Consider the following 230,686-nt stretch of genomic DNA (forward strand, 5'->3'; position numbering starts at 1 on the left):
CGGCTCCGTTATGCCTAAAGGGCGCATCCTGCAGAAGGACGGAACGGTCATTTACGCCGGCCTTTTTTTGTCCGAGGGTCATGGAGAGACACACGTCCTGATATATGACGTCAATTTGTTTGGCCGCTTCATTCCACTGTACCTGCGTGCCGTCAAAATCTTTCAAAAAACGAACGGGTACAAAGGCATGGCTGCTTTTGGCATCCATAATTACGATGTTTTTCGGCGGCGCCGCCGCGGAGGCGGCAGGCATCAAGCAGGTAAATGCAAGCAATAATAAGGCGATCGATTTTTTAAACATTTTTGGCTGAGATTCCCCTTTGTATGATTTATTTCTGTATGTTTATATATCGGAAAAATCAGCCTTTTGTTGAATATCTAAATGGGACTTATGTCGCTTGTTTTAATTCCAAGGAACTATTCAGACACCCGAATGTAAAATCGTTCACCGTGTTTGTCGACCACGACGGGCGATTCGAAAAATCGACTCAGATTCTCCGCGGTCAAAATATCTTCGGTTTTTCCGCTTCCAACCGCTTCGCCGCGTCTCATCAGCAGCACATGGCTGAAGACCGGTAGGATTTCCTCCGTGTGATGCGTTACATAGATCAAAGTCGGGGCATTCGGCTGACTCACCAGTTCCGCAATACTTTCGAGCAGGCGTTCTCTCGAGAAAATATCGAGGCCGTTGCAAGGCTCATCCAAAATCAAAATGCGGGGGTCCGCCATCAATGCGCGGGCAATCAGCAGTTTTTGCTTCTCTCCCTGTGAGCAGGTCCGGTATTCGCGGTCCCATAAATGAGCGCAGCGAAGTGTTGCCATAAGCTCGCGTGCGCGCTCGTAATCTTCGTCGCTGGTTTTGTCGTAGAGGCCGATGGTGGCATGTTTGCCGCTGATGACAATATGCTGCGTGCGGTCCGATGCATACAGCCGTTCCTGAAACGAGTTGCTTACCCAGCCGATCGATTTGCGCAGCTCGCGCAGGTCCACCTCGCCGAACAGGTGCCCAAGCACCCGGACGGAACCTTCCGATGGCCAGATATAGCCGTTGACGATGTTTAATAACGTAGTTTTACCAGAGCCGTTAAGCCCGAGCAGCGCCCAATGTTCGCCGGGTTTAACCTGCCAGTTGACATCCTCCATGAGTGTAAGTTCTCCGCTTCGCCAAGTGATGTGTTCGATATCGATGATCATATCCGCTTCCTCTCCTGATCCATTGTAATAAAAACGCTGTTTTTCACATGTTAAAACAAATCCCCGCGCTGTCAATGCCAGTTTTCCCCGGACATGAGCGTTTTTGGCTGCATGTTCCGAAAGCAAGCTGCATTTTAGAGGGCGGAATTCCGTGCCAAAAGTGATTGTTGACGCGGCCCGAAAGAGTTTATTTTCATATATGTTACATTTCCGGAAAGGGTGGTGTCGTCGCGATAAGTGCTGGCTTGAAAAGCATTTTTTGCTATAATGTCATCAGGTGAAGCCAAGATGGAAATGTGTATACGTACAGACCGCATAGAGCTTTTTAAAGGTGCCGACCGGTTCTCCAATCAACCCCATAACCATGGGCATTGGTATCAGGTTACGGTTCCGATTCAGGGAATCTGCCATTTTACGATGGAAAATAAACCATACCAGCTTTGCGGGGATCAGGGGCTGATCCAGCACCCGGGGACGGAGCATTTTCTGCACCTGGATACGGCAGCCAGCGTCATTATTATTAAATTCCGGGAGGATGCGCTGCAGTTGGTGGGCGAACCTGGAGCTTGTACGGAATTTACCGAAAAGCAGCGGATGAACCCGCACGAGCTGTCCCGGAGATTCCGGGAGTGGACCTCGGAGTTGATGTTTGCCGAAAGCATCGCGCCGCTTGCCGCACAGGAGACGGAAATGCGCGTGCTGGATTATTTGCGAAACACGCTGTCCGGTTCACATGGGTCCGGAAGCCGGGCCGATTTCAGGGGCGGACTTGTTCGGGACGTTCATCTTAATCAGGTTCTGGAATACATGCATGAATATTATACGGAAGCCGTTTCGATCGAGGATCTGGCTGCAATTGCGGGGCAAAGCCGCTATCATTTCATGCGGACATTCCGCAAATGCATAGGTGTCACTCCCTATCAATATCTGCTAAGGTTAAGGGTAGGGGACGCGAAGGCAAAACTTAGGAATACCTCCGTTTCGGTAGCGGATATCAGCTGCAGTCTCGGTTTTTCCAGCGTGAGCCAGTTTCACCGCATCTTCCTGAAAATGGCTGGCATGACGCCGGGCGAGTTTAGGCGCGGGTAACAAGCAAGTCGTACTATCGACGATGACGCATCCACAGATGAGAGCCATCGAGTCGAAGCGTCAAACAACCCTCCGGCAAAATTTTATACTTACTTACTAAAGAGCAGCGGTTTTTTCGGAGCATTTACGAATGATCAAGGGAAACCTTGGACAAATCTTCATGCAGGGAAAACGAATTTTCAGCGCGAATAAGGCAGAATGAAAACCTGTTTTGGAAGAAGAGACACCTTTGCGGTATTCAAAAGAAGCGGGATATAAAAAGAGGGGGACAAAAGAGCGATGAAAAAAGAAAGCTTCATTCAACCCGATGCTGAAAGCTGGCTGCAAAAGTTCCATTTTTCCATTCCGATTAAAGTGCGTTATTGCGAGACCGACATGCTGGGACATGTGAATAATGTGAGCTATTTTATGTATTTTGAGCAGGGGCGTATTGAATATTTTGAAAATCTCGGATTGTTTGATGCCATGTTTGGCGGCGAAAAAGTAGCCGTCGTTGCGGATCTTGAATGCCAATATTTGGCCCAAATGTACCGCAGCGATAAAGTTCAGCTTCATGTGCGGGTCGCGTCGATCGGAAGATCGTCGCTTGATGTGGAATATGCCGTCGTGGTGGAGAACCGGCTGAAGGCAGCCGGACGCGGAGCGGTTGTGCTCATTGATCAGGCCAGCGGAAAAAGCACGCCGATTCCGGACGAGGTACGCGTGGTGATCGCTGCATTTGAAAAGGAAGGGTTAGCCAAATCTTAAATTGTTTAAAGACAGTCCGGTAAAAGCACCTGTTTGCGGCAGGTGTTTTTTTGTGAGAAGATACTAGGGGCGAATTTCTGCTTTCGAAGAGAGATGCTCATCAGTATATTGAAAATCTAAGAGTGAGCGGGAAAACGCGAGAAAACATTAAATTATAATGGGAGTTATTACATATGGCTAAATCCAAATTTTATGTGGTCTGGGAAGGGAAAAAGCCGGGGATCTACGCGTCTTGGGCGGAATGCCAGGCACAGGTGAGCGGCTATAAGGACGCAAAATATAAATCCTATGAATCCCGCACAGAAGCCGAAGCGGCATACAAGGGCGGCTGGAAAGGAAACTGGGGACAGGGCAAATCGGCCTCCTCCTCCAAAGGAGCTGGAGCAGGCAAGTTTTCCGGGAAACCTGGCTTGGCGGCAGCGGACGAGGGGGAAATTATTTATGACAGCATCTCCGTCGACGTCGGCACCCGCGGCAATCCCGGCCCGGTGGAGTATAAAGGCGTAGATACGAGAACCGGGGAAATTTTGTTTTATGTCGGACCGATCGAAAACGGCACGAATAATTTGGGAGAGTTTATCGCTATCGTGCACGGCTTGGCCTATCTGAAGAAACTGGGCAGCGACAAAACGATTTATACCGATTCCAAAACCGCTCTCGCTTGGGTCCGGAATAAAAAGCCGGCAACGACGCTTGTTAGAAACGAATCCACGCGCAAAATTTGGGAGCTGACCGACCGGGCGGTGGAATGGCTGCAAAACAATAAATACGAGAATAAAATCCTGAAATGGAATACGGAGAAGTGGGGAGAAATCAAAGCGGATTTTGGGCGGAAATAGGATGCCGGAGGGAAAGCCTGAAATGTGCAGGCTTTCCCTCCGGCCGTTTTAACCAAATAAGAAGATTCCCCCTGGAAAGGATGCACATTGAATCCATTTCATAATGTATTACGGGGATTTGAACAGTGGCATTATGAATTGGATTCTTGAATTTGCTTTTTGGTTTTAGCAAAATCCTACATACAAAAATGACTGGCTGACTGGCTGTTCCATCTAAAAAGTTGCAAAAGTGCATCTATTTTAGCGTTCCAGGCAATGATGGCTAGAAAGCTTGCAAAAGTGCAACTTTTGCCCAGCTTATAGGCATAAACAGACGATTCATGGTCGAAAGGATGCACTTTCGCAACAATTTTGCCATTCACGCTATAAAATGCCTGAAAAGGATGCACTTTCGCAACATTTTCCTGATCACATGATCAACACGGATATCTGGTATACAGGCAAAATGTCTTCAATAATCTCGATGCCGCTCCCCCGCTTCACCGGTGAAACATACAAGGTATGCTGCACGTAGCGGGTTTTTGATGCCTGCTTCTGCAGGGTGACGATGCCTTGGGACTGCAGGGACGTGCGCAGCGTGGGTTGCGGCAGCGCTGCTGGAACAGACGGCATTGTCCGTGCAGGAGATTGCGGAACGAGTGGGCATACAGAGCGCCAGTTTTTTTGGAAGGTTATTTCGGGAACGGATCGGCATGACGCCCGGGCAATATCGTATTCGTAGGCATGGCCGGCTGTAGGCGTTGTTTTTCGCATGGGCCCGGTACGGAGAATGATCATATTAAAAGAGTCATGCCCGTTCGGATCCGTCCATCTGACTCCGGGCATGACTCTTTTTGCTGTTTATAGTTACATATCCGCGGCTACGCGGAAACCGTATTATGCCGTGTTCTCGGCGGCATGAGCGTCAAGCAATCGCGCCGCATTCATTAAGCGTGCGCACTCCGCCGGGTTTTCGAGCGGGAAATGATGCCCGCTTTGCAGAACATGAACATCCAATGCCGAAAAGGTACCCGGCAGGGAATAAACTTGATCCAATTCGCCCCACAGAATTTGAACAGGCGCCACGGATAAATCTTCGGGTTTGATGAACGGCAGTTCGTGCTCCAGCACCCGCAGCATATTGGCATTGGCTGCCGCAATCCTTGGTGAAGACATTCCCGTTTGCAGGTGGGTCACATAGGTATCCGGGATACCCTGCGGGCTGGAGAAGACTCCTTCGCGAAGCAGAGTCCGCGAAAGCCATCCCGCCGGCATTGCAGACAGCAAATGCCGGCTTAAACGCGGAAAACGGCTCGTCATGCGTCTAAATATCCCTGAATGGGGACGGTGAAGTAGGGGCTGCAAAAGCGTGAGCTTCTCTACGGCATGGGGCATGCGTTTAGCCGCCTCCGCTGCCACAACCGATCCGAAGGAGTGTCCGGCCAAATGAACAGCTGACGGAGAATCATCGAGCAGTCTGCAGATTTCGTCCACGTATTCCTGATAGGAAATATCCATTTTCCACATTGGAGAGCGTCCAAATCCTGGAAGATCAGGAAGCCAGACAGGCCTGCCGGTCATCATGTGAAGCTGCTCTGCCAGCGGGATCAGGTCGTCTGCACCGCTAAGCCAACCATGAATCAGCACCCATGGATTTCCCGTACCTTCCTTGATCATTACGGCGAGATTTCCCTTGCGGTCCCGATTCCAGCCGGCAGGCTCTGCAGACGGTCGATAGGTAAACCTGTAATCCAGGTCGGCGACAGCATATGGGAGCAGATCCCGTGTCGATGATGCAGCGATGATCGGTGGATTAACGATATCCGGAGCGTTAAGGCCGGGCTGCCCAAGAATGGAAGCTTCCGGGTTTTCCGCCGCCGTCCCCATTTCGTGCAGCAGCTCCAAAGCAGACCCATGATCGAAGTTCCGGTTGGTGACAAAGGCCAAAGATTCGGCGGGAATCCCCGCCCATTTGCCGATGCCGGCACGCAGCACCCTGGTAATGAGTGGCAGTGGGGCGGAGAAAAACGGAGCCCTTCGGCCCAGCGTTGCTGCAATCAAAGTAAGGAGCTCTTTCATATCGGGTTCCTGCTGCTTCCGGCCGAGTAAAGTATAGGTTTCGGATGCCGGCTGGCCGCTTCGTGCCAAATGGACGATTACGCGCGCCAAAATATCATTGGCAACGAATGGAACCCAGTAACCGGGTCCTCCCGGAATGACGGGCATCAGGCCGCGCCGGACGGCATGCACCAACACGCCGAGTCCGCCGAGCTGTTCTGTGACCCCTGCGGGAAATGCCCCGATGACTGTAGCCGGGTTCACGACCGACAACGGGTAACCGACCTGATTCGCCTGTTGGCGGAGGTACAAATCCGCGAGAAATTTCATCCGTTCGTATGCTCCGTCCTTGGACATGAAGGTTTCCATTTGCCGCACGTTCGCCTGCAGGTCAACGTTGTCGTCCCGGAATGGACTCATATAGCCAACGACATGTACCATATGGCGGAGGCCTTTGCTGCGATGAATGTCTTCAGCGAGCTTTCCTACATGCCCGGCGCCTTCAAGAAAGGTCTGTGTGGCGGAAGCGCCGGATAGCGTAATGTCCATGGTTCCCCCGGCATGAACGATGACGTCGGATTCCTGAGCAAGGCGGTAATCGGCGTCCGAAAGGCCAAGCCCCGGTTTACCGAGATCCCCCTGCAGCAGATAGATATTCTGCCTTTGTCCGAGCCCGCTTTGTTTCAGAATATCACGTGTCTTTTCCAGATTCCGAACAAGCAGAAGCAGCCGCTCTTGCCCTATGGCCAGATGCTTTAACAATTCCTTCCCGATGAACCCCGTGCTTCCCGTAATAAAAAATGTATCCAAACGGACACCTCCGATTTAATATATCTAGTACTCAATAGTACTAGTTAGGTTTAAAAAAAAGCTTCATTTTTCAATGAAGCATTTGACAAAATTGGCGGGCTGTCTCCCGAATCACCTTCGCATCACGCATGGTTTCCGCGAGCACAAGCGAGCCTTCCAGCGAAGCGACGAACAGCCGGGCAGCGGCATCCGGGTCGAGATTGGATCGGAATTCCCGGGAGCGCACGCCCTGCTCAAATAATTTTCTGACCAAAGGATGCATCTCGGTAAAAAATCGCGCGATTCGGTGCTTCACCTGATCAGCGTTCACGGGACTTTGAAGATAAAGCGTGATAAAAGGGCATGCTCCCTGGCAATCCCGCTCAGCGACGCCGGTTATCAGCCGGTCCAAAAAGGCAAAAATGCGTTCCTCGACAGTCAGCTGATCCTGGCCCAGCAGTTGAAAAAGGATGGACTCATAAGAGGCGATCCAGAATTCGACGACAGAGAGCAGCAGTTCCTCCTTGCTTTTGAAATGATAATAAATATTTGATTTCGATACCTGGCTTTCCCGCATTACATCATCCATGCTGGTATAGCCGTAACCCCTGCTGAGAAACAGACGGGCCGCCACTTCAGTGACATGTTCCCGGTTGGATGCCGTAAAATTAGTTTTGTTTTTCATAACTAGAACTATATAGTACTACAATGTAATTGTCAAATCGGAAAGTCATTCCCGCCAGGGGAGCTGCTGCGACAAATAAGATCCATAGAGCGATTCCTCTCACATTTGAAAACGGAAAGATATACTTTTGAAAAGGCTGAGAGATCTGAAAAACTGCCGAAAGTAAAAGCAGCCCGGATGCTTACCGCTACCGCGGCGCTTCCTGGCTGCTTGCCCCAATGACTCCGTATTGGATGAAACGAACGATTTCTTTGCGGAATTGCTCCGATTTTCCGTCTTCCCGCCCCAGCTTCATGCGGTCATAATGCAGAATGGACCAGATGCTGGCCGTGACTCCTAGTTCAAACAGGAAGATATCCGCGACCGGGTTCATCGCGCCGGCTTCAATCCGCTTCTGCATTTCCTGTACTTCGGGGCTTTTACGGTATACGGACTGGTCAAAGTAATCCGACAGCTCCGGATGATGCAGTGATTCGGTAAACAGAATGTTGAACTGTTCCAGGTTATTTTGGATGGTCGTAATCAACCGGTTTATGTAATATTCAATCAATTCGTCATTGCTGTGTTTAGTGAAGTCGGCCGCAGCTTTCGGTTCTGCCGCAAAGTCGATCACGACGCTGGCTTCGAGCAACTCTTTTTTGCTGCCGAAATATTTGTACATTGCGGCTTCCGATATGCCGCAAGCTTTGGCGATTGCGCTGGTTTTCGCCGCCGTATACCCTTCCCGTGAAAACAACGCTCTTGCTTCCTCGATAATCCGTTGTTTCGTTAATTCCCCTTTGTTCATGTCTACGTTCTCCTTTATGAATGCAATAGAAGACCAGCAAAGGCTGGTCTTCTAACTTTAAGGATTTTGCCAAAATTATTATAACAGGATTATTTGAAAGAAGCGAAACCTTGGTCGACCATGACAATACTGCCGTTGATCGCATCTGCCTCATCGAGGGATACCAGATAGACGGAGTTTGCGACCGATTCCGGCTTGGTCAGCTCGCCGCCCATTACTTTGGCTTTCATGGTGCTCAGCATGCCTGATGCTTTGTATCCCGCGATAATCGGCGTATCCACCGCTCCCGGCGCGACGGCAACCACGCGGATGCCATAAGGGGAAAGCTCAAGAGCCGCGGATTTGGTCATCATGTTCACGGCGCCTTTGGCCGCATGATAAGCGAATGTTCCCGGGGAAGCCAACACGCCAAAGACTGAGGATGTATTAATGATAACGCCTTTAATGCCCAGCTCTTTCATTTTGCGGCCGGCATAAATGATGCCGTAAGTAACGCCATGCTGATTCACGCCGATCGTTTTATGGTATTTCTCCAGATCCAGATCCATTACGGGCGTTTGCAGGCCGATCCCGGCATTGTTGAACATGACGTCGATGCGGCCATAGGTTTCAACCGCTTGATTGACCAGCGCTTCGACCTGCTCGGGCTTGGATACGTCCGTTTGTACGAAAATGGCTTCTCCGCCGGCTTTTTTGATAAGATCTACCGTTTCTTGACCTCCGGCTTCATTGAAGTCGGCAACGACAACCCGGTCTCCTTTGGAAGCAAACTTTAAGCAGGTTTCCCTGCCGATTCCGCTGGCTCCGCCTGTAATGACTGCGACTCTTTGCGTGGACATAGAAGAAATCCTCCTCGACATTATATTGAAAAAAACCAAAAGTAAGTACTTACTAACCTGATTATGCTCCTCTACAATCATAATGTCAACAGCGATTCAATGATTATTATCATAGCGCCACAAAAAAATAACCCTGCTCATCTGCATGGGGCGCAGAAGAAGCAGGGAGTGCTTTGAAAAGTTCGGTTTTTCTTAGTCTTTCTTGTTTGGCTTTAGGGTTTGGAGTCATTATTCTTAGCTTGTGGGTACTTAGCTTGTGCGTATTTCGAGTACTTCGTACTGGATAACTCCCATCGGAGCGGAGACGCTGATGACATCGCCGACGGTTTTGCCGATCAGCTCTTTCCCGAGCGGACTTTCATAAGAGATCTTATTATTTTGCACATCGGCTTCCGCCGGGCTGACAACCCGGTATTCCACGATTTCTTTGAACTCCATGTCATTCAATTTGACAAAGGATCCAACGCCGATGGCTGAAGAATCGGTGCTTTTGACGACCCGTGCTTTGGTCAGCATTCTCTCCAACTGAAGAATCCGCGTCTCCATAAAGGATTGGTCGTCTTTAGCGGAATGGTATTCGCTGTTTTCCTTCAGGTCGCCGTAACTGATCGCCACTTTGAGACGTTCAGCCAGCTCCTTGCGTTTGACGGTTTTCAGTTCCTCAAGCTCTGCTTTGAGCTCCTCCAGCCCTTCCGGGGTTAAAATGAGTTCTTCATTTTCATTGGACATATCGCAACACCTCTTTCCTAAATTGTACACGAAATCCGGGCAAAAGCGAAAGACGCGGGAAATTTTCGTTATGAACAAACTTCCCCTGTCGTCATGACCAGCCGTCCATGTATACTGTGTCGTACAAAAAGATGATGCAAAATCCCGATATCTTTAAGGAGGAATGCCTTCTGCAAATGATGTTCAAGTACAACTGGGCTGTCCGTGAGGATTGGTTTAAGCGGTGCGAAGAAATCAGCGAGTCCGAGCTTCTTGAAAAAACGCGCCGGCGGAGTCGGAGGAATCCTGTATACACTCTTTCACATTGTAGATGTGGAGTGAAGCTGGAACCGATCCTCTTTATGCTATACTGATCCTGAGAAGTTTTAACGCACATGAACTGACAGTTCAAAATGATTCATAGTCCCAAACTCGTGAGCTTGGACCCTCTCAATATCTTTTACTGAGCGAGCTGGAAAAATTCAGCCCGGCGGCAATCCATGCTCTTGTTCGGGATTTCCTCGCAAAGAATGAGACTCGCAAGCCGTGTTTTTAACGCGATTTGGATGCAGGGAGGATCAGATACATGTTGGATACATTAAAATATCCCATTATACAAGCGCCCATGGCGGGAGGCATCTCGACACCCGCACTTGCTGCAGCCGTTTCTGACGCCGGCGGGCTGGGGTTTTTGGCTGGCGGGTATAAAACGGCCGAAGGTTTGGCCGAAGATATTCAAAAGGTGCGCCAATTAACCTCTTCCAGGTTTGGAGTGAACATTTTTGTGCCTGGTCCTTCTGACGCGGATGAGGATGCCATCGCTGCCTACCGCTTAAAACTCGAAAGGGAAGCGGAATGTTTGGGGACGGTGTTGGGAAATCCTAGCGCGGATGACGATGAGTGGAACCGTAAACTGAACCTGGTGAAGGCGGAGCGGGTTCCTTTCGTGAGCTTTACTTTTGGTTGCCCGTCCAAGGGAATCATTCAAGAGCTGCAGGCGAATGGAAGCTTTGTTATCGTGACGGTTACCTGTGTGGAGGAAGCCAAAATGGCTGCTGATGCCGGTGCGGATGCCTTATGCTTGCAGGGGATTGAAGCAGGAGGTCATCGAGGCACGTTTTCGAACGGTACGGATTTGCAGGAAGAGTATGGATTACTGGTTCTTTTGCGGCTGGTTAAACAGGAACTCGGAATTCCTCTTATAGCTGCGGGCGGCATTATGGACGGGCGGGCCATAGCGGCGGTTATCGCTGCGGGGGCCTGTGCGGCACAGCTCGGTACCGCTTTTCTTCTTTGCCCGGAAAGCGGGACGAACCCGGTTTATCGGGAAGCTCTGGCCAGCCCGCGTTTTACTTCAACCCGCATAACGCGTGCTTTTACAGGCCGGCGTGCACGGGGTCTGGTGAATGATTTCATGGAAGCCTACGACAAGGAGGCTCCGGCGGCATATCCCCAGCTGCATCACATGACGCAAGGGCTGCGGAAGACTGCAGCGCAAAACGGCAATCCCGAATACATGTCGTTATGGGCCGGCCAGGGGTACCGGCTTGCTCAGCCGCTGCCTGCTGGAGAGTTAATTCGTAATTTGACAGCTCAGTTGCTTGAACAAAACCGTGAATGAGAGAACCGCCTTCCTAGGGGTTCTTTTTGCTTCCGGCGAATCTCAGTGAATCTGCGTTTCTGTAGAGACACAAGGTTTTTACTGGATATAAGGCCGTTCGCCTGCTACGGAAGTTTTTCAATAAGGCGTTTTTTCTGAACTACCAGTAGAAATCACCGGAAGAATCAGGTTATGATAGAAAGAAACGATCTAAAGATCAGACGAAAATGGAAGGCATAAGGGATTGATGATAAAAAATGTGCTGGTGACGGGTTACCGCGCGCATGAGCTGAATATTTTCGGCCAGAAGCATCCGGGAATCCCCTATATCCAGAAAGCGATTACCGCTAAGCTGGTGCAGCTCGCCGAAGAGGGGCTGGAGTGGGTTATTTCACCGGGGCAGTACGGGGTGGATTTATGGGCCTGCGAAGCGGCGATTGCCCTCAAGGAACAATACCCTCATCTTAAAATTGCCATAATAACGGCTTTTGCGCACCCCGAAGAGAATTGGAAAGAGGACAAGAAGGAGTACTACGGGCGGATTTTGCAAGGGATCGATTTTTACGAAACCGTCAGCCGCCAGCCTTACAGCGGCCCATGGCAGTTCAAGGCCCGGGATGACCTGCTGTTTCGCAAAACGGACGGCATCATTCTTGTTTATGACGAAGAGACGGGAGCGGGCAGCAGCGCCAGATTTTATAAGGAAAGAGCTCTAAAAATGCAGCAGGAGGCAGGATACGGCTTCCTCAGCATCAGCACTGAGGATATCCAAAGTCTGGCGGATGAGGACGCTTCGAGCTTAAGCGGCGAAGGAATGGATATCGGATAATAATTGCAGCGACAATTCATGAAAGGGATGATAGGATTGATCCGATTCGGAACCATTGGTACCAACTGGATTACGGAACGTTTTTTACTTGCGGCCGGGGAGAACGATGATTTCGAATTGACCGCGGTGTACTCCCGAACGGAAGAAAAGGGCCGGGAGTTTGCGGCGCAATTTGGAGAGGCGAAGGTCTATACGGATCTAATGGCCATGGCTGCCAGCGATGACATTGATGCGGTTTACATCGCGAGCCCGAATGCTTTTCACGCCGAGCAGGCGATCATTTGCATGAACCATGGCAAACATGTGCTGTGCGAGAAGCCGCTTGCTTCCAACAGCAGCGAGGTGCGGAGAATGATCGCTGCGGCGAAGGAAAACAACGTGGTGCTGATGGAAGCGATGAAATCAACGCTGATGCCCAATTTTAGAGTCATGAAAGATAATCTTTATAAAATCGGCCAGGTACGGCGTTATTTTGCCGGCTACTGCCAATATTCCTCGCGTTATGACGCATTTAAGCAGGGGACGGTGCTGAACGCGTTTAATCCGGAATTTTCAAATGGCGCTTTAATGGATTTGGGGATTTATTGCATTTATCCGATGGTGTCGCTGTTTGGAAAGCCGGAATCGGTGAAAGCCACCAGTGTCATGCTCTCAACGGGAGTGGACGGAGAAGGCAGTATCATTATGGGTTATCCGGATATGGATGGCGTGGTGATGTACTCCAAAATTACGGATTCCTTTCTCCCGGCGGAAATTCAGGGGGAAAACGGCACGATGGTCATTGACCGGATCAACCAGCCGTACGATGTGAAAATTCAATACCGGGACGGCAGCGTGGAAAACTTGACCCAGCAGCAAATCCATGAATCGATGTATTACGAGCTGGAGGAGTTTATCCGCATCATCTGCCGCGGCAGAAGCACAAGCAAAATCAATTCCCATGAAACTTCGCTGGCGGTGGCGGAGATCATGGAGGAGGCTAGAAAACAAATCGGTTTAAAATACGCGGCGGATGAATGGTAATGTTTGATCCGACCATTTTTGATAATTTGAAGGTTGCTTTTGAAAATCAGCTGTACGATCTCGATAATCTTGACGGTTTGATCCGGATTACGGGCCGCACCGACCGGCTGGAAATGTCCGTCATGTCGCGGGAGTTTGCCATTCGGTTCGAATTAGCCGCTGCGCCGGGGATTTTTGCCGAAATCAGACTGGAAGCCTCCCTTGCGGATTTGGCAGCCGAAATATTGGAACTAAAAGGCGAAAGTCCGGGGTGCGCACTGCGGATCGGCTTCGGGATGACGGGAGTCCGGGCAGAAACGGACTGCGAGAAGATCGGGCAAATTTTGCAGGAGATTTGGCCGGGAATTCCGCTTGTGCAAACGCTCAGCCGGGTCTATGGACAGGCTTCGGATGTATACGATAATGCAGCGGAGCTCCGATTCGGACGGAAAATCAATGAGGAGCAAATGCAAGATATTTCAGAACTGATCACGCATGCACTGCGGACTTTGGAGGAATTGACCATAAATCTGCATCAGCCATAATCAAACGGGAAGGGGAGACCCTTCCTTTTTTGCTTTTAGTCGTAATTTTTCTGCAGTATAAATTGTTTTTTGCTGGGAGTTTTGCTGAAAATCGCGATTTCCGGATTATCACCTGATTCTATCCGCTTCAGCCTGTTTAATGGAGGTTATGGCCTTCTCTTTACGCTCAAGGTGTCCCGATTTGCATGTTATACATATCCTAGCCCAGGGTCGGTCCCATTTTAAAAATCCTTGTTTTATGCTTGCAAACACGAAAATTTAGCGGATGGAGGCGTGTAATGAGGACCATGAACGAAGACGCGTTTTTCCAGGAAATATACAGAACAACTCCCTTGGGTATCGCGATGCTTTCGCTTGAAGGAGACTTGGTGAAGGTAAACCCGGCCTTCTGCCTCATTATGGGGTACTCGGAGAGCGAACTGCTGCGGACAAGCTGCCGGGATCTTATTCATCCGGAGGATCGGGAGCGTTATCTTATCTCTCTAGAGAAACTAAGAAGCAGGCCGGCCAAAGAAATGTTTGAGACGGAATTACGGTATATTCAAAAAAGCCAAAAGGTCGTTTGGGCATCGGTATGCACATCAATGATGGCAGATACCGAAGGGAACCGGCAAGGTTATCTCATCCAGATCAACGACATTACCAAAAGCAAACGGGCCGAACTGAAGCTGCAGGAATCCGCGGAAAGCAACAACAAGGCGAAAAGCGAATTTTTAGCGATGTTAAGCCATGAGATCCGGACTCCGATGAACGGCATTATCGCCATGGCGGATTTGCTTGAAAGCGCTACGGAGCTCGATGAAGAGCAAAGCGAATACATAAAAATCATCAGGCAAAGCGGCCAGACGATGCTGGCGATCATCAATGATATTTTGGATTTCTCCAAAGCGGAGTCCGGAAAAACCGAGCTGCAGGAGGATCTGTTCGACGTCAGAAAATGCGTGGAAGAGACCTTTGATGTTCTGTCGGCCAAAGCTTATGAGAAAAAGCTGGATCTGACCTTCCAAATCCGGGAAGACGTTCCGGAGATGATGGTCGGGGATGCCAAACGTTTGAAGCAGATTTTGATGAATCTCGTCGGAAATGCGGTGAAGTTCACCCCGTCGGGAAGTATTGCGGTTGATGTGAAGAAACTGGCTCAGGATACGCGGACAATGACTCTGGAATTCAAAATCAGGGATACGGGAGTCGGCATTCCCGAAGGGATGGCCGATTATATTTTCGAACCTTTTTCGCAGGTTAATAATTGTATGACCGGAAATCATGAGGGCACCGGCTTGGGGCTGGCCATTACGAAAAAATTGGTCGGGCTGATGGGCGGGAAGATCTGGGTGGAACCTAATGAAGGTGTGGGATCGACCTTTGTATTTACTGCAGTTTTAGCTAAGGGAAAATAGGCGCATGATGCTGGCGGTTTGTAGTAAGCGCTTTCGGCAGGCGTTTTGGCATAAAACGGACTAATCCAGCGGGCAAACAGGCTGCATCCATTTAAGGGCTGTTTTTTCTAAATGAATCGGAACTTTTTGAAACTTTTTCCGTTTTATTGATAAAGATGAAATTGGAAAAAACACCGGCGAGATCCACTGCCGAAGAACGAATATCATGTTCAGAAAGGTGGCCCTTATGCGATTAAAGCCATTAAAGCTCCTTACGAAGTCAGTTGTCCTAATGGGACTTTGCGCCGTACTGTTTCTTATGCTTTGTGCAGGTGAACTCTCGCAATCTTTTGCCGCTTCTTCATCCAAGCAGGTTCAGCCCGCCGGTAAGCTGGCGTTTCAGTTTAAAACGCCTTATTTTCAAACCCGCCTTACGGAAACATCCCCATGGACGGAGCTGAAGGCCGCGGATTACGGCCGTGCCGGCGAGAGGGTAAAAGCGAAATCCGGCTTGGGGGAGTTGGCTTTGGTGACTACGGATAGCAGCGGAGACTACTGGATTCCCGGCTGGTATACGACGCAGGCAGCCAAGTCCATCAGGGAAACGGCTCCTGCCTACGTCTCTATCGCAGCAAATGCAAAGTTGTCGCTGACGCCGGATAGCCGCTTGAAATGGGCACAGCCAAACCAAGGGATGAAGCTGATTGCCCTGGCAAACTGGAAAGATTGGGTGGGGGTGATGATCAGCCCCCGGGAATGGCACAAGGATGACAAGGTGTTCAGACCGGTACTGCTCTGGGTCAATGCGAAAAGCATAACTTCCAAGGAGGCGGTTCCGGACGGCATTCTCACGCGAAGTTCAGACGTGCCGATCGATGTGGCGAGGGAGCTGACGGAGATCAGGCTGGACCTAGGCGATAGTGCCGCGCAAGTGCAAAAGCTTCTCGGTGCGCCGGATGTCAAGGAGCGCTCGGCCAATTTCGCACATCCCGGCGAGGCGATGAAGGTGGGGACAACGTGGCGTTATGAGCGGCCGCAAGCGCAGTTTACGATCAGCTTTTCCGAGCAGGGGAAGCTTATGGGGTGGAAATGGATTCTTCCTGCAAATGAAAAACTGGAATTGGGAGTTTACCCAGGCAGCAATTATGGATTTGCTTATGATTTCATAGCGACGCCGGCCGCGTTTACGCTGAACAGCCAGCCTGTCTGGAAGAATCAGGGCAATTTGAATTACGCTTATCTTGTTGGGTCAACGGACCAGGTTCTGTTGGTGAACGGGGATGACGGGGGCTTCAGCGGCATGCATCATGATTCCTCCATATATGCCGTCGACCGGAATTCAGGCCGCAAGCTGTGGCAGGTGGATGCAGGTTTTGGCATATTCAACATCGCATTGGATCGCTCCCGCAATACAGCGGCGGTCTATACCGAATATGATCCGGCCAAGAAAAAATACGAAGGACGCATCCGGGAGCTAAACCTGAAGGATGGCCGCGTGATATGGGAGAAACAGCTTTCGCAAGAACAACAGGTCCGCATGTATGCCGTCAAAGATGCCGTGCTATTGTACCGCATTCCGGCTTTGGATCGGGACACCGGATCTCTAACCGTATTGGACCGCGCGACAGGCAAACAGAAATGGAACAGAACTTTGGGCGGAAAGCAGCGTGTTCTCGAAACGGCGGCGGAAGATCCGTATATATTGATCCAGGAGGGATTGAGACTTAGAGCGTTGAGCCCGGAAAACGGGAAAGAAATATGGAGCGTGACGGGAAAAGGCGAAGCGGAACAGGATCCCCAAGCAAACGCGTATTTCAGCTTCGGCAATGTCCGTTTGCCTCTGCAGCCGCAGCCAAGCAGCCGCTGGTTTCTTGTTGGCGGGCAGTGGATGCTGCTGGATACCGACAGCGGCGAGGTATTGGCGGAGTACGCATGGAACAGGCAGGAACGTTTCGAAACGACCAATAACCAGCGGTATATTCTGGTACAGCGATCCGATGGTTTGACGGATTATGACAGCTCTAAAGTGAAGGAAACGATTTTGTATGACGTGTTCGGGCAGCGTTCAATATGGTCTCTGCCGGGCAAGGCGGTTAGCGGCATGTTCGATCAAGACCGGCTGTATGTCGTTCTGGATGGATTGCCGGCCGCGGTCGACCGCTACAAGGGAACGCTGCTCTGGCAGATGCCGTTGTCTGTACGCCAATCTGCCAACCCTTACACGCTGGATGAAATGGCGAAAACACGTTTTGCGGCGCTTCCGCAGCATCTGCTGCTGGGGTATGGCTCCGATCTGCTCGTGCTGGGCAAACAGGACGGCCAGGTGCAGGGCAGGCTGAAGGATGTATTGATGGCATACAGCGAAGCCCGCTACAGAAACGGGATCGAAGGGCTGCTTAATATAACGGGCAATGAAATTTACATTGGCTCCTCAAACGGCGGGCTGGCCCGGTATAATGCAGCGGAACTTGAGCGTTTGCTCCGATAAAAACAATTAGCGCACGGTTAACAAATATTCATGCCAAAAGGGTTCTGAGTTTTGAGCATGGCAGAACCCTTTGGCGTTTGCCCGAAAATATTCCAAGTTGCGGGCGCTTTGGGCTGAGCATTGAACGAATTTCAATTGAAAGCCGATACATATATGAGAGCGTAAGCAATGAAAAGGAGATGGGGAATATGCGGCTTGAATCAGGCATTCCGGCAGGTTTAAAATTTCAGGAGCCTAAACAGGACATCCGGCGGCGAGGAGAATATACGTTTGAGCTTGACCAAGATCAGGATGCCGATCGGTCGAACAAATCGAAAGGAAGCAGCGGCAAACTGGTTACGTGCCGGGAAGGCGGTTATATCAGGCAGTACATCGTCCGAGCGGATGGTAGCCGGATTCTGCTCAGCGAGATGAAGGAGCCGTTAACCGATGCAGCTCCTCCGAATCAGGACGATAGTAAGGCAGATCACGGCGGGCATGGAGATTCCCTGAACCGGAACACGGAGGACGTGATTCAACTGCTGAACGTGCAGGCTGGGATCGCGGCTGATTATCGCAAAAAAACAGCGCATTCGTCGGCTTCATATAACGCGTTGTAAATGAAAGGTTTGTCGGGGCCAGCCCAGGTATGTTATTCTGTAACGCGAGAAGCCATGAAGGAGACCGCATGCCGGGAGGCTGCGGTTTTTTTGGCAGTATAGAATTTATAAGTTTTTTTGGGGTCCCCGCAAAGTATTTGGAATAAGCATCGAAGCATAGGCTCCACTTTGTGGGGTTATTTTGGCTTTGGCTTTGGATTATAGAATTAATAGGTTTTGAGCGGAGCTTAAGTCATTCTATAATCGCAAGAGAAATATCCGTTAAATGCGGTGATAACGAAATTGCATGAAAGGAGAAGGATAACATATGCGTCCTTCAATAATAGATATCGGAGTGAATTTAACCAACCGCGCATTTGATCAAGACCGCGAGGAGGCAGCGGTTCGGGCGGAAGCCGCCGGCGTGTCCCCGCTGATCATCACCGGAACCAGCGTGGCAAGCAGCCGGAAAGCTGCGGATTATGCAGGGCTTTATCCCGGAAAAATGTATGCGACTGCGGGCGTACATCCGCATGACGTAAAAGGATGCGGAGCGGATACGCTGGGTACGCTGCGGAAGCTTGCCGCGTTGCCGCAGGTGGTGGCCATCGGTGAATGCGGCCTGGATTACAACCGGGATTTTTCCCCGCGGGATGTGCAGCGCCGCTGGTTCCGTGAACAGATTAAGCTGGCTGAGGAGCTGGACATGCCGCTGTTTCTGCATGAACGGGACGCGCACGGCGATTTTGCGGCGATCATGCGAGAGCATCCGGAGATGATCGGGAAATCGGTCGTACACTGCTTTACGGGTACGGGGGAAGAACTTCGTACATATCTCGAAATGGGCTTTCATATCGGCATTACCGGTTGGATTTGCGATGAACGGCGGGGGCAGCATCTACGCGAGCTCGTGAAGGAAATACCGCTGGAGCGGCTCATGATTGAAACGGATGCCCCTTATCTGACGCCGCGCGACATGCGGCCCAAACCGAAGGGCGGACGCAATGAACCGGCTTTTTTAGTTCATATTTTAGAGACCGTTGCTTCGTGTATGGGGATGGAAGCGGAAGATGTGGCTGCCGGTACCGCCCGTACAACCAAGGCTTTTTTTCGCATCGAATAAAAAGAAGACCTGGCAAACAGCGGCTTCATTGGGCATGTTGCGCTGCCGTATGGCTAAAAGCGCTATTGTTTGTATCTCCATGTTATGAGTCTGTTGTATAATGAATTGATGGCATTACCAATTGTCATTTTCCATATTATGATGCAGGCGGGATGAAAAACTTGAAGCATTTTATCAAAAAAGGAATACCGCTACGTTCTACCATTAGTCTACTCGTTATTACGGCTATTTTGCTGACGATGCTGACAAGCATTACCTCGGCCGTACAGGTTAACCGTACTTCCTTGACCGACAATTATTTGAATAAAAACGAATCATACGCCAAGAAACTGGCTTCGAATACGGATGAGCTTTTGATTACGATGCAAAACAATCTCAAAGCCATTGCTTCGATCTCAGCGCGGGAAGACAAAATGGATGCCCAAATGCTAGATGATTTGTTCCTGGAGAATACCCAGTATTTCAATTCCATTGTCATCGCTGACAATGACCGGGTTGTAAAAGCTCGCAGCCCCCGTAAAATCGGGGTTTCTCCCGGGGACAGGCTAACTTCCGAACAAAGCAAAATGGCTGTCGAGCAGAAGAAACCTTTTATCTCCGAGCCTTACCGCGCAACCACAGGCCGTCTGATCATCCTTGTTTCCGTGCCGATTGTGGATCGGAATGGGGAGTATAAAGGTTTTGTGGGAGGGTCGATTTACCTGGAGGAAAAAAATGTGCTCAGCACGATGCTGAAAGAGCATTTTTTCGGGGATGGTTCCTATGTCTATGTGGTGGAGAAGAACGGAAATTTGATTTTCCATCCGGATAAAAACTGGATCGGGAAAAATGTGATGGCCAACGAAGTGGTTCGGAAAGTGGTTTCGGGACAAAGCGGCTCACAAAGGGTTAAGAATACCCAAGGCAAAGATTTTTTGGCCGGTTTCGCCTATGAACCCAGAAGCTCATGGGGGATAGTTTCCCAAACGCCTTATCAGGTGATCGACAAACCTCTGAGTCATCTTGTCGCAAGAATGCTGCTCGTATCGCTGCCGTTTTTGCTCCTGATTTTGCTGCTGGGGTGGTGGATCGCGAACCGGATCGTCAAACCGCTGCACACGCTGGCGCAATTTTCGGATGCGGCGACGCAAAAGCTTGTACCCGCCGAACATATCCCGGATATCCAGTCCTATTATTATGAGGTGAGGCTGCTGTCGCAAAGCGTCAAAATCGCCCTGCAAAGCATGAACCAGGATTTGACGCATCTGCGGAACGAGGTAAAGATCGACGAACTCACCGGACTAGCCAACCGAAGGGCCTTTGACGACGTAATGGCAACCTGGATTGAAAACAATGTTCCTTTTGCGCTTATTATGATCGATATTGATCATTTCAAGCTCGTCAACGATTCGTTTGGACATATGGTCGGCGATGAAGTGCTGCGTTATCTGTCCCGTTTGATGAGCCTCATTTCTTCGGAGGATGACTTATGCTTCCGTTACGGCGGCGAGGAATTTGGCATACTTGTTAAGCATTGCGGTTTGGGCCGGGCCAAGGATTTGGCGGATCGGCTCCGCGAGCAGCTCTCCATAACCAAAAGTCCGACCGGTCATTCGATTACGATTTCTGCCGGCATATCGGCCTTTCCCGTTCATGGGCGCTCTGCGCAGCAGTTGATCATGAAGGCGGACGAGGCGTTATACCAATCCAAAGAAAACGGGCGCAACCGGACAACGGTTAGCAAGTTGGGCGGTTAAGAGCTCTGATCTCAACAAAGGAATTGTTAAATTTCTGAAAATATGCTAACATGGTAACAATTACAATGATCGGAGGGTTCGCGAAGCTATGATTAATATTAAATTCCGTTTTTTCGCTTTGTGCCGCTAATTGAATAGTGCTCAAAGGCTCTGCGCTTGTGCAGGGCGAACGGGATTGGTATGCATATCTTCGGATGAACCCAATATATTCATATGCGCGCCGCCAAAGCCCTTTTAATATTCAGGGGGCCCCGCAAAGCAATCGGATTAAGCTTCGAAGGCTATCGTCACTTTGTGGGATTATCTTAGGCTGCGGATGTCGCGGGGTACAGCGGGAGAGGCTTCATAGCCCCTCCTTTGTTGTTTTCGGATAGCTGCGTCAGCCGTCGTCGGCTGCTTGTTTCACAACCATACCGGGCAGATGCCGTCTTCTTTCGTTTTCTCCAAAAGCGGAAGTACTTCGGCCGTGCATCTGCATTTCGTTCGCACAAGCCACAGGCACAGGCCTGCGGTTTTTCTGTTTTTTTGGTCCATAATGAACTTTGGAGGGATAGAATATATGAAACAACCTGAACAATTTGAATTGCTGGAACAGCGCGCCGTACTTGTCGGCGTAAATTTAAATCATCAGCAGGATTTTGATTATTCCATGGAGGAGCTCGGCAACCTTGCCGAGGCTTGCGGTGTTGAGGTGGTTGGCCAGCTTACGCAAAACATGGAACGGGTAAATAAATCGCATTACATCGGAACAGGCAAAGTGGAGGAACTTACCGGTTTATACAGAGGCCTGCAGGCCAATTTGATCATCTTTAATGATGAATTATCCCCTTCGCAGCTGCGCAATTTGGAGTCGGATCTGGAGTGCAAGGTCATTGACCGTACGATTCTTATTTTGGATATTTTCGAAAAGCGCGCCAAAACGCGGGAGGCCCAGCTTCAGGTCGAAGTGGCCCAATTGCAGTACATGCTGCCGCGTCTGGTCGGGCTGCGCGAATCGCTTGGACGGCAAAGCGGCGGCGTCGGCCTGAAAAACAGAGGGGCAGGCGAAACGAAGCTCGAGCTGGACCGGCGCCGGATCGAAGAAAAAATAACCGCTTTGAACAAGGAGCTCGAGTCCCTCGTGTTCCAACGCCAGACACAGCGCAAGAAGCGCAAAAAAAATGAGCTGCCGGTCGTTTCTCTGGTCGGTTATACCAATGCGGGCAAGTCCACGATCATGAACGCCATGATCGAGAAGTTCGGAGCAGCGGGGGGAAGCGGGGACAAAAGCGTATTTGAAAAGGATATGCTGTTTGCGACTTTGGAAACATCGGTCCGCAATATCCAGCTCGAAGACAATAAAAGCTTCCTTCTTACCGATACCGTCGGCTTTGTCAGCAAGCTTCCGCATCACCTGGTAAAAGCTTTCCGTTCCACGCTGGAGGAGGTCGCCGAGGCTGATCTGCTGATCCATGTGGTCGATTACGCGAACGAGAAATATGAGCAGTTGATCCAAATTACCGAAAATACGTTAAAGGATATCGGCGTCACGGATATTCCTACGATGTTTGCCTATAACAAATGCGATCTGGCTGGCCGTGACATTCCTGAAGTGAATGAAAATAGCATCTACCTGGCGGCGAAACCGCGGATCGGGATCGATGAGCTGGTGGAGCTTATCAAAGGTTTTATTTTCAAGGATTACGTCCGCTGCGAAATGCTGATTCCTTACGATCAGGGCCAAGTGGTGTCTTACCTGAATGAACATGCGGATGTTAAGGCAACCGAATATGAAAATGAAGGTACCCGCCTGACGCTTGAATGCAGGCAGATGGATTATGAGAAATATCGCGAATTCGTGATTGAATAAGGCATAGAAGCAGACGCGAATAAAGGAACAAGTTGAAAGCAGCGACCGTTTCACGGGACTTTACCGTGAACGGTCGTTTTTTTTGGATACGCTGGTGGCTGCAGCCTTGCGGTATCGCTAATCCTTACAGTCAACATGAGTCTTTGGTATGGATCGGCTCAAGCAGAATAGTCTTATTTTCACGAGCGGACTGGTCAATAATTCCTGATTTTTTTCCAAACACTGGATTTGAACAAGCGGATCATGTTTAACTTTTAGAAAAAGGGTTTAGAGGGGACTGATGGTTATTTCACGGTTAATCCATTCTATCGCTCTTATGCTGTTTATGATCGTATTATTGGGAGGTTGCCAAAGCGTGAACAAGCCGGAAAACGAAAGCCAGATGCAAGATGCCAAAAATCTCGCCATCCAATATTTTAAGGATGAGTATGGACTTGATGTGGAAATTACGGACCAGGAAAAGCTGGCCGAGTACATATCGCCCCAAATTAACATGAAAGGTTACGTAAAAGGCAAACCGGAGGAAAGTTTCAACATTTCGGTAGATTACGAGGATAAGAAAACGACCAATTTTGTCATGAGTCCGGAGCTGGAAAAGGCCATTCGGGCCAAAGGGATCGACCCCTTTGCGAAAAAGGATGCGGCAAAATAAGATGATGATCAATGCTGGAATGAGGGAGGAGTACGTTTGAGCAAGGGCAAGGGACCTGCAATTACGGATGAAATGTATCAAAAAATGTCGGGCCTCGCTTACTCCGATCTGAAAAAAGGGAGCAAGCCGCAGGATCTTCCGGGCTGGGAGGTACTCGATACCGCCAATGATGCGATAACGGGTTTTGACGCGGTCACCTTTTATAATCCGGAAACCAAGCAGGCCGTGATTGCTTATCGGGGGACGGAGGGCGACCAGCCGCTTGATCGTTCTCTTCCTGACTATGTTGCCGATGCTGGAATTGGCGTTCGGGAAGTAGGGCGTAAAATCAATAAAAGCCTTGAAGTGAAGATGCCCTGGGACGACACGGTTAAAAAAATCGAGGATAACCTGGGCATTACCAAGGTGAAGGATTTGGTCGGCGACGCAGGTAAGTCGGTGGATAAATTTGTCGATGGAAACAAGCAGCTCTATCAAGCCGAGGATTATGCCAGTGCATTAAAGAAAAAATACAAAGACATGGATTTTACATTAACCGGACATTCGCTTGGGGGAGCCAATGCACAGTATGCCGCGGCTTATACCGGGCTGTCGGCCGTCACGTTCAGCGCTCCGTCGGTGATGGGAAGCCTGACGGGCGGTGCCAAGCGTAGAGCGGAGGCTGGCGAACTCGATTCGCAAATTATCAATTACGCGCATCCCGGCGATCTTATTGCAAGCGGCGCGCTCGGCGGATATGACCGCCATGTAGGTTCGACGTATTATATCGACTCCAATTACGAGGATGCAAACGATGGAGTCGGCATTTGGGACAAATGGGGAAATACGGTGGACGGAGCCAATTATCATGGCTTGAAACGCTACAAATTTAATGAAAACGGGTATATTGCAAATCCCCTTTATGATGGGGAGAACGGCGAATTGGTAGGTAGATCGCCGCGGGCACCGTTAACCTTTGGGGATTTGACAGGCCTGCCAAACGCTTTGTTTCTGCCGATGGAACTTGCGATGAAAACAGGGCTGGCGATGGCCGCGACGATGCACTCCGGCATGATCCGGGTGACGCCGGAGGAGCTCAGAAGCGTCGCCGAAAAATGGAGCCAAAATGCGCAGCAAATCAGTTCGGATATGCAGACCGTCCGGGCAAAAATGATGAAATATATGCATTCCAGCCACAGCCGCAGGCTGCAGCCGATCATCAGCCAACTGGATGCTTCGATTAGCGAATTATCCAAGTGGCATGTCGAGCAAACGACGCAGTTCCTTGGTTTTATCAAATCGAAATCCGAGCAGTTCCATCAGGCCGATGCTGCCGGGCAGGGAATAGTACAATAAGCCACTACCCGAGGGGGTGAAGCGAGCATGGAAATTCTTGTAGAGCTGAACGACCTGGAGCAGGCGGAGCGGGAGCTCGGCTGGCTGCTTGCACGGATTCAGGCTGATGAGCAGGAGGCGAGAAATCTGTACGGCAGGCTTAGCGAATGGACCGGACAGTCCGCGAACGCGACACGCGGATACGTGGAGGCTTTTTTCTCAGGTCTTGCAGGCCGGGTTCATACGATTGAGCAGCAAAAAGCGGAGCTGATCCGTTATGTGCAAGTCATGAAGCAAACGGATCAAATGAGATAAGCATAGAGGACGAAAGACGCTGTATCCAAAGGGATAGGGCGTCTTTTTTTTTTGCCAATTGCATACATCAATCCGTACCCGCCCTCCCTTAGTCCTACAACCATTTTTCGTCGAATTAGTCAACGCTGGAAAACGGTTCCATTGGAGCGGATAATTATGAAATTCGTGGGATACAAACTTCGGAGGATCAAATGAATAATGAAGTTAATATGACATCTTTTGAAAGGGGTATGCTTGTGAGTAGAAATTTTTCGCGATTCTTGACCGCATGTTTTGCCGGATTGCTGCTGATGTTTGGAATTCTGCCCGGACTCGGCCGCGCGGCTGCCCAGGAGGCGCAGTCAACTGTTGAATGGTCCAAGGATTACGGGAGCAAATCCGAAGGGCAGGGAGTAATCCCGACTTCGGATGGCGGCTATTTCGCCGTAGGAGGTATTGAAGATACCGACAAACCGGGAGGGTACCCGTATCAAAAGGCTTATGTGTTTAAGGTGGATGCGGAAGGTCAGGTGAAATGGGAACGGAAGCTTAAATATAATACCACAAGCAATACGGCATATCGGGCTATTGAGACGAAAGACGGAGGATATTTCATTGCAGGCACATCGAGGTCGGACGGAGAACCGAAGGACCAACTGTACATGATCAGGCTGGATTCATCGGGCAATGTATTATGGGAAAAGGTACAGGTGGACGATGCCATCCACAGTACCCCGAAATCCGTAGTGGAAACGGATGACGGCAGCTTTTTGATCGCCGGGGAAGGGATGGTCAGTTGGGTCGCTTATGAACAAGGTTATATTTTAAAGGTCGATCCAAACGGCGAAACGCTGTGGTACAATAAATACCGCCTTACAGGTACTGGCGACTTTTTAACCGATCTCATCCCCGCCAGTGATGGCGGTTATATCGCCATCGGCCACGCAGGCATGGTGGAATACGAATCGACAGATTTCGATGCGATGGTGATCCTGAAAATTGATGACCAAGGCAAAATGCTTTGGTCGAAAAAATTCGTCGATCCGCGCAGCCGCTGGACAGCCGTTTCGGTTGTCGGAACGGAGGATGGCGGGTACCTGATTCTAAGCAGGAAATACAACGGAAAGGCCGCGACACTGCTTACCAAAACGGATCTCAACGGACAGGTGAAATGGGAAAAGACGTTTTTTAATGCCACGGATTTTTACCGTACCTATAACCGCCTGGTTCGGACTAAAGACGGATACGCCATGCTCGGGGAACATACGACACGGATCGATTGGGACAAGAGTGTGAGGTACCAGTATGGTGTGCTGAGAGTCGACGAGAACGGCGATACGATCAGCGAAGAATTATTCAAGGGACCACCGATTGCAGGCGTAGGTATCGCAGCGGCAACCCAAGACGGCGGCTTTATTTTCCCGGGGACCGTTTTGCGAGGGGACGTTAGGAAGTTCCAGTTGATGAAGTTGTCGCCTCCAGCGGATCGGCAGCCTGTCGAACGTACGCTGACGGGCATCTCATTTATGGAAAAAGAAAAGAAATTGAAAACGGGCACTAGCTCCCCGACCGTGCTGCAAGCGGTTTATTCCGACGGAACGAAAAACGAACTGTCCAGCGCTGCGCTATACATTTCGGGGGACAACAACATCGTGGACGTCGATGCCTTGGGCCGGATCACGGGGCATGAGGTGGGAAGCACCTATATCGAAGCGAATTATGAAGGTTTTACGGCGAAGATGAACGTGACGGTTCTGCCGGAAGATACGGACGAGCTTAGTCCCGTAAAGGGCGATTTCGGCCTGGATTCGGGTGAATATTCACTTTTGGAAGGTACGACGCTGGACATCAAGGTCACCGTAACTGAATATGACTATAGCAATGGAAAGCTAACGAAAACGGATGTCACAAAACTTGCAACATATAGCAGCGACCGTCCGGATATCGCTGAGGTGGACGGGGACGGAAACCTGATCGGCCATAAAGCGGGTAAGACACGGATCTATGCCAAGTACAAGGGAAGCAGTGTTTATGCCGAAGTGCTGGTCGTGCGCACAACCGGGCCAAAAGGGGATGCGCAGCCGGAGCCGGATGAGCCGAACAACGATACGGAGCAATCCGGTATGGATCACTCTGACGGTATTGATCAAACAGATCAAACGGTAACAGGTACTGCAGAACAAACATCCGAATCCATGCAATGATTTGCTGACACGGAGGCCAAGTTTCATGAGATAAACGCAAGGGGAGGATTTTCCCTAATGAAATGGGAAAGGACTGTTCCCATCGGATAGATTCCTGGGACAGTCCTTTTATCAAGCGTAATATCAACCAGATCTATGGCTGGTGTTATTTTGGGATTAAATGATCCGCTTCCGAATCCAGCCCGAAATAAGATCGGTCAAAATGACAAGCACGATGATTCCGAGCAAAATGATGCCGACCCGATTCCAGTTGCGGGCCTGAAGCGCAAAGATCAGCGGCGTGCCGATACCTCCGGCGCCTACCAGGCCAAGCGTCGTTGCGGAGCGGATATTAATCTCGAAACGGTATAGCGAGTAGGAGAGGAACTGCGGAATGACCTGCGGCAGTACGGCGTAACGCAGCACCTGCAGCCGGTTTGCGCCTGAGGCGACAAGCGCCTCCTGCGGCCCGCGGTCGATGCTTTCGATGGTTTCCGCATAAAGTTTACCGAGCATGCCGACCGAATGAATACCCAGCGCGAGAACGCCCGCGAAAGAACCGGGGCCGACTGCTTTGATAAACAGAATCGCCACGATGATTTCGGGAAAGACGCGGATGACGCTCAGCATGATTTTTCCGCTGCCCGAGACGGCAAGCCGCCGGCTCATATTCGTGGATGCCCAAAAGGCGAACGGGATGCAAACCACGGCGGCGATAACCGTACCGAGAATGGAAATGACCAGCGTATCAAGCAGTCCCCGCAGCAAATCCTCGCCTTCAGGAATGTAAACGAAAGACCAGTCCGGGTGCAAGAACCCTTGGAGTATCGACTTGGATACGGTCCCCGCCGTACCTTGAATCCCTTCGAAATGTATTCCTTGGATTGACCAATAATAAACGGCGATAACAATTAAGGAGATAAGCGCGAAGCGAATCCGCGAACCGAACACGGAGCCGGAAGTTTTTCCGGACGCGGCTGTAGTGTTATGTTTCATAGCAGTTTCCTCCGGATCATCGTACTTCCGTAATCAATGATTAACACGATCACAAGCGTCAGCAAAATAATGATCGAAGCCCGATCGTAGCGGAACAAACCAAGCGAGCGGTCCAGCAATAGTCCGATGCCGCCCGCGCCGACAAGGCCAAGCACGGCCGCTGCCCGCACATTGACTTCGAAGGTATACAGCAAATAGGACATAAAATAAGGAAGCGCTTGAGGCACGACCCCGTACATAATAAGCTGCAGCCGATTTGCGCCGACCGCGGTCATGGCTTCGAGCGGTCCGGGATCGATGGCTTCGATCGCTTCATAAGTCAGCTTGGCGATAATCCCAAACGAGAAGAAAACGAGAGCCAGCATCCCGGCGAAAGGCCCGATGCCAAATACGGCGACGAAAATGGCCGCGAACAAAAGATCCGGAATGGTGCGGATCAGGTTCAGCACCATCCGCGCAGGCAGCGAGATTAAGCGGCTGATGCCTAAATTTGAAGCGCAGAGCAGCGCAACCGGAATGGCAAGCAAACCGCCCAGCGTCGTGCCCAAAATGGCGATCTGGACGGTTTCCATCATCGGTCCCCAGATCGTAGGCAGATAGCTCCAATCCGGCGGAAACATCTCCTGCAGCAGGCTGCCCATTTGCGGAAGCCCAATGATGAGCTGATAAGGAGTCACGCCTGTTTGGATTGAGCATGCCACCAGGATCGCAAGCAGAATGAGCCATCCGGCGGCCCGTTTGTATTTGGGGGGCGGCATCAATTCGGGCGTCCCGGGCTTAAGTGAAGCGGTGGAAACAGGAGTCTTCATCATGCCCCTCCCAGCAGCTCATCCTGCAGCACGGGACGGCCGTAAATTTCGGCAAAAGCCTCGTCGGTAGCTTCTTCCGGCGTTCCGTCGAATACGACTTCCCCGGCGCGGAGTCCGATGATCCGCGTCGCGTACTCACGGGCCAGGTCGATAAAATGCAGGTTGATAATCGTGGTGATATTCATCTCGCGGTTGATCCGCTGCAAATCGTCCATTACCTGGCGGGTTGTTAGCGGGTCAAGTGAAGCGACGGGTTCATCCGCCAAAATGACCTGCGCTTCCTGCGCAAGCGCGCGGGCAATCGATACGCGCTGCTGCTGGCCGCCCGAGAGCTGGTCGGCGCGGACATATGCTTTTTCGCGGATGTTGACGCGTTTCAGCGCGTCAAGGGACAAATCCACATCTTCCTTAGGAAACCAGCCAAGCATGGTACGCATTGTGGAGTGATAGCCCACCCGCCCTGACAAGACGTTGCGGATGACGGTTGAGCGCTTAATCAGATTGAAGTTTTGGAAGATCATTCCGATGTCGCGCCGGATATGGCGGAGCTGGCTGCCCGAAGCCTGGGTCACCGATTTGCCATTGACCCGGATGTCCCCCGCCGTGATGTCCGTAAGGCGGTTGATACTCCGCAAAAAAGTGGACTTGCCCGCACCGGAGAGACCGACGATCACAACCAGTTCCCCTTCATTGATCGTTAGATTTATGTTGTTTAGTCCGACCGTTCCGTTCGGATAGACCTTGGATACTTTGTCGAATTCAATCATGCCCGAACCAACTTTCTGTAATGGTATCTGAAAAGGATTTTTCTTTTCAATAGTATAGTTTTATAAGTTTTTTGGGGTCCCCGCAAAGTATTTGGAATAAGCATCGAAGCGTAGGCTCCACTTTGTGGGGTTATTTCATACGTCTAATGGGAAACAACACCGCCATAAAAAACCATGGACGGTGCTGCCCTGATTACTGCATGAATGATTAATGTTTTTTGAGCTTGCCCGATTACTTGATTTCCTGGCCAACGGCTTTGGCATATTCGCGAACCGGATCGAAGTTTTTGTCGTCTCCGGCAGTGTAACCTACATGCGTATAGATATCTTTGATGATTTTAGCGCCTTCCGCATCATTGGTAATATCGATAAATGCTTGGCTGATTTTGTCTCTCCAGCTTTGATCCATATCGCTGCGGACGCTGACGGTATCGTTCGGAATTTTGGCGGTGTAGTGAATGACGCGGGTTTTTTCGAATACGTCCGGAACGTCTTTTTTAACCGTATTGCGCGCGTCTTGGAAAACGGCGACAGCATCCACCTGACCGTTCAGCAGCGCCATGATGGCTGCGTCATGCCCTTTAATCGTCACGCCCTGTACGTCCTTGTCGGGATCAATGCCTTCCTTTTTCAGCTCGGCAGCCGGGAATACATAACCTGCGGAAGACGTTACGTTTTGCCAGCCGATCTTTTTGCCTTTCAGATCTTTAAGGCTTTGGATGGGAGAATCTTTTTTCACGACGATCATGGCTTTATAGAAATCAACTTTTTCTGTTGTGTCTTCACCCGTATCGTCTTTGATGCCGTAACGCTGCGCCTGCAGAAGAAGATCGGCTGCTTTTTTGTTGTCATGAGCCAGTACATACGCATTTGGCGGCAGGAAGCCGACGTCAACCTGTTTGGAAGCCATCGCTTCCACAATGGTGTTGTAATCCGGGGATACGGTCACGTGAACCGGGATGCCAAGTTTGTCGCCAAGCAGTTTTTCAAGCGGTTTTGTTTTGGCTTCAAGCGTATCCGCATTCTGGGATGGAACGAATTGTACATTAAGTTCTTTCGGCACATAAGCCGAAGATGCCGCTTCCGCGGTTCCGGATGCTGCGTCTTTGCTGTCGCCGCCTGCGCTTTTAGATCCGCAAGCTGCAAGGCTGGCCGCGAGCGCCAGCGTCATGCCGATCGTCAGTACTTTTTTAAACATGATGGTCCCCTCCGCAAATTTGTCTTTTTAGGTCAGATACATCCGTCTGACAGAAACGAGCTTAACATAGGCGCCGGAGACAAGGGTTAACGCAAAGGGTTTCTTTTGTTGGCTTCTTGTAAAATTTGCGGCCAATTAACCAGAACCGAATGTCGGTAGAAGCTGGGAAATCGGCCTATTATCAGCCTATTATTATAGAAAGAAAGTAGAGCAGCGGGATTTTACGCCTGCTTAACGTTCCGGAGGTATAATGAGCGTGATGTTTTAGGCTCAATTCATAATTAGTGCTTGACAAGAGGTGAAGATAGCGGAGGGGACGGAATCGATCTGAAGAACGATCCGTAACCGCAGCGGCTAACTCGTGCAATGTCAGGTACTAATTATTCTGTTGAGCCATTTTAGATAGAAATTTATAAGGGAGTGGTAACGGTGAGCGGCATTCAAAACAGACAACGGGCGGACATGCAGGGCAAGGCGGAACCATCCATGAAGCTGAGGATTTTGTCGACGACCGATGTGCATACGAGTCTGATGGATTACGACTATTACCGGGACGAGCAGGATGTTTCGCTTGGGTTAGTCCGGATTGCCACCTTGGTTCAGCAAGCAAGGGCCGAAGCAGAAAACACACTGCTTGTGGATAATGGGGATTTGATACAGGGGACGCCGCTGGCGACATGCGCGGTCCGCACGGCTTCATCTTCTTTGCCTGGAGCGGAAGCCTTTGTCCATCCGGCGATCCGGGTGATGAACGCAATGGGATATGATGCGGCAACTTTTGGCAATCATGAATTCAATTACGGGCTGGATTATTTGGATAAAGTAGTCGCTGGCGCCAATTTTCCATATGTAAACGCAAATGTTTATATGCATGAACAGGAGACCAGCAGCGGCCAACGGGTGAACCGGTATACACCATACGTGATTCTGACCAAAACCTGTTTCGACAGTGCCGGAGCGCCGCATGAAGTACGGATCGGGGTGATCGGATTCGTGCCTCCGCAAATATTGAATTGGGATCGAAACCATTTGGAAGGCAAGGTGCAAGTCCAAGATATGGTTCAGTCTGCATTGGAATGGGTACCGCGGATGAAAGAGGAGGGGGCGGATGTCGTGATTGCGCTTGCCCACACTGGGTTTGATCCGGATGTGTCCCTGATAGACCGCGATGCCGAAAATGCCATGCTGCCGCTCAGCCTGGTGCCTGATATCGATGCCATAACCTTCTCCCATACGCATAGAGTGTTTCCATCGCCGGATTTTTCCGCTTTAAATTCAGCCTTTAAATCAGCGGACGGAACTTCGCTTCCCTGTTTGGATTGGAAGAAAGGAACCATCAATGGGCTGCCTGCCGTACAGGCCGGATACGGGGGCATGATGCTCGGGATCATCGATTTATCGCTGGAACTTCAGGACGGCAGATGGCGGGTGGCTCACGGGCGGTCCATGATCCGCGAAGTGTACGACCACTCACGGGGAATCGAGCTGGCCCAACCCGATCCTGACATAACGGAAATGCTGCGGGAACCCCATCAACAAGCGGTTGCTTATGCAAACGCTCCGATCGGACGGGTCGAGGCGCCTCTGCACAGCTATTTCTCTCTGGTGCATGAGGATGCTTCCGTTCAGCTTGTCAACCGTGCTCAAATCGCTTATGCCCAGCGCTGGCTGGCTGCTTCCGCTCCCCATTTGCGGCATCTGCCGGTTCTTTCCGCCGGATCGCCGTTTAAAGCGGGGCGGAACGGACCGAAAGAGTACGCGGATATCCCCGCAGGGTCCATTGCCATCAAAAACGCAACCGAGCTGTACTTGTTTGACAACACCATTAAAGGAGTCAAAATGACCGGCGCAGGCATTAAGGAATGGCTTGAAATGGCCGCAGGTTTGTACAACCGGATCGATCCGGCGGCAAGCGCGGAGCAGCCGCTGCTAAATCCGCTGTTTGCGGTTTTTCAGTTCGATGTCATCGGCGGCATTACCTATCGGGTGGATGTCACCCAACCTGCAAAATACAAACCGGATGGTACAGTGCATCATCCTTGCGCAAGCAGAATTACCGATCTATGTTATCAAGGCAGCCCGGTGGATCCGGAACAGGAATTTATGGTGGTTACCAGCAATTATCGCGTGTTTGGCTGCAACTTTCCCGGTCTCCGCGAAGCGGAATTGATTATGGATACCGAAGACGAGAATCGTGAGGTGCTTATCGATTATATAGCCGAACAAGGCAATCTTAACGGTCTCATAGAGAAAAACTGGAGTTTCGTTCCTATTGACCAACCGGTGAATGTTACTTTCCTTTCTTCGCCCGCCGCCGTGAAATATATCGGGGATTTCCCGCGGATCGCATATACCGGACGGACCAATGAGCAGGGGTACGGCATTTATAGTATCGACCTGGGCATGGGGCAAGTTTCCGAGGCAGTGTTATCCGACCGTAAAGCTGTCCTGCAGCGCGCAGAAGAATACAAAAATTGACATAATAGATTGCATTTTCATATTTATAATAGTTAACATATCCTAAATTTGCTCGAAACGCAGAGGCTCCGGTGACTTGAGACCTCTGCGTTTTTTTTACAAATATAAGGATTAAGGCGCTTATCCAGCCGCTATTTTCTATTATAAAATCCTACTACCATAGCGCTGGAGGCGGTCTTATGAATGCGTGATAAGATTTTACAGACTCGGCAAATTGCAATAATAAAGGAATGTTATGTTTAAGGGGATCTGAGATTTTATAAGAATTGGGGAGGAAAAGGAAGGAATGAATATGGCCAATCATTTGAAGTTCCGCAACCGGAAGCTTGCTGGTTTCTTTTTTGCTTTTGTTTTGCTTTTATCCAGCGTGTTTGGCTGCATGCCGGCGCAAGCCGCCGCCCCGGCGCTTACCGTAGCTGAGGCGATCGCCAAGAACAATAGCGGAGAAACGGCTACAGTTGAAGGTTACATCGTTGGCGAAGTGTATAATTCCAAGCTTATTTTTTCGAATTTTCAGGATGACCTGAACGTTCTCATCGCGGATACTCCCGGTGAAACAAATAAAAGCAACCTGATCGATGTGCAGGTATCTGCAAGCTTCCGGCCTGCGATCGGGCTGAAATCCAACCCGTCCAATCTGGGCAAAAAGCTTCAAGTGACAGGCATGCTGACCGCTTATAGCGGGATGAATGGCGTTAAAAATCCGACTGCGATGAGCATATCGGGCGAATCCGGCGGAGGAGATCCCGGCAACGGCGGCGGAACGCCGGATCCGAATGATCCGGGCAGTGAAAATATCGGCGTTCCTACCACCCTTCCGGACGGTACAGGCAAAAAAGTGCTGTTCGATCAAAGCCATGCCCAAACCGCAGGAGCTGCCGATTGGGTCATTGACGGGGCTTTTTCCGATTTTGCGGACGGCCTGAGGAATGCGAAATTTCAGGTGGATGCACTGGAAAGAAAACTCCCGATGAATGCCCAGTCTTACGATACCCCAACCATTACGTTGGACAAGCTCAAGCAATATGATGTATTTATCATCGGCGAGGCGAATATTCCTTTTAAAACCTCCGAGCAGGATGCAATGCTGCAGTACGTCAAGGAAGGCGGCAGCATTTTCTTCATCTCGGACCATTATAACTCCGACCGGAACCTGAACCGCTGGGATTCCTCGGAAGTGATGAACGGCTACCGCCGCGGAGCTTTCGGAAATCCGTCCAAAGGCATGGCTTCGGAAGAAGCGGCTTCCGGCGCCATGAAAGATGTGACCAGCACGGATTGGCTCGGGCAAAACTTCGGCGTCCGTTTCCGCTACAATTCCATCGGCGACGTGACCAAGACGGATGCCGTAAAATATGATCAATCTTTTGGCATTACGGCCGGCGTCAACGATGTGGAGATGCACAGCGGATCGACGCTTGTCATTCTGGATCCGAAACGAGTTAAAGGCGTGGTGTATTTGCCGAAAAATGTTCCCGGTTGGAATAACGCCGTTGAGAACAGCGATAAGAAAAACTTCCCGAACGGCGGCGTTTATCAAAACGGCGGTATTGCCGAAGGGCCTTTCGCAGCCATTTCCAAGCTGGAAAAAGGCAAAGCCGCATTCATCGGCGATTCGTCCCCGGTTGAAGATGCCAGCCCAGCTTATGTCCGCGAGGACAATGGCAGCAAGAAAAAAACCTATGACGGATTCAAGGGTGAAGGGCAGAATGGCGTATTTCTTGTTCAAACCGTAGAATGGCTGGCTGTTCATGAGGATTATGCCACCTTCGAAAACAAAGGGATTACGATGGATGCGCCTACGCCGCTGCTCGGTGCCCTCGAGGAACCGACCACATCGGCGGAAATCCCCGGAACGGAGCCTTGGACAACTCCGGCAGCGGGTTATAAATGGTATGATCCATCCACGTATAAAGCAGGTTCCTATGGTTCGGGCAAAGATGGCCCGGTTGTGACCATCCCGGATCTGACGACCATTGCAAGCGCCAGAACCGCCGCAGATAACAGCTACGTTACGGTTCAAGGGGTCATTACATCCGAACCCGGCATCTTCGGCGGATCAGGTTTTTACTTGCAGGACGGAACCGCAGGTATTTATGTCTACCCTGACAAAGCTGCGGGATACCATGTCGGCGACAAAATCAAAATCACCGCCCAGAAAACCGTATACAACTCCGAGGTAGAGTTGATGAGCGAAGTTCAGGTGGCCAAGCTTGACGACCAGGCCGACATTCCAGCCCCGAAACCTATCGTTCAAGACGCGGTGAATGCCGGTAATCAGGGGCAGCTCATAACGCTAAAAAACGCAACCGTACGGAATTATGCGACTATATCCGGCTCGCTGGAATTTGATCTGGTGAGCGGAAGCATAACCAATCATGTGCGCGTTGACAGCCGCACGGGGATTTCCGCGGATACGCTGAAGACGGCGTTCCCGGAAGGGACAAATGTCGATATTACAGGGATTTCTTCCATCTTTAAAAATAATTTTCAACTTAAACTGTTGAAACTCGCCGATATTCGCCCGGCAGGAACCGAGGCGGAAAATCATCCGCCTGTATTTACTGCCGTTGATCCGCAGACGGTGCAGGTCGGCTCGGCATTATCTTTTAAAGTACAAGCTGCGGATCCGGATCAGGACAATCTCGCGTACACGGCCGTTCAGCTTCCGGACGGGGCGAACTTCGACCCTGCGCAGCAAACCTTCTCCTGGACGCCGCAAAAGGAAGGAAACTACACGGCTTCTTTTAAGGTCGAAGACGGCAAGGGAGGCAGCGATACGCTGAACGTTAGCATTACCGTAACGGCAGCATCTGCAGGAGAAGACAATACGGGTACCCTGACCGGTCCTGCCACGGCTTATGCCGGAGCGCCCGTTGATCTGGCGGTTGGCGTAAGCAAGCTGACGTATCCGTTTACGGCATTGGATGTTACGATTCAGTACGATCCATCCAAAATCACGTTTGATACGGTGACCAATCAAGAGGGCAATCCGGTGCTTGCCGAAACTGCAGTAACCTCATCCAGAAACGGATTGAGCCTGCTGGCGGCGGGCGTCAAGCCGGATGCCGGACAGATCCGGCTTCTTATGGCGAGCACTGGCGAAGAACATGCGGTGAAAGACGGCGGCGAACTGTTTAAGCTGCATGGCAAGCTGAAAGCCGACGCCTCCGGTTATGCCGATCTATCCTTAGCTTCGTTTACGGTATCCTCTGACGGCTCTTCCCAGGAGCTCGGCACGGGTTCGGCCTCGGTTCGCATCCAGATCGCCGCGGCTGACCGCACCGCGCTGCTGGCGGCCATCCAGGATGCGCAAAAACTGGCCGACCAGGCTGTAACCGGAACGGAGCCGGGGCAATACCCGCCTGCGGCCAAAGCGGATCTGCTGGCGGCCATTCAAGCGGCGAATGCTGTTTATAACAATGCTTCAGCCACTCAGGAGCAGATCAACTCGGCGCTGGCCGCGTTGACCAAAGCCGTGAATACCTTCAGAAACTCGGTCATTCCGAACCCATCGGTGCCTGCCGATAAGTCTGCCTTGACCGCAGCGATTGCTGCCGCGCAGAATATTTATGATCATGCCGCCGCAGGCGACAAAATCGGCCAATATCCGGCTGCGGCCAAATCAGCTCTGCAATCCGCAATCCAGTCGGCCGTATCGGTGAACAACAGCTCATCCGTTTCGCAGTCGCAAGTGGATGCCGCTGTGTCTGCGCTGAACAGCGCCGTTTCGCTCTTCAAGTCCAAGCTGATCACGCTTGTTCCGGGAGCAGGCAAAATTTCCGTCCAAGACCTGTCCATCATCGCCAAATACTATGGCATCAAATCGACGGACAGCAATTGGAGCCGCGTAGCTTCCGCTGACCTCTTCAATGAAGGCGAAATTACGATCCGCTCACTGGCAGGCGTAGCCCAGATGATTATCGGAGACTGGTATAACAAATAAGGGAGCGGGCAGCGATCGAAAGAACATTTCACCCGGCTGCCTTCATCCTTAAACTGATTGCTTCAACTTATATACTGAAAATGAACGAATCGCAGGACGCAGCCATCCGGCTGTCTCCTGCGATTTGCAGTCTGAAAGGATGGATACTTTTGCTGAAGAAAATTACTGCCGTATTCGGATTGATGCTGGGTTTCATCTGGTTTGCTTCACAAGCGCAGGCTGCTGCCGAAGCGGCATCTTCCATTTCTTTAAAATCGGCTGTCAACGGACAGGAGATTACGGTGCTTGTGACCGGTAATGATCTGAAAGATCTGTACGCTTATGATTTGATCATTTCATATGATCCCGGCAAGCTGGTCTATCTAAGCGCCTCTTCAGGGGCAAGCGGTTTTGGAGTCGATCCGATCGTCAAAAACGGCAAAATCCGCATTGCCCATACCAAGGTCGGCAAAATAGCCGGAGACAACGGTACGAAAGAACTGGCTTCCATCAAATTTAAGAGGTTGGGGAGCGGCACAACATCCGTTTCGGTGCATGACGTCAAGCTCGTGGATTCCAAACTGAATGCAGCGGCGGCCGGCAAAGCGGAGCTTTCGATAGATAACGGCATAACTTCAACGACGGTTGCTTTAAAAGACATCGAGGGGCACTGGGCCAAAGATTCCATCCAGGAAGCTGTGCGTCAAGGCTGGGTTACGGGGTATGCCAATGGAACATTTCTGCCGAACAAAGAAGTGACGCGGACCGAGTTTGCGGCCATGCTGATTCGCGCTTTAGGAGAAAGCTCAGGCAGCTCGCAGCCGCTGAAGTTTACCGATGTGCAGCAAATTCCATCCTGGGCGCGTCCTTTTGTGGAAGCGGCGGTCAATCGCGGCATCATGAACGGCTATGCAAATGGATCCTTTGGGCCAGGCAAACTGATTACGCGGGCTGAAATGGCGGCAATGGCCATCCGCTCGCTAAATCCGGCGGAAGCTGTGAGAAATTCCGATCAACCAAGCTTTGCCGACAACAATCGGATTCCTGCTTGGGCCAAGCCGTATGCCGCAGCGGCGGAGCAAAAAGGAATCATGAAAGGAAGAATCGGCAACATGTTTGCGCCAAGCGAGCATGCAACACGCGCGGAAGCGGTCGTTGTTATTTTGGCTTTGCTGCAGCGGCAGTAGGTTCGATTGATTTTTTGGATAAGGTGGAAAAAAATCTTTATTGAAATCAACCGACACGAAAGCTATGATATATGCTATACTATTGTAAGTGACCATTGTGATGACTTTAACATCCGACGATGTGAAGCTAATGGTATAGTTTGTTTAACCAATACTAAAATTATGAATATGGATCTTCGGGGTATGGTGAAATTCCTGACCGGCGGTGAACGTCCTTGCTATAAGAGGGACGTCAAGCCCGCGACTCGCTGTTTTGTTTGCTCAAGGCGGCGACTGACCTGGTGCGATTCCAGGGCCGACGGTAAAGTCCGGATGGGAGAAGATCAAAGAAGTAGGTTTGTGCGAAATTTTTGTGATTTCGGCAGGCTTATTTGATCAACCCCCGTTATGTCGATTGATGTCGATGAGCGGGGGTTTTCCAATGTTGACTCCGTATTCAGGCAAGGGGATCAAGAAGATGGAAAACGTAAGCAGCAAATTCAAGTTAAGTTCCACAGGCAAGCAGGCGGACCGTTCGAGAACCGGCTTTTGGCTGGTAGTTCTCGGAGCGGCATTATGGGGAGCGGATCCGCTGTTCCGGATTATTTTGCTCAGGGAGCATATTACGCCGACGCAGATCGTTTTGCTCGAGCATATCATCATCGCGTTGTTTGTCGCGCCGGTTTTATGGAAACATCGATCTGAAATCAAAGGCCTGAAACTGCGCCATATCGGCGCACTGCTATTTCTGTCCTGGGGCGGCTCGGCAATAGCCACCATTCTATTTACTTTAGGCCTCACCCACGGGGATTTGAATGCCGTTCTGCTGCTGCAAAAACTTCAGCCGATTTTCGCCATTCTTATGGCACGCATGCTGTTGAAGGAACAGCTGCCGAAACAGTTCGGCTGGATGCTTATGGTGGCTTTGGCGGGCACTTATCTCCTCACGTTTGGATTTACGTTCCCGTTTGGCCATGTCAATGATTTTGTGAAAGTAGGAAGTCTGCTCTCCCTGGCCGCCGCGGCCCTCTGGGGCGGTTCTACAGTAATGGGGCGTTTGATGGTCGGCAAAATGGAATACGCGACCGTAACTTCCCTGCGATTTATTTTGGCGCTACCGCTTCTGATCGGCATTACGATCAACCAGGGTGATCCTTGGCAGTTCCCGACCGCGGCGGGACCGCTTGCCGCCGTATCCATCAATTTGCTGGGGCAGGCGTTGCTGCCTGGACTATTGAGCCTGCTCGTTTATTATAAAGGTTTGACTACGACGAAAGCTTCGGTAGCAACGCTGGCAGAGCTGAGTTTCCCGATGGTTGGGGTTCTTATGAATTGGCTGATCGCCGGTGAGGTAGTAACGATTGCCCAGCTCTGCGGATTTATGCTCATTTGGAGCGTATTGTTCATCATTTCGCGCCGGAGTGCAGATGCATCTTAATGTATACAAATGGCACAACCGTGTAAGAGCCCGCAGTACGCTGAAGCTGGTCTTAAATAGGTTCATGCTTATGCAAATATAGCCAAAGCTTCGCAAAAATATAAGGCTGTTTTCATGGCAGTTCATCTGCTGTGAAAGCGGCCTTTTTTGAAATATAGAGGATTTTGTAAAAATCCAAGGAACGACTTCAATCAGCAATATATAGAGCGAAACGGTTTAGTTATATTGTACCCGGGAGCGGTGGAATCGAATTTTGCAAAATCCCGCATTTTGCAAAATATAAGCTGTGTATATACTGGGAGAACTTCGATTCTGCATCTATTTTTTCATTATGAAATTGATTCAGGGCACAAGCTTTTTCAAACAGTTGACTCTTATGAAAAGTAAAAATGTTGCGAAAGTGCATCCTTTTCAGGGATTTTATCGCGTAAAATGAAAAATTGCTGCGAAAGTGCATCAATTTAATCGTGAATCGCCTGTTTATGCCTAAAAGTTAGGGGAAAGTTGCACTTTTGCAAGCTTCCTGACCATAAATACCTGGAACGTAAAAATAGTTGCACTTTTGCAAGCTTCCTGACCATAATTCAAACACTCGATATCTAGTATGAAATTGACTTCATTTGCAGCAATCCCGTTGCGGAGTGGGGTCATGGCGAAAAAAGATGCAAAATAGCAGCGTTCTCCTTATATTCAAGCTCTCGTTTTCCTCAAATCACTCTCTCACGTAGGGACCCTACACGGATAAAACTCATGGCTGGCCCCCCATTATTAAATTCCCCCCCTGGTTTAACACGCAATCATCGATTTATCGACAAAATATTTCAGTCATGTTTTACGCTGGAAGACATACATTTTTTAGGAGAAAGCGCTTGCAGAATACGTTTTAGAATTTCTTTAAGCGTTTTGATTGGAGTTGTGAATGTGATGAATGGGGGAATTCGCATGAAGCTGAAACTTGCTTCCAAGCCGCTGATCGCATTATTGATGGCAGTGGTTCTCATCGCAGGTTGCCAAACCGTGCAGCCGCCATCGGCTTCGGAAACGCCAAAAACGCAAGGCGACAACAAAACGCCGGAGGGCGGGACCAAGACAGAGCCTTCGAAAGAGCCGGCGGCCGAACCGGCAAAAGGAGATGCGAAAGAAACGCCAAGAAATGAAACGCTGTACATCAACGGACTGCAGTGGGGAGCGCCGACCAACTTCAACCTTTTAAGCGGAAATCCGGCATTTCCGATCAACTACGGCAGCTCCCGCGAGCTTGTGTATGAAACTCTTTTTATGATCAATGAGCTCGACGGCGCGCTTGAGCCTCTGCTTGGCACCAAGTATGAATGGAAAGACGATACGCTGCATGTGGAACTAAACAAGGATGCCAAATGGAGCGACGGCAAGCCGTTCACTTCGGAAGATGTCGCGTACACGTATCAGCTCGGCAAAAAATACGACATCAACTGGAGCAATTATTGGACGTATATTTCGGATGTCTCGGCCGATGGTCCAAACGCCGTCAACATCAAGCTGAACAAGGATAACCCGAATAAGCTGACGGTCCTTGACAGCATTGAGCTGATTCCGATGCTTCCGAAGCATATTTGGGAAGAGATCGAAAAGAAAGCGAACAACGACCTGACGGCTATCCGTAAGGAAATGAATGCGGATCCGGTCGGGACGGGTCCATACAAAATGTACTACTACAACGACCAGAAAATCACGATTGTCAGGGACGATAACTACTGGGGCAAATCCCTGTTTGGCAAGCTGCCTGCCCCGAAATATATCACGCATGTGATTTACAAGGATAACGCAGCCGGCGACCTGGCTTTCAAGAGCGGTCAGGTTGACGTGTCGCAGCAGTTTATTCCGCAGGTATGGAATATGTGGAAAGGCGGGGCGCCGATCAAAACCTATCTGAGGGATGCCCCGTATTATGTGCCTGGCTCCATGCCTTCCATTTTCTTCAATCTCTCCAAAAAAGGTCTCGATAACGCCGATGTGCGCCGTGCGATTGCCATGAGCATCGATTACAAAAAGATTTCGGATCTGGCGATGAGCGGTTATTCGGCACCGATGGAACCATCACTAACGCTCAATACCGACGCCGAATCGAAATATGTGGATAAAGAGGCGATCAAATCGCTGCAGTGGACGACCGACGTGAAAGCAGCCAATGAACTGCTGGATAAAATCGGAGCGGCAAAAGGCAAGGACGGCATCCGCGTGCTGAACGGCACCCGGCTTGGTCCATATGATGTGGAATGCCCTTATGGCTGGTCCGACTGGAATGCTGCGCTGGAAATCGTGGCGCAAAGCGCCAAAGCCGTCGGCATCGAAATCCGCACCAAATTCCCGGAAGCGCCTGTATGGAACAATGATCTGCAAACAGGCAAATTCGACATTATCATGAACACGCCTGCCGGCGGAGTCAATCCGAGCCAGCCTTGGAGCAGAGCGCATGACATCATGTATTCGAAACAAGTGCCGAAGATCGGCGAAATGGCATTCTGGAACTGGGGACGGTATAAAAATGACAAAGCCGACCAGATCCTTGACAAAATTCCTGCCATCTCCGATGAAGCGCAGTTGAAATCCCTGTACACCGAACTGACGAAAATCTGGCTGACGGACATTCCTTCGGTGCCGCTGATGTACCGGCCATGGGTATTCCATACCGTGAATGAATCCGTATGGAAGGGTTTCCCTATCGATGGGGACGGCAGCAACATTCCGCCGCAAATCGCCATGGACGGCGCGGGTATCCGGGCATTGTACCAAATTCACAATTGATGTTTTTTTGCAAAATGCTGAATTGATTGCTGACGGCCTGCATGAGGGAGGGGCGATCCTTCCGCCCCCTTATGCGGGCTCTCTTTTCACTGACTGCATCTTGATCCGGGCAAATTCGCCGACAGTTCGAAGGGGGGAGTCATTTGAACGCCTATTCGCGATATTTTGTCAAAAAGCTGTTTTGGTACTTGATGACGCTCGTGATCGCCATTGCGCTGAATTTTTTTCTGCCGCGCATGATTGAAGGCAATCCCGTCAGCCTGATCGTATCGCAAATGTCAAAGGGGATGACGGACAGCGACACGATCAAGCGCATCTATGAGACGTTTATGAAGGAGTTCGGCATCGACCAGCCGCTCGGCATGCAGTTTCTGATTTATATTAAAAAATTGTTCACCGGGGATTTGGGTACTTCCTTTGGGTTGTATCCGAAAAAAGTAACGGATATTTTGGCGTCCGCGGTGCCTTGGACCATCGGGCTGCAGCTCCCTGCGATTTTGGTCGGTTGGATTCTGGGTAACTTGCTTGGAGCGGTGGCTGCCTACAAAAAGGGCGTATTCGATAAGGTTATTTTTCCGGTGGCGCTGTTTATCAACTCGATTCCATTTTTCACGCTTGCGATTATTATGCTGTACTTGTTTGCCCTTACGCTTGGTTGGTTTCCGCTATCGGGAGGTTATGATTTTCAAATGGTGCCAAGCTTGAGCCTGGATTTTATCGGTTCGGTTATCCGGCATCACACGCTGCCGTTTCTGTCCATCGTGCTGGTCACCATTGGCGGGCAGGCGATCGGGATGCGCGAAATGTCCATTTACGAGCTGAACGCCGATTACGTCTTGTATGCAAAGCTGCTTGGCATCCGTGACGCGAAGATTGCCAGGTATGTGTTCCGCAATGCAATGCTGCCCCAAATCACCGGACTGGCCCTCTCCATCGGAACGATGGTAGGCGGTTCGCTGATCTGTGAAATCGTGTTTAGCTATCCGGGGCTTGGCACATGGATGTTCACGGCCATCCGCCAGCTGGATTATCCGCTCATCTCCGGCTGCACGCTGCTGATCGCCGTCACCGTACTTCTGGCCAATTTCACGATCGATATGATTTACGGCCTGATTGATCCGAGAATTAAAGCCGCGCAAATGGAGGAAGAGTGAGATGAAAAATTCCTTCGCTATTCTTCTGAAATCGCCGAAGTTCATGATCGGTGCCGTTTTGTTTCTGCTGATGCTCGCTCTGGTGCTGATCTACCCGCAAATCAACCGTAAGGATCCGTTGGAGATGATCGCTTTGGCTTTCCAGCCGCCGGATGCGAACTTATGGCTTGGCTCGGATAATTTCGGCCGCGATCTGTTTCTGGAATTGATGTACGGCATACAAACTTCGATCCGGGTCGGACTCATTGCCGGGGTGTTCGCCACGATCATTGGCCTTATCATGGGTCTTGCCTCCGGTTATATCGGCGGCATGATCGACAATATTTTGACGGCTGTTACCAATATTTTTATCGTCATTCCGTCCTTTGTCATCCTGATTCTCATCTCGGTCAGCATCAACTCGCGCAGCTCGCTTGTGACGGCGATCATCATCGGCATCACCAGCTGGCCTTGGACCGCAAGGGCCGTGAGGGCGCAGACCACCTCGCTCCGGAACCGGGACCATGTTCAGATCGCCAAAATTTCGGGCCACAGCACACCCAAAATCATTTTGTTCGAAATCCTTCCTTACATCGCGTCTTATGTCGTTATGGCCTTCGTACTGCAAACAGCGTCAGGTATTTTATCGGAGGCGTCGATTTCCATGTTAGGCCTGGGCCCGTACAATACGATTTCGCTTGGCATCATCATGAACTGGGCATTGGTGTTTGAAGCGCCGGTGGCCGGAGCCTGGTGGGCGTTTATTCCTGCGGCTTTGTCCATTGCGCTGATCACATTTTCCTTGTATATGATGAATACGGGCATGGATGAAATCTTTAATCCGAAGATAAGGAGCTGAGGTGATGGGCATGAATATTTTGGAAGTCAGCGGCCTGAAAACCTACTACAAAACCCGGCTCAAAGAAAAGGTATTTGCGGTGGACGGCGTCGATTTTGAGCTGGAGGAAGGAAAAACGCTCGGCATCGCCGGCGAGTCGGGATGCGGCAAGTCGACGTTGGCGCTCAGCCTGATGGGCTTCTATTTTCCGCCTTTGCATTACGGGAGCGGCTCCATCCGCATTTCCGGCAGCGACATCATGAAGCTGAGCAAGGAGCAGCTGCGCTCCAAGGTTTCCGGGAGAGAAATCGCGTATATCCCGCAGGCGGCGATGAATGCGCTGAATCCGACGCTGCGGATCATCCGGTTTCTCGAGGACATCATGAAGGAGCACCGTCCGGAGCTTACGAAAAAGCAGGTATGGGAGCTGGCGGCCGAACGATTTAAGACGCTCAATTTGCCTGAAAAGGTACTAAAATCGTATCCGAATGAACTGTCGGGCGGGATGAAGCAGCGGACCGTCATCGCCATTTCCACCATCTTGAATCCGAAAGTGCTTATTGCCGATGAGCCCACCTCCGCGCTGGATGTCACCTCGCAAAAGGCGGTCATCAAGCTGCTCAAGGATCTGCTGAACAAAAAGTATATCCGGTCGCTTGTTTTTATCACGCATGAGCTGCCGCTTTTGTACCATGTCACGGACGAAATTATGGTGATGTACGCAGGCGAAATTGTCGAACGGGGCACGGCGGCGCAGATGATTTTTGATCCGGTCCATCCTTATACGAAAAAATTGATGGGTTCGATTCTGGTGCCGGAAGAAGGCATGAAAGGACAGAAGCTGGCGGCCATTCCCGGCGCCCCGCCGAATTTGAAGCAGGTGCCGCCGGGCTGCCGTTTTGCGGAACGCTGTTCGTATGCGCGCGATAAATGCAAAGTCGGCAAGGTGCCTGTGCATGCGAACGGGAGCAATCTGTACCGGTGCCATTTCGATCCGGGGACGTTGAAGGGGTGGTATGCCAATGAGCAGTCGTGAGCCTTTGATTCGCGGCAGGGGCCTGACCAAGGAGTTCGGGATCGGCAGCCAAAAAACAACCGCCGTTGACGCCGTGGATTTTGATTTTCATAAAGGGGAAATCATTTCGATTGTAGGTGAGAGCGGCAGCGGCAAAACGACGCTGGCTAAAATGATAATGGGCCTGCTTAAGGAGTCGGGCGGGAGCATCGAATACAAGGGACAACCAAGGCGACTGAAGACACATAGCGACCGCAAACGGTATTGGAAAGATATCCAGGCTATTTTTCAGGATCCGTTTTCGTCCTTTAATCTTTTTTACCGGGTGGAAAAGCTGCTGATGGATTGTATCAGGCTGCAGGGGTTAAAGCTGAGCAAGGAGGAGCGGTCCCTGAAAATGCGTGAGGCTTGTTCCTTCGTAAATCTCAAATTTGAAGAACTGCACAATAAATATCCGTTTGAACTATCCGGAGGGCAGATGCAGCGGCTGATGATCGCGCGGATTTTTATGCTGCATCCGAAGGTGCTGATTGCCGACGAACCAACCTCGATGGTGGATGCCTGCTCGCGGTCGACGATTCTCGATATGCTGCTGAAGTTAAGGGACGAAAACGACATGACGATTGTCTTCATTACGCATGACGTAGGGCTGGCTTATTATGTGAGCGATACAATATATATTATGGAAAAGGGGGAAATTGTCGAGAGGGGCCCGGCGGAAGAGATCATACTGAATCCGCAGCACGCCTATACCCGCCAGCTGATCAACGACGTGCCCAAAATCCATTCAGCCTGGGATTTGGGATGAGGCGCACTGGCTTCAGACGTTTGAAGTGACGACGATAGATAACATAGTTAGTTTGGTAAACGGGGGAGCAACAGAGTTTTAAAGGCAGGCAAAAAAGCCGCTTCCGGTTGAGTATCCCGGGCGGCTTCTTTGTCGCGGTCTCTATTGTTCGCGGAGTCTGAATTGTTTTACGATGGATTGCAAATCTCTGGACAACGCTCTTAACTCCTCCGTTGAAGCAGAAATCGTCTGAACGGAAGCGAGCTGGGTTTCGGAGGCCGCTAGAACCTTCTGCACAGCTTCCGACGCTTCTTCGGCGATCGAAGCCATTTCCTCCGTAGACGCGGAAATCTCTTCCGTTCCCGCCGACATTTCTTCGGTTGATGCCGAGGTTTCCTGCATTTCGAAGGTAACCTTTTGCACCGATTCCACAATGGTTTCGAAAGTTTCGCCGGCTTTATCGACGATTTCCATTCCCGATAAAACGTCATTTTGCACCAGCTCCACGGATCTGGTCGTTTGCTGCATACGGCTTTGAACTTCCTTGATCAAGTTTGCGATCCGATTCGCGTAATCTCCGGTTTGCTCAGCCAATTTGCGCACCTCTGCAGCAACAACGGTGAATCCTCTGCCGCTCTCTCCCGCTCTGGCCGCTTCAATGGAAGCGTTCAGGGAAAGCAGGTTGGTCTGGTTGGCGATTTCGGCAATCACGTCGGAGATTTGCCCGACTTGTTCGGAGCTTTCATTTAACTGTTTCATGTCTTCGCCCGTCAATTTTACCGATTCATAAATAGCCTTCATTTGTTTTACGGCCTTGTCCAAAATGATGCTTCCTTGCTGAGCCGTATTGGAGGAATGACTTGACAGCTCGGTTGCGGTGGTTGCTTTATCTACAATGACTTCGATGCCATTAGCCAATTCTTCGAGCGCAACCGCATTTTCCTTGGAGGCGGTCTTTTGATCTCTGGAACCGGCTGCCACCTGCTCCATGGAAGCGGCAATTTGCTCGGAGGCGGCCGCGGTTTCTTTTACATGGTCGGCCACGAGGTTTGAGTTTTCATATAAAACCTGGGCTTGCTTGTTGACCGTGCTCATGATTGTGGATATGCCGTCGATCATTTGATTGAAATCTTTCGTTAACGTGCCGATTTCATCCTTCGACTCGTAAGTCCCGCGCTCGGTAAGATCTCCTTGCTCCGCTTTCATCATCAACCGCTGCATGTCCTTCAATGGATTGACGATCGCTTTGATCGTGATCAATCCCACAATCAGACTGGTCAATACCGATATCGTGCCTAAGATGATGTTTCGCATCAGTGAACTCTGGGCCATGGCGGCCGCGTCGTCCACTTCCTTCTGGGCCAGCTCCTGATTCCACTCAACCAGTTCGGTGAGCAGATTTTGCAGATTCAACCGTATTCCTCTTATCTTGTCGTTATAGAGGGCGTAGGCTTCATCGTTTTTATTTTGTGCCGCAAGGGCTTCTACGGCCTCTAGATGCTGCCGGTAAGGTTTTACCAATTCCATGTATTTGTTGAACAATTCTTTTTCTTTATTATTTGTGATGATGGCTGCATAGTTTTGCAATAATTTGTCGTTATCCACTTCAAAGCTTTTGATGCGTTCTACAATATTTGTATAATTTTCTGCTGCCAAGTCCATCATGGATTCAAAAATAGCGGTGTCCATGGAGCGGTTGTTCACCTGAATCTGTTTCAGCCAGATTATAGCTTGAAGATTGTGATGATAGATCGTATTGCTGCTTTGATTGATCTGATGGATGGAAATATACGAGAAGATAGAACTGCTAGCCATAAGCAATAAGCTGATTCCGACCAAAATATAAATTTTTATCGCTGTTTTTAAATTCTTAAATCGAAAAAATGAAGCCAATCTGGTTGTCTTATCCGGTTTCACCTTTCATCCCCCTGTAATCTTTTCTTTCAATCTTGCAAAGCCTATTCCACTTCTTATTAGGTTGGTTGCCTCCTTGCCCTATTTATTTATGAAGATTGGGTTGCGAAGCACTTTATACTTGCAGACTGCAAGGAGAAGTACTCTTATTATCTTTATCGACAAAGTTCGATATTAATTTTATTTTATTCAGCTTAAGAAATGGGTTAAATGTCGTAATATGATGATTATTAGCATATATTGGCGAATGCATGAGGATAGTTCTGCTGCCGGAGAGGAATTTATGGTCATTTGCAAGGGCAATAATCGAGAGGTTCGCAGCAAAAAAAGACAGAGCTTCAAGCAGCCCTGTCTGTATGGGATCATTAAGGTACCTGGTAGCGTCCGTTTTCGGTCACGACTCTAAACTTGGAGCCTTTTTGCTGAAGAACGGTGAGGTTGGTTCCTTCCGGTCCATACCATTCAACACCAAGCGCATAACCGGTTTTGCTGCGGGATACAAACAGGAGGCCGAAGTTTTCCGCACTAATCTCTCCGCCGTCATCCACGCGCCAGGTTGACTGCGAGTCATTGTTGCCGATGAAGTCTTCGAAGAGCAATAGATTTTTATCTGCAAGCACGAGGCTGGCCAGAGGTTTGCCGCCCCCTTTGGCAAATTCGACGAGGCCGATTTCAGCACCAGAGGCTGTGGTGGCGACCAGGCCATGGTTTACTACCTTCCGGTTTTTGGCTTTTTCGATGGCTTGAACCGTTTTGGAACTGAATTTGCCTTTATGGACCGTTTTGAGCGACAGGAAAGTATGGCCTTGGAATGCATTTTTTGTGGCGAGCAGGACGCTTGCATCGCTGCTCAGCTTGTTAGCGGCATTTTTAACTTTAAAAAGCTCGCCTTCATCGTTGATGAAATTGTTGGCGTTTTGTCTGCCGTTGCTTTTGCTGGACCTTGCTTGATGTTTAACGTAGCTCACGCCAAACTGCTTCCCGGGCGCGTAGATCACCGAGGTGAGCGTTTTGGGACTTGGATGGTTTTTGTCAGGGTCGCCGAGGAGTCCGAGAATTTTTTGGCCCGTTTGATCCGTATAACCGAACATCAGCTCATTTCCTTTCAGTTCTCCGGAATGTGCCGCGGATGGGGGACCCGAAGTTTTGGGAGCAGCCTGCGCTGCCGAAACCGTCGTGAAGGAGGCAAATACGGCTACGCTCAGCATCAAGCTTATCAAGCTGGGGGGAATTTGAAATTTCATGGTTTTCATCTCCTTTAATTAGCATTTACTGACACAGCGGATCATGATAATTAAACGAAAATATTTCCAAATTGTTGCGTGGTTTTGCGCGGGAAATAAGGAAAAAAGATGATTTGAGCAAATTATTTTTTCGTAGCGCTTTCAATTTTCATATTTACAGACCGGAATTTCTGAATTAGAATATATTTGGTTGTAAGTTGTATACAAGTATACTTGTAGTCATAATATATTTTGGAGGGCCAAATACATGATCAAACTGGGACTGATCGGTTTAGGTAAAATGGGCTTTAATCTTGCGCAAAATCTGTTGTCACGCGGTCATGAAACCGTTGTCTATGACGTGGATGCCGGGGCAAGTCAACGGCTTGCAGACCAAGGAGCCGAACCTGCGTCGACCTTGGCCGAACTGGTGAGCCGGCTTGAGGCGCCGCGGACGATCTGGATGATGGTTCCGGCCGGCGTGGTGGACCATGTGATCGGGGAACTGAAACCGCTGTTATCGGCAGGCGATGTGCTGATTGATGGCGGCAACTCTCATTTCAAGGAATCCGTCGCACGCGGGAAGATGCTTGAGAAAGCAGGGATTCATTACGTTGATGTCGGCACTTCGGGCGGAATATCCGGCGCTGCGTCAGGCGGATGTTTTATGATTGGCGGCAGCAGGGAAGTGTTTAAGGGAATCGAGCCGTTGTTTCAAGACATCGCCGTTCCGAAAGGATATCTATATGCTGGTCCGAGCGGCAGCGGCCATTTTTTGAAGATGGTTCACAATGGAATCGAATACGGCATGATGCAGGCTATTGCTGAAGGGTTCGAAATTTTGGAAAAAAGCGAGTTCGATTACGATTACGAAGAGGTTGCCCGCGTATGGTCAAACGGCTCGGTCATCCGCGGCTGGCTGATGGAACTTGCTGAAAGCGCCTTTGCGAAGGATGCGAAGCTGGATGGCATCAAAGGCGTTATGCACAGCTCCGGCGAAGGCAAATGGACGGTGGAAACCGCATTGGATCTCCAAGTCAGCGCCCCTGTAATTGCCATGTCGCTGTTAATGCGCTACCGATCGCTTGACGAGGATACATTCCACGGCAAGGTTGTCGCCGCGCTTCGCAATGAATTCGGCGGCCATAGCGTCGTAACCAGCGATTAAGGGCTGGAAGTTCTTTTGCATGAAGTTTGGGACGAAGCTGCACCGATGTGATAAAATCCTATGTAGCATACATAAAACGGGATTTTTGCGGGGATTGTTTTGCCGTATCTTCGCAGATCTTCAAATAGGAGAGTTGTCACATGATGCAGTATCCTTCGGCCTGGCTGCAGAACGCATCGCTTGGGGAAACCATTGCCTGCGAGCTGCGGCTCCGGATTATTAACGGAACTATTAAAACAGGAGAGATCATTTCGGAAAATTGGGTCGCTTCCGAGTTCGGCACAAGCCGTTCACCCGTGAGGGAAGCTTTAAAAACGCTCTCGAATGAAGGGCTTATCCGGCTTGAGAGAATGGGGGCGGTCGTGTTGGGACTGAACCTGACGGATGTGGAAGAACTGTATGATGTCCGTTATTTGATTGAAAGCTTCGTCCAGCAGCGGTTGGCGGAAACGGAAGTTGCGGGGCTGCTTGCCAATCTGCAGCGGATCGTGGACAAAATGGAGCTTGCGGTAAAACATAATGACGCCGTGGAGTTTTCGTACCAGGATCTTTCATTTCATGAAGCCATCATTACGGCTGCAGAACATAATCGCATTTTGCATTTATGGAAAAGCATCCGCCCGATCGTGATGACCGTCATGCTGATTACAACCGAAGAGATTTTCTCTAAGGGCGAGACGAAGCTTCACACGGTCATTGACAAGCACTACACCATCATGAAGGGATTGAAATCCCGCAAAAAAGACGTGGTGGAGCAGGTGGTTCGCGATTATTTTGCCGATTCGCGCAAAACGCTTCATAATAGCATACCCGAGCAATCATCCTGATGGGGGAGGCGCATGTTCCTTGGAACAGTGCCGCTCGAAGTTGTCGACAAGTATACCAAAAGATGAATTCAAAAGTTGGATAAATGGGCATCATATGTGAATGAATCAAGGAGAGGCATTAGATAGGGAGGGAGCTTTTCGATGGCCAGTATTTTCGGCATGAGCCATAATTGGACGCTGCTTGTTTGGACATTGGTCGCCATAGCGTTTCTGATTGTATTTATCGCTAAATTCAAATGGAATCCATTTGTAACTTTACTGTTATCGGCTTTGCTTTTAGGCTTTTTGACCGGCATGAAACCGCTCGATATCGTCGATGCGGTTACCAAAGGTTTGGGCGGAACGCTCGGCACGATCGCTATCGTTATCGCACTTGGAACGATGCTGGGCAAAATGATGGCCGAATCCGGCGGCGCAGAGCAAATCGCCACGACCCTCGTCAACCGCTTTGGCGAGAAACGTGTGCACTGGGCGATGATGATCGTCGGTTTTATCGTCGGTATTCCGGTATTTTTTGAGGTCGGCGTTATTTTGCTGATCCCGATTGTTTTTACTGTGGCGCGCAAAACCAAAATGTCGCTGCTGCAAATCGGCATTCCGATTTTGGCCGGCTTATCCACGGTGCATGGCTTGGTGCCGCCGCATCCGGCTCCAATGATCGCCATTGACGCGTACAAGGCGGATTTGGGGAAGACGATTTTGTATTCCCTGATCGTCGGCCTGCCGTCCGCGATTGTGGCCGGTCCGCTGTTTGGCAAATGGATCGGCAAAAGAATTCAGGTGGAGCCCCCGGCTGAACTGGCAGAACAATTCTCTTCCAAAGAGACGCGCAAACTGCCCGGTTTCGGTATCACCTTGTTTACGATTCTGCTTCCTGTTATTCTGATGCTGATCGGTTCCGTCGCCAAAATTAGCGACCCGGGAGGCGTTCGCGGCATTACGGTTTTTTGCGAGTTTATTGGACATGAGGTTATCGCGTTATTGATTTCCGTCGTGTTTTCATTTTTCTCGCTTGGTTTTGCCCGTGGATTCAAAAAGGAACAAATTTCTAAATTTACGAGCGAATGTTTGGCTCCGACAGCGACCATCATTTTGATTATCGGCGGCGGCGGAGCATTCAAGCAGGTACTCATTAACAGCGGCGTCGGCGATGCGATTGCGCAGATTGCGACTTCCGCCAATATCAATATTATTTTATTTGCCTGGTTCGTGGCCGCGCTGATTCGCGTAGCGACCGGTTCGGCTACGGTAGCCATGACGACTGCCGCCGGCATCGTCGCTCCGGTGCTCGCGCTGAATCCCGGTGCAAACGTTGAACTGGTTGTACTGGCCACAGGCGCAGGTTCCATCGTTTTGTCGCATGTAAATGACGCCGGCTTTTGGATGGTAAAGGAGTTCTTTAACATGTCCGTGCCGCAAACGTTGAAATCATGGACGGTAATGGAGACGCTCCTGTCCGTTGTAGGGTTGGTCATTATTCTGGCGCTCAGCTTATTTGTATAGTTTCAGAGGTTGTTCAAAAAGTCCGCTTTTGATAAGAAAACCTGATCGAAGCCACCTCAAGGATGAGCGACCGCGATACAAAGGTAGGTTTTCTTGCGATATAGAATTTCATCAGCTCAGCTGATAACTTATAAATTCTATATCTAACACGAAGTATAGCAGGGAGAAGCTCGGCATCGAACCTTGAATTCAGCCGGGCCTTCCGGTGCTCATGTACCCCAAACGTACACTGCGCTCCTCATTCCCTATCTTCATCCAATCTTCTCGGTGCTGAAAACCGACCTTTTTGAACACGTACTTTTAGTGAAAAGAAGAAAGAAGGTAATAACATGAGCAGTAAAAGAATGATCGGCATCGATATTGGAACGACAAGCACCAAAGCCGTGATCTTCGAAGAGAATGGCAAGGTCGTAGCCAAGGGCAGCGAAGGTTACCCCCTTCATACCCCGACTTCGTCGATTGCCGAACAGGATCCGGATCAAATCTTCGCCGCGGTGCTTCATTCGGTTAAGCAGGCCATGGAGAAAAGCGGCACGAATCCGGAGCAAATCATGTTCGTTGCCTTCAGTTCGGCGATGCACAGCGTGATTCCGGTGGCTCCGGACGGCAAACCGCTGATGAACTGCATTACTTGGGCGGATAACCGCAGCGCAGCATGGACGGAGAAGCTGAAGCAGGATATGAACGGGCATGAAATCTACCTGCGGACGGGAACCCCGGTACATCCGATGTCCCCGCTGACCAAGCTGCTGTGGCTGCGGCATGACAGGCCCGAAATTTTCAGCAAGGCCGGGAAGTTTATTTCCATCAAGGAATATGTGTTTGCCAAGTTGTTTAACCAATATATCATTGATTATTCCATCGCTTCTGCTACCGGCATGTTTAATCTGGAGAAGCTGGACTGGGATGAGGAAGCGCTGCGGGTAGCGGGCATCGGGGCGGATAAGCTGTCCACCCCGGTTCCAACCACCCATGCGGTGACAGGGCTGAATCCAGCTTTTGCCGAGGAGATGGGGCTTTTGCCCTCTACGCCTTTCATTGTGGGAGCAAGCGACGGTGTACTCTCCAATCTGGGCGTGAATGCCATCGAACCAGGCGTTGTCGCGGCAACGATCGGCACGAGCGGCGCGATCCGCACGGTGGTTGATCGTCCCGTAACGGATCCGAAAGGACGCATTTTCTGTTACGCATTAACCGACAAGTTGTGGGTAATCGGCGGTCCGGTGAATAACGGCGGCATGCTGTTCCAGTGGGTAAGAGACGAATTTGCCGCTTCAGAAGTAGAGACGGCGAAACGTCTCGGCATCGACTCTTATGATCTGCTGACGCGGATAGCGGAGCAGGTGGACCCGGGTGCGGGAGGGCTGCTGTTCCATCCGTATTTGACGGGCGAGCGGGCTCCATTGTGGAATCCGGATGCACGCGGTTCCTTTTTCGGCCTTACGATGCATCACCGCAAGGAGCATATGATCCGCGCGGTGCTGGAAGGCGTTATTTTCAACATGTACACGGTGCTGCTCGCCATGGAAGAGATCATCGGCTGCCCGACCAAAATCCATGCCACCGGCGGCTTCTCACGTTCCCCGCTCTGGCGGCAGATGATGGCGGATATTTTCGATCAGGAGGTTATCGTGCCGGAAAGCTACGAAAGCTCCTGTTTGGGTGCCGTAGTTCTCGGCTTGTACGCGCTGGGCAAAACCGATTCGCTCGGAATCGTATCCGATATGGTGGGCTCCACCCATCAGCACACACCGATTAAGGAAAACGCACGGATCTACCACCGATTGCTGCCGATTTTCATCAAAATTTCGCGCAATCTCGAAGAGGAATATAAAGCCATCGCCGACTTTCAGCGGAAGATATTCTAGTTCAGTTGAGTGATATTGAGACAAGCCTGCATGACGATAGGGTCGTGCGGGCTTTTTTTGTGGATAGGATGGATTGTCTTGAAAATAATGGTTGCCAAAATAAAAATCTTGAAAGATAATTAATCACGATAAATATAGGCCTTAAGATGCAGTTCCAAAGAATCTGATCTCAAGGTGGATAAGTTCTATATAGTACATAAGTTATGGGAAATGAAATTGAACAGGAGCGTGTATGATGAAAAAGAATTGTCCAAAATGCCATCATTCGAATGATTACGGGAATTTCTGCGAGGAATGTGGAACCAGACTGCCAGTTGGGGAAGCAGAAGTCGGGGCGGAAGCTGCATCAGAATTGGATGGGATGGCGAATAGCCCATATGGTAGCAGCACCTCCGCATCTGGAGAGACATCAACCGGACAAGCTTACCTGCAGAATGCCAAACACGTATCGAAGCTGTACTTCAGTTATTTTGTGGATGTAATGAAACGGCCATTCGCATACGCACAGAATGCAGGTCGCGAACAGTTTGTGAACGGGCTGATTACGATTTTAATTTTCTCGTTGGTGATTCCGCTGATATTTTATCTAGGTTTTCATGAGTATGCGTCATATTTTGGAAGGAGCTCTTTTTTGCAAAGTTTGCTTAGGCCGTTTGTCGGTTATGTGATCTTTACAGGGCTTGTAATGACCTATACTTTCCTTGCTGTTAAATGCTCCAAGGTAAACGTCAGCTACCAGGATGTGGCTGGGAGGTTTGGAGCCCTGCTGGTACCATTCACGTGCAGTTTTCTGATTGCTTTCGTGCTGGTGTTTTTGGAAGTGAAACTATTTGTCTTTTTCATCCTGGCCGGGTTTATTGGATCGGTTTTCACGGTACCGGCACTGGTGATCAGCAGCTACACCAAGAATAATCGGAACGGACTCGATACGGTGTACGGCACCATTCTGACCTATGTGCTGACGTTCATCACGCTGTACCTAATGGGAAAAATGCTGCTCAGTTCGATTGGGAATTTCATAGGCGGCGGATTGTTGCCGTTTTAAAATGCAGCTTTTTCATTAATAAGGGCGGAGGTTGAAGCAGCATGGCTTTTTGTAAACAATGCGGATCGCAGGTGGGAGAAAAAAGTAAATTTTGCAGGGAATGCGGGAATTCAATCAGGCAGATGGAGCCGGTGGCCCATCCTATGGGGGAATCCCAGGCTTCGGCGGCTTCTGCAGCACCTGCACGGATGTCCCTGAAGACTAAAATATGGATTTTGTCCGTGGTTGTATTCCTTATTTTGTGCACGGCAGCTTACAAGACCGGAGAGCATTTTACCAGTAAGGAACGGCTGATCGGCGAGCTGGAAACGGCCTTGAACCACAAGGATATGAAGAAAACAGCAGCTCTTCTGGTTCCAGGGGATAAACGGCTGAGCATCAATGAGAAGTCGCTCATGGCATTCAAGAATTATTTGGACAGTGAGCCGGACGAGCAAAAAAGATTGATCCAGGAGCTCAGCGAGCAGGCCAAGGAGTTTGACCGCAAGGGAAATGATCCGGAATCCGGCGCCTACAGGGGTTATATTCACCTTGAGAAAAAGGGAAAGAAGCTTTTGCTATATGACAATTACAGTCTGGTGATTGAGCCGGTCTTCGTAACGCTGGAGACGAATTACAAGGATGCGGCGTTATATGTCGGTGAGCAGCAGGTTGGAGCAGCAGACAAACCGAATTATGAACAAAAGTTTGGCCCGTATCTTCCGGGAAGATATAAGCTTGCAGCGAAACTGAGCACGGATTTGGTGGATCTTGTCCATTCCGAGGACATGAATTTATTGGATCAGGATGCGGACTATCGCTCCTCGCTCACTCTTGATGGAGAAGACGTTACGGTCGAAACGGGACTCAGCGAGGCAAAGGACGTGAAAGGAACAGTCATCATCAACGGTAAAGACACAGGCATGAATCCGTTTAAACAAACTACTTTCGGACCGGTTACCACCGACGGCTCAATGAAAATGTCCATCCATTCTACGTTCCCCTGGGGAACACTGACGACAGAGGACACGCCAATAAACAGCGACTACATCGAAATCAACCCGGCTGCAGATGGAGCCTTTGTGCAAAGCATTATGGATCTGATCGTGAAAAACAACCAACAAGAGCTCATCGCATATACTTCAGGAGACGTGCAAAAGATGGATGTAGCTACGGATGCTTTCAAAGAGAATGTACGTCAAAACATTATAAAGGATCGTGAATACCGGAATTATTACCAGGGGAAATATTTGGGGTCGACCTTTGCTCTGAACTCCATCAGACTGAATCAGACTGAGGGGCACTGGGAATGCACGATGGATGCGAATATCCGGATGATGGAGGATCGCTTCTACAACGACGCCCCCAAGCTGGAGGAAAGCAGCAAATCGGTGAAAGTAACCCTTGTATATAATGATCAGAATAAGGGCTGGTATGTGGATTCCATTCGGGAGACTTACGGCTTTGACCGGGAGCGGACAAAAGACATGGTTTCACAGGATCCGGGAATATACACTTCTTCCTGGGCACCTCAATCGGCGGCAGCGGCTGCGTCGGCCAGCGTTCAGGGTCTGGATTACAGCGGCACACAGTCGTTCATGAATGAATACTTGTCCACATCTGTTGCGGCCATCAACAACCGTTCATTCGGCCAGGTGGCTTATTTAATTGACCCTGCGGGCCCTGCTTACAAAGAATCGGCAAATTATATCACCCATCTGGAATCCAAAGGAATTACGGAGGATTTGAATAGCTTCCAGCTGCTGGGCCTAAGCAAAAACAAGGATGGCAGCATTAAGGCAGTTACATCGGAGGCCTACACAATTTATTATCAGGACGGTTCAGTAAAAAATAAGAAGTTCGTTTCGGAATATAAGCTGGTTACGATTGACGGCGCCCTGATGGTACATCAGTTGATCAGCACTAAAGAACAAAAATAAAGGGTAACGAGAAACATGAAGTGATGATATGGAATTCTCCCCTTCAGGCAGACAGCGAAAAAAAAAGCGTCCATGTATCATGGACGAAAGGCTGCAGACCGGAAGGGGATTTTTCACGCCACTGCAGAGATGCTGAAGCTGCGGTTTTAATTACTGCTTTAATTTGCGGAACACGTTGTAGCTTCTGCGGGCGCATTCCGAAATAGCGATCGGATGGAAGCCGCTGATTTCGGCATACAATGTATCATTTAGCGGCGCGGTCCATAACTCGGGCAGTGCTGCTGCACCAAGGGACGCGCCAAGAATGGAGCCGACGGTAGCGCCGTTGCAATCGGTATCCCAGCCACCTAGTACTGCCGTCGTAATTCCTTTTTCGAAGTCGCCGCCGGAATGGATGAGCGCGGCCGCGCATAAAGCGGCATTATTATTGGTATGAACGGGATGGTAGTGCTTGAATGCTTCCCATATTTTGCCTACCAGTTCCAATTGGTCATCCGTCTCCTCAGCGATCTTGACCGCCAGGGCAATATCCTCAGCCAAACGGCAGTTTTTCGGAATTTCGCTTAATCCGATCTCTATGATCCGCTTCACATCGCTTTCAACGAAGGCAGCGGCAATCATCGCGGAGCAGAACATCGCGCCATAAATGCCGTTCTTCACATGGGAGAAAGAGGCATCCCGCCAAGCCAGTTCGGCGGCGAGTTGAGGCTGACCGGCAGCGCCATAGGCGTAGCCATCGACCCGGATTTGGGCGCCGATCCACTCGCGGTACGGATTCAAATACGAACGTCCCCAGTGGATATGATTTTCCCAATCCTCCGGCTGCTCTCCGCTAATATACGAAGTGGCGCGGGCAAAATTCAAGTAGGACTGCGCTTCCGCAGTGAACACCTGACCAAATGACAAATGGCGGTGCCACAGCTTGCCGACGTCCCATGAATTAAAATCGAGACCATGCTTCTCAAGCATAAGCAGTCCAAGCACCGTATAACGAATATCATCATCGGTTTCCATGAAACGGATGCGGTCTCCACAGCTGTCCAGACTGCTCCAGTGGGCAATTTCGAGATCATATTGTTCTTGAGCGGCAGATTGGCTCGGAGTATAGTAACGAATTGGCCATGCTCCGGCACCTTCAAACCACAGCTTAATATTTTGCCAGCCCGGTCTGCCGCCTGAACCTTTCATAAACGAAGAAGCTTCCAGCGGTTTGCCAAGCGCGCAGCCGGCCGAGCGGCCGAGCCAAGCGCCATAAAATTTGTTTTGCCATTCAGAATCATCCATGTGATCGACCAGCACGCGGGGCCCTTCCGGGCGTTCGGCGCGGATCGCCTCCAGCGCGGATGGTTCAACATACTTGAAGTCCGCACCAGGTACAAGTGCCGTTAGTGCATCATATACATCCATTAATTGCGATTCATTCGTACCGGCCGCATCCAGGCGCTCTATAAAACCCGTGACATCACAGCCTTCCTCCCGGCGCTGCGTAATCTCACTGCAAATAATTTCTCTTAGTCCAAGCCATTTCGTCATTTTGAGTCTCCTCCCGAATTTCCGATTTGCTTTAAAATCAAAAAGGATGCCCCCATTATAACGGGCTTTGGCAGCCATGGCTTCTCAAATCATGAATGGCATTCTCTCATTTTTTGCTTGCGGCTAAAATCCCCATTGATTGCCGATAAACAGTGGGGGACATGCCTGTGGTTTCTTTAAACACCCGGTAAAAGGTCGGCAGGCTTTGAAAGCCGCATTCGAAGGCAATCTCGGCAATCGGTTTGACCGTACCGGATAAATCCTGTTTGGCTGCCTGAATGCGCAGCAGGGAGACGTAATCCGAGAAACGATAACCCGTCGTTTCCAGGAAGGCCCGGCTCACGCGCGAGACGCTTAAACCAAGCTCATCGGCCAGCTCCCCCAGATTGATCGGCTCGCGAAAACGCTTCTCAACCAAAACGGCCAGCGACTGTACCTGATGAACGGATTGGACCATGGTCCTGCGCTCGTCATCCGAGAGCATTCCGTTATAATGGCGCAGAAGCCGCCCGCATAATTGGATCAGGGCGCTTTTGGCCATCGCCAAATAACCCGGCGACTTCTCCCGCAATTCTTCTGCTATGGCCAGCACCCAAGGGGTAAGCTGCCGTGCAAGCTCCGATTCGCCGGCAATATGATTGCGGAAGCGGGTTGAACGGTAAGAAAATGGCAGCAGTAATCCCGGTTCCTCCGCAAGCAGGATTGCAGCATCAAAATTAATAAAAAGATAACGGCTCGGATCAAGCGGATCCGACTGGGCAATATGCCGTTCCTCGTTATTAACCAGGAACAAATCGCCTGGACCTGCCGCATAACGTTTATTGCCGAAGAAAAAATCACCTTTGCCTGACAAACAAAGGCCGATTTCAAGACTGGCGTGTGTATGAGGCGGCTGCCTGTAGGTGGCAGGCGTCCACTCGAAAGCATTGATAGGAATTGGATGATCATATGTAATTTGCAGTTTCATCGTGACTCCATGCCTCCTCTCATCATGTTCCATTCTCCCTCATCCTGCGTAAATCCTGCCGTAAAAGATGGGTTGTCCTCCATCATTTATGATCAATGATGCACCAAAAGTTGACATTGAATGGATATCCGTTAAAATGAAACTGATGTCTATTTAATATAATGGTAGGAGAAATATACATGAGTTATAAATCAGAACGGCCGACATTTCAGGAACGCATGGATCATTTCGTGAATGTGATTCGGACCGATATTTTGAACGACATCCGGCAGGAAGGGACGTATCTTCCGTCGGAAAGCACGCTTGCGAAGCAGTTCCAGCTCAGCAATAAATCGATCCGCAAAGGGTTGAATCAGCTGGTCGAGGAAGGACTGATCGTGAAAATCGACCGTGTCGGAAGCATGGTTACGCCGCATTCGAGGGAAGCCATCACCATCCATTTCGGCTGCCCGCTATCGTTGACCACCGACTTTATGATCGATGATCTCATTGCCGAATTTACGCGGAGAAATCCGGGCATTCATGTGCGAAGAATCACATTGAACACATTAAACTATGTCCGTTCCGCCGAAGAGATGATCCAAAATGGATTGCTGGACGTCGTGGCGTTGAACAGCCCGCAGTTTCAGGAGTGGCATGAGCTCGGGCTCACCCCGCTGCTTGAGGAGCTAGCTTCCGACAACGCGCTATACCCGATCACGGAATCCGCTTTTCATGTAGACGGCAAGGTTTATGTCCGTCCGGTATCTTTTTCACCTGTGGTGCTTTGCTATAACAAGCAGCATTTTCGCGAGGCGGGCATCCCCGAACCTGACAGCTATTGGAGCTGGGATGATCTGATCGGCGTTACAATGCGGCTGGCGGACAGCCGCGGCAGGCATGGCATTTATTTTTTGCCTGCGTCCGAGAATCGCTACTCCATTTTTTTGCTGCAGGGGGGAAAAGGAAGAACAGAGCCGAAAAGCGGCGGCACCGGCAGGCTGAACATGCTCGAAGGTCTGGATAAGCTGCATGAGCTTATCAATAACCGCCATATCTTCCCGAACTACTGGGCGCAGGGCAATGATGAAACGATCCGCCTTTTTGCGGAAGGGCAGGTATCCGCGATTTTGGCGACCTATTTCAATCTGAATGAATTTGCGCATATGGATTTGGAGTACGATATTTGTCCGTTGCCGACCCTGCATCTGGGCGATCCGCAGAAAACGCTCATGCTGACGATCGGCACGGCTTTAGTCCGCCGCTCTCCGGCCAAGGAAGCTGCCGCGCGGTTCATGGAGTTTTTATCTTCCGCCGACGCGCAGCTGCTCATCCGCCGCAAGACCGTAAGCATCCCTGCCCGGAAAGAAGCGGCGGAAGCCGCGGATGATCCGGGCGAATTGAACCGTCCGTCCAGGTACTTCATGTACCGCGAAATGTTTCCGTCTTTTGCTTACCATAAGGAAATCGGACTGCAAATTCAGGACCTGAGGACATTCAGCCGCTTCCTGAAGGAATATTGGTCAGGTATGATTGATGTATGTGTACTGTATAACAAACTTGAAGAATGGGTTTCGCCACCTCAAAAAGGAAAGACAAAGAAGCCGATCACCTCGCAGCGATAGCGATAAAGTCTTTATTGCATAGAAAAACAAAGATCTGTATTTACGAGGCCCCATGCCATAAGGCAAGGGGTCTTTCGTATTCATGAACCTTCGCGTATACCCTTCATTCGCATTTTCGACATTGAAGCTGAGTATGTCTACGATATGCAGGATAAACGCGGATTTTCAACTTGTATGAAATCCTATACCTTTACAGCTGCTGAGAGATCATACTTCCATTTATTTTCTGATTTCGTGTTGACATCCCAAAAAACAGATGTGTATAATCAATACATCAAAAATACATCAATGATGATTGATTTGGGTGATTGTGATGTATTGGTCAATCAGATGTGAATCAGGAGGCTGTTATGAAAGCGATAAAAAGTCACAATGGGGAAGCCGTATTTGCAGAGCTGCCCGATCCAACTGTAAAACCGCAGCATGTGAAAGTCCGCATCGACTTATCTTCCGTCAGCGTCGGCACGGAATTGCTGATGCTGAGAAATCATTCGGAAGCGTTTCTGGGATACAGCGCGACAGGCACCGTCCTGGAAATCGGAGAGGGGGTCGGTCATGTGAAGCCGGGCCAGCGGGTGGCCTGCTACGGAACACCTGCACACCGGGAAGTCATGTTGTCGCCGAAGCATTTAACGGTACCTGTACCGGATGAGGTAACAGCTGAGGAAGCCGCATTTTCGGGAATCGGAGCGATCTGTATCCATGCGCTGCGGCAGGCAAACCTGCAATTTGGCGAGACGGTGGTCGTTATGGGCGTCGGCATTCTGGGCCAGATTATTGCCCGAATCGCGCATGCAAGCAATTACCGGGTCATAGCCCTGGAGCCTATGAAGGAGCGGCGGGATATGCTGGCTGCTGCCGGAATTACGCGGATATGCGCAAATGAGGAAGAGATGAAGGCTCTGCTTGAGCAAACGACGGGAGGCAAGGGGGCGGACGCTGTACTTATCTGCGCAAGCATCCGCAATGAGAGTTTGATCGATCACGGCATTCGTTTTTTGCGCGATCGTGGAAGCGTTGTCATTGTTGGCGATACCGGCTGCGAATTCGACCGCGACCTGCTGTTTCATAAAGAAGCGAGCCTACATATATCCCGCGCGGGCGGCCCCGGCCGTTACGATCACGATTACGAGCGGGCCGGCTTCGATTATCCTATCGGCTACGTCCGCTGGACGGAAGGGCGGAATATCGAGGAATTTTTGCGGATGCTCGCCGAAAAACGGATCGAGATCCGGCCTTTGATTACCGATCGGCTCACATTTGAGGAGCTCCCCGATTTCTACAAGCGTATCCGCGAAGATCCGCGGCCCACGATGGGCGTTACCGTAAGCATACCCTAAACCGGAAGAAAGGAGTGGCGGACATGGGCGACACCGCTGCGGCCGCACCGGCCGAACAGAGAAGGCGGGCGGGCCGGGGAAAAGGCAGAAGAACGTTCTGGCGTTACCGCTGGCTGTACTTGTTTATGATTCCCGGCGTCCTGTATTACCTGATTTACCATTACATCCCCATGTTTGGCCTGGTCGTTGCTTTTCAGGATTACAACCTGCTTAAGGGGATTACCGGCAGTCCGTGGGTAGGACTGGACAATTTCAGGACGGTATTTTCATCACCCGACTTTCCTGTCCTTATGAAAAATACGATCCTCCTTAGCGTGTACCGCATCGTATTCAATATGCTGCCGGACCTGATTCTGGCGCTCATGCTTAATGAAATCAGGGTCCGCTGGTTCAAAAAATGGGTTCAAACGCTCACTTACGGGCCGCATTTTCTCTCCTGGATTATCGTGTACGGTTTGGTGTTTGCCTTTTTCGCACCGGGATCGGGTCTGGTCACGACGTTTATGCGCGATATGGGCTGGACTCCGATTGATGTATTGACCAATTCCTCCGTATTCCGGCCGATGCTCATCCTAACGGATATCTGGAAGAGCACCGGTTATGGAGCGATCATCTATTTGGCGGCGCTGGCCAACATCAATCAGGAGCTGTACGAAGCGGCCGCGATCGACGGCGCCGGGCGCTGGCGCCAATTATGGAATATCACGCTACCCGGAATTCGCGAGGTGTTCGTGCTGCTGCTCATCCTTCGCCTCGGCCATATTTTGGATGCCGGTTTTGAGCAGGTGTACATTTTCCTGAATGTCCGCGTATACGATGTCGGCGATATTTTGGACACCTGGATTTTCCGCAGAGGTATTGAACAAATGCAGTTTAGCGTGCCGGCGGCTGTCGGCGTCTTTAAATCCTTGATCGGTCTGGTGCTGGTGCTCGGGGCCAATAAAATTGCCAAAAAAATGGGCGGCTCAGGGATCTGGTAGCCATGGAGGTGAACGAACATGCCCGTGTTATTCAAAAGATCATGGTCAGACCGCATCGTTGACGGCGGAATATATACCATACTTGCGCTTTTTGGTTTGCTCACGCTTTTTCCGCTTTATTATGTCGTTATCGTTTCTTTTACGCCTTATACCGAGGTGCTGCGCAACGGCGGGTTTTTGTTGATTCCGCACACATTGACGCTGGATGCATTCAAAGTGATTTTCACAAGCGGTGTCGTGCCGCGCGCGCTCGGGGTCACTCTTTTGGTCACGGTTTTGGGGACGGCGCTGAATTTGGCGGTTACGACTCTCCTTGCCTACCCTTTATCGAAAAAGTTCCTTCCAGGCAGAAACGCGGTGCTGATGGGGATTGTGTTTACGATGCTGTTTTCCGGTGGCCTCATCCCAACGTTCTTGACGGTTAAAATGACGGGGCTGATGAATACGATCTGGGCCTTGATCATCCCTGGCCTCGTGTCGACCTTTAACATGCTGATCATGAAAACATATTTCGAAAGTTTGCCGCAGGAAGTCGAGGAGGCCGCTAAAGTGGATGGCTGCGGCGATGTGGCCACGCTTGTCAAAATCGTGCTTCCGCTGTCCATGCCGATCATGGCTACGCTGGGTCTTTTTTATGGCGTGACGCACTGGAATGCGTACTTCCCGGGCATTATGTATTTGAACGATCGCAGCTTGTATCCGCTTCAGGTCGTGCTGCGCAACATGATCATTACGCCAAGCGTCAGCCAGGAACTGGCCGTGCCGCAGACGCAGCTCAGCGCCCTGCCGCCGGAATCGATTAAAATGGCCACCGTTGTGGTCGCGATCGTGCCGGTCATGCTCGTGTATCCGTTTCTGCAGAAATATTTTATCAAAGGCATGCTGATCGGGGCCGTTAAAGGTTAACCGGAAAAGGGGGCATGCCCCAGGCCTTAATAGACGAAGTTCTGACCGCCAGCCGTTATATTCATTGGCAGTCAGTCCATTGTATGCATTTTTAACCGTAAAAATAAAGGAGGCAAGTATATGAAACGAACCGGCTTTATTGTACTCATGGTCATGATGTTGATTTTATCCGCCTGCGGCGACAAAAAGGAAGCGGCTGGCGGCACTGGAGGCGGAGAAGCTTCGAGCGGAGAGGCAGGCAAACAGAAGGACGGCGGCAAAATGCCTTTGGAATGGTTTGTCGTCGCATCCGCAGATGCCCAGCTTCCCGCCAAAGACAAGGATTTCGTGAAGAAGACGATCGATGAAAAATTCGGCGTGGACCTGACGATCGACTACATGCCGTATGGCCCCGATTTCCAGAACAAACTGAATTCGCTTATTTCCTCCGGGGATACGCCTGATGTATTCTATACCGACGGAGTTGCCTCCAACCAATACATCAAGGACGGGGTGGCCCGTGAAATCAAGGAGTTGGTGACTCCGCAAACGATGCCGAACTATTTTAAGCATTGGGTATCCGAAAAAGATCTCGGCATGTACCAGGTGCAGGGCAAATTCGCCCGCGCGCCGATTCCTTACCCTAAAGACATCTACCGTTCCTATTACATTCGAAAAGACTGGCTGGATAACCTGGGGCTTGCCATGCCTGCCAATTACGATGAAATGATCGAAGTTATGAAAGCGTTCACAGAGAAAGATCCGGACGGAAACGGTAAAAAGGATACGTATGGCTTCACTACTTATGGCGGCGGAACGAATATGTCGCTGGATTTCCCTGAATTCGTCAAACACGGACTGATCGGCGATTTTATGGTGGAAGGCGATAAATTTATCGATACCCGTACCGATCTGCGTGTGGAGCAGGTGCTAAACGACATCAAAAAAGTGATGGATATGGGCATTGTCGATCCCGACTGGCTTTTGGCCAAAAACGGGCAGCAGCTTGAAAAGGCCGAGCAGGGAAAAGTGGGCATCGTGCTTGGCGTCGGCAAAAACCTGGCATTCGATAACAATCCGGAAGGCCTGCAAGTGAAAACGAAGCAGATTACGGGGAATGACAAGGTCGATTGGCAGCCGTTCCACCCGTTTGCGAAAACGGGAACCTGGCTCGAAACGGTTCCGGGCAATCCGTTCCTGCTGAGTTCGCAATCTTCCGATGACAAGATCAAAAAATCGCTGGAAATCCTCGATTGGCTGGCAGGCGAAGAAGGATATCTCCTGACACACTATGGTCAAGAAGGCACGGATTACACGCGCGAAGGAAATAAAATCAAAATCAACCAGGAAGCCTTTAAGCAAAACGTCACCGATAACGGCAATTTCCTGACGGTTTATCAGTGGTTCACGCCGGTTCCGTCTCCGGAGGTGCTGGGACTGGAACTGGATGATCCAAGCATTACGGAACGGGACAAAAAAATCGTCGAGACGATCGATTCCTACAAAATCGTCCCATCCGTCGGCACTAGCGTTGTCGTGAAGGAAGGCATGGACCTGGCCGGACTCCGCAAACGGATGAACGAAATCATGGTTTCCATCGTTTTTGACGAAAAGGATGCTTCCAAATGGCCTGAATACCGCAAGGAGCTGATGACCAAATACGGCGGCAATGAGATCTTTAATTATTATGCGGAGCAGGTTTCCAATGCTTCGGGGAAAACCGTTACTTTTGCCGGGGAATAATTCGGTGCCTGCTAAGAGAACGGACGCCGGCGGGTCAATTCAAATTCAAATGCTTGCCCGTGGTCTGTATGAATTGTCACGTTAACAGCTGCGCAAAAGGAGGGACATTATATGCTGTACACTTTACCTGATGTCAAGTCATTAAAGCGGATTCCGCCGGAGCGCCGGAAAGAGGGCGACACGGTTTGGGTTGCAGGCTACTATAAAGCTGGAGATCCCGGCGCAAAGCTGATGCGCTGGGATGGAAGCAGCACCGCCGCCGACAATGGCGGCACGGTGCATGCGCCCGCGGATGGCGGAAAGGGACGCTGGATCATGGCGCACCAAGGAGTCGGAGACTTCAAATATTTCGGCATATTCGGCAAGGAACATCCCGCCGATGCGGCGCTGGAGGCCTGGCTGTCCGATCCGTCGGTATACCGTATCGAAGCCAGCTCTGACCTGAGATTTGTCAAACGGCACCGCTTGGAGCGAAGTCATATCGAACTGGATTTCAACGGTTTTGCCGTCTATACCGACGGCATTGAAGAAGCGCCGCCCAATGATCCGTTTGCGGCAGTGTTCCAGTTCCGCGGCAAACCTTCGGGGGAAGTGCAGACGGTTCGATTGACGGAGGATCTGGCGGAAATGTCCGATGTGTTTGAAGTGGAGGATGCCGCGGGTTTCGCCGTCGGCGGGTGGTGGAGAGCCCAGGCAAGCAGGGTTCCGGGCGGAGGCGGCACGGAATGGGAACTTGACAAACTCGTAATGGTAACGGAAATAATCGATGCTAAACATGTACGTTTTAACTATAAGAACGGCTGGCGGATCGGGAAGGGCAGGAGTATCACATACCGGAAAATAATCCCGGTGACCAAAGCCCATGTCAAAAACATGATTTTTTACGGGGCGGGAGCTACCGATACGACCGGGTCGCATCCGCTTGTTTACGAATATGCGGTGGACTGCAACGCGGAAGCCATTGAGGCTTTCGGCACCTTTTGGCCGGTCATTATGCGCAGGCATTGCACTTATTTTGTTACCGAACGCTGCCGCCTGACCAATCCGGCGGAAGTGATTATTGGCGGCACGGGTTATATGACCCAGCAAATCTATTGTCTGTGCGGCCATGTGCGTGACTGTCAGACGAGCAATGCCCGCCATCTGAATGATTTTACGGGTTCGGCCTACTGCCTGGTGGAGAACTGCCACGGCGACGGCGACGAACACGGTACCTTTGTCACGCACGGCCAATATGAGCATGATCTGACGTTTACCGGAAATTCGGGACTGCTCTCCTTCGCAAACAGCGGACCGATTTGGGGCGAAAGCGCCAAACGAATCACCGTCAAAAAACATGTCGGCAGCCGCTTTATTTCCTTCCGGAAAGTGACGGATATGACGCTTGAGGATGTGCATGTTTTTGAACGGGAGGGGGTGCCTGATTCGGGTTCGATCTGGGTGAATGCGGACGGCGTCCAAATGAAGAACTGCACGGCGGACGACGGGGTGGCTTTTTTCCAGGCATCCAGCCGCTCCGAACGCCCAAACGCAATCGAAAACTGCACATTTAAGCTAAGCAAAGGGAACGCTTTGAACCGGGCGCCAATCACCCGCAATCTTTCCTTTTATAATTGCCATTTTCACGGTTTGGACGGCAATCATTGGAATGCGCCAGGCCGCTTGCACTTTCGCGAATGTTATCTGCATGGCACGGATCATGCGGAGCCTTTGCGGATGGCGGGACGCGTGTTCAGCTTCCATGGAGGTATGATGGAAAACATCGGCTTAATGCTGTGCGGAACGGAAAACCAACGCGTGGAAGTGTTCTCTGGCGCGCGGATATGCGGAACAAACCGCAGCAAATCGTTTTTCGCGATCGATAAGGAAGCAGGGCGCGTGGAATGGATGTTCTCGGGTATGGTCAGTGAGGCCGGTGATAGGGATACTTTGCATTTCAGCCTAATTTCAGGGCACGGTGAATATACCGCCAGCGGCTGCGTTTTTGAAGGAGGGGGATTTGAGGTCGCGGCCGATTATTTCGAGGGAGGTTACATGCTGCATCAGGGCAATGTAGAGAGGGCGGTAGACCGCGGCGGTCTGCCGGCGGAAAATGCTGCGGTGCGGCATTTGCAGGGCAATCTGATCTTGCGGTAGCAGGCTTGGGCTCTTTTTCGATGTGACACTGGTTCATCTTTGTCGACAAATGACATATCGAATATGAAAACTTCCGGGAATCCGGAAGCGAAAAGGCTTCAGCTGTATGCTGAGGTCTTTTTTTTCGATTTAATTCGCGTTTTGATCATGAAAAATACCGTCGTTTTCAGGCAGATTGGTGGTTTAACGAAAAATATCCCGAAAATTTAGATGTTTATAAGAGGTTAATGATTGATTTTGTCGAAATATTGAGGTAAGAAACCAATGAAATCAATGAAGGGGGAAGTTGGAATGCGGCAGGTAACAAGCGGATATCAAAAACAGAACGATGAAAAGAAAAGGCTTATGAGCAAGGGATTTCAAATGTTCGGCCTGAGACGGGGCTTGCGTCTGTTGGTTCTGGCTTCGCTCATCTCGGCGGGTATGTTGGCCGGCAGCGCGGCAGTTCCGGCGATGGCGGCAGAGGCAGGGACTGCTGCAGGCATGAACCAGGATCAAAGTGAAGCATTGACATACTTGAATAGCGTGAGAGCCAAGGTTGGGTTGCAGCCACTGCAGTTCAGCGCGACGATTTCGAAGGCGGCCCGGCTTCATGCGCTTTATTACAATGCCAATCATGAAAAATTGGCGGAGAATTCGCATAGCCAAACCAAAGGCGCATCCGGATTTACGGGAGCAACTGTCCTGGAGCGGCTGAAAGCATCCGGTTGGTCGCCCGGCCCGAACGGATATACGACCGGCGAAGTGATGCATTTCGAGCAGTCGGGGAGTAAGGAAGCCATAGAAAGCTGGCTGAATACCGCTTACCATCGGGAGATTATTCTCAGCCACAAATATAAGGAAATCGGAATCGGTCTTGTGGATGGCACTGCAGTCATGGATTTGGCTGGTCCTTATGATCCGGCTCCAATCAAGGGGGGCATCGCCGTATTTCCTTATAACGGCATGAAAAATGTGGATGTCGGCTTTTACGGGCTTGAAAATCCCAACCCGCTGAGCAAGTTCAATGTGAAAGAATCAGGTTACATTATTTCGGCAACGGCGCAAAACGAAATGGTATGGCATAAAGCCGACATTACCGACGAGAGCGGGGCTGACGTCCCTTATTTTGAAGAACTTCGCAACAAAAATACGCTGTTTATGTACCCCAAATCTGTTCTAAAAGAGAATCATACATATAAAGTGTCATTATCCTATGAAATGAAAGGAAAGGCCGGGAAGCAGCAAATAACCTGGTCATTTACCACCGGCGCCGCAGGTTCAAAAAGCTGAAGCGAAGCGATACCTTTATACTGCGAAGTAAGAACCTCTATACTGACGTTTGCAGACGTGCAAAACATCTAAGCCCCAAAAGCTGCCCTTATGAAATAAGAGGCGGCTTTTTGCTGTCCACTGGTCTGGAAAAAAATAGGGCTTTACAAACATTGATGTCATAGTGTACTATTCAACTAGAACACTAATACAAGAGGAGATGTGAGCATGAATCATCCCAATGATATACAATTAGACGCCGTGCTGTCGCTGCGGGGCGTTTCCAAGAAAATAGGGAACAAAAAAATCGTGGATCAGCTATCGTTTGATGTCCATGAAGGGGAAATCGTCGGTTTGCTCGGACCGAACGGCGCGGGGAAGACGACAACGATCCGCATGATCGCCGGACTGATTCAAATGACGGAAGGGGATATTTTCATTCGCGGGAGCAGCATCCGGCGCGATTGGAAAAAAGCGATTCGCCATATGGGAGCGATTATCGAGAATCCGGAATTTTATCCTTACATGACCGGTTATGATAACTTGAAACAATATCAGCGCATGAACGACTGGATCAGCGACAGCCGGATCGAAGAGGTCGTCCGTCTCGTCGGGCTTGAGAATGCCATGAAGAAAAAGGTCAAGGCCTATTCGCTCGGAATGCGCCAGCGGCTGGGAATAGCGCAGGCATTGCTGCACGAGCCCTCCGTCCTGATCCTGGACGAACCGACCAACGGGCTTGATCCGGCGGGCATTCGGGAAATGCGTGATTACCTGAAAACCATCGCCCGCGAGGAAGGCATTTCGATTCTGGTGTCGAGTCATCTTTTGCTGGAGATGGAGCAGTTATGCAGCCGGGTGGTCGTGATCCAGGAGGGCAAGCTGGTGACGGTACGTTCCCTAGTTGACGATGGAGGGGATCTGTCCGAAGAGAAAAATTTTGTGCGGGTCATGTTCCGGGTCGGCCGCCTTGAGGAAGCCAAACATGTGCTTGCCGCCCGCGATGATGCCGAAATTTTGCAGGTGGACGCAGGGCAAAGCGAGCTGCTGGTGGCGCTCCGGTACAAGGACATTCCAGATATGGTAACCGCGCTTGGCGCGGCGCAAGTCCCCATTTACCAAATCACGGAGCTGAAACAATCGCTGGAAGACGAATTTTTGAAATGGACGGGAGGAAACAGAATTGCGTAGTTTTATGAACCTTGTTACAAATGAATGGCTGAAAATGTCCAAGAAACGCAGCTTTTTTATTCCATATGCAATCATCGCGGTGATGGCGGTGACGGTGGCCTGGGTCATCAAGCGCTGGGGCGGAAATATGGACATATCCGTTTACGAATATACTGGCATGATGTCCAGCATCGATGGTTTCGGCAAGTTTGTCGCCATGCTTGCAATTATTTTTACGGCTGGCATGATATCCAAAGAACACAGCCAGGGAACGATTAAATTTTTGCTCATCCGCGGTCAAAGCCGCGTTAAAATACTCGCTTCAAAATATGCGGCGGCGCTGCTGTTTGTCTTGTCGCTGATCGTTTGGCTTCATGTAACATGCTTCGCTTCGGGAGCTTTATTTTTCGGGTTCGAGCAGTCTCCGGGTGTATGGAACGATATGCTGATCGTGGGCGGAAGCACGCTTGTATACAGCATCGTTTACACGACACTGGCGTTTATGATGGGCGTGCTGACGCGCTCGACAGGCGCGGCGATGGGTCTGGGGATGATGGCCGTTGTACTGAGCAGTATTGTTATCCCAAAGAGCTTTTACAAATACGTGCTGTTTCCGAACGTAAATCTGTCTGTATACAGTCACGGGGGACAGCCGCCGATCGAAGGGATGACGCTTCCTTTTTCGATCACGGTTTTGGCCATATATCTCATCTTGTTTCTTGGCATCAGCTTTGTTACGTTTAAGAGACGTGATATAGCCTGATGCAGCCAAGGGGCAAAGCTGACGGCGAAAGGAGTTTAGCCACTTGAGCATCGAATTTGACAACAACTTGCCGATCTATCTCCAAATTATGAACCATATCAAAAAGCAGATCGTTTCCGGTCTGCTTCAGCCTGGAGATAAAATTCCGTCCGTAAGGGAGCTTGCGGCGGACCTGCAAATTAATCCGAATACGGTCCAGCGGACGTTTCAGGAGTTGGAACGCGAGGAAGTCGTGGAGACAAAACGCGGACTGGGAAGATATGTGACAAGCGAGGAATCCAAAATTATGACGATTAAAAAGGAAATGGCGGGAGATTTGCTGCACCAATTCATTCATGGCATGCAGGAACTGGGGTTTAGAAATCAGGATATCGTCACCATCGTTAAGGAAGCGGTGGCTGCCGATGCCGGGAACGGCCTGGAACGGAAGGGGGAAAATGCAGATGGAAACGCTGCTGAAAGTTAAGTCCCTGTCCAAACGATACGGCTCCAAGCAGGCGCTGGACCAGGTCAGCTTTGAGATCGGAATGGGCAAAATTATCGGTTTGCTCGGCCCAAACGGAAGCGGCAAAAGCACGATGATGCAAGTTATTGCCGGCCTCACTCCCGCTACAGCCGGAGAGGTTTCTGTCATGGGCAAACCCGTCGGCCTAGAAACGAAAAAACTCATTTCCTATATGCCCGACCGTCCGATGACCGAAAGTTGGATGAAGGTGAAGGACGCCGTTGCCTTTTACAAGGATTTTTATGCAGACTTTGATGGGGAAAAGGCGCGTGAAATGCTGGATTTTATGAATTTGGACGAAAAGAGCTCAGTCAGCGCATTATCCAAAGGCATGAATGAACGTCTGCAACTTACGTTGGCCCTTTCGCGCCAAGTCAATCTCTATTTGCTGGATGAACCGATCGGCGGGGTGGATCCCGTGGCCCGGGGTAAAATTCTGGATGCCATCGTGCGTTTTTACAGCGAGGACAGCAGTCTCGTCATCTGCACCCATCTGGTCCGGGATATGGAGCGGATTTTCGATGAAGTGATGTTTCTGAACAATGGAAGCATCACGCTGCACGAGGAAGTGGAAGATCTCCGCATCAAGCATGGAAGGAGCGTCGACGAGATGTTTAAAGAGGTGTTTGGCGAATGATCAAGCTGCTGAAATACGATCTGAGGCGTAACGCGAATCTATTGTTCGGTGTTATGGCTGTGCTGATCCTTGCGGAACTGGCATTGATCTTCTGGACTACGCTAGCGCTGCAATTAAGAATTGGATTAGGCATATTCTTTTTCGGCTTGGCCGGAGCCGTCCTCACGATTAACAATATGAAGGTGTTCGATTATAACATCCATTCGGTGAGTCGAAGGCTTCTTCCTGTCCGCTCCTTGTCCTATGTTTGGTCGTCCCTTGTTTACGGTTTGCTGAATAATTTGGTGGTGCTCCTGATTGGCGTCGGATTCGGGTTTTATTGGTACTCACAGGACAACAGTGAGCTTTGGAGCGGTTCCGGTCTTTCGTTTTATTTCTGGTCTATGGTGTCGGCAGAGGTTGTATTTTCGGTTTTATTTGCATATTTGTTGCTGTACATGATCATCGCTTTGGCGAGAAGCATAACGAAAAAAGGCGTTTTCTGGGTCGGGCTTCTCCTGTACATGGTTATAGCGATTGCGATAGACTGGATTGATAGGGTTCTGTTTGATTCGAATCGCGGCCAGCCGCTTTTTTTGGTAAATATCTTTAGAGCGCAGGATGGAGCACTACCGAATACTTCCACGAACTCGGTTTTGCTTACGTACGGGCAAATTGCATTTTACTTGCTGCTCTGCATTGTCTTTCTTTTCGTCATCAAGTGGTGCGTCGAGAAAAGAATTGAAGCCGAATAAGCATATGCAAGTTAGAGCCTACTGTGGCCCGCATTAAGTTCACCCCTTAGAATATACATTGGAAAAAACCTTGGTTAATCCGATGAAATCTAAGGGGTGTATTTTTTATGATGATCGGATGTTAAGTTTCCAGCGGTAGGTGAAAACTTTCTGCTCGCAAGAAAAGCCTCATCTTACGCAGGGGCATTCATCGTGGAAAGGGCTCCGAATGGAAGCTTTTCTTAAGATTATAAAATTTATAGTTTTAAGCGGAGCTTAAGTATTCTATAATCGCAAGAAAAACATCCGCTAAATACGGTCTGTCTTCTTAGAAAGTACGTCGATAGACGTTTTTCTTATGGAAGTTGAAGGACGGAAGTTTGTTTTCTTTATGCCAACTGTTTTCTAACGGACACCACGGCCGCTAAATGGCCCAAAACAGCTACTTTATAAATGTAACGGACACCACAGCGCTTAATTGCCCCAAAACAACGTCAAAAGGGCCTTTTTCACAAAATAACAGCATCTGTGTCCGTTAGAAATCAAAATGCGCGAAATTGGCCTCAATAGCGGCCGCTGTGTCCGTTAGAGATTTAGCTGCAACTGTGCCCGTTAAAAATCATAATGCTCGAAATCGACCTTCATAGCTGCCGATGTATCTCTTAAAGTTTCACACTGGTATATGATAATACGGCAAACGCATAGTTTCGCGAAAGCCAAGTTTTTTGGCCAAATTTACTGAGGCCGTGTTTTCAAGACGGCATGACCACACGGGCTCTAAACCATTTACAAGGCAATAATTGATAAGTGTTATGCATGCAATGCGGGCTAACCCTTTACCTCGATGTTTTTCTGCCGTTTCGATACCGATTTCCAGTTTTCCATCATGCACAAAGGCTGCGAAAGCTGTGGTGGCTGGTTCATTATCAACCTTGACAGTAAAACTGATTGCTGTCTGCAAAAACTGTTGTTCATCACGCCAAAAAGCTTTGGGAATGACTGAGCCTTCAATGTTTGCATACATATCAACTGAAGAAGGGACAACGGTATAATTGTCCAAAGATATAAGCGAATTGTTGTGTTCATACGCGTCTTTATCAAAAGAAAAATTAAGACGAGTATAAAGTGTTGCTTGATTGTTATGAACCAATTTTTCAAGTTGGGTTTCCCAAGTGCGGGGAAATGCCTGCAGCCATTCATCCATATTCCTTGGTTCAGTTTTTTGTATAAAGTAGTCCCAAAGTTCATCGTTAAACTGTTCATTATCGGCATCCCCAAAAAGCAGCGACATCCCATAAGCATGAATAACATAAAATGACGTCGGATCGTATGCCGAATCGGCAAAAACTTTACCGCCGGCATGACCGGCAAGCACAGAGCGCACAAACAACGTATTGCAATCCACTTGGTTTAATGGATTCAAAAGCATTTTATATTGACTTTCATCCAACTGAATCATAGCGGTACCCCCTATTAAAAATGAAAAGTTAATAAGCAGAGCAGCTTGTTCTAAGATAGTAGTACTGAGATCAGCATATATTTCAGCGGTGCATAATATCAATCATTCAATATTGAATCTATACCGGTATAGATTTCATAGGGGGGTTAAATAATGGCAAACTACAAATACGAATATGTTGCCAATACCATAAAGGAAAAGATCCTCTGCGGCGTGTATAAAGCCGGCAGTAAATTGCCGTCCATACAAATGCTTGCTAAAGAGCTGTCCCTTAATACCGATACCGTCATTAGAGCATACAAATGGCTGGAGTCCGAACATTTAATCTATGCCGTGGCAAAAAGCGGATATTATGTAGTGAAATCTACCGATGTTATTGAAGAGGGGGCGACTATCATTGACATGCTTACAACTAGCCCCGCTAATGAGGTAAATCCATATAAGGATTTTTATCATTGCATGGAAAAAGCAATTTCATTATATGAACACAAGTTGTTTGCGTACTCTCCCACGAAAGGAATGCCGGAGTTAATCAACATACTGCAAAAACATATGGTTAATTATCAGATATTTGCCAAAGGACAGGATATATTCATGACCAGTGGCGAACAACAAGCATTGTTCATCCTCGCTTCAATGTCTTTTCCTAATGGACAAAATACGATTCTTGTGGAACAACCGACTTACCCTGTCATGCTGGAAACAATCCGTGTAAATAATGCTTCTGTGATTGGTATACATAGAACAGCAAACGGTTTGGATCTCGCTGAACTCGAGAGAATATTTGCGCAGAACACCATTAAATTTTTTTATCTTATGCCAAGATTTCAAAATCCTACAGGCTTTTCTTATAGCAATAGGCAGAAAAAAGAGATTCTTCGATTAGCCAAAAAATATCATGTATATATCGTGGAAGACGATTATCTGGCTGACCTGGAATTAAACCCGAGAAACGACCCGTTTGCGGCTTTCGATGTTGATAACATTGTTATTTATGTCAGAAGTTTTTCTAAAACGCTTTTGCCAGGTTTAAGATTGGGGATGGCAATCATTCCAAAGCCATTGCAGGAAGAATTTACGAAGAGAAAAAATGCAATCGACCTGAATTCATCTGTCTTTTCGCAGGGCGCTTTAGAAATATATCTCCGAAGCAGTATGTATGAAATGCATATCAAAAGAACAAAGGCTTTCTATAAAGAAAAAATGGAGCTTTTAAGCAAAGAGTGTAAAAAGGAACTAAAGAATTTGGCGCGCTGTTATATACCGTCAACCGGCATATTTGCTTATATTGAAGTAGAACATTTCTCGGCAGAATCCTTCATTGCCAAACTGGAGAAAAATGGACTAAAAGCAATGAGCACAAATTCAGCTTATATAGACGGTTTTGCCCATTCTGAAGGGATTAGATTATGTACATGTAAAGCCGATACCCAATCGATCGCCCGTGCTGTTCAAATACTCAGACAAACACTGCTGGATGGAGATAACCATAGCGTATGAATCTTAATGAAGACAAAAGATAACTGCCTGGTCATCGCCTTGGCGTGCAGCTGGTTTTGAATCGTTTTCCAAGGCATGGAAGAGTGATCCGATCAGCCCGGAAACCCGCATTAGATCAGCCTTTCCAGCCTTTTGCAGACGCTTGCAAACCCAGCGCTTAGCCGATACAATAGGATTAAATTATGGGACGAAAGTGAACCTTCGCATTTATGAATGGGAAACTAAAACTTCCGGCTCAGCAGCTGTTATTTGATTGACGGGAGACAGGAAGGGGCGGAAAGCATTGCCAAACGTACAGGAAATGGGAAAGACGCTGCTCAGCATCCGCAGCCATTTTAACGGGCTGACCAAGACGGAGCAGAAGGTAGCGTTATATATTTTGGAAAATGCCCAAGATTTGATTTATGACTCGGTAACGGAGCTTGCGGAGAAGGCGGATGTCGGGGAGACGACCGTGCTGCGTTTTTGCCGCAAAATGAAGTTCCAGGGCTTTCAGGATTTCAAGCTTTCCTTGGCTCAGGATTTGGTGAAACCAACCGACCATATCCATGAAGAAATAGCGGAAGATGATGATCCGCTTACGCTCAGCCAAAAAATTATCGGCACGCATCTGCGGACGCTGGAACAAACGCGCGAGTTGATCAGCGGGGAGCAGCTGACCCGGGCGATCGATGTGCTGACAGCGGCTGGCAACATCCATTTCTTTGGCGTAGGTTCCTCAGGGTTAACCGCTGCTCAAGGAGCGCACAGCTTTGCGAGAATCGGCAAAAACAGCCTGGCGGTCACGGATACCCATTTCCAGGCCATGCAGGCTTCACTGATGACGAATGGCGATGCAGCTGTCGGACTTTCGATTTCGGGCAGCACGAAGGATACGATCGATAATCTGACCATCGCCAAAAAAGCGGGAGCCCGCATTATCGCCATCACGAGCAATGCCCGCTCGCCGATCACCAAAATAGCGGATATCGTGCTCATTGTAGTAGGCAGGGAAAATCCGCTGCAGGGCAGCTCGCTGGCGGCCAAAATGTCGCAGCTGGCGATCATCGATATTTTGAATGTGGCCGTGTCGCTGAAAATGAAGGAAGAAGCGATTAAATACAGGGAAATTACCGCCAAAGCTACCTCGGACAAGCTGTACTAGAGAAGCAGTACAAAAATGAAATGACCTGCACAGGTTCTTGTACCTTGGCAGGCTTTTTTGTTTTTGGGGATTATGTGATGAGATAAAATGACAAATTGATACTTTTTTCTTGGGTCTATCTGGTAAAATACGGCGGAGATATTGGAATACATAAAGTAGTGGAAAAGGTGGATGAACATGAATCAATTTAAAGCGAAAAACTGGTGCGCGCTGATTTTGGCGCTTTTGCTGCTGAGCGTGGCAATCCCTGTATCAGCAGAAGAAGCAAAGCTTGTATGGACATCGAAAATCGAAAGCGCGGAGTCCGATTATTGGCCGGAACTGTATGCGGTGCCGGAAAAGGAAACGGTTTACGTTACGACCACGGTACCGGCTCCGCGTGCCAAAGCTAAACGGGAGAGCTACGATGCGCTTAAAGCATTTGACGCCGAATCGGGTAAGTTGAAGTGGACTTATCAGTTTCAAGCTGCCAAAGGCGACTCCACGACAAGCGAATTTCCTGTTTTCGCCTACGCTCCAAATGGCACAGTATACGCGCTTTTGCATTATGAAAGCGGGGAAAAAAAGCTTTATTCGATCAATGCTTCAGGCAAGGCGAACTGGATTGCCAACGTTCCCGTGACAGGTATGCTGAATCGATTGGATAATGGTACGGTGGTTGTTTCGTCTGATCGGCAGATGGACTCAAAAGGGAATTGCACCTCGAAAATTTTGATGTACAGCCCTGCCGGCAACCTGATCTATACGGGGCAGGTTAAAGGGGAGGTGCTGTATGCCGGACAAAATCGGGTCATTGTCAACGCCACCAATCCGCAAAAACACGGGGACTATCGGCTTCAAGATATAGAGGTTTACGATGCATCGATAAAGTCAGGAAACGCTTCGTTAAAAAAGCAATATGTCTATCGTTATCCGAAAGGCTCCGGTCTGATTGCTGAAGGAAACAAGCTGTTCCTGATGCAAAACGGCACTCTGCTTCTTCGTTCAGGGGGAGAGAAGTTGAAAAATGAACTGACAGCTTTGGATCCTACCGGCAAGCTTCTTTGGAAACGCAGCATTCCGGGAGGTTCGGCTGTACAGGTTGCGGGTGACTATTACGGCGTGTATGATGACAAAAAACTCGAAGTTTATGATGCGGCGAATAACTCTGCAGCCGAGACCGTATTAGAAGGAACCGATCTGCCAATGTACAATCTCCAGGTTACGCGAGACGGCAAGTTTATGATTTCATACGAAGAATGGACTTATATTTTGGAGCCTGAAACGCTGAAGGTTCTTTATAAGCTGCCAAGCGAAATAGGTTACATTCTGGATTATGCCGGAAAAGGCGTCGTATTTGGTGTTGAACCGGGAAAGCTATATAAATACATCGTCAAGTAATAGAAGAGATGGATATCAAGCATTAAGTAAAAAGGGAGGTGGATAGGATGCCGGAAATACCGGATCATCTGGATTATGGGCTTTCCATCTTGTTTATCGGTTTTAATCCCAGCTTGAAGTCTGGAGAGACCGGACATCATTACGCCAATCCGCGCAACAATTTTTACCGGATTTTGCATCGCGCCGGACTGACGCCGCGTCTGTATGATGCTTCGGAAGACCAGGAGCTGCTGAAGCTGGGGTACGGTTTTACCAATATCGTAGCGCGGCCGACGCGTGGAATCGATGATATCGACCGCAGCGAATATGCGGAAGGAAGAGAAATTCTACGCGCAAAGCTTACGGAATACCGTCCGAAGATCGCTTGTTTTGTCGGCAAAGGCGTCTATACCGAATACGGTAAAAAAAGCAAGGCGGACTGGGGGTTTCAGCCGGACCCCGTTATCACCGGAATTCATGAGTTTGTGGCTCCGTCGTCGAGCGGTTTGGTACGGATGCCGATGGAAGAGATTGTAGGGATTTACCGGCAGCTGGCGGAATATATCGCGGAGCATGGGGAGCACGGGGAGTAAAGGGAATGAGGCGCTCATATCGGGAGAAAATAACATAATAAGCAGCGAGCATCCCGGAAATGCGGTTGAGTTCTCTCAGGTTGACCTATTTATACGAGGATTTGCAAATATCCAAAAAGAAAGCTGTCCCGAAAGGGACAGCTTTCTTTATACTTCTAATCTTATCTTATCTTATCAATATCCCCAAATCATCGCAAAGAGCGTGCCGAAGATCGTAGCGAGGCCGACGAATGCGGCATAAGCGATGTTTAAGTACAACGACTTTTTCGAGTCTGTTTCACCGATATGCATGAACAGAACCAGTTGCAGCGATGCCTGCAGTACGGCGCTGATGATCAGGATAACCATTGCAGCCGCAAACGAAAGATTCCAGTAAATAACGCCAAGTGCCACAAGTGAAAGGACCAGCGAGAAGATATATCCCATCACGTGACGTATCGGGAATAATCGTGCCATTTTACATCAATCCTTTCAGATAGACAAAGCTGAAAATGAAGATCCAGACCACATCAAGGAAGTGCCAGTACAGCGAGAAAATAAAAGATTTATTCGCTGTTTCATCCGTAAAGCCTTGTCGATTTACTTGCAGCAGAATAGCTGCTCCCCACAGAATACCCATGGTTACGTGCAGACCGTGAGTGCCAAGAAGGACAAACAAACTGGACAGGAAGGCGCTGGTTTGCAGCGTGGCGCCTTCATGAACATAATTCACGAACTCGGTTATCTCGATGCCAAGGAAGCCAAGGCCCATCAACAGCGTGATTCCGAAGAAAACCATCATCGGTTTTTTCAAATTGAGGCGCATGGCATGAATGCCAAGGCCGCAGGTAAAGCTGCTTGTCAGCAGGAGCAACGTTTCCCAGATCACCCCGCCGACCTCGAAAATTTCTTTGCCGGTCGGGCCGTTGCCCGTACGGTTCCATAAGGTAAAGTACACGGCGAACAACGTAGAGAACAGGACAATCTCTGCACCAAGGAAAAGCCAGAATCCGAAGATTTTATTGCTGTTCTCTTCCGTTCTATACTCCAGCGGCAGCGAGTCATTTATTTTCATACGGTATCACCCCGCAATTTCTGTTCAGTAGCGGCAATTTCCTTCGCCGAAATATGGTAGCCATGATCGCGTTCGAAGGAACGCACCGCCAGCATGATGATCACGCCAACGCCTGCGATGATCGCAGGTATGAACCAGCTGAATACAAGGGAAAAGCCCAGGATAAACATGATGACGCCGAGAATAAACGGTTGCCCGCTGTTGCTTGGCATATGAATCTCTTCGTAAGGTCCTTCCTCATAGAGAGGAACGTTATGCTTTTTGGCATGCCAGAAAGCATCTTGCGATTTCACGTTTGGCAATTTGGCAAAGTTGTATACCGGAACCGGACTTGGTGTACTCCATTCCAGCGTACGTGCATCCCATGGATCTCCGCCTTCATTGCGCGGACTGTGACGGAAGCTGTGGAAGAAGTTGTAGCACAGTACCACAAAGCCGATCGCAAGTACAAAGGCGCCAATTGTCGCGATCATGTTCAGCGGACCGAAGCCGGTGCTTGCCGAATACGTGTACATCCGGCGCGTCATACCGTTAAGTCCAAGGAAGAACAGCGGCATGAAGGCAACGTTAAATCCGATGATGATCAGCCAGAAAGCCCATTTTGCCAGACGTTCGTTCAGACGGAAGCCGAACATTTTAGGGAACCAGTAGTGCATGCCGGCCAATACCCCGAATACTGTACCCGGAATCAGCACATAGTGGAAGTGCGCAACCAGGAACATCGTATTGTGATACTGATAGTCGGCACTTGCCATAGCCAGCATGACGCCGGTTACGCCGCCGATCGTAAAGATCGGAATAAAGCCCATCGCGTACAGCATCGGAGATGTGAACGAGATTTTACCTTTCTGCAGCGTAAACAGCCAGTTAAAGATCTTAACCCCTGTCGGAACGGCAATGGCCATCGTCGTAATTGAGAAGAAGCCATTAACCATAGCGCCTTGACCCATCGTATAGAAGTGGTGCGCCCATACGAGGAAGGATAGGACTGAAATGGCCACCATACTGACAACCATCGATTTGTATCCGTACAAATTCTTTTTCGAGAATGTAGAGATAACATCACTGAATATACCGAAGGCCGGCAAAATAACGATGTATACCTCAGGGTGTCCCCAAACCCAGAACAGGTTAGCCCAGAGCATATCCATACCGCCGTTGGCCATCGTAAAGAATTGGCTTCCGAAAATACGGTCGAACATCATCAGGGCAAGTGCTACGGTCAGCACAGGGAATGCAAACAAAATAATAACGTTCGTGATCAATACCGACCAAGTGAACATTGGCATACGCATCAGTTTCATGCCTGGCGCACGCATTTTCAGGATCGTCACGATAAAGTTGACGCCTGTCATGAGCGTTCCGATACCGGATATTTGCAGTGCAAGAGAATAGTAGTTATTGCCCACTGTCGGGCTGAATTCAAGGCTTGCAAGCGGGAAATATGCGGACCAGCCGGCATCAGGCGATCCCCCGATGACAAACGAAAGATTAAGCAGCATCGCTCCAAAGAAGAACATCCAGAAGCTAACGGCATTCAGTCTAGGGAAAGCGACGTCGCGCGCACCGATTTGCAGCGGAATGACTACGTTCATCATCCCGATAACAAACGGCATCGCCATGAACAGAATCATGATAAGCCCGTGCGTCGTAAAAATTTCATTATAATGCTGCGCATCCAGAATCTTATTATCAGGAACTGCGAGCTGAGTCCGCATCAAAAGGGCGTCTACGCCGCCGCGGAACAGCATGATCAGCGCCGATATAATATACATGATGCCAATCCGTTTATGGTCAACCGTGGTGAGCCATTCCCGCCACAGATATCCCCATTTTTTAAAATAGGTCAATCCGATCACGATCGCGAGGGATACGAGAATGATGCTGACGTCGGCAGCGTAAATCATCGGCTCACCGGTAACGAAAAATTCGTCCCATTTCATGAAAGTTTTTCTCCTTTCTCCATGAAGTTAATGTCCGTGTTCCATGGAAGAATGATCGCTCATATCCATGTTGCCCATGTCATCCTGCATTTGGTCCATAGGCTTTTCGCCGGATGTTTTATCGCTGTCAGAACCGCTTCCGCCATGATGGTGTCCGGCCATGTCTCCTTCAGGAGGAGGGGCGAAACCAAGATGGGTGGAACTATACGATTTACGGCCTATATGCGGTGTATCCAGCAAGGTTTTGAATTCCTGCTCGCTCAATTTTGGAGCGGTTTGTTTTACGTCATCTACCCATTTTGTAAAATCGGCAGGAGATTGGGCCAAGGCTTCGAATTCCATTTCAGCAAAACCTTTACCGGAGAAGTTCGAGTTTTTACCCATAAAAGAACCTTCATGATCCGCTACGAAATGCAGCTTGGTGATCATATCGCTCATTGCGTATTTCTGGCCGCCGAGCTGCGGAATCCAGAAGCTGGTGATCGGACCGTAAGAATAGAGTCTGAACTCAACCGGACGGTTCGTCGGAATATTAACGTAGTTAACCGTTTCAATGCCTTCCTCCGGATAACTGAAATGCCATTTCCAATCGGAAGATGCAGCATAGATGACCAGCGGCTTTTGGGACTCGTAGCCTTCGGGCACTTTTTCTACGGCATTGGTGGTGCGAACGGTGACAACAGAAAGAATGGCAACGATAATGATAGGGATCAGGGTCCAAATCAATTCGAGCCATTTACTACCCTCCATATGCGGCGGTTCGTAATCATCACTAGTTTTGCTGGCCCGATATTTTGTTAACATGTAAATATACAGGATGTATACTACAATCAACACTAAGGCCATCATCAGAATCGAAAAGATAATGGTATTGGATTGGGTTTTAGCTACCGGACCTTTCGGATTCAATACAAGCAGTGACGAATCACATCCACTTAGCAGCATTACGATGGAGATAAAGATTAATGAAAACAACCATCTTTTTTTCTTCACAGGAAACTCCTTTCTAGCATGACTTGACGCTGAGTTGGATTATTCGCGAATCCTCATAGCCATAGCATAGTAATGAGTCAAATCGAAAACAAATACATAAAAAAGGTAAAATGTAATTTAATTACAATTATTCTGTGATAATCTTCACACAATAAAGTAAAAAACGCCGAAAAAGTCCATTTAACTTGAAAAAACGCCATATTCGGCGATTTTCATTTTTGTTCATAATTGGGCTGAAAGAGAACAGTTGTGCCAGTTCTGTCACAATTGAAAAGGTTTTTAGGGCTTGCGAAGACTGCTCTGAAAAAGGGCGGGATACCCCTGGAATTGGCTTGTGGCGCAGGGAAATGTGCTAAAATAGCCACAGATGGTTTACCGTAATAAAAATCACAAACATAAAGAGGGAACAGGAATGAATGAGAACCAAAACGCGGTAAGAGGGATCTTTTTTGACGTGGATGATACGCTTTACGACCATTTGGAGCCGCTTCGACTGGCGCTTCAGCGTGTGCTCGCCATGGGGGAAGACTTCCCATATGGAAAGCTCTACCACCGTTTCAGATATTATAGCGACATCTTGTCCGCAGAGCATGGTGCAATAAATGCCGCCGAAGCGAAAAAGGACTTGCAGGATATGCGGGTGCGGCGGGCGAAGCTTGCGCTTGCGGAATTCGGCGTTCAAGTGACGGATCGCGAGGCTGCGCGCATTCAGGATGCGTATTTGGAAGGACAATTTCAGATCCAGCCTTTTCCTGGTGCGGTAGAATTGATTCGTGATCTGCAGGCGGCGGGGCATGTCGTCGGATTGATCACGAATGGGCCGGCAGAACATCAGATGGCCAAAATCAAAGCGTTGGCGATGGATTCGATCATAGCGCCCGGGCAGATCTTCATCTCCGGAGCCGTCGGTTATGACAAGCCGGACCCGCGTTTGTTTGCGTATGTCAATGAACAAATAGGGACCAATGCAGCGAGCAGTTATTATATCGGGGATTCCTGGCGCAATGACGTAGTAGGGGCGCTGGGAGCGGGATGGACCGCCGTCTGGTTCAACCACCGGCAGGTGCAAGCAGAAACGGAGCATCAGCCGCATTATACGGCAGCGGATTACCGGGAACTGGCGGGCATTTTGCTGGATTGATGGAAAGGAAGTCCATCCGTTTGGAAAAAAGATCCGAAGATTGATCCATTGGAGACGTGTTGTACGGCGGCTCACCGCTTAATGGGGGAGTCTTTTTAAAAGCGTGCGAAAGTGCATCTTTTTTCACCTGAATTGACCAAGAGTCACATTGAGCGGCGAAATAAATGCACTTTCGCAACAATTCTTTTAGAAACAAATATATAGCGTAAAAAGGTTGCACAATTGCAGGCTTTTGGACGAATGAACCAAACGAACCAACGAACCGAACGAGCCACGAACCGAATGAGGTGATCCGGAGCCTCGAAAAATAGCCCAGTCTCAGCACTGACACCTAATGTGTTTTTAATGACTCCCAGCAAAAGGTTGCAAAAGTGCATTTTTTACTTGCTCAACCTGCTAATTTAAGCTAAAAGCGTGCGAAAGTGCATCCTTTTTCACCTGAATTGACCAAGAGTCACATTGAGCAGCGAAATAAATGCACTTTCGCAACAATTCTTTTAAAAACGAATATATAGCGTAAAAAGGTTGCACAATTGCAGGCTTTTGGACGAACGAACCGAACGAACCGAACGAGCCACGAACCAAACGATCCACGAACCAAACGATCCAACGAACTGAACGAGGTGATCCGGAGCCTCGAAAAATAGCCCAGTCTGAGCACTGACTCCTAATGTGTTTTTAATGACTCCCAGCAAAAGGTTGCAAAAGTGCATTTTTTACTGGCTCAATCGGCTAATTTAAGCTAAAAGCGTGCGAAAGTGCATCCTTTTTCACCTGAATTGACCAAGAGTCACATTGAGCAGCGAAATAAATGCACTTTCGCAACAATTCTTTTAAAAACAAATATATAGCGTAAAAAGGTTGCACAATTGCAGGCTTTTGGATGAACGAACCGAACGAGCCACGAACCAAACGAACCGAACGTGCCAACGAACCAATCGATCCAATCCGGAGCCCGAATAAACGATTGGCTATACCTGTTCATCCCTGGATGATAAGGTAACCGGAGACCGAAATTAAAAAGGCGGTGCAGGAATGGGTTCCTGCGCCGCCTTTTTTGACATATCAAAGTATAAACTTCCGGGGTCCCCGCAAAGTAATCGGAATAAGCTTCAAAGGCTGCACGTCACTCAGTACTTTTGCTTCGCAAAAGCGCCCCGCTGCGAGAGGCGTCGGACTTCTTTCCGATACTCTTTGTGGGGATATTCTGGGATGATGTTTAAAATCAAACGAATGGTTCTATTAAATTGAAACTCCATCATGTGGTTGACCGCCGCCCATACAGATGCATCCCCGCTCAGGAGCTGCGCCCGATGGGAACCCTTGTTCAGTTTCGAAGCCCCCGCATTAAGATTCTATGGGGTTTTCGTCTGAAGGCGGGGGAGCCGCCGGGCCGTTTTTGCGTTTGTACAAAAACCGGGATACCAGCATCCCCAGCGCTCCGAGTCCGATAAAGAGGATTGCCCGGACAGCGACGGATACGCCCGGAAGATCTACGATAATCACTTTCACCAAAGTGAGAAAAAGCAGGGCCAAGCCCGCGAAACGCACCATCAGTTTTTGGAACAATACGCCGCAGACGATAACGACAATAGCGTATGCGGCCCATACCGCAGACAGAATAAGGTGTCTCAGATCGAAGGTCAGATCGGCAGTCAGCACATTCGTGATCTGAGTCAAAAAGATGATCATCAGCAGGGCGTCGACCCACATCAGAACATCCGGCAGATTGCGAATGGAGATTCGTTCCTCCATCCGGCGCAAGAAATAAGCCAAGACCGCCAGACTGATCAGCAGAATCAGCCAGGAAAGGCTTTCGGCCGAGATGATGTCATGAATGGCCAGGATAATGGTTTGGGACACGCCATAAGCCATTGCCGCCGCTGCCGTAATTTGCTGCATATAGCTGGAAATTCTGAAGCCCAGTAAAAGTCCGGCCGTGCCGATGACAATCGCTGCTGCCGGCGAATAGCTGTGATTCAAGATGTCCACTGCCCATAAGAACCAAGCGGCGGTCGCCATTGAAATAAATACGGGAGACTGTTCGGACCGGATATGCTTGACAAAAGCGGCAAGGCTGTAAATAAGCGCCCAAGCGATCAGCATCAGCGGTCTCCAGTGTATGCCATCACCGATGGCCGGATAAAGCGCATAAATCCAGAGCGCCATGAGGCCAAAGCCGGGGAACAGGGACAGAATTTCATCCAGTTTGCGGCGTTTGGCTCCCAAGAAAGCATAGGCCAACAAAGCGGCATGCTGTACAAATACGGCTGTGATGAAAACATGCCGGCTTCCCCTGAAATCTCCCGCAACGGAGCCGATCAATAAAGGCAGATGAAGCACGCCGATCGCAACATAATAGGCGGCTCGGAAATCGAATCTCAATGCGACGTAAACCATCGCAAGCGAGAACAAAGTTTCGTAGCCGGTAAATACCCAGGCATTCGGATGGGCGGAATGCACCAGAAACGGGATCAGGTAACCGGCAACGGTCGCGATGATGATAAGCGTCTGCGAACGACGGCGCAGCGCGGTAAAAACACAAAGCGCTATCGAAAGAATGTATAACGCGAATGCCAGGCCCGATGGAATCAGATCGTACAGCACATGCGCGGCGAATACGGATAAAATCAGTACTCCAATTGCTCCGCCAAGCAGCACTTGTCCGAGCGCTTCGCGTCGGCTGCGGATCTGCCTTTCGCCAAGCCAATACATGACGACGGCGGCGACTACGCCCAGAAGGCAGCGCACGGGTTCGGTCAAATAACCCGCTGTGACCGCAGCCGTGAATCCCCATAACACGCCAAGCAGCAAAACCACGATGAAGATACGGGGCAGCCATACCCTGGCGATCAGATGCTCCCAATCTTTGGGCGGCTTGGGCTGCATAGGAATATTCGGCCGCTGCGGATTGTTATAGGCATACGGATTCATCCCAGGCTGATTGGGAGGAGTCATGCCGCCTTGCGCCTGTCCGTAGCCGTAAGGAACCTGGCCTTGATAAGGCTGCGCGTTAACCCCGCTTTGTTGCTGCTGCTGATACCCCGGAATTCCGCTTTGCTGCTGCTGATGCTCCGGAACTCCGCTCCCCGGAATTCCCGGCTGCGCGAAGGGCTGCGTTGGCACCCCGGGCCGCCCGTGTGCAGCATAACCTTGCGGTATACCTGCTTCAGGCCGGTAACCTGTGTTAGGCGGAGGCGACTGAACTGCCTGCCCCGCCTGCTTCGTCTGCCCCGCATCGGACGGGATTCCTTCACGCCTCTCTTGGCGCAGCTGCGTCAGCTCGAGTTCCATATGCTTCATTTTGGTCTCAAGCTGCTCGATTCTCTTTTCCAAATCCAAAGGCTAACCACCCCTAAGATACCAAAATTTATGTATTTTACTTCGTAATTATAATAACACAGACCAAAGAGGTATGGACCTTGAAAATCCAACAACGTAGAAGCCCCATCTTGTGCAGACGGAGCATGTGCGCAAATTTATTTCAACCCGATGGTTGCGTTGCCGCGAATGATCTGTTTTTGGAAGACGAGAAATAACGGGATAAGCGGCAGCACCGAATGAGCGACCCCTTAACCTTAAGCAAAAACACGGCCGGCCTATTTCTTTTGTTCAAATTCTTCACGTCTCCTTTTTCTGATCAGAATCACGCTACCATCGCCTTCTAAAATAGATAACGCTTGCTATTATAGATTTTTTAGGCATAAATCAGGTTCTTCTATAAGGATCAGAGTTCGTATGAAACGGGACATGGAAGGCGGAGGACGCAAAAAAGCACCGCCGGGGCGGTGCCAGTCGAGAAAATTTTAGAAGCTGAAACTTAAGGTGCGGGAAATGTCTGATTTTCGGTTAAAACATTTTTGCCAGCGAAATCAATCCCGTGATGGTCACGACATTAAACAAAGTGGACAGCAGCACGGTTTGCGCGGCAAAATCAGGTTCGTTCGCATATTCCTCGGCGAGGATGGACGTATTGACGCCTGAAGGCATGCCGGATGCAATCAGGAGCGCTTGCGCAGGGATTCCCTTCAGACCAAGTGCGAATACAAGCCCGCAGCCGATGACTGGACCTATAATCAAGCGGATGAACAGGCTGATGTAAATATCGAGCCGATAAAGCCGGAGCGGATATTTGACGATTTGCGCCCCGAGCGTCAGCAGCGCGACCGCAACGAGAGACTGCTGGGCGTAGGTTAACGGCTGAGAAATGAACACAGGCAGCGGGACATGCAGAACATGCAGAAAAATCCCCAATACAAGGGCATAGGGGACAGGCATTTTCAGAAAGCCGATCACCATGCTCCGGTAATTTCCTTTCAGCTTCGCGCCTTGGATCGCGATCACTCCGTATGTAAAGGTCAACAGGCTTTGCAGTGACATAATGAGCGCTTGCATGGACCCGGCGAGCGGATCTCCCTTGAAGACAAGCGCATTGATCGGCATCCCGTAATTCCCGGAGTTATCAAGCATAATGCTGTTGTTAAAAGCGGCCCTCATACTGCTTGGGAACTTCATGGACCGGGCCACAATAGTTCCGATCAGCCACAGAATAAACACGTATAATCCATAAAATAAAACGACGGTCCCCAGAAGCGTACCCGACATGTCGGAATGATACATGCTCATAAAAACCGCCGCGGGCGTAATGAAATAAAAATTGATTTTGGACAGGGTATAAAGGTCAAGGCGAAAAATGCGCTGCATAAGAGAACCGCATCCGATCAGAACAAAAACAGGCAGCACAACTTCGAGTAATATCGTAACAATCATAGGATCAGCTTCCTTCACATTCATGATGTCATGGCAACTTTGCAACTCATTCATTATAGCATCGCTTTGCGGCCGGCAGGGTGGTGAAAATTCATATATTGCCGGAGATTTTTTTGAAAGAGCGCACGAAGCTGCAAAACGCCAAGTATCAGCTAAAGGAGCTTTCAGGGAATCTGCACAAGGAGGGGACATGAAATAGGTGCGGAGGGTATGGCTAACACTTACCAAAGAGATTTTTCGCCAAATTTCGCGAAAGCTTCAATTATTGGGTTTTAGTGGTTTTAGGCATTTTCGGCGAGGGTTGGTTATTTTGGGTGATTTCTTAAGCCCGCTGTATTACTGAGAGTTAAGTCTTTTTTCAAAAAGCAACGAGGTTTTTTTGTGGAATTATCTTCATTTTTTGGGATGATGGGCCGAAATAAATAACATACGCAAAATGATAATGCCGCTTGGGTATTAAGTCTTATGTAAATAAAAAAGCCCCGTGGTAACCGGCTCAGCCAGGCGGACGAAAAACACGCTTGATGCGAATGAGCAAAAAGGAGTCATCGCGAAATTTGACAAATTTAATCCGTTTTAACCTGGAGGTTATACCTATGTTATCCAATACGCAGCATGTACAGGGGAGTATCCAAGGCAGCCTGTTCAAAACGGATGTTCACGAACTTTATGCCAAGGCGCGAAACTGGAACGACCTGTCCCACGGCCATATCAGCCTTGCCCGTCATTTACTGGAGGAAGGCCTCTGCAAAGCTTCGCTAATCGTTGCCCATCTGGCCGTCAAGGCAAAGCTTAAACAAATATATCTGCAATCTGAAGGCGTATTCCCGCCTGAGGATATCTGTTACGAGGATCTGATTGACCGGACGAGGTCCTTTGCGGAAATCGATCTGGAAACCGAGTTATTCCTGAATACGCTGCATTATATCGCCGAAACGGATAATGCCGCTTTCTTGCCGCAGATTGAAAATGGGCATGGGGAGAAAATATTCGAGCGGATTCTAAGCGTGCTGAAGTCTCTGGATCAGTATGCAATCAGCAGCAGCGTCAAAATCCGGCTCGAGAATTAGGCTCCCTTCATGGCCGCGGGGCGCGATATTCGGCTTTCTTCTCGTTCAGCACCTGCTCCACTTTGGAAATATGCAGTTCCATCCGGGCCGTTGCTTCCTTCGTATCCTGATTGGCGATGGCTTCGTATATCCTGATATGCTCCTGCAGCAGCCGTTCCGCAGAGGAGCGTTCGGCGTAAAACCATAACGCACGCATATCCTTCATACTTTCATGCAGCTTGTTCGACAAAGACTCCATCAATTCGAGCAGCAGGGGATTGTGGGTCGCGATGCCGATCTGCTGATGGAATTGTACGTCGGCCTGCTCAATGAAATGCTCGTCTTCGGATTGTTTCATTTCCGTTATCAAACGCTCGAAAACGGCTATATCCTCATCCGTACGGTGATGTGCGGCAAGCGCGGCGCAGCCTGTTTCCAGCACGCGGCGGACTTCAAGAAGATGACGCAGCGAGGCTGCGCGCCCCTCCCATAAGTCAGCATACCGCTGCATAGGATGCACAGGTTCCGGCTCCGCTGGGAGCGCTTTGACGAAAGTGCCGCCGCCCTGCTTGATATCAAGCAGTCCCATGGCTTTGAGCGCACTAAGGGCTTCCCGGATGGTCGATCTGCCGACATTGTACTCGGCGGCCAGATCCACTACGGAAGATAGACGGTCCCCAGGCTGAAGCAGCCCTTCATCCATCTGTTTCTTCAAATCATTCATCACCCACTCGTATTGCTTGAGCGGTCTTTGCCGATTGTTCAATTCTTCTACTTCCTTTCTTGAATTCGCTGTAATTTTATTTTTTCACTCATCGCTGTAATTCTTTTCGCGCTTTTTCGCGTACGCACGTATAAACAATCTTTATACGAAAATGTGCTTTTGCGTTTTGAAACAAAACCCATAACATTTTCATCGTTGGTGGTGACCGTGAGATCATGTGGGCTTCTAACGAAACGTGATATCGCTATTTGCGCCAAAAGAGGCTTTTGAAAATTCCGACGAAACAGGGTATCGCTATGGAGCTAAATAAGCAGCTTTAAACCCGGATTTATCCCAAATAACGATCTGCAGTTTCATTAGATTTGATTGGCTTATGTTTTTCAGGCAATAGCGATCCATAGTTTCGTTAGAGATACAAATTCATGATTCAAATTTAAATTTTTTGATTTGGGTCTATTTTCGATTCATATATTCTAGTGTATACTTGGTCACAAGAAAAGTCATCAGATGACCTGATTAATTATATGACAAGGGGGGCTTTCCTTGCTGAAAGAAGAAGCGAAACGAGAACTTATTTCCATATTAGGCAGTGAATATGTTAAAGATGATCCGCAGTCTTTGGTAACCCATTCCTATGATGGAACGCCGATGCTGCAATCCTTGCCGGATGCCGTGGTATACCCGTCGAGCACAGAAGAGGTGTCGCAAATTATGAAAGTGCTGAGCAGACACCATATACCGGTTGTGGGCAGAGGTTCGGGCACCAATTTATGCGGCGGCACGGTACCTGTTCAGGGCGGCGTGGTGATGGTGATGCACCGGATGAACCGGATTGTGGAAGTAGATATGGAGAACCTGACGGCAACGGTGCAGCCGGGGTTGAATACGAAACAATTCAGCACCCATGTCGAAAGTTTGGGGTTATTTTATCCGCCGGATCCCAGCAGCATGTCCATCTCGACCATCGGGGGGAATATTGCTGAATGCTCGGGGGGATTGCGCGGCTTGAAATACGGAACGACCAAGGATTATGTGATCGGTCTGGAGGCGGTACTTGCAAACGGCGATATTATTCGCACAGGCGGCAAATTGATGAAGGATGTGGCCGGTTATGATCTGACCAAACTTCTGGTCGGCTCGGAAGGGACTTTGGCGATCATTACGGAAGCGATTCTGAAGCTGGTCCCGCCGCCAAAATACAAAAAGACGATGATTGCGATGTATAAGGATCTGTACGGTGCTGCGCGGACGGTATCCAAAATCATCGAAAACCGGATTATTCCGGCGACGCTCGAGATTCTTGATAACGCAACCATCCGCGTGGTGGATGACTTTGCGAAGCTGGGCCTGCCGCTTGATATGGAGGCTATTCTTATTATCGAACAGGATGGCGACGAAGAGGCCGTGGAACGGGACATCGCGGTCATTACGGAAGTTTGCAAAAGCGAAAATGCCGATCAGCTCAGCGTTGCGGCCAGCTATGAAGAGGCCGAGAAGCTGCTGACAGCCCGGCGCAGCGCTTTTACGGCCTTGGCCAGACTGCGGCCGACGACCATCTTGGAGGATGCAACCGTACCGCGCTCGAAAATTGCCGATATGGTGATTGAAATTAACCGGATCGCGAAAAAACATGAGGTGCAGATCAGTACTTTCGGCCATGCCGGTGATGGCAATTTACATCCGACGGCGACAACCGATGCCCGCAATAAAGAAGAGATCGAGCGGGTGGAAGCGGCCTTCGAGGAAATTTTTGAGGCAGCTATTCGTCTGGGAGGGACCATTACCGGCGAACATGGCGTCGGCATGGTGAAATCGCCGTATCTGGAATGGAAGGTTGGTCCGGCGGGAATCGAGGTTATGAAAGCGATTAAAAGTTCCTTCGACCCGCATAACCTTCTGAATCCCGGCAAGGTATTCGCGAAGGAAACACGGAAACGGGTGGTGATTCAACGTGGCTAAAGGGCAAACACAACAAGTGAATCCGCTGACCGAAAAGCTCCGTTTACGCCTCGATGAGGATCAATTGACCAACTGTATGCGCTGCGGTTTCTGCCTTCCGGCTTGCCCGACATTTGCGGAAACCGGCCTTGAGGCTGAATCCCCCCGGGGACGGATTGCCCTTATGAAAGCCGTCACGGACGGCATCATGGTTCCGGATCAGGCATTTGAAGATCAGATGAACCACTGCCTCGGCTGCCGCGCTTGCGAGCCTGCATGTCCGGCGGGAGTTAAGTACGGCCAGCTGATCGAGCAGGCCCGGGATGCCATTGAAGACCATAAAGAACATAAGCCGATGGTAAAGGTTACGCGCCATGCTGCTTTCAAAACGGTATTCCCGCATCAGAACCGGATGAAATGGCTGGGACGTGGACTTAAGTTTTACCAAAAATCCGGACTTCGTTCCGTAGCGCATGCAACGGGAGCGATGAAGCTATTCCCCAAGCATCTGCGCGATATGGAAAAGATTTTGCCGGACGCTTCCGGGCGCGGCGTCGCTGAGCTGATTGGCGATCATCATCCGGCGAAAGGCGAAAAAATCGCGACCGTGGCCCTGTTCAGGGGATGCATCATGGATGTTTTGTTTACCGAAACGAATATTCACACGGTAGAACTGCTGACGGAAGCGGGCTTTGAAGTGGTGATTCCGCGTGAGCAGAACTGCTGCGGAGCGCTGCTTACGCATAGCGGGGAAGCGGAAGGAGCGCGAGAACTGGCGAGACGGAATATCAAGACGTTTAAGGACGCGGGCGTGGACTATATCGTGTCTAATGCGGGCGGCTGCGGAGCGCTTCTGGTTGAATACGACCATCTGCTGCATGAAGATCCGCAGTGGCGGGACGATGCCGTTTGGTTTGCCGAGCGGGTCATCGATATCAGCGAGCTGCTTGTGCGTGCGGGAAGAAAGCTTGATTTCAGTCCAAATAGTGACAGGAAAAAGCCGGTGCGTATCACGTATCAGGATTCCTGCCATCTCCGCAACGTGATGCGTTCGGCGGATGCTCCGCGCCAATTAATGCGCCAGGTTGAGGGGGCGCAGTTCATCGAAATGAAAAATGCCGACCGCTGCTGCGGTTCGGCGGGGATCTACAATATTACGCAGCCGGCGATGGCCGGGCAAATTCTGGACCACAAAATGGGGCATGTCGAAGCCACCGAGGCCAGCTATTTGCTGACGAGCAATCCTGGCTGCCTGCTGCAAATGAAGCATGGCATCGAGGAGCATGGGCTGAGCGGCCAAATGAAGGCGGTCCACATCGTGGACTTCCTGCACGGGCAGTTGAAAAAATAGCCGCGTTTTCCGTATAGCGGAAGTACCTCCGGATAAGAAAGGGCTGCCTTCAAGCGAAAATTTTGCTTGAAGGCAGCCCTGTTTGCATGGGAGGTTGAAACGGTTCAAAACGGCTTTTCACAGCCGCTTCGGCAAGCTGGCGCGCCGTTTATTTATCGAGCTTAAAACGTTCGATCATGGTTTGCATGTCCACTGCCATCCGGGCAAGTCCGGCCGCGGAAGAACTGATTTCCTCCATGGATGCCAGCTGCTCCTGGCTGGCTGCGGTTACGCGTTCAAACGATGAGACCGTCTGCCGGGAGATACCGGCGACCTCGTGTACCGCAGCCGAGATTTCTTCGCTGCTGGCCGACATTTGCTCGGTGATTGCCGAAATATCCTGCACCTGATCCGAGATATGTTTGGCGGATTGTTCGATGTTTACAAAGGCTTCCAATGCCTCCGCGGTTACATCCAAACCTTGGTTCACATCGGCTTGTACCTTGTTTTTCATGACATCGAATGCGCTTGTGATCAGATCGGTCATTTTTACGATCGTCTGCTGGATCTCGTCAGCAGTGATGTTGGACTGGTCCGCAAGCTTGCGGACTTCGTCGGCAACGACCGCAAATCCCCGTCCGTGTTCGCCGGCACGGGCAGCTTCTATGGCCGCATTCAGCGACAGAAGGTTCGTTTGCTTGGAAATTTCCGAAATGGCCGTGCTCATGGCCGCAATATTGGCGCTGTGGTCGTGCAGCTGCTCCATCAGTTCGGCGGATTCAACCGTAGAGTGTCGGATGGTATCCATTTGGGCGCTGACTTGACGTATTTTTTGACTGCCCGCTTTCACATCGCCTTCGGTACGGCCTGCCGAATCAACGATCATCCCGGCGGATTCGGCGATTTTCTGGATTCCGCGCGTCATTTCCTCAAGGGTACGGGCGCTTTCCTCGGTTGCGAGGGCCTGGGTTGCCGCGCCTTCGGACGAATCCGAAATCAGGCCGGAGACCGTTTCAACCGATTGGGCATTCATTTCCGTGCTGGCAGTCAGCTCCTCGCTGGAAGCCGCCAGTTGGCCGGAAGTTTCGCTCATGTCCACCACCATGCTGCGTAGAGAAGCGACCATGCCGTTATAATTTTGCGCGAGGGTGCCGATTTCGTCCGTACGCTTGGTTACCACCTGCTCGTTCAGATGGCCTTCGCTAACCCGAATTGCGGATTGGTTCAACTGCTCGATCGGCCTTGTTATGCCTTTGATGATAAAGAACAGAATGACAAGAATGATAGCTACTGAAAGGACTAGTACGCCTATGGCTGTATATAGGATCGGGCGCATTGCATCGCTGTATTCGCTGTCGGGAAGAATGCCGACAATTTTGAACGATGTCAATCCATTCGTGGTGTAATATCCCCGCTGGAGCACATGAGTGTCAGGATTGTTGTAGTTGATGAAGCCGTTTTTTTGGCTGTTGATGACATCAACCTGCGCCCCGGTCGCTTTGTCCCCGATCTTTTTGGTTGGATGGGCCATCATAATATTGTTGCGGTCCATAACGTAGATGTATCCCTTGTTGCCAAGGTGAATATTGTTTACGGTTTTGTTTAGATCGTTAATGCTGAAACTGATGGTCACAGCGCCTTGCCCGTCAGGCAGCATTTTAGAAATGGTGAGCACGTAATTGCCGGTTGTTACCGAGATGGAGGGATCGGCGACCATCGCTTGGTTCGGATATTTTTTGGCGAGTTTGTACCACTCCCGGGTACGCGGGTCGTAATCCTGTTTGCCGGGATCGGGCGATTTCATCCAGACTCCCCGGTCATTGCCGATCGTTACGATTTCAGCCTCCGGATGCCGGGTTTTATAATCATCTATCAGCTTCCGAGCTTTAGGCGATTTCTGGTCGATATCTTCGGATGTAATTTGATCGGCGAGCATTTGTACGTTGGATATCTGCATTTGAACGAGGTTATCGATCAGGTTGTCAAGCAGGATGACACTGGATTTTGTCGTATCCTCCATTTTGTCCTGCAGTTGTCCTTGAGCGCTGTTAACGGAAAATAAGGCCACGATAACATTCGGTATGATAACCATTAGACTGATGATGAGTACAAGTCTGCTGCGGAGTCTTTTGATCCTGAACAAGCGCAAGGTTCCTTTCGGCTGTAATTTCAAATAAATTCCCCCAGATGAAAGTGTGATGTGGTCTCTTAAAAAGAGGTCCTCTCCTATATTTCGACAAAATCAGCACAATTTTTCATAGTAAAATTATAAAAAAACCTCTATCGATGAAATTCCCACAGAAACCAGACCGCACCCATAAGCTAACGAAACCTGCAATCATTATTCGGACAAAGATGAGCATTATATATTTCTAAACGAAACTTGTAATCGTTGGGCAAGAATGAGCATTAAATATTTTATAGGAAAATGTGCTTTTGCGTTTTGAGACAAAACCCATAACATTTCATCGTTGGTGGTGACCGTGAGGTCATGTAGGCTTCTAATGAAACCGGGTAACGCTATGTAGCTCAGGCGGAGGTTCATTTGGCCGTATTTCATGCAAATAACGATCTGTAGTTTCGTTAAATTTAAATCGGCATCGTTTTTGTGGATGTAACGCTCCCCAGTTTCGTTAGCGCATTCAGATAAGCTTAGAAGCGCGGGCAGGATTTAGAGAAACAGGGATCATCCCCAACTTTCCGGAATTTCATAAAGATTTGGAATGCAAGAAACCCTGTTCCTATAAAAAGGACAGGGTTTCTAAACTTCCGGGGTCCCCGCAAAGTAATCGGAATAGCTTCAAAGGCTACACGTCACTCATTACTTTTGCTTCGCAAAAGCGCCCCTCTGTGAGAGGCGTCGGACTTCTTTCCGATACTCTTTGCGGGGTTATTTTGATAATCTGAATCCGGTATTCCCGGACCCTCATTACTCTGGATTATAAGTTCATTTAGAAGGCTGTTTATGCAAACGGGCCTAGCCCACCAAGTCCGAAGCGAGCTATAGCCGGCTATTTCTGTTTGGAGGAGCTTCTCCATTCCTGCATAGCCGCATCCAAACGGTTCATGGCCTCAACGACCATATCCTTTGGACAAGCGATATTCATGCGCATGAAACCTTCGCCGCCGACGCCAAAGGCCGTCCCTTTATTTAGGGCCAATTTGGCTTTGGTCAGCAAAAAGTCCGACAATTCATTCTTCGTCATGCCAAGTTCACGGAAATCGAGCCACAGAAGATAGGTTGCTTCTGGCCGATAAGCTTTAATTTCCGGCATATGTTTAGTAATGTAGTCCAGCGCATAATCGATATTCCCCTGAAGGTAATTCAGCAGTTCATCGAGCCATTCGCCTCCGCCGGTGTAGGCCGCCTGCGTTGCCGCGCTCCCAAGCGCGCTGATTGTACCCACATGATAAATCTCCAGCGTTTTTTGGTAAGCACTGCGGATGTCCGGATCCGGAATGATGATGTTGGATGTGTTAAGTCCGGCAATGTTAAAGGTTTTGCTCGGCGCGGTGCAGATGATCGAACGGCTTGCGGCATCGCCGGATAATTTGGCAAGAGGCGTATGGGTGTTTTTGGCATACACCAGATCGGCATGAATTTCATCAGATACGATCAGGACGTCATGGCGCGCACAGAGCTGAATCAAAGCTTCGAGTTCCTCATGCTCCCATACCCGTCCGACCGGATTATGCGGGCTGCACAAGATCAGCATCTTGATGGGTCCGTTATTCAAAATCTGCTCCAAACCTTCAAGGTCCAGAGAATAGCGTCCGTTTTCGTATTTTAGCGGATTCAGTACAAGCTCGCGTCCCTGGTCTTCTACGACGCTGTGAAACGGCGGATAAACCGGCGGCTGGATTACGACTTTGTCGCCGGCGCGGGTGAAAGCCTGAACGGCAAAGGTGAGTGCGGGAACGACGCCTGGGCAAAATACGATCCAGTCAGGTTCGATCTCCCAACCGTGCCGCTGCTTCATCCAGTCGACGATGGATTGTTTGTATTCATCGGTCTGCATGGTGTATCCGAACACCCCATGCTCGACACGCTGCCGCAGCGCTTCGATAACGGATGGCGGGGATTCGAAATCCATGTCGGCCACCCACATGGGTAAAGCGTCTGACGTACCGAAAATATGTTTCATGTTGTCCCACTTGTCGCAGCCGGTCTGTTGACGCGAAACGGGTTTATCAAAATTCAATGTATTGCCCTCCCTCAAAATCAGCAGAAATAGATGTCTTTGTAACTATATTATATATATTATATCAGAGAGGAAGATGGAGGAAGGGGAAGCTGCCATCTAGCCTTTTGCAGCCGGGCGCACCGGAAATATTCCTTCGATTTTATTGAGCGGGAACAGAATCCGGGAGGGGAACTTCCCTTTGGCCTGAACTTCGACGAAGTCGGTTCCGATCTGCACCAAACGGATATCGGCAAAGGCATTGCCGGTTCGAAACGTCGTGCGCAGGCCGACTCGAACGGTACTGGCAGGTGCTTTAATACCGAACACACGAATGGATTGAAGGCTTAGAGGTACAAATAATTCATTTTGCACCTGAATAAAATTTCTTTTGAATACCCGCTGAATCTTGCCCGGTTCAAGACCGAGGCCTTCGCCGTTGATTTCAGCCAACCGGCCTGTCAACTGAGCCAGCCGCTGCTGCAGCGATATATTTCTGCTAAGCTTAAGTATAGACAAGGAGCATCCCTCCGTTACATTGGTTTGCTCTATTGTATGAGGCGACATTTGGGCCGGTGAGAAGCCTTAGGAGGGTTCTTGCCGATTGGATTTAGAGGGTAAATCCCCAAATTCCGGCAAAGATATAATTATGAGGCGCATATCCGCGGATGAACAGGTTTTTGGAACATCTGCAAGAAAAGGAGAACTAATGAAGAAGGATTCAGCAAACTCGAGAGCGTGGGCCTTTGAAGGCCCGAGTATCCAAATCGATCCGTTATTTCCTTATTATCAAAACCGTACCGAAGACAGCGTGGCCGAGGAAATACAGCTTTCCGGCTACCGTACCGTCCATTACTTTGTCGTAAACGAAACCCGGATCAACGAGAAATTAATCCGCTGTTTCCATGACAGGGACATTGCGGTTTGGGCGCTTGTCATTGGAAACGGAACCTTTGAAACCTCGCATCTGCCGTCGGAATGGCCCGCTTGGAAAATGGGGCTGCTGAAGGAACTTAGCGATGGGTTCGAACGGTTTTCCCCCTTTTCGGAAGCATATGTGCAGTGGAAAAAGGAAGCCGTATCCCGAATGCTGCAGCAGTATCCATTTGACGGAATCGAGATCGCCGAGCCGTATTTTCCGGAATGGGACGGAATCCGGCGCGGGGTGTACGGGGATATCGGACCGGCGGCGAAGCAGGCTTTCCATGAAAAATACGGGCTATCCATTCCCGAATTTGCGAACAGGTTCGCGGCAAATTATTATAAGAAAATTCCGGATGTTTACGCCAAATGGATCGAGTTTCGCGTCGACGCCGTTAATGCACTTATCGATGAAATTATCAATGGCAGCGGCGGAGCGCGCGCGGTTCGCGCGGACATTTTGGCCGCGACCTGGTCTTTGGCTGTAGATGGTGGCGCCGTATCCACCCTGAGGCTCAAGGAATGGCAGGGGCTGGATGCGATCTCCATGATCGAAAAGGTGAAGCCGGACCTGCATGTGCTTCAGACCCATTGGCCGGATTGGATGAAACGCAATCTTAAAGCGGAGTACGCCGGGACGTACGAAAGTTTCGCGGCGCCAATCCGTGCGGCTTTCCCGGGGCTCCCGCTTGGAATACAAGCCGATGTTGGATCAAAGGCCAATATGATGAAGGGCCGCAGCTGGCTGAATCAGTTCCAGAATACGGTGTATGATTTGGGTTATCATACCTGGACTGCATATGAATATCATCTGGGCGGGTATATGTATGAAGAGCCGCCGGTACCGCTAACCGCCGTCATCCAGGAAGAAGCGGAGGTTGTCGTTTCCTTTAGCAAACGGCTGGACCCCGGCTCGACCGGCGTTATTGTGGCGAAAGCGGATGGAGAGGGAATCCCGGCGCTGGAAAGCAAGGTGGATGGCAATCGGCTGTGGCTCCGATTTCGCCAGCTGCCGGACAGCCGCCCGTTTTATATCGAGTTTCGCGACGCGAAGGATACGCCGACTTTGTGGTATGTCAAAGGGAGAAAGGCGAATGACGTGCCGCGGGGAACTCGTTTTCCCGTCTTTTGAACATCCCGGCATTGCCGGTCATGAAGATATTCCTTCATTTAATGGAACTTTCTCGGCCACATGACGGAAAGTCCTCGGCCAGCGTGATGGAATGTTCCCGGCCAGCATGATGGAAAGTCCTCGGCTTGCATGACGGAAAGTTTCCGATCAGCATGACGGATCATCCTCGGCTAGCGAACTGGGAACTATAGCGTTGAGAAGTTTCAGGATTTTCGAATCCGCATATAAGAAAAAAGCATAACGGACACCATGGCCGCTAATTCGCAAAAAATAGCGATTTTCAAATTTTAACGGACACCTCAGCGCTTAATAGCTGCAAATCATCACAAAAAGGGCATATTTCACTAAATAGCGGCAGCTGTGTCCGTTAGAAATCAAAATGGATGAATTTACCCTTTTTAGCGTCCGTAGTGTCCGTTAGAGATGGAGCGAGCTCCAGCTTGACATCGTGCTGTTGCGCAGTATATCCGTATGCACGGCAACGGCATCGTGCTGTTGCGCAGTATATCCGTATGCACGGCATCGGCATCATGCTATGCGCAGTATATCCGTATGCATGTCATCGGCATCATGCTGTCGCGCAGTATATCCGTATGCACGGCATCGACATCATGCTGTCGCGCAGTATATCCGTGCACGGCATCGGCATCATGCTATGCGCAGTATATCCGTATGCATGTCATCGACATCGTGCTGTTGCGCAGTATATCCGTATGCACGGCATCGGCATCATGCTGTTGCGCAGTATATCCGCCACGCATGGCATCGAGCTATCTCGCAGTATATCCGCCATCCACCATCAGACTTGTCCCGGTGATAAACGATGCATCGTCGCTGGCAAGGAATAAAACGGCTTTGGCTATTTCCTCGGGGCGGCCAAGCCGGCCGATCGGCTGCAGATCAATCAGCTTTTGCACCTCTTCCGAAGGGAGTACCTTCATCAGAGGCGTTTCGATATATCCCGGACAGACCGCATTTACGCGGATGCCTTTATTGGCATATTGAATGCCGAGGGTTTGGGTAAGCATAACCACCCCGGCCTTGGCGGATCCGTAGGCTGTTACCCCGGCTTTGGCCGCATGTCCATGGATGGAGGCCCCATTGACGATCACGCCGCCGGTTCCCTGCTTCAGCATCTGGATCAGGGCATATTTATCGGCCAGGAACACGCCCGTCAGATTGACATCCAGCGTGCGCCGCCATTTTTCCAGCGACAGCTCATCAGCCGGATCATCATTGGTCACGGCCGCATTGGCGAACAGGATATCGAGCTTGCCGTAAGTTTGGACAGTGCGTTCGATCAATTTCTGAATGTCCTCTTCAACCTTGACATCAACCTTCTCGTATATGGCCTGATAACCGTCCTCCTTTAGCCTGTTCGCAACTTCCTGTCCGGCTTCGGAAAAATCGGCAATAACCACGGAAGCCCCTTCCTGCGCGAACAGCCGCGCCGTAGCTTGTCCGATTCCGCCCGCCGCACCAGTGATGACTGCTGTTTTGCCGGATAATTTCATACCTATCAACGCTCCTTCATGGACAAAAATGGGAGTGGCCTCATTAATACTTTCTCTTATAATTTCCCATTTTTCTAATCATATCCTGAGATCAAGACGGGTTGATTTTTATGGTATACATGTGTTACATTTATATTGTAAACAATTTAATTTTATAAAATAAAAATAGCCGACTGAAACAAAATAAACGGCAAAACAATGGAGGTTTAACCAGATGAGCGTATATTCATTTAAAGCGAAAAATATCCGTGGCAAGGAAGAATCCTTGTCGCAATACGAAGGAAATGTACTTTTGATCGTCAACACGGCCAGCGAATGCGGTTTTACGGCACAATACTCCGATCTTCAGAAGCTTTACGAAAAATATAAGGACCGCGGATTCACGATCCTTGGTTTCCCTTGCAATCAATTTGGCGGGCAAGAGCCTGGAAGCAACGAAGATGTGAACACCTTTTGCCAGATCAATTACGGTGTAACATTCCCTCTGTTTGAGAAAACAGACGTACGCGGGGAAGGCAAACATCCGCTTTTTGCTTACCTGTCTGAGCAGGCCCCATTTAAAGGGTTTGATCCAAGCAATTCGGAAGCCAAGATGCTGTCCGCTTTTATTGAAAAAGAGCAGCCCGAGCTGATGGAAGGCAATGATATCAAATGGAATTTCACCAAATTCCTGATTGACCGCAAGGGAAACGTGGTGAATCGCTTCGAATCGCCGGTAGGACCGCTTGAACTCGAACCAGCCGTTGAATCTTTGCTGTAATAACGTGGTTCCCGTTCATCAATAAGAATGTCTAACATTCAGACATCAAAATTTAAGGTGTTTTCAAGGTTATTTTCATCTAATTTTAAGAAAGGACTTCTATAATTCTATCCATACCCCTTTTATAATATATTGCTTGATACCCTGGAGTCCGCTGCTTCAGGGTATGTTTTTATTTCCGTACAATTGAAAACACCCCATAGAGATGCGCTTTAACAAGCTTCCCTATGGGGTGTTTCTAATAGGCTGGAACCCGTCAGCCTAATTTGTCTTTTTGATAATAGATTAAAGTTTGCGAGGCTTACTCGCCTAGTTCTTTGCCTAGTCCCTTCAAGAAACGCAGCCCAAATCCGATCGCCCGGTTTACGTCAGGATCCTTCAGCGCGCCCAGGAGAGAAAAGATGGTTAGCTTCTCTTCCTGCGGCTTGCCTGCTTCCTCCAGCCCTTTGGCTATGCCGGTGAGCAGCTTTGCGGTATGCTCCGGATTGATGGCGGAAAGGGCGCCGGCTGCTGCGATCCCGTTGTTGATGATGTTGGTGACTTCGGGACGATTTGCCTGATGAAGGGCGATTTCAGCCACTTTTGCTTTGGCTTTAAGGAGTGCTTCCGTCGCTTCCAGGATACCGCTGCCGTACAGCTCGTTCAGCACATCGATCGCTTTGTCGATCGCTTGTTCATGTTCGACCACGGAATCTTTTAATTGTTCCAGGGACTGCTGCTTTAATTCTTCTTCGCTGAGTACGCGTTTTTTAATCATCGAAATCGGTTCTGCCATCTTTATACCACCTTTCCTTAATCGACCAGAGAAACATAACCCGGACGTTTCCATTTGCGCTCAACCTCAACGCCGTTTTGCGGATGGCGTTTCTTATTGCGCGGATTGGTAAGCGGAAGCGGGCTTGTTCCCTTGATGTTCAGGATCTGCATCCGGACTTTCGTCTGTTTAAAGGCAGGCGTATTGGTTCGTACATCCACCGCGCCTCCGGTTAGGAGATTGACCGCATTTTCGTGGCTGGCGGAATGCATCGGTACATACACCTCGTTGCGGTGTACTCTGTCCGTTACCAAAGCTTTCAGCTTAATCGCGCCGTAAGGCGAGTCAAGCCGTACCAAGGCTCCGCTTTCGATGCCGCGTTCCGCGGCAAGCTCAGGCGATATCTCCACAAATACTTCCGGCAGCTTCAGGTTGATGCCATGCGACTTGTTCGTCAGGTTGCCTTCATGGAATTGTTCCAGAAGACGGCCGTTGTTCAGGACGAGATCGTATTCGGCAGGGAATTCCACCGGCGGAACGTAGTCCACGAGCGAGAAGCGCGCCTTTTTATCAGGAAAATTGAATCCGTCCGTATACAGAAGCGGCGTGCTTTCCCCGGTCGGGGAGCCCCAGAAGAAGCTGCCCCAGCCTTCCAGCACCTCATAATTTGCTTTGGAGAAAAACGGCGTCAAGCTGGCCATTTCCGCAAAGATTTCGCCCGGATGGCCGTAATTCCAGTCAAAGCCAAGATATTTGGCGATCTGGGTCGTAATCCACCAGTCCGGTTTGGAATCGCCCATCGGCTCCAAAACTTGATAAAGACGCTGCACGCGGCGTTCCGTGTTGCTAAAGGTGCCATCCTTTTCCAAGGAAGGGCAGGCAGGCAATATCACGTCGGCAAACTGGGCGGTCTGGGATAAGAAGACGTCCTGCACAACCAGGAAATCCAGCTTGCTGAGAAGATTCTGCACGTGGTTGGAGTTGGAATCAACCCAGGCCATGTCTTCGCCTACCAGGTACATCCCTTTGAGTTCACCGCGTTCGATCGCATCCAGCATTTGGATGTTGTCCATGCCCGGTTTCGGCGAAATGCTTACGCCGTAAGCCTGCTCAAAACGGGTGCGCGCTTCATCATTGGATACATGCTGATAGCCAGGCAGCCACGGCGGCAGGGTTCCCATGTCGCAGGCGCCCTGCACATTGTTATGGCCGCGGAGCGGATATGCCCCCGCACCCGGGCGCATGTAGTTGCCGGTGGCCAGCAGCAGGTTGGAAATCGCCGCGGATGTATGGGATCCGGCGACGTTTTGGGTTACGCCCATTCCCCAGCAAATGGCCGTTCCGTCAGCCTCATGGATCATGGTCGCAATCTCGATCAGTGTTTCCTTGGAGATGCCGGTTTCTGCTTCGGCATATTCCAGCGTGAATTTTTCAAGCAGCTTTTTATAATCTTCAAAATGATGCACATGATCGCGGATAAAAGCATCGCTATGCCAGCCTTGGTCGATCATGTATTTCGTTACGGCGGTCAGCCATACGAAGTCGGTGCCTTGTTTCGGACGGATAAAGATATCCGAACGCTCGGCCATCTCGTGTTTGCGCAGATCGGCAACAATCAGCTTTTGTCCATGCAGTTTATGGGCACGTTTAATGCGCGTCGCCAGTACCGGATGGCCTTCAGCAGGGGCGCAGCCGATCAGGATGACCAGTCCTGCCGCAGCAATATCCTTGATGGTGCCGGCATCGCCGCCGATGCCGACGGTGGACATCAGGCCGTCCGAAGCGGGTGATTGGCAGTAGCGGGAGCAATTGTCGACATTGTTCGTTTCGAACACCTGGCGCGCCAGTTTTTGAATAAGGTAGTTTTCCTCATTGGTGATTTTGGACGAAGAAATAAATCCGAGCGCGTTTGAGCCGTATTCTTTTTTCATCCCGCCGAGCCGCTTCGCAACCAAGGAAAGCGCTTCATCCCAAGTGGACTCCACGAAAGCGTCACCCTGGCGAATGAGCGGAGTGGTGAGGCGTTCTTCGCTGTTGACGAAATCCCAACCGAATTTACCTTTGACGCAGGTCGAAATCGCGTTGACCGGCGCATCATGGGAAGGCTGGACCTTCAGAATCTTCCGGCCTTTGGTCCAAACTTCAAAGGAGCAGCCTACGCCGCAGAATGTACAAACCGTTTTCGTTTTACGCGTTCTTGTGTCGCGCATGGCGGCTTCGATTTCAGAAATGGCAAAAATGCCGCTATAACCGGGCTCTACTTCCTTGACCAGATCGATCATCGGTTCCAGAACCGGCTTGTCGATTCCGGTCATAAAGCCCGCTTCGCCCAGCATCGATTTTTCCATCAGCGCGTTACATGGGCAGATCGTGACGCATTGTCCGCAGCTGACGCAAGAGGAATCGTTGATGGATACCCCGTTGTCCCATTTTACGCGCGGAATGTCGGCTTCCCAGTCGATGGAAAGCGTCTCATTGACCTGAAGACTTTGGCAGACCTCAACGCATTGTCCGCAGGCGATGCATTGGTTCGGATCGTAACGATAGAACGGATGGGACATATCGACCTCGGAAGGGTCCACTTTTGGCCGGTACGGATATTTTTGATGTTCGATCTCCATCATTTCCGCCGTATTATGCAGCTTGCAGTTGCCGTTGTTGTTGTCGCAAACCGTGCAGTACAGCAAGTGGTTTTCCAAAATCCGGTCCATCGCTTCCGTTTGCGCTTCTTTGGCTCTGTTCGAGGAAAGCTGGATGTCCATTCCGTCCTCCGCTGCCGTGGAACAAGCCCGCTTCAATTTGCCGTTAATCTCAACGATACATGTATCGCATGTTTGGATCGGGTCGACCTCGGGCACGTAACAAATTTGTGGGTGCGCAAGGCCCGCAAGGTTAATTGCCTCGATGACCGTCATGCCCTTCTTCACTTCAACGTTTTGTCCGTTCAAAGCAATTTTCACAGTTTCCTGACTCACGAAATAACCCCATTTCCCCAATTTTTCTCGATAACGGAACATTGACCAGAGAAAATCCGTTCTTTTGCAAGTGCATTCAAAAATGCCCATAAACAAAAAAACCCACTAAAACCGGTCCGCTAGTTCTGGTACGGAAGGTTGTAGTGGAGTAACCGATTAGCAATGGCCTACTAAACTGATCATTCCATTATGATGTCAAAAACGGTATCTTGCCATGATTATACTACTTCCATGCGCGAAAAAACAAGGTTGAATTATTCTGTACAATCTAACTAAGATTTAGTATAGTGTTAAACTTGTGTGAGGTGATTGAGAGATGAAAAAGGAAGTTGCGTTTAATGACATCATCCGGAAAGTCAGAAAAGACACATTCGGTAAGGGACCCGAGCGCATTCATACAACCTTCGTCGAAAACATGGCGATCACCCGGATGTACGGAAATTTTACTCCGACGGAAAAGTTTATCGCACAAACGCCGGACGGCAAAAAAATGGTGCACAGCGCCAGAACGCACATGATTCAGGATTTGTACAAACATAAGGTGCCGGATGGTTTGGAAGAACTTTGCGGTTCCAAGCTCGTTCATTTGTTTAACGATGTCAAGGTGGATGAGGACATTGCTATTTCCGTTTTTGTATTCGAAAAAAATATAGAACAGGGATGATAAGCCGATGAACAGCGCGACACGTGAAAAAGAAGGCGTTATTCGCTATGAGAATGGCATGATCGGGGAGAAAACCGACCTCATCGTCACCGAACACCCCATAACCATCAAAATTAACGGCGAGGAATTTGCCACCTTGGTATGTACGCCGGAATACATTGAGGATATGGCGGTCGGTTATCTCGCTTCGGAAGGCGTCATCGCCGGGATCGATGAAATCAAGAATTTGTGGGTTCAGGAGGAAGAGGGGTTCGTCCATGCGGAAGTAAGCCGCTGGAGCCCGCTCCACCGCCAGCTTTACAGCAAACGGTACGTGACCTCCTGCTGCGGCGCAAGCCGGCAGGGATTCGTGTTTTTTAACGATGCCAAAACGGCCAAACACCTGCATGACGTGCCTGTTGAGCTATCATTTGATGACGTTTTCAGACTGGTGAAGGATATGCAGGAAGGCGCCGAAATTTTCAGCAAAACAGGCGGCGTGCACAATGCGGCTTTATGCGACCGGAACGGAATTTTGCTGGAGCGGATGGATATCGGCCGGCACAATGCGCTTGATAAACTCTATGGCTACTGTTTGAAACGGGATATTCCCATGAACGACAAAATCATTGTCTTCAGCGGCAGAATTTCTTCGGAAATCCTGCTTAAAGTCGCAAAGATCGGCTGCGGCATCATTCTCTCCAAGTCGGCGCCGACAGGGCTAGCGCTTGAGCTTGCGGAGAATTTGGGCATCACGGCCGTAGGTTTTGTCCGGGGAAGCAGCTGCAATGTGTATACTTATCCGCAGCGCATTATCGAATGCCGGAGAGATTAGTTCCAGGAATACAACAGATCCGGAGTAACCGGGTGCCTTAGGGCGCGGAAATGGAGTGAAGATCATGGAAACCAGAGATTATTATAAACGCACACTTCGGGATCTACGGATTTCCGTGACGGACCGCTGCAATTTCCGGTGCCGTTACTGCATGCCGGAAGAAATTTTTGGCCGGGAGTATCCTTTTTTAGCCCGTGACCATCTGCTGTCCGTCGATGAAACTGTCAGGCTGGCCGGAATATTTGCCGGACTAGGTGTGCAAAAAATGCGGATAACGGGCGGCGAGCCCATTCTGCGCAAGGAATTGCCGGAGATTATTGCGGGCATTGCCGGGATCAAAGAGGTAAAAGATATCGCCCTTACGACGAACGGAAGCCTGCTTGCCGGACAGGCCGGGAAGCTGCGCGAGGCCGGATTGATGCGCGTGGCGGTCAGCCTGGACGCTTTGGACGACGAAATCTTTATGCGGATGAACGGCGGCAAATCCCGCGTCAAGAAGGTGCTTGAGGGGATTGACGCAGCAGCGGAAGCGGGTTTGAAGGTAAAAGTGAACATGGTCGTGCAGAAGGGCGTTAATGAGCATGCGCTTTTGCCGATGGTCCGCTATTTCCGGGAAAAGGGCCATATTTTGCGCATGATTGAATATATGGATGTGGGTAATACCAACGGCTGGGATTGGAAGCAGGTCATCAGCAAAAAAGAGATGCTTGAGCGAATCGGGGCGGAATTCCCGCTTGAGCCGGTGGAGCCCAATTATCCAGGGGAAGTGGCTTCTCGATTCCGTTTCCTCGACGGCAAAGGCGAAATCGGCATTATTTCGTCCGTGAGCGACGCCTTTTGCTCCACATGCACGCGGGGGAGGCTCTCGGCCGACGGCATGCTTTATACCTGCCTGTTTGCAACCAAAGGCCATGATCTCCGTACACTGCTGCGTTCGGATGCGAGCGATGAAGAGATCGCGTTGCAAATCACGGATATTTGGGAGCAGCGCCATGACCGGTATTCGCTGGAACGCGAAGCGGCGAGGGAGGAACGAAGCGGGCAAGCCAAGGTGGAAATGTCCCGCATTGGCGGCTAATGACTCTTTGAACGTGAATATCATGTGAACAATCCTGGAATATTAATTATATTAAGTACATTTATTCACAATGTTGACAAAGTTAGAACGTATGTTATCATGTGATATGAAATGTTTTACAAACGTGTGGTGAAGTGGTTGTAGGTGTTGCAGCTGCTTTACTGATAACGAAAGCGCGTGATTGATCCCCCTATAGGAAACGGGTAGGGGTGTTAACCGGCACAGGTTTTTCTTTTCGTGTTCTGGCGGAAAGAAAGATTTGTGGCGGTTTTTTTGTGCTTGAGTAAACGCTTATGCAGTTTGTAGTTTCCATTGCTGCCATGCCGAAGCGGGTAAAATGGGCATGGCCGGCGCAAAAATGAAATGTTGATGGAGGAATGTAACATGTCGTCGTTTTACACACCCCAGCAAATCAGGGACATCGCCGTTGAAACCGGGGAGAAGAAGGCCAAATCCTCCCTTTCCACCGTTCTGGTTTTGGGATTTTTGGCCGGAGCGTTTATTGCTTTGGGTTTTTTGCTTGATATCCGCGTGATCGGTACGGCGCCGAAGGAGTGGGGGTCTGCTGCCGGATTTCTCGGGGCGGCGGTGTTTCCTGTTGGGCTGATCCTGACGATCCTTGCAGGCGGAGAGCTGTTGACGGGCAATATGATGACGCTTCCAATGGCATGGTTCGCGCGTAAAATCGGATTTGGTTCCGTGCTGAAAAACTGGGTGCTGGTTACGATTGCGAATTTTATCGGCTCCGTATTTGTCGCCTATTTTTTCGGTCATGTCGTAGGGCTTACTGAAGGAGCCTTCCTGGCCAAAACGTCAGCAATTGCAAACGCCAAAATCCAGGATTCGTTTGTGCAGGCATTCGTATCCGGCATCGGCTGCAACTGGCTGGTATGCCTTGCCGTATGGCTTGGGTATGGGGCGAAAGACTTTGCCGGTAAAATCGCCGGCATTTGGTTCCCGGTTATGGCTTTCGTTGCCATCGGCTTCCAGCACGTTGTTGCCAATATGTTCGTAATTCCCGCCGCTATTTTTGCCGGGGAAATGACCTGGGCAGAGTACTTCCCGAATTTCGCGGCCGTATTCCTGGGCAACATGATCGGGGGTTCGATCTTCGTGGCCGGCGCATATTTTATTTCTTACCGGCAGCCTGCCGGCGCCTCGGCTCTCTCCAAACCGCAGGAAAGTCAGAAATCCGCATAAAGCGACCGGGCGTCCAACTTCAAGGTCTGGATGAATTTCAGCACTGCCATGACAGCCGGCTCATCCTTGCTTTGCAGCAAGGAAAGATCCCGGCTGATCTTCATCCCCCGGATCGACAGTTCGCGAAGCTCGCCGCTTTCGAGCTCTTTGCGAACTACCCAGCGTGACAGCAAAGCGATGCCAAGACCGCAGGCAACGGCTTCTTTCACGCCCTGACTGCTGTTAAACACGAAGCTGCGCTTGACGGACAGGTTCCCATCCTGGATAAGCTTGTCGCTGTAAGCGCGCGTGCCGGAACCCGTTTCCCTCATGACCCACACTTGATCTTGAAGCCGGTTTATATCAACGCTTTTTTCAGCGGCCAGAGGATGATCCGGAGCCGAAATGAGAACCATTTCATCTTTCATAAAAGCCGTTACCTTAAGGTCTTTGGCATCGACTTTACCTTCAACCAGACCGATGTGGAACCGCCCGGCGCGGATATCATGCAAAATATTGTCCGTGTTGCTGATATGAACCTGGACATCCACAAGCGGATACTGATGGGCATACTCCGCGAGCACTCGCGGCAAAATATACTCCCCGATTGTAAAGCTCGCTCCCATATACAAGGAGCCGGTAACTTCATCCCGCAGCATATGAATGTCCGCTTTCGCTTCATCGTATAATGCCAAAATCTGCTGGGCTTTGCGGAATAATATTTCCCCGGCTTCGGTTAATTTCACAAGCTTCGGAGAGCGGTGCATCAGCTTGGACCCGAGCTCATTTTCCAGATTGCGGATGTGAAGGCTTACGCCCGGCTGGGACAAGTTCAGCAGTTTGGCAGCCTGCGAGAAGTTCCTCTGCTCAGCCACCGTCACAAACACTTTTAACGTATCGGTAATCATCGTGCCCCTCCTCCATTCCCTCCCAAGTCTACCCAAAACAGGTCATCGAGCGTCCGGTTCAGGGCATAACATATATCCAAACATAATTTTAATGATGGATTGTAGGCGCCTTTTTCAATCAGGCTGATCGTTTGGCGGGCGACTCCCGTTTTGTCTGCCAGCTGCTGCTGGGTTAAATCCGCTTGGATGCGAGCCATTTTCACCTTGTTCACCAAAATGCATCGATACCTCCTCGCGCATTAATTGTAACATATATTTTACATTGTGAAATATATATATTACATTTTCCAATCTCAATCATAAGTTTTCCTCATGATAGAGATAGCAAATCAGTATTTCACTTCCCGTCCTTTCAACTTTATAGTGGGATGAGACATATAGTGCGTGTTCAAAAAGGCCGGTTTTCAGCACCAAGAAGGTTGGATGAAGCTAGGGACTGAGGAGCGGAGCGTACGTAGTGGGTACATGAGCACCGGAAGGCCCGGCTGAATTCAAGATTCGATGTCGAACCTGCTTCCTGATTCACTTCGTGATCAAAAGCGAACTTTTTGAACAACCTCATATAGAGTTTGAAGCAGAGGGGATGGAAAGGTTTTTATGATTTCGCAGGAGTCCTCGGTTCCTCGCAGAACAAAGAAAGCTAAAACATTTATTTTGGGAATTGGGCTGACACTGATTTTGTCCCTGCTCGCCAAGGGATTGTCGCTGCTTCCGTTTCTTAGCATTATGGGGCAGTTGGTCCTGGCCATTATTCTGGGCATGATTTATAGGGCATCGTTCGGAGTGCCGGGTTCCATTATGCCTGGAGTGGCGTTTTCAAATAAAAAATTGCTCCGTTTCGGCATTATTTTGCTCGGGATGCGGCTGAATTTGGTGGATATCGCCCATGCCGGACCGAAGGTTGTTTTAATAGCAGCGGTTCATATTACGGTGACCATTTTTATTGTGTATGGCCTGGCCAGGCTGCTGAAAGTGGATCGGCCGCTCGCGCTTATGACGGCATGCGGAACCGCGATTTGCGGTGCGGCGGCGGTTGTTGCGATTGCGCCGCTTATTAAGGCCAAGGACCAGGAAACCGTGGTCAGCGCAGCCACGGTAGCTATTCTGGGGACGCTGTTTACGCTGATTTACGTGGGACTGTATCCGTTCCTTGGCCTGACGCCTGAGGGATACGGGGCGTTTGCGGGAAGCACGCTGCATGAGGTGGCGCATGCGATCGCGGCGGCTGCTCCCGGCGGCAAGGAAGCGGAGGATATGGCGGTGATCGTCAAGCTGACGCGGGTAGCGCTTCTGGTTCCCGTTTCGCTATGCGTGGGGTACTGGGCAAGCCGCAGCCAAGGGGAAAAAACGCAAAAAAGCAAAATCCAAATTCCATGGTTTGTGCTTGGCTTTTTGCTGATGAGCGGCCTGAATTCCCTTAATATTATTCCTCATGCCGTTACCGCACAAATTATCAATCTGGCATATATACTGATTGCTATGGCAATGGCGGGCCTTGGCCTCAATGTTGATTTTGCTTTCTTCCGCCGAAATGGCGTAAAGCCTTTTGCAGCCGGACTGATGGGTTCGGTCGTGCTGGCGGTTATTGGGTTCACGCTGGTGCATGTGCTTGGCTTTGCGTAAAATAAACAAGCCCAAAAAAAGACTCCGGTTTCTTGTTTCTTGCCGGCGTCTTTTTGCTTTTGCGTTTTATGCAGGGAAGCAGCTTTATTCCGTCTCGTCACCGTCAAAACCGTTGATCAGGTCGGTTCCATGCATATCTTCCACAACTGCGACAGGGTCAACAGGGCTGTCCTTCTGGATTTCATCCGCATCGGGTACATCTTCAAGCTCCCCTTCATCGGCATCATCCGCTGCTGACTGCAGCGGCTCTTCGGGAACATGGCGCACGCCAAGCTGCGGACTCATGTCGGAACGGATGTAAAAATCGATGTCGCTAGGATCCGGAACAGCGGAAATGCTTTGAACCGTCTGCGTATTCACATCCCGTAAATCATCTTTCGGAAGTCCGTCTTCAACAGGATGGTCTCCTGCGTTAGCATAGCGCTCATAGGTCCAATCCGCTTCTGTTTTATACTCCTCGGGCATAAGGATTCATCTCCTTAATGTTTTTTTGCTATTTACCCTAACCTTAAATGGGAAAGAATAAACATGGCAGCTTTTTGCATGAACACCAAACCTTGAACTCGGAGACAGGGGAGAGGGAATTACGTCTAATAACATCGAAAAATTGCGAAATATGTCGTAATGTTACATAATGAATCGGAGGATTTGCGAAATGCAGCATATTCCTGTATTTCCGAGTCTTTATTTAGATTAAGAAACGACTAACTGGGGTGTTTTATGAAGTGGGCGGCTAAAAAAGTCATCCTGATGTTGCTAATGATCGTATGTATGGCGTTATGTTTCCCTTTTACCGGGCGGGCTGCTCCGGACGAGCCAAGACGGCTTGATGCGGGATGGGAAATCAAATGGAGATACACAGATCCTTTGGATATGGAAAAAAATAATGAAGGATGGAAAAGGATTATTTCCCTGCAAAACTTGCCTTCAAGGGAAAATGGCGCCAAGGAGATCTGGTACAGGATCGTGGTGCCGAGGCTAGAGTCCGGAGCTTCCGCATTGCTCTTGAAAAAAGTTTACGGACAGCATATTTTGATTTATTTGGATGAAGACAAAATTTATGATCAAAACCGCAGCTATTTGTATAACAGAAGCCCAATCCTGCTTCCGCTTAGCTCTGGTGATACAGGAAAAACGCTGCGTATTGAAGTCAAATCTGAAAAAAAACGAATCGGTATCGAAGGCGGGGCGCTTGTTGGAAATTATCAGGCGTTTCTTAACCAATTCGTCAGATCGAATCTGGGCGACCTGATTTTGGGGAGCTTCATGGTTCTCCTTGGACTGATCATGCTGATTCCCGTTTTGTTTATCGAAAAAAGTCATCTGCTCAGCTGGCTGGCACTTACCTTCATCCTGATTTCGCTGGGAGCTATGATTTTGACGTATTCGCCGCTTTTATACGGTCTTTTCAGCAATTGCGGCTCATTTTTCCTGGTTGTCTATGATGTGGCCCTTTTCACGCTGCTCCCTGCCATGACTTTTTACTTTGAACAAACCGTCGGTTCTGGATACCGGCAGTTTATCAAGCATTTCCGCAGGTTTCAGGCCGGCTATTCCCTGTTTGGTCTTGGCTTTATGTTTCTGAATTTGTTATCCCACAACCAATTGTTTGATTTGTATTATTTCGTTTCCGTCAAAGTGCTGAGTTTTGTGGTCATCGCCCAAATTGTTTTGCTTGTCGCCGGCTCAGTTATGTACGCGGTACGGGGAAGTCGGAATGCCCTGATTTTCACATCGGGATTTGCCGTATTCGGATTGACGGTTTTGATCGAAACCATCAGCTTTCTGGTCAGCAACGAAAAATACGAGTTCCACTGGTGGAAATGGGGAGTTCTTGGATTTGCGCTTGCGCTCATTGCGGTTCTTTGTCAAAAAGTGGCGGAAAATCACCGGCAGATCGTCAAATATTCCAAGGAATTAGAGATGTTTAATCATGAACTGCAGCGGTCGGAAAAAATGGAAATCATCAGCGAGCTTGCAGCATCCGTTGCGCATGAGGTTCGTAATCCCCTGCAGGTGACAAGGGGCTTTTTACAGCTGCTGCAGGAAAAATCAGCGAATAAGGAAAAGGAATATCTTACGCTTGCTTTGAAGGAGTTGGACCGGGCTTCGGGCATTATCACCGATTTCCTTACCTTTGCCAAGCCGGAGCTTGATCATGTACAGCCATTAGACCTTGCGGAAGAATTCCGCCATATTGAAGGAATCCTGATTCCGCTTGCCAATCTGCAAGGAAGCAAAATAATATCAACGATTCCGAGAGGGTTGTATGTACAGGGGAATTCGTCCAAGTTCAAGCAGGCTTTCATCAATATTGTCAAAAACAGCATCGAGGCGCTTCAAGAAGAAGGACGGGTTCGCATTTGGGCTTATGCCGAAAATAATGAAGTCGTCATTCATATTCAAGACAACGGCGAGGGAATGGAACCGAATGTAATCGCCAGGCTTGGCGAACCCTATTTTTCAAACAAAACCAAAGGGACTGGGCTTGGACTCATGGTCACCTTCAGAATTATCGAAGCGATGAGAGGAAAAATCCAGTTCAAAAGTCAAAAGGGAGCAGGGACGGAAGCGATCATCCGGTTTCCGGAGACAAACGGCCACGAACCGTAATGAAAATGAATAATCCGAGCATGCAAAATGGCGCCGATGTCGAATAAGGCGCCATTTTTGCATGTTTTTAGAAGAGAGCTTGATTAGCACCACCTGTTTTATAATCTTCCCAAGCGACAATTAAGGCGAGTATGACAGCGATCAGATACAGCACTGCCGATAAAAGCGCTATTAGGTTTCTTTGCTGTCTTGTAATAGTGCCTCTCGTGCTACTAACATTGCTGGTGACACTCCGGGTTCTAACGGGTTTCGCCTGTTTCACATGCAGACACTCCTTTATATGCGGTTGCATTTGCATTAATAAGCTGGCTCAAGTGCGTAGTGAACTCATTTTAGATTATGTTCGCGCTCAGATACCCGTGAGGGATAAAAGGAAAATGGATGAAATATTGTCCCCGAAACCTGGAAAGTTCATGACTTCGTAGGACAGCTTCGATATGAAAAAAAGACCGCCATTTCCGCTGCAAGCGAAGCTGGTGGTCATCATGAATAACTGTCATGGTTACACAAAATGCAGGTTCGACAAATAAGGCAAAGGAATTGTTGCGAATTTTTCCGGGAGCAGCGGTTTATCCGGAGATTCCGGATCAAAGAGCAGGGAAAGCAATCCGGCATCATCCAGTTTGATTTCTTGGCCTTCAGTCGTAGTCATATAACATGCATGATCCGATTCCTCGTTTGACCGAAAGGTTTGGCCGGGAAGGAGCGGGGCGCATTGCGACAAAAGCGCCGGGACGCTCGCGAGCCATACGGTCCCGCTGTTTGTTCCGGCCGTAAGATCAGCCCCGGAAACTTTCAGTATGCCAAGCAATTCGGTTTCCTGCCACGGTACGGGAATAATCAATTGTTCCGCTGGAAATCTGCCCAGCATTTCGGCTAACAGCAGCGCGCAGCCTTGAACGTCGCCTGCCCATTCCACGGCGCGCGAAGGTTCGCTTGAAGCCGCCGTGCTGCGGTCTTCTCCGTGGACGGCTCCGACTGCAAAAGCCTGGATTTTCCCGTCTTTGATCCCTACAAGCGCTTGCAAATCAAGGCGATAAATATCGGGAATAGCCCCTGCGCCAAGCAGCGCAAGCAGCTGGGAGGGACCTTGCTCGTACCCGACATGAGCGGCGGAGAGCAGCGAGGATACGGCAAACGTATCCTCAGGAACCATGTTTCTTACGGTCCAACCGCCGCCGGCCTGTGAGCGGATGGCTGCAGCTGCGGCTTGGTTTATTGCAGCGGATTCGACCCTTCCAAAATGCCTGCATTCCGAGCGGGTATATAAGGAGCGGCTGCCGGAGATAAAAACAAGCGAAGCTCCGGAACGCTTGGCATGCTGCTTGCATTCTTCCAGCAGCCGGCTCGCGAGGTTCCGGCCGCGGTAATCCGGATGTGTGCACACGGAACCAAGGCTGAATGTATAAAGGCGCGCTTCTCCAATCCGGATGATCTCCGGCACCATGCCCATAAAGGAGACCATCTTGCCTTCCGCGGTGAATGCGGCATAGGAATGGCTGATTCCGGGACTAAACAGGCATGGGAATATTTTGCCCATAGTCTGCTGATCGGGCTGGCGGAATACATAATCGGACAAGTCGGCGGCCTCTTGAAGCTCATGCGGCAAAACTTTTCTGATGTCCATTCATTCGCCTCCATTAATCGGTTATTACACATTATTATTTCAGTATAAAGGGAAGCTGAACATAAAAGCTATCATAAAAAGCTATCATGCATTTTTTTGGAGATGGGCAGGAAATTATTTCGAATTTTATTGAAGAAGGGATTAAACTTAGAATACAATAGGGCTCAACGTATAGATGTATATACGCCGGATACTTCTGATAGAGTAATACTGAACTGATTAGAACAAATACACCAATATTGTCTGAACATTTTGTTAATAAACAATGAGATGAACTTTAAGTTGTTGTTGGAGGTTTGTTGATGGGAAATTTCTTGGCGAATAAAAAAGTTTTTTTCTACTCAACATTAATAGTCTTATTATTAGACTTCATTGTTTTCTTTTTACATGGTACTTACGATTTTCTTTTCTTAAAAGAAACAAATTATCTACCTCTTACTTTTTTAAATATTATTTTGACATTTTTTTTTATAAAAAATACTGATAAAGGTTCTTACATATTTATTATAATTTTGATTATGCTCTTATTGTTCTATTATCTAATTAAAGGTTTGTTTACTATGTGTTATCATCCCTTTTATTACAAAGAAATTACTTCACCTCAAAAGAGTAAGTCAGTTATCATCGAATATCGATTTGATCTTTTTAGTCAGAGAATAAGTAATTACAGAGTTTATCAAAAGAAATATGCCTTTTTAATAAAAGAACTTACAAAAAAAGAAATCATAATAACCAGAGAGTATTATTTAAATCTAACTCAAAAAGAATTATTCGATTTCGAAACTCCAACATGGATAAATGAAAAGACGGTTATTTTTAACACTCTCGAAGGTCAGCATAAATTTAAATTGAACTAATTCAAAATGGACTTAAATTAAATAGTGAAACTTGTTGGATGTTCAAATTCATGTTACATTATAAACGTGTCGCTTACTTTTAAATTTTGGAAGGAGGAATACCTGATGAAAAAGAGATCAATTAAATCTTTGGCTTGCGGAATCGGGTATTCTACGGCTGTTTTTTTCTAGAATCTATGATAAACGGGATCAGTCTGCCCACATGGAGGAAATAAAAAACAGTGAAAATAGACGGTTTGCTCCGGCTCCGCTATTTTCGATTTAAAAGGAGAGCATCATGATGAATATGAATAAAAAAATCGTTCAAAGACATAATCCTGAAATAATCGCAAAACCTGTCGGTAAATACAGCCATGTCACCAAAATAAGCAGAAATGCCGAGATGTATGTATTTTCGGGGCAAATCGGTACGGATCAAAACGGTCAGATTCCTGCCGATTTTAATCAGCAGGTCACAAATACAATGAAGAATATCGTCGATATTCTCGCTTCTCAACATTTGACTCCCGATCATGTGGTTAAAATCAATATTTGGGCTGTGGAAAAAATCGATTGGGATCATTTCTATGAAGTTTGGGACCAGGTATTCGGCCAGACTCCGCCTTCAATGACGATTGCTTACGTCAAAGAATTGGGTCTGCCTGAAATCCAGATCGAGCTCGATGTTTGGGCTGCAGGTTGATGCTGCAAAGGTGTTATGTTGAAGTGACGTAAGGTTAAAAAAGTGACGTTAAGTTGAATAAATAGATTGTTGCAAGAGTGCATCTATTTTTGGAATTTTAGCGGCAAAATAGATGAATTCCTGCAATTGTGCATCTTTTCCAGGGAGAATTTCGTTATTTGGCTAATATATCCCGAAAAGCTTGTACTTTTGCAGGTTTTTCAATGATAAGGCCAAAAATACGAAAAAAGATGCAGATTTGCGGGTTTTTCCATGTAGGAAGGCAACAATGCGAAGAAAGCCGCGGATTTGCAGTTTTTTTGCCAGCAGAACATAATAAACGAAGTAACCAGCTGACAGCTATTCATGAGAAAAAGCTACATGTTGTGCCAGAATGAAACCCGGCTCAAGTCGTATGATAAAATAGCCGACCACCTAACAAAAAAGCCGTCCCGGCAACCGGGGCGGCTTTTCGCTTGAGTTGGTGATGAATTTCCAGGATTGCTTAAGCTTTTCCGAGCGCAAAGCTGACAATCAAAATAATCAGCACGATGGAAGTAATGATAACATACAATTTATCGCCCTCGCGGACAAAGACCCAAATCGAAATGGCGACGCGCAGCACCGGAGTCAGGATCAGCAGAATTAGACCGGTCGTGATGACCGCATAGGGTTTCATATGAATCGTGCCGGTGAAAATCTCGGGCAGGCTGTGCGGATAATAGTCACCCGGATACCCGCTGCTTCCCTGGATAAAAAACAAAATGAGGCCCAGGATAATAACAGCGGCGCTGATGAGTACGCCAACACGAAGCCAGCGGCTGACGGCAAGTTCAACGTCTTGAATCTGGCTGTTGTCTTTTTGAATTGAACTGTTATCGCTCATTTGTCCAACCCCATTCCTTGATAAATCATCTGGAGTGCTATATACAGCAGCACAGGTATAAAGATCATGCGGATCGTTTTGCTTTTCATCCGCTGCATAATTTGCGCGCCAATGGTCGCGCCGGCCAGTACGCCAAGCGCAACGGGACCTGCAATATGCGGATCGATGCTGCCGCGAAGCAGGTATACGCCTGCACTTGCGGCTGCGGTGACGCCCATCATAAAGTTGCTGGTAGCCGTTGAAACCTTAAGCGGCAGCTTCATAAAGACATCCATCGCCATGACCTTGAAGCTGCCGCTGCCGATGCCAAGCAAACCGGAGACAATGCCTGCTCCGTACATGACACCGAAACCGCCGTATACATTGCCCACATTATAAGAGATTTGCTGCTCTACGGCTTTGTCGTAATAGCTTCCGCCGAGCTTAAGCTTGGCTGCGGCAGGATGCATTTCCACCGCCTCCTGATGGTCGCCTTTCTTTTTCTTGATCATATTGATCGCGGAATAAACAAGCAGAAGTCCGAAAATGATGTAAAGCAGATTAGGGGCGATAAGTCCGCCGATAAATGCCCCGGTTATAGCACCGATCGTGGTGGCTATTTCCAGAAACATACCCACACGCAGGTTGGTAATCCGGTCGCGAATATAAGCGATCGCAGAACCGCTTGAAGTGGCGATAACCGAAATGATGCTGGCGCCGATGGCATGCTCGATGCTGACGCCAAACAACAACGTTAATGCCGGGGTGACGATAATGCCGCCTCCCAGTCCCAAAATGGATCCGACGATCCCGGCCAGAATGGCGATCAGAAGGACTTGCAGCGAGAACATAATCAAGTGATGACACCTTCCTCTCCTTAACGTAAGTACGATTGATTTTCGCTCCAGGCTGACGGTAAACTATAAAGATAAGCCTGGCATCCGAGTAGAATACGGATTTATTATACACCGATTGTATAATAAATGGTATACAATCGGACGTTAATTATCATGTTTAACTTTACATTGTAAAAAATAGCTAGCTAACCCCGGTAAATCCACTCTTTGACCGGGGAAGGGAGGGAGAGGCATATGCGTTTTAATCAATTGGATGAAAAGGATGAGCTTATCCTAAAGCATTTGCTGGAAAACGGCAGATTGAGCCATGCAGAGCTTGGCAGATTCGTCAACTTGACGCGCGCCGCTGTCCGGGAACGGGTTAATCATCTGATCGAGCAAGGGATTATCGATAAATTTACCGTGAGCGTCAATCCGCTTAAAGCGGGTAAAAACATGTCGGTATATTTTAATATCGACGTGGATTGGAGCATGCTGGAAGCCGTAGCGGAGCAGCTCTTGGCCGATGAGGAAATCACCAGCGTATATCAGATGAGCGGGGGACCGCATCTGCATGTACACGCCTTGATGGACAACCAGGAGCATGTTGAGCGCTATCTGTCGCGACTCCGAGAAATGGAAGGCATTACGAACGTTCACAGCGAATTTCTGATCAAACGTTTTAAAGAACGGGAAGGCCTCCTGATTTGAGTTTCTTTCGTTCGCTTCGTATTAAAAGGATATCCAAGCCTACCGTGGATTAGCCGCCTATCGTCATCAACTTAGCTTCAATAGAAGATCACCAGAAAAAGCCCTCGCGGCTGTTCAGGCGCTTCAGACGCCGGACAGCCGCGAGGGCTTTTTTGCATATATTATATCATTCGCCGCCTTCGGACCATCGGTTTAATAGCCGATCCGAAGGCAATAAGAAGGTCGAAACGCCGAGCAGCGGGAGGAAGCTGCAGATGGCCATAACGGTATCGACGCCGGCCATATCGATCCATTTGCCGAGCACCAATGCGCCGAGACCGCCAAGTCCAAAGGCGAGGCCTGTAATTAGTCCCGAGACGGTGCCGATTTTGCCCGGAAAAAGCATCTGGGCATAAACGACGGTAACCGAAAAGCTGGAAAAGACGATCAGACCCAGCAGGGCAAGCAGGACCCCGACTCCCCACAAGCCGACATGGGGCAGCAGCAAGGCGAGCGGTGCGGCTAAGACCATAGAGGCAAAAATAATGTTCCGCTTGCCGAACCGGTCCGCGAGCGGACCGCCGAAAAAGGTGCCGACCGCTCCCGCGCCGAGGAACAGGAAGATAAAAATTTGTGCGTCGTCGACGCTGAGTCCGTAATGGTCGATTAAATAAAACGGAAAAAACGTGCTGATGGAGGAACTGTACCAAGACCGGACGAAAACAAGAATGATCAGCATCACGATTGCGAACCTGACCTTGGTGCGGACTTCGGGCTTCAGCTGGCGCGCGGATGCTTTTTTCTTCACCTGGGCGCCGCTTTGCAGCTTGCGGCCGTACCATCTGGCGACATATATCTGAACGGCGATGCCTGCTCCGGCAACGAGAGTGAACCAGATTGCCCCAAACAGCCCAAGCGGGATAAAAATCCACATCGTCAGCATTGGAGCGAGGGATTGCCCTGCATTCCCCCCAACTTGAAATATGGATTGCGCGAGTCCTCTGCGGGGACCGGCAGCCATATGGGATACTCTTGAGCCTTCCGGATGGAAAGCCGCGGAGCCGAGCCCGACAAACACGACGGCCAGCAGCACGGCAGGATATGTACCGGCGAAAGCAAGCAGAAGCATACCCGTAAAGGTAAATCCCATGCCGATGGGTAGAAGAGCCGGCGCAGGCTTGCGGTCCGCAAACCAGCCGACGACGGGCTGCATGATGGAAGAAGTGAAGTTGATGGCAAACGAGATCCAGCCGATCTGCGTATAGTTCAAATGCATCGAGGAACGCAAAATAGGGAAAATCGCCGGAATAACCGACTGAATCGAATCATTGAATAGATGGACAAGGCTAATGGCGATCAGAATGCGGAAGACGGTGGCGTTCGCATCGGAGCCTGCCAGAGGCTGCTGCGCTTTTGGCGCCGCCGTGTTGACGGTAGGTACTGACATATGAACCTCCTGCTCTAGGCGCGATCAAAAAATAGTGAATCAGATTTGCCCGGAAAATCCCAGTCAACACGCTGCTTTCGGCAAATTGAATAGTCTTATTTTCTCGATCGCGCCTCATCAAATGGATAAAGAGATTATATGACAGACCCGGGGGGAACGTATACCTTTTACTTAATAATGACTCCGCCGAAAGGTATCACTTCGCGCAGTATTCTTTTGACGATGCCGTCCTGCTCCATCTCTTGCTGCAGGCGTTTGCCTTTTTGTCCCGCATGAAAAAGCACCGTTCCGGTACCTGTCATTTTCCAATGGTAATTCATATGCTGACTGGACAAGGTGTTGCCGTAGACGGTTAAATCCAGTTTGGCATTTTCGGGATAAGCGACAAGGCTGCCGGCATCCACGAACAAAGGCTCGGTCGGGTGCAGATCCGTTTCGTACACCGCGCCTTCCGTCAGCAGCCCGATGGTCCCGGTTCCGGAAAATTTCATTTTTACCGCATCTTTGGTAATGAGCATATTTTTGATACGTAAAATCCGGCTGTGCATTTCGATTCCCGAACTGTAAAAAAAGATGTTGCGGAAATCATAAAGCAGATCGCTGTTCTCATGCAGGTCCACGATTTTGATGGCAAAACCGGGAGGCAGAGCGGCGGTGAATTGGCAAGGGCCGGTCATATCCGCCTGGATCAGCTTCTTTTTCCGGTAGATTCCTTTCACGTCCATCAAGCGATCGCTGCGGCCCTCGGAAGGACCGCGGTAAACGATAATTTGTTCCGGGTGGAGAATATGCAGTGTTTCGCCGCCGCCAAGCGAAAAGTCAACAGCTTGTCCGATCCCTCCGCCGGATTCTCGTATTCTGAAATTCAACTGACTTCCTCCTTCTATAAAAAGACGGCCTGTTACCGCATTCTGCGGTTGGAGCGCTGCATGGCGAAACGCAAAAGCCGGATTCCGATAAAATAACCTGCCACGAGCACGATGACGGCGATCAACATTCTTTTGAATTTACGCGCTTTGGCTTCCTTCAGTTCATTCGCTTCCTTTAATTGATCGACCGTTTCGGCAAGCTGACGGTTCTGCTCGATAAGCTGGGCATTTTGTTCTTCAAACGCCTTGGCGTTTTCCTTGGCGCGGTCCAATTCTTCAAGCGTTTGCTGATAGCTTTCTTTCAGATCATTAACCTTTCCGGGCAGTTCGGAAAATTTCTCCACGCCATTGTAAAAGTCTTCAAAATAGTTTGCGTTTGCGGAAGAGCCGGCAAAAAGAAGGCCGCAAAGGAGCAAAATGAATATGGCGATTTTTCGCAAGAAAGCGAATGTATATTGTTGGATTCGATTTTTCATAGGATCACCACCTGCTGCTGATTACGATAAGGTCCGGGCGTGCTCGCACTCCCCTTTGCCCAAAATGACAAGTTTGAAAGGAGCCTGGGATGGGTAATTGATTATTACCGCTTCTTTGCTTGCATCCCCGCATTTATTTTGCCCCGGGCCGGTCTATTAAAAAAATATATGAATACACATAGATTATCGAAAGACCACAAGATATACAACTGCATGCTATGCGAGAGTCAAAAGGAGAAGATCGATATGGAAAAAGAACAACAATACAAAAAAGTGCTGATTACAGTAAACGACAAGCCTATAGGAAAAGAAATTTGGATTGATAAAGTGACGTATAGAGCGGTATCTTCGCATGAAATGTCCGTCATCGGTCGTTCAAATACGGAAGCTTCAGCAGGCTGATTTTTCCACCATAATAACATAACCTGTGAGCTAAAGTCCGAAATCTGTAGGATTTCGGATTTTTTGCTGAATACAAAGAAATAGAATTCGAAGAGAATCGAAAAATGCCTGATCGAAACCAAAAATTCATTCCTTACGTATAATTACATATTTCGACATTAATTTTCATGTGGTTCCTATATACTATATGGGTATTGAGTAGGTATTTTTGCGCATCTAAGAAAGAAAAGGAGGGAATTAAAAAGTCAACTTCAAAAGAATAATGTTCGTTGCTGTTGAAATTATGCTAACATGAAAGAAATATATCGGACGAACATATGTTCCGTGACAGAGTGCTGTCAACCAATATTGGTACGATATAGAGATGACAAGAAAAGGGGTGAAATCCATGCAGTCAGGTATTCAGGAGAATTTTACTTGGAACCGCGGACATATATTTGCAAGCGGCTCCAACAAAGTTATTTTGTTGGTTGAGTGGTACGGGGGAGCCTTCCGCCAATCACGAAAAAGAAGTACACCCAAACTGATCGCCCAAGATGTGCAGCTGCATTTATGGCTTGAACCGCAAGTCTCGTTGGTCCGTATTTTCGGAGGGAAGGTAGTCAAAAACCTGGGTCAGTCACTCATGATTCCTCTCGGTCATTTGTATGATGGCGTGAAGCAATTTCTGGCCATTGAACTTGCTCTAGAGTCCCAAAGTGCCGGCATGCATGGTGTTTTGTCTGCGCAGTGGAAATTCAAGGAGAAGAACAAGGAACGCATTAAGGAACTTCCTGTGAAGGAATTATATATTAACTACACTTACCATACCGGACTTCTGCAGCAGCCCGAAAATTTCCATGTGAGAAAACACGTGATGCTTTTGGAAACCCAAACGATTTTGAAAGAAGCCATCCGTTTGTTTGAAGAAGGGGATGTTGAACAGGGGGAGTGGCTGCTGCGCCGAAAAGGGGATGAAATGCTGATTGAGGCTGCTCGCTTTACCGACGAACGTTTGCTGGAAGAAGCGGACATGCTTTATCAGCTCAGCGAACATTATGTGGGAACGTATCAGAATCAAAAAATGCTTAAAATTAAAAATGGTTGATATGTTCGCTCGTTTTTATCATTTCGAAGAAGTCAGCCTAGGTGGAAGCCTGAAGCAACAAGCTGGACTGGATTTTTTAGGCAGGATTCACTTTGCTACAAGTCGAATGGACTACATCGTGCAAGTTAAAATGAGTCTGATTTACTATACGAGCTAGGAGAATCCACATGACTGACAGATTAATTCGATTGATGCGCATCATCACGCTTGTCCAAGCTAAACCCGGCATTTTAGCCAGGGAGCTGGCGGAAAGATGCAGCACCACTGAACGGACAATATATCGCGACATGGAGGCTCTGAGCGCCATGCACATCCCCATAACACATATTGGATACGGAAAGGGGTATCAATTTATCGGCAGCTTTGCTCTATATCCATTCGACTGGACAGAAGAAGAGGCACAGGCTTTTAAGGCGTTGGCCAAAGTGAAGGATACAATCAAGCCGCTACTGCCCGACGGGTTCGAAGGAGCCTATGAAAAAGTAATGGCGGCACATCAAAAACAGCGGCTCGAACGAATGGAAACAGAGCTCAGCGAAAAGGGTACCCCTTTATCGGGAAAACATATCCGAAAACCGACAGCCGAGGAACAGTCGCAATATCTGATACCGATTTTATTTGCAACCTTATCCCAACAGATCATCCAAGCAGAATACTATGTACCGGAGCGGAATGAAATTCTTTACGGCAAGATCGATCCCTACCTGCTTGTTCCCTGGCAGCAGCGATTTTATCTGGTCGGGCGCAACCATAACACAGGGAAATTGTATACTTACCGGCTGAAATATTTTGAGCAGGTTGTAGTGCTGGATGATGTTTTTATCAAAGTACATACCAATATACAGCAAGATTGGCAAGGAGATATTTGTGGAAATGAAGAGGGTGAACCGGTTACATTTAAGATCAGGCTGTCCTCTGCGGCGATTCCGAAATATAAGGAAAAAAAAGATTTCGTTCCGTTTGCGGAAACGCCGGAGAAGGATGGAAGCGTCATTTTGGATATTACGGTTGAGGATGTTCCCGAATTTATGAGCTGGATTGTCCAATTCGGTTCCGAGGCAGAAATTATAGAACCTGTTCAATATCGTGAAATGATGAAACGCAATTTAGAAAAATGGCTAGCGGTATATGGTTGAATAGAAAAACTCCGGCGGCTTTATTGCATTAATTCACCAGAGACATGCCAGCATATAACTCTCGACAGCCGACATGCTGGCCCGTGTCTCTGGCTGACTCCTGATGATATCCCTCCCCCAGGGCCTGCACCATGCTCATAAATCCTACTTTCCATGTTTCTCTCCTTGTATTTTAACTTGCGATATTTTTTAGAAACTTCAAGAGGCCCATATCTTATATTAGGAAGAAAACCGCTGCAAGAGGTGGTCTTTTATCTGTTGGAGAACATCAAATAGAGTTTTTTAATATTCCACTGTTTCAGTTTATAGCCCGGGAAATAGAATCTCTATCATATCCTATCATAGCCATATCCTGAGGGGATGGAATTCACTATGCAGGCGCGGATCACAAGCCATTTTTGTTCATGGTTAAAGAATATTCCCTATGTGAAAAACGTATCAAAATTCATTTCCTTATGTTGGGTTTATATGTTAAAATTTATAGATAACCCAAGTTAAAAATTAGGAGAAAAACCAGGAAGCGGGGAATGGGATTTGCGTTCGTTTTTATCTGGGAAATCGCAGGAAGAAATGGATAATGAAAACAAACATAGCTTGAACGTCCGGATCAATATGTTTTTTTTCGGAACTTTTATTATCTTTTGCATTGTTATTGTCCGGCTTGCCATGATCCAGTTTGTTGAAGCTCCTACGTTAACCGAGAAAGAGGCCAATCAGAATACGAAAAATATTCCGCTTCCGCCGGATCGCGGTAATATTTGCGATGTTACCGGGGTTAAGCTGGCGTATTCGAAGCCTGTTCAATCCTTATATATTACGCTTATGAAGGATTACAACAAAACTACGGATAAAGGGAAGAAAAATCGTTCGGAGATCGAAAACGTGGCGGAACGGATGGCCGCCGCATTCAAGCAGCTTGGCGGCCAAAAGGCCAAAGCTATGACCAAGGAAGAAATTATCGAGGCGATGGATCTCGAATCCAAGCGGGATAACGGATATACGCCTAGGCGAATCAAAATGGGATTGGATCAGAAAGAGATTCAATATTTTATGGAGCATAAATCCGACTTTCCCGGCATTGAAATCATCGAAGAGACGCTTCGGCTGTACGATCCGGATACGGTGTCCGTGCAGACTGTGGGATACGTCAAATCATTTAAACGGACGGAAAGCCTGAAAGCATATGATAAAGCCCGGCAGGAAAGCAAGGACGGCACGAAACCGGATGAAACGTACATGAAGGATGAGCTCGTCGGCTTTGACGGCATTGAGTTGTCCTTTCAGGACGAGCTTCGGGGGAAAAACGGCTACAAGGTCATGTCAATCAGTTCCGCCAACATCCCGGAAGAAGTGGTGGATATCGTACCTCCGGTGAAAGGGAATGACGTATGGCTGACGATCCATAAAGAAATCCAGATGAAAACGGAGCAGGCGATCAGGGATCAGCTTGATTGGCTCGGCACCCATGCGGTATCCGGCAAGACGCATCCCGAAGCCGTTACCGGCTACGCGGTCGCGATGGAAGTCGACACCGGCAATGTTGTGGCCATGGCGAGCATACCCGATTACGATACGAATATATGGAAAACGGGTGCGGCATCTACGGCGGATTTCGATAAATTAAAAGGGAATTATCAAAACGGCGCCATTACTCCGCTCAGCTCTGGCAAATCGAAACATGGCTTTGATTCGGCTGTTTTGCTCGGGTCGACGATTAAACCGCTGAGCGTGCTCGTGGGGTTAAACGAAAAGCTTTTTACGACAACTACGACTTACAATGACACAGGGATTACCTATTTCGGGAAGGAGCAAAAACCTGTCCGCAATTCCGGTGGACACGCATATGGTTTTTTTCGCACGCCTGCCGATGCCATCGAGAAGTCTTCCAACGTGTTTATGGTCGATATGGTAGGTAACAGTTTATATAAAAAGTTCGGGAATAGTGGTGTCGGTGTTTGGGATAGGTATATGAAAGAATTTGGGCTTGGCGTATCGACAGGGATTGACCTTCCTAGAGAATATCTGGGGACGATCGATTATAGACCTGCCGAAGGTAAAAAGAATACGATCGGCAGCCCTCAGGCTGCGCTTGTTTACGCTTCCTTCGGTCAAGGCGGCAAATATACGCCGCTGCAGCTGGCCCAGTACACCGCCACGCTTGCAAATGATGGAGAGCGCATCAAGCCGCAAATCGTCAGCAAAATAACGGATGCGAGCGGCAAGGTTGTTAAGCAAAGCAAACGCGAAGTATTAAATAAGGTGAAACTCGACCCTTCGTATTGGAAACTGATCCGAAGAGGGATGAATACGAAAGTAGACGAAGCCTTCGCTGGATTCCCCTATGACTTTGCCAGAAAAACCGGCACATCGCAGCAGGATGCAGGGCGAGACGGGCTTATAGACAATGGCGTATTTATCGCCTACGCCCCGCGTAACAATCCAAAGCTGGCGGTAGCGGTCGTCATTCCGGAAGGCGGATTCGGCGCATCCAGCGCCGCGCCGGTAGCGCGCAAAATTTTCGATGCTTATGATGAGGTCTACGGGTTAGACGGCGTACCGAAAAAACAGCTACAGAATCAGAGCGCGGGGAACGAAGCGGAAAAAGCAAAGGGAGCAAAGGATAATACAGCACATTAAGCTTTGTAAGACGCGGCAGATCGCTGAGCCATTTGCGGTCTGCCGTTTTGCTTTTTAGATACATAAAATAAATTGGTTTCATATATCGCAAAAAAATACCTGGAAGAATGGATGACGGAATTCCTGCCTTGGACATTGCACCCTTTTGGTTGAGCCAGGGAGGACCATGCCCGCGATAATCCGAACATAATAGCGGCAAATGTGCATTAAATCTAACCTCTTTCCTCTCAAATATGGTCGAACCTTAGCGAAAGATGCCGAACACCCCTCATCTGTGTTAAAATATTTAATGTTATTTTGTATATTGCTTATATTGTTTGGGCAGAGAGGAGGGGGAAGCCGGTGAGTGACTATACACCGGACCATCCGGAACAAGAGGAAACCAAGAAAAAGGGCAATTTGAATCTCAGAATTAACTTGTTCTTTTTCAGCACTTTTATCATTTTTTGCGTTATCATCATCAGACTTGCCATTTTGCAGTTTGTCGAAGGCCCGACGCTGACGGAGAAGGAGTCCAGCAATATCGTTAAGGATGTCCCGCTTCCGCCGATCCGCGGTACTATTTTTGATGCAGCAGGCGTAAAGCTGGCGTACTCGACACCGACGCAATCGCTTTATATCACTTTGATGAAGGATTACAGCCAAAAGAACGGGATAAAAAACCGTCCTGAGGCTGAGGAACTTGCGCAGCGACTTTTGGAAGTATTCGATAAATACGGCGATTCCGACAAAAAAATGACCAAGCAGGATATCATCGACGCCATGGATCTGGACTACAAAAAATATGCGGGATATTCGCCGCGGCGGATTAAAATGGAACTAAACCAAAAGGAAATCGCGTATTTCAGCGAGCATAAATCCGATTTTCCGGGCATTTCCATCGAAGAGGAAAGCGTCCGCCATTATGATCCGGATACGGTAGCCGTGCAGACGATCGGATATATCCGTACGTTCAGCGGTTCGAAAAGTTTGGCGAAGTACAAAGGAATCGACGAAGCCCAGCGCAGCGCAGACGTTACGAATGATCCCGGAATGATCTACACGGAACCGGAATTCGTCGGATTTGACGGGCTGGAGCTGATGTATCAGGACGAGCTCCGCGGCAAGAACGGATACAAAAAGGTACCGATCAATCCGCGCAACATGCCGGAGGGCGTAGATGAAATCGTGCCGCCGGTGAAAGGCAACAATATCTACAGCACGATCAACAAAGAGGTGCAGCTGGCCACAGAGAAAGCTATTACGGATCAATTGAGCTGGCTGCATTCCCATCCAGTTTCCGGTCGAACCCACCCGAATGCAACCACCGGGTTTGCCGTAGCGATGGAGGTTAAGACGGGAAATGTCGTTGCGATGGCCAGCATGCCTGACTATGATCCGAATATTTGGCAGACTGGCAGCGTAACGCCTGAGAACTGGAAGAAAATTCAGAACATTTATTTGAACGGCACCATCCGTTCATTCAGCCCCGGGAAAAAAGGCGACCACCCGGAATCGGTGGTGCTGCTTGGTTCGACCCAGAAGCCGCTTAGCGTATTGCTTGGCTTAAACGAGGGATTGATCACGACCAACACGTATTACCAGGATAGGGGCGCCGCTTATTTCGGTAAAGAAGGCCATCAAACCCGTGTTCAGAACTCAGGGGGCCACGTTTACGGCGGCATGGATCCGGCCAAGGCGATTGAGAAGTCTTCCAACGCCTTTATGGTCGAAATGATCGGGAACAGACTTTATAACAAATACAAAGATAAGAGTATCGGTGTCTGGGATGAATACATGACTAAGTTCGGACTTGGTGTACTGACGGAAAGCGGCCTGCCGGGAGAATGGAAAGGACGTAAAGAGTACACGAACGTCAAGCAGGCGGGAAGTACACAGGCTGCCATGGCCTATGCATCTTTTGGCCAGCAGGGGAAATACACGACTCTGCAGCTGGCGCAGTATACCGCAATGCTGGCGAATGAAGGCAAGCGGCTGAAACCGCAGTTGGTCAGCAAAATAACCGATGAGAAGGGGAATGTCGTCAAGACCTTTAAACCGGAAGTCTTGAATACGGTGAACTTCCCCAAATCCTATTGGAATGAAATCCGGACCGGGATGAAGAGCTCCGTATCCGCCTTTGACGATTTTAAGTATCCATTTGCACGGAAGACAGGTACGTCAACCCAACAGGTTGGCCATCAACTCGTCGATAACGGCGTATTCATCGCCTATGCTCCGCGGGATAATCCGGTGCTGGCCGTAGCCGTTATGATTCCAGAAGGCGGCTTCGGTTCGCAAAGCGCCGCGCCGGTCGCCCGGAAAATATTCGACGCGTATGACCAAGTGTATGGACTGGATGGCGTACCGAAGGGGAATCTGAATACGGATGCCAACGGAAACGGTAACGCAAGCAGCACTGGCAATACCGCTCAAGGCAATCATTAAATATATTTGATCTGACCGGCATTTACGCAAATGGGGGATTTTGGCCTTTTTCGGCCGAAATCCCCTTTTGTAGCTCTCCCCGGCTTTGTGGTAAAATGTCCGTATGTGTGCTTGAATCGTGAAAATGAGAACAAGTAAGGAGGATCAGCCATGAAAAACAGATTTAAATTACTTGCGCTGGATATGGACGGCACGCTGCTGACGAGTGAACAAACCATTTCTCCGGATACGTCCAGATGGATACAAAAAGCTAAGGATCAGGGCGTTCATGTCTGCCTGTCAACCGGCAGAAGCTTCGGGAGTGCCTGGCCTTATGGGGATGAATTGGGGCTTACGACGCCGCTGATTACGGTCAACGGCAGCGAGGTATGGCGTGCCCCGCATGATTTGTACCAACGTTCGCTGATGGATCCGGCGCTCATTTCCGATATGCATGATATTGCAGTGAAGGAAGACTGCTGGTATTGGGCCTACTCCGTCGACCGGGTATACAACAAGGACAGCTGGATAGGCGGAATTATGGATATGGAATGGCTCAAATTTGGTTTTCATACGGAGGATGACGATGCCCGGCACCGCATTTTAATGAAGCTGCAGGATATGGGCGGACTTGAAATTACTAACTCGTCGCCCCATAATCTCGAAGTGAATCCGCAAGGCATCAATAAAGCCGCAGGGATCCGGACCGTTTGCGGTTTGCTGGGACTTGAGATGAGCGAGGTGATTGCGGTCGGCGACAGCATGAATGATCTGGCTGCGATCGAAGCGGCAGGATTGGGCGTTGCGATGGGTAATGCGCAGCAGGTCGTAAGGGAATCCGCCGATTTCGTCACCGCAAGCAATGACGAAGACGGCATCGCGGAAGTCATCCGGAAATTTATTTTTTGAATGAAGCGGAACTATTCCGCATTTTGCAAAAGGGGGCTGAAAGACTGTGGCTGTACTCGGATGGATTTTGGTCATTGCCCTGTTTGCCATTGGTTTGGCTGGGGCGGTAGTTCCCGTGCTGCCGGGTTCCATAGCCATTTTTGCAGCCTTTTTCGTTTACGGTTGGTTTTTTACATTCAAGCATTTCAATGTATGGTTCTGGATCATCCAATCGCTGATTATGATCGTGTTGTTTGTAGCGGACTACGCGGTGAGCGCTTGGGGAACGAAAAAATACGGGGGCTCTAAGCTCTCGGTTATTTTAAGCACCATCGGCGTCATTATCGGACCTTTCGTCATCCCGGCGTTCGGACTGGTCATCGGCCCGTTTCTCGGGGCTTTTGTCGGCGAGCTGATTGCCGGTGCTTCGGTATCGAAATCAGTGAAAGTCGGATACGGTACGCTGGTGGGATTGTTTAGCAGCATGGTGATGAAAATCATTTTGCAAATCGTGATGATTGTCGTGTTTTGGATTTGGATTATTTGATGACGATATAAGTTGAACAATTATTGCGGATGGGTAAGCAGCCTCAACTTATATCGATTTGTTGGGTTATTTTTATATTGTCATATGCTCCATGGGGGTTGCTCGCTGGGGGAAAGAAGGGAAAAGAGTTTGGCTAAAAAAGAATCGTTTATTAAGGGTACGCTGATCCTGGCTGCCGCCGCATTGGTGGCACGGGTCCTCGGTCTGGTTCAGAGGGTGCCCCTGGATCATTTATTTGATGATGTCGGCAAGGCTTCATTCTCCATTGCGAACAACGTATATCTGATGCTGCTTACGGTAGCGACCGCCGGGATTCCGAGCACGCTCAGCAAGATGGTGTCGGAACGTTACGCTTTGAAGCGTCCTGGCGAAGCCCGCCAGGTCTATCATGCGGCACTGCTTTTCGCCGTATTTGCCGGAGTTATTATTACGGTGCTGCTGTATATTTTGGCGCCGTATTACGCGACTTACGTCTCCAAACAACCGGAGGCGACGCTTGCTATTCGCGCCTTGGCGCCCGCGCTGCTCCTGTTTCCTGCCATCGCGATGATGCGCGGTTATTTTCAGGGACGGAACAACATGACTGCCGGCGGCATTTCGCAGATCGTCGAGCAGTTCGCGCGTGTCGGCACGGCTATTATTTTGGCTTATATATTGCTTAAATCCGGTTATGACGGCAGCTGGGTTGCTGCGGGAGCGTCCTTTGGGGGCGTGCTCGGAAGCATCGGGGCGTTTGCGGTCATGATGTATTATACGGTAAAAATCCGCCGGGAGGATAAAGCTCAGATGCTTCAGGAAGAAGCGGGGGTCAAACTTCCGATGTTAAGTATTTATAAGGACATTTTTACCTTGTCCATTCCGATCGTGCTTTCGTCGCTGGCGGTTCCAGCCGTTAATTTCATCGATTCCTCTATCGTCAATCCGCTGCTGATCGGTCAGATCGGTGAAGCGAAAGCGACGCAGATGCTCGGGCTCCTCGGCCAGCGTGCCCAGAGTATCGCCGGTATCCCGCCGATTCTGGCGATTGCGCTTAGCACGTCACTGATTCCGGTCATTTCGGCGGCGTTTGCGCGGAAGGATCAGGAGCATTTGCAGCAGCAGATGACGCTGGCATTGCGGATATCCGTTTTGACCGGAATGCCGATCGTCATTGCGCTCTGCACGGCGGCTTATTCCATCAACGGCCTCCTGTTCAGCAGTTTGGACGGCAGCGGGCTGATCATGCTGCTTACGTTCGGGACGATTTTCCAGATAACGATGATGACCACCAATTCGATTCTGCTTGGCGTAAACAAAGCAAACTTGTCGATGATCAACGTAGGGATCGGCATTCTGGTGAAACTGGCGGGAAGCTGTCTGCTCGCTTTATGGTTCGGAATTTACGGTATCATCGCCGCTACCGGTCTCTGCTTCTTGGTGATTACGCTGCTGAACCTCAGAATGCTGAAGGTTATCGTACCCTTTTCCATTCTCGGCAAACGTTGGACAGGCTTCCTCGTGACGGTCATCCTGACCTCTGCGGTGGGATATGGACTGAACGAGTTGGGAATCCTGATGACGCATATCATGCCCGCCCGGCTTGCATTTTTGATTACCTGCATGATCGTTGGCGGGGCGGTCGTGATTTTGTATCTGGTGCTGCTGATCATGTTTGGCGTGCTGCGCCAGCATGAACTTGCAAGTTATCCGCGCAAGGTGCAGAAGCTGCTTCGTCCGCTGATGCGTCTCCAGCCTTCCAGATTCAAAACCGGGAATACGGAGGAAGGAAAATAACGGCTTTGGCCGTTGCCTATCTTCCATGCGGCTGCTGCGGCGATGCGCCGGATGAGCGGGGAAGGGCCCTTTCAGCATCATGCGTCAAAGCTGCCTTCTGCACTGCGTAGCGGTGGGCATGCGACATTTCGATGAGAACCGGCCTTTTCGGACGGGTGATCTGCTCGATGGCTGTCCAGGTTTTGAACCAGTCATAGCTTGTAATCGGCTCAAATGGCATATCATGCCATACTTCATGCAGTGTAGGGCTGTACAGCCGTTTGCCCGGCGGCAGCCATTCTTGTTTGAGCAGTTCTGCGCTCTCCTCCGGAGAGTTCAGGGCTGCTTTTTTGTCGCTGGTGAACATTCTGGGCCAATATTCCTGACGTGACCCGAGATGAACCGTGCGCTCCGCAAAAGCCTGAACTCCGGCAAGAACCTCCTTATATCCGAACAGCATGGCATAAAGCGCCTTGCCGAATGCGATCCGTTCCTCCAATTTCGAAAAGCGCTCCAGAACCAGGCCGACCATACCCCGGCAGCCGGTAAATTCGGCTTCTTCCGGATCCGCGTTCTCAGTTGATGGTCCAGGTATAGGTAGGGGAGCGATAGGGGCAATATTTTCACTCTCCTCTGCCTTGCCGGATTCAACAAGCATCGGAAAAATAACCTGGTTCATTTGAAATCTGCTGTTAAGCTTAAATACCGGGTTTTGCAGAATGTTTTTTTGAAAATAGCTGTTTTGGATGACTCTGCCTTCGATATAGTTCTGCTCGTTGATAATAAGTCCGACGGCAAGCAGCGCACTGTCGCGCCCAATCCAGAACCGTTCCCAGAACGGACGCATAAATGAAGAAACCCGGAATTCGGGAAGCAGGTGGAACAGGCTTCTTTCAAGCTTCCGGCTGTGCATATAAAGCAAAAGCTGGGGATAGGCGTCAAGGAAAATAAGGGCGTTGCTGCGCTCAAGCATCTGGTACATATCTTCCCGGAATGAATCGGTAACCGTATCGGACAGAAGTCCGCCCTTTAAGTCGGTCATGCTCCAGCCGGCGTTGCGGGATACCATATGGGCAAGGAAAGACCAATGCAGCTCGGGAAAGGCGCGATAGCAGTCATAATAAGCTTTCGTACGGGTAATATTGCTGCGGTTGGCTTCCAGTACGGCTTCACGGATCATTTGCACGATGTCACGGTCTTCCGACGTGAACATGGGCGCAGTCTCTTCTTTGCCGAAGGCGCTGTCACGCAAACGGTTCCGGTCGTTCAGCATCCGGTGGAGCTGTTCGCGAATGCTGAGGGCGGCTGTTTCCTTCCAGCCAAGCGTTCTGCGGTCTTTAATGAGCAGCTGCGAAGCTTTCCAGCAGGCATATTTGCCTTTCACGGCCTCAGCGGCCGTTTGGGGCAATGTTTTCGCAATCCTGATAAATCCCTGGAATGAAGAATTTTCTCCTGCCTTCTCCGACACTGGCGCCCTCGTCCTTTCCGAAATGAAATAATCTAGGCGCAATCCAAAAAATAGTGAATCAGATTAATTGAATGGTCTCTCATTTTTTGATCGCGCCTTAGTCACAGTATGGCTCAAATATTTGACTTCCACTCCATATTTTGATTCACTAAAGAGAGAAATTTTCAAAAAGGGAAGATTTGGAGTAAATATGCGCAGAAAGGACTGATTACAGATGGAAAAGATAACCTCCAAAGCTGAATTTCAGGTTGCGATTCAATCCCCGCGGCTCACTGTCGCTGTGTTCAAAGCCGATTGGTGCGTAGATTGCAAGTTTATGGACCCGTTTATGCCGGATGTGGAGGAGAAGTTTGCGAATGACATGACGTTGGTTGAAGTCGATGTCGACAAGGTCGGGGATGTCAGCCAGGAGCTGAATATTCTCGGGATTCCAAGTTTTGTCGCTTTTACCGACGGGCGCGAGCTGGTTCGTTACGTCAACAAGCTGCGCAAATCGCGGGAAGAAATCGAACATTTTCTCCAGCAGGCGCTTGATGTATACCAGTCCATTCATAAATAAGGAACATACAGGCCGCACTGTCCCGGAATGAGCGGTGCGGCTGTTTGTTTCTCTTAAAGTTCGTATGCGTTTTCTTTGTGTGTTTTGTCACAATTTGGACATATATCGCCATGTTTTAATCAGGTATAATGAATGGGATTGGTAAATATACGAAACGCTTCATTTGCTTGGAGCGTTTTTAATTTGAGTTGCGGGTGAGAAAATTTGAATACGAAACAATTAAAATGGCTTAGTTACCTGACTTTTATTGTCATGTTCTTTGCTACCTTTGGCGGAACCGTTGTCACCAAAACCGATTCCGGGCTTGGATGCGGCCATGAGTGGCCTCTGTGCCACGGCCAGTTTGTACCCGCGCATACCGTTGCTTCACTCATCGAATATTCCCACAGGCTGGTTAGCGGGTTGGCGGGGCTTACCGCGGTTGCGGTTGTCGTCGCATTTTGGCTGTATGCCAAAAAACGCAAAGATTTGCGCATGTACTCCGTGCTGACATTGATTTTTGTCATTGTTCAAGCATTGATGGGGGCGCTCGCTGTTGTTTATGACCAGTCTTCCGCTGTGTTAGCGCTTCACTTCGGTTTCTCCCTGATCGCTTTTGCCAGCTCGCTTATGTTGGCGCTCGGAGCCAGGAAAATGGACAAAGACAGCGGGACCGGCTTACGCAAGGAATCCGTGTCCGTCACTCCGGCGTTCCGCAATTTCGTCTGGGCAGTCACGATTTACTCCTACATTGTGGTATACGTCGGCGCCTATGTCAGCCATACTAGCTCTGCTGGTGGATGTTCCGGCTGGCCGCTGTGCAACGGAAAGATCATACCTGAACTTACAGGCAGCGTCGGTGTCGCGTTTATCCATCGCCTGGCAGCCCTGGTTCTGTTGATTGTAGTGGCGATCATGGCCCATTACGCCTACTGGATGCATCGAAACAGCCGCGAGCTTCGGACTCTTGGAATCGCTGCCGTAACCTTATGTTTGCTGCAGGTATTTAGCGGTGCCGGCATCGTCTATACACTTAGCAAACCTGAGCTGTATATTTTTGCCGCACTATTCCATAATCTGCTTATTTCCTCGTTGTTCGGCGTACTTTGCTACCTGAGTGTAAGAGTGTGGCAGCTCGGGAAAGAGCCTGCCGAACAGTTGAAAACCGCCTCGAATGTTTAAATATACCATTTTACTGCCGGGAGAGAGGCCGATGCTGCGAACATTGCTTGGAGAAATGCCCCGTCAAAATAACGGGCTGTTGGGGGAAGCCATTCAAACGATGTATCAAACGATTCAGCTGCTGCAGACGGAAATGAAGAAAAACGCAGACCCTAGCCATGATTTTCGCAGATTGGAAATATGGACGCGCGGACTTGTCTCCTCGCTGGACGAGCTTGAACAAAGCTGGTATGCGGCCTGTTTTTTTCGCAAATCGGTCAAGGCGGGGTATGTGGATGATATGACTCCCCGGGAGCAAGAGGAATATGCCAGATACGTCTATTTTTACAAGAACGGCTTCATCCGTGTTTTTTCGGTATTGGATAAGCTCGGGACCGTATTAAACGATCTATACGATTTGAATACGTCCAAAGTCAAAGCGCATTATTCGTATTTCACCGTCCTGAGACAGTTTCATTATCTCAAGCATCATCCGAAACTGGCTGACGAGCTGTCCGTCATCAAAAACGAGTACCGCGGCGTGATGAATGTACTGCGCAAGCGGCGGAATGCGGAAATCCATTATATGAATGCGGAAATGCAGGATGATTTATGGCAGCGGCATCAAGGCCTGAACAACAAAGTGGAGCTGGAGGATCTGGATCAGCATCTGGATGATCTGAAGCGGGGACTCGATATGGTTTGCAAATCTTTGCTCGCCTCTTTTCGTTACACGAATGAACTGTGGTCGCGAAAAGGGATGAAGACGTAAACCTGTTCAACAATTTTCCTTTTGACAAGTCGGGCAAAAGTGATTATACTGAATCACATGAAAATATAACAATTAATTGCATACATTTTTTCTTATCGAGAGAGGCGGAGGGACAGGCCCGATGAAGCCCGGCAACCGATTTCGGAGCGGCAATAACCCGAGTTCTGAAATGACATGGTGCTAATTCCTACAACTGCAGGCAAAGACTGCAGATTGGCAGATGAGAAAGGAAGCGACTTCACATAAGAAGAGCCCTTTTGAATTTTGTCAAGAGGGCTCTTTTATTTTGTCTATTTCCGGACGGAAAGAAAGATATAATAGAAGCCATAGCGTAAAGAATCAAGAAAGGAGAGCTTCGGTTTGATTGAATTGAAACAGGTAACAAAGAAATACGGTAAAGGAGCTAAAACGACAGAAGCTTTATCCGGCCTGAATTTGTCGATTCGAAAAGGTGAGATTTTCGGCGTGATCGGACATTCCGGCGCTGGCAAAAGTACGCTGATCCGCTGCATGAACTTGCTGGAGCGGCCGACTTCGGGAGAAGTTTGGGTGGATGGAGTGGATCTGACGAAACTGAACAAACAGCAGCTTCAAAATAAACGCAGATCCATCGGCATGATTTTTCAGCATTTTAACCTGTTGAGCTCGGCGACCGTTTACGATAATATTGCATTCCCTCTGCAGTTGGCCCATGTCCAGAAAGAAAAGATTGCCGCGAAAGTGAATGAACTGCTGCAGCTGGTTGGGCTTGAGGCACACCGCGACAAGTACCCGGCGCAGCTGTCCGGTGGACAGAAGCAGCGTGTCGGCATTGCCCGCGCATTGGCCAGCGACCCGCAGGTGCTTTTATGCGATGAGGCGACTTCTGCTTTGGATCCGCAGACGACGGATTCGATTCTGAAGCTGCTCCTCGACATCAATCAAAAGTTCCATTTGACCATCGTCCTTATAACGCATGAAATGCATGTCATCCAGAGCATCTGCGACCGGGTGGCGGTCATTCACCAGGGGGGAATCGTCGAAGAGGGGGCGGTGACGGAAGTGTTTTTGAAGCCGCAGCATCCCGTGACCAGGGAGTTCATCCTTGGCGAAGCAGGGGAGTCGGCACAGCTTGCGCTGCAAGCACCGCATGACGCTTCATCCCGTCTTTGCAAGCTGACCTTCTTGGGCGCTAAGACGTATGACTCGATTTTGTCCAGAACGGCCAGACAAACCGGCGTAGACTTCGCCATATTGCAGGGGACCATCTCCAAGATCAAAGACATCCCTTACGGCCAACTGATCGTCCGCCTGGAAGGGGATCCCGGCCAGATTGAGCAAACCATTCGCCAGGTTGCAGCCGAAGGTTTGGACGTGGAGGTGTGGGACTGATGTGGGGATTTGATTTTTCGCAGCTGGATTGGAATGAAATCGGTACGGCGAGCGTCGATACCTTGAAAATGCTTGGCGCTTCGGCCATTTTCACATTCATCCTCGGGTTGCCGCTGGGCGTGCTGTTGTACCAGACTTCACGGTCTTCAACCGGATGGGTGCGCGTGGTATATACCGTATTATCGGTGATCGTGAATATTCTGAGATCCGTGCCGTTCATTATCCTGATCGTGGCGCTCATTCCACTCACGGTGTCGATCGTCGGGGTTTCCTACGGGGTACTCGGAACGATCCCGCCGCTGGTCATCGGGGCCGCGCCGTTTTTCGCCAGACTGGTGGAAACTTCGCTGCGCGAGGTGGACCGGGGCGTTCTGGAAGCCGCGCAATCCATGGGCGCTTCAACCTGGCAGGTCATCATGAAGGTGCTGCTGCCTGAGGCAAGACCGGGCCTGCTTGCAGGCATTACGATTACGGTCGTGACGCTGGTTTCCTACACCGCGATGTCCGGCATGGTCGGCGGGGGCGGCCTGGGGGATTTGGCGATCCGCTATGGATATTACCGTTATCAGAAGGAAGTCATGATTATTTCCGTATTGTTTATGATCATTCTGGTGCAGGTGCTGCAGATGGCGGGCGACCGGTTCGTCAAGCATTTTACGCGCAAGTGATCGCATGATGAAAGGCAATGCCATCCGGGATTTCGGATGTTCATAGGAAAGCTTCGCTCAGGCATGATTTTCCCTACAGAAAATAGTCATGCGCGAAGTTTTTCATAAATAAATCTTATTAAACTGATGAACTTAAGGGGGATTTAAGATGAAAAAAGGATTGTTTGCAATTCTCAGCTTGATTTTGGTCGTGGCGCTTGCCGCTTGCGGCAGCAAAAGTGCCGATGAAAAACCGGCGGCAGGAGGCGGAGACAAGGGGACCGAGGCGAAACCCGTTACGTTGACGGTTGGAGCTACCGCCGTACCGCATGCGGAAATTTTGAAGCATATTCAACCTGCGCTTGAAAAAGAAGGCGTTAAGCTCGAAATTAAGGAATTTTCCGATTACGTGCAACCGAATGTTCAAACGTTCCAGAAACAACTTGACGCGAATTTCTTCCAACATAAGCCTTACCTTGACGATGAAAACAGCACACGCAAAATGGACCTGGTACCTGTGGTAGCCGTGCACGTCGAGCCGCTCGGAGCCTATTCCAAAAAGCATAAATCCGTGAATGAAATTCCGGACGGCGCCGTGGTCGGCATTCCGAACGACAAAACCAACGGCGGCCGCGCGCTGAGCCTGCTGGAGAAAAACGGTCTGATCAAGCTGAAAGAAGCCAATATGATCCAGGCTACAGTAAAAGACATCGTGGAAAATCCGAAAAATATTAAGATCAAAGAATCGGATGCCGCTATGCTGCCGCGCCAACTGGCAGAATTCGATCTCGCTGTCATCAACACGAACTATGCCCTGGATGCAGGAATTGACCCGCTGAAGGATGCATTGTTCATGGAAGATAAGGATAACCCATATGCCAACATTCTTGTTGCCCGTCCGGATAACAAAGATTCCGACGCCATCAAAAAGCTGGCTGCGGCCCTGACTTCCGACGATGTGAAGAAATTTCTTGAAGATCAGTACAAAGGCGCCGTAATTCCTGCTTTCTAAGCGGCACTCACAACATTATATAGCTATAATCGCGATCCGCACAGGCGATGCTGCCTGTGCGGATTTTTGGCTTTTCAAGCAGGTTGTAGATGCGTTGTCATGGGATCGTGCTGCAAGTTGTGGGACTTCGCTAAATCTTTTATACTAGAACCATGGAGATACATAATTGACATTGGCGGGATTATCGATAGGCGACCGTGATCTTCTTTTGTATGAAATGATCCGCTGAAGCGATGGTCATTGATGCATTCGGGCGAGAGAGGGGGAGCATTGTGAAGGATAGAATTGCCTTGATCACTGGGAGTGCGAAAGGGCTTGGAAAAATGACGGCGCTTACGCTTGCCGAAGCCGGCTGCGATATTGCGCTTAATTATGTTCACAGCCGTGAGGAAGCGGAAGAACTGCAGCAGGAGATCAAAGAGCTTGGCGTACGCTGCATTGCCGTTCAGGCGGATATTTCCGACAGCGTACAGATTGAAGAACTGGTGCGTCAGGTGGAGTCGCGGCTTGGAAGCGCGGACATTGTAGTGAACAATGCGGGTCCTTTTATCCGCGAACGTAGACTTTTTTTGGAATATACCCAAGAAGAGATTTTGTCGCTGATTCAGGGAAATCTGGTTGGCACGATGCTGCTGGATCATCTCGTACTGCCGGCCATGCGCCACAAGAAATGGGGACGCATCATTCATTTCGGGTATGGCCATGCCGCTGAGGCAAGAGCTTGGCCGCATCGCGCGGTGTACGCCGCTGCCAAAACCGGGCTTGTTTCGTTCACGAAGACGCTGGCGGTGGAAGAGGCTCCTTTTGGGATTACCGTGAACATGGTTTGTCCGGGGGATATCCGCGGCAGCAACAAGGAGAAGGCCATCGCGGAGGTCGCTGGCCTGGAAGATGGGGAGACACCCCGCGGCCGGCCTGGGAGCGGCGAGGACATCGCTCGGGTCATTCGTTATTTATGCCATGACAAATCGGATTTCATTACCGGGAATATTATGGATGTATCCGGAGGGCTGGACCCGATCCGGCCTTGGATTGAACCGGCCGGACCGAAGTGACCTGGCGATACTCGGACTGCATATACGCAAAAAAGAGTCCTGCTCTTCTAATGAGTGCAGGACTCTTGCGCTTGCAAGTTATGGGATGGGATTAGAATACTTGAATAACATCGTTGATGCCATCAACCTCTTCGACGAGGGCGCGTTCAATCCCGGCTTTGAGAGTAATCGTGGAGCTTGGGCAGCTGCCGCATGCACCCATCAATTTCAATTTGACGATGCCGTCTTCTACGTCAACCAGTTCCACGTCACCGCCATCGCGTTGAAGGAACGGACGAAGTTTATCGAGTACTTCCGCTACCTCATCATACATGGTGCTTTCAGCGTTTTCGCTCATGATTTTCAACTCCTTTCCTATAATGATTATTATATTATAAATGAAGATAAAATAAAATGGCCAGATCTGGTTGTACGGATAAGGCGTTGATATTATGATCTTCCAAGGCTAAACTAGGAGTAGTCTTTATTTCAATGATTTTTTAAGTGGAGCAGGTGATTACACATGAGACCCATCATCGAATTCTGCACGAACAATATGCATTTCGGAACCGATGAAGTTATGGACAATCTGGAGGAGAACCCGGATTATGATGTTATAGAATACGGCTGTCTAAGCAATTGCGGCCAATGCGCCATGATGCCGTTCGCCATGGTAAACGGCGAAATCATCGACGCAGACACCGCGGATGGCCTGTATGAAGCCATTATGGCCAAAATAAAAGAACTCGAGGCTTGGGACAGCCTCGAGCTGGATTAGCCGAAATGGCGTCTGGACAACCAGAGTACCCCGCTCTTCAGGAGACGGGGTACTCTTCCTTTTACGGAAGTTTTCCCCATCAATCCAAAGCCGGCTTTGCTGCCGAGCGAACCGAGCGTGCCTTTCAGGCGGATTTTATGAAGTTTGGGCGTTTCCCCTCGCCAGAGAGCATGAATGACCTCAGCAACCTGCTCGGCCTGAGCGCCTGCAGCTTGCGCGCTGGGTGCGAAAGGAATGCTTGCGCAATCTCCAATCACGTAGACTTCCGGATAATCGGGAATTTGGGAATACTCATTAATCACAACCCGTCCTCCCGGATCTTTGGGCACATTCAGGTCCTGAACGACTTTTACCGGCTGAATTCCGCCGGTCCAGACGGTGGCGTCCGTATAAATCGCCTCATCCCCATTGTAGACCGTCCCTTCTTCGACTCGGGAAACGGAGATATGCGAGCGGGTTAGGACGTCATGATCCCGGAACCACTGCTCAACATAAGCGGATACCGTGGATGGAAATGCCGATAGCACCCGGCTGCCCCGGTCCAGGATGGTAATGTTCAGGTCTGGGCGGCTTTCGCGCACCTCGGCAGCCGTTTCAACGCCGCTTAGGCCCCCGCCGATAATATGGATTCGTCCATAAGGTTTGATATCATTTAACCGTTGGTATGTCTGTCTGGTACTGGAAAAAGTCTGAATGCTGTTCGTGTACTGCTCGGCACCCGGAATACCGTGGTAGCGGTCCGTGCAGCCAAGCGCAATGACAAGATAATCATATTCGATCGGCTCGTCCTGATCCATGTGAACCAGTTTGTTTTCCAGATCGATGGAAGTGACCTCGCCGTATCTCTTGGTCAGCTGCCCATGGTTTGGAAACTGAATCCGCAAATCAAAATCCGAAGCAGTGCCTGCGGCAAGCGCGTAGTATTCCGTTTTGATGCCCTGAAAGGGCATGCGGTCCACCAATACCAGCTCGATATCAGGGGGCAGGTGGCTATTGGTCAGACCTTGAATCATGGCGAGACCGCCATAACCTCCGCCTAAAATGACAAATTTTCGCATCCGTCCGTCTATCCTTTCTTTGCATCGCGTTAAAGACTTTTGGCAGCGATTAGGAAATTGATTAATCCTAATCAATTTCCTAATGTCGCTGGTTGCTCTAATGAGATGGATTTTTCCTGCTCAATTTCCTAATGTCGCCGGGAGCTATTATGAAATTGATTCTTCCTACTCATATATTTTGATTTCATTGTAAAAAGTATCCCGTTCAACCGGAATGCGTCCTGCGCCTTTAATCAGCCAAATCAATTCATTGCGCGTCAAGCCTTCAGGCGTGAGGGCGCCGGCAGCATGGCTGATCCGTTCCTTGAGGATCGTGCCGTGAACGTCTGAAGCCCCGAAGGTAAGGGATACCTGGGTCAATTGCGGACCGATATTGATAAAATAGGCTTTAATATGGTTGATGTTATCAAGCATCAATCGGCTGATCGCGATGGTTTTCAAATCCTCATACGCAGAGTTGCGGCGCATGATGCCCGCATTTTTGTTTCTTGGCTGCATGGACAGCGGGATGAATACCAAGAACCCGTTCGTCTCGTCCTGAAGCTCACGGATTTGCAGCATATGGTTGATCCGGTCCTCATGCGATTCGATGGAACCGTAAAGCATCGTCGTATGGGTCTTCATGCCAAGATTATGCGCGGTTCTGTGGACTTCGAGATATTGCTCGACGTTTGCTTTTTCGACTTTCATTTTTTGGCGGTATTGATCGGATAGAATTTCGGCTCCGCCGCCTGTCAGCGACTTCAGCCCGGCTTTTTGCAGCTCTTTAAGCACTTCTTCGATGCTCAGCCCGCTGATGCGGGTGAAAAATTCGATTTCCGCCGCAGTATAAGCCTTCAGTGTTACATCAGGGAAACGATCCGTGAGCGCCTGCAAAGAATCCACATAATATTGAAAAGGCATGTGATTGTTATGGCCTCCGACAATATGGAATTCGCGTACGCCCGGATGGATATGCTGTTCAACGTATTCAATCATTTCCTGACCCGTCAGCGTGTAGGCGCCTTCGTCGCCCAGATCTTTCCGGAAATTGCAAAACGCGCATCTGGCTTCGCAGACGTTGGTGAAATAAAGGCTCATATTTTCAATAAAATAGACCTTTTTTCCGTTTTTGCGCAAGTTCGCTTCATTAGCCAGCTGGCCCAGAGTCAGCAAATCTTCCGTTTCATAAAGAAATACACCATCTTCGAGGTTAAGGCGTTCCCCGTGGCGTACTTTCTCGGCGATTTCCTCCATTCTTTTGCTGGAGCTTGGTGTGATGATCATGGACATTTCCATTCCTCCTGTACATTTGATGGGATGCGGCTTCGGGTAGAAAACACAAAAAAATCCGCTCGTCGGAAGGTGTCCGGCTTCATTGAATCAAGTCAAGAATAACGGCTTGCTAATGCGCTCCGATGGAGCAAAGGCCGGTTTAATTTGGCGGTGGATCTGCATATTCAAGTACATTCTGCAAGATGGTTTTTGTGAAAAAAATTACAAAAAATTATGGCAGTCCATTGTCCTGCGGGTGACAAAAATCCGACAATTGCCTTTCCCTTGTCGCCCACCCTATTATAAACCTCACATCCAGGCTCCGCAATATGGTAGGGAGGAAAAAAAAGGTCGGTATTTCCTGGCATGAAAGGCGGCCGTTACTTGAGAGGTTGGAATTTGTGGAGTATACTGTGCTTAAGTACCGTAAGGAGGGTGACGTATGATTAATATTAGCGATTCCGCTTTAGATAAGCTTAAAGACATGTTGGCCGAACAAGAGATTCCGAACATGTTCCTTCGTCTGGGCGTACAGGAAGGCGGCTGCAGCGGTTTTTCCTATGCCATGGGCTTTGATGACGAAGAGTCGGAAAACGACGTATATATGAATGTGCAGGATCTGAAGGTCGTTGTGGATAAGCAGAGCCTGCCTCTGATCAACGGTCTGGAGATCGATTACGAGGATGCGGGGATGAGCGGCGGTTTTACGATGCATAATCCGAACGCTACGGCGACCTGCGGCTGCGGCGCTTCCTTCCGCACAGCTACCCAAGCAGGCAAACCTGCGCCGGAAGAATGCTGATCGCAAATCACAACTGAATGATGATGTCTGTAAAAAGGCTCACACCGACTTCGGCCCGAAGTTTGGTATGAGCCTTTTTGTATATGCGTTATTTCTCAGGTTGCCGGTACAATAAAGGTATGATTGACCATGAATACGATCATGGCGCCAGCGATGATGGAAAATACGATGCAGCCTGTTCCCAGCCCTTTGCGTTGATCCTTGATGAATTTGAACCCGATGGCAAAAATGCCGAGGGTTACGGCGACGAGCACGATTGACGTGCCGACCATTGCGATCCAATACAATACTCTGAACAATTCAGCCACGGCCAAGTTTCCTCCCTATGTCACATTCAAATCCCATTATATCGAATTAAGTCATAGACGCCAATAGAACTATTATGCCGATATTTTGCCGGTTTACTCCGCATTGTCCCGATTTAGCCGCTGTTTTTCTGTTTATGTACAAACATACAAGAGAGAATTCCTCTTTGCGAGTATGCTAAAGGATACGAGTAAGAAAGGAGGCGGTACAAGTGGGGGGAAGACAGTTGGCAAGCAAGTGGCTTAAAACCGAAGCGCTGCTGACAGACCCTGAAGTGGCCCCTTATATTCCGCAAACCAGAACCTTAACTAGAGAAAACTTGCAGGTGATGCTGGGAGCCCACGGATTTGTTGTCGTCAAACCGATTGTAGGCGGCGGCGGTTACGGCGTTATCAAGGTAGCCCGATCCGGCTCGCGTTACAGTATTACTTATTCCTCGAAAACGAGTCATTATAATTCTTTTCAAGCGATGTACAGCAGCCTGATGCGTGTCAAAGTCAATCGGAAATACTTGATTCAGCAAGGGATTCATCTGGCGCGTATTCAAGGCCGTCCGATCGATTACCGCGTAAAATACGTCAAGAACGGAGCCAAATGGGAATACAGGGCTATGGTAGGCCGATTGGCCAGACCGGGATTGTTCGTCACCAATCTGTGCAAGGGCGGAAATATGCTGAGCTGCAGAGAAGGGCTGAGAAGATCGCTCCCGCATATCTCCTCGACGGAAAAAAGAAGAGAAATGCGCAATCTTACACGCAGATGCACCAGTATACTCGAACGGCATTTTCCAGGCATCGGACAACTTGGTTTCGATTACGGGTTGGATCAATCGGGGAAAATATGGATTTTCGAAGTCAATACCAGACCGCAGTGAGTTTGAACAAAATCAATAATGATAGACTAGCAAAAAATTTTTGAGTTGTTCATAAAATGACTTCCTGTGTATAAGTTTTATCCCCAAAATCCACTGCATTTTTATTGATATTACGACACTTGTTAACAAATTATACACAGGATTTCCACAACGACCTGTGGATATTGCGAACGCTTGTTCCGATTAAAAATGTTTGATATGATAGTTTTGAGGAAAATAAAGGAAAGGATGTGAAAGGGATGGCTATCTTGACGGATGAAATGCTTCTAGATTCTTATCATGCGGCCGTTGAACTGATGCTTGACAGGGAGTTTATTACGCTGCTTCTTGCCGAGATTCATAAACGGAATCTTGAGGCTGATCAGCCGGGCGTCGTTCATTGAAAAAAGAATCCGACGCACATCCATCGTTATTTCCTTATGCAGGACTACTTTTACATGTGACGGCGTTTAGGAGGTGCGAATCTATTATCGAGATACATAAAGCCGGTTTTATAAAATTCAGGGTACCCTTATAGACTGCGAGCATTTGCAGCCTCAACAAGGATACCCTTTTTTGTGCTTCGATAGATGAATAACTTTATATAGGCGCTATCAATAAAATGTGGTCTATTCTTTTCTTGATCGCGTCTTTATGGAAGTTTATAGCTTCAAATTGCTGCTGTGACCCGGAGAGAGCTTTGCTTCCGGATCAATATATACTTTGGCGTTATTGACGGCGGTTGGCGCTTCGCCGAATCCGACGGCAATCAGCTTCAGCTTGCCCGGATAAGTTGTAATGTCGCCTGCGGCAAAAATTCCCGGGATGTTCGTTTCCATTCTCGAGTCCACTACAATGGAATTGGATTCGATGTTGATTCCCCATTCGGCAATGGGACCAAGGGAAGAAACGAAACCGAAATTGACGATAACGTCATCGACTTCGACCTCTTGCGTTTCCTTGGTCTTCACATGAGAAAGCGTCACTTTGGCGATTGTATCTTCGCCATGCAGACCCGTGATCTCGGTTGGGGTAACGACATGGACTTTGGAGTTCAGCAGATTTTCTACGCTGTGCTCATGGGCGCGGAATTTATCGCGGCGATGAACAAGTGTCACTTGTTCGGCGATGGGCTCAAGCATCAGTGCCCAGTCGACCGCCGAATCCCCGCCGCCGGTAATCAATACTTTCTTGCCTTTGAAACGATTCAAATCATTAACGAAGTAATGCAGGTTGGCTTTTTCGAATTTCTCCGCGCCTTCGACTTCAAGACGCCGCGGCTGGAATGCGCCGACACCGGCTGTAATGATGACAGCCTTTGCGTGATATTCGCTTTTATCTGTCTTTATAAGAAAATGACGCTCATCCAGCTTCTCCAGGGAAGTAACCTTTTCTTCCAGGCGGACATTGGGCTTAAATAAATCCATTTGCTTAGACAGGTTGTCCACAAGCTCCTGGGCCGTTACTTTGGGGAAACCGGCTACATCATAAATATATTTTTCAGGGTAAAGGGCCGTAAGCTGGCCTCCAAGCTGGGGCATGCTTTCGATCAGCGTCACGGACGCCTGGCGCATGCCGCAATAAAATGAGGCAAACATCCCTGCGGGACCTCCACCGATAATTATTAGGTCGGATATTTCAACATCTTCTGTATGTGATGTCATCGTTTATATGCACCTCCGGTTTGATTTTAGTAGTGAGAACCTTTCTTATTATAATATATCCCGGCTTTGGCTGAAAGGTTTGCGGCAATGCCGCACCAAAATATAAGCAGGTAGAAAGCGGCGGAAGCGGACTCGAAACAGCCCATAAAACGCGGCTTTGGACGGATCAAACCAGGCCAAATAAGACTTGATCTTTTGCCTGAAAGTCGATATCATTTCAATTGTGCATTACCATCTTTTTGTCGAATTTCAGACAATTTCGCCATTGAATTTCAACTTTTATAATTGACCGCTGATAAAATTTTCCACTGATGCCAGAATAGATGCGATTCCTGTTTCATAAAATGCTTAAGATCTCAAAAATCCTGATTATAAAAGTGTATAATTTCACAATGAGTTTTGTAATGTATCACAAAATATATAAATATATAAAGTAGGATTTGGAAGGAGCAAGATGATGAGCAACATTCCCAAGATCGTAATCCTTGGCGCGGGATACGCAGGTATTCTGACAGCACAGCGACTCCAAAAGCAATTAAACTACAATGAAGCCGACGTTACGCTCGTTAACCGACATGATTACCATTATATTACGACCCATTTGCATATGCCTGCCGCAGGTACGGACAGCGTTGAAAATACACGTGTGCCCATTTCGAAGCTGATCGACGAATTCAAAATCGATTTGGTGAAATCCTCCGTTCAGGAAATCCGCCCGCATGAAAAGAAAGTAATTCTGGAAGATGGAACTCTTTCCTACGATTATCTGGTAATCTCTCTGGGCGGCGAACCCGAAAGCTTCGGCATTCCGGGGCTGGCCGATTATGCGATGACGATTCGCAGCATCAATTCGGTTCGCCTGATCCGTAAACATATTGAATATCAATTTGCTCTGTATAAAAATGAAAGACATCCTCAGGAGCGCCTGAATTTTGTCGTTGGTGGTGCCGGATTCAGCGGCATCGAATTCGTGGCGGAGCTTGCGGACCGTATACCGGAATTATGCAAAGAGTATGATGTGGATCCGGGCCTGGTCAACATTTACAATGTGGAGGCATCGCCGACTGCGCTGCCGGGCTTTGCGCCAGAGCTTGTAGAGTATGCCATCGACGTGCTGCAAAGAAAAGGCGTCACCTTCAAACTGGGCGTGGCCATTCAGGAATGCACCCCGGAAGGCGTTCTGCTTGCCACCGGCGAAGAAATCAAGGCGGCCACGGTCGTGTGGACTGGCGGCATCCGCGGCAACCGCATGATCGAAGCGGCAGGCTTCGAGACGGCCCGCGGCCGGGTGAAAGTGGATGAATATTTGCACGCGCCGGGACATGACAACATATATATTATCGGCGATAATGCCCTCGTCTTTAATCCGGAAGGCCGGCCTTATCCGCCGACCGCCCAAATCGCCATGCAGCAGGGCGTATGCTGCGCCCATAACATTGTGGCCGCTATTCGCAACCAGCAGCCGCGCAAATTCGTGTTTAACAACAAGGGCACCGTCGCTTCCTTAGGAAGAGGAGAAGGCATCGCCGTAGTTGGGGATAAACATATCAAAGGCTGGAAGGCCGCGCAGCTGAAAAAGCTGGTTGATATCCGTTACCTCTTTACGATCGGCGGCATTCCGCTTGTGCTGCGGAAAGGGAAATTCCTGTAAGATGCGGCACTGCAGCGTACAGGTGCGCTCACTTTTGACGAGGGATGAGCTGGACCGATATAATGCGTTGATGGAGGTTGGCGGTTATCTGGAGGACCAGAACCGCTATGATCTGGCGTATACAGTGCAGAAGGAAATCGATATTCTGATTCTGCCCGCCATTGAAAGATTAAAGGAGAAAAGCCGCGACCGCGATAGGGCGACAGCGGAGTTTCTGGAATCGCTGAAAAACCAAAGCCGCGATGAGGAATAAAATATTCCGGTTCAAGCGAAAAGCTTGCCTTCCGATGGGAAGGCAAGCTTTTTTTTGGCAGTATAGAATTTATAAGTTTTTTTGGGGGACCCCGCAAAGTATTTGGAATAAGCATCGAAGCGTAGGCTTCACTCAGTACTTTTGCTCCGCAAAAGCGCCCCTCTTTGAGAGGCGCCCTTACTTCTTTCCGATACTCTTTGTGGAGTTATTTTAATGACCATGCAGATTCTTAATTAAACCTTTAGCATTTCATCGAAGGACTCCGATGTCAGCAGTGTTCCGACATAGAAGCTTCCGAATTCGCCGTATCTTGCGCTGACTTCGTCAAAGCGCATTTCATAGACAAGCTTCTTGAACTGAAGCGCATCGTCGGAGAACAGCGTCACTCCCCATTCCCAATCGTCGAAGCCGACGGAACCGGTGATGATCTGTTTAACCTTGCCTGCGTAGGAGCGGCCGATCAAACCATGGCTGCGCATCAGGTTGCGGCGTTCTTCCATGTCGAGCATATACCAGTTGTCGCTGAGTTCGCGTTTCTTGTTCATCGGATAGAAGCAAATATATTTCGTTTTTGGAAGAATCGGTTTCAACCTTGCGATCACCTGCGGATTTTGCATCGGGTCGCCGCCGTCCGAACCTGCCAAATAGTTGCTGAGTTCCACAACGCTCACATAGGAGTATGATTTGGTCGTGAAGCGTGCGAACAGCGTTTTATTAAATGCAGTTTCCACCGCGTTAAGTTCTTCAAGCGTTTCGCGCAGATGCATGAGGACAAAGTCGGCTTTTTGCCCCACAATGGTGTAAATTGCGGTGCTGCCCTGTTTGGCCGATTCGATTTCGGACCATTCTGTCAGAAATTCCTGCAGTTCGTCAAGCGCCATGGCCCGTTCTTCGTCGTCTGCGGATTTCCAGGCTGTCCAATTGATGGAACGAAAATCATGGAGAGCGTACCAGCCTTCTAAAGTGGATGCTGCTTCATTCATATATCGATCACTCCCAAGTTTAATTGCTATACAGACCTTCTTTACATTGTATCCCAACCGCAGGCGAAAGAGCAAATGAAGTCACAATCTATTCAATTATTGTTCGTTGATTCGTGACAAATTTTCTAGTAAACTGACTAAAGAACTGCTATTGGACGCAATCAAAAAAATAATAGACCGTTCAATTTGCCTGAAATAGCTAATGACGGGTATTTTCCAGGCAAATCGGATTCACTATTTTTTTGATCGCGCCCGAATGATCGGGTTAAAGTGAAGAAGAGGTGCTGACATGCAGTTTATCCCTGTATTTGTGTTAATGGTTTTATTTTTTGTGATGATGTTCGGAATCGGTTTCATCTTAAATATGTTGATGAAAACGACATGGTTTCCTTGCTATTTATTTGTTGTCGTGATTTTACCGCTTGTGGTTTATTCGCTATGGGATCGCGGGCAAGTTTCTTTTCTCAACCATCTCGGTTCCTTCCGCCTCGTGGATTATTTGACGGGTCTTGCCGGTCTTGCCGGCGCATTCATCAGCGGCTGGTCGATCCAAAAGCTGCGCAAAGGCGGCTTCAAGATGTTCTAAACAAACGTCAATCTACAGCTCTCCGAAAGGAGGGCTGTTTTGCTTCACATATCAGAAAGTATAAACTTCCGGGGTCCCCGCAAAGTAATCGGAATAAGGTTCAAAGGTTACGCGTCACTCAGTACTTTTGCTCCGCAAAAGCGCCCTCTCTTCGAGAGTCGTCGGAATTCTTTCTGATACTCTTTGTGGGGTTGAATTTCCGGGGTCCCCGCAAAGTAATCGGAATAAGCTTCAAAGGCTACACGTCACTCCGTACTTTTGCTCCGCAAAAGCGCCCCTCTTCGAGAGTCGTCGGAATTCTTTCCGATACTCTTTGTGGGGTTATTTTACGGTGAAGCTTGGGCCTTTATAAGCAGTAGGGATTGGATTCATTTGGGGACGAAATAATCGCCCGAAAATATCGGAGAAAGTATTCCTTTTATGATAGAATAGAGAAAGTCTAGCGATGGGAGGAACCAAAAATATGCATATGAAGAGCCTGCTGCATTTTACAGAAAACCACAGGTACTGCGTATATCGCGATTTTTGCTTAAGCAGCCTGGACAGCAGAATGCTCAGTTCGGTTTATCAGCCCATGGTCGGAGCTTTTGCCATCAGTTTATACCATCTGCTGTTTCAGCAGATTCCTATAGAAAAATTGGGATATTCGCCGCTTGAGCAGCAGCGGGGGCTTTTCTTGACGCTCGGCCTCGAGCCCAGCGAAAAGGGGCGCAGATTCCTGATTGAACAGGCTTCGCTGCTCGAAGCCGTAGGTCTGCTTCAAACTTGCCGCATATATATGCCTGAGCATGAGGACTACGTCTATGAATACGAACTTCAGCAGCCGTTGTCCCCGGCGGAATTTTTTAATACCCAGCATCTGACGCTGCTATTGCGGGATAAAATCGGCAAATTTGCGGTGCTTGCGCTTCGCGAGCAGCTGTGGTCGCGCGAGCCGGAGGAATTTTCGGGTTCGGCCGCCAGCCATAGGGAAAATATATCGCTGGCCTTTTACGATATTTTCGAGCTTAACACGCATGTCATCGACTATGAATTGGAGCAGGCGCTGTCCGAGGTATCTACGTCAAGACAGCCGGGAGTCCGCAGATCTGAGGGCGAGGATGCGTTGAATTATGCCGACATCATTCTTCGTTTCCCGAAAAATTCCGCCAACCGCGCCCATGTCGAAAGCTTGCGCTTCAACCATGAACAGATGGGGATCATGAACTACGTTGTACACAAATATGATTTGAGCGTGCAGGATTTGTGCCGGCTGCTGGATGAGGATGGAGCGTTTGCGCCGGACGGCAGCGTCGTGCTGGAGGAGCTGGAGCGCAATGCGAACCTGCATTTCCGCCAAGACAAGCGCAGGCAGGAGCAGCGCGACGTTTATGCGGGCAAGGTAGTATCGTTCCGTCAAAATGAAGAACAGGCCGATTCCGCTCCGCTCGAGCATGCGGTCGAGATGGAATATTATGTGGATGTGCCTGTCCAGTTCCGCTCCAAGTGCGATATCCACCAGTATAATATGATGCTGCGCAATGAACCGTATACGAGGCTGCTTAAGACATTTTTCCCGGGTTCCGTACCGGATAACTTTTTCGATATTTTTGAAAAAATCGACCACAGCTACAAGCTGCCGGGCGAAGTGATCAACGTGCTGATCCATTACTTGATGTCTCTGCTGACATCGGGCGGCAATGAGCAGCGGATTAACCGTAATTTTGTCGAGGCTATCGCCTCCAATATGCTGTTAAAGCAGGTTAACACCTATGAAAAAGCCGTTCAGTATATTCGCGACCAATCCAAAGTAAAAGGCAAGCAGGCGGCTGCTTCCGGAGGCGGAAGAAACCGTACATACGGCAGCAGGCCAGCGAGAATGAAACCCGAAATCCCGATTGCACAGGAAAAAGGGTCGGCGGATACAGTCAGCGAAGAAGAATTCGAGGAAATGCTGCGGATGGCAGCCGAAATGCAGGCAAGCAAGAAAAAGGGAGTTTAATATATAAGGCTCCAAATATCGAGAATTAGTTGTTTTATTGAAAGCGAAAGTAGCGGAGGGGACCGAATCGATTCTTACGAAGCGGCAGCGATCGGAAGAACGATCCGTAACCGCAGCGGCCATCACGCTGCTATGTCAAGGACAATATCAATATTGTTATAGGAAAGGAGGAACCGCATTGGAATCATTAGGTCAAGTATTAAAGCAAGTAAATGGTCCGTCTTTTTTGCAAAAATCGCGGGCGATTGCGGATGAACTGCTCCAGGATCCGATTGTTAAAGGACTGCGCGCGGAACACCCGGAAATAGATGAAAACCGGCTGCGCGCCAGCCTGCCGCGTTTATACCAATATGTGAATGACCAGCGCAATTGCGCGAATTGTCCGGGACTTGAGAAATGTCCGAATGATTTTCAAGGGCATTACAGCAAACTGGAGCCGGCAGAGCTGAATGGAATGCTGGAGCTGGTTGAACGCAAGGCTCCGTGTCCCCTGCAAATCGCCAAACAGCGCGAGGATCAAATCAAGAAACGCATCCGCAGCTTTTACGTGGATGAACGCGCGCTTCAGGAAGGTTACAATGAAGTGGAAATCATGGGGAAAGACCGTCTGCGCGCTCCGGCGGTGACCCGGGTTTTCCGTTATATTAGCGAGGTCAAAAAACAGGGCTTGCCGACGAAAGGTTTGTATCTGTTCGGTTCCTTCGGCACGGGCAAAACCTTTTTGATGAGCTATTTGCTGCATGAGCTGGCGATCGCCGGATATACCGGCGTCATCGTGTATATGCCTGAATTCGTTGAAGACTTGAAATCGATGCTGCAGGATAACCAAAAGCTCAAAGATACGATTGAAGTGATGAAAAATTGCGACCTGCTCATTTTTGATGATATCGGAGCGGAAAATTTAAGCCCGTGGGTACGCGATCATGTGCTTGGAGCCATCCTCAATTTCCGGATGAACCGGAAACCGACCTTTTACACATCGAACTACGATCTGGAAGGGCTGGAGAAGCATCTCAGCTTCACGAGCAAAGACGGAGAAGAAATATACAAGGGGCAGCGTTTGATGGATCGGATTTTGCCTTTTGTCGATGTCGTGCATCTGCATGGCGAAAATCAGAGACGGAAGCAATCCTAAGCCCGCTTAGCCTTTGAACCATAGAAAAAAAGCCTGTCCTTCGGCCAAAACGGCGGAAAGATCAGGCTTTTTTGCATGTCAGCTCGTTTGAGAGCCGTTTTTAGCCGGAAATGATAAACTTGATGATGACCATAGCGGCAAAAATGACAGTCATAAGCAATGCCATTCCCCCAAAGCCATTCACTACATCCATCAAGTCATGTCGCGGCTCTTCATTTACGTGTTCCCGCGGGTCGTTGATGTGCACATTTGTATCCATGAATACAATGCCCTCCTCAGGATGGTTTCGCATATGTAAATGAACTTGGTCATTGACAAAGGAACCCCAGTTAACATTAGTATACCCAATTTCCAAAGAATTTGTAAAGAATATATGGTGAATACTTATAAAGGCGATCTTTAGTCCTGCAGACGATCGAAACGTGATGCCCCATCTGTAATTAAGGAATTTACATTTCTAAAAAAAATGTGTTATACTTAAACTGTCCGCAGAGACATATCAGTTTTTGAATGGTTTTGCAAAACCCAAAGCGAACGGGAAGCAGTATTGCAAAATCATAATTTTGTTAAAAATTCAGCTTTCTTATAAGGAGGAAAAATATTATGGCTATTGTAAATGTAACTGACCAATCCTTTAATGCTGAAATTGAAGGCCAAGGTACAGTATTGGTAGATTTTTGGGCACCTTGGTGCGGTCCTTGCAAAATGATCGCTCCAATTCTGGACGAACTGGCAACTGAAATGGGTGACTCCGTAAAAATTGCCAAATTGAACGTGGATGATAACCCTGAAACAGCTTCCCGTTTCGGCGTTATGAGCATTCCGACATTGATCTTCTTCAAGGATGGCCAACCAGTCGACAAAGTGGTAGGTCTGAATTCCAAGGAAAACCTGAAGAACATCATTTCCAAACATCAATAATTTCACGTTTCGAACATATTATGCGCCTCCGGTTTTTCGGGGGCGCATTTTTAAACTTCCGGGGTCCCGCAAAGTAATCGGAATAAGCTTCAAAGGCTACGCGTCACTCAGTACTTTTGCTTCGGCAAAGCGCCCCTCTTCGAGGTCGTCGGAATTCTTTCCGATACTCTTTGTGGGGTTATTTTGTTTCCGCGTTTGAACGCTGCTTGAAATTGTCGCTTTGGATTTTGGCGAATTCCACATATAATGAAGAAGTGTCAATGAACCGGGAGGAGGGGAAACCATGGACAAGAAAACCGAAGAATTGCATGAACTGGAAAAAGCGCAGGAAAATATCCGCAACAAACTTGCGTTGCTCCCGGATTTGCCCGGATGTTATCTGATGAAAAATAGAGACGGCAACATTATATACGTCGGCAAGGCCAAGGTGCTGAAAAACCGCGTCCGCTCCTATTTCACCGGCAGCCATAACGGAAAAACGCAGCGGCTTGTGGCGGATATCCGCGACTTCGAATACATTGTCACCGGCAGCAATATGGAAGCGCTGATTCTTGAATGCAATTTGATTAAAATGCATCAGCCGAAATATAATGTCCTGCTTAAAGACGACAAGACATTCCCATATATAAAAATAACGAATGAAGCCCATCCGCGGCTTGAGGTAACCAGACGAGTCTTGAAAGACAAAGCCAAATACTTTGGGCCATACCCGAATGCTTACGCTGCGCAGCAGACGAAGAAGCTGCTCGACCGGATGTATCCGCTCCGCAAATGCGGGGTCATGCCGAAAGAGGTTTGCCTGTATTATCATATGGGACAATGCCTCGCGCCTTGCGAAAAGGAAGTCGATCCGTCGGAATATGAGCGGATTACGCAGGAAATCCAGTCTTTTCTGGGCGGAGGGCATGAGGAGATCAAAAAGGAACTTCAGCGGAAGATGGAGGAGGCCGCGGAGGAACTGTATTTTGAACGGGCCAAGGAGCTTCGCGATCAGATCATGAATATCGAAGCGATCATGGAAAAGCAAAAGATCACGACTTCGGACGCCAAGGATCGGGACGTGCTCGGATTCGCCGTGGACAAAGGCTGGATGTGCGTGCAAATCCTGTATATGCGCCAGGGGAAAATGGTGCAGCGCCACGCTTCCGTCTTTCCGTTTTATGGCGAGGCGTACAACGATTTTATGTCGTTCGTGACCCAGTATTACAGCGATAACCCGGCTCTGCCGCAGGAAATACTGCTGCCGGATATGGACAAAGAAGCCGAAGAGGCAAAGGATGGCAGCGGGGAATATGAAGGCGGAGAAGTTCTGGATGCTGACAATGCTGCGGTTTGGCTTCAGGAGTGGCTGGGGATTAAAGTGCTTGTACCCAAACGCGGCAAAAAACGGCAAATGGTCGGTATGGCCGTGGAAAACGCGAAGGTATCGCTGGATGAGAAATTCCGGCTGATTGAGCGGGATGAGGAAAGAACGTTGAGGGCAGCGGCGAATTTGGGGCAAAACATCGGCATTGGACATCTTCGCCGTATCGAGGCGTTCGACAACTCCAACATTCAGGGCACGAATCCCGTGTCGGCTATGGTTGTTTTTATCGATGGCAAGCCGGATAAAAAAGAATACCGCAAATATAAAGTGCGGACCGTTCAGGGGCCGGACGATTACGAAACGATGCGGGAAGTGATCCGCCGCCGGTACGAACGTGTGCTGAAGGAAAATCTGGAGATGCCCGATTTGATCATCGTGGATGGGGGCAAAGGCCAAATTTCCGCGGCGATCGATGTGTTGGAGAATGAACTCGGTTTGTTTATCCCGGTGGGCGGCCTGGTCAAGGACGTAAAGCACAGAACCGCGCAGCTGATGGTCGGCGACCCGCCTGAGGCGGTGGAACTGCCCCGAGACAGTCAGGAATTTTACCTCCTGCAGCGGATTCAGGATGAAGTGCACCGGTTTGCGATTACATTTCACCGCGAGCAGCGCGGCAAATCGATGGTTGCGTCGAAACTTGATTCGATCCCGGGGATCGGCGAGAAACGGCGCAAGCTGCTGCTCAAGCATTTTGGTTCGCTGAAAAAAATAAAAGAGGCCAGCATTGAAGATTTCCGGCCTCTTTCGATAGGTGAAAAGCTGGCAAAGCAAATTATTGCAGCCCTTCAGGATGAGGAGTCATAACATATGGCTCCTTTTTAGTTTCTGTGGGGTATTTCTTGCGGTTATAAAGGTAAACAATGTAACCGACTATGGCAGGCATGACGATCGTGACGATCCCTGCAAGGATGTCCGGCACGTCGCCCAATGCAAACAGGCTGAAGCTCATTAGCACGCTGTCGAAGACCACATGGCTGAACATGGCGGCGATGTAACCGTGTTTCAGGAAAATAAAGCTGAACAACAAACCGATGACCGTCAGCTCAATCGGCCGCGTGTATACCGGAAAAATCGGATACAGGGTATGTCCGAACGCCCAGATCAACGTCGGGATCAGGCAGGCGAGAAAGGTATTCCTCACAAGCTTCTTCATCATCGGAATGCCGAACAAGCGGTAAACCGCCTCTTCGGAAATGCCGGCCATCCATGCCATAATCGGCAGCAGCCATGGATAAAGCATATTGTAAGGCGATTGGGTGGCGTCCGTGGTAGACCAGCTGTGAATGCTCTTATCCAGCACGATATAGATGACGGATTGAACCCCCATCAGTATGAACGCCCAGAGATAACCGGTAAACATGCTGTGAAGCACATAAGATCCGTATCCGGGTTCTTTGGCCCTTGCCCAGGCATTAAGGCCTCTTTTGCGCCAGAGTCCGTCTCCGCCGACCAAGGAGAAGTACAGAAGGGCTGCCATAACCATGTTAAAAAAGGTTTGAAAAACCAATGCAAGAGAAAGTCCGAAACCGGATAGGCCTTCGGCTTTGTATACAGGCAGCAAGTTGTAACTGCTGAACGTCGCTACCGCAAAATAAAATACGCTTAAAAATATTCCCCGCTTAAAGGAAGTATGATGGCGGGTCAAAGCGCTGTATACAATCGCGAGTACGCCAAGCACAAACGTTAACAGCCCATATCCTAACATCGTCAGCCATTTGGCCAAGGATGTCTGCTGGCTTACGTAAGCCATGTGGGACTCGGGAACCGAAAAAGCGGGCTGGAAGGAGTGAATGGCTCCATCTTCGAACGTAAATTTGATCTGGAGCTTGGAACTTCCGATAGATTGAGCCGGATCCGTATAGACAAGTCCGGTTCCGCTCCTTCCGGTCGATACCTCCAGCTTTCCGGCATTATATCCCATTTGCTGCAGCCACGGCTCGGCAAGCTGCTGTTTGTCCTGCAGAGACAGATCTCCTTCGACGATTTTCAGCTTGCTCTCCCGAAGTTCCTTATTTGGCTCCGCCATCGCTGCTGCATATTTCGAGTAACGCGGCGTGACGGAAAAAGCGACGACTTTACTGGAGTTCATATGTACATCAACGCTTGCGGAACTATTTTCCCCTTGCGTAGCCAGACGGACCCGAAAGACATCGTAGGGATAATTCTTTTCATATGTTTTATTGTATTTCTCCAGCAGCTTTTCCCTGGACAAGTATCCGAATAAATCTGAACTCGATTGGTAGGTAATGACCGCGTCTTTGTTTTTGTCGATTTGAAGATGCAGCGTATCTTGCGCAAAGGTCTCGGCGGCGCTGAGGGCCTGCTCTTTACTGATTACTTTTGTATTCTGCTGCTCAAGCGTCTCCGAAGCGGTGGACGGCAAAATTTGGAACAGGACGAACAGGACCAGGCCGATGACCGCAAACACTCCGAGCCGTTTATAATTGACTTTGAGCTGAAGCGGTTGTCCGACAGGATTCATGAAATGCCTCCTTACATCATTAGTTTCTGGTTATATACATAGTATAAACGTAAACATAGCATACGATGTCCACCTAAAGCCAGTTTTCCGTTCAATTAGACATGAAAAAACGATGAAAATGAAGAAAAGGATTTGTAAACGCAAGAGAATGGCAGACTTTTATGAGAATTGTGATGCAATCAGGCTATATTCCGAGCTATTCATGCGAATAATGGCTTTGTGATGTAAAACAATAAGGATTATAATTTTGATGCAATTGAATAAACGCCGAATTTCCGCGCGAAAACGGGGGAACCATTATTTAGGGGTGAATTTCGCTCTAAAGGAGCGAATAGGGCAACCTGTGCATGTCCGAATCCGTCAGCTAACCTCGTAGGCGTTATGCAGCAGGAGCCCAAACCGAAAGGCATTGGATTTCCGATGCTTTTTTTCTTTTGACTTTTTTAATGAGGTGAAGATATTGACAGCTAAATTGAAGTGGTTTCGATTGGCTCCCCCGCAAATTCTTGTTTTGGGGTTTGCCGCCATTATTTTGATCGGGGCCATACTACTTACTTTGCCGATCGCGAATACGACGGGCAAGCCGCTTCGCTTTATCGACGCCCTGTTTACAGCAACTTCGGCGACTTGCGTTACCGGTTTGGTTGTCAAAGATACGGGGACGTTTTTCAACCCCTTCGGACAAGTTGTGATTATGCTGCTCATTCAGGTGGGCGGTCTCGGGTTTATGACGATGGCGACTTTATTTTCCCTTGCGCTCAAACGCAAGATTTCGCTGCGCGACCGTTTGATCCTTCAGGAAGCCATGAACCAGAACACGATGGAAGGCATCGTGCGCCTGATCCGGAAGGTCCTGCTCTTTTCGCTGATTATCGAAGGCTGCGGGGCCGCATTGTTTGCGATCAGCTGGTCCTTTGACATGCCGGTGGGCCGGGCGATTTACTTCGGCATTTTCCATGGGGTGTCCATGTTCAACAATGCGGGATTTGACCTGTTCGGGCATTTTAACAGTTTGACGGGTTATGTGTATGATCCGCTGGTGAACATCGTCGTGATGTTTCTGATCGTGTCCGGCGGCATCGGTTTTATCGTCATGTCGGATCTTGTGGATTACCGTAAGAACCGCAAGCTTTCGCTGCACTCCAAAATCGTGTTGTCCATGACGGGATCGCTCATCCTGGTGGGGGCTGTGGTCATCTTTATTTTCGAATTTACCAATTCCAAAACGTTAGGTTCGCTAAACTGGGGCGGTAAAATTCTCGCTTCATTTTTCCAGTCGGTGACGCCGCGCACAGCGGGTGCGAACACGCTGGATTTGGCGAGCATGCGCCAGGCTTCCCAATTTTTTATGGTCATATTGATGTTTATCGGCGCTTCGCCTGGTTCTACCGGGGGCGGCATCAAAACGACGACCTTTACCATTCTGGTCGGAGCCGTCATCGCTATGATCCGCGGCCGCGACGATATCGTGTTTTTCCGTTACCGGCTGGCCCAGGAACGTATCTTCAAAGCTCTGACCATCACTTTCCTGGCTTTATTCCTGGTGGTGGGAGTATCGATGGTGCTTTCGACGACGGAAGACAGCAACTTCCTGACGATTTTGTACGAAACGACTTCGGCTTTCGGCACGGTTGGACTGACTTTGGGGCTGACGCAGCATTTGTCGCTGATCGGCAAAATATTAATTTGCCTCACGATGTTTGCCGGTCGGCTCGGGCCTCTAACTTTGGCTTATGCGTTGGGTCCTAAAAAAGGCAAGGAGCTGTACCGTCATCCCGAAGGGAAGATCATTATCGGATAGCAGGTTAGCTGTATAAAAGAGATTAGAAATTTGAAGAATAAGGAGTATCAGGAGAGAAATGAAAACACAGCAATTTGTCGTCATCGGTCTAGGACGGTTCGGCTCGAGTCTGGCGCTGGAGCTGATCGATTTGGGGTACGAGGTGCTTGGAATCGATAAAAACGAGGAAGTCGTCAGCGACATGAGCGAATATTTAACGCATGCAGTCGTAGCCGATGCTACGGACGAGGAAGTGCTAAAATCGTTAGGCATCCGCAATTTCGACTGCGGGATCGTCGCGATCGGCGACGATATCCAAATGAGCATTCTCGCTGCGATCCTGCTGAAGGATTTGGGTGTGCACACCGTCGTTGCCAAAGCGATTTCGGTGCTCCACGGACGCGCCCTCGAGAAGCTTGGGGTTGACCGCGTCATTTTCCCGGAAAAAGACATGGGGATCCGCGTTGCCCATCAGCTCGTGACGCCGAACCTGCTTGACTACATCGAGCTGTCCAAAGAATACAGCATCGTGGAGATGAAGGTGCCTGAGACATTGGATTGTAAAACCTTAAGCGAAATCAACACCCGCGCCAAATTCGGCTGCAGTATCGTAGCGATCCACCGCGACGGCAAGGTTATCGTGGCGCCAACGGCGATGGATCAGCTTCGCGCCGGGGATATTATGGTTATTATCGGCGCCAATGGCAATATAGACCGCTTCGAGAGCGAAGCCGTCAACGTAGACTAAAGCGGGGCGAACAACGATGGAATCCGAGACGACTGAAATTATTCATCATATTTTAATCCTGCTGCTCTTTATCATTACCGTCGGCATGCTGTCCGGTCGGCTGGCTTCCTGGCTTAAGCTGCCGGATGTAGCCATCTTTATCATCGCCGGAATGGTGCTGGGAAGAGGGCTTCATTTGATTAATGCCGCGAGCAGTTCGCTGTTCAACCAACTTATTCTGACAGCCGGTTCGGCGCTTATTCTGTTTGACGGCGGCCGGAATCTGAGGCTGAGCGGATTGAAAAAGGTATGGATTACGCTGTCGCTGCTTAGCGTTCCCGGCGTGCTGATTACTACGGGCGTCGTCGGTATTGCTGTTCATTATCTATTCGGGCTGGACTGGATTTTCTCGTTTTTGGCCGCAGCGGTCATTGCATCCACCGATCCGGCCTCCATCATTCCGGTTTTTAAGCAGGTTAAGATTAAGGAACGGGTAAGAGAGACGGTGGAAAGCGAATCGGCATTTAACGACGCGACAGGTTCGATTGTGACATTTGCGCTGCTTGCGGCGGTTGCCGGCGGCAAGTCGCTGGAGGTAGGCGGCATGGTCTGGGATTTTGTCAAAACGGCAGTGGGCGGCATCGTTGTCGGGGCCGTTGTGTCGATCATATTAACGTATTTGGTAGCCCATTTTCGCCTGGGCGTATTAAGAGATTACACCACCATCGCCATGATAGTTGTTGCTCTTTCTTCCTATTTAATAGGGGATATGCTTCACGTGAGCGGATTTATGGCGACGTTCGTGGCCGGACTCGTTTGGGGCAATGCCGATACGATGGGGTTGTCCATGGACGAGAAGTTGGAGGAATCGGGGACGTTTGCGGATAATACGAGCGTCATGATGCGGATGCTCATTTTCATCTTGCTTGGCAGCCAGGTGGATTTTCAGGCGCTTGGCCAATATTTCTGGCCGAGCCTGGGAGCGGTGCTGGTGCTGATGTTTGTGGCCCGCCCGTTGACCATCTTGCTGTGCGCACTCCCGGACCGGAAAGTAAAATGGTCATGGAATGAGCTGCTTTTCATGATGTGGGTACGCGAAACGGGGGTTATTCCGGCCGCGTTGTCCGGCATGATTGTCGGGATGGGGATTGCCCACGCAGGCACGATCTCGGCCATCACCTTCATGGCGATCATGCTGACAATTTTGCTGCAGGCGAGCACGACCGGACTTGTGGCGCGCAAGCTTGGACTCGAGATCAAAGCAGACGGGCATCCTTCGGCTGCCGCACATGCCGCCGGACACAAACCATGATGCGGCATGACTTCAAGCAATATAAACAGAGCTGCTTCCAGCCTGCCGGGGAACCCGGTCCCTGGCCCTGGATGCAGCTTTCTTTTTGCTAATATCAGAAACCTTAAATCTTTTACAGAACTAAAGCGTAAATTCCAGGGTCCCCGCAAAGTAATCGGAATAAATCGTGGGGGTATTTTAATATTGCCGATCCGCAAACTGCCCGAAAATAGACTTGGTTTCCTCGATCCAGCGTTTGGCCCCGGCGCTTAAACCGCTGCTTTCCGAGTGGATCAGCGAGGTAGTGCGCCGGGTCTCTTTTAATGCTGGAATATGAACAGCAATCAGCTCGTTGTCATCAAGAAGCTGCCTGCGCAGATACGACTTCGGCAGCAAAGTGGCAGCCTTGCAGGATGGAATCAGGCGGACGATCGCTTCGAACGAGTCCATCTCCATGCGGATGTCCGGAACGATGCCCGCCCGATGAAAAAGCTCGTCGGTAAGTTTACGGTACCAAGTTCCGGTTGAGAATATAATCATAGGCAAACCATGCAGCATATCCATGCCGACTTCATCCTGCTCGATCAGCGGATGGTGTTTCGGGAGAACGAGCTCCAGGTGATCGTCAAACAATGGGGTGCAGTGAAGTCCGGGCTCCTCGATGGAAGAGGCGACGATGCCGGCATCCAGCTTTTTGTCGCGGACAGCGGAGACGATCTCATGCGTTTTACCGGTAATGAGTTTCAATTCGGCGGTCGGATGTTTTTCCATAAAAGCAGTGACGAGCGGCGGCAGCGTGGTCTGCAGCGTCGTCAGGCTGGCTCCGAGCGTAACCGAAATCTGGTCGTCCCCTTTATATCTGGCAATCATCTGCTTGAATTTCTGATACTGCTGCCGCTGCTCAAGCGCGAAGTTATAGGCAGTTTGCCCGAATGCGGTCAGCTCCAGCCTTTTGCCGCGGCGGTTAAACAAGCTGACGCCCAGTTCATCCTCGAGTTTGGAGATTTTGCGGGAAAGGGCAGGCTGTGATAAATTTAGCTGCTTTGAAGCTTTGTTCAGGCTTGACTGTTCGACAATTGTAGCAAAAACATCCAAATCTTCGAACATTCGGTTCACCTTCTTTTACTCATGTCTAATAAATATCATTGCAAATGAATTACATATGCATTTAAATTATAATGTTTAATAATTATATTGCAATTCCATTATAAGAAAAAAAAGAGTAACATGAAAAGTGCCACAAGATGTTCACAGTTTAAGTGGGGTATGTTGGTGCAATGTCGAAAAATGGAAAATGAAAACGTTGTATTGTGAGAAAGGGGCTCGTCAAATCTATGAATGGTTATTATTCCAGAAAGCTGCATTCGCTTCTTGGAGTCATTCCGCTCGGCTTGTTTTTCATCAATCATGCGCTGACGAATTTCGGCGCATTCGAGGGAGGTCCCGCACGTTTTAACGCCGGCGTCAAACTGATTAATGACCTTCCGCTTATCTTTGTGCTCGAGTGGGTGGTAATCTATCTGCCGCTGATTTATCATGGCGTGTTCGGGTTGTATATGGCCTACCAATCCAAGCCGAATAACGGAAACTACCAATATTCGCGCAACTGGCGTTACCTGTTCCAGCGGATCACGGGTGTGATTACTTTTGTGTTCATCATCTGGCATGTATACGAAACCCGTGTACAGATTGCGCTTGGCCGCGTAACGCATGAAGAGCTGGGGAACGTGATGCACAACATCATGGTCCAGCCAGGCCTGTTTACTTTGTACCTGATTGGTGTAATATCTGCAGCATTTCATTTCGCCAATGGCCTGTGGTCCTTTTTCGTCAGCTGGGGTATCACGGTTGGACCGCGTGCCCAACGTGTATCTTCTTACATCTGCATGACGCTGTTTGTTCTCGTGTCCATCATGCTCGTGCTGGCTATGGTGGCTTTCCGCGGAGCGGAATTTCAGGCGGCAACGGGATTTCTTGATACAGTAAAGTCAGTTTTTAGTTGAATGTGTGTTCAAAAAGGCCTGTTTTCTTATCAAAAATGGACTTTTTGAACAACCTCTTAAAGGAGAGTGAACGTGAATGGCAACAAATAATATCATTATCGTGGGCGGCGGTCTGGCTGGCCTGATGGCTACCATCAAGGCGGCGGAAGCCGGCGTCCATGTTCACTTATTTTCTTTGGTTCCTGTCAAAAGATCGCACTCCGTATGCGCGCAAGGCGGAATCAACGGCGCCGTCAACACCAAAGGTGAAGGCGACTCTCCGTGGATTCACTTCGACGATACGGTATACGGCGGAGACTTTCTCGCCAATCAGCCGCCGGTCAAAGCGATGTGCGAAGCGGCGCCAGGCATCATTCACCTGATGGACCGGATGGGCGTTATGTTCAACCGCACGCCGGAAGGCCTGCTCGATTTCCGCCGTTTCGGCGGCACGAAACATCACCGTACGGCATACGCAGGCGCGACGACCGGCCAGCAGTTGCTGTATGCGCTGGATGAGCAGGTTCGCAGGCATGAGGCGGCAGGACTTGTAACGAAACATGAGAACTGGGAGTTCCTATCCGCGGTTATAGACGACGAAGGAGTCTGCCGCGGCATTGCCGCGCAGGATCTGCGTTCGATGGAGGTCCATACCTTTGTTGCAGATGCCGTTATTCTCGCCAGCGGCGGTCCCGGCATCATTTTCGGCAGAACGACGAACTCAGTTATTAACACGGGTACGGCGGCAAGCGCCGTGTATCAGCAGGGCGTCGTTTATGCGAACGGCGAATTCATTCAGATTCACCCGACGGCTATTCCAGGGGATGACAAGCTGCGCTTGATGTCCGAATCCGCGCGCGGCGAAGGAGGCCGGATCTGGACGTATAAAGACGGCAAACCTTGGTATTTCCTCGAAGAGAAATATCCGGCTTACGGCAACCTTGTTCCGCGCGATATCGCGACACGCGAAATTTTCGACGTATGCGTCAACCAAGGTTTGGGCGTTAACGGCGAAAATACGGTTTATCTCGACTTGTCGCATAAAGATCCGAAGGAACTGGACGTGAAGCTTGGGGGCATCATCGAAATCTATGAAAAATTCGTAGGCGATGACCCGCGTAAACTCCCGATGAAAATCTTCCCTGCCGTTCACTATTCCATGGGCGGCATGTGGGTCGATTACAACCAAATGACCAACATTCCGGGATTGTTTGCCGCAGGGGAATGCGAATACCAATATCACGGCGCGAACCGCCTGGGCGCCAACTCGCTCGTTTCGGCCATCTATGGCGGTATGGTAGCGGGACCTAAAGCGGTCGAATATATCAAAGGCTTGAAAAAGTCTGCCGCGGATGTGTCCTCCACCGTGTTCGACAAATATAAAAAGCAGCAGGAAGACAAATATGAAAACATCCTCAAAATGGATGGCAATGAAAATGCTTACGCTTTGCATAAGGAGCTTGGCGACATGATGACCGCCAACATGACGGTCGTTCGTTACAACGACAAACTGGAGCAAACGATCGGCAAGATCAAAGATTTGAAGCAGCGCTACAAAAACATCAACATCAACGATAAATCGCGCTGGAACAATCCGGGAGCTGCCTTCACAAGACAGCTGTGGAACATGCTTGAACTGGCCGAAGCCATGACGCTTGGAGCGCTTCTGCGCAATGAGAGCCGCGGCGCGCACTACAAGCCTGAATTCCCGGATCGCAACGATGAAGAGTTCCTGAAAACGACCAAAGCGACTTGGACGCCGGATGGGCCGGAAATTTCTTATGAGCCGGTTGACGTTTCGTTGATCCCGCCGCGGATCCGCGACTATTCCAAAGACAAGTAAAAGGGGGATTTGACATGGCGGAACAAACTGCTTCTACCAAAAAAGTGAAGTTTATCATTACCCGTCAGGACAGCCCGGACGCTGCTTCGTATGTGGAGGAATTCGAGCTTCCTTATCGCCCGGGAATGAACGTTATCAGCGCGCTGATGGAAATTCAGCGCAATCCAGTAAATAACCAAGGTAAAAAAGTAGCGCCGGTATGTTGGGAATCCAACTGCCTCGAAGAGGTGTGCGGAGCCTGCTCCATGGTAATCAACGGCAAACCGCGCCAGGCCTGCGCCGCCCTGGTCGACAAGTTAGAGCAGCCGATCCGCGTACAGCCGATGAAAACATTCCCCGTGGTCCGCGACCTGATCATTGACCGCAGCCGAATGTTTAATGCGTTGAAGCGCGTTAAAGCCTGGATCCCGATCGACGGTACGTATGATCTTGGCCCAGGTCCCCGGATGGCTGAGAAAAAACGCCAATGGGCTTATGAATTGTCCAAATGCATGACTTGCGGCGTATGTTTGGAAGCATGTCCGAACGTAAACGATAAATCCGACTTTATCGGCCCTGCGGCAATTTCCCAAGTGCGTTTGTTTAATGCCCATCCGACGGGCGAAATGAACGCCGGGGAACGTCTGGATGCCCTGATGGACGATGGCGGAATCGAAGGCTGCGGCAACTCGCAAAACTGCGTCCGCTCCTGCCCGAAAGGCATTCCGCTGACGACATCCATTGCGGAAATCAACAAGCAGACGACCAAGCATATGTTCAAGAAATGGCTTAGCGTATAACGCTGAACTTGAGAATACCAGTCAACCTTAAAAGCCTCCTGCTGTACAGCGATTGCGCTGCAAAAGCGGAGGCTTTTTGCCTATGGTTATGAAATGATGGATTGCCCTCAAGGCTTCATCAGTTTTCGCATGATTTTCAAGCCGTTTTTGGATGAGGGATACCGGAATTTGATATCAAACAAGTTGGTTTGTTTCAGCACGCTTTTGTAATGCGTGAACGTATCGAAGCTGCCCCGGCCATGGTAAGCGCCCATTCCGCTTTCCCCGACGCCGCCGAAAGGCAGGTGTGGGGTAGCGATGTGCATCAGCGTGTCATTGATGCAGCCCCCGCCGTATGATACGCTTCCGACAACCATTTCTTCGATCTCGGGCTCCTTGGTGAACAAATAAAGGGCAAGCGGCTTTGGGCGCTCGTTAATCATGTCTATGGCTTCCTGGATATGGTCATATTCAAGGACCGGCAGAATCGGTCCGAAAATCTCCTCCTGCATGACAGGCGTATCCCAGGTTACCTGGTCCATAAGCGTTGGTTCGATGACCAGACGGTCCGGGGCTGTTTGGCCGCCGAATAGGATGTTCCCGTCCTGCAAAAAGGAAGCGAGCCTGCGGAAATGCCTTTCGGATACGATACGTCCATATGCCGCATTGGATAAAGGTTCGGCGCCATAAAATTCCGCAACGGCTTCACGGGTGTGGGCAATCAGCTCGTTTTTCACGCTGCGGTGCACAAGCAGATAATCAGGGGCGATACAGGTTTGACCGGCATTGGTAAATTTGCCGAACACCAGGCGCTGCGCCGTCAGCTTGAGCGGAGCATCCGCATGTACGATGCAGGGACTTTTGCCCCCGAGCTCAAGCGTAAGCGGTATGAGGCGTTTAGCTGCTGCTTGCATGACGATTTTGCCGACATGGACGCTTCCCGTAAAAAAGATGTAGTCTACAGCCTGATCCAGCAGTTCCTGACTTACTTCCGGCCCGCCTTGCACGACAGCCACATATTCCTCATCAAAAAGGCTCTCCAATATTTCAGCCAGCAGAGCGGAGGTAGCCGGGGACAACTCTGACGGCTTCAGCACAACGGTATTTCCCGCGGCGATCGCGCCTATCAAAGGAGAGACGGCAAGCTGGTAAGGATAATTCCAAGGGGCTATAATCAGTGCTGTACCATAAGGTTCGGGGATGATCCGCCCTTTGCTGCCGATATGCGTTAATGCGGTTTTGGCTTTTTTGGGCTTCATCCAGCTGTGCAAATGCTTGACCGTAAAGGATAATTCTTCATAGACGATACCGATTTCCGTAGAAAAGGATTCCAATTCGCTTTTGTTCAAATCCTGTTTTAAAGCAGATATGATCTGCTTCTCGTATGCAACAAGCGCGCCTTTCAGCCGCTTGAGCTGGCGCAGACGCTCTTCATAAGGCCGAGTGGCGCCGGTGCTGTAAAAATGTTTTTGTTTCTGAATAAGCTTTGTCATGGTATCGTTAGACATATAGCTTCATCCTTTTCCGTTCATTTTAAAGTGCTATATTTCTATTATACAGGGAGTATCCGGCAATGAAAAACAACATGAATAACGGCAAAATGTCGCGCAGGGCGTTTTTAAAACGCTGTGGGGCGGCCATTTTAGGTGCCGGCATGTTAACCGGAGGTTATGCATGGTTTTGGGAGCCAAGGCAGCTTGACGTGATCCGCTTGACATATCGCTTTCCGCGGCTTCCCGCCGCATTTGACGGAATGACCATCGCGCAATTCAGCGACCTCCATATTGGATTTCATACGCATGAAAAAGATATTGACCAACTGTGCGAGCGCATTGCCAATGCCTCTCCGGACTTGATTCTTTTTACCGGCGATGCGGTGGATTCAGGCACGGATGCCATGCCTGCTTATCTTCCGCAGTTGGCATCCATGCAGGCTAAGCTCGGCAAGTTTGCCATTCTCGGCAACCACGACTATCTGGTCCATCCGGACCGGGTATCCGAGCTGTTGGATGCGGTTGGTTTCAAGGTGCTGAGAAACGAGCATTCGCTGGTGAAATACCAGGGAGAAACGATTGCTATCGTCGGCCTTGAGGACGAAATTATGGGCGATCCCGATCCGGAGCAGTCGTTAGCAGGAGTTCCTCCGGAATTGTTTACCCTGCTGATGATGCATGAACCGGATTATGCCGATATCGCCGCAGCCTATCCGTTCGACATGCAGCTATCCGGGCACAGCCATGGCGGGCAGGTGCGCTTTCCATTGCTTGGGGCGGTGCTTACACCTCCGGGGGCGCGGCGTTATATCATGGGAGCATATGCGGTAGGGAAACGTTCCATGCCGCTTTACGTCAACCGCGGAATAGGGGAGACCCATCTGCCGATACGTTTCCTTTGCAGACCGGAGCTGACAATCATTACACTCAGAACCGGCCCGTAAATTTTGCAAGTGTTTTAATGTGCAATGATTTATCATGCTATCCCGTTAAAAGGAGAGGGGTTCTTGCGAATGTTGGCGGAAAGATTTCAGTTTTTGCCCGTGATAGCGGGTGAGAGATTAACGCTTCGTCAGATCGAGAAAAAGGATGCCCCCAGCCTTTTGGCGATCCTCTCCGATCCGTATGTGATGAAATACGTAACGCAAGGAACTTTATTCACCTTTTCCCGGTCGCGCCGCATTGCCGCCGAACTGCTGAATGCAAGGCGGCAGGATTCGGTTCATTACGGAATCTGGCTTCCGGAGGCGGAGGGCCCTGTAGGCGTCGTATCTTTGCAGAACTGGAGACAGGAGCGGCGCGACGCCATGGTTGGCTACATGCTGGACCGGAGATTTTGGCAGCAGGGACTGGCTACGGAGGCGCTGGGCGTACTGCTGAACTACGCGTTTGCCGGGCTTCAAGTGCAGCGTGTGGAAGGCCGCTGCCATGCCGTGAACGCCGCCTCGGAACGGGTGATGCAAAAAAACGGGATGGTGCTGGAACGCATATTGACTCAAAAAAGAATGTTCTTCGCACCGGTTGAAATGAAAATTTACAGTCTTACGGATCAGCAATTCCAGGCCCGCAGCGGGAGAATGGAACATGATCGTAAAAATTGAAGGGAGATTCGTGCACCAAGGTGAAGGCAGAAACATGGTTTAGACATCCGGCAGGCATTTTGATCAGTTCCGCAGGAGCAACATTGCTGTGGGGAAGCGCGCTGCCTGTCATTAAGATCAGTTACGAGCATTTTCAGATCGATTCCAGCAACGTATTTGGGGAATGGGTATTCGCAGGTTATCGTTTCGCGCTTGCAGGGCTCATGTTAATCGCGCTGGCCCTTCTCATGGGACAAACACGCCGAACCGACAGAATACCGCTTTCGCTGCCCCGCGTCATGCGCCTGGGATTTATTCAAACTTTTATGCAGTATCTCGTTTTGTATGCGGGATTAAGCTTCAGTTCGGGAATTGAAGGCTCCATTCTGGTCGGTTCCACCTCGCTGTTCCAAATCTTATCGGCAAGATGGATGGACAAAACCGAAAGGTTGAATCCGGCGAAATGGTTTGGGCTGCTGCTCGGATTCCTCGGCATTTTGGTAATGGGTTTTGCACAGCAGGGAGTTCAGTTCCACTTCGGATTCGGGGCGGTGCTGCTGCTGGCTTCGGCCGCATTCGGCGGATTCGGCAATGTGCTCTTCCGCAAGGAAAGCACCAATGAATCGGTAATTGCCCTGACGGGAAAACAGATGTTTGCCGGCGGTTTGGGGCTTTTGCTGGTAGGAGCGGTCCGAAGCGGGTTGGCGCCGTTTCATTTTGATACAAAGGGATGGCTGCTGCTCGCCTACCTGTCGCTGCTTTCCGCCGCAGGTTTTGCGCTTTGGAACACGATCATGAAGTATAATGCGGTTGGCAAGGTGTCGCTTTATTTATTTCTGATTCCTGTATTCGGCGTCTTGTTGTCGGCCGTGCTGCTTGATGAAAGAGTTTCGGCCTGGATTGGCCTGTCATTGGCCTTGGTGGTAACCGGAATTATCATTGTGAACCGGTCCGGCCAGACCAGCCGGAAAAAAGCGATGACCGAAAACGGGGTGCCGGAGAAGGGTGTAACGTGAAGGTAAGTTTTGTAACATAAATGAAATATTACTGTTATGCGTCTCTAACAGAGAGAGGGTACACTTAATGCATGACCCCCTTTTTGAAAATATAAATGATGTTTTGGCGGACCCGCACGTGACGGGTCCATTTTTTTGCTCAAAACTAAAATTAGTTCTTGATACGATGCGAGTTGACCGTTGCGACTCCGGATCGTTCTTCCGATCGCTGTTGTCTCCAATTTTCTATGATTATATTTCCAAAAAGGTAGAAATTCGAAGACAAAGCGGATGCTTTCGAAGCTAGCTTTCCTGCGGAAAGCTTTTAGGCGAACGCTGCCGCTTCGTAAGAATCGATTCCGTCCCCTCCGCTACTTTGCTTCTTGTCAAGTACTAATTAATATTTTGAACCTTATATAATATGAGTTTGTGGGGATATTTTGCGGCAAAGAGATTAGAGCGGTACATGCTGCATTTGTTTGTTTTTGAAATAAACCCACTCGGTAAAACCGATTTCCTTCAGTCTTTGCGCCACTAGGGCCAACTCATCGCCCACACGCGCCGGCTTATGCGCATCGGAGCCGAAAGTCACGTTCACGCCGAAATGGCATGCGCGCTCCAAAATGGCATCGGACGGATACCAGCCGCCGCTCAGCTTGGTTTTGCCCGATGTATTGATTTCGATGGCGACACCGTTCTCCGCGATTATCTGCAGCGTTTCATCAAGGATACGTTCGGCCGAAATTTCGGAGAAAGCGGGGTAGTTCCCTTTCATAGCATCGATATGCCCCAAAATTTGAAACATGCCGCTGCGCGCCGATTCCTGAATCTGGCGGTAATATTGTTCCTTCACTTCGATCTGCTGCTTATCGCTTAATTTTTTCCACCGGTTTTTGTTAAAAATGCTGACTCCGCCGACGCTGTGGACGGATCCGATAATGTAGTCGAATGGATATCCGGAAAGGACAAGGCGGTATTCTTCCACATGTTCCGGAAAATAGTCCGATTCAATGCCGAGCAAAACATCGATTTTTCCTTCGTATTCTTGCTTCAACTCAAGGACTTCCTGAACATAATTGGCAAGCTCGGATTTGCCCATCGCAATCTGGGGAAATGCCCGATCCTCCTTTTCCCCGAAATAAGGGGTATGGTCGGAGATGCCAATCACCTGCAAACCGGCGGCAATGCCGGCTTCGATATAGTCGCGAATATTTCCGTCCGCATGACCGCAGCGGAAATGGTGGGTATGAAGATCGAATTTCATGATAAAAAACTCCCTTCGTTTGTGCATAACCATCGAATTATTCGGAACTGATGAATTGGGTTTCAGGCATGCCTTTCAGATCGCTTAGAAACTGCTGCATGGCGGAGTTCAAATATCTCCCGGATTTATAAATCAGGCCGACGGGATGGCTGACCTCAAGTTCCCGGAGCTGGATGATTTTGAGCGTACCGTGGCGGAGCTCGCTTGCGACCGATTGTTTGGACATAATGGCCGCGCCAAGGTCGATTTCGACCATCCGTTTGATCTCCTCGCTGCTGGACAGCTCCATGACCACGTTCGGCATAATGTCATGCGTTTTGAATATTTCATCGGTAAAACGCCTGCCGACCGTATCGGGTGAAAGTAAAATCAGCGGCGTATCGCGCAGTACATCGATGGATACCGCCGTTTGCCGGGCTAGCGGGTGGCGCGGCGAGACGATGAGTTCGAAAGTGTCGTAATAAAGCACCGAGGTGATCAAGTTGGGATTGCGTTCGATCAGGTAACCTATTCCAACATCGATTTGACCGTTTTCCACGCTGGTATAGATCTGGGAGGAGGCCATGGACTGGATCGACGTTTTGATCAGCGGAAACTGGTTTTGAAAATATGAGAGCACCCGGGGCAAAATTTGTATGGCGATGGAGGTAGTTGTGCCAAGCACGATATGACCTTGAGGAATTTGCTCCAGATCGTACAAACGCTGCTTCAGTTCCTCGACAACTGCCAGAATCCGTTCGGCATGCTCCAAAAAAACTTCACCGCGGTCGGTCAGCGTAACCGGCTGATTCCGGTCGACCAAAACGGTTTTGAACTCATCTTCCAGGCTTTTGATCTGGGCGGATACGGCAGGCTGGGTCAGATTAAGCAGTTCCCCGGCTTTGCGGAAACTCATCGTCTTTGAGATGGTAATCAGTGTCTCCAGTTGACTGATGTTCATGCAGTACCTCCTTAGACCTTATTTGTACCCTACTTATGAGCTTCGACCATTTGTGTATCCTTTAATTATATGGGATTCGGAAAGTCACGGCAATGCGCTTCTGTGTCAGAGTAATTTCTGACAACAAACCGTCTCGATATCTGAAACAGCGATGATTTAAAAATAGATTCTACAAAATTCGTCATAGTATTCAAAAATATACCTAAAGGACCGATATACATAACAGGATTTAGGACTAAAGTTCTTAACTAGGAAAAAAGAGATGGTTTTAAAGGGTATTTATACCCTGGTTCTTAATTCGTCTGTGAATTTTTGGTGATTTCTTAAAAGGTTTACCGTATAATTGGTTCAAAGCGAATTGGGACTTTTGGAGCGTGTCCTGCAATCAACGATGGAAGGGGTGTATAACAGAAATGAAAGCGGAAATTATCAATCCTTTTCTGGAATCCGCGCGGAGTGTTATCGAGCAGGTGATCCAGGTATCTCCATCGACGGGGAACCTTGGAGTCAAAACGGTAGAATTGATTCAGAATCATATTTGGATACATATCGGAATGACCGGACAGTTGAACGGAGATATCGTATTTGGCATTCATGAGCATGTGGCGCTGCGGATGGTATCGATCATGATGGGAGGATATGTGCTGACGGAAATGGATGAGATGGGACAAAGCGCCATTTCTGAACTTGGCAATATGATCAGCGGCAACGCAAGCACCATGCTGTCCAATCAGGGAGTTAATGTGGACATTACTCCTCCTAAAGTTGTCAAAAGCGAGCAGGTTACATCGTTTTTTCCGCAGAAGGCGCTCAGTATCCCACTCTTAATGGACGGGATCGGAGAGCTGGATATTCAGGTCATGATATCTTAAGCAAAACGGGATTTCCTCGAAATTATGTATTTTAGTGCGTGTTCAAAAAGGCCGGTTTTCAGCACCGAGAAGGTTGAAAGAAGATAGGGACTGAGGAGCGGAGCGTACGAGGGGTACGTGAGTACCGGAAGGCCCGGCTGAATTCAAGGTTCGATGCCGAGTGGCTTCCTGTTTTACTTCGTGTTAGATATAGAATTTATTCGTTATCAGCGGAGCTGATGAAATTCTATATCGCAAGAAAACCTACCTTTGGGCCGCGGTCGCTCATCCTTGCATAGGCTTCGATCAGGTTTTCTTTAGATAGCAAAAAGTATAAACATCTAAGGAATCCGCATCCTGATATCGCAAGAAAAACTACCGCTAAAGGTGGTCTGTCTGCTGTGAAGGTACGTCAATAGACGTTTTTCTTATCAAAAGCGGACTTTTTGAACAACCTCTTCGAATAGCATACAATAAGGGTATTATTGCGTGCAGCCAGGCAGGCTAACGCATCCTTAGGGGGAAACCGAAATCATGTTGAAGGATAAAGTTGTTGTCATTACGGGAGCGTCAAGCGGAATCGGATTGTTAACTGCACGGTTGCTGAGCGAAGAGGGAGCCGTGCCGATTCTGGCTGCCCGTTCGCGGCAAAAGCTGGCCGAAGCCTCAAGCGGCATCGCCGGAAAGCATGAAATCAAAGTGCTGGATGTAACCCGGGAAGACCAGGTCAAGCAAATGATCAATGAGATCATTGCAGATCATGGACAAATCGACATCCTGCTCAATAATGCCGGTTACGGTCAATTTGAAAGCATCGTAGACATGCCGTCCGAGGAGTTCGGGCGGATGATGGACGTGAATTATATGGGGATCGTACGATGTACCAAGGCAGTGCTTCCCCATATGCTTGGCCGCGGGAGCGGACGGATCGTGAACGTCGCTTCCATGGCTGGCAAGATCGGTACGGCCAAATCAACAGCCTACACAGCAACCAAACATGCGGTGCTCGGTTTTAGCAATGCCTTGCGGCAGGAGCTGCGCGGGACGGGAGTTACGGTGTCTACAGTTAATCCTGGACCGATTGATACGCCCTTTTTTGAACTTGCGGATCCTGCAGGCGGCTATACAAGCAATGTGAAATGGCTGATGATGAAGCCGGAATATGTGGCGCGTAAAATAGTGCGCTTCATGGATTCGGGCAAGGAAGAGCTGAACCTCCCGCTTAAGGCTGCCGCTGCCATGCGTTTTTATCAGCTGTGCCCGCGTTTGGCGGACAGACTCACCTACCGGATGATGAATAAAAAATGACGGAACCGGCTCGAAGCAAGCCGGCTTTTTTCATGTTAAAGAAATTATATGTTCTTTGGGGTCCCCGCAAAGTATTTGGAGTAAGTATCGATGCATAGGCTCCACTCAGTACTTTTGCTTCGCAAAAGCGCCCTTCAGGCGTCGGACTTCTTTCCGATACACTTTGTGGGGTTATTTTGCATGGAATCAAGTTTAATTTACCTGGCAGGAGGAATAACATTTTGGTGCCTGGGCGCTTTTATCATATAATGGTTAGGAATGACTTATTACAAAGGATGGAATTTAATGAAAGCAACTTTATTTACAGCGCTTGGCATCGAACAGAATTTAGCCGATCGCCTGTCAGAATACGGAATAACGGAGCCGACTCCGGTGCAAACAGAGACCATTCCTGCCATTCTAAACGGAGCGGACGTGCTCGCCCGCTCGCAGACGGGAACAGGTAAAACGCTCGCCTATCTGCTGCCTGTTCTGCAGGGCATCGACGCCGAGCTCAAATCGGCGCAAAAACTTATCATAGCTCCGACGCAGGAGCTGGCCATGCAAATTGTCAGGGAGGGCGAGAAATACGGGCAACCCCGCGGCATTCATGTGCTTGGGCTGATCGGAGGCGCTGCGCTGAAACGGCAGGTAGACAAGCTGAAGCTGCATCCACAGCTCATCGTCGGCACCCCGGGCAGAGTCCGGGAACTGATCGAGATGCGCAAACTCAAAATGCATCACGTGAATGCGATTGTCGTGGATGAGGTGGATCAAGTGTTCCAACTGGGCGGGGCCGGCGATGTGGACCGGATTCTCCGCAGCGCCCTCCGGGACCGACAGTTGGTATTTCTGTCGGCAACCGTAAGCAGGGAAACGGCTGCGCTTGTCAAACGCGAAATGAAGAATCCGCTGGAAATCGGCATTGACCCTGACCAATCCACCGCAAAAGGACTTGAGCATTATTATTTTGCCGGTGATGAGCGGGATAAAATGGAAAATTTGCGCCGGGTGATACGCCATTACAATCCGAAGAAAACGATGGTTTTCGTCAATCAGACGGAAACGATTGCGGAAGTGCAGGCTAAATTGAACTATATGGGCCTGTCAGCCGAAGCTTTGTACGCGGATGCGGATAAGCTGGCCAGAAGCCGGGTACTATCAGGCTTCCGCAGCGGCAAGTTTAAGGTACTGGTTGCCAGCGATGTCGCAGCCCGCGGCCTGGATATCGAAGGCTTGGAAATGGTCGTAAACTACGACCCTCCGATGGATTCGGAGCATTATGTGCACCGTGCCGGGCGTACGGGACGGATGGGAAGAAGCGGGTTAGTGCTATCCCTGGTTACGTACAAGCAAATTTTTATTATGAACAAGTTTGCCAAAGAGCTTGGTATCACACTGGAGGAGCGAAAGTTATACGCCGGCAAGGTGTTGGAGCCCAAAGCGGCTGCTTCGATCCGGTCGCAACCGGTTCGCAGGAAGTCTCCGGACAAAACGGGAAATGCCCATGTATCGCAGGAAAGCGTTAAGCAGGGTTCGTCCAAGGGCCGGCCGGTCAAGGAAGAAACCCGTAAAACTTCGGGTCCTGCCAAAAAGCAAGGTGAGCCTTTCCGCGGCGGAAAATCTTCGGAGCGGGAGAACCGCAGCGAACGGGAGCGGGAACGGAAAAACAAGGGGGCTCCCAAATGGCTGAAAGACAAGAAACGTCCCTAAGGGGCGGATCGGGTATTTCATGGAGGTGAGGCAATGAACGGCAATACAGTGCTGGATATCCAAGGTTTGAGCGGCGGTTACAGCTTAAACCGTCCTGTGCTGCATGATATTTCCTTTCAGGTCAATCCAGGCGAAATGATCGGGCTGATCGGCTTGAATGGCGCAGGCAAAAGTACAACCATGAAGCATATTCTCGGACTTATGAATCCCCATAAGGGGGAAATCCGGGTACAGGGAAAGAAGCGGGAGGAAGACGCTGAAACCTATCACGGTTCATTGGCTTTTGTTCCGGAATCTCCGCTTTTATATGATGAAATGACCGTACGCGAGCATCTGGAATTCACGGCGAGGGCTTACAATGTAAAACGCGAGGAATATGAAGCGCGTGCGGACCGGCTTGCAGGAATCTTTCGGATGCGGGACAAAATGGACAGCTTGTCAACGCATCTGTCCAAAGGGATGCGGCAGAAGGTTATGATCATGTGCGCTTTTGTGGCCCGCCCTTCTTTATATATTATCGACGAGCCGTTTCTCGGCTTGGATCCGCTTGGCATCCGGTCTTTGCTGGATTTTATGGTTGAGCTGAAGGAAGGCGGTTCTTCGATTCTGCTGAGCTCGCATATCCTTTCGACCATCGAAAATTACTGCGACCGGTTTATCTTGCTGCATCAGGGAAGGGTCATTGCCAGTGGAACGCTGCAGGAGATAGCCGCGCAAGCGGGAACTAACGGGGCAGGACTGGAAGATATGTTCTATACCCTTGTGCAAGGCAGGGATTGACGATGGATTTGGCTAGTTTAAGATCCGAACGCCGCAGCCGTTTCTGGGGAAAAGAAGTGCTGCCGTATGTCGGTTATGTCATGCAAAGCGGTGTTGCGGTACTGCTTTTGTTCGCGATTATTGCTTTTTCGGCATGGTACACATCCCTGGTTCAGCATATCCCGGCCGGTTTTCCGATCCGCTGGATTATGCTTGTATTGTTCGTGCCGCTGACGGTCAGCAGCAGTTTCAGGACCTATCTTCAGCCGGCGGACGTCGTTTTTTTGCTCCCGCAGGAATCGCGGATGCGAAAGTATTTCCAGGCAAGCTGGATTAGCGGCGTCATTTACAAGCTGCTAGGTCTGGCTCTCGTTTTTCTAATTTCTTGGCCGCTTTATATCCGGAGCGAAGCTGATCCGAAGCCATTCTCGCTGTTTTTGCTGGTTCTAATTGCGCTGAAACTGCTTGCCAGCTACGGCTGCTGGAAAGAACTGCGGATGGTATCGCGAAAAGGGGCGACGGCATCCCGGCTGCTTCGTTATGTAATTATTGCGCTTTCTATAGCCGCTTGGCTGTGGCAGCCTGCAGGCAGAAGCTTAATTTTCATTTTGCTGATTGCAGCAACCTATGCCGCGGCTTTGCGTTTCCCGGCCAAACATCTGGTGGCATGGGAGAGATTGATCGCCCAAGAAAAGACGCACATCGGACGCATACTGATGGTGCTGGGCTGGTTCGTGAACGTCCCGAGCCGGCAGCAGCGAATTCACTCTAGAAAATGGCTTTTCTGGGCTGGCAACCGCATTTCCTGGAAGCCTGAAACGGCCTACCGCTATCTCTTGATGAAAAGCTTTATTCGCAGCGATATTCTCGGTATCGTGATCCGGGCGGGCATTCTGGCTGTGTTTCTGGTCTGGTGGATGCGGAGCGGCATGGTTGGCAGCGGCATTTATTTGTTTTTTGTGTTTTTGGCAGGGGTGCAGTTATCCACGCTGCTGCGCTATCACAGCGAATCTTTTTGGCTGCATGTATATCCGATTCCCCCTGGCAGCCGCCGGTCGAACGCGATCAGCCTGGCTTTTCAAATCCAGCTGGTATTTGCGGGGCTGACCTGGCTACCGCTTCTTGGGGGCGGGCCGGATCGTTTGGGCGCCGCTTTGATGACGCTGATTAGCGGCGTGATCATATGCCTGCTGTTCCGTTATTTTGCTGGAAGGAAAAAGAAGGCCCACGATGACGACGATGAATAGAAGCATTCGCGCTTTTTTGCTTGCAGGAATCTCACAAGGAACCGGCTTTCCTTGGCCTCAAGCGATGGCAGGATGGCTAGGTTATGGGTTGGCGGATGCGCAAAGAATATGAAAAAGCAGAGGTTCGGGTTTCATCCCGAACCTCTGCTTTTTTGCTTGGGCTGGATTGTTCTTGAAATTGGCGGTATTAAAGCCAGAAAGAACGAGTGATGATAACGAGGAGGATAAAGAGAACAAGGATTGCTCCAGTGTTATGAAATAATCCATGGCAGCCATATCCGTATCCGTATGCGCCTCTTACTTCTTCGCTCATTGTTCATTCCCCTTTGCAAATGGATTGTTTTTGGATTACACCGTATCATATGTCTCGGGGGAACTCAGTGCTTGGGCAATCACCCGTTCGCTACAAACAAATTCTTTAGCCGCTCTGCTGAGAATTTGTACATAAGATTTATGGGGTTTGGATAACGCAGATCGGCAGCTGTACCTAATGGATCGTTGCTTCGGCTGACTGCTATTTGTTCTGCAAATCCATGATTCCTTGGTACACCAGATCAAAGAGATCTTCCAGGTAATCTTCTTCGATACAGGAGAAGGCAATGCGCAAATCATGCTCGCCAAGGGCGATCGTTCCGACTCCATATTGATGCAGGATATGCGTGCGCAGCTCTTCGGCGGATACGGTTTTCAGCTTCAAGCACATGAAATATCCGGAGTTGAACGGGTAGTATTCCCATACGCCGTTGTATTTTCCGCTGTCCAGCAGCGATTTGACCTTGTTGGCCCGACCCTTCATAATCTGGAATTTTTCTTCCTTCTGCGTATGGAAATCCGGGGATTTCAGCACGTCAAGCACGAAGGTTTGGGAAGGATGGGCGCCGCTGGAAATCGTGGCTCGAATGATGCCAAGCGTTTTTTGTTCGAGCGCGTGCAGCACTTCTTTGCTGTCGGAAGCATAGGTGATAAAACCTACGCGGAAGCCCCATACGAATTCTTCTTTGGTCGCGCCGTCGACCTTGACGGCAAGCACGCGTGGATGCAGATCCGCCAGTTTGCCGAAAAGGGACTCTTTCAGGGAATCTTCGAAAAACAGTCCGAAATAGGCGTCATCCGTTACCGCTACCACGTTGATGCCGGCTTCGGCAGCTTCCTTGATGGCAGCGACGATTTCATTGCCCTCTTTAAGCCCAGGCGTGTAGCCGGTTGGATTGTTAGGGAAGTTGAGGATGACAACAGCTTTGCCTTTGTCCTTTTGAGCAAGCAGCGCGTCGCGCAGTCCTTGGCTGTTAAACGTCATTTCTTCGGTGAAAAGCGGGTAGTTTATGATCTGCGCATGACGGCGGATTCCGAAAGTAAGCTCATAGTTTTCCCAGTTTTTGTCGGGGTAAATGACGGCGTCCCCTTCATTGACGAACAGGTCGGCAACCACGCTCAGTCCGTGCGTAAGCGCGTTGGTTACGATCGGATTACTAAGAGACTTTTCGCGCAGGGACGGGTTCTCTTCGCGCATTTTGGCGAGCCATGCCGTCCGGAGCTCCGGTTTGCCGGCAGGAGGTGCATAAGGATAGAGATCTTTCGGCTGAAAAGCGGAGAGCTTGCTTTGGATCGCATCCAAATGCATCGGAATGCCGCCTTCGGTTGCGATGCCGATCGTGGCATTGTATTTCTTGGCATGCCCCGAGGCTTCGGCAGATTGGCTCAATATGCCTTCCTTCGGAAAATAAATTTCCTTGCCCAGCGTAGACAGCATGTCATATACATGCGGGTTGCCGGCTTTTACCCCTTCATTCAGTTGTTCTGCCAATGAATTCAACATTTCTTCCATCCTTCCAAATCGGTTGTAATGTCAGGAATTTCCGTACAATTCCCGTAAGAAGTTTTCCGTTTTAGCTGCCTTACATTATATCATTTGCAGCCGTAACCGTCACGAAAAAGGGATGGTATTTAAAATAAAATGGCAGTTTAACCTTTGCTTTCCGCAGACCTTTTTTTGCTGTCCGTTTACTCTTTGGAATTGGCGCCCGGGCACTTCTCGCGAATGAGGCGTGCTGTTTCCGGGTCGCGCTCCGAACCCCGCTTTTCAAGACCGCAGAGGACCTGCTCCCGATTGTCATCAGTCAGGTTTTGTCCGAATTTGAATTTCGCGCTCATCCGGTCCGGGATGATCTTAACTACGGCTACATTGCGCAGTCTGGCGGCATACGTCGGGTTGGCAATATCGATCGGATCATATCCCCCTTCGGGCTGCAGTTTTTTCATCAGCAGGGTGAACACCCCGGCTTTTTCCGCAAGATCCTGCACGATCACGGCCCGTCCGCTTGCAGTTACGCTTTTAAAGTAGGTTGTGGCCGGGCAGGCCAGATGCGGATCCGTAAAATAAGAGGGTATAACCGCAAATTCATCGGCGACACTGAAGCTGACACGGGGATTTGCTTTTAAATGCTCCATCTTCTCTCCAACCCGGCTGCCATGGAAATAAAAAACCCCCTGGTCGTAAACGTAATTCAAGGGTGTAACCCGCGGGTATCCGTCTTCCCCGACGGTACCGAGAAAACCGAAGCTCATGCCGGATAAAAATTGCTCGATTTCCCGTTCTTCGTTGATGCTGAATTCCTTTCTCCTCATGATGTTTCTCCCCCAGTTTGGTTGATCTGTTTGCTTAACAGCATAATGGAGACATTGACAAGGAAAAAGATCCAATTTAGATTTAAATTTATAGTCCAATTTACTCCGGCTGCTTATGGATTTGAATTTGCAAGTTCATAAATGATAACCGGATGTAAGTCGAATGGGTCAAGGAAGGGGGCAAAAGCGCATGGAACTGACGCTCCACATGAAGGCTTATCTCGATAAATATCGTTTCAAATATCTGGCTTTGTATCACGCCCTCAGAGAGGCCATTCAGGACGGGCGTTTACCGGGGGGGATGAAGCTGCCTTCGACCCGGGAGTTGGCGGAGCTGTACGGATTGTCGAGAGGCGCCGTGGCTCAAAGCTATGACATGCTAATGGCGGAGGGGTATGTGCGTGCGGAGACAGGCCGGGGAACCTTTGTTGCCGATGCGGGCTATTCCCCCCGCGATGTGGTGAAAATAAAGGATACACCGGTGAAGCTTTCGCGTTGGGGCGAGAGGCTGCTGCTTCTGCCGGAGGGTCCCGCAGAGATGGCGGAACTTGCGGATATCAGCTTTATCAATCGGCCGCTCGATATGAGCCGATTTCCATATGAGGAATGGAGAAGCGCCCTCTCTTATGCCGGCGGGCGCAAGGGAGCCTGCCTACAGCATAAAGCGCCGCCGGAAGGAGATAGACAGCTGCGCGAGGCTATCGCTTCCCATTTGCGTGTGACGCGCGGGATTATGGCCCGGCCGGAGCATGTCGTATTGTTCAGCGGATCCATGCAGGGCATCGTGCTGCTGTTTCAGCTGCTGATGAACGAAGGAGAGGCGGCGGTTGTGGAAAATCCGGGATTTCACGGAATACGCATGGCGGTTGCGGCATACGGCGGCACAATCATACCGGCGGCGGTCGACGGGCAGGGAGTCAAGCCGCAGGATTGGGATGCGGGCATCTTGTTTGTAACGCCCAGCCGCCAATATCCTACGGGAGCGGTGCTCAGCCTGGAGCGGCGGCGGCAGCTTCTTGACTGGGCACAGCGGCATGACGCCGTCATTATAGAGGATGATTACGATAGCGAATTTCGTTTTGGCGGCAGACCGATCGAGCCGCTCAAGGCGCTCGATGCCCGGGAGCGGGTCATCTACATCGGTTCTTTCTCCCAAACGATGTTTGCGAGTTTAAGGTTGGGTTACGCGGTGCTGCCGGAAGGCCTGACGGCTGCTGTGGTACGGGCCAAATCGCTGTATGATCCGATGTCGCCGGGATTGCTTGAACAGCGGGCGCTTGCCCGGTTCATGACAAAAGGGAGCTATATGCGGCATTTGCGCCGATTAACCCGTCTTTACGGTGCGAGGCATCGCCATTTATGTGCGCGGATGCAGGAATTTGCCTGCGACCTGTTCGAATTGATGCCCAGTGATGCCGGGCTGCATGTTTATGCGAGCTGGCGCAAATCTCCAGCCGAATACGAGGCTTTTGCAGAAGCTGCGAAACGGAGAGGCGTCTATTTCCGGAACGCCGGGGTTTACTGGCTCGATGAAGGGCCGCCGGCAGCCTGCTTCAGCTTTGCCCATTTGACGGAGGAACAGATCGATAGGGGCGTGGCCGGACTCGCGTCTGCATGGCAGGATGTGCAAAATTTCTTTTGAAAGAGTATGATGGAGATTGAATGTGGTTTAATGCATCAGACTTCAACCGCATTTAATCGAATGGAATGAGTTTATATAAAGGGGGAATGACGACATGCTGCATGCGTCGCCGTCTTCTTTTCACATAACGCCCTATCTTGCGAAAATCGTATGCGAGCCGGGGTGGAAATGGCAGAAACGCGAAAAGGCGCTGGAAAACTATGATTTATTTTATGTATGGAGCGGCGAAGGGACGGTCATCCGCAACGATGAGTCGTTTGAGGTTGGCAAGGGCAGCTGCTTCCTGTTCAGACCTGGCGACCATACGAGCGCAATCCATAATCCACAGAAGCCGCTTGTGTTAACGTACAGCCATTTTAAAGTCGATGAACCTATAAGCGAGATTCCGCAGCCATACCGCCGTTTGACGGATACGGTTGATTTTGAGTACATGCTTGCAAGATACGTAAGGCTGTTTCTGGTTAACACGTATGCCGCAAAGGAAGAAGGGCAGCTGATCTTAAAGCAGCTAATGATCCATCTGCTGCGGCACGACCGCGAGCAGCCGGAAGAGAAAAAGGTCAGTAACCAGCTGACAGAAGTGATCCACGAGATTGCAAACTTTGTCCAGCAGCATCCCGGGAAACCTCACCGGGTGGAGGATCTTGCCGCCCGTGCGGGTTTGTCGCCGCGTTATTTTTCCATCAAGTTCAAGGAACTGATCGGAACGCCGGTTCAGTCTTATATTATACGGACGCGGATCGAGCGGGCGCAGCATCTGCTGCTGCATGCCGGCATGAACGTGACGGAGGTGGCGGATGCCCTCGGCTACCGCGATATCTTTTTCTTCAGCAGGCAATTCAAGCAATATACAGGCAAAAAACCTTCCGAAATCCGCTAAATGCCTGCTTATGACAGCCTATGCTTTTTAGAAAAGTACGTTGACAGACGTTTTTCTCTTGTTTAACTGCAGCGCGGAATCAACATTTCTGCGGCTGCATTTTTTTTCAAGTGAAAGAAATGCTTTCTATAAGAAAAAGTCTGGAATCTTTGAAAACAACGCTCAAGGCAGCTGGTTTGCTTTGAAATACGATGCAAGGAGGATGAAAAATGAAAACAAGGCAGGATCATCCGGTGGCCTTGGTAACCGGCAGTTCCAGCGGGTTCGGCTTGCTTATATGCGTGGAACTGGCCCTGCGGGGATTCATCGTTGTGGCAGGAATTCGCAGGCCGGAAGCGCAGGCCGGGCTGATGGAAGCGGCCGAGCGGGCAGGGGTGCGGGAACGGATTGATCCCGTGCAGCTGGAGGTCACCAGCGAAACCGATGCGGAGCGGGCGGTGTCTTACATCCGAGGTCAATACAGGCGCCTGGACATGCTGGTCAACAACGCGGGAACCGCACTCGGCGGATTGATCGAGGAGGTGCCTGCCGCAGTTTGGCCCGAACAAATGGAGACCAATTTTCACGGAACGGTTCGTGTAACACGGTCGGCGCTTCCCTTGATGAGGGAGCGGGGAAAAGGGCGGATTATCCAGATGAGCAGCATCAGCGGCCGGATCGGTTTTCCGGGCTACGGCCCATATGCCGCCTCGAAGTTCGCTTTAGAAGGCTTCAGCGAATGTTTGGCGCTGGAAGTCCGGCCGTTTGGCATTGATGTGGTGATGGTGGAGCCGGGGGCTTATGGAACGCCGATCTGGAACAAAGGTTTCGCGCGGATGAACGCAGCGCCAAACTCCCCATATCGGAATATGTTGGATAAGGTGCTTGCCTTCTCGCGCAAAAGTGCGGAGCAAGGAGGGGATCCACGGGAAGTCGCCGGTCTGGTTGCGGATATTGCCTGCATGAAGCGCCCGGCGTTCCGGTACGCGCTGCCTCGGAGTACCAAATGGACGATTCGAGCCAAAACGGCGCTCCCGGGGCGCCTTTTTCAGAGGATGATGGCTTACATTCTCGATAAAGCATAACCCGGCTTTATTTGCGTGGGGCTGGTGCGTGAAGCGTTCCAAGGAGCTGCCCCATCCGTACCTGGTCTCCTTTTTTCAGATCGGGAAACGGCGTGAAGATGCCGTCCTGGATTAGCAGCACAACGGTGGAGCCGAATTCGAAATAGGCCAGATCGTCGCCGTTGGTCCAGCGCGATACGGATTCATCATTGTAACGGATACTGCTTACGTTCATGGCTCCGACCTTCACGACTGCCACTTCGCCGTATTCGCCGGCAATGTAAGTAATCAGCCGTTCATTGCGGCATAATACCGACTTCATGTGGGTCATCCCGAATTCGTTAACCGGATAAGCACGTCCCTTGATGTGTTCGCTTTCCGTACGGACGCCCGTGATCGGGGAGTGAATGCGGTGATAATCGGTAGGGCTCAGGTACAACACGAAGGCGTAACCATGCTTGTACAATTCCAGGTGAGGGGAGAAATTCAGCAACTCCTCAACGGAATAATCCTGACCTTTTACATTCAGAATCGTTCCCGAGCTGATTTCGCCCATCGCCGTAATTCGGGCATCCACAGGGCTTGTCAGCACGTTCGGGCCTTCCGCGACGGGGCGCATGCCCGGTTTCAGCCGGCGGGAGAAAAACTCGTTTAGAGTCCGGTATTCATGTATCTCTTTTTCGGCTTCATGAGCGGGAATCTGATAGCTTTTTATGAAAATAGGAATAGTTCTCTTGCTGAGTCTGCTGTGCGAAAAGCGCCCCATTATTGCAGACAGCCATTTTCTTGACGAAAGCTCCGTCATAAGCCTTAATATTCTTTTTGCCATGCTTTATCTCCCTTCGGGTGATGCTAAGAAGATATATAGAATTACGTTCCCGGCCGCCTGTTGGTTACGAAAAAAATTTGCGGCAGGAATCGGATCATGTAAAATGCTGTTTTTGAACACTCTGAAATATATTGACACAGAAAATCGTTTTAATCAACAATGACGGATGAAATGACCCAGAAGTAAATGTGGCATGAACCGCATGCCGCGGCGGAGTTCGGGGAATCGCGGAGGAATTTGGCCTTTTTTGGCGTTTGACAGGAGAACCCGCAATATTCGCTATTGCCAACCAGTATCAAGTTGGTGTATTTTGGAACCAGGATACAGATTCCTTCGCATCGCATCTTTGCGAAAGGTTCATCTGTTACATATAGAATGCGGGGGCTTGAGAGAATCAGGCTGAGATTGCAGCTGTTATCCGCTGCTGACCGGGTATCTGATCTGGATAATGCCAGCGTAGAGAATTCGTGCTAAGCCCTCTTCAGGGCTTATTTAACCGTCTCTCTTTGCGTATCCAGGCGGTTTTTTTCATGTCTGGGGATTTGGGAATCCCGCCTAAAAAAGAGGAGAGGAAGATGTAGGATGGACAATGCATTACATACGGGAAAAAGAAAGGGGCTTTCGCTGAGCGATTTACTGGTGACGATTTTGCTGTCGCTTGTGCTTGGTGTGGTATACCATTTTTGGAGTTCGGTATACGACCTGTTCAAGCCGCTGTTTTTCCAGGCGGATGAGCTGGTGTACGGAGTTTGGTTTTTGGCGCCGACGCTTGCCATGCTGCTGATCCGTAAACCTGGGGTCGCCATATTGGCAGAGGTAGCAGCGGCCCATGTTGAAATATTATTCGGCAGCCAGTGGGGGCTTCAATTGGCGCTGTACAGCGTCGTGCAAGGTCTGGCCGCAGAGCTGGTTTTCGCCGTGCTGCGCTACCGCAGTTTCCGGATGGGAACGGCCGCGTTGGCGGGAGCGGCGGCAGCGCTAGGGTCGCTATTGGTTGATATTTATTATGGCTATGTGCTGGATTACACGCTCTGGATGATGCTGTTTAAATATGCGCTTCGAATCGTCAGCTCCGCCGTGTTGGCCGGATATTTGGCGTTTGCGCTGGCGAGGTCCCTGGAGGCTACCGGCGTTACGCAGCTTTTGCGGCCGGTGACTAAAAAGGATTACGAAGCGCTGGATCATGATTAAACATAACTCTGTTCTGCAAGATCAGGCTGCCGTTTCAGTCAAAGGGCTTCGGTTGAAATTCCCGGGCGAAGAGAATTTTGTATTCAAGGACTTATCCCTCTCAATCCGAAAGGGAGAGAAGGTTCTGATGCTTGGTCCAAGCGGATGCGGCAAATCGACTCTGCTGCAGGTGCTGGGCGGACTGGTTCCGCAAGTCATTGAGATTCCGATGAAAGCGGAGGAGATTACGGTTCCGGATTCCAGAGGATACGTCTTTCAGGACCCGGATACCCAGTTCTGCATGCCGTATGTGGATGAGGAACTGGCCTTTGTGCTGGAGAACCGCGCAGTCGAGCGGGAACGAATGCTGCCGCGGATGCAGGAGGCATTAGCAAGGGTCGGATTGGATTCCGGCAAGCTGGATGTACCGGTCGACAGCCTGTCCCAGGGCATGAAGCAGCGGCTGGCACTTGCATCGGTGCTTCTGCTCGAGCCGGAGGTCATCTTTCTGGATGAACCGTCGGCGCTCCTGGATCCCGAAGGGCGGAAACGGATGTGGCAGGCGGTATGGGATGCGGCGGAAGGGCGCACCTTAGTCGTAGTGGAACATCGTATTGAAGAGATTGCGGACCGGATGGACCGGATCATCTTGTTCGGGCCTGAAGGGAGTATTATCGGCGACGGCAGTCCGGAATGGATATTCCGTACTTTTCAGAGGGAAATGCAGCAGTACGGAATTTGGTATCCCGGTGTATGGGAGGAATTCAGCCGGAGTTTGGAGAACCGCCAAGAGGAGTTCGCAGGGAAAAAACCTACGAATCCGGCCCCGCTTTTGGCCTTGCGCGGGTATACGGGGTACCGTGGGGATCGGCCGCTGATCCATGTGAAGGAACTTAACGTATATCCCGGCGATTTTATCGCGGTCACCGGCGTGAATGGAGCGGGAAAAAGCACGTTTTTGCTGAGCCTGATGGGCCTTTTGCGTTTCAGCGGGCAATACTCGTTATGCGGAGCGAGCATGGAGGAAACAGCAGGGGAGGGCAGGAAGCGCAAGAAAAAACGACGCCCGCCCTCGGACCGGATCGGATATGTATTTCAAAATCCGGAATTTCAGTTTGTTGCCGAAACGGTTTTTGAAGAAATTCGATTTTCCTTAAAAGCCGAAGGAATGGCGGACGAAGCGGAGACGGAGGCTAAGGCGCGCCGTTTTCTGCGTTCATTTCATTTGGCGGGATTGGAACATCGTCATCCGTATCAGCTCTCCATGGGGCAAAAGCGTAGACTAAGCATGGCAGCGGCGGTCGTTTGCGGCCAACCGATTCTGCTCCTGGATGAGCCGACATTCGGCCAAGATGCCCGGAACACATTTGCTATTCTTGAGTACTGTCTCAAGATGAAGGAGCAAGGGACCGCGATCGTGATGGTGACCCATGAGGAAGAAATTGTACAGCAAATCGCTACCCGAGTGTGGGAGGTGCTGGATGGCGTGGTCACGGAACGTCCGCCCGCCGAACAGTCAGCTGAAGCGGAAGAAATGCGGGTGGGAACATGATGGAATTGTTGACGCCTACCCGCTCGACGGTTTTACAGCAAGCCAACCCTGCCGTTAAACTGGTCGTGCTCATCATGTTGTTTATTGTAACGGTGCAGACCCGAAGCATCGATTTTGCAATCTATCAGGCCATCATATATACAGTGCTGTTGTTTATGCTCGGCGGGTTTCCGGTTCGGAAAACGCTGCTGTTTGTTCTGCCTTTCGGCCTGTTGTTCGTGTCGTCTTCCATAACGATGATTCTGTTTGGCAAAGGGAATACGTTGTGGTGGCAGTGGGGTGTGCTGCGCATTACCGAGGAGAGCTTTTACAGAGGACTGCATCTGGGCTTCAGGTCGATCGCATTTGCGGCGGAAGGATTGCTTTTTGTCAGTACGACTCCTTCCGTCAAGCTTTTTTACGCGCTGATGCAAAGCTTCAGGCTCCCGCCCCGGTATGCGTACAGCTTTATGGCTTCGATCCGGCTTTTGCCGATGGTGTGGGAAGAGTTCCTGATCCGCCGGCAGGCGCTGCAGGTACGCGGGGCGCAGATGGAAGGCCGGGGGCTTAAAGGTCTTGCGGAGCATATCCGCATGTATGCCGTGCCGCTGCTCTCCCAGAGCATCCGCCGCGCCCACCGGGTGGCCGTCGCGATGGAGGCGAAGCAGTTTAACGGCAATGGCCCCCGTACTTATTACTACCCGTCAAAGCTATCATGGAAGGACGGAGCTGCCGTGCTGCTGCTTGTCTTGGCGCCATGCGCCGCCTATCTGGCTGCCGTATGGGTTCCATGGTTTGGCCTTCCAGATGTCCGCTATCATCCCTGATTTTTTCGGAAAATCCAAAGATGAAGCGTACTGTTAACGGCTAAGCAAATAACGCGCGTATGCCATGGGCTGGCGGTATGTTCCCTTCCACAGCTCGGTCAGTCCGGCTTTGCGGAAGCCGTACCGCTGATCACGTCCATTGCATTCGATAAAATACGGTTTTCCCATGGTCGAAAGTCCGATGTCCAGACCCAAATCGGCTGCATTGGGGAGATGCTGCTCCAGCTTTTCCGCGACCCGCAATGCCAGCATTCGAACATTCGAAACGACGATGTCGTGAGAAAGATGGGGAAGGCTTTCGCGCAGAACCGCATCAACGCCAAGCGCTTTGGCGCCCTGCGCTACGTTGGACACAAAAGTCCGTGCGGAGGCAGCCTTGGCATAAATGCCCGTTATGCCCCACTCTCCGCTGATTCCCCGCTGAACGGATACGCGCAGATCATACGGACTGTCTTTGAATTCAGCAAGGGAAATGCGTTCCTGAATTAGGTAAGGGATATGGGCAATGCGGCTCTGAAGAAGGGCAGGCAGTTTGTTTTGCCGCAGCGCCACCGTCTTCCAGCCGGATGATTTGCCGCTTGAAGAATAAGTGAGCTTCCAGGTCGTTCCGGAACGATGAAGCCGCAATATTCCGCGGCCGATGCTTCCGGCACAAGGTTTAATAATCAGATCATCATATTGCCGCATCATTTCCGAAATGGAAGAGGATGTGGCTTTTTGGGTTTCCGGAAGATGGGGCGACAGCAGGGGATCCGTTTGAAGAAGCTGATGAATTTCGTCTTTGCCGTAGCGGTTAAAACCGTTGAAAATGATATATCCCTGCCCCAGCATTAAGTTGATTTTCTGCTGTGATGCTGCGTCCAGATGGATCGCCCGGTTATGGATCACGCGCGGGATAGGTATGCGGACTAATGTATACGCTTTTCCTCTCAAAATATAAGCGGTGCATTGGCCGCCAGCCATATCAATATCCTGAAGCCGGATAAAACATGGGATCAACCCGTATATCCGGGCAGCTTCTTCATAATTAGCGAGGGATTCCGGTCCGGTCCTTCCATGTGGAATTCCCCGGTGCATGGCGGCGTTCATCAGAATTCCAATATAAGAAAACCACACATTTCATCCCTCCTGCATGAATATAAAATCACCGCTTGCGAAAGCGAACAAAAAATAAATTCAAGGCATTCCTCCATTTGTATAGTCTATGCGCCGGGGCCGTGTCGGCAAAGGGCGTTTGTCCGCCCATGTCCCGCCTATTTTAAGATTATAGAATTTATAAATTTTAAGCGGAGCTTAAGAAATCCTATAATCGCAAGAAAAACATCCGCTAAATGCGGTCTGTCTTCCTAGAAAGTACGTCGATAGACGTTTTTCTTAGCAGTATAAAATTTATAAGTTTTTTTGGGGGTCCCCGCAAAGTATTTGGAATAAGCATCGAAGCATAGGCTCCACTTTGTGGGGTTATTTAACGCCGGCAAGAAATGATGAAAAAAAGGGTACTTCAGTGACAAAAGCCTAGTCCGGCGCATATGATGCCGCAGAGCGATACGGTCAGGAAGGGAGCGAGAATGCTTGAAAAAGAAGGATAGCAAACGATCCGATAGAGCAGGCAAACGCCGCTACTATATGGATAACCCCAATTTTCATGAGCTGGAAATGATTAATGAAAAAAAAGCAAGTCCAAGTATGGCAAAACGGGATGCAAATATTCAAATCCGTTCGATTGTCGCGGAGCAAATTCAGGAGACCGAAGTCGCCGCACAGTCTGAGGAGGGGAATAAGGAAGATCTGGATATAAAAAGCGAAGGCATTGGAGAAACCGCAGCCGAAGGGGCTAATGAGGCTCTTGAGCAGGAAGAAAAGGGCTATATTCGTCCGACGCTGGAGGATGTGGAACAAATCATCGCCGAGAAGCAGCTGCCGGATTCGGCACAGCCATTTATCTATACGGAAGATTTGAGCGATGGAGCCGTCGTTACATCAAAGATTGCCCTGCGTGCCGTTGACTCCGCCCGGCTTATGCCAGGTGCAGTGGATGGGGAAGCTATTGCCGATTATGCCGTTACTCATATCCATTTAGCGGATGGAGCCGTTACTGCCTCAAAGATTGCTCCATTATCGATCACGGAAGAACATCTGGCCAATCATGCATTCAGCGGAAACAAGATCCGGGATTTCTCTATTGGCGGGGAAAAACTTCGCGAAGGCAGCATTTCGTCTGACAAACTGCAGGATAAAGCCATCGCATCGGACAAAATTGCCGACGGATCAATCCATTCACGCCATCTGGCGGGGCTTGTAATCTCAAGCGAATTGATTCAGGAACAGGCTGTGATTGACAGGAAAATTGCCAGCGCAAGCATCCGCACCCATCATCTTGTCAATGAAGCGATTGATACGTCAAAGCTTGCGGATGGAGCCGTGACCGCATCAAAGATTCGTGACGGAGGAATAACCGGAACCAAGATTATGAAAGGCTCGCTTGAAGGCATTCATTTGCGCGAGCAATCGCTGACGGGGGATTTGCTGGCAGACGGAGCTATTGGAAGCGAGCAAATTGCGGAAGGGAGCATTGGCGCGTCCCACTTGTCGGACGGCTCTGTGATAAGCAGCCATCTTCGGAAGGGAGCCGTAACCTCAGACAAAATAGCGCCATCAGCGGTGACGGGCATTCATGTTGGCGAAGGAGCCATCAGAGGCAGCCATATCGGCGCTGGCGAAATCACCGCAAGCCACATCGCGGAACGCAGTATCGGCTCAGGCAAGCTTGAGGAGCTTTCCATCGGTACGGCCCATATCCTGGAGCAGAGCATCACGTCGTCCAAAATTGCCGACCAGAGTATTTTGCCGAGCAAAATTGCCAATGAAGCAGTGCAAAACCGGCATCTCACACAGGGGGCGATACAGGAGCCTCAGATTGCCCCGGATGCAGTAACCGGCAGGCACATCAGGCATGGAGAAATTCGCGGGGAGCACTTGGCCAAGGAAAGTGTGGAATCATCGCATTTACGGCAATCATCCATTCTGGAGAGCCATATCGGTCAACATGCCGTGAAGGGAAAGCATATTGCCAACGAAGCAGTAGGAGTTTATCAGCTGCAGCCCGGTTCCGTGACGGTCGAGAAGCTGGCAAACGCGAGCGTGACCGGCGAAAAGCTTGCATCCGGCTCTGTCGGAGGAGATGCGCTTGCGGTTGAAGGAGTCGGCGGGGAACATATCCGGATAGCTGCTGTTGGCAAGCGCCATTTGGCGGCGCTTAGCGTAGATTCGGACACAATTATGGATGAGGCTGTTTCGACCCGTCATATCAGCAAGGGAGCCATTACAGCCAAGCATCTGCAGCCGGGAGCTGTCGGGGCGGAAATTCTTAGCAAGGAATCGGTAACTTCGGATCATATAGCTGCAGGCAGCATACAGTCGAAACATTTGAACCGGCTCATTGTGACGCCTGTCCACCTGGAAGATTATGCCGTGACATCGCCGAAGTTGTCACCCGAAAGCGTAGCAACGGATAAAATTCAGGATATGGCTGTTACTAGCAGCAAGTTGGCGGACGGCAGCGTCTCATCTTCCAAAATTGCCAAGGGTGCGGTCGGAAGGGAACATGTCGCTGAGGGAGCAATACAATCTTCCGCTATCGAAGATGGAGCGGTTGGTTTCCGCCATTTGGCGCCCCAATCCGTGGGCGCAAGGCAGCTGCAGCCGGGAGTCGTGGAGGAGTGCCATCTGGCAGCAGAATCGGTGAATTCCGAAGCGATCAAGGATGGCTCGATCACGGCGCTTCATTTGGCCGTGGAAGCGGTGGGGAGCATTAATCTGCAGCAGAATTCCGTACAATCCGTACACATTCATGAAAAAAGCGTCCAGCAAAAACACATCGCAACTGAAGCCGTCGCTCAGCGCCATCTTGCGCCTCAATCGGTAGGCGCCGAGCAACTGCAGCCGGGAACCGTGGAAGAATGCCATCTCCGGAAGGGGGCCGTAACCTCAGATAAAATAGCGCCATCAGCAGTAACGGGCATTCATTTTGCCGAAGGAACCATTAAAGGCAGCCATATCGGTACGGGGGAAATTACCGCAAATCACATCGCGGAACGCAGTATCGGCTCAGGCAAGCTGGAGGAGCTTTCCATCGGTACAGCTCATATCCTGGAGCAAAGCATCACATCATCCAAAATTGCCGACCAGAGTATTTTGGCGGGAAAACTTGCCGACGAAGCGGTTCAAAACCGCCATCTCACACAGGGGGCGATACAAGAACCTCAGATTGCCCCGGGTGCAGTAACCGGCAAGCATATCCGGTATGGAGAGATTTGCGGGGAGCATCTGGCCGAGGAAAGTGTGGAATCATCGCATTTACGGCAATCATCCATTCTGGAGGATCACATCGGTCAACATGCCGTGCATGAAAAGCATATTGCCAATGAAGCAGTAGGGGCTAACCAGCTGCAGCCCGGTTCCGTGACAGCCGAGAAGCTGGCGGATGCGAGTGTAACCGTTGAAAAGCTGGCAAATGGAAGCATAACGGGCGAAAAGCTTGCCCCCGGCTCTATCGGAGGAGACGCGCTTGCGCTTGAAGGAGTCGGAGGGGAACATATCCGGGCAGCTGCTGTCGGCAAACATCATTTGGCGGCGCTTAGCGTAGATTCGGACGCAATGATGGATGAGGCTGTTTCAACCCGTCATATCAGCAAAGGAGCCATCACAGCCGATCATCTGCAGCCGGATTCCATACAATCCGTACACCTTCATGAAAAAAGCGTCGAGCAAAAACACATCGCAACTGGAGCGGTCGTTCAGCAGCATCTTGCGCCTCAATCGGTAGGGGCCGAACAACTGCAGCCGGGAATTGTGGAAGAATCTCATCTCCGGAATGGGGCCGTAACCTCAGACAAAATAGCGCCATCAGCGGTAACGGGCATTCATTTTGCCGAAGGAACCATCAGAGGAAGCCATATCGGGGCCGGCGAAATCACCGCAAGCCACATCGCGGAACGCAGTGTCGGCTCAGGCAAGCTGGAGGAGCTTTCCATCGGCACAGCCCATATCCTGGAACAGAGCATCACATCATCCAAAATTGCCCAAGGGGCGATCGGAAGGGAACATGTCGCTGAGGGAGCAGTACATGCATTGGCTATCGAAGATGGGGCAGTTGGTTTCCGTCATTTGGCGCCCCAATCCGTAGGAACGGAGCAGCTGCAGGCGGGAGTCGTAGAGGAGCGGCATCTGGCTGCGGGTTCGGTGAATTCCGAAGCGATCAAGGATGGCTCGATCACGGCGCTTCATCTGGCCGTGGAAGCGGTGGGCGGCATAAACCTGCAGCAGGATTCCGTACGATCCCTACACCTTCATGAAAAAAGCGTCCAGCAAAGACACATCGCTTCTTCTGCCATCGTACAGCGCCATCTTGCGCCTCAATCGGTAGGCACAGAGCAATTGCAGCCGGGAAGCATCGAAGCGGAGCATCTTACAGAGGGGGCCGTATATGGAGAAGCGATTCAGGACGGCGCCGTCACGCACGAGAAGCTCGGACTTGAGTCCGTCGGAAGCGGGCAGCTTATACCGGAGTCTATTGCAGCCTATCATCTCCAAGGAGGCGCTGTTCAGGAACATCATTTGGCTGATGATTCCGTAAATGGGAACCATTTGGCAGCGGAATCCGTTGGCAGCCATCATCTGCAGGCCGAAAGCATTACGGAGCAGCATTTGACTGTTGGGGCTGTTTCAGGCGAAGCCCTTCAGAAAGAAGCGGTGACGGCGGATAAGATCGCGCCAAATTCTATCGGAAATGGACATATACAACCGCAATCCGTATCATCGACGCAATTGCAGGAAAGAGCTGTACAAAAATGCCATATCGCTCCCGGAGCGATTGATTACAGGCATTTGGCAGCCGAATCGGTGGGAGAAACCCAACTGCAGCCAGGCATTATCGGGGAGCAGCATTTGACCTGCGGAGCGGTGAATACGGAAGTATTGGGAGACGGGGCAGTTACGGCTGAGAAACTGGCTGAATCCTCAGTCGGAAGCGCCCATATCCAGTCCGGTTCCATCATGGCCCGCCATCTTGCTCCTGGAACCATTCAAGGTGAGTCGCTCCGCGACGGTACCATCATTGCGGCCAAAATAGCTCCCGGCGCGATCGGCAGCAGCCATATTCAACCGGAATCGATCCGTCCGCTGCATCTACAGGCTGAATCCATTCAAGAATGGCATTTGCAGAAGGACTCGGTCAATGGCTCCCATCTTCAAGATCAGTCTGTTGAAAGCAGACATCTTGCGGAACAGTCGGTATCCCCATCTCATCTTGCCTTTGTTCCAGTCCGGAGCGTTTCCGGTCAGCCGAGTGTTCAGCAATTCGGGATGGTTCCATTCCAAATCGGCGAAGGGGAATTGCAGATCGAGGTTCCAATCGTGTTTAAGGAACCCTATCAAAGCCATCATTACGTGATCGTTGCCATGTGCAATCACCCCGATTTTTACGTGGTATTGAAAACTCAACGGGAGGATATGGCATTTCTTGAAGTGGTCCGCCGTCAGGCCGGAGCCGAAGGATTCGGGTTCGTTTCCTGGATTGCCGTCGGATCGGAACCAGGAGATAAGGAAGAATACTCATTCTAAGATAGGCATCGGAATTCTACTTGGCGGTCTTAACGCTAATGAATGCAGAAATTTCTGAAGAATCATAAAAATACAGAATAAACGGGTCGGTCGAGGTGGTCATCCTTGACGGCCCGTTTTTGCGTTCCGTGCAAAAAGTTCCTGAATGGTTACGATCGATTGAACCCGAGTTCCCCGCAGGATACTGAATTTCATGCACAAACGCCGCTTCCACCCCATTCATGGAAGCATACGATACTCAAGGAAATATCAGCAGCTGGAACAGGGGGAGTATGTCCGCATGCGCAAACCAACCGCACAAAAACGCCATCTGCAGAGGGGAAGAAAAAGAAGCGGCAAAGTACGCCTTTTGAGACGCAAAAGCTGTGAACATCCGGTCGTTTCGGTCATTATCCCCGCGATGAATGAGCAAAAGACGATTGGCCATGTCATTCGTGAAGCCCGGCGGGTCCACGAGGCATGCGAAGTGATCGTCGTGGCCAACGGCTGCACCGACCGAACGGCGGAAATTGCGGCAGCAATGGGAGCTAAGGTACTGCAGTTTGAGCAGCCGCTTGGCCATGACGCAGGTCGGACCGTCGGCGCCGAAGCGGCGTCAGGGCAAGCGCTGCTGTTTGTGGATGCGGATATGAAGGTTGGGCATGAGCATCTGCGCCCTTTTCTGAATGCGGTATTGAACGGAACCGACGTGGCGCTGAACAGGTATCGCGGCCTGGTTCGCCTCCGTCAGGTGCATCCTGTGGTTTTAGCCAAGCATACGCTGAATTCAACGCTTAAGCGTCCCGATCTTTCGGGGGCTTCGCTGACTGCGGTTCCGCATGCGATCAGCCGCCGAGCAGCCGATATCATTGGAACCGCCAATCTTTCCGTTCCTCCGCTTGCTCAGGCCATAGCCATCAGGTCCGGCCTGAAGGTGGAGGCCGTCCATGAGGTGCCTGTCGGCAGGCTGAACCGGCGCAGAAGCAAATTAAACGGCAGGGATCTGCTATCGCAGGTAGTGATTAACGACCATCTGCAGGCACTCGCGTGGTATTTGTCCCAAACGGATCCTCGCGCCGGATTTAGCGACCTGGGCCGGGACAGAAACAGGGTGGGAAGGTGACAAAAATGAACGGCAGAAAAAAAGTGGCAGGCCAAAAAAGGCGCATAAACCGGCAGCCGATCATGAACATAAAAAGGAAAAAAACTCTTTTCAAAATAAAACGGCGTTCTTATGCCGCCCCAAAGGGGAACAGGGAATCCCTGCTTCGCGGCGCGTTAAACGCCGGATGGAAGGCTGGAAGCATGGCGCGGACGGAAGCGGAGGATTCCAAGCTGCACTTCTACGAATCCAAACTTCAGCAATCATTTGTGGAATGGATGAACGCTAATCTACGTCAGAGGCCGGAATACGATCGCATGAAGCGCTTGTCAACGGCCTTTTGTCGGGGATATGCCAACGCTTTAGGCCGCCGTGAGCATGGAATACCGCTTCTGCTGCGGGGGAGCGCTGCTGCGGTCGTCTGCGCAAGCAGCGAAGAAGACAGCATTGACGCGATGCTGAACGAGCTGGAACGGCTGCCGCTGCGGGAAATTATCGTCGTTCTGAACGGCTGCCGCGACAACAGCTATGCGCTCTCCCGGGGCCATCGGCTGGTAACGGTCGTTTACCATCCGGAACCGCTCGGGCATGACGTTGGAAGAAGCATTGGCGCCAGACTTGCCGGAGCGGACAACATTCTGTTCTGCGACGGGGATTTGGTAATTCAGGCAGAAGATCTGGCTCCTTTTTTATATGCGGTGGATGGTGACTGCGATGTGGCCTTGAATGACCTGAACGGGTATTTACCGATGTTCGTGCATCAGGATGAGGTGACTCATTGCAAAAGCTTTTTGAACATGGTATTAGGGCGCAGCGATTTAGGGGCGAATTCCATGACGGCTGTCCCGCATGCGCTTTCGGGACGTTTGCTCAGGGAACTGAATCCGGTGCATCTGACCGTCCCCCCGAAAGCGCAGGTCATGGCGATTCTGGGAGGTTACCTGGTTAAGGCCGTACATGCCGTTGACGTCTTCTCCAGCAACAGAAAGCGACGAGATAATGTCGGCAGAAGCAATGCGGTAGCGGGAATGATTATCGGAGATCATGCGGAGGCCTTGCAGGAAATATTCGAGCGGCGCGGAGCCATTGGTCCGGCGGGCTACTTATCCCGCAAGGATGTCGCCATGCGGAGAAATGCCATATGATGCGGCAGCCGGGATTGACCAGCATCATTATCCCGACTTTTAACGGGTTGGATATGTTGGCCTCATGTATCGAAGCCATCCGAAAATATACCGAAGTTCCGTATGAAATTATCGTAGTGGATAATGCATCAACGGATAGAACGGATGCGTACTGCATCCGCGAAGGAATTCCCTTTATTTCCCTGCCTGCCAATGAAGGATTTCCCAAGGCATGTAATCTTGGCATGAAGGCAGCGAGAGGAGACTATCTTCTTCTGCTTAACAACGATGTGACCGTGACGCGGAACTGGCTGACGAATTTACTTGCTGCCGTGGATAGCAGCGAAAACATCGGTTTGGCCGGACCCGTGACAAATGAAGCAAGCGGCAGGCAGAAGGTGGAGGTGGCCTACAGCGATCTGTCTGATTTCCAGAAAATTGCCGCAGCGAATAACCGCTCGGATACCGGACGCTGGATCGAGGCTAAGCGGATCATCGGTATGTGTATGCTGATCAAAAGAGAGGTTGTGAGCCGGATCGGATACCTGGACGAAGCTTACTCCCCCGGGCATTATGAAGATGATGATTACTGCCACCGCGCCAGGATCGCAGGTTTCAGGCTCCTGATATGCAGCGATGTGCTCGTTCATCACAAGGGAAGCGCAAGCTTCGAACGATCACGGCCGGAAGAACTGCAGGCACTAATCGAAAGAAATTATCGTTTGTTCATGAATAAATGGAATTTTGATCCGCGCGAATATATCTAAGAGATGTAAAACAAACCCGAAGGAGGAGAAGTGCAGTGAAAGGCATCGTTTTGGCAGGCGGGACAGGAACAAGGATGTATCCGCTGACCCGGCTGATCAATAAGCATTTGCTTCCTGTAGGGAAGTACCCCATGATTGTCTACGGCATCGACAGGCTGCGAAAGGCGGGAATCACCGACATCATCATCGTCATCGGCAAGCAGTTTTCCGGTTTGTACGCGGGATTTTTGGGCAGCGGTATGGAATTTGGCGTTAACATAGCATACCGGATTCAGGAAGAGGCAGGCGGCATTGCGGAGGCGCTGGGGCTCGCCCGCGGGTTTGTGGCTGATGGAGAGCGCTTTGTCGTTTTGTTAGGCGACAATTTGTTTATGGATGATTTGACTCCTTTCGTCAGCAGCTATGAACTGCAGCCGGAAGGAACAGCCAAAGTGCTTTTGAAGCATGTGAATGATGCCAGACGTTACGGGGTGCCTGTTTTTGATGAAAAACAGCAGGGGCTGATTACGACAATCGAGGAAAAGCCTGCGGTCCCCAAGTCCTCTTATTGCGTTACCGGAATATATATGTACGATACGGCGGTTTTTGATATCATTTCGCAGATCAGGCCCTCGGAACGGGGGGAGCTTGAAATCACGGATGTCAATAACGTCTATGCAGGGCAGGGCAAACTGGAATATGATATTCTCCAAAAATGGTGGATTGACGCAGGCACCTTCGAATCACTTCAGGAAGCTGGCCGGCGGATGAAGGGGATGTTCCCATGACACGGCCACCCCAGAAGACTGCAGCCTTCGTTCCATACCGGAAGAAGGCTGTTGCCGTAAGAACGGGAAGAAAACCGAAAGCAAGGCGTGGTCGTACGGCCGCAGGGCCGACGCGGATGAGATCCCGATGGCGTGAGCGCGGATCTTCAAGAAGTCATGCTGACCGCCGCCGCAATATCCTTCCTGCACTGCCCGGGATGAAGGGACAATTGCCGGAAGATCACCGGATTACAGAAGAAGGGCCCGCAGCCCATATCCAACCATCAGACGGCGGGCAGACACGGACAGATTCCTATAAGGAAGGCTTTGACGTAGGATACAGGGCGGGCAGCACGGTGGGCGCGGAAGAGGAAATGGGCTCGCTTCTGCCCCCTTACACGGTTCTGCCCGAGGTATCTGCAAGGGAGGTTATGGCAGCAGGTTTGATGCAGTACTTGCCAAGGCTGAAGAATCTTCTCCGTCCGGACGAAGTTTATCGGCGTCTCGCGGAGTCGCTGAGTGAAAAACGGCCGCTTTCGGTTGTGCGCTTGGGAGACGGCGAACTGCTAGCTTTGGCGCATGATACGGTCCTTCCATTGGAACAAGCTAAGGCGGCAGGGCCTTTCCTTCCGTTAGCAGGCCTGACCTTGCCTGATTACAACGCCCGCAGCCAGCTTGCCGCAGCGGTACGCGGCGCGGATATCATCGGAATTCCGTCCTCGCGGCTTCCTACCTATCAGGGCCTGCTGTTCCCGATTTTGCGTTATTATGGCATCGCGTACGAGCCTCTTCTTTTCACCATTTCCACCATCAATTATGCTCTGCATGAGCAAGGGCTGCTTCAGCAGCTCCTGCGAAACAGAAGGGTGCTTACAATCGGCAATTTTGCCCGGCAACTGGGTGAAGTGCTTTCGGCGTCCTCCGTAGAGACAATCGGGAGCATAACCCCTGTGAACGGGTTTGCAGATATTCCCCGCGTTCTTGCTGAAGCGGCCGAATATCCTTTTGATATAGCGCTTGTAGCCAGTGGCATTCCTGCCGTAGTGATCTGTCAGAGAATAGCGGGGGAGCTTGGAAAAACGGCGATTGATTTTGGGCATTTAGCCAATAAGCTGGTTTCGGGCGAACTTTCATACAATTAGTCATTCTTCTTTTCAAATCGGAAATTTTGCAAAAACCTACGGTATGCGTCAGCCACAGGTTTTCATATCCAGCTTCAGGTTCTTCATAGGCAGGGAGGGTTGAATTTGAGAAGAACAAAGATGCGAAAGCCTGCGAATCAGGATTACCATCACATGGAAAGTAACCTCATAACCGATGCGGGCATACGCTATCGGCTAGGTTACGAGCGGGGATACGAGCAGGGGGTTGCCAGGGGCAGGGAGACATTCGGCCAGCCTTTCCACGGCACGAGCATCGTTATTCCCAGCTACAATCAGGTGGATTATTTGGCACGCTGCATTGAGAGCATCGAGACTCATACGACCGAGCCTTATGAAATCATCGTAGTGGATAACGGCTCGACGGATGGCACCGCTTCTTATCTTGAAAAAAGAGCCGGACAACTGCGCTTTGCGCTGCTTGAGGCGAACAAAGGATTTGCTGGCGGCGTCAATCAAGGCCTCATGATGGCCAAAGGAGATACCATCGTCATCTTGAATAACGACACGCTGGTAACCCCGGGCTGGCTCACCCATATGATGCAATGTCTGCTGAGCGATCCTATGATCGGGGTTGTTGGTCCGGCAACGAATTATATCAGCGGAGAACAGCAAATTGATGTTCCCTACGATACGGTAGATGAGATGTGGGAATATGCCGCTGTCCGAGGCAAGCCGGATAAAAGCAAATGGAAGGTAACCGATCGGCTTGTCGGGTTCTGCCTTCTTTTCCGGCGGGAACTGCTGAAGAACATCGGTTATTTCGACGAAGGATTCCGGATCGGGAATTACGAGGACGAGGATTGGATGATCCGGCTCCGGCTCCGTGGATTAAAGCTTGTCATCGCCGGGGATTCGTTTATTCATCATTTTGGCAGCGTCAGCATGAAGAAGCTGGGTCAGGAGCAATTTGAAGAGATTCATAGCCAGAACGAGCAGTATTATACGAAAAAATGGGGGGATCCCCATAGTTGGGTGAATGAGGTTCGGCAAAGCGGTTTACTTTTCAGAAACGGCACTCACATCGGCCGGGCCGGAACGTCCGCCGACTTTTTCCCTTCCCATGTGTTGATCCGGGATCAAGGAGAGCAAAGATTTTTGCTTTATCATGGCTGCAAATATCCGTACAGCGGTTTGGAGGAACAGGAAGGGATCGAGCCGGTGCTGCTGTCCAGACTGGATATCCGCAGCATCCCCACGGCAGCGAATGAAATGACGTGGGAAGAGATGATGAGGCTGTCCGTGAATTCAAATGGTCAACCGGCTGACGGGCAACTATTTCGCAGCGGGGACGGGACCGTTTATCAATGGGGAAAAGACATGATCCGCCCATTTGTTTCAGATTTTGCGCTTGAGCGGTGGAACTTGAAGGAAAGGATCATCACGAATCTCCCTGAGGAATTGCTTCAATCCGTTCCCCGGGGGCTGCCGGTGATTGCCCCGCCGATACTGCAGAATCCCGTTCTGTAATAAAATTGCCTACCCGCAGGCAGTTCCGGGAACTGTATGTGGGCTGACGGCATAGGATATATAGCAGGCAGAAGCGGAACGGGCGGGGCGGACTTTCGCAGCTTTTGGCGGAACATCAACAGGAGGAGTTGACCAATGCAGAACAAAATTGATGAAATTATAACCCATATGTCGCATTCCCACCAACAGATGGCCAGAGTTCTGGAAGCCGAACGCCATATGGCGGTCCGGATGTCCCAGATTATACATGATCTGCCGGATTCTGACCCTGAATTTGATGGCGTTAGCGGAATCATCGAGAGCTCCGGGCAAATCAATAAAAACATCGTCGCCTATCTGGGGGGGATCGCAGATCTGGAGGAAGCGCTCGCGGAAACTCTGAATCATGTTGTGAAAGAGCTTGGAATCAATGAGGAAGAGTAAATGGAAAGTTGATATTGGAGGGGGCTGCAGATGAGCAGGGAACAAGCCTTTTTGCATATGCTGGACGCTGCTTCCAAAATGCAATGGAGCATCGCCATGATTTTGGAAGCCAAAGCGGTCGAGGCGGAAAAAGTCAGGAATTGGGCAATAAACCATTTGACCGTCGATGCTTTTCAAACGCATAATGAACAACTTAAGGAACCGCTTCAGATTCACGAGCAAATCATTGAGCTGCTTGAGGGACTTACCAAGCTTGAAAACGGACTCTGCAGTAATCTAAAAGCGGTGCTGGTTCAGGAAGAGAGCGGCGGGCTTTCCGAGGATGACGGCATGTTTGGCTCTGGCTTTGATTTAGGGGATATCGGCAAATGACTTTGCTCCTCAAAGAGCAGGAAACCAAGCTTGCACTAATCGCATCGATTGCGCAAAGCCAGCAAGCTCTTGCCCGGATTCTTGGCAGCATTGCGGATATATCCTCCCATTCTGAACTGTCCGCCCGGAATCTGAAGGAAAATATCCGCCTTCTTACGCAGTATCAGGCCACGATGTGCGAGATGCTGCAGGGAATCACGTTATGCCATCCACGCAGCGGCATTCCTGCGCCGCCCTGGTTAAATGTATCCCGACTGCCGCATACATGATGACCGAAGTACAGGAGGAATAACGGATGAAGACCAAGAAACGTGTTTCCGGGTCAGCAAAATTCAATACCCGGAGGCATAAGCCTCTTCTTAACCGCAAGACCCGATTGAAGAGAAGCAAAAAGATCGGCTCGCAAAAGGTCAAACGGCCCCTTCGCCCCGTCAAGGGTGGAACAAAACGGGTGAAACGGCTCAGAGTCATCCGAAAAAACCGCAAGCGCAGATGGGTTCAGCCGGTGCTGCCGGTTCCGGTAGAGCAGATCAAACCGCCTCAATCCCCGGATACCGCTTATAATGAAGGATATGATGAGGCCTACAACGAAGGGTTCAATGCAGGATTTGCCAAAGGATACGAGGATGGGCATCAATTGGCATATCAATCGAAATGAGGAAATGATCCGAAAGATCATAGAAAACCCGGGATGGGAACAGTCAAGCCTTCAACTTCATGGAGAAACCATGAAGTTGAAGGCTTTTTTGGCAGTATAGAATTTATAAGTTTTTTGGGGGTCCCCGCAAAGGAATGGGAATAAGCAATCGAAGCATAGCTCCACTCAGTACTTTTGCTCCGCAAAAGCGCCCCTCTTTGAGAGGCGCCCTTACTTCTTTCCGATACTCTTTGCGGGGGGATTTTGCCGCGCAAAAGCATGACATGAGCCAATTTCCTCCTTGAGAGGCTGCCGTCCATGATGCAAGTGTCTCTTCCGCATATATTTATGATTATAGAATCCTGGCAATATGCCAGCGCAAGAGAAGTCCTTTTCTTGTTTTTAATCAAGGCAGGCTGGGTGAATGCTGTGGGAGGGAAGAAAAGTGGCAGAAATCAGCGAAAGTTACCGTAAAGGTTACGGGGACGGCTATAGACTGGGCATATGTCGGGCCGTGGAACAACGCGTGCCATTACCGCAGCCCCGTTTCCGGGATATGAAAATACTGTATGTTCTACAGGGCTTTCACGCTATTGATCAGGGAGTGTCCGAGGCGCTCCGCAGCTTGGTCAGGGAATGCATCGTGGTGGAAGCCCCAAACATGCTCAAGATGGCTGAAAAGGAACGACCCGATCTGGTTTTTGTTATGAACGGGCTGCATGTATTTCCCGAAAACCATCTGGAGGACGTTGGGAAAATTCGCGAGATAGGCATCCCAACGGCAGTTTGGTTCGTTGACGATCCGTATTTTACGGAAGATACGGCCCGGATGTGCACCGGATACGACATCGTGTTCACCCATGAATTGGGATGCGTTCCGTTTTACCGCGAGCATGGGGCTTCAAGGGTGCATTATTTGCCGTTGGCCGTTAATACGAATATGTTTAAGCCGCAGCGTCCGGGACCCGAGCATTTGTACGATATTTGTTTTATCGGTAATGCATTCTGGAACAGGGTGGCAATATTTGATGAAATGGCTCCGTTTCTGGCGGATAAGAGCGTGCTGATTGCCGGAGGATTTTGGGAAAGGCTCACCCAAACCGAAAAGCTCAGCCGTTCGCTTCATATGGGTTTTATTCCGCCGGAGGATACCGTCAATTATTACAACGGAGCCAAAATCGTCATTAATATTCACCGTCCGGACGAGTATGGGCAGGACAACCGGAACATCCATCAGGTCAGAGCCAAATCCATCAATCCCCGCACTTATGAGATCAATGCCTGCGGGACTCTTCAGATTACGGACGTTCGTGAGGATACGAATTTGCACTACAGACCGGGCTATGACATCGTCACTTTCGGTTCAGTCACAGAACTGCAGGAAAAGATCAGTTATTACCTGGAACATGAGGATGAGCGGCTCAAGATAGCATGGCGCGGCTTGTGGACTACGCGCAAGGAGCATACCTTCGTTTCAAGAATGAAAGAATTGCTGGAGCTTGTTTAAAAAAAAGAAAAGGAGCGGGTTACCACATGTCAACCATCAAACGCCGGAACAGAGTCGTGCAACCCGTGCGGGTAAGTCCGGTTGAAGAAGCACGGACGCAAGGACGCAAAGCTGGCTACCTGGGAGGATACGAAGAAGGATATTTGAAAGGACGTGCCGATTATATCTTCAAAACTCATTCCGCAACATTCCCTTTTCGTCCGCTTCATATCCTGTACGTCGCCTCGGGAAAGGGATTCCCATATTCCCCGATCGATGAGGCCATTTCCTCCACGTTGCAAGGGTTGGTAGCACAGCTGACCGTCATTGAGCCTGGACAGCTGACTAGCGAAGCCGTTTATCAAGTCATGCCGGATCTAGTTCTGGTACTGGACGGTATGTTCGTACCAAACAGTCAGCTGGATATCATTCGCCAGCAGGGATTCAAAACAGCCGTCTGGCTGACGGATGATCCTTATTATACCGATATGACCATGGGAAATGTCAGTCATTACGATTACGTATTTACGCTTGAATCCGAATGCATACCGATTTATCAGCAGCTCGGCTGCCCCCGGGTTTATCATTTGCCATTCGCGGCTTATCCGGGGCATTTTAAACCGATAGGAATGCCATCCGTTCAGCGCCGGGAAGTCAGCTTCATCGGTTCAGCGTACTGGAACCGTATCGATTTCCTGAATCCGATCATGGATCGTTTGATGCAGCATAATACCATCATCAACGGTATCTGGTGGGATCGTTTGCCCAGCTATGCCGCCTACGAAGATCGGATTGAGGTGAATAAATGGATGGAGCCGGAGCAAACGGCCGAGGCCTATTCCGCTTCCAAGATCGTCATCAATCTCCATCGCTCCCACGAAGATGATTCCTTCAATAACAATACGACCAAAATACCTGCCGCATCCCCGAATCCGAGGACCTTTGAAATCTCCGCCTGCGGGACCCTACAGCTCAGCGATAACCGCAGCGACCTAGCCAAATTCTACACGCCAGGCAGGGAAATCGAGACATACAGTTCTCCGGCAGAACTTATTGACAAGATCGAATACTATCTGACTCATGAAAAAGAACGCAGAGACATCGCTTTGGGCGCTCTTGAGCGGACGCTGCGCGAGCATACCTATGGCCATCGGCTGAACCAAATGCTGTCCGTTATTTTCGCTTGACCCTAATAGCTTCCGGTCGTTTTTGGTCATATGGAGGGGAGCATATGTCGTGCCGGTACAGATTGACTTTTAATATATTGTATTGCTTGGGTGAAAGGAGGTGTGAATCGTACCCTGTGCTTTATTGCAGCGGTCCATATCGATGAGAACGTATAAGCCCAGACTCATGTTATTCTCCCATGTCAGCAATACGGCCAGCATTACGGGGGCCGAAAAGCTCCTTCTGTTGTTCTGCCTTCAATTAACCCCTTTTTTGGAATGTATCCTGGTGGCTCCGTATGAAGGCAAATTGACAGCCTACGCGCGAAAACAGGGCATTACGGTACGAATCCAACCCTACCCCTTGTTATTTGGCATGTATCAACCCGGCGAACGGCTGGAACAAGAAGCGGAGGAACTCCGGAACCAACCGGACTTCGCATCCGTCGTCCATTGCATCCAAGAAACCGCGCCAGATATCGTTTTGACCAATACCATTGTCAATGTCTTGCCCGCAATGGCGGCAAAAACGCTAGGCATACCAGTTCTTTGGAAAATTACCGAGATTATGACGGCAACCGGGTACACGGCGTCTGTCATGTCCGTGGTAGAGAAGTACAGCGATTGCCTGATCGCCATCTCTGAGGCGTCGGCCCGGATCTTCCGCGAAGCCGTCTCCAAACCAATCTTTCTTATTCCTCCGTCCGCAGACAATAAGCTGCTCCGTCCTGCACAGATGCTGATCCGAAACGAATACCGCAAGGTACTTCACCTGAAGGACTCCCACTTCTGCATCGGTTACATCTCTTCTTTTATCCAACCGGAAAAAGGGCTGCTCGAATTTATCGGCATGGCGCGCATTTTGGCCGAATCTCACCCGGATTGCCAGTTTGCCGTCATCGGAAACCCGGCGGATCAGGCGTATCATGATCGCTGCATATCTGAAGTGAACGCCTCCGGTTACGGAACCCGCTTCCGGTTCGTACCTTTTGTGGAATCGGTGCACACGGCATACAGCGCGATGGATATTCTAGTCGTTCCAAGCATTGTACAGGAAGGTTTCGGTATGACTGCCCTTGAAGGCATGCTCTGCGGCAAACCGGTCGTGTCCTTTGACTCCGGAGGATTAGGGGAACTGATGAGGAATACGGGGAACGGGTATTTCGTCGTACCCGTTGGCGACCATGCTGCGCTTGCGGCCAAGGTATCCGAACTGCTGAATACCCCCTCGCTGTTGAAGAATACGGGAAACAGGAACGCGATCACAGCGAAGGCCGTGTACGGCATGGATGTTTATCGCCAGAAGATTCAAGCTTTTATTCTTGAACTGCAGCAGAGCTATCCTGTTTGGATGAGCGGAGCCATATCCCGCAGCCTAAATGCGAGTAAGGAATCCATGCCAACGCCCTTGCCATCCCCGAAACGCTTACATGCCCGGCCAAAGAGAAAAACAAGAAGGAAACGAAGGCATGGAAAATCGGCCTGGAGCCAAGTGTCCGCTTCATCACTCGGAAGCCGCCGAAAAAAAAGAAAGGCGGGAGCAGGCAGGCGTTTCAAACGTCGCTCCAAATCAACCAGAAGAAAATAGGAGAGTGGATGCTATGAGAATCATGACGATTTTAGGCACTCGGCCTGAAATTATCCGACTCAGCCTTATTCTCCCAAAGTTGGACCGGTATGCGGAGCGACATGTGCTTGTTCATACCGGCCAGAATTTTGCAGAAAGGCTGAGCGGGATTTTTTTTAAGCAGATGGGCTTGCGCTCACCGGATTACATTTTGCAGGACGCCGCTGCTCCGCTTGGGGGGCAGCTGTCATCCATGTTTCTTCAAATGGAGAGCATTCTCGATAAAGAAAAACCGGATAAGGTTCTCCTGCTCGGCGATACCAACAGTGCGCTGTGCGCGGTACTTGCCGAAAGGCTCGGATATCCTGTGATTCATATGGAAGCAGGTAACCGCTGTTTTGATTTGGGGGTCCCCGAGGAGAAGAACCGCAGGGTCATCGACACGATCTCATCAATTAATATGCCTTATACGGAACAGAGCAAGAAGCATCTGCTGGCGGAGGGTTATCCCAGTTCCCGCATCGTGCTGACCGGAAATCCGATTTACGAAGTGATGAATCATTATGAGAAGTCCATTACAGAGAGCGGCATTCTGAACAGCCTCGCTCTGAAGCCGAAGCAATATTTTCTGGTCACGGCCCACCGTGCGGAAAACGTGGATCATCCGGAACGTTTGCGGCAGATCGTGGAAGGTTTGAATCTGATCGCCGAAAAGTACGGGCGGCGGATGATTTGCAGCATTCATCCGCGCACGGCCTCCCGCATTTCGGGACTCAAAGATCTGACCGTGCATCCGTTGGTAGAATTCCACGAGCCGTTTGGATTTTTCGACTTCGTCATGCTGGAACGGCATGCCTGCTGCGCGCTGACCGACAGCGGAACGGTTCAGGAAGAATGCTGTATCATGCAGGTTCCGACCGTAACGATGAGGGAAACGACCGAACGTCCGGAAACCATAGACTGCGGCAGCAATATCGTATCGGGCCTGGAATCCAAGGCGATCGCCCGCGCGGCAGACCTGATGCTCAGTTTGCCCAGTGAATGGGTATGTCCTGATGGTTATTTGGCGGAGAACGTCTCGGATAAGGTTGTAAAATTTCTGCTTGGAGGGAAAATTCATGTTTGAAAATAAGCGTATTTTGGTGACCGGGGGGACCGGGTCCTGGGGCTACGAACTGGTTTCGCAGCTGCTGACCCAAGGGCCGAGGGAGGTGATCGTCTTCTCCCGCAATGAATCTTCCCAGGTAGCCATGAGCCGGCAATTCGAAAACAAACATCTAAGCTTTCGGATTGGCGACATCCGGGACAAGGAAGCCTTGATCGCCGCTTGCCAGGGAGTTGATTACGTGTTTCACCTCGCAGCGCTGAAACATGTGCCGGTATGTGAGGATCAGCCGTACGAAGCACTTAAAACCAATGTAATCGGAACCCAAAACGTAATCGAGGCAGCCATCGATAACAAGGTGAAAAAAGTATTTTATATTTCGACCGACAAGGCGGCTAATCCTTCGAACTTCTACGGCATGACGAAAGCCATCGGGGAGAAGCTGATCGTATACGCGAACCTGCTGCACAGCGAGACCCGCTTTGTTACCGTCCGCGGCGGTAATGTACTGGGAACAAATGGTTCCGTGGTGCATGTATTCAAAGACCAGATCCGGGCGAAGGGTCAAGTGCAGATTACGGATATGGAAATGACGCGGTTTTTCTTGACGCTGCGCGATGCGATCAAACTGCTGTTCAAAGCCGTGGAGGAGAGTTACGGCGGGGAAATCTTCGTCATGACGATGCCAGCCTGCAGAATCGTGGATTTGGCCGAAGTGCTGATCGAGGCTTCCGGCAAAGATAATGTAAGCATCGTGGAATCGGGCATCCGCCCTGGGGAGAAAATCCATGAAATTCTGATGAGCGATTATGAAAGCATGACGACGGTTGTTTATGACGAGGAGTATCTCGTCATTCTGCCTACGCTTCATATGCCAGAGCTCAAGGAGCATTACAGCCGCTACGAACCGGTATCGTTCAGCAGTTTCAGTTCCAATCACCATTTGATGAGCAAAGAGGAGATCAAGAAAATTCTCCAGCGCGGAGGGTTCCTGTAATGAAGCTGCTTATTCTTGGCGGAAACGGGATGGCAGGCCATGTACTGGTCGATTATTTCCGGCGTCAAGGAAAACACCAGGTATTTTACTCAACCCGGGAACAACGCAGCCCCGGGGGACTATTCCTTGATGCCTCCGATACAAGCATGGTTGACAGACTGCTGGAAATCGTCAGACCGGACGTTATCATCAATGCGATCGGAGTTTTGAATCATTTTGCGGAAGAAGACCGGATCAATGCGTATCATATCAACGGTTTTCTGCCGCATCGGCTGCGCCGCGGCGCCGACCTGCTCGGCGCTCGGTTGATTCATATTAGTACCGATTGCGTGTTTGAAGGAACCAGAGGAAAGTATGAGGAAGACGACAAACCGGACGGAACCAGCGCTTATGCCATGACCAAAGCGCTGGGCGAAGTACGGGCGCAGGGACATTTGACGATACGCACCTCCATTATTGGTCCGGAAATCCGAAATCAAGGTATTGGGCTCATGCATTGGTTTATGTCCCAGAAGGGAACCGTCGCCGGATACCGCCGCGTCATGTGGAACGGGGTGACTACGCTGGAATTGGCCAAGGCCATTGACCAGTTGATGATCTCGCCGGTATCGGGGCTAATCCATCTCGCTTATCCCGAACCGATCAGCAAGCATGATCTGCTGCTGCTCTTTAAGGAGATTTGGGGCGTGGAACAAGTGACGGTGGTCCCCGCCGATCAGCCGGTGCAGGATCGGACGTTGGTTTCAACCCGAATCGATGTAGATTATGCCGTCCCCCATTATCGCGACATGCTGAAGGAGCTGAAAAGATGGATGGACCAACCTCCCGCAAGCCTGTGATTTTGATTACCGGCGCTTCAGGTTTTACCGGCAGCCATGCCTGCCGGTATTTTGCCGAACAAGACATGCAGGTGGCCGCGGTGGTCAGGAATCTTCCCGCAGAGGCCGCGCCTGATGGGATCCGGTATTACGAATGCGACTTATTGGATAAAACAAAGCTCAGGGAACTCATTCAAACGGTTGCTCCGGATTTTGCCCTGCATCTGGGAGGAAAGAATTCGGTCCCCGAATCCTGGGAGAACCCGTTGATGTACCTTGAAACCAACGTTCTGCCCACCATCTATCTTCTGGATTCGCTCCGCTCGTTCCCTTCCTGCAGAATCGTCATTGCCGGTTCCATGCTGGTTTCTCCGCTCACGCCTCCTTTTCAGCCTCCCCATCCTTACAATCTCAGCAAAAGCCTGCAAAAAGCGGCAGCTTTGTCGTGGGCTGGCTTATTCGGCCAGAACGTTATCCTTGCAGAACCGTCGAATCTCATTGGCCCCGGGCCTTCGACGGGTTTTTGCGCACTGCTGGCCCGCCATATTGCGGCTTATGAACTTGAAGGAAAAATAGAAACATTCAAAGTATCCTCGCGTACGGCCCTTCGGGATTTCCTGGATGTGAGGGATGCCGTAAAAGCCTACGATCTTCTGTTGAAAAAAGGAACCCCCGGGCAAACCGTTAGAGTCACTTCGGGAACTTCGCATACACTTGAAGAAATCGTGGCTACCATGATGAGCATCGCAGGCAGCATGGCTCCGCTTGAATGGGGGAAAGAGGAAGGGGCCTTCGCTCCCCTTGCCGTACAGCCTTGCGAACCTTTGGCCGCGCTCGGATGGAAACCGGAAATACCGCTTGAAACATCGCTTCGGGACGTTTTGGAATACTGCCGTTTGCAGAAAGGTGGAAGGACATGAGACCACTCGTCACGATCGTTATCCCATTTTTTAATGATCCTTACGTGAATCAGGCGGTTCGGAGCGCCTTGTCGCAATCCTATAAGCCTATCGAGATCATCGTCGTTGACGACGGTTCAACGAAGCATACCGACCGTCTGGCACCATACAAGCGTTATATTCATTATCTGGGGAAAGCCAACGGCGGCACAGCCACCGCCCTAAACCACGGAATCCGTCACGCTTCGGGGGAATATATCGCATGGTTAAGCTCTGACGATGTGTTCTACCGCGATAAAATTAACAATCAGGTACTGTTTATGCAAGAACAAAACGCGCTGATATCCCATACCAATTTCAATAATATTAATGCGCAAAGTAAAATCGTTAAATACCGTGCAGGCTGCGTATTCAATAACATGGCTGATTTTTATCGCTTATTTCTAAACGCAAATCCTGTGAACGGGTGTACGGTTATGATGAAAAAGGAACTGTTCTGCCATATCGGTTTGTTTGATGAAACCCTCCCGTACACCCATGATTTGGAATTCTGGGCCAGGGTAATACAAGCAGGCATTTCATTTCCTTATCTGGATGAGCCTCTTGTGGGCTACCGCTGGCATGATTCGATGGGCACCTTGCGTCATCAGGAAGCCATTCGCCACGAATATGCGGGGACACAGGAACGCATACGGACTGCACTCGGGCGCATCGTTGATCTTATGAAATAAACCCAAAGATCCTCCGCTCTCTCAAAACCTATCATTTTTGTGTCAATGAAGGAGAGAGTTCGTCCATACGAGATGTGGAACCCTCGCATATTCTATGGATGAAAGGAGGGAAAAAATTATGCCAAACCGATTAATCGATAGCCAGATATCTCAGAACGTTTCAACAGCAGGAGCGGTTTCCATTCCTGCAAGCGCAACTCCTGAACTCTTTGGTACACTTGGTCTGAACACAGCCGCAGCCGGACCCAATCTTTCCGTTCACTTCACGGCAACCGTCACTTTAAGCGCAGTCGTTGCCATTCTTGTGCCAGTAACTGTGACAATTTTCAGAGTGGTTGGAGGAGTATCGACGCTAATTTATTCCGCTACAGAGACCATGCCTGTAGGAACACTTCTGTTAACTACCAATGTCTTGACCGTGACGGGAATCGATTTGTTATTAACAAACCCGGGATTCGTCGTCTACCAGGCTTTTGTCAGCATACCTTCCGGATTGGCCGTTATTCCTAACCGTGTCGGTCCAGAAAGCTTCGAAGCAGTAGCTTACTCCGACTAATTCGAGCGAATGGACTGAGGCCAACAGGATGTTTAGAAAGTTGTTTTAACCGCTGGGGAAGGCCCTTTTGGGTCTTCCCTTATTGTCTGCATGCTGCAAAAAGGCCGGGTAGAGGGCAACACATACTCTTACCCGGTCTTTTTCTATAATGGGGCGTACTTTGGATTTCTATTAATCTATAACGGCTTGATACTGCAATTAAGCTTAAAAAAGGGTGCAAAAGTCGTGTCCTGCCTGGCTTTTTTTCAATATAGTATAGTGTCTGGGTAATGATGGATACCCGTAATGAATCCGGCCGTGCCGGACCATGGAAAGGAGCAGGCATGAAAATATTACTGGCAACTTATTGGCTTATTCCCCATGTCGGCGGGGTATGGAAATACATGCTGCAAATCCAGCAAAGGCTGGAAGCCATGGGACATCAGGTGGATCTGCTTGGCAACAGCCCGGATTACTCCAAATTTCACATCGTTAACCGCGGACAGGAGATGTCCAAAACTGTTTTGCGTCCTTTAATTTCAGCCAAACTGGCGGCAGATCATGCCCCTGAATTACATCAAGACCCGCTCATCTATTCATATGAAGAAGACCGATATTTCATGGAACTGTCTGCTGCTTATTTCGGTCTTGGCGGATATGATGTTATCCACACGCAGGATATTTTTGCCGCAAGAGCATTGGAGCGGGTCAAACCTGCACACGTCCCGCTGGTCGCTCAGGTTCACGGGTCGGTCAGCCTGGAGCTTCATAACCACTTCCGCCAGAATCCGCAGCTTGGGATTCAAGAGCATTCGCCGGCATGGAAATATTTTAAGTCGATCGAATATCACGGCGCTTCTTCGGGACAGTTGACGATCACCTCCACCCAATGGCAAAAAAACACGCTTGTGCATGGTTTCGGTATTTCGGAACATCGGATTGAGGTCTTTCCGTACGGACTGGAATCCGAACCATTCTGGCAAAATGCGCAGAAAGGAACCGATGTACAAAAGCCCCCGGGCAAGAAGGTTATCATTGTTCCTGCCAGACTTGCTTCCGTGAAAGGGATTGACGTGCTGATTTCGGCGCTTGGCATGCTGAAGTATATGCGTGATGACTGGGTATGCTGGATCGTCGGGGAAGGGGAGAAGCGCGAGGAGCTGCAGCAGCAGACCGCAGGGCTTTCCTTGCAGAACGATGTGGTTTTTATGGGTGAACGTCACGACGTTCCGGCGCTTCTCATGCAATCCGACATATTCGTGCATTCATGCATCCAGGATAATCAGCCCTTCTCCGTGATGGAGGCGCAGATTGCCGGACTTCCCGCATGCGTTTCGAATGCCGGAGGTCTTCCGGAGATGGTTGAACATGGTATTACGGGGCTGGTTTCTCCGGTTAGAGATCCATTAACGCTTGCGCGTCATCTCCATTTACTACTTGAAAACGACCAATTCAGGCTGATGCTCGGGCGCAATGCTGCCAACTTTGCCCGGGAGCATTGGTCGATGGATCAGATGATTGAAAAACTCCTAAATGCATACGCAAAGGTGGGGGCAAGAATTTGAGCTATAGAAATAGCAGAAAAGCGGAGGGGAGGTAATACTGTGCCAGGAGATCCTTTTATGGTGATTAGCGATCTGTACAACCGGATTTTTACGGTGCAAACATCTCATATCGATTTGCTTGTGGACTATGCGGAGTGGAACCGGATTTTTGAGCGATTGCCCCAGGATTATAAACTTCCCGATATGAAAGTATTGAATTTCGATTAAGCATGCCCAAATAACCCCACAAAGAGTATCGGAAAGAATTCCGACGACTCTCGAAGAGGGGGCGCTTTGCGGAGCAAAAATACTGAGTGACGTGTAGCCTTTGAAGCTTATTCCGATTACTTTGTAGGGACCCCGGAATCTGATATGTAAATAAAAGGCCCGGCTACATAACGCGGTTGGCTGTTATGTAGCCGGGTCTTTCGTTAGCCTTCGCTCAATCGAATTCCATTGAAGATCTCAGCCCACAGATGGTCATTCCCGTCCCACTTTTCATCGTTCGGCATCAGAATCGAACAAACTTTTTCAAACGGCCAATCGGCCTCGACCAATGATGGAACGGCGGCATGATTGATCAGCAGGATTTTGAAATCATGCTCCACAAGGTCAGAGAGAACCTCCTGAAGCTCCCGCGCATGTTCGAATGATCCTTCAGTCCGGATAAACAGAATGCTGCGGCTGGACGCCATTTTCTCCATAAAGCGCTGTACCCGGCGGTCATATTTTGCTTTGATTTCCGGGTATGCTGCAAGATGGGGCGGAAAATTGTTGTGGGTGAAAAAGTCGTGGTTGGACAGAAAATTATAAAAGGTTTCCTTTACCAAATAGAGCTTGTCGCTGAGCTGTTTTTCAACAACCAGGTTCTCGTAGTCCATAAATTTGGCAAAACGGTTTCGGAGCAGCCGGTTCACGTCAGCCAAATTGTAAGTAGACATCCAATCAAGCGGACCCGCATAAGGTCGCAGGTCAAACTTTTCGAGCTGCATTGCAGCCAGGCATAAATCGCCCAGGCTGAAAATGGCATCGTACGTTCCTTTTAGATCCGCGATTCGCATAGTCTTGAACCTACCTTTCAATTAAGGTTTTGAATCTGACACAATATAGTAAATGCGGTGGAGCGAAGGCTCGCGTGTATGCCTGTTTAATTCAACCATATTTAGGTTTAAGGCCAAAGCCACATGCCCTTACCATTGGCCCTGAAAAGCATACGATATGCTAAGACTTGATATCAGGAGGATGGATTATGTCCATATTTCGACTCGAATCGGCTCCTTTTGCCACAATCGACTGCCGTTATATTGAATCCGTGGATATAGAGGTCACCAATAGCGGAAGCGATGGCTTTGAGATGCTCGTTCATGGTTATGGGAACCAGGGGCTGTTTTATGTGCAGCTCATTCATTTAAGTCCGGGCAGCACCGTCCCCGTTTATCATATGATGACGGGATACGAGCCTTTTCAGCTTGTGCTGGTAACCAATATAAACAACTATGCTTGCACCGAGGTAATCGTCAGAGCCAAGGATCATGGTTATCTGATTGCTTTATATTCGCAGGAGGATATGATCCGTACACTATAAACCGTGGATGGGGGGGAGGTGCGCGAAGATGAAAGTATTGTTTGTGTTCTATGTGCCAAGCGGAGGCGTGGATACGCTCAATCGCCTGCGCTGCAAAGCATTAAAAAAATACGGGATTCATGCCTCTTGCCTCTATTTCCGCTGGGGGGCGGGGGTGCAAAACAATCATGAAATTCCGATGTATATCACCAATAACGACGATGATATCCAGGCAATCCTGGCTGCAGAAAACTACGATGTGATCGTCGTGACGACAGAGCATAGAAGTTTTCCGAGATTCAGGGAGATGGGTTTTACAGGGAAGCTAGTACTTGAAATTCAAGGCTACGGCTCCAAAGAAAATGCGCGCATACAACTCCTGGAAGCTATCCCCAACGTAAACGGTTATGCCGATGCGCTTCTTAATCCTTGTACCCCTCATATTGCAGCTCTTTATCAGGAATTATTCCCTCATATTCCCCAATTTCATTTTCCAAATTGCTTTGATTCCGAGTCCTTTACCTATCTTCCGTTAGCCAAACCGGAACATCCCGTGATCGCCTGGCTGGGACGTCTGGAAGACAATAAAAACTGGAGGGAATTCCTTCATATCGGCCATCAGCTTTCTTACTACTTTCCTGAGCTTCAATTATGGATGTTCGAGGACTCGAACCTGTCCCAACCCAGTGAACGGGAGCAGTTTGAGCAGATGGTCAACAATCTGGGGCTTCGGCCGCGCCTGACTCTCCGTTCGAATGTAGCCCATTCCCAAATGCAGTATTTTTATTCATCCATCGGAGATTCCGGCGGATTCATGTGCTCAACATCCAAAGTGGAAGGAGGGCCGATATCCGTTCTTGAGGCCATGAGCTGCAGATGTCCGGTACTGGCTACGAATTCCGACGGTGTGGCTTTATGCGTCCGGCATAACGAAACGGGAAAGAATTACATGCTGGGTGATGTAGCCCAAGCGGTCGAGGAGGCATTGGACCTCATGTTAAATACCGAACGTCGCGAAAACATCCGCGTAAATGCTCAAAGAATGATCCAAAGCGAATTCAATCCGGATTTGTACTGCTTAAACTTTATTCGTATGCTGAATGAAATATAAGGGGGCAAAAGGGGATGATACTCAAGTATAAAATTAGGCAAGAGGCAGAAAAGGGAGCAATTAGTCCGTTTATTGTCGGTGCCGAGGAAATCATATTAACCTCTGTTACGTTGGAGGGGATTGTCGAAGGCGATCTCGTCAGCCTGAACATTGATATTTCGTGGCTTAAACCGATGTGCGATCTCGGAGAGCTCGAGATTTTTTTGAGAAAAGACACACCGAACGGACCTGTTTTGTACTGGACGCTGGAAACCTGCTTCGCCAAAGCAAATACCAGAGAGCGCTACTCGCTGACCGGGGAAGACGGCATGCGCAATTTTTATCTTACGGTGAGATCCAGCGAGGAGAAGGCTATTCTTACTGGATATGCATTGGAAGGAAGCGTTTCTTCACCGGCGTGATGATCGGGAAGGGAAGGGCCGGCTCCGATGTGTCCCTTGACGGATCGGCCTTGCTCTTCAGTCGTATCAGGATAACGGTTTGAAACGAAAGTAGGTTTCCCTTAAACCTTCTTCTATGCTGAATTTTGGCTCCCAGTCCAGGATTCTTTTGATACGGTTATTTGATAAACAGCTATTGTGGATGTCTCCGGCTCTGCCAGGGCGGTTCAAGGTTTGGATATCCCGTGCATGGTATTGCCCGAGCAGGGCAACCAGCCGGTTGACGGAAGTCGCTATGCCGGTGCTGACATGAAGAATCTCCCGGCTGCCTTTTTTTCGAGCCGCGGCTATTGCCGAAACAACATCTTTAACATAGATAAAATCGCGGGTTTGCTTTCCGTCTCCGTTGACCGTTAAAGGAGCATCCCTTCGTAGTTGTTCCACGAATACCGACACGACTCCTCCTTCTCCTTTGGACGTTTGTCCAGGACCATAGACATTGGCGAAACGAAGAATGGTCCAGTCGAGGTCAAACAATTGGCCGTAAAGCATGATATATCGTTCTGCCGCAAATTTGGACAGACCGTAAAATGAGATGGGTTCGGCAGGATCGGTTTCTTCCAGCAAGTCCTTTTTCGCATTACCGTATACTCCGGATGTGGAGGCAAAAATAAATTTGCGGACGCCGGCCTTCCGGCATGCCTCAAGCATATTCAACGTACCTAACACATTGATTTCCATGTCCAGCATAGGATAAAGTATGGATTGTTGAACATCCGCTTGTGCCGCCAAATGAAACACCGCTTCCGGTTTCAGGGACAGGATGGTTTGAAGCGCCTTCTGACTGCGGATGTCCTCCACATACAGAACCGCTTCTGAGAGGATTTTATCTGCCGAACCGGTAGCCAGATTATCGATCACGTGGACATGCATTTCCTCCTCAATCAATTGCTGCACTAGATGAGAGCCGATGAATCCGGCTCCGCCTGTTACTACAACTGTTTTCATGCCATTACCTCCTGAAGGATGGGTCATGAACCATTGTATGTGGAAGGTTTTTTATTGGCATAGGCCTTGCCCTATGTCGACGGAAATTCGGCAAATATTTAAAGGCGGGGAGTTAAGGTTTAGGCTTGGGGGTAATCTTGTTAATAAAAGCGGATATTTTTTATGAGAGGTGAAAACAAGTGAAAAAATGGACTCCGGTATTCATTATTGTCATTTGCATCATTTTGATCGGCTGCGTGGCTTATTTCGTCCTTCCGTACCGAACCGATGCTCCGGGCATTACCTTGCCCGATAAAAACAAGCCGTTGCCGGAAACGGAAGAGACTGTTTGGATTAACAAAGAGAAGGTCGTTTCGGTCGAATGGGATGGCAAAAGGACATCGTGGCTTCTGAGGCGATCCGGTTCAGGTGAAAATCCGAAGGGGAATGAATGGACATTAAACGGGAATGCGGTTAATGGCAAGGAGGCTGAAACGATCATATCGGAAATGAATGCTTTGTTCATTAAGGCAACACAAAATCCTCGTCAAACTTCTTCATTAAAAAATGAAGCCATCGATACCACAGTTACGATCGTTAGCGGACCTGATAATGATGAAAAAGTGTATTTCGTAGCGGTTGCACCGGACGATCCACAAAGTTTTTGGATTGTCCCTGCCGGAGAAGCCGAAATCTACCCGGTATCTGTTAAGGATATGCAGCTTCTCGAAAAGACTATCGACCAAATAAAGGCTTCGGCAAAAAAGTAGGTAAACCAGCGGGATGTCAAATCCTTTCAGCATAGCGTCTTGATCACACGGTCATCCTAATTGATGTTACTACATCATTTCATAACGGAGGATGAACTCATGATGCGATCTAAAGTAATTACGCTTTCCGTATCCGCGGCACTTCTCGTCAGCGTTGTTGGCGTGACCGGTTGTACGACGAAACAACCTGCCAACACGAACGTCCATACCAGAAACGTTCATGACGGGCGAATGCTCGACGGACGGACGGACGGGACCAGACTGAACGTCAACTCCTTGAGAGACGGCAACCGTTACTCGACGTATAATACGGACGGACATTACGGTACGTATAGTGCAAGACATGACTTGAGCAATGTGACTTCTTCCCAGCATATCGCCAATAAAGTGGCTGCGATGAAGGAAGTACGCACAGCCAATGTCCTGAAAGCCGGCAACAGCGCTTATGTAGCCGTATCTCTGGAACATGGCGCAACGAATACCACCGCTACAGGCACGCATGGCCAGTTTCGCACCAAAAACTTCGGCACCATGAACAACAGCAGCTTCAGCACCAGTTCCGTAAGTCCGAATAACGGCCGCTTGTACACGCCGTCAGGAATTACCGGAACAACGCGCACGGGAACGGGTGCCAATTTTCATGGTTATACGACAAGTACCGGCACACCGATTACCAAAGGCAATGGTTTTAATGCAACGACACCGGGAACTGCAGGCACCAGTCAAACCTATTCCCAGAATTACAATGTAGATACGCATGTTAAAAACAAAATAACGGATGTCGTTAAAAAAGCCGACCCAAGCATCACCCATGTGTATGTATCTGCTAATCCTGATTTTGTCCAACGCGTCAATAATTATGCGACTAATGTGAAAAACGGGCATCCGATCAGCGGTATGGTATCCGAACTTTCAACGATGATCGAGCGAGTTTTCCCGATGCATACGACTACAACTCCAACTCCATATAACAACCGCGTAACCCCAATGGGTAACGTTCCATCGGCTCCGCTCGGAAAAACGCCTGCAGGCAGACATATAATGCAATAAGGGCTGCAACCAAAGAAGAAGATGGCTTCGATGTTCATTCGAAAGCCATCTTTATTCTTTTTAACATGTTGGTTATACACGGTGCATCATTTCCAAAAATCGCTCAGAATATAGATCCGCGGAAAAATGTTTTTTGATATGCGCTTCAGCATTCTTCACGAGCCAATTTCTCGTATGGCTGTCAATCATGAGAATTACCGCTTCTTTTACGGCATCTTCAATATTTCCTCTTGAATAATATTTGCCGGTAAGATTTGGGTAAATCAATCTTCGAACTCCCCCAGAGTCCGTGGAAAGCACCGGGCATCGGCACAGCATGCTTTCCGCTACGGCATATCCGAATCCTTCTTGAATGGAAGTGGAGACAAGCATTCCTCCCGAATCCCCGATCATGCTTAAGTATTCCGCCATTTGATGATGCGGGACATTGGAATAGCGAATCAGCCGCTGCGACAGAAGAGGAGAGGAAGAGACAATATGTCTGAACGAATTCAACTCGTCAGGATGAGCCAATGTATCATCGTCAAAAAACCATAGGTGAATCTGGGGATTGATCTGGATCAATCTCGTTCCGATCCGCAGAAACTCAATCCAGTTTTTATTCGCTTGAATCCGGCCGATCCAGCCGATCACGGGATAAGGCAAACGGGTCCCTTCCCTATAACCGAAATGGTCGCAATCGAGCGGGTCATCGAAACAAAATTGGGGGATGGATGAAAAATACGATCCAAGCATTTTTTTAAGAAGTGGATTGTGAGGATAAAGCAGCGCATCCGCATGCTCTATGATTCTGGTTCTGTAATCTTCGAGAATAATCTCCGTTTCCGAAGGTGTACCTAAACCTTGCAATTCATAAATCAGTGTCCCCCTATAGCCTAGATTCCCGATTTTCACCAGCATATTGATATCCGTACACACGATGATAGCGTCATATTGTTCGCGTTCGATTAAACCATGTATGTCCGTTTCGCTGTTCATGATATAAGTCGCTATTCCTTCGATATTCTTCAGTCCATGCCCGCCAACAGTATATAGCAAATGGCATTCGATACCCCTTTTCTGCAGCGCTTTGCTTCGAACCCGGTTCAGTGTTTCCATTCCACCGCTTGGATTATAAAAGGTAAATAAGACTTTCATCATAGACCACCATTTTTCATAATTATACGCTTAAGCATATCTACCAGTTTACCGGTTCGGTATAGTTCATTGTTTTGAAGCGGCTCTAATGACTCAGCTGTCCGATAAGCTATGTCCAAATGATCATCCAGATAATAATTTGACCAGACATCGGGTACCGACTGCACCAGCTGTCTATATAATATTTCCAGATCCATGACGTTGGGAAACCCTTCGGTGTTCAGCAGCATGGCATAAGGCGTTTGAATTTCCTGCGCTGCAAGGTAAGCAGCCTTTTCGGCTTGAAGTCCCGGATGCCATTGAAAGCAAGTCGTAGGATGCGGGATTTGCGATAATGATGCCGTTACCTGTTTATCGAAGGAAAGATCCAATATATAACATACATAATTGCTGTATACCTGTTCGTACAGGTTTTCGACCCGGTGTATGGCGGCCGCGGAATTTTCGGAGACCGGGAATAGCATACTGATTTCAGGTGAAATTCCCCTTCGTACCCGGGCGGTATGTCTGGCCAGATGATAAGTGTAACGCCAATGCCGATGGGCCTCGGCTGATTTTAGTTGAGCGGATACGCTGAAGGTGGAATCGACGCGATAGTCCATCAGCTCAACCGGAATATATTGAATATCGCAATATTCCGTAATCTTTAACCAATAATCATAGTCTTCGACCGGAGGGAGGCAGTAACCTCCGTCGACCATTTTGGCATACTTTGCTTTATACATAAAAGAAACACCGACGATGGATGAATCAAGAAGCTTCTCCTTTGGCTTATCCTGATATTTACGCAATGCCGCCAGCATAGCCTCGTCATACTGAGGAACATCGTGGTTATCTATGGCTTGGAATGAGCTGTAAACCAGGCCAAGGTTTTCGGGGCCGGCTTCTAGGGCTGACCGAAATACTTCGAGATATTGGGGCCTATAAATGTTATCGCTGGAAACCCAGGTTAAATATTGAATCTCTTCATCTTTAAACAGTTCGTTAAATCCCGTATTGAGGGCTTGCGATACTCCGCGGTTTACCACATGCGAAATGATCTCGACACGCGGATCGCCATGAACGATTCTTCGAACCAGGGGCTCCATTTCGGGAGCGCCGTCGATGACGATGACGAACCTGAACCGCGTAAACGTCTGATTCAACACGGAATGAAGCGCAGATTGCAGAAATACCGGACTTTGTTTGTATACAGGCATGACAACTCCCAAATCAGCCAAGCTGTTCACCGCTTCCGTAAGGATTTATATCCAGTTTATTGTTGATGTTAGGCTTTGCTTGTGCGGTTGACCATACACTTATAAAAACGGAAAAAAGCCCTTCAGGAAGAATGAAACCGTCCCGAGGGCTTTGATGTTGATTTTATAAATGGATTTAAAATACCTGACGTCCGCGTACCCAAACGCCTTGAATATTCAAACTGTTATCCAGCATCAGAACGTCGGCTTGTTTTCCTGCTTCCAGCGTTCCCGTTCTATCATCGATGCGCAGCCGTTTGGCAGGATTATGGCTGGCGATTCTGGAGGCATGTTCTACGGACAAGCCGATCGTTTCAACCAAGTAGCGGAAGCCCTTGATCATGGTCAATGTACTGCCGGCGAGGCTGTTCGATTCGCCTTTCAGAATGGCGACGCCATCCTTCACCTGCACAGGCAGGTCGCCGATGGTATAGTCGCCGTCAGGCATGCCGGCTGCAGACATCGCATCGGTAATCAGAATCAAATTGTCATCTTGTTTCACTTTAGTCAAAATCGCAATGCATGCCGGATGCACGTGAATGCCGTCAGCAATGATTTCGGCGTTTATCCGGTCGTCGCTGAGAACGGCCCCGGCCGTTCCCGGTTTGCGGTGATGGATGGGGGTCATGGCATTGAAAGTATGAACGGCTTGACGCAGGCCCGCTTCAACCGCTGCTTCCACCTGTTCATAGGTTGCATCCGTATGTCCGAGGGCGGCGTTAATGCCGTGTTCGCTCATCCAGGCAATCGCCTCCAGCGCGCCTTCGCGTTCAGGAGCCAGGGTAACCTGCTTGATCAAGCCGGGATACTGTGCTTCCCAGGATTCAAGCCATTCCACGTTCGGATTGACGATATGTTCCGGATTTTGGGCTCCGGGCCATTTCGGGCTGATGAAAGGACCTTCCATATGCACGCCTTCAAGAATAGTAAAAGGCATGTCTTGCTTTCTGTAAGCATCGACTTCCCTCAGCACTTTGTCGATGGCTTCTTTCGGCGCGGTCATCGTGGTGGCAAGCATGGCCGTGGTTCCTTGCGAGCAGTGGAAGGAAGTGATTTTGTCCAGCTCGGCTTTGCCGGAATACATAAAATCTTCACCGCTGCCTCCATGAACGTGAACATCGATAAAGCCAGGCACGATATACCCATCCGTTTTTTTGCCGTTTGCGGCGAGCTTTTGCCAGGAGTCCGGCAGGTTTTTCGCCTCACCCGCAAAAACGATTGTTCCGTCCTGGATGGCGACGGCTCCGTCTTCTATCACGCTGCCTGGAACAACAACCTTGCCATATAATAACTGACCGGAAACTTCACTCATGATAATAACCTCCCTGCGCCTTGATCCAGAAGCACAACAACATTAGGGTGACATTGCAGCAAAGATGCCGGGCATTGAGTCGTGATCGGCCCTGTTAACGCCCGCTTGACGATTTCGGCTTTATCTTCTCCGCGTACCAGCAGCATAATTTGTCTGGCTTTCAGAATGCTTCCGACGCCCATCGTAATTGCCTGTGTCGGCACATCGCCTATGGAAGGGAAGAAACGGGCGTTTGCTTTCCGAGTTTTTTCCTGGAGCTGAACAACATGCGTTCCGCCAGTCAGGCTATCATCCGGTTCGTTGAATCCAATGTGCCCGTTATGTCCCAGGCCCAGAATTTGCAGATCAACAGATCCGTTTTCTTCAAGCATGGCATCGTATTTTTTGGATTCGGCTTCAAGATCTGCCGCGTTGCCGTCAGGTATATGGGTATTTTCTTTTTTAATATCAATATGGTTAAAGAGCTTTTCGTTCATAAAGGTGCGATAGCTTTCAGGATGCCCTTCCGGCAAACCCACATATTCGTCGAGATTGAAGCTGGAAGCTTTGGCGAAGCTGACAAGTCCCTGCTGGTTCATTTCAATCAGGCGCTGATAGATGCCGATCGGCGAGCTGCCAGTGGCCAGTCCGAGCACGGACCTTGGTTTCGTGTGAAGCAGGCTTGCAATGAGGCCCGCCCCGGTGGAAACAAAATCGGCCTCCTGCTTAAATGTGTAGATGTTCATACTTTTAATGACCTCCTCTTGATTTTTTGCGATAGTTTCGGACATTTTGGTAAGATTGCTCGAGCTTGGGCACGTATTGTCCGAACTCCTCGCTGCTCATGCCCATGAAAAGAATATCAATAATATGAAGCTGGGCGATCCTTGAAGCCATGTCACCCCTGCGCATGCCTTCCTCCAGGGAGGAGACGAACAGGGGAATGTCGGCCATGGATGCCAGTGTGTTGCTGCCATATGAGGTAAGGGTGATCGTTGCTGCCCCGCTGTCTTTCGCGCAAGCCAATGCGTTGATCGTTTCCTCGGTTTCACCGGAATAAGAGATGGCGACGGCCACATCCCGGTCTGTAAGCGTCGAAGCCGATGTGATCTGCATATGAGGGTCTGCAAAAGCGGTGCAATTTTTTCCGATCCGGATCAGCTTCTGATAAAAATCGAGCGCTACAACCGATGAAGTTGCGACACCGTACAAATCGATCCGCTGTGCGTTGCACAGCAGCCGGATGGCTTCGGCAAGCCGGTTCATATCCAGCAGCGAAGTCGTATCCCGGATGGAGGTGAGGTGATTTGTCTCCATGGCCTCCACGATTTTGGATAACGGATTGTTGGCGACGATATCCTGGTAATGGGAAATTTGGCTTCGTTCCTGCATTTCGGTATGAGCAATTTCCGCAGATAGTTTGACCTTGAGATCCGGGTATCCTTTTAAATGGAAAACTTTGCAAAAACGGGTCACAGTGGCCGGACTGGTTCCGCACTGCTCAGCGAGGTCCTTGATTCCCATATGCACCACTTCCGCCGGGGAAGAGAGGATAAATTCGGCAATCCGGCGTTCCTGCTGGGACAGTTTTTCTTTTTCCTGTGCCAGGGCATATAAGATCGGCGCCACGAAAGAACCTCCTTACGGTTTAATACTCATGTAATTTAAACGAAAATAATTTTAGAGATTTTTTAATTTTTGAAGAAAATTATTTTTGAGCTTACTTTTATCATAGGTCAAAAGTTGTCCTGTGGCAAGGGGAAATCAGGAATAATTTGAAAAGATATTCCCCAGGAAATGACAAAACCCGCGTTCGTCAGAACACGGGTTGAACGGGTATTTTTATATTAAAAAGCACTATGCGTTAACATTGGATTTTTTGCTGTTTCCGATTTCCTGCCGCAGAACCTGCCATACGATATAGGCCAAAATAATCATTTGCGGGATAAAGGTTTCCCATGTCGGATACATGCCAAGCCATGACACGGAAGGCAGGGAAGTCTGCGTATGCGCGGATAGATGTCCGGCGACCTGCAGCGAGTGAACGCTATCTCCGAGGAAACGGAATACCAGGTAGTAAATCAGCAGCGTAGCAACCAGGAAGAAGGCCCGAAGCGGCAGGGTTGCTGACAACACGATGACGGCAAAACCCAACACAGCAAGAATGGCAAATGCAATGACAACGCCAAGGATCAATTGAAACATCGGGATGGATGGTGCCATACCGATATAAAAGATGGTCGTCTCGGCTCCCTCGCGCAAAATGGCCAGCAAGGCTACCGAGAAAAGAGACCAAAGGCTGCCTTTCGCCAGCGCATGGCCAACCTGCTTGCCGACGTATTGGTTCCACGCCTTGGTGTTTGATTTGCTGTGCAGCCACTGACCTACGGTAATCATCATGACAACGGCGACCAGGCCGGTAATGCCTTCGATCAGCTCGCGGGCGCTGCCCGAGGCAGCTTGCGCGATCGTATAAGTGAAAACAAAGGCCAGCAGAAGGGACAATATGAGGCCGGCGCCTGCACCGGACCATATGTATTTCCGGCCTTCCTTGTTGCCGCTGCGTTTCAAATAGGAGAGCAGGGCAGCGATTACCAATATAGCCTCCAGCCCTTCCCGAAGCAGGACAAGCGCTGCATCCCAGGCCGTATAGCTGTGGGTTCCGGCGATCGGGGTCAAAGAAGTTTTCATTTCGTCCATGACGGTCAGCGCTTCCTGGCTGCGCGGAGGCGTGGACAGAAGATAACCGGAAACTTCGGACATTTGATTTTCAATTTTGGTGTACAAAGCGGGTGAAGAAATCAGGACTTCGCCTTCAACGGCAGGCCAGGCCGCTATAAATTGGTTCATGTTATCCGCTGCTTTGTCGCTGTGACCGTCTGCCGTTTGCTGTCTAGCGGTTTCCAGCCAGCCCAGCAGATCAGACAAAGTATAGGTGCTGCCATTTGTTCCGTTTGTTTGCTGAATCTTCCCGTCTTTATAATCGCTCAGAAGCGAGATCAGTTTTTTCATTTCCGAAACGGCCTGATCCTCGCGAACAGGATCTGCTTGAAGCGCGATTCGCACCAGGCTGATTTGGGTTTCAAGCTGCCCGTAGACCGCGAAATTATCGCTGCGGATCGGCGTTTCGCTTTTCGGCCAGGCATTAACGATATTTTGGTAGCTTGAT

At 49.8% G+C, this 230,686-nt stretch carries 202 protein-coding genes, 1 pseudogene and 3 riboswitches (2 of these 206 only partly in view); of the genes and pseudogenes, 138 read left to right on the plus strand and 65 right to left on the minus strand.

Annotated elements, in window-relative coordinates; all coding sequences use genetic code 11:
• Positions 1 to 301: the 5' end (the start) of a phosphodiester glycosidase family protein gene (locus L6442_RS06675; RefSeq protein WP_212977480.1), read on the minus strand. It extends 839 nt beyond the left edge of the window; 301 of the gene's 1,140 nt are visible here — the first part of the coding sequence; its start codon is at positions 299 to 301; its stop codon lies beyond the left edge, outside the window.
• 116 nt (positions 302 to 417) lie between these two features.
• The gene (locus L6442_RS06680; protein WP_212977481.1) at positions 418 to 1,194 is read right to left on the minus strand and encodes an ABC transporter ATP-binding protein; all 777 of its coding nucleotides are present in this window, start codon (positions 1,192 to 1,194) and stop codon (positions 418 to 420) included.
• Between the two features lie 288 nt (positions 1,195 to 1,482).
• On the opposite strand from L6442_RS06680, the gene L6442_RS06685 reads away from it, so the two are divergent.
• The 3 genes from L6442_RS06685 to rnhA all read left to right on the plus strand — a co-directional run bounded on the left by L6442_RS06685 (position 1,483) and on the right by rnhA (position 3,869).
• Positions 1,483 to 2,283 carry an AraC family transcriptional regulator gene (locus L6442_RS06685; RefSeq protein ID WP_212977482.1) on the plus strand — a complete coding sequence of 267 codons (801 nt, stop codon included), beginning with the start codon at positions 1,483 to 1,485 and terminating at the stop codon, positions 2,281 to 2,283.
• Positions 2,284 to 2,562: 279 nt separating this feature from the next.
• Positions 2,563 to 3,030: an acyl-CoA thioesterase gene (locus L6442_RS06690; RefSeq protein ID WP_194234897.1), complete on the plus strand. Its 468-nt coding sequence runs from the start codon at positions 2,563 to 2,565 to the stop codon at positions 3,028 to 3,030.
• Positions 3,031 to 3,203: 173 nt separating this feature from the next.
• Positions 3,204 to 3,869 (plus strand): ribonuclease H, encoded by a 666-nt coding sequence (gene rnhA, locus L6442_RS06695; RefSeq protein ID WP_212977483.1) that lies wholly within the window; start codon positions 3,204 to 3,206, stop codon positions 3,867 to 3,869.
• Positions 3,870 to 4,277: 408 nt separating this feature from the next.
• On the opposite strand, the gene L6442_RS33240 is transcribed toward rnhA, so the two are convergent.
• The 6 genes from L6442_RS33240 to greA form a co-directional block, all read right to left on the minus strand.
• Positions 4,278 to 4,694 carry a hypothetical protein gene (locus L6442_RS33240; protein WP_237100253.1) on the minus strand — a complete coding sequence of 139 codons (417 nt, stop codon included), beginning with the start codon at positions 4,692 to 4,694 and terminating at the stop codon, positions 4,278 to 4,280.
• 51 nt (positions 4,695 to 4,745) lie between these two features.
• Positions 4,746 to 6,716, minus strand: a complete 1,971-nt coding sequence (locus L6442_RS06705; protein WP_212977486.1) for an alpha/beta fold hydrolase — start codon at positions 6,714 to 6,716, stop codon at positions 4,746 to 4,748.
• Positions 6,717 to 6,786: 70 nt separating this feature from the next.
• Complete coding sequence (locus L6442_RS06710; RefSeq protein WP_212977487.1) at positions 6,787 to 7,380, minus strand: TetR/AcrR family transcriptional regulator; 594 nt, start codon at positions 7,378 to 7,380, stop codon at positions 6,787 to 6,789.
• 187 nt (positions 7,381 to 7,567) lie between these two features.
• Positions 7,568 to 8,167, minus strand: coding sequence for a TetR/AcrR family transcriptional regulator (locus L6442_RS06715; RefSeq protein ID WP_212977488.1), 600 nt, complete (start codon positions 8,165 to 8,167; stop codon positions 7,568 to 7,570).
• An 89-nt stretch (positions 8,168 to 8,256) separates the two neighbouring features.
• The gene (locus L6442_RS06720; protein WP_194234893.1) at positions 8,257 to 9,006 is read right to left on the minus strand and encodes an SDR family NAD(P)-dependent oxidoreductase; all 750 of its coding nucleotides are present in this window, start codon (positions 9,004 to 9,006) and stop codon (positions 8,257 to 8,259) included.
• Positions 9,007 to 9,255: 249 nt separating this feature from the next.
• Complete coding sequence (gene greA / locus L6442_RS06725) at positions 9,256 to 9,735, minus strand: transcription elongation factor GreA (protein ID WP_212977489.1); 480 nt, start codon at positions 9,733 to 9,735, stop codon at positions 9,256 to 9,258.
• Between the two features lie 176 nt (positions 9,736 to 9,911).
• Between greA and L6442_RS06730 the strand changes: the two are divergent.
• The 15 genes and pseudogenes from L6442_RS06730 to L6442_RS06800 form a co-directional block, all read left to right on the plus strand.
• Positions 9,912 to 10,053: pseudogene (locus tag L6442_RS06730) on the plus strand (DinB family protein); the annotation flags it as partial.
• A gap of 247 nt (positions 10,054 to 10,300) precedes the next feature.
• Positions 10,301 to 11,335 (plus strand): nitronate monooxygenase, encoded by a 1,035-nt coding sequence (locus tag L6442_RS06735; RefSeq protein ID WP_212977490.1) that lies wholly within the window; start codon positions 10,301 to 10,303, stop codon positions 11,333 to 11,335.
• Positions 11,336 to 11,561: 226 nt separating this feature from the next.
• Entirely contained in the window at positions 11,562 to 12,143 is a 582-nt protein-coding gene (locus L6442_RS06740) for an SLOG family protein (protein WP_194234917.1), read from the plus strand.
• An 18-nt stretch (positions 12,144 to 12,161) separates the two neighbouring features.
• Positions 12,162 to 13,166 (plus strand): Gfo/Idh/MocA family protein, encoded by a 1,005-nt coding sequence (locus L6442_RS06745; protein ID WP_272880323.1) that lies wholly within the window; start codon positions 12,162 to 12,164, stop codon positions 13,164 to 13,166.
• Positions 13,166 to 13,690 (plus strand): hypothetical protein, encoded by a 525-nt coding sequence (locus L6442_RS06750; RefSeq protein ID WP_212977491.1) that lies wholly within the window; start codon positions 13,166 to 13,168, stop codon positions 13,688 to 13,690. Before L6442_RS06745 ends, L6442_RS06750 begins: the two co-directional genes overlap by 1 nt.
• A gap of 278 nt (positions 13,691 to 13,968) precedes the next feature.
• Positions 13,969 to 15,087 carry a PAS domain-containing sensor histidine kinase gene (locus tag L6442_RS06755; protein ID WP_212977492.1) on the plus strand — a complete coding sequence of 373 codons (1,119 nt, stop codon included), beginning with the start codon at positions 13,969 to 13,971 and terminating at the stop codon, positions 15,085 to 15,087.
• Between the two features lie 226 nt (positions 15,088 to 15,313).
• Positions 15,314 to 17,554: an outer membrane protein assembly factor BamB family protein gene (locus L6442_RS06760; RefSeq protein WP_212977493.1), complete on the plus strand. Its 2,241-nt coding sequence runs from the start codon at positions 15,314 to 15,316 to the stop codon at positions 17,552 to 17,554.
• Between the two features lie 188 nt (positions 17,555 to 17,742).
• The gene (locus L6442_RS06765) at positions 17,743 to 18,153 is read left to right on the plus strand and encodes a hypothetical protein (RefSeq protein WP_212977494.1); all 411 of its coding nucleotides are present in this window, start codon (positions 17,743 to 17,745) and stop codon (positions 18,151 to 18,153) included.
• A 307-nt stretch (positions 18,154 to 18,460) separates the two neighbouring features.
• Positions 18,461 to 19,255: a TatD family hydrolase gene (locus L6442_RS06770; RefSeq protein WP_212977495.1), complete on the plus strand. Its 795-nt coding sequence runs from the start codon at positions 18,461 to 18,463 to the stop codon at positions 19,253 to 19,255.
• Positions 19,256 to 19,416: 161 nt separating this feature from the next.
• Positions 19,417 to 20,991: a sensor domain-containing diguanylate cyclase gene (locus tag L6442_RS06775; protein WP_212977496.1), complete on the plus strand. Its 1,575-nt coding sequence runs from the start codon at positions 19,417 to 19,419 to the stop codon at positions 20,989 to 20,991.
• Between the two features lie 559 nt (positions 20,992 to 21,550).
• Positions 21,551 to 22,840, plus strand: a complete 1,290-nt coding sequence (gene hflX, locus L6442_RS06780; protein WP_212977497.1) for a GTPase HflX — start codon at positions 21,551 to 21,553, stop codon at positions 22,838 to 22,840.
• A 355-nt stretch (positions 22,841 to 23,195) separates the two neighbouring features.
• Positions 23,196 to 23,492, plus strand: coding sequence for a hypothetical protein (locus L6442_RS06785; RefSeq protein ID WP_212977498.1), 297 nt, complete (start codon positions 23,196 to 23,198; stop codon positions 23,490 to 23,492).
• A gap of 72 nt (positions 23,493 to 23,564) precedes the next feature.
• Positions 23,565 to 24,827, plus strand: coding sequence for a Tle-like phospholipase domain-containing protein (locus tag L6442_RS06790; RefSeq protein ID WP_212977677.1), 1,263 nt, complete (start codon positions 23,565 to 23,567; stop codon positions 24,825 to 24,827).
• Positions 24,828 to 24,854: 27 nt separating this feature from the next.
• The gene (locus tag L6442_RS06795; protein ID WP_212977499.1) at positions 24,855 to 25,121 is read left to right on the plus strand and encodes a hypothetical protein; all 267 of its coding nucleotides are present in this window, start codon (positions 24,855 to 24,857) and stop codon (positions 25,119 to 25,121) included.
• Between the two features lie 236 nt (positions 25,122 to 25,357).
• Complete coding sequence (locus L6442_RS06800; protein WP_212977500.1) at positions 25,358 to 27,304, plus strand: hypothetical protein; 1,947 nt, start codon at positions 25,358 to 25,360, stop codon at positions 27,302 to 27,304.
• 156 nt (positions 27,305 to 27,460) lie between these two features.
• Here the strand turns inward: L6442_RS06800 and phnE (L6442_RS06805) are convergent, their stop codons facing one another.
• The 4 genes from phnE (L6442_RS06805) to L6442_RS06820 form a co-directional block, all read right to left on the minus strand.
• Positions 27,461 to 28,279 carry a phosphonate ABC transporter, permease protein PhnE gene (gene phnE, locus L6442_RS06805; RefSeq protein WP_212977501.1) on the minus strand — a complete coding sequence of 273 codons (819 nt, stop codon included), beginning with the start codon at positions 28,277 to 28,279 and terminating at the stop codon, positions 27,461 to 27,463.
• Positions 28,276 to 29,091 carry a phosphonate ABC transporter, permease protein PhnE gene (gene phnE / locus L6442_RS06810; protein ID WP_373871793.1) on the minus strand — a complete coding sequence of 272 codons (816 nt, stop codon included), beginning with the start codon at positions 29,089 to 29,091 and terminating at the stop codon, positions 28,276 to 28,278. Before phnE (L6442_RS06810) ends, phnE (L6442_RS06805) begins: the two co-directional genes overlap by 4 nt.
• A complete protein-coding gene (gene phnC / locus L6442_RS06815; protein ID WP_194234878.1) occupies positions 29,088 to 29,855 on the minus strand; it encodes a phosphonate ABC transporter ATP-binding protein in 768 nt (255 codons plus the stop codon). Before phnC ends, phnE (L6442_RS06810) begins: the two co-directional genes overlap by 4 nt.
• A gap of 232 nt (positions 29,856 to 30,087) precedes the next feature.
• On the minus strand, positions 30,088 to 31,053 hold the full coding sequence (locus tag L6442_RS06820; RefSeq protein ID WP_194234877.1) for a phosphate/phosphite/phosphonate ABC transporter substrate-binding protein: 966 nt from the start codon (positions 31,051 to 31,053) through the stop codon (positions 30,088 to 30,090).
• A gap of 429 nt (positions 31,054 to 31,482) precedes the next feature.
• Between L6442_RS06820 and L6442_RS06825 the strand changes: the two genes are divergently transcribed.
• The 9 genes from L6442_RS06825 (at position 31,483) to L6442_RS06865 (ending at position 46,638) form a co-directional block, all read left to right on the plus strand.
• Positions 31,483 to 33,531, plus strand: coding sequence for a bifunctional 2',3'-cyclic-nucleotide 2'-phosphodiesterase/3'-nucleotidase (locus L6442_RS06825; protein ID WP_237100255.1), 2,049 nt, complete (start codon positions 31,483 to 31,485; stop codon positions 33,529 to 33,531).
• 292 nt (positions 33,532 to 33,823) lie between these two features.
• Positions 33,824 to 37,477 (plus strand): DUF6359 domain-containing protein, encoded by a 3,654-nt coding sequence (locus L6442_RS06830; protein ID WP_373871794.1) that lies wholly within the window; start codon positions 33,824 to 33,826, stop codon positions 37,475 to 37,477.
• A 149-nt stretch (positions 37,478 to 37,626) separates the two neighbouring features.
• Positions 37,627 to 38,643 (plus strand): S-layer homology domain-containing protein, encoded by a 1,017-nt coding sequence (locus tag L6442_RS06835; RefSeq protein ID WP_212977503.1) that lies wholly within the window; start codon positions 37,627 to 37,629, stop codon positions 38,641 to 38,643.
• A 168-nt stretch (positions 38,644 to 38,811) separates the two neighbouring features.
• Positions 38,812 to 38,971: riboswitch (FMN riboswitch) on the plus strand.
• 129 nt (positions 38,972 to 39,100) lie between these two features.
• Positions 39,101 to 40,060, plus strand: a complete 960-nt coding sequence (locus tag L6442_RS06840) for a DMT family transporter (protein WP_212977680.1) — start codon at positions 39,101 to 39,103, stop codon at positions 40,058 to 40,060.
• Positions 40,061 to 41,002: 942 nt separating this feature from the next.
• Positions 41,003 to 42,844, plus strand: coding sequence for an ABC transporter substrate-binding protein (locus L6442_RS06845; protein ID WP_212977504.1), 1,842 nt, complete (start codon positions 41,003 to 41,005; stop codon positions 42,842 to 42,844).
• A 143-nt stretch (positions 42,845 to 42,987) separates the two neighbouring features.
• Positions 42,988 to 43,998, plus strand: coding sequence for an ABC transporter permease (locus L6442_RS06850; RefSeq protein ID WP_194232677.1), 1,011 nt, complete (start codon positions 42,988 to 42,990; stop codon positions 43,996 to 43,998).
• 1 nt (position 43,999) lies between these two features.
• Positions 44,000 to 44,836 (plus strand): ABC transporter permease, encoded by an 837-nt coding sequence (locus L6442_RS06855; RefSeq protein WP_194232676.1) that lies wholly within the window; start codon positions 44,000 to 44,002, stop codon positions 44,834 to 44,836.
• Between the two features lie 4 nt (positions 44,837 to 44,840).
• Entirely contained in the window at positions 44,841 to 45,851 is a 1,011-nt protein-coding gene (locus tag L6442_RS06860) for an ABC transporter ATP-binding protein (protein ID WP_212977505.1), read from the plus strand.
• Positions 45,838 to 46,638, plus strand: a complete 801-nt coding sequence (locus tag L6442_RS06865; RefSeq protein ID WP_212977506.1) for an ABC transporter ATP-binding protein — start codon at positions 45,838 to 45,840, stop codon at positions 46,636 to 46,638. The genes L6442_RS06860 and L6442_RS06865 overlap by 14 nt, the downstream gene beginning before the upstream one ends.
• Positions 46,639 to 46,779: 141 nt before the next feature.
• On the opposite strand, the gene L6442_RS06870 is transcribed toward L6442_RS06865, so the two are convergent.
• Together L6442_RS06870 and L6442_RS06875 are read right to left on the minus strand one after the other, a co-directional pair.
• The gene (locus L6442_RS06870) at positions 46,780 to 48,534 is read right to left on the minus strand and encodes a methyl-accepting chemotaxis protein (protein WP_237100256.1); all 1,755 of its coding nucleotides are present in this window, start codon (positions 48,532 to 48,534) and stop codon (positions 46,780 to 46,782) included.
• A 362-nt stretch (positions 48,535 to 48,896) separates the two neighbouring features.
• Positions 48,897 to 49,775: a hypothetical protein gene (locus L6442_RS06875; protein ID WP_194232673.1), complete on the minus strand. Its 879-nt coding sequence runs from the start codon at positions 49,773 to 49,775 to the stop codon at positions 48,897 to 48,899.
• Between the two features lie 250 nt (positions 49,776 to 50,025).
• Here L6442_RS06875 and gnd point away from each other — a divergent pair, with 250 nt between their 5' ends.
• The 6 genes from gnd (at position 50,026) to L6442_RS06905 (ending at position 58,084) form a co-directional block, all read left to right on the plus strand.
• Positions 50,026 to 50,922, plus strand: a complete 897-nt coding sequence (gnd, locus tag L6442_RS06880; RefSeq protein ID WP_212977681.1) for a phosphogluconate dehydrogenase (NAD(+)-dependent, decarboxylating) — start codon at positions 50,026 to 50,028, stop codon at positions 50,920 to 50,922.
• A gap of 143 nt (positions 50,923 to 51,065) precedes the next feature.
• Entirely contained in the window at positions 51,066 to 51,749 is a 684-nt protein-coding gene (locus L6442_RS06885; protein ID WP_194232688.1) for a GntR family transcriptional regulator, read from the plus strand.
• Positions 51,750 to 51,890: 141 nt separating this feature from the next.
• Positions 51,891 to 53,252, plus strand: a complete 1,362-nt coding sequence (locus L6442_RS06890; protein WP_212977507.1) for a GntP family permease — start codon at positions 51,891 to 51,893, stop codon at positions 53,250 to 53,252.
• Between the two features lie 329 nt (positions 53,253 to 53,581).
• The gene (gene gntK, locus L6442_RS06895; protein ID WP_212977508.1) at positions 53,582 to 55,120 is read left to right on the plus strand and encodes a gluconokinase; all 1,539 of its coding nucleotides are present in this window, start codon (positions 53,582 to 53,584) and stop codon (positions 55,118 to 55,120) included.
• Between the two features lie 232 nt (positions 55,121 to 55,352).
• Positions 55,353 to 56,165, plus strand: a complete 813-nt coding sequence (locus L6442_RS06900) for a zinc ribbon domain-containing protein (RefSeq protein WP_212977509.1) — start codon at positions 55,353 to 55,355, stop codon at positions 56,163 to 56,165.
• 41 nt (positions 56,166 to 56,206) lie between these two features.
• Positions 56,207 to 58,084: a zinc ribbon domain-containing protein gene (locus L6442_RS06905; RefSeq protein ID WP_212977510.1), complete on the plus strand. Its 1,878-nt coding sequence runs from the start codon at positions 56,207 to 56,209 to the stop codon at positions 58,082 to 58,084.
• Between the two features lie 150 nt (positions 58,085 to 58,234).
• On the opposite strand, the gene L6442_RS06910 is transcribed toward L6442_RS06905, so the two are convergent.
• Together L6442_RS06910 and L6442_RS06915 are read right to left on the minus strand one after the other, a co-directional pair.
• Positions 58,235 to 59,617, minus strand: a complete 1,383-nt coding sequence (locus L6442_RS06910) for an ADP-ribosylglycohydrolase family protein (RefSeq protein WP_212977511.1) — start codon at positions 59,615 to 59,617, stop codon at positions 58,235 to 58,237.
• Positions 59,618 to 59,723: 106 nt separating this feature from the next.
• Positions 59,724 to 60,617 carry an AraC family transcriptional regulator gene (locus L6442_RS06915; protein ID WP_237100257.1) on the minus strand — a complete coding sequence of 298 codons (894 nt, stop codon included), beginning with the start codon at positions 60,615 to 60,617 and terminating at the stop codon, positions 59,724 to 59,726.
• A gap of 146 nt (positions 60,618 to 60,763) precedes the next feature.
• Between L6442_RS06915 and L6442_RS06920 the strand changes: the two genes are divergently transcribed.
• The 12 genes from L6442_RS06920 to L6442_RS06975 all read left to right on the plus strand — a co-directional run bounded on the left by L6442_RS06920 (position 60,764) and on the right by L6442_RS06975 (position 74,332).
• On the plus strand, positions 60,764 to 62,188 hold the full coding sequence (locus tag L6442_RS06920; protein WP_212977512.1) for an extracellular solute-binding protein: 1,425 nt from the start codon (positions 60,764 to 60,766) through the stop codon (positions 62,186 to 62,188).
• Between the two features lie 350 nt (positions 62,189 to 62,538).
• A complete protein-coding gene (locus tag L6442_RS06925; RefSeq protein WP_212977513.1) occupies positions 62,539 to 63,528 on the plus strand; it encodes a zinc-dependent alcohol dehydrogenase in 990 nt (329 codons plus the stop codon).
• 23 nt (positions 63,529 to 63,551) lie between these two features.
• Positions 63,552 to 64,508, plus strand: a complete 957-nt coding sequence (locus L6442_RS06930) for an ABC transporter permease (protein ID WP_212977514.1) — start codon at positions 63,552 to 63,554, stop codon at positions 64,506 to 64,508.
• Between the two features lie 18 nt (positions 64,509 to 64,526).
• Positions 64,527 to 65,414 carry a carbohydrate ABC transporter permease gene (locus L6442_RS06935; protein WP_194232662.1) on the plus strand — a complete coding sequence of 296 codons (888 nt, stop codon included), beginning with the start codon at positions 64,527 to 64,529 and terminating at the stop codon, positions 65,412 to 65,414.
• 120 nt (positions 65,415 to 65,534) lie between these two features.
• Complete coding sequence (locus L6442_RS06940) at positions 65,535 to 67,136, plus strand: extracellular solute-binding protein (RefSeq protein ID WP_212977515.1); 1,602 nt, start codon at positions 65,535 to 65,537, stop codon at positions 67,134 to 67,136.
• A 111-nt stretch (positions 67,137 to 67,247) separates the two neighbouring features.
• Positions 67,248 to 69,272, plus strand: coding sequence for a right-handed parallel beta-helix repeat-containing protein (locus L6442_RS06945; protein ID WP_212977516.1), 2,025 nt, complete (start codon positions 67,248 to 67,250; stop codon positions 69,270 to 69,272).
• A 291-nt stretch (positions 69,273 to 69,563) separates the two neighbouring features.
• Positions 69,564 to 70,544, plus strand: a complete 981-nt coding sequence (locus L6442_RS06950; RefSeq protein WP_212977517.1) for a CAP domain-containing protein — start codon at positions 69,564 to 69,566, stop codon at positions 70,542 to 70,544.
• A 207-nt stretch (positions 70,545 to 70,751) separates the two neighbouring features.
• The gene (locus tag L6442_RS06955) at positions 70,752 to 71,714 is read left to right on the plus strand and encodes an ABC transporter ATP-binding protein (RefSeq protein ID WP_212977518.1); all 963 of its coding nucleotides are present in this window, start codon (positions 70,752 to 70,754) and stop codon (positions 71,712 to 71,714) included.
• The gene (locus L6442_RS06960; protein ID WP_212977519.1) at positions 71,707 to 72,456 is read left to right on the plus strand and encodes an ABC transporter permease; all 750 of its coding nucleotides are present in this window, start codon (positions 71,707 to 71,709) and stop codon (positions 72,454 to 72,456) included. The genes L6442_RS06955 and L6442_RS06960 overlap by 8 nt, the downstream gene beginning before the upstream one ends.
• Positions 72,457 to 72,499: 43 nt before the next feature.
• Positions 72,500 to 72,922: a GntR family transcriptional regulator gene (locus tag L6442_RS06965; RefSeq protein WP_212977520.1), complete on the plus strand. Its 423-nt coding sequence runs from the start codon at positions 72,500 to 72,502 to the stop codon at positions 72,920 to 72,922.
• On the plus strand, positions 72,900 to 73,598 hold the full coding sequence (locus L6442_RS06970) for an ABC transporter ATP-binding protein (protein WP_212977521.1): 699 nt from the start codon (positions 72,900 to 72,902) through the stop codon (positions 73,596 to 73,598). The genes L6442_RS06965 and L6442_RS06970 overlap by 23 nt, the downstream gene beginning before the upstream one ends.
• Positions 73,595 to 74,332, plus strand: a complete 738-nt coding sequence (locus tag L6442_RS06975) for a hypothetical protein (RefSeq protein ID WP_212977522.1) — start codon at positions 73,595 to 73,597, stop codon at positions 74,330 to 74,332. Before L6442_RS06970 ends, L6442_RS06975 begins: the two co-directional genes overlap by 4 nt.
• Before the next feature lie 649 nt (positions 74,333 to 74,981).
• On the opposite strand, the gene L6442_RS06980 is transcribed toward L6442_RS06975, so the two are convergent.
• Positions 74,982 to 75,770, minus strand: a complete 789-nt coding sequence (locus tag L6442_RS06980) for a GNAT family N-acetyltransferase (protein WP_212977523.1) — start codon at positions 75,768 to 75,770, stop codon at positions 74,982 to 74,984.
• 153 nt (positions 75,771 to 75,923) lie between these two features.
• On the opposite strand from L6442_RS06980, the gene L6442_RS06985 reads away from it, so the two are divergent.
• The 4 genes from L6442_RS06985 to L6442_RS07000 all read left to right on the plus strand — a co-directional run bounded on the left by L6442_RS06985 (position 75,924) and on the right by L6442_RS07000 (position 80,366).
• Positions 75,924 to 77,270, plus strand: coding sequence for an aminotransferase-like domain-containing protein (locus L6442_RS06985; protein WP_212977524.1), 1,347 nt, complete (start codon positions 75,924 to 75,926; stop codon positions 77,268 to 77,270).
• Between the two features lie 283 nt (positions 77,271 to 77,553).
• Positions 77,554 to 78,414 (plus strand): MurR/RpiR family transcriptional regulator, encoded by an 861-nt coding sequence (locus tag L6442_RS06990; RefSeq protein ID WP_228101208.1) that lies wholly within the window; start codon positions 77,554 to 77,556, stop codon positions 78,412 to 78,414.
• Positions 78,415 to 78,591: 177 nt separating this feature from the next.
• Complete coding sequence (locus L6442_RS06995; protein ID WP_212977525.1) at positions 78,592 to 79,794, plus strand: outer membrane protein assembly factor BamB family protein; 1,203 nt, start codon at positions 78,592 to 78,594, stop codon at positions 79,792 to 79,794.
• A gap of 47 nt (positions 79,795 to 79,841) precedes the next feature.
• Positions 79,842 to 80,366 (plus strand): mismatch-specific DNA-glycosylase, encoded by a 525-nt coding sequence (locus L6442_RS07000; RefSeq protein WP_212977526.1) that lies wholly within the window; start codon positions 79,842 to 79,844, stop codon positions 80,364 to 80,366.
• A gap of 174 nt (positions 80,367 to 80,540) precedes the next feature.
• On the opposite strand, the gene qoxD is transcribed toward L6442_RS07000, so the two are convergent.
• Genes qoxD through qoxA form a run of 4 tightly spaced genes read right to left on the minus strand, consistent with a single transcriptional unit; the run spans position 80,541 to position 84,356 of the window.
• A complete protein-coding gene (gene qoxD / locus L6442_RS07005) occupies positions 80,541 to 80,822 on the minus strand; it encodes a cytochrome aa3 quinol oxidase subunit IV (protein WP_194232649.1) in 282 nt (93 codons plus the stop codon).
• A 1-nt stretch (position 80,823) separates the two neighbouring features.
• Positions 80,824 to 81,420, minus strand: coding sequence for a cytochrome aa3 quinol oxidase subunit III (gene qoxC / locus L6442_RS07010; protein WP_194232648.1), 597 nt, complete (start codon positions 81,418 to 81,420; stop codon positions 80,824 to 80,826).
• Positions 81,417 to 83,363: a cytochrome aa3 quinol oxidase subunit I gene (gene qoxB / locus L6442_RS07015; RefSeq protein ID WP_212977527.1), complete on the minus strand. Its 1,947-nt coding sequence runs from the start codon at positions 83,361 to 83,363 to the stop codon at positions 81,417 to 81,419. The genes qoxC and qoxB overlap by 4 nt, the downstream gene beginning before the upstream one ends.
• 27 nt (positions 83,364 to 83,390) lie before the next feature.
• Complete coding sequence (gene qoxA / locus L6442_RS07020; protein WP_212977528.1) at positions 83,391 to 84,356, minus strand: cytochrome aa3 quinol oxidase subunit II; 966 nt, start codon at positions 84,354 to 84,356, stop codon at positions 83,391 to 83,393.
• A 412-nt stretch (positions 84,357 to 84,768) separates the two neighbouring features.
• On the opposite strand from qoxA, the gene L6442_RS07025 reads away from it, so the two are divergent.
• On the plus strand, positions 84,769 to 85,497 hold the full coding sequence (locus L6442_RS07025; RefSeq protein WP_212977529.1) for an HAD family hydrolase: 729 nt from the start codon (positions 84,769 to 84,771) through the stop codon (positions 85,495 to 85,497).
• Between the two features lie 1,347 nt (positions 85,498 to 86,844).
• Here the strand turns inward: L6442_RS07025 and L6442_RS07030 are convergent.
• Positions 86,845 to 88,839: a DUF2339 domain-containing protein gene (locus L6442_RS07030; RefSeq protein WP_212977530.1), complete on the minus strand. Its 1,995-nt coding sequence runs from the start codon at positions 88,837 to 88,839 to the stop codon at positions 86,845 to 86,847.
• Between the two features lie 507 nt (positions 88,840 to 89,346).
• Positions 89,347 to 90,267 (minus strand): AEC family transporter, encoded by a 921-nt coding sequence (locus tag L6442_RS07035; protein WP_194232643.1) that lies wholly within the window; start codon positions 90,265 to 90,267, stop codon positions 89,347 to 89,349.
• Between the two features lie 596 nt (positions 90,268 to 90,863).
• Here L6442_RS07035 and L6442_RS07040 point away from each other — a divergent pair.
• A complete protein-coding gene (locus tag L6442_RS07040; RefSeq protein ID WP_194232642.1) occupies positions 90,864 to 91,337 on the plus strand; it encodes a hypothetical protein in 474 nt (157 codons plus the stop codon).
• A gap of 7 nt (positions 91,338 to 91,344) precedes the next feature.
• On the opposite strand, the gene L6442_RS07045 is transcribed toward L6442_RS07040, so the two are convergent.
• Positions 91,345 to 92,082 carry a FadR/GntR family transcriptional regulator gene (locus L6442_RS07045; protein WP_306436669.1) on the minus strand — a complete coding sequence of 246 codons (738 nt, stop codon included), beginning with the start codon at positions 92,080 to 92,082 and terminating at the stop codon, positions 91,345 to 91,347.
• 501 nt (positions 92,083 to 92,583) lie between these two features.
• On the opposite strand from L6442_RS07045, the gene L6442_RS07050 reads away from it, so the two are divergent.
• Together L6442_RS07050 and L6442_RS07055 are read left to right on the plus strand one after the other, a co-directional pair.
• Positions 92,584 to 93,999, plus strand: a complete 1,416-nt coding sequence (locus L6442_RS07050; RefSeq protein ID WP_212977531.1) for an FAD-binding oxidoreductase — start codon at positions 92,584 to 92,586, stop codon at positions 93,997 to 93,999.
• Positions 93,992 to 95,329 (plus strand): (Fe-S)-binding protein, encoded by a 1,338-nt coding sequence (locus tag L6442_RS07055; protein WP_336513159.1) that lies wholly within the window; start codon positions 93,992 to 93,994, stop codon positions 95,327 to 95,329. Before L6442_RS07050 ends, L6442_RS07055 begins: the two co-directional genes overlap by 8 nt.
• A gap of 148 nt (positions 95,330 to 95,477) precedes the next feature.
• On the opposite strand, the gene L6442_RS07060 is transcribed toward L6442_RS07055, so the two are convergent.
• The 3 genes from L6442_RS07060 to L6442_RS07070 all read right to left on the minus strand — a co-directional run bounded on the left by L6442_RS07060 (position 95,478) and on the right by L6442_RS07070 (position 100,008).
• A complete protein-coding gene (locus L6442_RS07060; RefSeq protein WP_306436670.1) occupies positions 95,478 to 97,481 on the minus strand; it encodes a methyl-accepting chemotaxis protein in 2,004 nt (667 codons plus the stop codon).
• An 838-nt stretch (positions 97,482 to 98,319) separates the two neighbouring features.
• Positions 98,320 to 99,510 carry a MalY/PatB family protein gene (locus L6442_RS07065; RefSeq protein ID WP_212977532.1) on the minus strand — a complete coding sequence of 397 codons (1,191 nt, stop codon included), beginning with the start codon at positions 99,508 to 99,510 and terminating at the stop codon, positions 98,320 to 98,322.
• Between the two features lie 99 nt (positions 99,511 to 99,609).
• Positions 99,610 to 100,008 (minus strand): hypothetical protein, encoded by a 399-nt coding sequence (locus tag L6442_RS07070; protein WP_194232639.1) that lies wholly within the window; start codon positions 100,006 to 100,008, stop codon positions 99,610 to 99,612.
• A gap of 190 nt (positions 100,009 to 100,198) precedes the next feature.
• Between L6442_RS07070 and L6442_RS07075 the strand changes: the two genes are divergently transcribed.
• Positions 100,199 to 101,542 (plus strand): N-acyl-D-glucosamine 2-epimerase, encoded by a 1,344-nt coding sequence (locus L6442_RS07075; protein ID WP_212977533.1) that lies wholly within the window; start codon positions 100,199 to 100,201, stop codon positions 101,540 to 101,542.
• Positions 101,543 to 102,312: 770 nt separating this feature from the next.
• On the opposite strand, the gene L6442_RS07080 is transcribed toward L6442_RS07075, so the two are convergent.
• On the minus strand, positions 102,313 to 103,056 hold the full coding sequence (locus L6442_RS07080) for an SDR family NAD(P)-dependent oxidoreductase (RefSeq protein WP_212977534.1): 744 nt from the start codon (positions 103,054 to 103,056) through the stop codon (positions 102,313 to 102,315).
• A 214-nt stretch (positions 103,057 to 103,270) separates the two neighbouring features.
• Between L6442_RS07080 and L6442_RS07085 the strand changes: the two genes are divergently transcribed.
• Complete coding sequence (locus L6442_RS07085) at positions 103,271 to 103,816, plus strand: glutathione peroxidase (RefSeq protein ID WP_194232636.1); 546 nt, start codon at positions 103,271 to 103,273, stop codon at positions 103,814 to 103,816.
• A 301-nt stretch (positions 103,817 to 104,117) separates the two neighbouring features.
• Here the strand turns inward: L6442_RS07085 and L6442_RS07090 are convergent, their stop codons facing one another.
• Positions 104,118 to 104,591, minus strand: coding sequence for a helical membrane plugin domain-containing protein (locus L6442_RS07090; protein ID WP_212977535.1), 474 nt, complete (start codon positions 104,589 to 104,591; stop codon positions 104,118 to 104,120).
• Between the two features lie 17 nt (positions 104,592 to 104,608).
• Positions 104,609 to 107,524 (minus strand): formate dehydrogenase subunit alpha, encoded by a 2,916-nt coding sequence (fdhF, locus tag L6442_RS07095; RefSeq protein WP_373871795.1) that lies wholly within the window; start codon positions 107,522 to 107,524, stop codon positions 104,609 to 104,611.
• A 337-nt stretch (positions 107,525 to 107,861) separates the two neighbouring features.
• Here fdhF and L6442_RS07100 point away from each other — a divergent pair, with 337 nt between their 5' ends.
• From L6442_RS07100 to L6442_RS07115, 4 genes are all read left to right on the plus strand, one after another.
• Positions 107,862 to 108,209 carry a Na-translocating system protein MpsC family protein gene (locus tag L6442_RS07100; protein WP_194232633.1) on the plus strand — a complete coding sequence of 116 codons (348 nt, stop codon included), beginning with the start codon at positions 107,862 to 107,864 and terminating at the stop codon, positions 108,207 to 108,209.
• A gap of 7 nt (positions 108,210 to 108,216) precedes the next feature.
• Positions 108,217 to 109,023, plus strand: a complete 807-nt coding sequence (gene fdhD, locus L6442_RS07105; protein WP_212977537.1) for a formate dehydrogenase accessory sulfurtransferase FdhD — start codon at positions 108,217 to 108,219, stop codon at positions 109,021 to 109,023.
• A gap of 64 nt (positions 109,024 to 109,087) precedes the next feature.
• Positions 109,088 to 110,101: a GTP 3',8-cyclase MoaA gene (gene moaA / locus L6442_RS07110; RefSeq protein ID WP_212977538.1), complete on the plus strand. Its 1,014-nt coding sequence runs from the start codon at positions 109,088 to 109,090 to the stop codon at positions 110,099 to 110,101.
• 384 nt (positions 110,102 to 110,485) lie between these two features.
• A complete protein-coding gene (locus L6442_RS07115; protein ID WP_237100258.1) occupies positions 110,486 to 111,301 on the plus strand; it encodes a formate/nitrite transporter family protein in 816 nt (271 codons plus the stop codon).
• On the opposite strand, the gene L6442_RS07120 is transcribed toward L6442_RS07115, so the two are convergent.
• Together L6442_RS07120 and L6442_RS07125 are read right to left on the minus strand one after the other, a co-directional pair.
• Positions 111,286 to 112,188, minus strand: a complete 903-nt coding sequence (locus L6442_RS07120; RefSeq protein ID WP_212977540.1) for a LysR family transcriptional regulator — start codon at positions 112,186 to 112,188, stop codon at positions 111,286 to 111,288. The two genes, L6442_RS07115 and L6442_RS07120, sit on opposite strands and share 16 nt — an antisense overlap.
• Complete coding sequence (locus L6442_RS07125) at positions 112,185 to 112,385, minus strand: helix-turn-helix transcriptional regulator (RefSeq protein ID WP_228101216.1); 201 nt, start codon at positions 112,383 to 112,385, stop codon at positions 112,185 to 112,187. Before L6442_RS07125 ends, L6442_RS07120 begins: the two co-directional genes overlap by 4 nt.
• Positions 112,386 to 112,785: 400 nt before the next feature.
• Between L6442_RS07125 and L6442_RS07130 the strand changes: the two genes are divergently transcribed.
• On the plus strand, positions 112,786 to 113,811 hold the full coding sequence (locus L6442_RS07130) for a YeiH family protein (protein WP_212977541.1): 1,026 nt from the start codon (positions 112,786 to 112,788) through the stop codon (positions 113,809 to 113,811).
• Positions 113,812 to 113,895: 84 nt separating this feature from the next.
• Here L6442_RS07130 and L6442_RS07135 read toward each other — a convergent pair whose 3' ends face one another.
• Complete coding sequence (locus L6442_RS07135; protein ID WP_212977699.1) at positions 113,896 to 114,276, minus strand: hypothetical protein; 381 nt, start codon at positions 114,274 to 114,276, stop codon at positions 113,896 to 113,898.
• Between the two features lie 255 nt (positions 114,277 to 114,531).
• On the opposite strand from L6442_RS07135, the gene L6442_RS07140 reads away from it, so the two are divergent.
• Entirely contained in the window at positions 114,532 to 116,424 is a 1,893-nt protein-coding gene (locus tag L6442_RS07140) for a sensor histidine kinase (protein WP_212977542.1), read from the plus strand.
• Positions 116,425 to 116,926: 502 nt separating this feature from the next.
• Here L6442_RS07140 and L6442_RS07145 read toward each other — a convergent pair.
• Entirely contained in the window at positions 116,927 to 118,051 is a 1,125-nt protein-coding gene (locus L6442_RS07145; protein ID WP_212977543.1) for a GNAT family N-acetyltransferase, read from the minus strand.
• Between the two features lie 302 nt (positions 118,052 to 118,353).
• On the opposite strand from L6442_RS07145, the gene L6442_RS07150 reads away from it, so the two are divergent.
• From L6442_RS07150 to L6442_RS07160, 3 genes are all read left to right on the plus strand, one after another.
• Complete coding sequence (locus tag L6442_RS07150; protein ID WP_212977544.1) at positions 118,354 to 118,908, plus strand: hypothetical protein; 555 nt, start codon at positions 118,354 to 118,356, stop codon at positions 118,906 to 118,908.
• A 286-nt stretch (positions 118,909 to 119,194) separates the two neighbouring features.
• Positions 119,195 to 119,590 carry a RidA family protein gene (locus tag L6442_RS07155; protein ID WP_212977686.1) on the plus strand — a complete coding sequence of 132 codons (396 nt, stop codon included), beginning with the start codon at positions 119,195 to 119,197 and terminating at the stop codon, positions 119,588 to 119,590.
• A gap of 158 nt (positions 119,591 to 119,748) precedes the next feature.
• Entirely contained in the window at positions 119,749 to 119,967 is a 219-nt protein-coding gene (locus L6442_RS07160; protein WP_212977545.1) for a hypothetical protein, read from the plus strand.
• Between the two features lie 107 nt (positions 119,968 to 120,074).
• On the opposite strand, the gene L6442_RS07165 is transcribed toward L6442_RS07160, so the two are convergent.
• Together L6442_RS07165 and L6442_RS07170 are read right to left on the minus strand one after the other, a co-directional pair.
• Positions 120,075 to 120,455: a DUF1634 domain-containing protein gene (locus L6442_RS07165; protein ID WP_194232624.1), complete on the minus strand. Its 381-nt coding sequence runs from the start codon at positions 120,453 to 120,455 to the stop codon at positions 120,075 to 120,077.
• Positions 120,452 to 121,285 carry a sulfite exporter TauE/SafE family protein gene (locus L6442_RS07170; RefSeq protein WP_212977687.1) on the minus strand — a complete coding sequence of 278 codons (834 nt, stop codon included), beginning with the start codon at positions 121,283 to 121,285 and terminating at the stop codon, positions 120,452 to 120,454. Before L6442_RS07170 ends, L6442_RS07165 begins: the two co-directional genes overlap by 4 nt.
• A 240-nt stretch (positions 121,286 to 121,525) precedes the next feature.
• Between L6442_RS07170 and L6442_RS07175 the strand changes: the two genes are divergently transcribed.
• Entirely contained in the window at positions 121,526 to 121,981 is a 456-nt protein-coding gene (locus L6442_RS07175; protein ID WP_212977546.1) for an Lrp/AsnC family transcriptional regulator, read from the plus strand.
• Positions 121,982 to 122,147: 166 nt separating this feature from the next.
• On the opposite strand, the gene L6442_RS07180 is transcribed toward L6442_RS07175, so the two are convergent.
• The 3 genes from L6442_RS07180 to L6442_RS07190 all read right to left on the minus strand — a co-directional run bounded on the left by L6442_RS07180 (position 122,148) and on the right by L6442_RS07190 (position 124,752).
• Complete coding sequence (locus L6442_RS07180) at positions 122,148 to 123,407, minus strand: MFS transporter (protein WP_212977547.1); 1,260 nt, start codon at positions 123,405 to 123,407, stop codon at positions 122,148 to 122,150.
• A 167-nt stretch (positions 123,408 to 123,574) separates the two neighbouring features.
• Entirely contained in the window at positions 123,575 to 124,276 is a 702-nt protein-coding gene (locus L6442_RS07185) for an AIM24 family protein (protein ID WP_194232621.1), read from the minus strand.
• Between the two features lie 32 nt (positions 124,277 to 124,308).
• A complete protein-coding gene (locus tag L6442_RS07190; protein ID WP_212977548.1) occupies positions 124,309 to 124,752 on the minus strand; it encodes a hypothetical protein in 444 nt (147 codons plus the stop codon).
• Between the two features lie 246 nt (positions 124,753 to 124,998).
• Between L6442_RS07190 and L6442_RS07195 the strand changes: the two genes are divergently transcribed.
• From L6442_RS07195 to L6442_RS07230, 8 genes are all read left to right on the plus strand, one after another.
• Positions 124,999 to 125,154: a hypothetical protein gene (locus L6442_RS07195; RefSeq protein ID WP_212977549.1), complete on the plus strand. Its 156-nt coding sequence runs from the start codon at positions 124,999 to 125,001 to the stop codon at positions 125,152 to 125,154.
• 388 nt (positions 125,155 to 125,542) lie between these two features.
• The gene (locus tag L6442_RS07200) at positions 125,543 to 126,241 is read left to right on the plus strand and encodes a hypothetical protein (RefSeq protein WP_194232618.1); all 699 of its coding nucleotides are present in this window, start codon (positions 125,543 to 125,545) and stop codon (positions 126,239 to 126,241) included.
• A gap of 167 nt (positions 126,242 to 126,408) precedes the next feature.
• On the plus strand, positions 126,409 to 127,377 hold the full coding sequence (locus L6442_RS07205) for a helix-turn-helix transcriptional regulator (RefSeq protein WP_212977550.1): 969 nt from the start codon (positions 126,409 to 126,411) through the stop codon (positions 127,375 to 127,377).
• Between the two features lie 570 nt (positions 127,378 to 127,947).
• Positions 127,948 to 130,014, plus strand: a complete 2,067-nt coding sequence (locus L6442_RS07210) for a peptidoglycan D,D-transpeptidase FtsI family protein (protein ID WP_212977551.1) — start codon at positions 127,948 to 127,950, stop codon at positions 130,012 to 130,014.
• Between the two features lie 342 nt (positions 130,015 to 130,356).
• Positions 130,357 to 132,441, plus strand: coding sequence for a peptidoglycan D,D-transpeptidase FtsI family protein (locus L6442_RS07215; protein ID WP_212977552.1), 2,085 nt, complete (start codon positions 130,357 to 130,359; stop codon positions 132,439 to 132,441).
• Positions 132,442 to 132,591: 150 nt separating this feature from the next.
• The gene (locus tag L6442_RS07220; protein WP_212977553.1) at positions 132,592 to 133,329 is read left to right on the plus strand and encodes a Cof-type HAD-IIB family hydrolase; all 738 of its coding nucleotides are present in this window, start codon (positions 132,592 to 132,594) and stop codon (positions 133,327 to 133,329) included.
• Between the two features lie 46 nt (positions 133,330 to 133,375).
• Complete coding sequence (locus tag L6442_RS07225) at positions 133,376 to 133,855, plus strand: DUF456 domain-containing protein (RefSeq protein WP_194232612.1); 480 nt, start codon at positions 133,376 to 133,378, stop codon at positions 133,853 to 133,855.
• Positions 133,856 to 133,984: 129 nt separating this feature from the next.
• The gene (locus L6442_RS07230) at positions 133,985 to 135,628 is read left to right on the plus strand and encodes a putative polysaccharide biosynthesis protein (RefSeq protein ID WP_212977554.1); all 1,644 of its coding nucleotides are present in this window, start codon (positions 133,985 to 133,987) and stop codon (positions 135,626 to 135,628) included.
• A 16-nt stretch (positions 135,629 to 135,644) separates the two neighbouring features.
• On the opposite strand, the gene L6442_RS07235 is transcribed toward L6442_RS07230, so the two are convergent.
• On the minus strand, positions 135,645 to 137,075 hold the full coding sequence (locus L6442_RS07235) for a DUF2515 family protein (RefSeq protein WP_212977555.1): 1,431 nt from the start codon (positions 137,073 to 137,075) through the stop codon (positions 135,645 to 135,647).
• A 214-nt stretch (positions 137,076 to 137,289) separates the two neighbouring features.
• On the opposite strand from L6442_RS07235, the gene L6442_RS07240 reads away from it, so the two are divergent.
• The 7 genes from L6442_RS07240 to L6442_RS07270 all read left to right on the plus strand — a co-directional run bounded on the left by L6442_RS07240 (position 137,290) and on the right by L6442_RS07270 (position 143,631).
• Positions 137,290 to 137,634: a thioredoxin family protein gene (locus tag L6442_RS07240; protein ID WP_194232609.1), complete on the plus strand. Its 345-nt coding sequence runs from the start codon at positions 137,290 to 137,292 to the stop codon at positions 137,632 to 137,634.
• 204 nt (positions 137,635 to 137,838) lie between these two features.
• Entirely contained in the window at positions 137,839 to 138,795 is a 957-nt protein-coding gene (locus L6442_RS07245) for a COX15/CtaA family protein (RefSeq protein WP_212977556.1), read from the plus strand.
• Positions 138,796 to 138,826: 31 nt separating this feature from the next.
• A complete protein-coding gene (locus L6442_RS07250; protein WP_212977557.1) occupies positions 138,827 to 139,546 on the plus strand; it encodes a Cthe_2314 family HEPN domain-containing protein in 720 nt (239 codons plus the stop codon).
• Positions 139,547 to 139,635: 89 nt separating this feature from the next.
• A riboswitch (SAM riboswitch) is annotated at positions 139,636 to 139,773 on the plus strand.
• A 133-nt stretch (positions 139,774 to 139,906) separates the two neighbouring features.
• A complete protein-coding gene (locus L6442_RS07255; protein WP_194232606.1) occupies positions 139,907 to 140,917 on the plus strand; it encodes a methionine ABC transporter ATP-binding protein in 1,011 nt (336 codons plus the stop codon).
• Complete coding sequence (locus L6442_RS07260; protein WP_212977558.1) at positions 140,917 to 141,585, plus strand: methionine ABC transporter permease; 669 nt, start codon at positions 140,917 to 140,919, stop codon at positions 141,583 to 141,585. Before L6442_RS07255 ends, L6442_RS07260 begins: the two co-directional genes overlap by 1 nt.
• Positions 141,586 to 141,733: 148 nt before the next feature.
• A complete protein-coding gene (locus tag L6442_RS07265; RefSeq protein ID WP_212977559.1) occupies positions 141,734 to 142,576 on the plus strand; it encodes a MetQ/NlpA family ABC transporter substrate-binding protein in 843 nt (280 codons plus the stop codon).
• Between the two features lie 272 nt (positions 142,577 to 142,848).
• Positions 142,849 to 143,631: an SDR family oxidoreductase gene (locus L6442_RS07270; RefSeq protein WP_212977560.1), complete on the plus strand. Its 783-nt coding sequence runs from the start codon at positions 142,849 to 142,851 to the stop codon at positions 143,629 to 143,631.
• 91 nt (positions 143,632 to 143,722) lie between these two features.
• Here the strand turns inward: L6442_RS07270 and L6442_RS07275 are convergent, their stop codons facing one another.
• Positions 143,723 to 143,968: a NifU family protein gene (locus tag L6442_RS07275; protein ID WP_212977561.1), complete on the minus strand. Its 246-nt coding sequence runs from the start codon at positions 143,966 to 143,968 to the stop codon at positions 143,723 to 143,725.
• A 165-nt stretch (positions 143,969 to 144,133) separates the two neighbouring features.
• Between L6442_RS07275 and L6442_RS07280 the strand changes: the two genes are divergently transcribed.
• Positions 144,134 to 144,388, plus strand: coding sequence for a YuzB family protein (locus tag L6442_RS07280; RefSeq protein WP_194232601.1), 255 nt, complete (start codon positions 144,134 to 144,136; stop codon positions 144,386 to 144,388).
• On the opposite strand, the gene L6442_RS07285 is transcribed toward L6442_RS07280, so the two are convergent.
• Together L6442_RS07285 and mqnE are read right to left on the minus strand one after the other, a co-directional pair.
• On the minus strand, positions 144,385 to 145,446 hold the full coding sequence (locus tag L6442_RS07285; protein ID WP_194232600.1) for an NAD(P)/FAD-dependent oxidoreductase: 1,062 nt from the start codon (positions 145,444 to 145,446) through the stop codon (positions 144,385 to 144,387). The genes L6442_RS07280 and L6442_RS07285 overlap by 4 nt on opposite strands.
• 165 nt (positions 145,447 to 145,611) lie before the next feature.
• A complete protein-coding gene (gene mqnE, locus L6442_RS07290; protein ID WP_194232599.1) occupies positions 145,612 to 146,718 on the minus strand; it encodes an aminofutalosine synthase MqnE in 1,107 nt (368 codons plus the stop codon).
• 424 nt (positions 146,719 to 147,142) lie between these two features.
• On the opposite strand from mqnE, the gene L6442_RS07295 reads away from it, so the two are divergent.
• Entirely contained in the window at positions 147,143 to 147,502 is a 360-nt protein-coding gene (locus L6442_RS07295; protein WP_212977562.1) for a HesB/IscA family protein, read from the plus strand.
• Between the two features lie 95 nt (positions 147,503 to 147,597).
• Here the strand turns inward: L6442_RS07295 and L6442_RS07300 are convergent, their stop codons facing one another.
• Entirely contained in the window at positions 147,598 to 147,810 is a 213-nt protein-coding gene (locus L6442_RS07300) for a hypothetical protein (RefSeq protein WP_212977563.1), read from the minus strand.
• Positions 147,811 to 148,019: 209 nt separating this feature from the next.
• On the opposite strand from L6442_RS07300, the gene L6442_RS07305 reads away from it, so the two are divergent.
• Both L6442_RS07305 and sda read left to right on the plus strand, forming a co-directional pair.
• Positions 148,020 to 148,682, plus strand: a complete 663-nt coding sequence (locus L6442_RS07305; RefSeq protein ID WP_194232596.1) for a YheC/YheD family protein — start codon at positions 148,020 to 148,022, stop codon at positions 148,680 to 148,682.
• A 239-nt stretch (positions 148,683 to 148,921) separates the two neighbouring features.
• On the plus strand, positions 148,922 to 149,065 hold the full coding sequence (sda, locus tag L6442_RS07310) for a sporulation histidine kinase inhibitor Sda (protein WP_194232595.1): 144 nt from the start codon (positions 148,922 to 148,924) through the stop codon (positions 149,063 to 149,065).
• 258 nt (positions 149,066 to 149,323) lie between these two features.
• On the opposite strand, the gene L6442_RS07315 is transcribed toward sda, so the two are convergent.
• Complete coding sequence (locus tag L6442_RS07315; RefSeq protein ID WP_212977564.1) at positions 149,324 to 150,325, minus strand: NAD(P)/FAD-dependent oxidoreductase; 1,002 nt, start codon at positions 150,323 to 150,325, stop codon at positions 149,324 to 149,326.
• A gap of 457 nt (positions 150,326 to 150,782) precedes the next feature.
• On the opposite strand from L6442_RS07315, the gene L6442_RS07320 reads away from it, so the two are divergent.
• The gene (locus L6442_RS07320; RefSeq protein WP_212977688.1) at positions 150,783 to 151,976 is read left to right on the plus strand and encodes an NAD(P)/FAD-dependent oxidoreductase; all 1,194 of its coding nucleotides are present in this window, start codon (positions 150,783 to 150,785) and stop codon (positions 151,974 to 151,976) included.
• 1 nt (position 151,977) lies between these two features.
• Positions 151,978 to 152,229: a hypothetical protein gene (locus L6442_RS07325; protein ID WP_194232593.1), complete on the plus strand. Its 252-nt coding sequence runs from the start codon at positions 151,978 to 151,980 to the stop codon at positions 152,227 to 152,229.
• Positions 152,230 to 152,462: 233 nt separating this feature from the next.
• Here the strand turns inward: L6442_RS07325 and hemQ are convergent, their stop codons facing one another.
• A complete protein-coding gene (gene hemQ, locus L6442_RS07330; protein ID WP_212977565.1) occupies positions 152,463 to 153,212 on the minus strand; it encodes a hydrogen peroxide-dependent heme synthase in 750 nt (249 codons plus the stop codon).
• Positions 153,213 to 153,501: 289 nt separating this feature from the next.
• On the opposite strand from hemQ, the gene L6442_RS07335 reads away from it, so the two are divergent.
• From L6442_RS07335 to dnaI, 3 genes are all read left to right on the plus strand, one after another.
• Positions 153,502 to 153,798: a YuiB family protein gene (locus L6442_RS07335; protein ID WP_194232591.1), complete on the plus strand. Its 297-nt coding sequence runs from the start codon at positions 153,502 to 153,504 to the stop codon at positions 153,796 to 153,798.
• A 463-nt stretch (positions 153,799 to 154,261) separates the two neighbouring features.
• Positions 154,262 to 155,779, plus strand: a complete 1,518-nt coding sequence (locus L6442_RS07340; protein WP_194232590.1) for a replication initiation and membrane attachment family protein — start codon at positions 154,262 to 154,264, stop codon at positions 155,777 to 155,779.
• Positions 155,780 to 155,957: 178 nt separating this feature from the next.
• Positions 155,958 to 156,914: a primosomal protein DnaI gene (gene dnaI / locus L6442_RS07345; protein WP_212977566.1), complete on the plus strand. Its 957-nt coding sequence runs from the start codon at positions 155,958 to 155,960 to the stop codon at positions 156,912 to 156,914.
• A 100-nt stretch (positions 156,915 to 157,014) separates the two neighbouring features.
• Here dnaI and L6442_RS07350 read toward each other — a convergent pair whose 3' ends face one another.
• Positions 157,015 to 157,173, minus strand: a complete 159-nt coding sequence (locus L6442_RS07350) for a YqzM family protein (RefSeq protein WP_194232588.1) — start codon at positions 157,171 to 157,173, stop codon at positions 157,015 to 157,017.
• 344 nt (positions 157,174 to 157,517) lie between these two features.
• On the opposite strand from L6442_RS07350, the gene trxA reads away from it, so the two are divergent.
• On the plus strand, positions 157,518 to 157,835 hold the full coding sequence (gene trxA, locus L6442_RS07355) for a thioredoxin (RefSeq protein ID WP_194232587.1): 318 nt from the start codon (positions 157,518 to 157,520) through the stop codon (positions 157,833 to 157,835).
• 283 nt (positions 157,836 to 158,118) lie between these two features.
• Positions 158,119 to 160,005: an excinuclease ABC subunit UvrC gene (gene uvrC / locus L6442_RS07360; protein ID WP_212977567.1), complete on the plus strand. Its 1,887-nt coding sequence runs from the start codon at positions 158,119 to 158,121 to the stop codon at positions 160,003 to 160,005.
• Here uvrC and L6442_RS07365 read toward each other — a convergent pair.
• Complete coding sequence (locus L6442_RS07365) at positions 159,974 to 161,683, minus strand: CPBP family intramembrane glutamic endopeptidase (RefSeq protein ID WP_212977568.1); 1,710 nt, start codon at positions 161,681 to 161,683, stop codon at positions 159,974 to 159,976. The genes uvrC and L6442_RS07365 overlap by 32 nt on opposite strands.
• 255 nt (positions 161,684 to 161,938) lie before the next feature.
• Positions 161,939 to 162,077, plus strand: a riboswitch (cyclic di-AMP (ydaO/yuaA leader).
• Positions 162,078 to 162,143: 66 nt separating this feature from the next.
• Between L6442_RS07365 and L6442_RS07370 the strand changes: the two genes are divergently transcribed.
• The 3 genes from L6442_RS07370 to L6442_RS07380 are packed head-to-tail and all read left to right on the plus strand — an operon-like array spanning position 162,144 to position 165,502.
• Positions 162,144 to 163,484 carry a TrkH family potassium uptake protein gene (locus tag L6442_RS07370; RefSeq protein ID WP_212977569.1) on the plus strand — a complete coding sequence of 447 codons (1,341 nt, stop codon included), beginning with the start codon at positions 162,144 to 162,146 and terminating at the stop codon, positions 163,482 to 163,484.
• A gap of 58 nt (positions 163,485 to 163,542) precedes the next feature.
• Entirely contained in the window at positions 163,543 to 164,211 is a 669-nt protein-coding gene (locus L6442_RS07375) for a potassium channel family protein (protein WP_194233234.1), read from the plus strand.
• 16 nt (positions 164,212 to 164,227) lie between these two features.
• The gene (locus L6442_RS07380) at positions 164,228 to 165,502 is read left to right on the plus strand and encodes a cation:proton antiporter (RefSeq protein ID WP_212977570.1); all 1,275 of its coding nucleotides are present in this window, start codon (positions 164,228 to 164,230) and stop codon (positions 165,500 to 165,502) included.
• Positions 165,503 to 165,679: 177 nt separating this feature from the next.
• On the opposite strand, the gene L6442_RS07385 is transcribed toward L6442_RS07380, so the two are convergent.
• Positions 165,680 to 166,588: a LysR family transcriptional regulator gene (locus L6442_RS07385; protein WP_212977571.1), complete on the minus strand. Its 909-nt coding sequence runs from the start codon at positions 166,586 to 166,588 to the stop codon at positions 165,680 to 165,682.
• A 227-nt stretch (positions 166,589 to 166,815) separates the two neighbouring features.
• Between L6442_RS07385 and L6442_RS07390 the strand changes: the two genes are divergently transcribed.
• From L6442_RS07390 to sdhB, 3 genes are all read left to right on the plus strand, one after another.
• Entirely contained in the window at positions 166,816 to 167,484 is a 669-nt protein-coding gene (locus L6442_RS07390) for a succinate dehydrogenase cytochrome b558 subunit (protein ID WP_194233237.1), read from the plus strand.
• 76 nt (positions 167,485 to 167,560) lie between these two features.
• Positions 167,561 to 169,306, plus strand: a complete 1,746-nt coding sequence (sdhA, locus tag L6442_RS07395) for a succinate dehydrogenase flavoprotein subunit (RefSeq protein ID WP_212977572.1) — start codon at positions 167,561 to 167,563, stop codon at positions 169,304 to 169,306.
• A gap of 14 nt (positions 169,307 to 169,320) precedes the next feature.
• Entirely contained in the window at positions 169,321 to 170,085 is a 765-nt protein-coding gene (sdhB, locus tag L6442_RS07400) for a succinate dehydrogenase iron-sulfur subunit (RefSeq protein WP_194233239.1), read from the plus strand.
• A 107-nt stretch (positions 170,086 to 170,192) separates the two neighbouring features.
• Here sdhB and L6442_RS07405 read toward each other — a convergent pair whose 3' ends face one another.
• Positions 170,193 to 171,572: an aldehyde dehydrogenase gene (locus tag L6442_RS07405; RefSeq protein WP_212977573.1), complete on the minus strand. Its 1,380-nt coding sequence runs from the start codon at positions 171,570 to 171,572 to the stop codon at positions 170,193 to 170,195.
• 65 nt (positions 171,573 to 171,637) lie between these two features.
• Here L6442_RS07405 and L6442_RS07410 point away from each other — a divergent pair, with 65 nt between their 5' ends.
• From L6442_RS07410 to L6442_RS07420, 3 genes are all read left to right on the plus strand, one after another.
• Positions 171,638 to 172,501, plus strand: a complete 864-nt coding sequence (locus L6442_RS07410) for a metallophosphoesterase (RefSeq protein ID WP_212977574.1) — start codon at positions 171,638 to 171,640, stop codon at positions 172,499 to 172,501.
• 69 nt (positions 172,502 to 172,570) lie between these two features.
• Positions 172,571 to 173,158 carry a GNAT family N-acetyltransferase gene (locus L6442_RS07415; RefSeq protein ID WP_212977575.1) on the plus strand — a complete coding sequence of 196 codons (588 nt, stop codon included), beginning with the start codon at positions 172,571 to 172,573 and terminating at the stop codon, positions 173,156 to 173,158.
• 20 nt (positions 173,159 to 173,178) lie between these two features.
• Positions 173,179 to 174,153 (plus strand): DMT family transporter, encoded by a 975-nt coding sequence (locus L6442_RS07420; protein ID WP_194233243.1) that lies wholly within the window; start codon positions 173,179 to 173,181, stop codon positions 174,151 to 174,153.
• 433 nt (positions 174,154 to 174,586) lie between these two features.
• Here the strand turns inward: L6442_RS07420 and L6442_RS07425 are convergent, their stop codons facing one another.
• A complete protein-coding gene (locus tag L6442_RS07425; protein WP_212977576.1) occupies positions 174,587 to 175,396 on the minus strand; it encodes a histidinol-phosphatase in 810 nt (269 codons plus the stop codon).
• Positions 175,397 to 175,433: 37 nt separating this feature from the next.
• Entirely contained in the window at positions 175,434 to 176,336 is a 903-nt protein-coding gene (locus L6442_RS07430) for a LysR family transcriptional regulator (RefSeq protein WP_194233245.1), read from the minus strand.
• Positions 176,337 to 176,749: 413 nt separating this feature from the next.
• On the opposite strand from L6442_RS07430, the gene L6442_RS07435 reads away from it, so the two are divergent.
• From L6442_RS07435 to L6442_RS07455, 5 genes are all read left to right on the plus strand, one after another.
• Complete coding sequence (locus L6442_RS07435) at positions 176,750 to 177,208, plus strand: chemotaxis protein CheX (RefSeq protein ID WP_212977577.1); 459 nt, start codon at positions 176,750 to 176,752, stop codon at positions 177,206 to 177,208.
• 513 nt (positions 177,209 to 177,721) lie between these two features.
• Positions 177,722 to 178,495, plus strand: coding sequence for an SDR family NAD(P)-dependent oxidoreductase (locus L6442_RS07440; protein ID WP_212977578.1), 774 nt, complete (start codon positions 177,722 to 177,724; stop codon positions 178,493 to 178,495).
• 285 nt (positions 178,496 to 178,780) lie between these two features.
• The gene (locus L6442_RS07445) at positions 178,781 to 180,187 is read left to right on the plus strand and encodes a DEAD/DEAH box helicase (protein WP_212977579.1); all 1,407 of its coding nucleotides are present in this window, start codon (positions 178,781 to 178,783) and stop codon (positions 180,185 to 180,187) included.
• 33 nt (positions 180,188 to 180,220) lie between these two features.
• Positions 180,221 to 180,967, plus strand: a complete 747-nt coding sequence (locus L6442_RS07450; RefSeq protein ID WP_212977580.1) for an ABC transporter ATP-binding protein — start codon at positions 180,221 to 180,223, stop codon at positions 180,965 to 180,967.
• A 2-nt stretch (positions 180,968 to 180,969) separates the two neighbouring features.
• Entirely contained in the window at positions 180,970 to 182,193 is a 1,224-nt protein-coding gene (locus L6442_RS07455) for an ABC transporter permease (protein WP_212977581.1), read from the plus strand.
• Between the two features lie 187 nt (positions 182,194 to 182,380).
• Here L6442_RS07455 and L6442_RS07460 read toward each other — a convergent pair whose 3' ends face one another.
• The 3 genes from L6442_RS07460 to L6442_RS07470 all read right to left on the minus strand — a co-directional run bounded on the left by L6442_RS07460 (position 182,381) and on the right by L6442_RS07470 (position 184,818).
• A complete protein-coding gene (locus L6442_RS07460; RefSeq protein WP_237100260.1) occupies positions 182,381 to 182,506 on the minus strand; it encodes a YjcZ family sporulation protein in 126 nt (41 codons plus the stop codon).
• Between the two features lie 201 nt (positions 182,507 to 182,707).
• Positions 182,708 to 184,006, minus strand: coding sequence for an aminotransferase class I/II-fold pyridoxal phosphate-dependent enzyme (locus L6442_RS07465; RefSeq protein WP_212977689.1), 1,299 nt, complete (start codon positions 184,004 to 184,006; stop codon positions 182,708 to 182,710).
• Positions 184,007 to 184,194: 188 nt separating this feature from the next.
• Complete coding sequence (locus L6442_RS07470) at positions 184,195 to 184,818, minus strand: pyridoxamine 5'-phosphate oxidase family protein (protein WP_212977582.1); 624 nt, start codon at positions 184,816 to 184,818, stop codon at positions 184,195 to 184,197.
• A gap of 190 nt (positions 184,819 to 185,008) precedes the next feature.
• Here L6442_RS07470 and pdxR point away from each other — a divergent pair, with 190 nt between their 5' ends.
• From pdxR to L6442_RS07485, 3 genes are all read left to right on the plus strand, one after another.
• Complete coding sequence (pdxR, locus tag L6442_RS07475; protein WP_212977583.1) at positions 185,009 to 186,460, plus strand: MocR-like pyridoxine biosynthesis transcription factor PdxR; 1,452 nt, start codon at positions 185,009 to 185,011, stop codon at positions 186,458 to 186,460.
• Between the two features lie 94 nt (positions 186,461 to 186,554).
• On the plus strand, positions 186,555 to 187,340 hold the full coding sequence (locus L6442_RS07480; protein ID WP_194233253.1) for an AraC family transcriptional regulator: 786 nt from the start codon (positions 186,555 to 186,557) through the stop codon (positions 187,338 to 187,340).
• Between the two features lie 209 nt (positions 187,341 to 187,549).
• Positions 187,550 to 188,404, plus strand: coding sequence for an SDR family oxidoreductase (locus L6442_RS07485; protein WP_212977584.1), 855 nt, complete (start codon positions 187,550 to 187,552; stop codon positions 188,402 to 188,404).
• Positions 188,405 to 188,411: 7 nt separating this feature from the next.
• Here L6442_RS07485 and asd read toward each other — a convergent pair whose 3' ends face one another.
• Complete coding sequence (gene asd / locus L6442_RS07490; protein WP_212977585.1) at positions 188,412 to 189,212, minus strand: archaetidylserine decarboxylase; 801 nt, start codon at positions 189,210 to 189,212, stop codon at positions 188,412 to 188,414.
• Positions 189,213 to 189,794: 582 nt separating this feature from the next.
• Between asd and L6442_RS07495 the strand changes: the two genes are divergently transcribed.
• The 3 genes from L6442_RS07495 to L6442_RS07505 are packed head-to-tail and all read left to right on the plus strand — an operon-like array spanning position 189,795 to position 192,740.
• On the plus strand, positions 189,795 to 190,403 hold the full coding sequence (locus tag L6442_RS07495) for an ECF transporter S component (RefSeq protein WP_212977586.1): 609 nt from the start codon (positions 189,795 to 189,797) through the stop codon (positions 190,401 to 190,403).
• Positions 190,396 to 191,934: an ABC transporter ATP-binding protein gene (locus L6442_RS07500; RefSeq protein ID WP_212977587.1), complete on the plus strand. Its 1,539-nt coding sequence runs from the start codon at positions 190,396 to 190,398 to the stop codon at positions 191,932 to 191,934. The genes L6442_RS07495 and L6442_RS07500 overlap by 8 nt, the downstream gene beginning before the upstream one ends.
• Positions 191,931 to 192,740: an energy-coupling factor transporter transmembrane component T family protein gene (locus L6442_RS07505; RefSeq protein WP_306436671.1), complete on the plus strand. Its 810-nt coding sequence runs from the start codon at positions 191,931 to 191,933 to the stop codon at positions 192,738 to 192,740. Before L6442_RS07500 ends, L6442_RS07505 begins: the two co-directional genes overlap by 4 nt.
• Before the next feature lie 33 nt (positions 192,741 to 192,773).
• On the opposite strand, the gene L6442_RS07510 is transcribed toward L6442_RS07505, so the two are convergent.
• Positions 192,774 to 193,856 (minus strand): YheC/YheD family endospore coat-associated protein, encoded by a 1,083-nt coding sequence (locus tag L6442_RS07510; RefSeq protein WP_212977588.1) that lies wholly within the window; start codon positions 193,854 to 193,856, stop codon positions 192,774 to 192,776.
• Between the two features lie 456 nt (positions 193,857 to 194,312).
• Between L6442_RS07510 and L6442_RS07515 the strand changes: the two genes are divergently transcribed.
• The 22 genes from L6442_RS07515 to L6442_RS07620 all read left to right on the plus strand — a co-directional run bounded on the left by L6442_RS07515 (position 194,313) and on the right by L6442_RS07620 (position 218,217).
• Positions 194,313 to 199,361, plus strand: coding sequence for a WIAG-tail domain (locus L6442_RS07515; RefSeq protein WP_212977589.1), 5,049 nt, complete (start codon positions 194,313 to 194,315; stop codon positions 199,359 to 199,361).
• Between the two features lie 280 nt (positions 199,362 to 199,641).
• Positions 199,642 to 200,463: a glycosyltransferase family 2 protein gene (locus tag L6442_RS07520; protein WP_212977590.1), complete on the plus strand. Its 822-nt coding sequence runs from the start codon at positions 199,642 to 199,644 to the stop codon at positions 200,461 to 200,463.
• 5 nt (positions 200,464 to 200,468) lie between these two features.
• Entirely contained in the window at positions 200,469 to 201,587 is a 1,119-nt protein-coding gene (locus L6442_RS07525; protein ID WP_237100261.1) for a glycosyltransferase family 2 protein, read from the plus strand.
• Complete coding sequence (locus L6442_RS07530; RefSeq protein ID WP_306436672.1) at positions 201,584 to 202,333, plus strand: glycosyltransferase family 2 protein; 750 nt, start codon at positions 201,584 to 201,586, stop codon at positions 202,331 to 202,333. The genes L6442_RS07525 and L6442_RS07530 overlap by 4 nt, the downstream gene beginning before the upstream one ends.
• A gap of 35 nt (positions 202,334 to 202,368) precedes the next feature.
• Complete coding sequence (locus L6442_RS07535; protein ID WP_212977591.1) at positions 202,369 to 203,100, plus strand: sugar phosphate nucleotidyltransferase; 732 nt, start codon at positions 202,369 to 202,371, stop codon at positions 203,098 to 203,100.
• The gene (locus L6442_RS07540; RefSeq protein WP_237100262.1) at positions 203,097 to 204,221 is read left to right on the plus strand and encodes a GT-D fold domain-containing protein; all 1,125 of its coding nucleotides are present in this window, start codon (positions 203,097 to 203,099) and stop codon (positions 204,219 to 204,221) included. The genes L6442_RS07535 and L6442_RS07540 overlap by 4 nt, the downstream gene beginning before the upstream one ends.
• Before the next feature lie 105 nt (positions 204,222 to 204,326).
• A complete protein-coding gene (locus tag L6442_RS07545; RefSeq protein WP_212977592.1) occupies positions 204,327 to 205,709 on the plus strand; it encodes a glycosyltransferase family 2 protein in 1,383 nt (460 codons plus the stop codon).
• A gap of 135 nt (positions 205,710 to 205,844) precedes the next feature.
• Positions 205,845 to 206,132 carry a nucleoside-diphosphate sugar epimerase gene (locus L6442_RS07550; protein WP_212977593.1) on the plus strand — a complete coding sequence of 96 codons (288 nt, stop codon included), beginning with the start codon at positions 205,845 to 205,847 and terminating at the stop codon, positions 206,130 to 206,132.
• Between the two features lie 30 nt (positions 206,133 to 206,162).
• On the plus strand, positions 206,163 to 206,504 hold the full coding sequence (locus L6442_RS07555; RefSeq protein ID WP_212977594.1) for an alpha-helical endospore appendage domain-containing protein: 342 nt from the start codon (positions 206,163 to 206,165) through the stop codon (positions 206,502 to 206,504).
• Positions 206,501 to 206,773, plus strand: a complete 273-nt coding sequence (locus L6442_RS07560; protein WP_212977595.1) for a hypothetical protein — start codon at positions 206,501 to 206,503, stop codon at positions 206,771 to 206,773. The genes L6442_RS07555 and L6442_RS07560 overlap by 4 nt, the downstream gene beginning before the upstream one ends.
• Positions 206,774 to 206,799: 26 nt before the next feature.
• Complete coding sequence (locus tag L6442_RS07565; RefSeq protein ID WP_212977700.1) at positions 206,800 to 207,162, plus strand: FliH/SctL family protein; 363 nt, start codon at positions 206,800 to 206,802, stop codon at positions 207,160 to 207,162.
• Between the two features lie 403 nt (positions 207,163 to 207,565).
• Complete coding sequence (locus L6442_RS07570) at positions 207,566 to 208,648, plus strand: CgeB family protein (RefSeq protein ID WP_212977596.1); 1,083 nt, start codon at positions 207,566 to 207,568, stop codon at positions 208,646 to 208,648.
• A gap of 26 nt (positions 208,649 to 208,674) precedes the next feature.
• The gene (locus L6442_RS07575) at positions 208,675 to 209,814 is read left to right on the plus strand and encodes a CgeB family protein (RefSeq protein ID WP_212977597.1); all 1,140 of its coding nucleotides are present in this window, start codon (positions 208,675 to 208,677) and stop codon (positions 209,812 to 209,814) included.
• Between the two features lie 142 nt (positions 209,815 to 209,956).
• Positions 209,957 to 211,381: a glycosyltransferase family 4 protein gene (locus tag L6442_RS07580; protein WP_212977598.1), complete on the plus strand. Its 1,425-nt coding sequence runs from the start codon at positions 209,957 to 209,959 to the stop codon at positions 211,379 to 211,381.
• A gap of 13 nt (positions 211,382 to 211,394) precedes the next feature.
• Positions 211,395 to 212,486 (plus strand): non-hydrolyzing UDP-N-acetylglucosamine 2-epimerase, encoded by a 1,092-nt coding sequence (gene wecB, locus L6442_RS07585; protein ID WP_212977599.1) that lies wholly within the window; start codon positions 211,395 to 211,397, stop codon positions 212,484 to 212,486.
• Positions 212,479 to 213,462 carry a polysaccharide biosynthesis protein gene (locus L6442_RS07590; RefSeq protein ID WP_212977600.1) on the plus strand — a complete coding sequence of 328 codons (984 nt, stop codon included), beginning with the start codon at positions 212,479 to 212,481 and terminating at the stop codon, positions 213,460 to 213,462. The genes wecB and L6442_RS07590 overlap by 8 nt, the downstream gene beginning before the upstream one ends.
• Entirely contained in the window at positions 213,462 to 214,301 is an 840-nt protein-coding gene (locus L6442_RS07595; RefSeq protein WP_212977601.1) for an SDR family oxidoreductase, read from the plus strand. The genes L6442_RS07590 and L6442_RS07595 overlap by 1 nt, the downstream gene beginning before the upstream one ends.
• Positions 214,271 to 215,200, plus strand: a complete 930-nt coding sequence (locus tag L6442_RS07600; RefSeq protein ID WP_212977602.1) for an NAD-dependent epimerase/dehydratase family protein — start codon at positions 214,271 to 214,273, stop codon at positions 215,198 to 215,200. The genes L6442_RS07595 and L6442_RS07600 overlap by 31 nt, the downstream gene beginning before the upstream one ends.
• Positions 215,197 to 215,910 (plus strand): glycosyltransferase, encoded by a 714-nt coding sequence (locus tag L6442_RS07605; protein ID WP_212977603.1) that lies wholly within the window; start codon positions 215,197 to 215,199, stop codon positions 215,908 to 215,910. The genes L6442_RS07600 and L6442_RS07605 overlap by 4 nt, the downstream gene beginning before the upstream one ends.
• A 118-nt stretch (positions 215,911 to 216,028) precedes the next feature.
• The gene (locus tag L6442_RS07610) at positions 216,029 to 216,466 is read left to right on the plus strand and encodes a hypothetical protein (protein ID WP_212977604.1); all 438 of its coding nucleotides are present in this window, start codon (positions 216,029 to 216,031) and stop codon (positions 216,464 to 216,466) included.
• A 323-nt stretch (positions 216,467 to 216,789) separates the two neighbouring features.
• On the plus strand, positions 216,790 to 218,010 hold the full coding sequence (locus L6442_RS07615; RefSeq protein WP_212977605.1) for a glycosyltransferase family 4 protein: 1,221 nt from the start codon (positions 216,790 to 216,792) through the stop codon (positions 218,008 to 218,010).
• A gap of 39 nt (positions 218,011 to 218,049) precedes the next feature.
• Entirely contained in the window at positions 218,050 to 218,217 is a 168-nt protein-coding gene (locus tag L6442_RS07620; protein ID WP_212977701.1) for a hypothetical protein, read from the plus strand.
• 203 nt (positions 218,218 to 218,420) lie between these two features.
• Here L6442_RS07620 and L6442_RS07625 read toward each other — a convergent pair whose 3' ends face one another.
• Entirely contained in the window at positions 218,421 to 219,050 is a 630-nt protein-coding gene (locus tag L6442_RS07625) for a DUF1796 family putative cysteine peptidase (protein WP_212977606.1), read from the minus strand.
• Positions 219,051 to 219,238: 188 nt separating this feature from the next.
• Between L6442_RS07625 and L6442_RS07630 the strand changes: the two genes are divergently transcribed.
• Genes L6442_RS07630 through L6442_RS07640 form a run of 3 tightly spaced genes read left to right on the plus strand, consistent with a single transcriptional unit; the run spans position 219,239 to position 221,065 of the window.
• On the plus strand, positions 219,239 to 219,574 hold the full coding sequence (locus L6442_RS07630; RefSeq protein ID WP_212977607.1) for a hypothetical protein: 336 nt from the start codon (positions 219,239 to 219,241) through the stop codon (positions 219,572 to 219,574).
• A gap of 28 nt (positions 219,575 to 219,602) precedes the next feature.
• Entirely contained in the window at positions 219,603 to 220,664 is a 1,062-nt protein-coding gene (locus L6442_RS07635) for a glycosyltransferase family 4 protein (protein WP_212977608.1), read from the plus strand.
• Positions 220,665 to 220,678: 14 nt separating this feature from the next.
• Positions 220,679 to 221,065 (plus strand): hypothetical protein, encoded by a 387-nt coding sequence (locus L6442_RS07640; RefSeq protein ID WP_212977609.1) that lies wholly within the window; start codon positions 220,679 to 220,681, stop codon positions 221,063 to 221,065.
• A gap of 66 nt (positions 221,066 to 221,131) precedes the next feature.
• Here L6442_RS07640 and L6442_RS07645 read toward each other — a convergent pair whose 3' ends face one another.
• Entirely contained in the window at positions 221,132 to 222,052 is a 921-nt protein-coding gene (locus L6442_RS07645) for an NAD-dependent epimerase/dehydratase family protein (RefSeq protein WP_212977610.1), read from the minus strand.
• Positions 222,053 to 222,231: 179 nt separating this feature from the next.
• Here L6442_RS07645 and L6442_RS07650 point away from each other — a divergent pair, with 179 nt between their 5' ends.
• Both L6442_RS07650 and L6442_RS07655 read left to right on the plus strand, forming a co-directional pair.
• The gene (locus L6442_RS07650) at positions 222,232 to 222,801 is read left to right on the plus strand and encodes a hypothetical protein (protein WP_212977611.1); all 570 of its coding nucleotides are present in this window, start codon (positions 222,232 to 222,234) and stop codon (positions 222,799 to 222,801) included.
• Between the two features lie 99 nt (positions 222,802 to 222,900).
• The gene (locus L6442_RS07655) at positions 222,901 to 223,851 is read left to right on the plus strand and encodes a YhcN/YlaJ family sporulation lipoprotein (protein WP_212977612.1); all 951 of its coding nucleotides are present in this window, start codon (positions 222,901 to 222,903) and stop codon (positions 223,849 to 223,851) included.
• A gap of 72 nt (positions 223,852 to 223,923) precedes the next feature.
• On the opposite strand, the gene L6442_RS07660 is transcribed toward L6442_RS07655, so the two are convergent.
• From L6442_RS07660 to L6442_RS07685, 6 genes are all read right to left on the minus strand, one after another.
• Positions 223,924 to 224,991: a glycosyltransferase family 4 protein gene (locus tag L6442_RS07660; protein WP_237100263.1), complete on the minus strand. Its 1,068-nt coding sequence runs from the start codon at positions 224,989 to 224,991 to the stop codon at positions 223,924 to 223,926.
• Positions 224,988 to 226,187: a glycosyltransferase gene (locus L6442_RS07665; RefSeq protein WP_237100264.1), complete on the minus strand. Its 1,200-nt coding sequence runs from the start codon at positions 226,185 to 226,187 to the stop codon at positions 224,988 to 224,990. The genes L6442_RS07660 and L6442_RS07665 overlap by 4 nt, the downstream gene beginning before the upstream one ends.
• A gap of 175 nt (positions 226,188 to 226,362) precedes the next feature.
• The gene (gene nagA / locus L6442_RS07670) at positions 226,363 to 227,538 is read right to left on the minus strand and encodes an N-acetylglucosamine-6-phosphate deacetylase (RefSeq protein ID WP_212977614.1); all 1,176 of its coding nucleotides are present in this window, start codon (positions 227,536 to 227,538) and stop codon (positions 226,363 to 226,365) included.
• Complete coding sequence (gene nagB, locus L6442_RS07675; RefSeq protein ID WP_212977615.1) at positions 227,535 to 228,263, minus strand: glucosamine-6-phosphate deaminase; 729 nt, start codon at positions 228,261 to 228,263, stop codon at positions 227,535 to 227,537. Before nagB ends, nagA begins: the two co-directional genes overlap by 4 nt.
• Before the next feature lie 4 nt (positions 228,264 to 228,267).
• Positions 228,268 to 229,146, minus strand: coding sequence for a MurR/RpiR family transcriptional regulator (locus L6442_RS07680; RefSeq protein WP_194233287.1), 879 nt, complete (start codon positions 229,144 to 229,146; stop codon positions 228,268 to 228,270).
• 228 nt (positions 229,147 to 229,374) lie between these two features.
• On the minus strand, positions 229,375 to 230,686 hold the 3' portion of the coding sequence (locus tag L6442_RS07685) for an FTR1 family protein (protein WP_212977616.1). Its footprint extends 527 nt past the window's final position; the window shows 1,312 of its 1,839 coding nt (coding positions 528-1,839); the start codon falls outside the window, past its right edge; its stop codon occupies positions 229,375 to 229,377.

The organism is Paenibacillus azoreducens (genome assembly GCF_021654775.1).
In the GTDB taxonomy this organism is placed as follows: Bacteria; Bacillota; Bacilli; order Paenibacillales; family Paenibacillaceae; genus Paenibacillus_AQ; species Paenibacillus_AQ azoreducens.

Bases quoted from the DNA above. Each gene is read 5' to 3' on its own strand.
- L6442_RS07205 (WP_212977550.1), top strand. From the start codon at position 126,409: ATGACTGACAGATTAATTCGATTGATGCGCATCATCACGCTTGTCCAA.
- L6442_RS07145 (WP_212977543.1), bottom strand. From the start codon at position 118,051: ATGGACATCAGAAAAGTTTTGCCGCATGAGCTTCAAGAGGCCGCCGAC.
- L6442_RS07625 (WP_212977606.1), bottom strand. From the start codon at position 219,050: ATGCGAATCGCGGATCTAAAAGGAACGTACGATGCCATTTTCAGCCTG.
- L6442_RS06735 (WP_212977490.1), top strand. From the start codon at position 10,301: ATGTTGGATACATTAAAATATCCCATTATACAAGCGCCCATGGCGGGA.
- L6442_RS07385 (WP_212977571.1), bottom strand. From the start codon at position 166,588: ATGTTCGAAGATTTGGATGTTTTTGCTACAATTGTCGAACAGTCAAGC.
- L6442_RS07405 (WP_212977573.1), bottom strand. From the start codon at position 171,572: ATGTCTAACGATACCATGACAAAGCTTATTCAGAAACAAAAACATTTT.
- L6442_RS06720 (WP_194234893.1), bottom strand. From the start codon at position 9,006: ATGTCCACGCAAAGAGTCGCAGTCATTACAGGCGGAGCCAGCGGAATC.
- L6442_RS06680 (WP_212977481.1), bottom strand. From the start codon at position 1,194: ATGATCATCGATATCGAACACATCACTTGGCGAAGCGGAGAACTTACA.
- trxA (WP_194232587.1), top strand. From the start codon at position 157,518: ATGGCTATTGTAAATGTAACTGACCAATCCTTTAATGCTGAAATTGAA.
- L6442_RS07195 (WP_212977549.1), top strand. From the start codon at position 124,999: ATGGAAAAAGAACAACAATACAAAAAAGTGCTGATTACAGTAAACGAC.
- L6442_RS07120 (WP_212977540.1), bottom strand. From the start codon at position 112,188: ATGATTACCGATACGTTAAAAGTGTTTGTGACGGTGGCTGAGCAGAGG.
- L6442_RS06920 (WP_212977512.1), top strand. From the start codon at position 60,764: ATGAGTTATAAATCAGAACGGCCGACATTTCAGGAACGCATGGATCAT.
- L6442_RS07210 (WP_212977551.1), top strand. From the start codon at position 127,948: ATGGATAATGAAAACAAACATAGCTTGAACGTCCGGATCAATATGTTT.
- L6442_RS06915 (WP_237100257.1), bottom strand. From the start codon at position 60,617: ATGGAACATGATGAGAGGAGGCATGGAGTCACGATGAAACTGCAAATT.
- L6442_RS07115 (WP_237100258.1), top strand. From the start codon at position 110,486: ATGTCGTCGTTTTACACACCCCAGCAAATCAGGGACATCGCCGTTGAA.
- L6442_RS07320 (WP_212977688.1), top strand. From the start codon at position 150,783: ATGAGCAACATTCCCAAGATCGTAATCCTTGGCGCGGGATACGCAGGT.
- L6442_RS07500 (WP_212977587.1), top strand. From the start codon at position 190,396: ATGATTAAACATAACTCTGTTCTGCAAGATCAGGCTGCCGTTTCAGTC.
- L6442_RS07615 (WP_212977605.1), top strand. From the start codon at position 216,790: ATGAAAATATTACTGGCAACTTATTGGCTTATTCCCCATGTCGGCGGG.
- L6442_RS07550 (WP_212977593.1), top strand. From the start codon at position 205,845: ATGCAGAACAAAATTGATGAAATTATAACCCATATGTCGCATTCCCAC.
- L6442_RS07285 (WP_194232600.1), bottom strand. From the start codon at position 145,446: ATGCGAAAATTTGTCATTTTAGGCGGAGGTTATGGCGGTCTCGCCATG.
- L6442_RS06955 (WP_212977518.1), top strand. From the start codon at position 70,752: ATGAATCATCCCAATGATATACAATTAGACGCCGTGCTGTCGCTGCGG.
- L6442_RS07365 (WP_212977568.1), bottom strand. From the start codon at position 161,683: ATGAATCCTGTCGGACAACCGCTTCAGCTCAAAGTCAATTATAAACGG.
- L6442_RS07660 (WP_237100263.1), bottom strand. From the start codon at position 224,991: ATGATGAAAGTCTTATTTACCTTTTATAATCCAAGCGGTGGAATGGAA.
- L6442_RS07425 (WP_212977576.1), bottom strand. From the start codon at position 175,396: ATGAAATTCGATCTTCATACCCACCATTTCCGCTGCGGTCATGCGGAC.
- L6442_RS07175 (WP_212977546.1), top strand. From the start codon at position 121,526: ATGCGTTTTAATCAATTGGATGAAAAGGATGAGCTTATCCTAAAGCAT.
- L6442_RS07485 (WP_212977584.1), top strand. From the start codon at position 187,550: ATGAAAACAAGGCAGGATCATCCGGTGGCCTTGGTAACCGGCAGTTCC.
- L6442_RS07495 (WP_212977586.1), top strand. From the start codon at position 189,795: ATGGACAATGCATTACATACGGGAAAAAGAAAGGGGCTTTCGCTGAGC.
- L6442_RS07540 (WP_237100262.1), top strand. From the start codon at position 203,097: ATGACACGGCCACCCCAGAAGACTGCAGCCTTCGTTCCATACCGGAAG.
- L6442_RS06845 (WP_212977504.1), top strand. From the start codon at position 41,003: ATGAAGCTGAAACTTGCTTCCAAGCCGCTGATCGCATTATTGATGGCA.
- qoxC (WP_194232648.1), bottom strand. From the start codon at position 81,420: ATGAAAATAAATGACTCGCTGCCGCTGGAGTATAGAACGGAAGAGAAC.
- rnhA (WP_212977483.1), top strand. From the start codon at position 3,204: ATGGCTAAATCCAAATTTTATGTGGTCTGGGAAGGGAAAAAGCCGGGG.
- L6442_RS06710 (WP_212977487.1), bottom strand. From the start codon at position 7,380: ATGAAAAACAAAACTAATTTTACGGCATCCAACCGGGAACATGTCACT.
- uvrC (WP_212977567.1), top strand. From the start codon at position 158,119: ATGGACAAGAAAACCGAAGAATTGCATGAACTGGAAAAAGCGCAGGAA.
- L6442_RS06940 (WP_212977515.1), top strand. From the start codon at position 65,535: ATGAAACGAACCGGCTTTATTGTACTCATGGTCATGATGTTGATTTTA.
- L6442_RS06930 (WP_212977514.1), top strand. From the start codon at position 63,552: ATGGGCGACACCGCTGCGGCCGCACCGGCCGAACAGAGAAGGCGGGCG.
- L6442_RS07325 (WP_194232593.1), top strand. From the start codon at position 151,978: ATGCGGCACTGCAGCGTACAGGTGCGCTCACTTTTGACGAGGGATGAG.
- pdxR (WP_212977583.1), top strand. From the start codon at position 185,009: ATGGAACTGACGCTCCACATGAAGGCTTATCTCGATAAATATCGTTTC.
- L6442_RS07180 (WP_212977547.1), bottom strand. From the start codon at position 123,407: ATGTCAGTACCTACCGTCAACACGGCGGCGCCAAAAGCGCAGCAGCCT.
- L6442_RS07450 (WP_212977580.1), top strand. From the start codon at position 180,221: ATGAACGGCAATACAGTGCTGGATATCCAAGGTTTGAGCGGCGGTTAC.
- L6442_RS07520 (WP_212977590.1), top strand. From the start codon at position 199,642: ATGCGCAAACCAACCGCACAAAAACGCCATCTGCAGAGGGGAAGAAAA.
- L6442_RS06875 (WP_194232673.1), bottom strand. From the start codon at position 49,775: ATGAAATTTCAAATTCCCCCCAGCTTGATAAGCTTGATGCTGAGCGTA.
- L6442_RS07190 (WP_212977548.1), bottom strand. From the start codon at position 124,752: ATGAAAAATCGAATCCAACAATATACATTCGCTTTCTTGCGAAAAATC.
- L6442_RS07080 (WP_212977534.1), bottom strand. From the start codon at position 103,056: ATGAAATTATCCGGCAAAACAGCAGTCATCACTGGTGCGGCGGGCGGA.
- L6442_RS07090 (WP_212977535.1), bottom strand. From the start codon at position 104,591: ATGGCAGAACCGATTTCGATGATTAAAAAACGCGTACTCAGCGAAGAA.
- L6442_RS07100 (WP_194232633.1), top strand. From the start codon at position 107,862: ATGAAAAAGGAAGTTGCGTTTAATGACATCATCCGGAAAGTCAGAAAA.
- phnE (WP_373871793.1), bottom strand. From the start codon at position 29,091: ATGATGAAGACTCCTGTTTCCACCGCTTCACTTAAGCCCGGGACGCCC.
- L6442_RS06830 (WP_373871794.1), top strand. From the start codon at position 33,824: ATGGCCAATCATTTGAAGTTCCGCAACCGGAAGCTTGCTGGTTTCTTT.
- L6442_RS07075 (WP_212977533.1), top strand. From the start codon at position 100,199: ATGAAGAAGGATTCAGCAAACTCGAGAGCGTGGGCCTTTGAAGGCCCG.
- sdhA (WP_212977572.1), top strand. From the start codon at position 167,561: ATGGCAACAAATAATATCATTATCGTGGGCGGCGGTCTGGCTGGCCTG.
- L6442_RS07315 (WP_212977564.1), bottom strand. From the start codon at position 150,325: ATGACATCACATACAGAAGATGTTGAAATATCCGACCTAATAATTATC.
- L6442_RS07025 (WP_212977529.1), top strand. From the start codon at position 84,769: ATGAATGAGAACCAAAACGCGGTAAGAGGGATCTTTTTTGACGTGGAT.
- L6442_RS06755 (WP_212977492.1), top strand. From the start codon at position 13,969: ATGAGGACCATGAACGAAGACGCGTTTTTCCAGGAAATATACAGAACA.
- greA (WP_212977489.1), bottom strand. From the start codon at position 9,735: ATGTCCAATGAAAATGAAGAACTCATTTTAACCCCGGAAGGGCTGGAG.
- L6442_RS06795 (WP_212977499.1), top strand. From the start codon at position 24,855: ATGGAAATTCTTGTAGAGCTGAACGACCTGGAGCAGGCGGAGCGGGAG.
- L6442_RS07480 (WP_194233253.1), top strand. From the start codon at position 186,555: ATGCTGCATGCGTCGCCGTCTTCTTTTCACATAACGCCCTATCTTGCG.
- L6442_RS07560 (WP_212977595.1), top strand. From the start codon at position 206,501: ATGACTTTGCTCCTCAAAGAGCAGGAAACCAAGCTTGCACTAATCGCA.
- L6442_RS07565 (WP_212977700.1), top strand. From the start codon at position 206,800: ATGAAGACCAAGAAACGTGTTTCCGGGTCAGCAAAATTCAATACCCGG.
- L6442_RS06860 (WP_212977505.1), top strand. From the start codon at position 44,841: ATGGGCATGAATATTTTGGAAGTCAGCGGCCTGAAAACCTACTACAAA.
- nagB (WP_212977615.1), bottom strand. From the start codon at position 228,263: ATGAACATCTACACATTTAAGCAGGAGGCCGATTTTGTTTCCACCGGG.
- L6442_RS06970 (WP_212977521.1), top strand. From the start codon at position 72,900: ATGGAAACGCTGCTGAAAGTTAAGTCCCTGTCCAAACGATACGGCTCC.
- L6442_RS07140 (WP_212977542.1), top strand. From the start codon at position 114,532: ATGAAGTGGGCGGCTAAAAAAGTCATCCTGATGTTGCTAATGATCGTA.
- L6442_RS07605 (WP_212977603.1), top strand. From the start codon at position 215,197: ATGAGACCACTCGTCACGATCGTTATCCCATTTTTTAATGATCCTTAC.
- L6442_RS07525 (WP_237100261.1), top strand. From the start codon at position 200,469: ATGAACGGCAGAAAAAAAGTGGCAGGCCAAAAAAGGCGCATAAACCGG.
- L6442_RS06945 (WP_212977516.1), top strand. From the start codon at position 67,248: ATGCTGTACACTTTACCTGATGTCAAGTCATTAAAGCGGATTCCGCCG.
- L6442_RS07155 (WP_212977686.1), top strand. From the start codon at position 119,195: ATGAATAAAAAAATCGTTCAAAGACATAATCCTGAAATAATCGCAAAA.
- L6442_RS06950 (WP_212977517.1), top strand. From the start codon at position 69,564: ATGCGGCAGGTAACAAGCGGATATCAAAAACAGAACGATGAAAAGAAA.
- L6442_RS06745 (WP_272880323.1), top strand. From the start codon at position 12,162: ATGAAAGGGATGATAGGATTGATCCGATTCGGAACCATTGGTACCAAC.
- L6442_RS06820 (WP_194234877.1), bottom strand. From the start codon at position 31,053: ATGTTTAAAAAAGTACTGACGATCGGCATGACGCTGGCGCTCGCGGCC.
- L6442_RS06905 (WP_212977510.1), top strand. From the start codon at position 56,207: ATGGCTTTTTGTAAACAATGCGGATCGCAGGTGGGAGAAAAAAGTAAA.
- L6442_RS07505 (WP_306436671.1), top strand. From the start codon at position 191,931: ATGATGGAATTGTTGACGCCTACCCGCTCGACGGTTTTACAGCAAGCC.
- L6442_RS06995 (WP_212977525.1), top strand. From the start codon at position 78,592: ATGAATCAATTTAAAGCGAAAAACTGGTGCGCGCTGATTTTGGCGCTT.
- moaA (WP_212977538.1), top strand. From the start codon at position 109,088: ATGGAAACCAGAGATTATTATAAACGCACACTTCGGGATCTACGGATT.
- wecB (WP_212977599.1), top strand. From the start codon at position 211,395: ATGAGAATCATGACGATTTTAGGCACTCGGCCTGAAATTATCCGACTC.
- phnC (WP_194234878.1), bottom strand. From the start codon at position 29,855: ATGATTGAATTCGACAAAGTATCCAAGGTCTATCCGAACGGAACGGTC.
- L6442_RS07085 (WP_194232636.1), top strand. From the start codon at position 103,271: ATGAGCGTATATTCATTTAAAGCGAAAAATATCCGTGGCAAGGAAGAA.
- L6442_RS07430 (WP_194233245.1), bottom strand. From the start codon at position 176,336: ATGAACATCAGTCAACTGGAGACACTGATTACCATCTCAAAGACGATG.
- qoxB (WP_212977527.1), bottom strand. From the start codon at position 83,363: ATGAAATGGGACGAATTTTTCGTTACCGGTGAGCCGATGATTTACGCT.
- L6442_RS07280 (WP_194232601.1), top strand. From the start codon at position 144,134: ATGAGACCCATCATCGAATTCTGCACGAACAATATGCATTTCGGAACC.
- L6442_RS07530 (WP_306436672.1), top strand. From the start codon at position 201,584: ATGATGCGGCAGCCGGGATTGACCAGCATCATTATCCCGACTTTTAAC.
- L6442_RS07580 (WP_212977598.1), top strand. From the start codon at position 209,957: ATGAGAACGTATAAGCCCAGACTCATGTTATTCTCCCATGTCAGCAAT.
- L6442_RS07575 (WP_212977597.1), top strand. From the start codon at position 208,675: ATGTCAACCATCAAACGCCGGAACAGAGTCGTGCAACCCGTGCGGGTA.
- L6442_RS07125 (WP_228101216.1), bottom strand. From the start codon at position 112,385: ATGGCTCGCATCCAAGCGGATTTAACCCAGCAGCAGCTGGCAGACAAA.
- L6442_RS07135 (WP_212977699.1), bottom strand. From the start codon at position 114,276: ATGCCCGAGGAGTATAAAACAGAAGCGGATTGGACCTATGAGCGCTAT.
- L6442_RS07415 (WP_212977575.1), top strand. From the start codon at position 172,571: ATGTTGGCGGAAAGATTTCAGTTTTTGCCCGTGATAGCGGGTGAGAGA.
- L6442_RS07040 (WP_194232642.1), top strand. From the start codon at position 90,864: ATGTTATCCAATACGCAGCATGTACAGGGGAGTATCCAAGGCAGCCTG.
- sdhB (WP_194233239.1), top strand. From the start codon at position 169,321: ATGGCGGAACAAACTGCTTCTACCAAAAAAGTGAAGTTTATCATTACC.
- L6442_RS06900 (WP_212977509.1), top strand. From the start codon at position 55,353: ATGATGAAAAAGAATTGTCCAAAATGCCATCATTCGAATGATTACGGG.
- L6442_RS07665 (WP_237100264.1), bottom strand. From the start codon at position 226,187: ATGCCTGTATACAAACAAAGTCCGGTATTTCTGCAATCTGCGCTTCAT.
- L6442_RS06685 (WP_212977482.1), top strand. From the start codon at position 1,483: ATGGAAATGTGTATACGTACAGACCGCATAGAGCTTTTTAAAGGTGCC.
- gntK (WP_212977508.1), top strand. From the start codon at position 53,582: ATGAGCAGTAAAAGAATGATCGGCATCGATATTGGAACGACAAGCACC.
- L6442_RS07645 (WP_212977610.1), bottom strand. From the start codon at position 222,052: ATGAAAACAGTTGTAGTAACAGGCGGAGCCGGATTCATCGGCTCTCAT.
- L6442_RS07440 (WP_212977578.1), top strand. From the start codon at position 177,722: ATGTTGAAGGATAAAGTTGTTGTCATTACGGGAGCGTCAAGCGGAATC.
- L6442_RS07000 (WP_212977526.1), top strand. From the start codon at position 79,842: ATGCCGGAAATACCGGATCATCTGGATTATGGGCTTTCCATCTTGTTT.
- L6442_RS06935 (WP_194232662.1), top strand. From the start codon at position 64,527: ATGCCCGTGTTATTCAAAAGATCATGGTCAGACCGCATCGTTGACGGC.
- L6442_RS07640 (WP_212977609.1), top strand. From the start codon at position 220,679: ATGATACTCAAGTATAAAATTAGGCAAGAGGCAGAAAAGGGAGCAATT.
- L6442_RS07635 (WP_212977608.1), top strand. From the start codon at position 219,603: ATGAAAGTATTGTTTGTGTTCTATGTGCCAAGCGGAGGCGTGGATACG.
- L6442_RS06980 (WP_212977523.1), bottom strand. From the start codon at position 75,770: ATGATTCAGTTGGATGAAAGTCAATATAAAATGCTTTTGAATCCATTA.
- L6442_RS07610 (WP_212977604.1), top strand. From the start codon at position 216,029: ATGCCAAACCGATTAATCGATAGCCAGATATCTCAGAACGTTTCAACA.
- L6442_RS07470 (WP_212977582.1), bottom strand. From the start codon at position 184,818: ATGAGGAGAAAGGAATTCAGCATCAACGAAGAACGGGAAATCGAGCAA.
- L6442_RS07445 (WP_212977579.1), top strand. From the start codon at position 178,781: ATGAAAGCAACTTTATTTACAGCGCTTGGCATCGAACAGAATTTAGCC.
- L6442_RS07250 (WP_212977557.1), top strand. From the start codon at position 138,827: ATGCTGCGAACATTGCTTGGAGAAATGCCCCGTCAAAATAACGGGCTG.
- qoxD (WP_194232649.1), bottom strand. From the start codon at position 80,822: ATGGCACGATTATTCCCGATACGTCACGTGATGGGATATATCTTCTCG.
- L6442_RS07165 (WP_194232624.1), bottom strand. From the start codon at position 120,455: ATGAGCGATAACAGTTCAATTCAAAAAGACAACAGCCAGATTCAAGAC.
- L6442_RS06790 (WP_212977677.1), top strand. From the start codon at position 23,565: ATGTATCAAAAAATGTCGGGCCTCGCTTACTCCGATCTGAAAAAAGGG.
- L6442_RS07460 (WP_237100260.1), bottom strand. From the start codon at position 182,506: ATGAGCGAAGAAGTAAGAGGCGCATACGGATACGGATATGGCTGCCAT.
- L6442_RS06760 (WP_212977493.1), top strand. From the start codon at position 15,314: ATGCGATTAAAGCCATTAAAGCTCCTTACGAAGTCAGTTGTCCTAATG.
- L6442_RS07570 (WP_212977596.1), top strand. From the start codon at position 207,566: ATGCTGTGGGAGGGAAGAAAAGTGGCAGAAATCAGCGAAAGTTACCGT.
- L6442_RS07170 (WP_212977687.1), bottom strand. From the start codon at position 121,285: ATGTTCTCGCTGCAAGTCCTTCTGATCGCCATTCTGGCCGGGATCGTC.
- L6442_RS06985 (WP_212977524.1), top strand. From the start codon at position 75,924: ATGGCAAACTACAAATACGAATATGTTGCCAATACCATAAAGGAAAAG.
- fdhD (WP_212977537.1), top strand. From the start codon at position 108,217: ATGAACAGCGCGACACGTGAAAAAGAAGGCGTTATTCGCTATGAGAAT.
- L6442_RS06770 (WP_212977495.1), top strand. From the start codon at position 18,461: ATGCGTCCTTCAATAATAGATATCGGAGTGAATTTAACCAACCGCGCA.
- L6442_RS06740 (WP_194234917.1), top strand. From the start codon at position 11,562: ATGATAAAAAATGTGCTGGTGACGGGTTACCGCGCGCATGAGCTGAAT.
- L6442_RS07265 (WP_212977559.1), top strand. From the start codon at position 141,734: ATGAAAAAAGGATTGTTTGCAATTCTCAGCTTGATTTTGGTCGTGGCG.
- L6442_RS06865 (WP_212977506.1), top strand. From the start codon at position 45,838: ATGAGCAGTCGTGAGCCTTTGATTCGCGGCAGGGGCCTGACCAAGGAG.
- L6442_RS06890 (WP_212977507.1), top strand. From the start codon at position 51,891: ATGGCCAGTATTTTCGGCATGAGCCATAATTGGACGCTGCTTGTTTGG.
- L6442_RS33240 (WP_237100253.1), bottom strand. From the start codon at position 4,694: ATGCCCGGAGTCAGATGGACGGATCCGAACGGGCATGACTCTTTTAAT.
- L6442_RS07035 (WP_194232643.1), bottom strand. From the start codon at position 90,267: ATGATTGTTACGATATTACTCGAAGTTGTGCTGCCTGTTTTTGTTCTG.
- L6442_RS07630 (WP_212977607.1), top strand. From the start codon at position 219,239: ATGTCCATATTTCGACTCGAATCGGCTCCTTTTGCCACAATCGACTGC.
- asd (WP_212977585.1), bottom strand. From the start codon at position 189,212: ATGGCAAAAAGAATATTAAGGCTTATGACGGAGCTTTCGTCAAGAAAA.
- L6442_RS07375 (WP_194233234.1), top strand. From the start codon at position 163,543: ATGAAAACACAGCAATTTGTCGTCATCGGTCTAGGACGGTTCGGCTCG.
- L6442_RS07350 (WP_194232588.1), bottom strand. From the start codon at position 157,173: ATGGATACAAATGTGCACATCAACGACCCGCGGGAACACGTAAATGAA.
- phnE (WP_212977501.1), bottom strand. From the start codon at position 28,279: ATGAAACATAACACTACAGCCGCGTCCGGAAAAACTTCCGGCTCCGTG.
- L6442_RS07590 (WP_212977600.1), top strand. From the start codon at position 212,479: ATGTTTGAAAATAAGCGTATTTTGGTGACCGGGGGGACCGGGTCCTGG.
- L6442_RS07220 (WP_212977553.1), top strand. From the start codon at position 132,592: ATGAAAAACAGATTTAAATTACTTGCGCTGGATATGGACGGCACGCTG.
- nagA (WP_212977614.1), bottom strand. From the start codon at position 227,538: ATGAGTGAAGTTTCCGGTCAGTTATTATATGGCAAGGTTGTTGTTCCA.
- L6442_RS07595 (WP_212977601.1), top strand. From the start codon at position 213,462: ATGAAGCTGCTTATTCTTGGCGGAAACGGGATGGCAGGCCATGTACTG.
- L6442_RS06855 (WP_194232676.1), top strand. From the start codon at position 44,000: ATGAAAAATTCCTTCGCTATTCTTCTGAAATCGCCGAAGTTCATGATC.
- L6442_RS07295 (WP_212977562.1), top strand. From the start codon at position 147,143: ATGATTAATATTAGCGATTCCGCTTTAGATAAGCTTAAAGACATGTTG.
- L6442_RS07655 (WP_212977612.1), top strand. From the start codon at position 222,901: ATGATGCGATCTAAAGTAATTACGCTTTCCGTATCCGCGGCACTTCTC.
- L6442_RS07600 (WP_212977602.1), top strand. From the start codon at position 214,271: ATGGATGGACCAACCTCCCGCAAGCCTGTGATTTTGATTACCGGCGCT.
- L6442_RS07380 (WP_212977570.1), top strand. From the start codon at position 164,228: ATGGAATCCGAGACGACTGAAATTATTCATCATATTTTAATCCTGCTG.
- L6442_RS06925 (WP_212977513.1), top strand. From the start codon at position 62,539: ATGAAAGCGATAAAAAGTCACAATGGGGAAGCCGTATTTGCAGAGCTG.
- L6442_RS06715 (WP_212977488.1), bottom strand. From the start codon at position 8,167: ATGAACAAAGGGGAATTAACGAAACAACGGATTATCGAGGAAGCAAGA.
- L6442_RS07335 (WP_194232591.1), top strand. From the start codon at position 153,502: ATGCAGTTTATCCCTGTATTTGTGTTAATGGTTTTATTTTTTGTGATG.
- L6442_RS07275 (WP_212977561.1), bottom strand. From the start codon at position 143,968: ATGAGCGAAAACGCTGAAAGCACCATGTATGATGAGGTAGCGGAAGTA.
- L6442_RS07390 (WP_194233237.1), top strand. From the start codon at position 166,816: ATGAATGGTTATTATTCCAGAAAGCTGCATTCGCTTCTTGGAGTCATT.
- L6442_RS07340 (WP_194232590.1), top strand. From the start codon at position 154,262: ATGCATATGAAGAGCCTGCTGCATTTTACAGAAAACCACAGGTACTGC.
- L6442_RS06690 (WP_194234897.1), top strand. From the start codon at position 2,563: ATGAAAAAAGAAAGCTTCATTCAACCCGATGCTGAAAGCTGGCTGCAA.
- L6442_RS07435 (WP_212977577.1), top strand. From the start codon at position 176,750: ATGAAAGCGGAAATTATCAATCCTTTTCTGGAATCCGCGCGGAGTGTT.
- L6442_RS07455 (WP_212977581.1), top strand. From the start codon at position 180,970: ATGGATTTGGCTAGTTTAAGATCCGAACGCCGCAGCCGTTTCTGGGGA.
- L6442_RS06750 (WP_212977491.1), top strand. From the start codon at position 13,166: ATGTTTGATCCGACCATTTTTGATAATTTGAAGGTTGCTTTTGAAAAT.
- hemQ (WP_212977565.1), bottom strand. From the start codon at position 153,212: ATGAATGAAGCAGCATCCACTTTAGAAGGCTGGTACGCTCTCCATGAT.
- L6442_RS07130 (WP_212977541.1), top strand. From the start codon at position 112,786: ATGATTTCGCAGGAGTCCTCGGTTCCTCGCAGAACAAAGAAAGCTAAA.
- L6442_RS07240 (WP_194232609.1), top strand. From the start codon at position 137,290: ATGGAAAAGATAACCTCCAAAGCTGAATTTCAGGTTGCGATTCAATCC.
- L6442_RS07260 (WP_212977558.1), top strand. From the start codon at position 140,917: ATGTGGGGATTTGATTTTTCGCAGCTGGATTGGAATGAAATCGGTACG.
- L6442_RS07200 (WP_194232618.1), top strand. From the start codon at position 125,543: ATGCAGTCAGGTATTCAGGAGAATTTTACTTGGAACCGCGGACATATA.
- mqnE (WP_194232599.1), bottom strand. From the start codon at position 146,718: ATGTCCATGATCATCACACCAAGCTCCAGCAAAAGAATGGAGGAAATC.
- L6442_RS06885 (WP_194232688.1), top strand. From the start codon at position 51,066: ATGCAGTATCCTTCGGCCTGGCTGCAGAACGCATCGCTTGGGGAAACC.
- L6442_RS06765 (WP_212977494.1), top strand. From the start codon at position 17,743: ATGCGGCTTGAATCAGGCATTCCGGCAGGTTTAAAATTTCAGGAGCCT.
- L6442_RS06840 (WP_212977680.1), top strand. From the start codon at position 39,101: ATGGAAAACGTAAGCAGCAAATTCAAGTTAAGTTCCACAGGCAAGCAG.
- L6442_RS07150 (WP_212977544.1), top strand. From the start codon at position 118,354: ATGGGAAATTTCTTGGCGAATAAAAAAGTTTTTTTCTACTCAACATTA.
- L6442_RS07410 (WP_212977574.1), top strand. From the start codon at position 171,638: ATGAAAAACAACATGAATAACGGCAAAATGTCGCGCAGGGCGTTTTTA.
- L6442_RS06910 (WP_212977511.1), bottom strand. From the start codon at position 59,617: ATGACGAAATGGCTTGGACTAAGAGAAATTATTTGCAGTGAGATTACG.
- L6442_RS06975 (WP_212977522.1), top strand. From the start codon at position 73,595: ATGATCAAGCTGCTGAAATACGATCTGAGGCGTAACGCGAATCTATTG.
- sda (WP_194232595.1), top strand. From the start codon at position 148,922: ATGGCTATCTTGACGGATGAAATGCTTCTAGATTCTTATCATGCGGCC.
- L6442_RS07555 (WP_212977594.1), top strand. From the start codon at position 206,163: ATGAGCAGGGAACAAGCCTTTTTGCATATGCTGGACGCTGCTTCCAAA.
- hflX (WP_212977497.1), top strand. From the start codon at position 21,551: ATGAAACAACCTGAACAATTTGAATTGCTGGAACAGCGCGCCGTACTT.